At 55.9% G+C, this 227,068-nt stretch carries 237 protein-coding genes, 1 tRNA gene, 1 riboswitch and 1 other annotated feature (1 of these 240 cut by a window edge); of the genes, 215 read left to right on the forward strand and 23 right to left on the reverse strand.

Features of this window, described 5'->3' with window-relative positions:
• Window positions 1-202: 202 nt before the first annotated feature.
• The 11 genes from AC6ROY_RS07590 (at window position 203) to AC6ROY_RS07640 (ending at window position 16,946) form a co-directional block, all read left to right on the forward strand.
• Entirely contained in the window at window positions 203-1,765 is a 1,563-nt protein-coding gene (locus tag AC6ROY_RS07590; RefSeq protein ID WP_500099874.1) for a methyl-accepting chemotaxis protein, read from the forward strand.
• 13 nt (window positions 1,766-1,778) lie between these two features.
• Entirely contained in the window at window positions 1,779-2,210 is a 432-nt protein-coding gene (locus tag AC6ROY_RS07595; RefSeq protein WP_500099601.1) for a chemotaxis protein CheW, read from the forward strand.
• Between the two features lie 76 nt (window positions 2,211-2,286).
• Window positions 2,287-4,056, forward strand: a complete 1,770-nt coding sequence (locus tag AC6ROY_RS07600) for an ABC transporter ATP-binding protein (protein ID WP_500099603.1) — start codon at window positions 2,287-2,289, stop codon at window positions 4,054-4,056.
• Window positions 4,053-5,843, forward strand: a complete 1,791-nt coding sequence (locus tag AC6ROY_RS07605; protein WP_500099604.1) for an ABC transporter ATP-binding protein — start codon at window positions 4,053-4,055, stop codon at window positions 5,841-5,843. The genes AC6ROY_RS07600 and AC6ROY_RS07605 overlap by 4 nt, the downstream gene beginning before the upstream one ends.
• Before the next feature lie 431 nt (window positions 5,844-6,274).
• Window positions 6,275-7,465: a carbohydrate binding domain-containing protein gene (locus AC6ROY_RS07610; RefSeq protein WP_500099605.1), complete on the forward strand. Its 1,191-nt coding sequence runs from the start codon at window positions 6,275-6,277 to the stop codon at window positions 7,463-7,465.
• Between the two features lie 54 nt (window positions 7,466-7,519).
• On the forward strand, window positions 7,520-9,682 hold the full coding sequence (locus tag AC6ROY_RS07615; protein ID WP_500099606.1) for a carbohydrate binding domain-containing protein: 2,163 nt from the start codon (window positions 7,520-7,522) through the stop codon (window positions 9,680-9,682).
• A 42-nt stretch (window positions 9,683-9,724) separates the two neighbouring features.
• Entirely contained in the window at window positions 9,725-14,992 is a 5,268-nt protein-coding gene (locus AC6ROY_RS07620; protein WP_500099607.1) for a glycoside hydrolase family protein, read from the forward strand.
• Window positions 14,993-15,096: 104 nt separating this feature from the next.
• Window positions 15,097-15,249 (forward strand): hypothetical protein, encoded by a 153-nt coding sequence (locus AC6ROY_RS07625; protein WP_500099608.1) that lies wholly within the window; start codon window positions 15,097-15,099, stop codon window positions 15,247-15,249.
• 174 nt (window positions 15,250-15,423) lie between these two features.
• Window positions 15,424-15,756 (forward strand): hypothetical protein, encoded by a 333-nt coding sequence (locus AC6ROY_RS07630; RefSeq protein WP_500099609.1) that lies wholly within the window; start codon window positions 15,424-15,426, stop codon window positions 15,754-15,756.
• Between the two features lie 75 nt (window positions 15,757-15,831).
• Entirely contained in the window at window positions 15,832-16,395 is a 564-nt protein-coding gene (locus AC6ROY_RS07635) for a hypothetical protein (protein WP_500099610.1), read from the forward strand.
• A 146-nt stretch (window positions 16,396-16,541) separates the two neighbouring features.
• Window positions 16,542-16,946: a hypothetical protein gene (locus tag AC6ROY_RS07640; RefSeq protein ID WP_500099611.1), complete on the forward strand. Its 405-nt coding sequence runs from the start codon at window positions 16,542-16,544 to the stop codon at window positions 16,944-16,946.
• Window positions 16,947-17,965: 1,019 nt separating this feature from the next.
• On the opposite strand, the gene AC6ROY_RS07645 is transcribed toward AC6ROY_RS07640, so the two are convergent.
• Window positions 17,966-19,534: an LTA synthase family protein gene (locus tag AC6ROY_RS07645; protein ID WP_500099612.1), complete on the reverse strand. Its 1,569-nt coding sequence runs from the start codon at window positions 19,532-19,534 to the stop codon at window positions 17,966-17,968.
• Between the two features lie 209 nt (window positions 19,535-19,743).
• Between AC6ROY_RS07645 and AC6ROY_RS07650 the strand changes: the two genes are divergently transcribed.
• From AC6ROY_RS07650 to AC6ROY_RS07690, 9 genes are all read left to right on the forward strand, one after another.
• A complete protein-coding gene (locus tag AC6ROY_RS07650) occupies window positions 19,744-20,520 on the forward strand; it encodes an FHA domain-containing protein (protein ID WP_500099613.1) in 777 nt (258 codons plus the stop codon).
• Window positions 20,521-20,602: 82 nt separating this feature from the next.
• The gene (gene murA, locus AC6ROY_RS07655) at window positions 20,603-21,895 is read left to right on the forward strand and encodes a UDP-N-acetylglucosamine 1-carboxyvinyltransferase (protein WP_500099614.1); all 1,293 of its coding nucleotides are present in this window, start codon (window positions 20,603-20,605) and stop codon (window positions 21,893-21,895) included.
• A 58-nt stretch (window positions 21,896-21,953) separates the two neighbouring features.
• Window positions 21,954-22,229, forward strand: coding sequence for a DUF1294 domain-containing protein (locus AC6ROY_RS07660; RefSeq protein ID WP_500099615.1), 276 nt, complete (start codon window positions 21,954-21,956; stop codon window positions 22,227-22,229).
• A 138-nt stretch (window positions 22,230-22,367) separates the two neighbouring features.
• Window positions 22,368-22,706, forward strand: coding sequence for a L,D-transpeptidase (locus AC6ROY_RS07665; protein WP_500099616.1), 339 nt, complete (start codon window positions 22,368-22,370; stop codon window positions 22,704-22,706).
• Between the two features lie 284 nt (window positions 22,707-22,990).
• A complete protein-coding gene (gene ndk / locus AC6ROY_RS07670) occupies window positions 22,991-23,422 on the forward strand; it encodes a nucleoside-diphosphate kinase (protein WP_500099617.1) in 432 nt (143 codons plus the stop codon).
• Between the two features lie 182 nt (window positions 23,423-23,604).
• The gene (locus tag AC6ROY_RS07675) at window positions 23,605-25,101 is read left to right on the forward strand and encodes a spore germination protein (RefSeq protein WP_500099618.1); all 1,497 of its coding nucleotides are present in this window, start codon (window positions 23,605-23,607) and stop codon (window positions 25,099-25,101) included.
• A complete protein-coding gene (locus tag AC6ROY_RS07680) occupies window positions 25,098-26,297 on the forward strand; it encodes a Ger(x)C family spore germination protein (protein WP_500099619.1) in 1,200 nt (399 codons plus the stop codon). The genes AC6ROY_RS07675 and AC6ROY_RS07680 overlap by 4 nt, the downstream gene beginning before the upstream one ends.
• Window positions 26,294-26,530 (forward strand): hypothetical protein, encoded by a 237-nt coding sequence (locus AC6ROY_RS07685; RefSeq protein ID WP_500099621.1) that lies wholly within the window; start codon window positions 26,294-26,296, stop codon window positions 26,528-26,530. The genes AC6ROY_RS07680 and AC6ROY_RS07685 overlap by 4 nt, the downstream gene beginning before the upstream one ends.
• A 45-nt stretch (window positions 26,531-26,575) precedes the next feature.
• A complete protein-coding gene (locus AC6ROY_RS07690; protein WP_500099622.1) occupies window positions 26,576-27,694 on the forward strand; it encodes a GerAB/ArcD/ProY family transporter in 1,119 nt (372 codons plus the stop codon).
• 183 nt (window positions 27,695-27,877) lie between these two features.
• Here AC6ROY_RS07690 and AC6ROY_RS07695 read toward each other — a convergent pair whose 3' ends face one another.
• Window positions 27,878-28,912: a phosphotransferase gene (locus tag AC6ROY_RS07695; protein WP_500099623.1), complete on the reverse strand. Its 1,035-nt coding sequence runs from the start codon at window positions 28,910-28,912 to the stop codon at window positions 27,878-27,880.
• Window positions 28,913-29,130: 218 nt separating this feature from the next.
• Between AC6ROY_RS07695 and AC6ROY_RS07700 the strand changes: the two genes are divergently transcribed.
• Both AC6ROY_RS07700 and AC6ROY_RS07705 read left to right on the forward strand, forming a co-directional pair.
• Window positions 29,131-30,249 (forward strand): aminopeptidase, encoded by a 1,119-nt coding sequence (locus AC6ROY_RS07700; protein ID WP_500099624.1) that lies wholly within the window; start codon window positions 29,131-29,133, stop codon window positions 30,247-30,249.
• A 6-nt stretch (window positions 30,250-30,255) separates the two neighbouring features.
• Window positions 30,256-31,389, forward strand: a complete 1,134-nt coding sequence (locus AC6ROY_RS07705) for an AbrB family transcriptional regulator (RefSeq protein ID WP_500099625.1) — start codon at window positions 30,256-30,258, stop codon at window positions 31,387-31,389.
• A 166-nt stretch (window positions 31,390-31,555) separates the two neighbouring features.
• On the opposite strand, the gene AC6ROY_RS07710 is transcribed toward AC6ROY_RS07705, so the two are convergent.
• Both AC6ROY_RS07710 and AC6ROY_RS07715 read right to left on the reverse strand, forming a co-directional pair.
• Window positions 31,556-32,494, reverse strand: coding sequence for an MraY family glycosyltransferase (locus tag AC6ROY_RS07710; protein WP_500099875.1), 939 nt, complete (start codon window positions 32,492-32,494; stop codon window positions 31,556-31,558).
• A 152-nt stretch (window positions 32,495-32,646) separates the two neighbouring features.
• Window positions 32,647-32,829 carry a hypothetical protein gene (locus AC6ROY_RS07715; protein WP_500099626.1) on the reverse strand — a complete coding sequence of 61 codons (183 nt, stop codon included), beginning with the start codon at window positions 32,827-32,829 and terminating at the stop codon, window positions 32,647-32,649.
• Window positions 32,830-33,007: 178 nt separating this feature from the next.
• Here AC6ROY_RS07715 and AC6ROY_RS07720 point away from each other — a divergent pair, with 178 nt between their 5' ends.
• The 3 genes from AC6ROY_RS07720 to AC6ROY_RS07730 all read left to right on the forward strand — a co-directional run bounded on the left by AC6ROY_RS07720 (window position 33,008) and on the right by AC6ROY_RS07730 (window position 35,892).
• Window positions 33,008-34,063, forward strand: coding sequence for an ABC transporter substrate-binding protein (locus AC6ROY_RS07720; RefSeq protein ID WP_500099627.1), 1,056 nt, complete (start codon window positions 33,008-33,010; stop codon window positions 34,061-34,063).
• A gap of 105 nt (window positions 34,064-34,168) precedes the next feature.
• On the forward strand, window positions 34,169-35,098 hold the full coding sequence (locus AC6ROY_RS07725; protein ID WP_500099628.1) for an ABC transporter permease: 930 nt from the start codon (window positions 34,169-34,171) through the stop codon (window positions 35,096-35,098).
• Window positions 35,098-35,892: an ABC transporter ATP-binding protein gene (locus AC6ROY_RS07730; protein ID WP_500099629.1), complete on the forward strand. Its 795-nt coding sequence runs from the start codon at window positions 35,098-35,100 to the stop codon at window positions 35,890-35,892. Before AC6ROY_RS07725 ends, AC6ROY_RS07730 begins: the two co-directional genes overlap by 1 nt.
• 178 nt (window positions 35,893-36,070) lie before the next feature.
• Here the strand turns inward: AC6ROY_RS07730 and AC6ROY_RS07735 are convergent, their stop codons facing one another.
• Both AC6ROY_RS07735 and AC6ROY_RS07740 read right to left on the reverse strand, forming a co-directional pair.
• Complete coding sequence (locus AC6ROY_RS07735) at window positions 36,071-36,538, reverse strand: type II toxin-antitoxin system VapC family toxin (RefSeq protein WP_500099631.1); 468 nt, start codon at window positions 36,536-36,538, stop codon at window positions 36,071-36,073.
• On the reverse strand, window positions 36,525-36,926 hold the full coding sequence (locus AC6ROY_RS07740; RefSeq protein WP_500099632.1) for a hypothetical protein: 402 nt from the start codon (window positions 36,924-36,926) through the stop codon (window positions 36,525-36,527). Before AC6ROY_RS07740 ends, AC6ROY_RS07735 begins: the two co-directional genes overlap by 14 nt.
• A 431-nt stretch (window positions 36,927-37,357) precedes the next feature.
• Here AC6ROY_RS07740 and yidD point away from each other — a divergent pair, with 431 nt between their 5' ends.
• The 6 genes from yidD (at window position 37,358) to AC6ROY_RS07770 (ending at window position 43,557) form a co-directional block, all read left to right on the forward strand.
• The gene (gene yidD, locus AC6ROY_RS07745) at window positions 37,358-37,567 is read left to right on the forward strand and encodes a membrane protein insertion efficiency factor YidD (protein WP_500099633.1); all 210 of its coding nucleotides are present in this window, start codon (window positions 37,358-37,360) and stop codon (window positions 37,565-37,567) included.
• A 390-nt stretch (window positions 37,568-37,957) separates the two neighbouring features.
• Window positions 37,958-39,982 carry a methionine--tRNA ligase gene (gene metG / locus AC6ROY_RS07750; RefSeq protein ID WP_500099634.1) on the forward strand — a complete coding sequence of 675 codons (2,025 nt, stop codon included), beginning with the start codon at window positions 37,958-37,960 and terminating at the stop codon, window positions 39,980-39,982.
• Between the two features lie 180 nt (window positions 39,983-40,162).
• Entirely contained in the window at window positions 40,163-41,134 is a 972-nt protein-coding gene (locus AC6ROY_RS07755; protein WP_500099635.1) for a metal ABC transporter substrate-binding protein, read from the forward strand.
• 33 nt (window positions 41,135-41,167) lie between these two features.
• Complete coding sequence (locus AC6ROY_RS07760; protein ID WP_500099636.1) at window positions 41,168-41,950, forward strand: metal ABC transporter ATP-binding protein; 783 nt, start codon at window positions 41,168-41,170, stop codon at window positions 41,948-41,950.
• Window positions 41,951-41,980: 30 nt separating this feature from the next.
• Window positions 41,981-42,784 carry a metal ABC transporter permease gene (locus AC6ROY_RS07765; RefSeq protein ID WP_500099637.1) on the forward strand — a complete coding sequence of 268 codons (804 nt, stop codon included), beginning with the start codon at window positions 41,981-41,983 and terminating at the stop codon, window positions 42,782-42,784.
• Window positions 42,785-42,849: 65 nt separating this feature from the next.
• Window positions 42,850-43,557, forward strand: coding sequence for a cytochrome c biogenesis CcdA family protein (locus AC6ROY_RS07770; RefSeq protein ID WP_500099639.1), 708 nt, complete (start codon window positions 42,850-42,852; stop codon window positions 43,555-43,557).
• Window positions 43,558-43,562: 5 nt separating this feature from the next.
• Here the strand turns inward: AC6ROY_RS07770 and splB are convergent, their stop codons facing one another.
• Window positions 43,563-44,627, reverse strand: a complete 1,065-nt coding sequence (splB, locus tag AC6ROY_RS07775) for a spore photoproduct lyase (RefSeq protein WP_500099641.1) — start codon at window positions 44,625-44,627, stop codon at window positions 43,563-43,565.
• Window positions 44,628-44,814: 187 nt separating this feature from the next.
• On the opposite strand from splB, the gene mntR reads away from it, so the two are divergent.
• Complete coding sequence (gene mntR, locus AC6ROY_RS07780; RefSeq protein WP_500099642.1) at window positions 44,815-45,240, forward strand: transcriptional regulator MntR; 426 nt, start codon at window positions 44,815-44,817, stop codon at window positions 45,238-45,240.
• A gap of 213 nt (window positions 45,241-45,453) precedes the next feature.
• Entirely contained in the window at window positions 45,454-46,470 is a 1,017-nt protein-coding gene (locus AC6ROY_RS07785) for a patatin-like phospholipase family protein (protein WP_500099644.1), read from the forward strand.
• A 229-nt stretch (window positions 46,471-46,699) separates the two neighbouring features.
• On the opposite strand, the gene AC6ROY_RS07790 is transcribed toward AC6ROY_RS07785, so the two are convergent.
• Window positions 46,700-47,020 (reverse strand): hypothetical protein, encoded by a 321-nt coding sequence (locus AC6ROY_RS07790; protein WP_500099645.1) that lies wholly within the window; start codon window positions 47,018-47,020, stop codon window positions 46,700-46,702.
• A 27-nt stretch (window positions 47,021-47,047) separates the two neighbouring features.
• Window positions 47,048-47,917 (reverse strand): DUF1385 domain-containing protein, encoded by an 870-nt coding sequence (locus AC6ROY_RS07795; RefSeq protein ID WP_500099876.1) that lies wholly within the window; start codon window positions 47,915-47,917, stop codon window positions 47,048-47,050.
• Between the two features lie 216 nt (window positions 47,918-48,133).
• Here AC6ROY_RS07795 and AC6ROY_RS07800 point away from each other — a divergent pair, with 216 nt between their 5' ends.
• The 11 genes from AC6ROY_RS07800 to AC6ROY_RS07850 all read left to right on the forward strand — a co-directional run bounded on the left by AC6ROY_RS07800 (window position 48,134) and on the right by AC6ROY_RS07850 (window position 56,140).
• Window positions 48,134-48,724: a YqhR family membrane protein gene (locus AC6ROY_RS07800; RefSeq protein WP_500099646.1), complete on the forward strand. Its 591-nt coding sequence runs from the start codon at window positions 48,134-48,136 to the stop codon at window positions 48,722-48,724.
• Between the two features lie 91 nt (window positions 48,725-48,815).
• Window positions 48,816-49,262: a type II 3-dehydroquinate dehydratase gene (gene aroQ / locus AC6ROY_RS07805; RefSeq protein ID WP_500099647.1), complete on the forward strand. Its 447-nt coding sequence runs from the start codon at window positions 48,816-48,818 to the stop codon at window positions 49,260-49,262.
• Window positions 49,263-49,264: 2 nt separating this feature from the next.
• A complete protein-coding gene (locus tag AC6ROY_RS07810) occupies window positions 49,265-50,338 on the forward strand; it encodes a M24 family metallopeptidase (RefSeq protein WP_500099648.1) in 1,074 nt (357 codons plus the stop codon).
• Between the two features lie 43 nt (window positions 50,339-50,381).
• Window positions 50,382-50,939, forward strand: a complete 558-nt coding sequence (efp, locus tag AC6ROY_RS07815) for an elongation factor P (protein ID WP_500099649.1) — start codon at window positions 50,382-50,384, stop codon at window positions 50,937-50,939.
• Window positions 50,940-51,106: 167 nt separating this feature from the next.
• Window positions 51,107-51,439, forward strand: coding sequence for a hypothetical protein (locus tag AC6ROY_RS07820; RefSeq protein WP_500099650.1), 333 nt, complete (start codon window positions 51,107-51,109; stop codon window positions 51,437-51,439).
• A 39-nt stretch (window positions 51,440-51,478) separates the two neighbouring features.
• Window positions 51,479-51,985, forward strand: a complete 507-nt coding sequence (locus tag AC6ROY_RS07825; protein ID WP_500099651.1) for a VanZ family protein — start codon at window positions 51,479-51,481, stop codon at window positions 51,983-51,985.
• A 1-nt stretch (window position 51,986) separates the two neighbouring features.
• Window positions 51,987-52,793, forward strand: a complete 807-nt coding sequence (locus AC6ROY_RS07830; RefSeq protein WP_500099652.1) for a GNAT family N-acetyltransferase — start codon at window positions 51,987-51,989, stop codon at window positions 52,791-52,793.
• 45 nt (window positions 52,794-52,838) lie between these two features.
• Window positions 52,839-53,561 carry a DUF1361 domain-containing protein gene (locus tag AC6ROY_RS07835; RefSeq protein ID WP_500099653.1) on the forward strand — a complete coding sequence of 241 codons (723 nt, stop codon included), beginning with the start codon at window positions 52,839-52,841 and terminating at the stop codon, window positions 53,559-53,561.
• Window positions 53,562-53,612: 51 nt separating this feature from the next.
• The gene (locus tag AC6ROY_RS07840) at window positions 53,613-53,954 is read left to right on the forward strand and encodes an antibiotic biosynthesis monooxygenase family protein (RefSeq protein ID WP_500099654.1); all 342 of its coding nucleotides are present in this window, start codon (window positions 53,613-53,615) and stop codon (window positions 53,952-53,954) included.
• Window positions 53,955-54,147: 193 nt separating this feature from the next.
• The gene (locus AC6ROY_RS07845) at window positions 54,148-54,591 is read left to right on the forward strand and encodes a flavodoxin (protein ID WP_500099655.1); all 444 of its coding nucleotides are present in this window, start codon (window positions 54,148-54,150) and stop codon (window positions 54,589-54,591) included.
• Between the two features lie 289 nt (window positions 54,592-54,880).
• A complete protein-coding gene (locus AC6ROY_RS07850) occupies window positions 54,881-56,140 on the forward strand; it encodes an aspartate kinase (RefSeq protein WP_500099656.1) in 1,260 nt (419 codons plus the stop codon).
• A 28-nt stretch (window positions 56,141-56,168) separates the two neighbouring features.
• Here the strand turns inward: AC6ROY_RS07850 and AC6ROY_RS07855 are convergent, their stop codons facing one another.
• From AC6ROY_RS07855 to comA, 3 genes are all read right to left on the reverse strand, one after another.
• The gene (locus AC6ROY_RS07855; RefSeq protein WP_500099657.1) at window positions 56,169-56,633 is read right to left on the reverse strand and encodes a DUF441 domain-containing protein; all 465 of its coding nucleotides are present in this window, start codon (window positions 56,631-56,633) and stop codon (window positions 56,169-56,171) included.
• Window positions 56,634-56,701: 68 nt separating this feature from the next.
• Window positions 56,702-57,463, reverse strand: a complete 762-nt coding sequence (locus AC6ROY_RS07860; protein ID WP_500099658.1) for a 2-phosphosulfolactate phosphatase — start codon at window positions 57,461-57,463, stop codon at window positions 56,702-56,704.
• Between the two features lie 35 nt (window positions 57,464-57,498).
• The gene (gene comA, locus AC6ROY_RS07865) at window positions 57,499-58,383 is read right to left on the reverse strand and encodes a phosphosulfolactate synthase (RefSeq protein WP_500099659.1); all 885 of its coding nucleotides are present in this window, start codon (window positions 58,381-58,383) and stop codon (window positions 57,499-57,501) included.
• A gap of 188 nt (window positions 58,384-58,571) precedes the next feature.
• Between comA and AC6ROY_RS07870 the strand changes: the two genes are divergently transcribed.
• The 31 genes from AC6ROY_RS07870 to AC6ROY_RS08020 all read left to right on the forward strand — a co-directional run bounded on the left by AC6ROY_RS07870 (window position 58,572) and on the right by AC6ROY_RS08020 (window position 85,237).
• Window positions 58,572-58,847 carry a YqhV family protein gene (locus AC6ROY_RS07870; protein ID WP_500099660.1) on the forward strand — a complete coding sequence of 92 codons (276 nt, stop codon included), beginning with the start codon at window positions 58,572-58,574 and terminating at the stop codon, window positions 58,845-58,847.
• 114 nt (window positions 58,848-58,961) lie between these two features.
• The gene (locus AC6ROY_RS07875; RefSeq protein ID WP_500099661.1) at window positions 58,962-60,185 is read left to right on the forward strand and encodes an AAA ATPase domain-containing protein; all 1,224 of its coding nucleotides are present in this window, start codon (window positions 58,962-58,964) and stop codon (window positions 60,183-60,185) included.
• 46 nt (window positions 60,186-60,231) lie between these two features.
• A complete protein-coding gene (spoIIIAB, locus tag AC6ROY_RS07880; protein WP_500099662.1) occupies window positions 60,232-60,750 on the forward strand; it encodes a stage III sporulation protein SpoIIIAB in 519 nt (172 codons plus the stop codon).
• Between the two features lie 44 nt (window positions 60,751-60,794).
• Window positions 60,795-60,998 (forward strand): stage III sporulation protein AC, encoded by a 204-nt coding sequence (gene spoIIIAC, locus AC6ROY_RS07885; RefSeq protein ID WP_500099663.1) that lies wholly within the window; start codon window positions 60,795-60,797, stop codon window positions 60,996-60,998.
• A gap of 75 nt (window positions 60,999-61,073) precedes the next feature.
• Window positions 61,074-61,463, forward strand: a complete 390-nt coding sequence (spoIIIAD, locus tag AC6ROY_RS07890) for a stage III sporulation protein AD (RefSeq protein WP_500099664.1) — start codon at window positions 61,074-61,076, stop codon at window positions 61,461-61,463.
• A 99-nt stretch (window positions 61,464-61,562) separates the two neighbouring features.
• Entirely contained in the window at window positions 61,563-62,987 is a 1,425-nt protein-coding gene (gene spoIIIAE, locus AC6ROY_RS07895) for a stage III sporulation protein AE (RefSeq protein WP_500099665.1), read from the forward strand.
• A gap of 24 nt (window positions 62,988-63,011) precedes the next feature.
• The gene (spoIIIAF, locus tag AC6ROY_RS07900) at window positions 63,012-63,752 is read left to right on the forward strand and encodes a stage III sporulation protein AF (RefSeq protein ID WP_500099666.1); all 741 of its coding nucleotides are present in this window, start codon (window positions 63,012-63,014) and stop codon (window positions 63,750-63,752) included.
• A 4-nt stretch (window positions 63,753-63,756) separates the two neighbouring features.
• Entirely contained in the window at window positions 63,757-64,398 is a 642-nt protein-coding gene (spoIIIAG, locus tag AC6ROY_RS07905; RefSeq protein ID WP_500099667.1) for a stage III sporulation protein AG, read from the forward strand.
• Between the two features lie 56 nt (window positions 64,399-64,454).
• Window positions 64,455-65,276 (forward strand): SpoIIIAH-like family protein, encoded by an 822-nt coding sequence (locus AC6ROY_RS07910; RefSeq protein WP_500099669.1) that lies wholly within the window; start codon window positions 64,455-64,457, stop codon window positions 65,274-65,276.
• Window positions 65,277-65,430: 154 nt separating this feature from the next.
• Window positions 65,431-65,796, forward strand: a complete 366-nt coding sequence (locus AC6ROY_RS07915; RefSeq protein ID WP_500099670.1) for a CAP domain-containing protein — start codon at window positions 65,431-65,433, stop codon at window positions 65,794-65,796.
• 464 nt (window positions 65,797-66,260) lie between these two features.
• Window positions 66,261-66,689 carry a hypothetical protein gene (locus tag AC6ROY_RS07920; protein WP_500099672.1) on the forward strand — a complete coding sequence of 143 codons (429 nt, stop codon included), beginning with the start codon at window positions 66,261-66,263 and terminating at the stop codon, window positions 66,687-66,689.
• Between the two features lie 201 nt (window positions 66,690-66,890).
• A complete protein-coding gene (gene accB, locus AC6ROY_RS07925; RefSeq protein WP_500099673.1) occupies window positions 66,891-67,391 on the forward strand; it encodes an acetyl-CoA carboxylase biotin carboxyl carrier protein in 501 nt (166 codons plus the stop codon).
• A 17-nt stretch (window positions 67,392-67,408) separates the two neighbouring features.
• Window positions 67,409-68,767 carry an acetyl-CoA carboxylase biotin carboxylase subunit gene (gene accC / locus AC6ROY_RS07930; RefSeq protein ID WP_500099674.1) on the forward strand — a complete coding sequence of 453 codons (1,359 nt, stop codon included), beginning with the start codon at window positions 67,409-67,411 and terminating at the stop codon, window positions 68,765-68,767.
• Window positions 68,768-68,882: 115 nt separating this feature from the next.
• Entirely contained in the window at window positions 68,883-69,296 is a 414-nt protein-coding gene (locus AC6ROY_RS07935) for an Asp23/Gls24 family envelope stress response protein (protein WP_500099675.1), read from the forward strand.
• Between the two features lie 75 nt (window positions 69,297-69,371).
• A complete protein-coding gene (gene amaP / locus AC6ROY_RS07940) occupies window positions 69,372-69,932 on the forward strand; it encodes an alkaline shock response membrane anchor protein AmaP (RefSeq protein ID WP_500099676.1) in 561 nt (186 codons plus the stop codon).
• Window positions 69,933-69,950: 18 nt separating this feature from the next.
• Entirely contained in the window at window positions 69,951-70,190 is a 240-nt protein-coding gene (locus tag AC6ROY_RS07945) for a DUF2273 domain-containing protein (RefSeq protein WP_500099677.1), read from the forward strand.
• A gap of 79 nt (window positions 70,191-70,269) precedes the next feature.
• The gene (gene nusB, locus AC6ROY_RS07950; RefSeq protein ID WP_500099678.1) at window positions 70,270-70,728 is read left to right on the forward strand and encodes a transcription antitermination factor NusB; all 459 of its coding nucleotides are present in this window, start codon (window positions 70,270-70,272) and stop codon (window positions 70,726-70,728) included.
• Window positions 70,729-70,779: 51 nt separating this feature from the next.
• A complete protein-coding gene (folD, locus tag AC6ROY_RS07955) occupies window positions 70,780-71,646 on the forward strand; it encodes a bifunctional methylenetetrahydrofolate dehydrogenase/methenyltetrahydrofolate cyclohydrolase FolD (protein WP_500099679.1) in 867 nt (288 codons plus the stop codon).
• Between the two features lie 4 nt (window positions 71,647-71,650).
• Window positions 71,651-73,006: an exodeoxyribonuclease VII large subunit gene (xseA, locus tag AC6ROY_RS07960; RefSeq protein ID WP_500099681.1), complete on the forward strand. Its 1,356-nt coding sequence runs from the start codon at window positions 71,651-71,653 to the stop codon at window positions 73,004-73,006.
• Window positions 73,003-73,263, forward strand: a complete 261-nt coding sequence (xseB, locus tag AC6ROY_RS07965) for an exodeoxyribonuclease VII small subunit (RefSeq protein WP_500099682.1) — start codon at window positions 73,003-73,005, stop codon at window positions 73,261-73,263. Before xseA ends, xseB begins: the two co-directional genes overlap by 4 nt.
• Window positions 73,260-74,165: a polyprenyl synthetase family protein gene (locus AC6ROY_RS07970; RefSeq protein WP_500099683.1), complete on the forward strand. Its 906-nt coding sequence runs from the start codon at window positions 73,260-73,262 to the stop codon at window positions 74,163-74,165. The genes xseB and AC6ROY_RS07970 overlap by 4 nt, the downstream gene beginning before the upstream one ends.
• Window positions 74,166-74,287: 122 nt before the next feature.
• A complete protein-coding gene (gene dxs / locus AC6ROY_RS07975; protein ID WP_500099685.1) occupies window positions 74,288-76,174 on the forward strand; it encodes a 1-deoxy-D-xylulose-5-phosphate synthase in 1,887 nt (628 codons plus the stop codon).
• Between the two features lie 36 nt (window positions 76,175-76,210).
• Window positions 76,211-77,071 (forward strand): TlyA family RNA methyltransferase, encoded by an 861-nt coding sequence (locus AC6ROY_RS07980; protein WP_500099686.1) that lies wholly within the window; start codon window positions 76,211-76,213, stop codon window positions 77,069-77,071.
• Window positions 77,072-77,103: 32 nt separating this feature from the next.
• Window positions 77,104-77,640 carry a hypothetical protein gene (locus AC6ROY_RS07985; RefSeq protein WP_500099687.1) on the forward strand — a complete coding sequence of 179 codons (537 nt, stop codon included), beginning with the start codon at window positions 77,104-77,106 and terminating at the stop codon, window positions 77,638-77,640.
• 12 nt (window positions 77,641-77,652) lie between these two features.
• Window positions 77,653-78,102 (forward strand): transcriptional regulator AhrC/ArgR, encoded by a 450-nt coding sequence (ahrC, locus tag AC6ROY_RS07990; protein WP_500099688.1) that lies wholly within the window; start codon window positions 77,653-77,655, stop codon window positions 78,100-78,102.
• A gap of 19 nt (window positions 78,103-78,121) precedes the next feature.
• The gene (recN, locus tag AC6ROY_RS07995) at window positions 78,122-79,822 is read left to right on the forward strand and encodes a DNA repair protein RecN (protein WP_500099689.1); all 1,701 of its coding nucleotides are present in this window, start codon (window positions 78,122-78,124) and stop codon (window positions 79,820-79,822) included.
• Between the two features lie 221 nt (window positions 79,823-80,043).
• Entirely contained in the window at window positions 80,044-81,402 is a 1,359-nt protein-coding gene (spoIVB, locus tag AC6ROY_RS08000) for a SpoIVB peptidase (RefSeq protein WP_500099690.1), read from the forward strand.
• Entirely contained in the window at window positions 81,383-81,616 is a 234-nt protein-coding gene (locus AC6ROY_RS08005) for a hypothetical protein (protein WP_500099691.1), read from the forward strand. The genes spoIVB and AC6ROY_RS08005 overlap by 20 nt, the downstream gene beginning before the upstream one ends.
• Window positions 81,617-81,759: 143 nt before the next feature.
• Window positions 81,760-82,566, forward strand: coding sequence for a sporulation transcription factor Spo0A (gene spo0A, locus AC6ROY_RS08010; protein WP_500099692.1), 807 nt, complete (start codon window positions 81,760-81,762; stop codon window positions 82,564-82,566).
• 509 nt (window positions 82,567-83,075) lie between these two features.
• Complete coding sequence (locus AC6ROY_RS08015; protein WP_500099693.1) at window positions 83,076-83,795, forward strand: hypothetical protein; 720 nt, start codon at window positions 83,076-83,078, stop codon at window positions 83,793-83,795.
• Between the two features lie 242 nt (window positions 83,796-84,037).
• Window positions 84,038-85,237 (forward strand): MFS transporter, encoded by a 1,200-nt coding sequence (locus AC6ROY_RS08020; RefSeq protein WP_500099878.1) that lies wholly within the window; start codon window positions 84,038-84,040, stop codon window positions 85,235-85,237.
• Between the two features lie 71 nt (window positions 85,238-85,308).
• Here the strand turns inward: AC6ROY_RS08020 and AC6ROY_RS08025 are convergent, their stop codons facing one another.
• Window positions 85,309-85,578, reverse strand: a complete 270-nt coding sequence (locus AC6ROY_RS08025) for a DUF2627 domain-containing protein (protein WP_500099694.1) — start codon at window positions 85,576-85,578, stop codon at window positions 85,309-85,311.
• A gap of 183 nt (window positions 85,579-85,761) precedes the next feature.
• Here AC6ROY_RS08025 and AC6ROY_RS08030 point away from each other — a divergent pair, with 183 nt between their 5' ends.
• The 5 genes from AC6ROY_RS08030 (at window position 85,762) to AC6ROY_RS08050 (ending at window position 93,617) form a co-directional block, all read left to right on the forward strand.
• A complete protein-coding gene (locus AC6ROY_RS08030; protein ID WP_500099695.1) occupies window positions 85,762-88,437 on the forward strand; it encodes a YhgE/Pip domain-containing protein in 2,676 nt (891 codons plus the stop codon).
• Window positions 88,438-88,478: 41 nt separating this feature from the next.
• Window positions 88,479-89,900 (forward strand): dihydrolipoyl dehydrogenase, encoded by a 1,422-nt coding sequence (gene lpdA, locus AC6ROY_RS08035; protein ID WP_500099696.1) that lies wholly within the window; start codon window positions 88,479-88,481, stop codon window positions 89,898-89,900.
• 183 nt (window positions 89,901-90,083) lie between these two features.
• On the forward strand, window positions 90,084-91,097 hold the full coding sequence (locus AC6ROY_RS08040; protein WP_500099697.1) for a thiamine pyrophosphate-dependent dehydrogenase E1 component subunit alpha: 1,014 nt from the start codon (window positions 90,084-90,086) through the stop codon (window positions 91,095-91,097).
• The gene (locus tag AC6ROY_RS08045) at window positions 91,097-92,077 is read left to right on the forward strand and encodes an alpha-ketoacid dehydrogenase subunit beta (RefSeq protein ID WP_500099698.1); all 981 of its coding nucleotides are present in this window, start codon (window positions 91,097-91,099) and stop codon (window positions 92,075-92,077) included. Before AC6ROY_RS08040 ends, AC6ROY_RS08045 begins: the two co-directional genes overlap by 1 nt.
• A gap of 94 nt (window positions 92,078-92,171) precedes the next feature.
• Entirely contained in the window at window positions 92,172-93,617 is a 1,446-nt protein-coding gene (locus AC6ROY_RS08050) for a dihydrolipoamide acetyltransferase family protein (protein WP_500099700.1), read from the forward strand.
• Window positions 93,618-93,691: 74 nt separating this feature from the next.
• Here the strand turns inward: AC6ROY_RS08050 and prli42 are convergent, their stop codons facing one another.
• Window positions 93,692-93,787 carry a stressosome-associated protein Prli42 gene (gene prli42 / locus AC6ROY_RS08055; RefSeq protein WP_500099701.1) on the reverse strand — a complete coding sequence of 32 codons (96 nt, stop codon included), beginning with the start codon at window positions 93,785-93,787 and terminating at the stop codon, window positions 93,692-93,694.
• 73 nt (window positions 93,788-93,860) lie between these two features.
• Here prli42 and AC6ROY_RS08060 point away from each other — a divergent pair, with 73 nt between their 5' ends.
• Window positions 93,861-95,012 carry a M20/M25/M40 family metallo-hydrolase gene (locus tag AC6ROY_RS08060; protein WP_500099702.1) on the forward strand — a complete coding sequence of 384 codons (1,152 nt, stop codon included), beginning with the start codon at window positions 93,861-93,863 and terminating at the stop codon, window positions 95,010-95,012.
• Between the two features lie 138 nt (window positions 95,013-95,150).
• Here AC6ROY_RS08060 and mciZ read toward each other — a convergent pair whose 3' ends face one another.
• Window positions 95,151-95,381 (reverse strand): Z-ring formation inhibitor MciZ, encoded by a 231-nt coding sequence (gene mciZ, locus AC6ROY_RS08065; RefSeq protein WP_500099703.1) that lies wholly within the window; start codon window positions 95,379-95,381, stop codon window positions 95,151-95,153.
• A 154-nt stretch (window positions 95,382-95,535) separates the two neighbouring features.
• Between mciZ and AC6ROY_RS08070 the strand changes: the two genes are divergently transcribed.
• The 29 genes from AC6ROY_RS08070 to sigF all read left to right on the forward strand — a co-directional run bounded on the left by AC6ROY_RS08070 (window position 95,536) and on the right by sigF (window position 126,843).
• Complete coding sequence (locus AC6ROY_RS08070) at window positions 95,536-96,102, forward strand: NUDIX hydrolase (protein WP_500099705.1); 567 nt, start codon at window positions 95,536-95,538, stop codon at window positions 96,100-96,102.
• A gap of 1 nt (window position 96,103) precedes the next feature.
• Entirely contained in the window at window positions 96,104-97,291 is a 1,188-nt protein-coding gene (locus AC6ROY_RS08075) for an endonuclease Q family protein (protein WP_500099706.1), read from the forward strand.
• A gap of 285 nt (window positions 97,292-97,576) precedes the next feature.
• Window positions 97,577-98,224, forward strand: coding sequence for a stage II sporulation protein M (gene spoIIM / locus AC6ROY_RS08080; RefSeq protein ID WP_500099707.1), 648 nt, complete (start codon window positions 97,577-97,579; stop codon window positions 98,222-98,224).
• Window positions 98,225-98,342: 118 nt separating this feature from the next.
• On the forward strand, window positions 98,343-98,792 hold the full coding sequence (fur, locus tag AC6ROY_RS08085; protein ID WP_500099708.1) for a ferric iron uptake transcriptional regulator: 450 nt from the start codon (window positions 98,343-98,345) through the stop codon (window positions 98,790-98,792).
• 124 nt (window positions 98,793-98,916) lie between these two features.
• On the forward strand, window positions 98,917-100,041 hold the full coding sequence (gene ald / locus AC6ROY_RS08090) for an alanine dehydrogenase (protein WP_500099709.1): 1,125 nt from the start codon (window positions 98,917-98,919) through the stop codon (window positions 100,039-100,041).
• A gap of 186 nt (window positions 100,042-100,227) precedes the next feature.
• Entirely contained in the window at window positions 100,228-100,470 is a 243-nt protein-coding gene (locus AC6ROY_RS08095; RefSeq protein WP_500099710.1) for a DUF4227 family protein, read from the forward strand.
• Window positions 100,471-100,594: 124 nt separating this feature from the next.
• Entirely contained in the window at window positions 100,595-101,494 is a 900-nt protein-coding gene (xerD, locus tag AC6ROY_RS08100) for a site-specific tyrosine recombinase XerD (RefSeq protein WP_500099711.1), read from the forward strand.
• A 174-nt stretch (window positions 101,495-101,668) separates the two neighbouring features.
• The gene (deoB, locus tag AC6ROY_RS08105) at window positions 101,669-102,868 is read left to right on the forward strand and encodes a phosphopentomutase (RefSeq protein ID WP_500099712.1); all 1,200 of its coding nucleotides are present in this window, start codon (window positions 101,669-101,671) and stop codon (window positions 102,866-102,868) included.
• 35 nt (window positions 102,869-102,903) lie between these two features.
• On the forward strand, window positions 102,904-103,731 hold the full coding sequence (locus AC6ROY_RS08110; RefSeq protein WP_500099713.1) for a purine-nucleoside phosphorylase: 828 nt from the start codon (window positions 102,904-102,906) through the stop codon (window positions 103,729-103,731).
• 54 nt (window positions 103,732-103,785) lie between these two features.
• Window positions 103,786-104,643: a purine-nucleoside phosphorylase gene (locus AC6ROY_RS08115; protein WP_500099879.1), complete on the forward strand. Its 858-nt coding sequence runs from the start codon at window positions 103,786-103,788 to the stop codon at window positions 104,641-104,643.
• 191 nt (window positions 104,644-104,834) lie between these two features.
• Window positions 104,835-105,233 carry a hypothetical protein gene (locus tag AC6ROY_RS08120; protein ID WP_500099714.1) on the forward strand — a complete coding sequence of 133 codons (399 nt, stop codon included), beginning with the start codon at window positions 104,835-104,837 and terminating at the stop codon, window positions 105,231-105,233.
• Window positions 105,230-106,222, forward strand: a complete 993-nt coding sequence (locus AC6ROY_RS08125; RefSeq protein WP_500099715.1) for an FAD:protein FMN transferase — start codon at window positions 105,230-105,232, stop codon at window positions 106,220-106,222. Before AC6ROY_RS08120 ends, AC6ROY_RS08125 begins: the two co-directional genes overlap by 4 nt.
• Window positions 106,223-106,250: 28 nt before the next feature.
• Window positions 106,251-106,916, forward strand: a complete 666-nt coding sequence (locus AC6ROY_RS08130; RefSeq protein ID WP_500099716.1) for a ferric reductase-like transmembrane domain-containing protein — start codon at window positions 106,251-106,253, stop codon at window positions 106,914-106,916.
• The gene (locus AC6ROY_RS08135) at window positions 106,807-107,484 is read left to right on the forward strand and encodes a response regulator transcription factor (RefSeq protein ID WP_500099717.1); all 678 of its coding nucleotides are present in this window, start codon (window positions 106,807-106,809) and stop codon (window positions 107,482-107,484) included. Before AC6ROY_RS08130 ends, AC6ROY_RS08135 begins: the two co-directional genes overlap by 110 nt.
• A gap of 3 nt (window positions 107,485-107,487) precedes the next feature.
• Window positions 107,488-108,813 carry a sensor histidine kinase gene (locus AC6ROY_RS08140; protein WP_500099718.1) on the forward strand — a complete coding sequence of 442 codons (1,326 nt, stop codon included), beginning with the start codon at window positions 107,488-107,490 and terminating at the stop codon, window positions 108,811-108,813.
• Window positions 108,814-109,161: 348 nt separating this feature from the next.
• Window positions 109,162-110,160 (forward strand): ABC transporter permease, encoded by a 999-nt coding sequence (locus tag AC6ROY_RS08145; protein ID WP_500099719.1) that lies wholly within the window; start codon window positions 109,162-109,164, stop codon window positions 110,158-110,160.
• A gap of 16 nt (window positions 110,161-110,176) precedes the next feature.
• On the forward strand, window positions 110,177-111,061 hold the full coding sequence (locus tag AC6ROY_RS08150) for a carbohydrate ABC transporter permease (protein WP_500099720.1): 885 nt from the start codon (window positions 110,177-110,179) through the stop codon (window positions 111,059-111,061).
• 117 nt (window positions 111,062-111,178) lie between these two features.
• Window positions 111,179-112,822, forward strand: coding sequence for an extracellular solute-binding protein (locus AC6ROY_RS08155; RefSeq protein ID WP_500099721.1), 1,644 nt, complete (start codon window positions 111,179-111,181; stop codon window positions 112,820-112,822).
• Window positions 112,823-112,904: 82 nt separating this feature from the next.
• Window positions 112,905-113,795, forward strand: coding sequence for a nucleoside hydrolase (locus AC6ROY_RS08160; RefSeq protein WP_500099722.1), 891 nt, complete (start codon window positions 112,905-112,907; stop codon window positions 113,793-113,795).
• A 122-nt stretch (window positions 113,796-113,917) separates the two neighbouring features.
• Window positions 113,918-114,937, forward strand: coding sequence for a sialidase family protein (locus tag AC6ROY_RS08165; protein ID WP_500099723.1), 1,020 nt, complete (start codon window positions 113,918-113,920; stop codon window positions 114,935-114,937).
• 75 nt (window positions 114,938-115,012) lie between these two features.
• Window positions 115,013-118,303, forward strand: coding sequence for a glycosyl hydrolase (locus AC6ROY_RS08170; RefSeq protein WP_500099724.1), 3,291 nt, complete (start codon window positions 115,013-115,015; stop codon window positions 118,301-118,303).
• Window positions 118,304-118,331: 28 nt separating this feature from the next.
• Window positions 118,332-120,692, forward strand: a complete 2,361-nt coding sequence (locus AC6ROY_RS08175) for a helix-turn-helix domain-containing protein (protein ID WP_500099725.1) — start codon at window positions 118,332-118,334, stop codon at window positions 120,690-120,692.
• Between the two features lie 406 nt (window positions 120,693-121,098).
• Window positions 121,099-121,494 (forward strand): flagellar protein, encoded by a 396-nt coding sequence (locus tag AC6ROY_RS08180; protein ID WP_500099880.1) that lies wholly within the window; start codon window positions 121,099-121,101, stop codon window positions 121,492-121,494.
• 315 nt (window positions 121,495-121,809) lie between these two features.
• A complete protein-coding gene (locus AC6ROY_RS08185; RefSeq protein WP_500099726.1) occupies window positions 121,810-122,187 on the forward strand; it encodes a cupredoxin domain-containing protein in 378 nt (125 codons plus the stop codon).
• Between the two features lie 130 nt (window positions 122,188-122,317).
• Window positions 122,318-123,649 (forward strand): pyrimidine-nucleoside phosphorylase, encoded by a 1,332-nt coding sequence (locus AC6ROY_RS08190; protein WP_500099727.1) that lies wholly within the window; start codon window positions 122,318-122,320, stop codon window positions 123,647-123,649.
• 250 nt (window positions 123,650-123,899) lie between these two features.
• Entirely contained in the window at window positions 123,900-125,069 is a 1,170-nt protein-coding gene (locus AC6ROY_RS08195; protein ID WP_500099882.1) for a D-alanyl-D-alanine carboxypeptidase family protein, read from the forward strand.
• Window positions 125,070-125,279: 210 nt separating this feature from the next.
• Entirely contained in the window at window positions 125,280-125,633 is a 354-nt protein-coding gene (gene spoIIAA / locus AC6ROY_RS08200; RefSeq protein ID WP_500099728.1) for an anti-sigma F factor antagonist, read from the forward strand.
• Window positions 125,630-126,076, forward strand: coding sequence for an anti-sigma F factor (gene spoIIAB, locus AC6ROY_RS08205; RefSeq protein WP_500099729.1), 447 nt, complete (start codon window positions 125,630-125,632; stop codon window positions 126,074-126,076). The genes spoIIAA and spoIIAB overlap by 4 nt, the downstream gene beginning before the upstream one ends.
• Before the next feature lie 11 nt (window positions 126,077-126,087).
• Window positions 126,088-126,843, forward strand: a complete 756-nt coding sequence (gene sigF / locus AC6ROY_RS08210) for an RNA polymerase sporulation sigma factor SigF (RefSeq protein WP_500099730.1) — start codon at window positions 126,088-126,090, stop codon at window positions 126,841-126,843.
• Window positions 126,844-126,984: 141 nt separating this feature from the next.
• Here the strand turns inward: sigF and AC6ROY_RS08215 are convergent, their stop codons facing one another.
• A complete protein-coding gene (locus AC6ROY_RS08215) occupies window positions 126,985-127,197 on the reverse strand; it encodes a DUF378 domain-containing protein (protein ID WP_500099731.1) in 213 nt (70 codons plus the stop codon).
• A gap of 180 nt (window positions 127,198-127,377) precedes the next feature.
• On the opposite strand from AC6ROY_RS08215, the gene AC6ROY_RS08220 reads away from it, so the two are divergent.
• The 24 genes from AC6ROY_RS08220 to AC6ROY_RS08335 all read left to right on the forward strand — a co-directional run bounded on the left by AC6ROY_RS08220 (window position 127,378) and on the right by AC6ROY_RS08335 (window position 152,081).
• Window positions 127,378-128,100 carry a stage V sporulation protein AA gene (locus AC6ROY_RS08220; protein ID WP_500099732.1) on the forward strand — a complete coding sequence of 241 codons (723 nt, stop codon included), beginning with the start codon at window positions 127,378-127,380 and terminating at the stop codon, window positions 128,098-128,100.
• The gene (locus AC6ROY_RS08225) at window positions 128,097-128,522 is read left to right on the forward strand and encodes a stage V sporulation protein AB (RefSeq protein WP_500099733.1); all 426 of its coding nucleotides are present in this window, start codon (window positions 128,097-128,099) and stop codon (window positions 128,520-128,522) included. The genes AC6ROY_RS08220 and AC6ROY_RS08225 overlap by 4 nt, the downstream gene beginning before the upstream one ends.
• A gap of 25 nt (window positions 128,523-128,547) precedes the next feature.
• Window positions 128,548-131,055: a spore germination protein gene (locus AC6ROY_RS08230; RefSeq protein ID WP_500099734.1), complete on the forward strand. Its 2,508-nt coding sequence runs from the start codon at window positions 128,548-128,550 to the stop codon at window positions 131,053-131,055.
• Between the two features lie 160 nt (window positions 131,056-131,215).
• Window positions 131,216-132,547: a diaminopimelate decarboxylase gene (gene lysA / locus AC6ROY_RS08235; protein ID WP_500099883.1), complete on the forward strand. Its 1,332-nt coding sequence runs from the start codon at window positions 131,216-131,218 to the stop codon at window positions 132,545-132,547.
• 91 nt (window positions 132,548-132,638) lie between these two features.
• The gene (locus AC6ROY_RS08240; protein ID WP_500099735.1) at window positions 132,639-133,076 is read left to right on the forward strand and encodes a peptidylprolyl isomerase; all 438 of its coding nucleotides are present in this window, start codon (window positions 132,639-132,641) and stop codon (window positions 133,074-133,076) included.
• Between the two features lie 171 nt (window positions 133,077-133,247).
• Window positions 133,248-133,416: riboswitch (FMN riboswitch) on the forward strand.
• A 576-nt stretch (window positions 133,417-133,992) separates the two neighbouring features.
• A complete protein-coding gene (ribD, locus tag AC6ROY_RS08245; protein WP_500099736.1) occupies window positions 133,993-135,108 on the forward strand; it encodes a bifunctional diaminohydroxyphosphoribosylaminopyrimidine deaminase/5-amino-6-(5-phosphoribosylamino)uracil reductase RibD in 1,116 nt (371 codons plus the stop codon).
• Window positions 135,109-135,111: 3 nt separating this feature from the next.
• Window positions 135,112-135,792: a riboflavin synthase gene (gene ribE, locus AC6ROY_RS08250; RefSeq protein WP_500099737.1), complete on the forward strand. Its 681-nt coding sequence runs from the start codon at window positions 135,112-135,114 to the stop codon at window positions 135,790-135,792.
• Between the two features lie 34 nt (window positions 135,793-135,826).
• Complete coding sequence (locus tag AC6ROY_RS08255) at window positions 135,827-137,041, forward strand: bifunctional 3,4-dihydroxy-2-butanone-4-phosphate synthase/GTP cyclohydrolase II (protein ID WP_500099738.1); 1,215 nt, start codon at window positions 135,827-135,829, stop codon at window positions 137,039-137,041.
• A gap of 37 nt (window positions 137,042-137,078) precedes the next feature.
• The gene (ribH, locus tag AC6ROY_RS08260) at window positions 137,079-137,555 is read left to right on the forward strand and encodes a 6,7-dimethyl-8-ribityllumazine synthase (protein ID WP_500099739.1); all 477 of its coding nucleotides are present in this window, start codon (window positions 137,079-137,081) and stop codon (window positions 137,553-137,555) included.
• A 76-nt stretch (window positions 137,556-137,631) separates the two neighbouring features.
• A complete protein-coding gene (locus AC6ROY_RS08265; protein WP_500099740.1) occupies window positions 137,632-138,423 on the forward strand; it encodes a segregation and condensation protein A in 792 nt (263 codons plus the stop codon).
• Entirely contained in the window at window positions 138,392-139,018 is a 627-nt protein-coding gene (scpB, locus tag AC6ROY_RS08270; RefSeq protein ID WP_500099884.1) for an SMC-Scp complex subunit ScpB, read from the forward strand. Before AC6ROY_RS08265 ends, scpB begins: the two co-directional genes overlap by 32 nt.
• A gap of 182 nt (window positions 139,019-139,200) precedes the next feature.
• The gene (locus AC6ROY_RS08275; RefSeq protein ID WP_500099741.1) at window positions 139,201-139,905 is read left to right on the forward strand and encodes a DUF2953 domain-containing protein; all 705 of its coding nucleotides are present in this window, start codon (window positions 139,201-139,203) and stop codon (window positions 139,903-139,905) included.
• 190 nt (window positions 139,906-140,095) lie between these two features.
• Window positions 140,096-140,587, forward strand: coding sequence for a GerW family sporulation protein (ytfJ, locus tag AC6ROY_RS08280; RefSeq protein ID WP_500099742.1), 492 nt, complete (start codon window positions 140,096-140,098; stop codon window positions 140,585-140,587).
• A gap of 290 nt (window positions 140,588-140,877) precedes the next feature.
• Window positions 140,878-141,966 (forward strand): HD-GYP domain-containing protein, encoded by a 1,089-nt coding sequence (locus AC6ROY_RS08285; protein ID WP_500099743.1) that lies wholly within the window; start codon window positions 140,878-140,880, stop codon window positions 141,964-141,966.
• A 204-nt stretch (window positions 141,967-142,170) separates the two neighbouring features.
• The gene (locus tag AC6ROY_RS08290; RefSeq protein WP_500099745.1) at window positions 142,171-143,361 is read left to right on the forward strand and encodes a D-alanyl-D-alanine carboxypeptidase family protein; all 1,191 of its coding nucleotides are present in this window, start codon (window positions 142,171-142,173) and stop codon (window positions 143,359-143,361) included.
• An 83-nt stretch (window positions 143,362-143,444) separates the two neighbouring features.
• Complete coding sequence (locus tag AC6ROY_RS08295; protein WP_500099746.1) at window positions 143,445-144,044, forward strand: nucleoside recognition domain-containing protein; 600 nt, start codon at window positions 143,445-143,447, stop codon at window positions 144,042-144,044.
• A gap of 7 nt (window positions 144,045-144,051) precedes the next feature.
• Window positions 144,052-144,588 carry a spore maturation protein gene (locus AC6ROY_RS08300; protein WP_500099748.1) on the forward strand — a complete coding sequence of 179 codons (537 nt, stop codon included), beginning with the start codon at window positions 144,052-144,054 and terminating at the stop codon, window positions 144,586-144,588.
• A 130-nt stretch (window positions 144,589-144,718) separates the two neighbouring features.
• A complete protein-coding gene (locus tag AC6ROY_RS08305; protein ID WP_500099749.1) occupies window positions 144,719-145,060 on the forward strand; it encodes a hypothetical protein in 342 nt (113 codons plus the stop codon).
• 19 nt (window positions 145,061-145,079) lie between these two features.
• The gene (locus AC6ROY_RS08310; protein WP_500099750.1) at window positions 145,080-145,850 is read left to right on the forward strand and encodes a pseudouridine synthase; all 771 of its coding nucleotides are present in this window, start codon (window positions 145,080-145,082) and stop codon (window positions 145,848-145,850) included.
• A 142-nt stretch (window positions 145,851-145,992) separates the two neighbouring features.
• Window positions 145,993-146,517 (forward strand): thiol-disulfide oxidoreductase ResA, encoded by a 525-nt coding sequence (gene resA, locus AC6ROY_RS08315; RefSeq protein WP_500099752.1) that lies wholly within the window; start codon window positions 145,993-145,995, stop codon window positions 146,515-146,517.
• Window positions 146,518-146,528: 11 nt separating this feature from the next.
• Complete coding sequence (gene resB / locus AC6ROY_RS08320; protein ID WP_500099753.1) at window positions 146,529-148,202, forward strand: cytochrome c biogenesis protein ResB; 1,674 nt, start codon at window positions 146,529-146,531, stop codon at window positions 148,200-148,202.
• On the forward strand, window positions 148,199-149,446 hold the full coding sequence (gene ccsA / locus AC6ROY_RS08325; protein WP_500099755.1) for a cytochrome c biogenesis protein CcsA: 1,248 nt from the start codon (window positions 148,199-148,201) through the stop codon (window positions 149,444-149,446). Before resB ends, ccsA begins: the two co-directional genes overlap by 4 nt.
• A gap of 66 nt (window positions 149,447-149,512) precedes the next feature.
• On the forward strand, window positions 149,513-150,229 hold the full coding sequence (locus AC6ROY_RS08330) for a response regulator transcription factor (RefSeq protein WP_500099756.1): 717 nt from the start codon (window positions 149,513-149,515) through the stop codon (window positions 150,227-150,229).
• A 1-nt stretch (window position 150,230) separates the two neighbouring features.
• Window positions 150,231-152,081: a HAMP domain-containing sensor histidine kinase gene (locus AC6ROY_RS08335; RefSeq protein ID WP_500099757.1), complete on the forward strand. Its 1,851-nt coding sequence runs from the start codon at window positions 150,231-150,233 to the stop codon at window positions 152,079-152,081.
• 144 nt (window positions 152,082-152,225) lie between these two features.
• Here the strand turns inward: AC6ROY_RS08335 and serA are convergent, their stop codons facing one another.
• Entirely contained in the window at window positions 152,226-153,809 is a 1,584-nt protein-coding gene (gene serA, locus AC6ROY_RS08340) for a phosphoglycerate dehydrogenase (protein WP_500099758.1), read from the reverse strand.
• Window positions 153,810-153,877: 68 nt separating this feature from the next.
• Window positions 153,878-154,117: a binding site (T-box leader), on the reverse strand.
• 250 nt (window positions 154,118-154,367) lie between these two features.
• Here serA and AC6ROY_RS08345 point away from each other — a divergent pair.
• On the forward strand, window positions 154,368-154,691 hold the full coding sequence (locus tag AC6ROY_RS08345; protein WP_500099759.1) for a rhodanese-like domain-containing protein: 324 nt from the start codon (window positions 154,368-154,370) through the stop codon (window positions 154,689-154,691).
• Window positions 154,692-154,795: 104 nt separating this feature from the next.
• Here the strand turns inward: AC6ROY_RS08345 and AC6ROY_RS08350 are convergent, their stop codons facing one another.
• A complete protein-coding gene (locus AC6ROY_RS08350) occupies window positions 154,796-155,707 on the reverse strand; it encodes a hypothetical protein (protein ID WP_500099760.1) in 912 nt (303 codons plus the stop codon).
• Between the two features lie 69 nt (window positions 155,708-155,776).
• Between AC6ROY_RS08350 and AC6ROY_RS08355 the strand changes: the two genes are divergently transcribed.
• Entirely contained in the window at window positions 155,777-156,370 is a 594-nt protein-coding gene (locus tag AC6ROY_RS08355; protein ID WP_500099762.1) for a CPBP family glutamic-type intramembrane protease, read from the forward strand.
• On the forward strand, window positions 156,371-156,595 hold the full coding sequence (locus AC6ROY_RS08360) for a hypothetical protein (protein ID WP_500099764.1): 225 nt from the start codon (window positions 156,371-156,373) through the stop codon (window positions 156,593-156,595). It abuts the gene before it with no gap.
• Here the strand turns inward: AC6ROY_RS08360 and AC6ROY_RS08365 are convergent.
• Window positions 156,552-157,475 carry a polysaccharide deacetylase family protein gene (locus tag AC6ROY_RS08365; protein ID WP_500099885.1) on the reverse strand — a complete coding sequence of 308 codons (924 nt, stop codon included), beginning with the start codon at window positions 157,473-157,475 and terminating at the stop codon, window positions 156,552-156,554. The two genes, AC6ROY_RS08360 and AC6ROY_RS08365, sit on opposite strands and share 44 nt — an antisense overlap.
• 135 nt (window positions 157,476-157,610) lie before the next feature.
• Here AC6ROY_RS08365 and AC6ROY_RS08370 point away from each other — a divergent pair, with 135 nt between their 5' ends.
• The 28 genes from AC6ROY_RS08370 (at window position 157,611) to AC6ROY_RS08505 (ending at window position 179,584) form a co-directional block, all read left to right on the forward strand.
• Window positions 157,611-157,994 (forward strand): hypothetical protein, encoded by a 384-nt coding sequence (locus AC6ROY_RS08370; protein ID WP_500099765.1) that lies wholly within the window; start codon window positions 157,611-157,613, stop codon window positions 157,992-157,994.
• A 268-nt stretch (window positions 157,995-158,262) separates the two neighbouring features.
• The gene (locus tag AC6ROY_RS08375; protein WP_500099767.1) at window positions 158,263-158,868 is read left to right on the forward strand and encodes a genetic competence negative regulator; all 606 of its coding nucleotides are present in this window, start codon (window positions 158,263-158,265) and stop codon (window positions 158,866-158,868) included.
• A gap of 98 nt (window positions 158,869-158,966) precedes the next feature.
• Window positions 158,967-160,541 carry a DnaB-like helicase C-terminal domain-containing protein gene (locus AC6ROY_RS08380; RefSeq protein WP_500099768.1) on the forward strand — a complete coding sequence of 525 codons (1,575 nt, stop codon included), beginning with the start codon at window positions 158,967-158,969 and terminating at the stop codon, window positions 160,539-160,541.
• A 118-nt stretch (window positions 160,542-160,659) separates the two neighbouring features.
• Window positions 160,660-161,352, forward strand: coding sequence for a glutamic-type intramembrane protease PrsW (gene prsW / locus AC6ROY_RS08385; RefSeq protein WP_500099886.1), 693 nt, complete (start codon window positions 160,660-160,662; stop codon window positions 161,350-161,352).
• A gap of 54 nt (window positions 161,353-161,406) precedes the next feature.
• A complete protein-coding gene (locus AC6ROY_RS08390; RefSeq protein WP_500099770.1) occupies window positions 161,407-161,571 on the forward strand; it encodes a hypothetical protein in 165 nt (54 codons plus the stop codon).
• 158 nt (window positions 161,572-161,729) lie between these two features.
• On the forward strand, window positions 161,730-163,091 hold the full coding sequence (ypeB, locus tag AC6ROY_RS08395; protein ID WP_500099771.1) for a germination protein YpeB: 1,362 nt from the start codon (window positions 161,730-161,732) through the stop codon (window positions 163,089-163,091).
• Window positions 163,092-163,292: 201 nt separating this feature from the next.
• Window positions 163,293-163,946 (forward strand): flagellar brake protein, encoded by a 654-nt coding sequence (locus AC6ROY_RS08400; RefSeq protein WP_500099772.1) that lies wholly within the window; start codon window positions 163,293-163,295, stop codon window positions 163,944-163,946.
• 65 nt (window positions 163,947-164,011) lie between these two features.
• Entirely contained in the window at window positions 164,012-164,296 is a 285-nt protein-coding gene (locus tag AC6ROY_RS08405; RefSeq protein ID WP_500099773.1) for a hypothetical protein, read from the forward strand.
• A 75-nt stretch (window positions 164,297-164,371) separates the two neighbouring features.
• Entirely contained in the window at window positions 164,372-165,052 is a 681-nt protein-coding gene (gene cmk, locus AC6ROY_RS08410; RefSeq protein WP_500099774.1) for a (d)CMP kinase, read from the forward strand.
• A gap of 3 nt (window positions 165,053-165,055) precedes the next feature.
• Complete coding sequence (locus AC6ROY_RS08415; RefSeq protein ID WP_500099775.1) at window positions 165,056-165,640, forward strand: lysophospholipid acyltransferase family protein; 585 nt, start codon at window positions 165,056-165,058, stop codon at window positions 165,638-165,640.
• A 90-nt stretch (window positions 165,641-165,730) separates the two neighbouring features.
• Window positions 165,731-166,966 carry a 30S ribosomal protein S1 gene (gene rpsA, locus AC6ROY_RS08420; protein ID WP_500099776.1) on the forward strand — a complete coding sequence of 412 codons (1,236 nt, stop codon included), beginning with the start codon at window positions 165,731-165,733 and terminating at the stop codon, window positions 166,964-166,966.
• A 46-nt stretch (window positions 166,967-167,012) separates the two neighbouring features.
• Window positions 167,013-168,080, forward strand: a complete 1,068-nt coding sequence (gene fni, locus AC6ROY_RS08425) for a type 2 isopentenyl-diphosphate Delta-isomerase (protein WP_500099888.1) — start codon at window positions 167,013-167,015, stop codon at window positions 168,078-168,080.
• Window positions 168,081-168,248: 168 nt separating this feature from the next.
• Window positions 168,249-168,773: a YphA family membrane protein gene (locus tag AC6ROY_RS08430; protein WP_500099778.1), complete on the forward strand. Its 525-nt coding sequence runs from the start codon at window positions 168,249-168,251 to the stop codon at window positions 168,771-168,773.
• Window positions 168,774-168,833: 60 nt separating this feature from the next.
• Complete coding sequence (locus AC6ROY_RS08435; RefSeq protein ID WP_500099779.1) at window positions 168,834-169,751, forward strand: YIEGIA family protein; 918 nt, start codon at window positions 168,834-168,836, stop codon at window positions 169,749-169,751.
• Window positions 169,752-169,754: 3 nt separating this feature from the next.
• The gene (locus AC6ROY_RS08440) at window positions 169,755-169,949 is read left to right on the forward strand and encodes a capping complex subunit for YIEGIA (protein WP_500099780.1); all 195 of its coding nucleotides are present in this window, start codon (window positions 169,755-169,757) and stop codon (window positions 169,947-169,949) included.
• 179 nt (window positions 169,950-170,128) lie between these two features.
• Window positions 170,129-171,451: a ribosome biogenesis GTPase Der gene (der, locus tag AC6ROY_RS08445; RefSeq protein ID WP_500099781.1), complete on the forward strand. Its 1,323-nt coding sequence runs from the start codon at window positions 170,129-170,131 to the stop codon at window positions 171,449-171,451.
• Between the two features lie 14 nt (window positions 171,452-171,465).
• The gene (gene plsY / locus AC6ROY_RS08450; RefSeq protein ID WP_500099782.1) at window positions 171,466-172,065 is read left to right on the forward strand and encodes a glycerol-3-phosphate 1-O-acyltransferase PlsY; all 600 of its coding nucleotides are present in this window, start codon (window positions 171,466-171,468) and stop codon (window positions 172,063-172,065) included.
• Window positions 172,066-172,118: 53 nt separating this feature from the next.
• Window positions 172,119-173,168 carry an NAD(P)H-dependent glycerol-3-phosphate dehydrogenase gene (locus tag AC6ROY_RS08455; protein WP_500099783.1) on the forward strand — a complete coding sequence of 350 codons (1,050 nt, stop codon included), beginning with the start codon at window positions 172,119-172,121 and terminating at the stop codon, window positions 173,166-173,168.
• 282 nt (window positions 173,169-173,450) lie between these two features.
• Window positions 173,451-173,714 carry a stage VI sporulation protein F gene (locus tag AC6ROY_RS08460; RefSeq protein ID WP_500099890.1) on the forward strand — a complete coding sequence of 88 codons (264 nt, stop codon included), beginning with the start codon at window positions 173,451-173,453 and terminating at the stop codon, window positions 173,712-173,714.
• Window positions 173,715-173,862: 148 nt separating this feature from the next.
• Window positions 173,863-174,042: a DUF2768 family protein gene (locus AC6ROY_RS08465; RefSeq protein WP_500099784.1), complete on the forward strand. Its 180-nt coding sequence runs from the start codon at window positions 173,863-173,865 to the stop codon at window positions 174,040-174,042.
• A gap of 19 nt (window positions 174,043-174,061) precedes the next feature.
• The gene (locus AC6ROY_RS08470) at window positions 174,062-174,355 is read left to right on the forward strand and encodes a 2Fe-2S iron-sulfur cluster-binding protein (protein WP_500099785.1); all 294 of its coding nucleotides are present in this window, start codon (window positions 174,062-174,064) and stop codon (window positions 174,353-174,355) included.
• A 56-nt stretch (window positions 174,356-174,411) separates the two neighbouring features.
• The gene (locus tag AC6ROY_RS08475) at window positions 174,412-175,017 is read left to right on the forward strand and encodes a nucleotidyltransferase family protein (RefSeq protein ID WP_500099786.1); all 606 of its coding nucleotides are present in this window, start codon (window positions 174,412-174,414) and stop codon (window positions 175,015-175,017) included.
• Between the two features lie 14 nt (window positions 175,018-175,031).
• Entirely contained in the window at window positions 175,032-175,391 is a 360-nt protein-coding gene (locus tag AC6ROY_RS08480) for a 2Fe-2S iron-sulfur cluster-binding protein (protein WP_500099787.1), read from the forward strand.
• The gene (locus AC6ROY_RS08485; RefSeq protein ID WP_500099788.1) at window positions 175,388-176,110 is read left to right on the forward strand and encodes a YphF family lipoprotein; all 723 of its coding nucleotides are present in this window, start codon (window positions 175,388-175,390) and stop codon (window positions 176,108-176,110) included. Before AC6ROY_RS08480 ends, AC6ROY_RS08485 begins: the two co-directional genes overlap by 4 nt.
• Window positions 176,111-176,396: 286 nt before the next feature.
• Window positions 176,397-177,875: a stage IV sporulation protein A gene (gene spoIVA, locus AC6ROY_RS08490; RefSeq protein WP_500099789.1), complete on the forward strand. Its 1,479-nt coding sequence runs from the start codon at window positions 176,397-176,399 to the stop codon at window positions 177,873-177,875.
• Window positions 177,876-178,063: 188 nt separating this feature from the next.
• A complete protein-coding gene (hbs, locus tag AC6ROY_RS08495; protein ID WP_072327675.1) occupies window positions 178,064-178,336 on the forward strand; it encodes a non-specific DNA-binding protein Hbs in 273 nt (90 codons plus the stop codon).
• Window positions 178,337-178,633: 297 nt separating this feature from the next.
• Window positions 178,634-178,707: transfer RNA gene (locus AC6ROY_RS08500), tRNA-Pro, on the forward strand.
• Window positions 178,708-178,873: 166 nt separating this feature from the next.
• Entirely contained in the window at window positions 178,874-179,584 is a 711-nt protein-coding gene (locus AC6ROY_RS08505) for a DUF421 domain-containing protein (RefSeq protein ID WP_500099790.1), read from the forward strand.
• Between the two features lie 115 nt (window positions 179,585-179,699).
• On the opposite strand, the gene AC6ROY_RS08510 is transcribed toward AC6ROY_RS08505, so the two are convergent.
• A complete protein-coding gene (locus tag AC6ROY_RS08510) occupies window positions 179,700-180,185 on the reverse strand; it encodes a ferritin-like domain-containing protein (protein ID WP_500099892.1) in 486 nt (161 codons plus the stop codon).
• A 162-nt stretch (window positions 180,186-180,347) separates the two neighbouring features.
• On the opposite strand from AC6ROY_RS08510, the gene mtrB reads away from it, so the two are divergent.
• The 34 genes from mtrB (at window position 180,348) to AC6ROY_RS08680 (ending at window position 208,874) form a co-directional block, all read left to right on the forward strand.
• Window positions 180,348-180,569 (forward strand): trp RNA-binding attenuation protein MtrB, encoded by a 222-nt coding sequence (mtrB, locus tag AC6ROY_RS08515; RefSeq protein WP_500099791.1) that lies wholly within the window; start codon window positions 180,348-180,350, stop codon window positions 180,567-180,569.
• A 165-nt stretch (window positions 180,570-180,734) separates the two neighbouring features.
• On the forward strand, window positions 180,735-181,274 hold the full coding sequence (locus AC6ROY_RS08520; protein WP_500099792.1) for a hypothetical protein: 540 nt from the start codon (window positions 180,735-180,737) through the stop codon (window positions 181,272-181,274).
• A gap of 97 nt (window positions 181,275-181,371) precedes the next feature.
• Entirely contained in the window at window positions 181,372-182,250 is an 879-nt protein-coding gene (locus AC6ROY_RS08525) for a heptaprenyl diphosphate synthase component 1 (protein WP_500099794.1), read from the forward strand.
• 13 nt (window positions 182,251-182,263) lie between these two features.
• Window positions 182,264-182,998, forward strand: a complete 735-nt coding sequence (locus tag AC6ROY_RS08530; protein ID WP_500099795.1) for a demethylmenaquinone methyltransferase — start codon at window positions 182,264-182,266, stop codon at window positions 182,996-182,998.
• 5 nt (window positions 182,999-183,003) lie between these two features.
• Window positions 183,004-183,876, forward strand: coding sequence for a UbiA-like polyprenyltransferase (locus AC6ROY_RS08535; RefSeq protein ID WP_500099797.1), 873 nt, complete (start codon window positions 183,004-183,006; stop codon window positions 183,874-183,876).
• A complete protein-coding gene (locus tag AC6ROY_RS08540) occupies window positions 183,873-184,505 on the forward strand; it encodes a UbiX family flavin prenyltransferase (RefSeq protein ID WP_500099798.1) in 633 nt (210 codons plus the stop codon). The genes AC6ROY_RS08535 and AC6ROY_RS08540 overlap by 4 nt, the downstream gene beginning before the upstream one ends.
• The gene (locus AC6ROY_RS08545) at window positions 184,465-185,328 is read left to right on the forward strand and encodes a menaquinone biosynthetic enzyme MqnA/MqnD family protein (protein WP_500099799.1); all 864 of its coding nucleotides are present in this window, start codon (window positions 184,465-184,467) and stop codon (window positions 185,326-185,328) included. The genes AC6ROY_RS08540 and AC6ROY_RS08545 overlap by 41 nt, the downstream gene beginning before the upstream one ends.
• Entirely contained in the window at window positions 185,325-186,299 is a 975-nt protein-coding gene (locus tag AC6ROY_RS08550) for a polyprenyl synthetase family protein (protein ID WP_500099800.1), read from the forward strand. The genes AC6ROY_RS08545 and AC6ROY_RS08550 overlap by 4 nt, the downstream gene beginning before the upstream one ends.
• A 64-nt stretch (window positions 186,300-186,363) precedes the next feature.
• Entirely contained in the window at window positions 186,364-186,807 is a 444-nt protein-coding gene (gene ndk / locus AC6ROY_RS08555) for a nucleoside-diphosphate kinase (protein ID WP_500099801.1), read from the forward strand.
• Window positions 186,808-186,837: 30 nt separating this feature from the next.
• Window positions 186,838-187,614 (forward strand): CheR family methyltransferase, encoded by a 777-nt coding sequence (locus AC6ROY_RS08560; RefSeq protein ID WP_500099802.1) that lies wholly within the window; start codon window positions 186,838-186,840, stop codon window positions 187,612-187,614.
• Between the two features lie 87 nt (window positions 187,615-187,701).
• Window positions 187,702-187,866 carry a hypothetical protein gene (locus AC6ROY_RS08565; protein ID WP_500099803.1) on the forward strand — a complete coding sequence of 55 codons (165 nt, stop codon included), beginning with the start codon at window positions 187,702-187,704 and terminating at the stop codon, window positions 187,864-187,866.
• Between the two features lie 234 nt (window positions 187,867-188,100).
• Window positions 188,101-189,270, forward strand: a complete 1,170-nt coding sequence (aroC, locus tag AC6ROY_RS08570; RefSeq protein WP_500099893.1) for a chorismate synthase — start codon at window positions 188,101-188,103, stop codon at window positions 189,268-189,270.
• Between the two features lie 22 nt (window positions 189,271-189,292).
• Window positions 189,293-190,402: a 3-dehydroquinate synthase gene (gene aroB, locus AC6ROY_RS08575; RefSeq protein ID WP_500099804.1), complete on the forward strand. Its 1,110-nt coding sequence runs from the start codon at window positions 189,293-189,295 to the stop codon at window positions 190,400-190,402.
• Between the two features lies 1 nt (window position 190,403).
• Window positions 190,404-190,781, forward strand: coding sequence for a chorismate mutase (gene aroH, locus AC6ROY_RS08580; RefSeq protein ID WP_500099805.1), 378 nt, complete (start codon window positions 190,404-190,406; stop codon window positions 190,779-190,781).
• A 340-nt stretch (window positions 190,782-191,121) separates the two neighbouring features.
• Window positions 191,122-192,660, forward strand: a complete 1,539-nt coding sequence (gene trpE, locus AC6ROY_RS08585) for an anthranilate synthase component I (protein WP_500099806.1) — start codon at window positions 191,122-191,124, stop codon at window positions 192,658-192,660.
• A 38-nt stretch (window positions 192,661-192,698) separates the two neighbouring features.
• Window positions 192,699-193,748 carry an anthranilate phosphoribosyltransferase gene (trpD, locus tag AC6ROY_RS08590; protein WP_500099807.1) on the forward strand — a complete coding sequence of 350 codons (1,050 nt, stop codon included), beginning with the start codon at window positions 192,699-192,701 and terminating at the stop codon, window positions 193,746-193,748.
• Entirely contained in the window at window positions 193,738-194,571 is an 834-nt protein-coding gene (gene trpC / locus AC6ROY_RS08595) for an indole-3-glycerol phosphate synthase TrpC (protein WP_500099808.1), read from the forward strand. The genes trpD and trpC overlap by 11 nt, the downstream gene beginning before the upstream one ends.
• Window position 194,572: 1 nt before the next feature.
• Complete coding sequence (locus AC6ROY_RS08600) at window positions 194,573-195,451, forward strand: phosphoribosylanthranilate isomerase (RefSeq protein ID WP_500099809.1); 879 nt, start codon at window positions 194,573-194,575, stop codon at window positions 195,449-195,451.
• On the forward strand, window positions 195,444-196,649 hold the full coding sequence (gene trpB, locus AC6ROY_RS08605) for a tryptophan synthase subunit beta (protein ID WP_500099811.1): 1,206 nt from the start codon (window positions 195,444-195,446) through the stop codon (window positions 196,647-196,649). Before AC6ROY_RS08600 ends, trpB begins: the two co-directional genes overlap by 8 nt.
• Entirely contained in the window at window positions 196,636-197,445 is an 810-nt protein-coding gene (trpA, locus tag AC6ROY_RS08610) for a tryptophan synthase subunit alpha (RefSeq protein ID WP_500099812.1), read from the forward strand. The genes trpB and trpA overlap by 14 nt, the downstream gene beginning before the upstream one ends.
• Before the next feature lie 218 nt (window positions 197,446-197,663).
• The gene (hisC, locus tag AC6ROY_RS08615; protein WP_500099813.1) at window positions 197,664-198,761 is read left to right on the forward strand and encodes a histidinol-phosphate transaminase; all 1,098 of its coding nucleotides are present in this window, start codon (window positions 197,664-197,666) and stop codon (window positions 198,759-198,761) included.
• Window positions 198,758-199,846 carry a prephenate dehydrogenase gene (locus AC6ROY_RS08620; RefSeq protein WP_500099814.1) on the forward strand — a complete coding sequence of 363 codons (1,089 nt, stop codon included), beginning with the start codon at window positions 198,758-198,760 and terminating at the stop codon, window positions 199,844-199,846. The genes hisC and AC6ROY_RS08620 overlap by 4 nt, the downstream gene beginning before the upstream one ends.
• Before the next feature lie 357 nt (window positions 199,847-200,203).
• Window positions 200,204-200,797, forward strand: a complete 594-nt coding sequence (locus AC6ROY_RS08625; protein ID WP_500099816.1) for an RNA polymerase sigma factor — start codon at window positions 200,204-200,206, stop codon at window positions 200,795-200,797.
• Entirely contained in the window at window positions 200,794-201,420 is a 627-nt protein-coding gene (locus AC6ROY_RS08630) for an anti-sigma factor (protein ID WP_500099817.1), read from the forward strand. The genes AC6ROY_RS08625 and AC6ROY_RS08630 overlap by 4 nt, the downstream gene beginning before the upstream one ends.
• Before the next feature lie 12 nt (window positions 201,421-201,432).
• Entirely contained in the window at window positions 201,433-202,038 is a 606-nt protein-coding gene (locus AC6ROY_RS08635; protein WP_500099818.1) for a histidine phosphatase family protein, read from the forward strand.
• Between the two features lie 179 nt (window positions 202,039-202,217).
• Window positions 202,218-203,336, forward strand: coding sequence for a hypothetical protein (locus tag AC6ROY_RS08640; protein ID WP_500099820.1), 1,119 nt, complete (start codon window positions 202,218-202,220; stop codon window positions 203,334-203,336).
• Window positions 203,337-203,395: 59 nt separating this feature from the next.
• The gene (locus AC6ROY_RS08645) at window positions 203,396-203,908 is read left to right on the forward strand and encodes a gamma carbonic anhydrase family protein (RefSeq protein WP_500099822.1); all 513 of its coding nucleotides are present in this window, start codon (window positions 203,396-203,398) and stop codon (window positions 203,906-203,908) included.
• A 56-nt stretch (window positions 203,909-203,964) separates the two neighbouring features.
• Window positions 203,965-204,156, forward strand: coding sequence for an IDEAL domain-containing protein (locus tag AC6ROY_RS08650; RefSeq protein WP_500099823.1), 192 nt, complete (start codon window positions 203,965-203,967; stop codon window positions 204,154-204,156).
• Window positions 204,157-204,293: 137 nt separating this feature from the next.
• Window positions 204,294-204,752, forward strand: a complete 459-nt coding sequence (locus AC6ROY_RS08655) for a DUF2487 family protein (RefSeq protein ID WP_500099824.1) — start codon at window positions 204,294-204,296, stop codon at window positions 204,750-204,752.
• A gap of 239 nt (window positions 204,753-204,991) precedes the next feature.
• Window positions 204,992-205,522, forward strand: coding sequence for a QcrA and Rieske domain-containing protein (locus tag AC6ROY_RS08660; protein WP_500099825.1), 531 nt, complete (start codon window positions 204,992-204,994; stop codon window positions 205,520-205,522).
• A gap of 18 nt (window positions 205,523-205,540) precedes the next feature.
• Entirely contained in the window at window positions 205,541-206,212 is a 672-nt protein-coding gene (gene qcrB / locus AC6ROY_RS08665; RefSeq protein ID WP_072327644.1) for a menaquinol-cytochrome c reductase cytochrome b subunit, read from the forward strand.
• 67 nt (window positions 206,213-206,279) lie between these two features.
• The gene (locus tag AC6ROY_RS08670) at window positions 206,280-207,164 is read left to right on the forward strand and encodes a c-type cytochrome (protein WP_500099826.1); all 885 of its coding nucleotides are present in this window, start codon (window positions 206,280-206,282) and stop codon (window positions 207,162-207,164) included.
• Between the two features lie 73 nt (window positions 207,165-207,237).
• Window positions 207,238-207,906: a DUF1405 domain-containing protein gene (locus AC6ROY_RS08675; RefSeq protein ID WP_500099827.1), complete on the forward strand. Its 669-nt coding sequence runs from the start codon at window positions 207,238-207,240 to the stop codon at window positions 207,904-207,906.
• Between the two features lie 77 nt (window positions 207,907-207,983).
• Complete coding sequence (locus AC6ROY_RS08680) at window positions 207,984-208,874, forward strand: sporulation protein YpjB (protein WP_500099828.1); 891 nt, start codon at window positions 207,984-207,986, stop codon at window positions 208,872-208,874.
• Between the two features lie 121 nt (window positions 208,875-208,995).
• On the opposite strand, the gene AC6ROY_RS08685 is transcribed toward AC6ROY_RS08680, so the two are convergent.
• Entirely contained in the window at window positions 208,996-209,868 is an 873-nt protein-coding gene (locus tag AC6ROY_RS08685; protein WP_500099829.1) for a YitT family protein, read from the reverse strand.
• Between the two features lie 200 nt (window positions 209,869-210,068).
• Between AC6ROY_RS08685 and AC6ROY_RS08690 the strand changes: the two genes are divergently transcribed.
• From AC6ROY_RS08690 to AC6ROY_RS08755, 14 genes are all read left to right on the forward strand, one after another.
• Entirely contained in the window at window positions 210,069-210,413 is a 345-nt protein-coding gene (locus AC6ROY_RS08690; RefSeq protein WP_500099830.1) for a nucleotide pyrophosphohydrolase, read from the forward strand.
• Window positions 210,414-210,505: 92 nt separating this feature from the next.
• Window positions 210,506-211,072 carry a tetratricopeptide repeat protein gene (locus AC6ROY_RS08695; RefSeq protein WP_500099831.1) on the forward strand — a complete coding sequence of 189 codons (567 nt, stop codon included), beginning with the start codon at window positions 210,506-210,508 and terminating at the stop codon, window positions 211,070-211,072.
• Window positions 211,059-211,871, forward strand: a complete 813-nt coding sequence (gene dapB, locus AC6ROY_RS08700) for a 4-hydroxy-tetrahydrodipicolinate reductase (RefSeq protein WP_500099832.1) — start codon at window positions 211,059-211,061, stop codon at window positions 211,869-211,871. The genes AC6ROY_RS08695 and dapB overlap by 14 nt, the downstream gene beginning before the upstream one ends.
• 121 nt (window positions 211,872-211,992) lie before the next feature.
• A complete protein-coding gene (gene mgsA / locus AC6ROY_RS08705; RefSeq protein ID WP_500099894.1) occupies window positions 211,993-212,412 on the forward strand; it encodes a methylglyoxal synthase in 420 nt (139 codons plus the stop codon).
• Window positions 212,409-213,101 (forward strand): bacillithiol biosynthesis deacetylase BshB1, encoded by a 693-nt coding sequence (bshB1, locus tag AC6ROY_RS08710; protein ID WP_500099833.1) that lies wholly within the window; start codon window positions 212,409-212,411, stop codon window positions 213,099-213,101. The genes mgsA and bshB1 overlap by 4 nt, the downstream gene beginning before the upstream one ends.
• Window positions 213,102-213,150: 49 nt before the next feature.
• On the forward strand, window positions 213,151-214,317 hold the full coding sequence (bshA, locus tag AC6ROY_RS08715) for an N-acetyl-alpha-D-glucosaminyl L-malate synthase BshA (RefSeq protein ID WP_500099834.1): 1,167 nt from the start codon (window positions 213,151-213,153) through the stop codon (window positions 214,315-214,317).
• Window positions 214,311-215,720 carry a CCA tRNA nucleotidyltransferase gene (locus tag AC6ROY_RS08720; protein ID WP_500099835.1) on the forward strand — a complete coding sequence of 470 codons (1,410 nt, stop codon included), beginning with the start codon at window positions 214,311-214,313 and terminating at the stop codon, window positions 215,718-215,720. Before bshA ends, AC6ROY_RS08720 begins: the two co-directional genes overlap by 7 nt.
• Window positions 215,717-216,685: a biotin--[acetyl-CoA-carboxylase] ligase gene (locus AC6ROY_RS08725; protein WP_500099836.1), complete on the forward strand. Its 969-nt coding sequence runs from the start codon at window positions 215,717-215,719 to the stop codon at window positions 216,683-216,685. The genes AC6ROY_RS08720 and AC6ROY_RS08725 overlap by 4 nt, the downstream gene beginning before the upstream one ends.
• Window positions 216,686-217,151: 466 nt before the next feature.
• The gene (gene panB / locus AC6ROY_RS08730; protein WP_500099837.1) at window positions 217,152-218,006 is read left to right on the forward strand and encodes a 3-methyl-2-oxobutanoate hydroxymethyltransferase; all 855 of its coding nucleotides are present in this window, start codon (window positions 217,152-217,154) and stop codon (window positions 218,004-218,006) included.
• 2 nt (window positions 218,007-218,008) lie between these two features.
• Window positions 218,009-218,887 carry a pantoate--beta-alanine ligase gene (gene panC / locus AC6ROY_RS08735; RefSeq protein WP_500099838.1) on the forward strand — a complete coding sequence of 293 codons (879 nt, stop codon included), beginning with the start codon at window positions 218,009-218,011 and terminating at the stop codon, window positions 218,885-218,887.
• Window positions 218,888-218,901: 14 nt separating this feature from the next.
• Window positions 218,902-219,285, forward strand: a complete 384-nt coding sequence (gene panD, locus AC6ROY_RS08740; protein WP_500099839.1) for an aspartate 1-decarboxylase — start codon at window positions 218,902-218,904, stop codon at window positions 219,283-219,285.
• Between the two features lie 74 nt (window positions 219,286-219,359).
• Window positions 219,360-220,025 carry a tetratricopeptide repeat protein gene (locus tag AC6ROY_RS08745; RefSeq protein ID WP_500099840.1) on the forward strand — a complete coding sequence of 222 codons (666 nt, stop codon included), beginning with the start codon at window positions 219,360-219,362 and terminating at the stop codon, window positions 220,023-220,025.
• Between the two features lie 102 nt (window positions 220,026-220,127).
• Complete coding sequence (gene dinG, locus AC6ROY_RS08750) at window positions 220,128-222,992, forward strand: ATP-dependent DNA helicase DinG (RefSeq protein WP_500099895.1); 2,865 nt, start codon at window positions 220,128-220,130, stop codon at window positions 222,990-222,992.
• The gene (locus AC6ROY_RS08755) at window positions 222,989-223,609 is read left to right on the forward strand and encodes a redox-sensing transcriptional repressor Rex (RefSeq protein ID WP_500099841.1); all 621 of its coding nucleotides are present in this window, start codon (window positions 222,989-222,991) and stop codon (window positions 223,607-223,609) included. The genes dinG and AC6ROY_RS08755 overlap by 4 nt, the downstream gene beginning before the upstream one ends.
• Window positions 223,610-223,735: 126 nt before the next feature.
• Here AC6ROY_RS08755 and AC6ROY_RS08760 read toward each other — a convergent pair whose 3' ends face one another.
• A complete protein-coding gene (locus tag AC6ROY_RS08760; protein WP_500099842.1) occupies window positions 223,736-224,734 on the reverse strand; it encodes an inorganic phosphate transporter in 999 nt (332 codons plus the stop codon).
• Window positions 224,735-224,791: 57 nt separating this feature from the next.
• Window positions 224,792-225,412 carry a DUF47 domain-containing protein gene (locus AC6ROY_RS08765; RefSeq protein WP_500099843.1) on the reverse strand — a complete coding sequence of 207 codons (621 nt, stop codon included), beginning with the start codon at window positions 225,410-225,412 and terminating at the stop codon, window positions 224,792-224,794.
• A 292-nt stretch (window positions 225,413-225,704) separates the two neighbouring features.
• Between AC6ROY_RS08765 and AC6ROY_RS08770 the strand changes: the two genes are divergently transcribed.
• Together AC6ROY_RS08770 and AC6ROY_RS08775 are read left to right on the forward strand one after the other, a co-directional pair.
• Entirely contained in the window at window positions 225,705-227,003 is a 1,299-nt protein-coding gene (locus tag AC6ROY_RS08770; protein ID WP_500099844.1) for an amidohydrolase, read from the forward strand.
• Between the two features lie 20 nt (window positions 227,004-227,023).
• A protein-coding gene (locus tag AC6ROY_RS08775; protein ID WP_500099845.1) for a cell wall elongation regulator TseB-like domain-containing protein crosses the window boundary here: on the forward strand, window positions 227,024-227,068 show its beginning. Its footprint extends 453 nt past the window's final position; only the first 45 of its 498 coding nucleotides appear in the window; the start codon lies at window positions 227,024-227,026; its stop codon lies beyond the right edge, outside the window.

The following is a 227,068-nucleotide window of genomic DNA, read 5'->3' on the forward strand; positions in this document are numbered from 1 at the left end:
TCGAACAACGTAAATTGTACGAACTCATTGTATCACGTATAGGGAGGAGGAAATCAAGAGAAAGTTAGTAACGTAACTAAATCAATATAGTCACAATTCATAAGTGGACAAATTCATGGCACAGATTTATGACACGGATGGAGCGACAGAGAGATAGAATGACAGCACATACAATCTAAGGGGCGTGTATGGTGTAATGAAAATGACCGTGGCTAAAAAATTGTACAGTGGTTTTTTTGCAGTCTTAGTATTGCTGGTAATTGTGGGCGGAGTTAGCTATTATCAGATGAGCCGGCTTGATGATTCCTATACCTTGCTGATTGATGATCGCGCGGCCAAGGTTACCTTGATCCAGGAGCTGGTGCTGGCCGTGCGTGAAGAACAGATTATGGCACGCAATTTCTTGATGTCGGGCAATGAGAAGTACATAGCGTCTCTGCAAACGGGCCGAAATAGCTATGCTTCGATCAGCGCTCAATTGGGCGGCATGGTGACCTCGGGCGCTAACAAAAATGCGATCGCTGAGTTGAACAGGCTGGAGGCGCTGTACCGGCAGCTTACAGATCAGGCGATTCAAAGCAAACGGCAAAACGATGTGGACGCTGCGGTCGATATTATGGAAAATAAGGCATCAGATACTATTAGTGGCATAAATAAAATCGGAGCGGAAATGATCGAGTACCAAAAAAATGAGCTGAATACTCAAAGCGTCGCGAACACGGCCAAGGTTGAGGCTACTCTGCAAATGCTGCTGCTGGTGAGCTTGTTTGCGGTTGTGGCTGGCGCGGGGATTGCGTTCATCATCAGCAGACAAATTTCCCGGCCGATTATCGAGGTATCCCGTGCAGCCGAGCGTATTGCTCGAGGTGACTTGACATTCGAGCCGCTAGCCGTTCGCAATCGCGACGAGATTGGCGATATGGCGGAGTCCTTCAATAAGATGTCGGATAATCTGGTTCAGATTATTCGTTCGGTTTTGAATTCGGCAGCAAGTCTGTCGGCGGCTGCTCAGGAAATATCGGCTAGCACTGAAGAAATTGCCAGCGGCAGCAACAGTCAGGCCAGCTCGGCGCAAACGATCAACGAGCTGTTCCGCGAGCTGTCTACGGCAATTACATCAGTTGCTCGCGGGGCGGAGCAGGCGTCTGAGCTGACCGGGCATACGATGGGGCTGGCTGAGGACGGAAGCAAGGTGCTGCACTCCTCGATTGAAGGGATGCAGATCATTAGCCGCCAGATGTCCAAGCTGGAGGAGGATTCCAATAAAATCGGCGATATTATTGAAGTGATTGACGATATTGCCGACCAGACGAACCTGCTTGCGTTGAATGCAGCCATTGAGGCCGCCCGAGCGGGCGATCAGGGCCGTGGCTTTGCCGTCGTTGCCGATGAGGTGCGCAAGCTGGCTGAGCGCAGCATCGACGCGACCAAGCAAATTACGCTTATTATTAAGGGGATGCAGCAAAATACGGTACAGAGCATCGCGGCTGTAAATGAAGGCGTTATCTACTCCGAAAAAACAGGCGAAGCGTTTGAGCGTATTTTCTCTCTGGTGAGCGATTCGGCAAACAAGGTGTCGGAAATCGCGGCGGCGAGTCAAGAGCAGGCTGCCCAAACGTCTGAAGTCAGGTATTCTATTGAAAGTATATCCGCTGCTACCGAGCAGGCGGCCGCCGCGAGCCAGGAGACGGCGTCGGCCGCTCAATCGCTTGCGCTCCTCGCCGAGGAGCTGAACACCTCCGTCGAAATTTTCAAACTCAGATAAAGGGGCGGACGCGATGGCTGCGGCTGGACGTGAACAGTATATTGAAATCGGCATCGGGTCGGAGCGCTACGCCTTCAAAATCGAGGATGTCCATGAAATTATAAGCATGCAAGCCGTCACGGAGCTGCCGGGAGCCGTGCATGGTATACGCGGAGTCGTGAACGTCAGAGGACGCTTGATTCATGTCATGAGCCTGCGTGCGCGCTTCGGCTTGCCGGAGCAGGCGTATACGAAAGCGACACGGATTGTCATTGTGATCATGAACGGAGAACTAATCGGTCTGATTGTAGATTGCGTCTATCAGGTCACCTCGTTCAGCCAAATTCAGGCCTCCCCCTTCCAAACCGAGGAGGAGGAAGCTGCGTTGTTTTCCGGCATCGGACAACATGATGGAGGACTTGTTTGTATCCTAAGGCTGTCGGCGCTTCTTTACGGTATATCATGATTAAAATCAATTTTTCTTGGCAGGAGGCGGCGGACTCGTGGTAAACTAGCGGTATGAAATGGAAGAGGGGACAAACATGCGAACCAACAAAGCATGGCCGCATATTCCGGTCGGCGAGTATCTTGCGTTGTTCAGCGGCTACCTGAAGCCGCAGCGCAGCCGGATGCTGCTGCTGTCGGCGCTGCTGTTCGGAGGAATCGGACTTCAGCTGGTCAACCCGCAAATTATCCGCTATTTTATTGACACCGCGCAATCGCTGCAAAGTGGAACGCCGCTCATCTGGGCGGCTGTTCTGTTTATTGGCGTCTCGTTCATTCAGCAGCTCGTTGCTGTAGGCGCTTCCTACATCGGGGCGAATGTCGGGTGGCTGGCTACCAATCAGCTGCGGGGCGATGTGGCCGCCCATTGTCTGAAGCTGGATATGGCGTTTCACAAAACGCAAACATCGGGTTCGATTATCGAACGGGTGGACGGGGACATTAACAATTTATCCAACTTTTTTTCCCAGTTTGCCATTATGCTGGTCAGCAATTTGCTGCTGGTTGTCGGGATGCTGGTGCTGTTGTTTCGAGAGGGATGGATGATCGGCGGCGGGATGCTGATTTTTGTCATCTTTGCGCTGCTGGCGATCCGTTATGTCCGCCGCTTCGCGGTCCCTCATTGGGGCAAGTCAAGAGAGATCAGCGCGAAGTTTTACGGATTTCTGGGCGAGCATCTCGAAGGAACCGAAGATACGCGGGCAAGCGGAGCGACAGGCTTCGTTATGCACCGTTATTTCATGCTGATGCGGGAGTGGCTGCCGGTCAGAATCCGCGCTTTTTACGGCTGGGCATCCATGTGGATTACGACGATTGTCGTCTTTACAATCGGCAATGCCGTTGCCTTCGCTGTCAGTTATTACCTGTGGAAGCAGGGTTCGATTTCACTCGGGACGGTGTACATGATTGTTTACTACACCGAGCTGATGGCCAAGCCAATCGAGCAAATTCGCACGCAGATGGAGGATTTGCAGAAGGCGGATGCAAGTATCGGGCGGGTGCGCGAGCTGCTGCAGACGAAATCGGCGATTCGCGACGGCGAAGGCTCTCCGCTGCCGGCCGGTCCGCTGTCTGTTGCCTTCGAGCATGTTACCTTCGCCTATGAAGAAGGGGAGACGGCAACGCTTGCGGATGTAGATTTTCGGCTGCAGCCGGGTCAGGTGCTTGGGCTGCTGGGACGAACCGGCAGCGGCAAAACGACGCTGGCGCGGCTGCTGCTGCGGTTCTATGATCCGGCCGAAGGCCGGGTGCTGCTTAGCGGCGTGGACGCCCGCCGGCCGCAGCTGCGCGAGCTGCGCAGCCGGGTCGGGATGGTCACCCAGACGGTCGAGCTGTTTCAGGGGACGATTCGCGATAACCTGACCTTTTTCGACGAAACCGTGGCCGATGAGCAAATTATCGGGGTATTGCAGGCGCTTGGCTTGCGAGACTGGCTTGCGTCTTTGCCCGACGGGCTGGATACGAAGCTGGACTCCGGGGGTGGAGGCTTGTCGGCCGGTGAAGCCCAGCTGCTGTCGTTTGCCCGTGTGTTTCTGACGGACCCCGGACTTGTCATCCTGGATGAGGCTTCCTCCCGGCTTGACCCTGTCACCGAGCAGCGGATCGAGCAGGCGATGAACCGGCTGTTGCAGGGACGCACCTGCATCATCATTGCCCATCGTCTGGCGACGATTGAACGGGCGGACCGGATTCTCGTGCTGGAGCAGGGCCGTGTGGTCGAGGACGGGGAACGCGCGAAGCTTGCGGCAGACCCGCATTCACGTTATAGCCAGATGCTGCAGGTCGGGATGGAGGAGATGCTCGCATGACGACTTTCCGCTTTCTATGGGGGCTGGTCAGCTACCGCAAGGTGCTGTATCTGCTGAATGCGCTGGCCTGGTCGCTCGTCTACCTCGCGCCAATTGTGCCGGGGCTGCTGACGAAGCAGTTTTTCGACGAGTTGTCAGGACACGCGGCTTATACGCTGGGACTTGGCTCGATTTTACTGCTGCTGCTGATGGCGGCGCTGGCCCGCGTCTGCTTTATTTTGTTCGGATTTACGACGGACGTGCAGTTCCGTTTCCGGATCAGCGCCTTGTTGCGGCGCAATTTGCTTCGGCATGTGCTGGAGGAGCCAGGCGCGCGAGCCATTCCAGTTTCGCCGGGTGAAGCAATCAGCTCCTTCCGTGATGATGTGGATCAGGTGGAGGAAAGCGTCAGCTGGTCCGTGGATGTGCTGGGATTGCTGGTGTTTGCGGGTGTCTCCTGCTGGCTGCTGATGCAAATTAATGCCCAGATGACGCTGTGGGTGTTTCTGCCGTTAATTCTGGTGGTGTCAGCTGCTCAGCTGTCGACTGCGCTGCTGCAAAAATACCGGGCAGCCAGCCGGGAGGCCACGAGTCAGGTCACCGGGGCGATCAGCGAGATGTTTGGCACGGTGCAGTCGATCCAGGTCGCGGGGGCTGAAGAGCGAATGATTCGCCGCTTCCGGCGGCTGAGCGATCAGCGTCGGCAGGCGATGCTGAAGGATACGCTGCTGACGACGACGCTTGATTCGGTTTTTTCGAACGCTGTCAATTTCGGTACCGGGCTGATCCTGCTGCTGGCGGCGGATGCGATGCGGACGGGAAGCTTCACGGTCGGGGATTTTGCGTTGTTTGTGTATTATCTCAGCTTTGTCACCCAGTTTATTCAAAATTTCGGAAAATTTATCACGTACTACAAAGTGAGCGCTGTGGCGAAAAACCGCCTGTTGTCGCTGCTGCAGGGCGCTGATCCGGAGCTGCTGACCGGGCATCATCCGCTTTATTTGCGTGGTTCGCTGCCCGGACCTGATCGGCTTCGCCCGGCGGCCGACCGTCAAGTGCAGTCTGATGCGCTCGAACGGCTGGAGCTGGACATGCTAACCTACCGTTATCCGGAAACCGGCCGTGGCATTGACGGGGTGAGCCTTCGTCTGGAGCGAGGCTCCTTCACGGTGGTGACGGGACGAATTGGCTCCGGCAAAACGACTCTGCTCCGTACCGTGCTTGGCCTGCTGCCCAAGCAAGCCGGCCAAATTCGCTGGAACGGGGAGGTTGTCGCCGACCCCGGCGCACACTTTATCCCGCCGTATAGCGCCTACACGCCGCAAATTCCCCGGCTGTACAGCGATACGCTGCGCAACAATATTTTGCTGGGGCTGGATGCGGATGAAGCGCAGCTGGCGCGAGCGCTTCGCTCCGCCGTGCTGGAGGACGATGTGAAACGGCTGCCGGACGGACTCGGCACGGTAATCGGCCCGCGCGGCGTCAAGTTATCCGGCGGCCAGGCGCAGCGCTCGGCGGCCGCCCGGATGTTTGTGCGCGAATCCGAGCTGCTTGTGTTCGACGACTTGTCCAGCGCGCTCGATGTCGATACGGAAAGCAAGCTATGGGATCGGCTGGCCGAGCTGCGGCCGGGGACGACCTGTCTGGTCGTGTCCCATCGCAAGGCGGCTTTGGCGCGCGCAGACCGGATTATTGTGCTCGACGAAGGACGAATTGCCGCCGAAGGGACGCTCGATGAGCTGCTGGCAACCAGCGACGAGCTGCGGAGCATCTGGCACGGCTCGGAGGCTGCGGAGACGGAGAAGTGATGGAATACCGGATCATTTCCCGGGAAAAGTTCTCGATTTAGAGGCTGGAAGGTTGCCTGGAGTCGGAGCAACGCGCGAGAATTGAGATTAGATTGTGGCGACCGTGGAACAGTCAGAACCTCCTTCTGATTCGGCACCTGTTTGTAAGAAGCATCGCTTGCTGACTATGAGGAATACAGCTGATAGATGGATGAAGGCCAGCCGATGGGATCGGTTGGCCTGTTTAGGTTAGGCATGCAGGTTTGTATCGCATGGTTGCGTTATGTTGAAACAGCTTACTTCTCACTCAACAAAAAACAGAATTAGTTGCACAATAAACCAAAATCAGACACAAATTAATGAATAATCGACAAATAAAGACAGGATATCTTAAGGAAAATTGTCGTAATTCATGGTATATTTTAGCTGATTAAAGCAAAGAGAGGATTGAAATGATGAAAGAGATTAGCGTTTTTGCTTGCAGGGCCTTCGCGTGCTTCATGGCTATTTTACTGTATGCCTCGCCATTGGCGGCGGCATCCACTGAAGGTCCAACTGGGAGTCAAAGAAATCATGCTTATGAGTATGATGCATCGAACAGACTTGTGCAGCAGCACAGCTATGCTGGAGGCGTACATAACTGGTTGGATTATGTGTATGACAGCAACGGCAACCTGGCAAGAAAAGCTTCCAAATCACGAGCAATCAACGTTCTTGCCAACGGAAGCTTTGAGTCAGGCTTACAGGGCTGGGGAATCAGCAATGCCGTCAATGGAACCGCAGTAGTGGATACAAGTAAAGCTATGAATGGCCGTCAGTCCTTGAAGGTATCCGTATCCAGCGGCGGGGACCAGTACCAGTTCAATGGCTACAATTTCGGTCAATATATTGGCGGACGTCTTTTTACAATTTCCGGTTATGTGAAGACGGAAGGACTTGCAGGCGAAGGCGTCAGACTGATGACTTATTGGAGAACAGCGACGGGCGATTGGATTTGGACAAATAATGAACGTTCAGCTTCGATCTCGGGAACAACAGATTGGACGAAATTGACTGTGACCGGCGTAGCGCCTGCGCAGGCTCAACAGGTCGTGGTCATGGTCATCCCTGAGGATAAAAATGGCTCCGGTACGTATTGGCTGGATGCGTTGTCCATTGAGCAAAACCAGGGACCGGGAAATTTTTTAACTAATCCGGATTTTGAGATCGGACTGGCCGAGTGGTCGGTCAACCATGCCACGGGCGGAACGGCTGGCTTAGACAAGGAAACGGTATTTGAAGGAAAGCATGCATTGAAAATTACTAGAGCTGCGGGAGGGGATCAGTACCAGCATACCGGTTATAACTTTAACGAGCCCATCGGCGGCAAAACATTTGCGATGTCTGCCTACATTAAAACGGCAGCAGTTACGGGCCATGGCGTTTTTCTTAAAACCTATTGGCAAGATGCGGAAGGAAACTGGATTTGGGCCAACCAAGCGTCCTCAGCCGCAGTAACCGGAACCTCCGACTGGACCAAGGTGATCGTGACAAGTACAGCTCCTCCACTCGCTCAACGAGCTATTGTCATTGTGACACCGGACACAGCTTATGGACAAGGTACATATTGGCTCGATGCCGTTTCGATTTACGAAATTGAATAGCTGCAGCGCTTCTCATGAAATTTCAATAATTCCAGCTGAATAGAGAGGGACACGATGCATATTTTGAAATACTGCTCCAGCTTAATTGTATTGCTTTTGAGCGTAGGTTTGCTTTTTCCATTTTCAGCTGCGGCAAGCACTGATTATTTCTATGATCCCTCCAGCAAGCTGCGGTTTGTGAGAGGAGCAACCGATGTCACAGAATACCGGTATGATGCGAACGGGAACCTGGTCGAGAAAACGTCAGGAAATTTAATTGTCAATGGAGATTTCGAGCTTTATTCCGGACGAAACGGCCTCGCCGATGCTTGGGTCAACTGGGAATCCGAAAACGCGTCGGCCAAGTATGAGATTGAATCACTAAGTGTAATGTCAGGCAAGCGCTCCCAGAAAATGTCCAGCAGCAGCTTGAACGGAGGAACGATTGCATTATTCCATGATCTGGATGTGCAGCCCAACAAGCGCTATCAATTGTCAGGAAAAATTTACGTGCCTTACTTGAATCAGGCAAGGACTATTTTTGCCATTGCCTTTTATAATGCGTCAGGAAATGTAGTCAAGTGGGATGCGGGAGGGCATCAAGAACAACCTTCGCTATCTTATTTATCCAAATCTGTAGAAGGTATTGTTCCTGCTGACGCTGCCCGGGCCAGGGTTCATATTTATTTACAAAGCACAGGGAGCGGCGGCAGCGGTACGCTTTACGCGGACAACATGCAGTTTGTCTATACAACCGAGCCGAATCTGATTACAAATGGGGATTTCGAGCGCAGTACCCGTGGCACAGGGCTTGCGGACGGCTGGGCGAGTTGGGAAACCTCCGGCGTTGTTGCCAGCTACGACACGGATAGCCCAGACGCCGCTTCCGGCAAACATGTCCAGCGAATGAGCAGCACGCAGCTGGGTCAGGGCACAGCAGCTTTGCTGCACGATCTATTCGTGGAGCCGGGCAGGCCGTATCGGCTTACCGGACAAGTTTACGCTCCGATCTTGGTTCAGGCGAAAACGATGTTTAGTATCGGCTTCTACGACTCATCCGGCCAGGTGGTAGGCTGGGATTCAGGCGGTTTGCAGGAACAGCCATCGCCAACCTTTTTATCCAGAGAGCTTCGAGGCACCGTTCCGGCAGGAGCGAGCTGGGCGAGAGTCCATATTTATTTGCAAGGCAAAGCGCCTGGAAGCTCGGGAACTCTTTATGTGGATCAGATGCGGTTTGCTTACGAAACGGAATCCAACCTGCTTTCCAACAGCAGCTTCGAGCAAAATAAACGGCGAGGCGGCGTAGCGGATGGCTGGAAGACGTGGGAGTCGGATGGAGTTGCAGCTGACTATAAAGCCGAATCTCTGATGGCTGCTTCCGGAAATTACGCTCAGCATCTATCAAGTCAGCAGCTGCTTAACGGAAGCGCAGCGGTTATGCAGGATATTTTGGTCGAGGCCAACAAGCCTTATCGGTTAAGTGGTCAAGTGTATGCTGCCGAGCTGCAGCAAGCAAAAACTTGGTTAGTCGCGGCGTTTTACAATTCGGCGGGACAAGTTGTTGCCTGGCATTCGGGCGCCGTGCAGGATAAAGCCTCGTCATGGTTTCTATCCAAGGAGCTTCGGGGTACGGTACCTGCCGATGCAACGTGGGCCAGAATTCATATTTTTCTGGTAGGCGATGCAGCCAACAGTTCAGGAAAAATTTACATGGATGAAATGCGGTTTGCCTATACAGCGGAATCGAATCTGTTGACGAACGAAGGGTTTGAGCGCGATACAGGCAGCAATGGCGTAGCGGATGGCTGGAGAAATTGGGAAAGCGAAGGCTCGGCAGCAAGCTATGCCATTGAAAAAAATGCGGTGAAGGCAGGCAAGCAGGCCCAGAAAACTGTAAGCCAGCAGCTTGCTGCAACGAAATCCGTAGCTTTGCTGCATGATGTTGTCATCGAACCGGGACGGGCGTATCGGTTAACGGGGCAAATTTACGCCGCACAATTAGTTGGCGCCAAAACAGCATTTTCCATCGGATTTTACGATGCGGCAGGCAATCTGACAGGCTGGCATACCGGTGCGGAGCAAGCCTCAAGCTCGACAGGATATATAGCGAAGGAGCTAACCGGTACAGTTCCGGCGAATTCCGCCTGGGCCAGAGTCCATGTATTTTTGATTGGAACTGGTAGTACGGGTTCGGGAGTTGTGTACGCAGATGAGATGAAATTTGTGTATACGCCGTAGTAGAGCATTAACGACTAAATCTAATGAAATGCGGGAGGTCTCATGAAGAAGAGTGTCTTACTTGTTTTTCTTTCTTGCTTGCTTATGATGTCTAGCGTTACCCCGGCACTTGGTTACGACAAGGGCGTGGCTGAGGTTGTTGAAGCTGTAGACAAAATGGATATACAAACGACGATAAAAACTGCGGAACCGGTTCTGACATTAAGCTTGTTAAGCCACGAATTTGGCATTGAAGAGACAGAGCTTGCTGAGGCTTTGAACGAAGGCTACTCGATCTTTCAATTGCAGCAGGCACTTGAAAAGCAAGCAAGTGACGGCACATCGTATAAAGAACATTTATTGCAAATGGACCCCGCCGTTCAGGAGCAGCAGGATGAGCTTAGTGATAGTATTCGGCTTACCGAAAAGTATCAATATGACCCTCAAAAAAAGCTGGATGTACCGACAATTGAAGAGTTACTGGGTGCTACAGTGACGGATAGTGTCTACAGTCCTGCGGTTACCGATTCTATTTACACCTCTACAGTAGTAGGAAGTACGTATTCACGGCCAATGAGCGCAAGGGCCAGTCTGGCGTCGACTCGTCCAACTACGTATGATGAAACAGTGATTAAACGGTTGTCGGTGAAAACGGATCAAGCTCCGTTTTCGATTGCGAATGGCGGAGAGTCGATTTCGACCATGACGGGTGATTTAAGCATTCAGGCAACGGATATGACTTTGCCGGGAAGAAATGGTCTTTCATTTGGTCTAACCCGGAGATACGATAGCTCAAATTCTTATTATTATGACAAGGATGTAGATGTTGTTCCAGTCTATACCATGCAGTTCGGCGCTAAGTATTATGTAGATGTCCAACATCATTATTCAAGTTCAAGCGCTGGTTCTGTCGATAACATGGTGGATAAGTTTGAGTACAAGTACCACTACTCCGTAAGTCCCTTTATTCGAACCATCGGGGTTCCTGCTACAGATAAATACTGGCATAACCCGTGGCATAGAATCCTTTATTATGAAACCGTTCAAGGCGTGTTAGAAGAGCAACAAAAAAAACTGGAAACCGGCAACTTTAGAAAAAGAACACCGGGAGTTGACCAACCGTTTACGACATACTTCTTTGATATTCCGAAGGAAGGACAGCTGCATACGGGACTTGAACTGAAGGCGTTATTTTATCCTAAAGGAGAGGTTGTTTTACGAGGAGCTACATTAAACGGCCAAACGGTCCGAAATGCAGCCAGAAATACGTTAACATCACCTCTAGGCAAAGGCTGGTCATGGGATATTCCTTCGATTGAGAGCAAACGAGGCGTAAACTACTTGCGTATGCAAGGAGGGGCTTCCTATGAGGTCAGCTCTGACAATAAATTAATCGGATACCCGTGGAAAGATGTCACGCTTTCCTCGGATACAAGTAAAACCGTAGAAGGTCGGGCATCGTACAGAGTATTGACTTATCTCGACGGTACAAAGCAATACTTTACGAGTGACGGCAAGCTGATCCTGATCACGGATGCGTTTGGCAATCAAATTACGTTCCAATATACGTATCAAGATGGCTACGGGGATGTACTCACCAAAGTCACGGATGCATTGGGAAATCAGATAGCGATTACGTATTCGAGCACCGAGGTTGTCATAACAAAGGGCGAGCAGATTGTCCGTCTGGCCAAGCAGGCCGCTTCCGGTTCGAATAAGGAGCTGCTCATTTCCGCAACCGATCCATTAGATCGCAAGACTACGTATACGTATGAGACCAAGGGCGCTGCGTTTAATTTACTTCCGAACTACGATGAGCCGGAAAATAATTATTATGTGCTGTTGAAAAATGTGGAACATCCGACTAAAGCTAATACAGCGTACACATATGCTCAAAAATGGCGAACTATTGGTAAACAGGGGGAGTATGAAAGCTTCTATAGCGTCGAATCCAGAGCTGATGTAATTAACTATGCGAACGGAACGAGCGAAACAAAAAATTATGTGGCTTATAGCGGCGGGGATTCTAGTTATGGCGTAAGCACGACTTTTAATACAACTATGAATACGGATCTAACGCACACTACGTTTACGTATGAAAAACAATTTGTCGATGATAAGACACCATCCATGTATTATCAAACGAAAATAGTCCAATCAGCGGTTGGCACTACAGAGAGCAAGACGATTCAAAAGGTATATGACACCAAACGAAAGCTGCCTGTGCCGGATGAGACAACGGTGACTCATAGCAAGGGCTCCGTGAACTCAACTGCAGCTACCGCTAAGCAGAAGTACGATGACTACGGCAATATGATATCTGAAACGACGCCAGACGAGGTGACGACAACCTACACCTACGATGAACAGACCCATTTGTTGAAATCGGCATCAACACCTGTGGCTGAGGGTTTAACAGCTTATACAGAAATTGAACGATACCCGGGTAACAACAGCATCAAAAGTACAAAAGTAAGAGAAAATAGCGTCAGCGGAACCGTGATGGCAGAATCGGAATACGTGTATGATGCTCAGGGCAATCCAACTAAAGTAACGCTTAAAAATGATAACCGCAACACAGAAGTCAATTTTGAATACAGCTTGACCTACGGAGGAGGCTTTCCGACCAAACAGTCTGTTGTTGCAACTAATGCAGACGGCCAGCCGACAACAGTTACGCAGAAATATGAGTACAACAAGCTGACCGGTCAAATGACCAAGCTGATTGACGGCAATGATCACACAACCGAATATACTTACGATAAGTTAGGCAGGTTACTGACGGTCAAGCATCCGGATCAAAGCACTCATACGCTTCAATACAATGATACGGATAACACGATTACGGAGATTGACCCGACCGAGGTTAAGACGATAACAAAGTGGAATCCTCTTGGCATGAAGGTCCAAACGGGAATCGTTGGCAAGAGTGCGGTCAGCTACGATTATGATGCATACGGTCGGCTGAAGTGGATGAAAGATGGAGCAGAACATCAAACGACCTACCAATATGACAATTGGAGCCGCTTGATCCTAACCTCGCTGCCCGGAGGAGGGGACGCTTCAGTGAGCTACGATGACGTAACTCGAACCGTAGAGGAGACGGACCCTGAGAAGAATTCAAGCAAGCAATGGATGGATGTTATGGGAAGAGTGTTCAAAAAAGAAACATATTCCAACACAGATGTGCTAACGAGCTCGAGCCAAATGACTTACACGCTTGCAGGACAAGTCAAATCGGTAGATGAAAAAGCGAATCAGTCTGCGGATGGTGTCACAAAAACCCAGTATGCTTATGATGTCATGGGACGCGTAAAATCAGTAACGAACGGCATAGACGAAACAACATCGTACACCTACAATAAGGCTGGTCAGTTAACCGAAGTTGTTTATCCGGATGGGAATAAACTAGTCAAGCATTTTGATGAAATGGGCAGACTGCTTCGCCGAGTGGATCCAGCGGGACAGGTAGAACGATACGATTACGACAATAACAGCAATATGACAAAGAAGATAGATCGTAATGGACGTGCTACTAGTTATGTATACGACAACCGCAACTTTTTGGATACCGTGACCACGGGCGATGAAGTGATCTCCTATACGCAGGATGCAGCAGGGCGAAGACTGTCCATGGAGGATCAGACGGGATTGACTAGTTATGGCTACGACTCCGCAACAGGTTGGCTGGCTCAGGTAACTTTCCCGGATGAGAAAGAGCTGAAGTATGAATACAATGATCAAGGTAACCGGACAAAGATGACCGATCCGTTTGGAAAAGTAACGGAGTATCGCTACGATGATCGGAATCGTCTACAGCATGTGGGGACGAATTCGGCCCAATGGGATGCAACCTACGCTTACAAAAAAAATGGTCAGCTAGGCTCCCTTAGTCTGATTCAGGGACTGACAAGCAGCTGGAATTATGAGACACTAAAAACGACGCTTACCTATGTACAAACGGGAAAAGGGACCCTTCATCACTATCAATATTCGTATGATTTGCAGGGGAATCAAGAGGAACGGGTTGAGGACGGACTGACGAACAGCTTTGCTTATGACAAGCTGAGCCGAATTCAGACCTCCAGTGAGTATCAGGAAACTTATACGTATGACAATCGCGGCAATCGGCAAACGATCCAATCTTCAAAGCCATTCATGATGACGGACCAGAGCTACACGTACGACCAGAAGAATCGGTTAACTGCAGCAACTGCGAAATCGGGGAGCGAGGTATCCTATACGTATAATGGAGACGGTCTTCTGACCGAGCGAACGGAGCAGGGCGTGACCACGAGATATTACTATGATGGCGCGAATATCATAGCGGAAGGCCGTGTTAGCGCAGGCGTGGTTTCGCACAAGGCCAGCTACATTCGCGGTACCCAGCTCGTTGCACGGGTGGACAGCTCAGGCGCTAAATCCTACTATATGCATAATGGACACGGCGATGTGGTAGGTCTTGTGAGCGCAAGCGGCCAGGTCTTGAATACGTACACGTACGATATCTGGGGAAAACCGCAAACGGAGCAGGAGACAGTGGTGCAACCTTTCCGATACAGCGGCGAGTTCTGGGATAGCAGCACGGAACTGCAGTATTTGCGGGCGCGGTGGTATGATCCGGGCATGGGGCGGTTTATTAATGAGGATACGTATGAAGGGGATATTAAGAATCCGTTGAGTTTGAATCTTTATACGTATGTGAGTAATAATCCTTTGATATATACAGATCGTACTGGAAACTACCCAGTTTGCGATGGATGTAACGAGGACGAACAGGAGAAATTGAAACAAGACTACTTTGAAAGACGAAATAATCCAACGAATGTTAGTGAAAGTTTAATTAAATTTGTTGCTGACTATGAACAGTTTTATGCCAAGCCGTATGCTGGACAAGACAATAAAAATCTAACAATTGGATATGGTCACGTCATAAAAAAGGGAGAAAAATTTACCGAACTTACCGAAGCAGAAGCTCTTAAGCTGCTTCATAAAGATTTGCAATCACGTATAGATTCAGTAAGTAAATGGGCAAACAATCATAGTGTTCAACTAAATCAACAACAATTCGATGCACTGGTTAGTTTTGTTTTCAACGCTGGTGAAAAAGTTCTGCAACTGAATTACTCTGAAGTTGCAAAATTAATAGTGTCTGGAAAATATAGCAATGAGCAGTTAAAAGATGAGTTTATAGATTGGGCACATGTCACTACAAAGGAAGGAAGAATATATTCAGAAGGACTTTATAGGAGAAGATTGGATGAATGGGAAATTTTTGTTAATGGCGATTATTCAAGGGATTATCCGATTGTTCCCAAAAAATCTAAATAACTATAAATGAGCAAGGCAAGTGAGAAGAAGGGGTCCTGCAAAACAAAGTGAAGACGGAATCTCTTCGTCGGTGGTACAAGCCTCCGAACAGGAATACGGAGCCTTTGTTCGTCATCCATGATGATACGATTGCGCTGAAAACCAAGCCTTCGTCACAGGCTGAGGCTCTGATGGAGTTCACCGGTTTTCATCATTCGCATCTGCTGGGCAAGATGGTTTGGGGCCCCAGCTTCAAGCTACTGTCGTGGGATGCGTAGACTTGTCTCGCATCATTCGATTGATCTTTAAGACAAAACCAAAGCTCTTCAGATGGTACGGTCTACACAAAATCGACCGCATCTGCGATATGACGGCGACTTTGCCGCTCCACCTCATAGCGGGTACGTGCTGGTCGATTCCTGTTTACTTGTGCACGTGTCATTGACAGCTATATGGCCGCAGGTACCCATCTGATCGGGGCGCTTAAGAGCAATCGGATACTCTACCCGCAGGGCATTCGCATTTCGGTTAAGGAATTCGCTACTTACGTCCATAAGGGAGACGTTTGCCTCGTGACCGTAAACGGTTCTTCCTACTGGACGTATCGGTACGAAGGTGCGTTGAACGACATCGACAACGCCGTTATTCTGCTGTGCTGGCCGGAGCATGCTTTCGGAGAACCTAAGGGCTTGCGTGCGTTCCTGTGCCGGGATCGTTCCTTGGAGACGGAGACCATTTCAACTAGCGGCGTCCTTTTCATATCGTTTGTGAGCGGTTCAAACTAGCCTAAAGTATCGCTGTAATTTTTTGTATCCGATTTTGCTCATTTATAGTAAATAATTTTGAAAGGGTTGGCACTTGTGAGATTTTTTTTATACTTGGTTATTGTACTTGTTGTTTCTTTCACAACTGCATGTAATGATCTAGAAAAACGTAGTGTAACCACTCCAGAACAGACGTCACAAAACTCGTTAAATGAATTTAATCAAGTATCTTCCGTATTAGAAAAAAAAGATACTCTATTTTATGGAGATTGGATCATAAAAAAATTATTGGCCAGCGGTACAATTACTACGCATAGCGATGAGGATATACAATTCATTCTCGGCAAAAAAATAACTTATGGTACTGAAGCAGTAACTATTTTTAACGAAACAATTCTAAAGAATCCAATTTATAAAATTAGCTCTCTTACTAGGGAGGAGTTTGCAAAAGAAAATGATAGTGAGGTTACTTTTTCTAGCTTGGGAATTGAAGTGAATTCAATTAGTGTTGTTAGCGTTTTTGAAGACAACACGTCTAAGGTGCCTTGGATTATACCTGGCAAGAACAAAATAGGCTCTAGTTTTATGATCAAGGATAAAGATACATTAATTGTTGGAAATGGCGGGGATTATTTCGAGTTAGTTAGAGAAAGCCCGTAAATTACGGGTACTCCTTATGGTATAAACAATGGTGACTCCGAAAATTGGCATAAAACATTAGGGCACATCATACTTGTAATTGGTAATAATTGTAAGTCCCGCCTCAACTAGTACAAATCCATATAAACCTAACAGGTGAATGATAAATGACTAGGAAGAAAAAGTTATGGTTATATCTTGCCGGGCTTGTGGTTATTGTCATTTTGAGCTTGCTAGCAATGGATAATACTGCGGAGATTGAAGAAAACAACATTGGCATCATACGTACTGACACCCAGCCTCTCAGTGAGAGGTTCCCTAATTTGGGGGATTTCAAGGAGTGTTATTGGATCGCCGATGTTCCTAATTCAAGCAGGCTATCTCCCCTTGGACCTTCTACGTATTCCTTGAGAGGATTCATAAAGCTTAATGATGAGAAATTCCTAGAGTTTAAAGACTCATACCCATGGGAAGAAGTCGCCCCCAGTTGGCGGCCTGAAATGGACATAAGTATAGTGAAAGCATCAAATTCAAAGTGGGTTTATAGTAATGATTTTAATGAATATATTTAAGAAGAATAGTCTAAGAGGTAAGGTTTACTTGGACATTACTAATGGCATTATTTACTTCAAAGTTAGTAAATAAAAACTATCAATCCACGCGCGATTAATCCTCGCGTTGATCACGTACAATTAAGTTCGCAAAAATGAAAAGGAAAAGTCATCGGTTCCTCCGAAATGGTAAGTGTCGCGCAAACCAAGAAGGGGAGAACCGATGGCCTACCCTCATTCTAAAACAAGCTTAGTACAAATGTTATTGAAATTCATGTCTGAATAAGATCCGATGCAAGCCATACTGTAGTGGCTCTGAGAACAGCTTATGGAGGCTGAAGTCTCCGCAAGTACTGGCTCATGTTCTTGGCAAAGAAAAGGAGCGTTTCGCTGTCTAGCTCAAACAAGTTTGGCTGCAACTAGAGTATATGTCTCCACTCGCCCAGGCCGAACGCTTTAGGGGTGTTTCCCCAGTCACGATGCCTACATTCGTTTGGTCATCAGTTATCTTATTGAATACAGTGACTGGTCCACTGGCAGTTTCTTTATCTGCCCTAAAATGATTCAACAAATGTGGTATCCGACTCGGGGTTTATTCAGGTAAGTCCACACACCACATATTCTTTAAGCGGTTGGATTTTGGATAGAGACTGGTCAGATGATTGTAGATGGTCATGGTGTCCATCCCGGCATTAAATATGATTGGACTCATGTTTTCACAACAAGTTCGACTACGGTGAAGTTAATGGTTCGTGTAGTGGCAGGTGACCATGTGGGTAATGCGTTTATTGATGGAATTATTTTAAAAAGACATTAATTGATAGGGAGTTCAGAGATCAAAAACGGGTGTAATTTGCGTCTGCTGTTCGACATACAACTAGGAAACTCCTTTTTGCTGTCTATTTTCTATGCAGCTTTATAATTGAAAATGGACTAAACAAACAGCACAGCACCCGGAGCCCGACGGCTCCACGGTTCTGTGCTGTTTCGATATGCCGACGATGCTTGCTGCCCGCCGAGCATCAAGGATTAACCCCGACTCACGGCTTGCCGTGCGGAGCAACTGGCAGCTCGGCCTGCTCCGAGCTGGCGAGCACGTGCTCCTTGGAGTCCAGCACCTTCACCTCGACGGTCAAGGTGCCGGACTTGCTGTAAGCGCTGCGGGGCAGGCTGACACTCAGCTCGGACTCGCTCAGCCATTCGGTTTTGAGCGGCTTGCCGTTCATATAGACGACTGCTCCGAGGCCGAAGCGGCCGCCTGTTACCTTTAGCGTGACGGCCCCTTTGCCCTCGCCTCCTTCATGGAGCAGCGCCGGGGTCAGGCTGCGAATTTCCGGCTTGCCGTAGCCCAGCGTAAACGGACGGTCCTCCTCCAGGATCAGGGGCGCATTCTCCTGCTCCTGCTGGAACCGCTGCTGCTGGCGTGCTTGCCAGTCATCCGCCAAGGTCCGGTTAATGTCGAAGCGGTCGTAGTCCTCCACCGGCGGCAGGATCGGCATCTGCTTGTACAGCCCGCTCAAATAGTCGGAGTAAGCGCTGCCTTGCAACCCGGCCAGCTTGAGCACGTACGGCCCGAGAAAGGCCGGGCTGAGATCGAGCGAGTCCTGAGGGAGATCGGGCAAATAGTTGTTCCAGACAAGCACGGGAACGTCATGCATTTTGCGCAGGAAATCCGGGTCCTGCTCGCCGGTGATGTAGCCGGTTTCGGTGTAGACTTTATTTTTCTCCAGCGACGGAAGATGATCGCCGAAAAAGACGAGGATCGTCGGCTCCTTCACGCGGCTGAAATGAATGACCAGCTCCTGCAGCATCTGGTCCGCGCCCTGGGCGCCCTGGGCGTACGTTTCCGCGATGCCGACAGCTTCCGCCGAGGCGGAGCCGTGGTTTTTAACGTCGATGGTATTGCGGTTAAATTTGCCTGGCCAATAATGATAATGATTTTCCATCGTATTGGCGAAGATCAGGTCGGAGCCTGGGCTGCGCTCGCTTTCTTCAATAATACGCCGGGCCACCGCGTGGTCGCCGATGTATGGCCCGACATACTCATCGGGATTGAAATATTCCAGACTGATATATTTGGAGAAGCCCATATGCCGGTACACCTCGGCGCTGTTAAAAAACCATTGATGAAACGGGGTAATGGCGGTTGTCGTATACCCTTGTCCATTCAACTGGCTGGCGAGGGAGGCCGTCGGCTGCTTGAGAAACTGCTCGTAGACGATCGACTCCGGAGGGAAAAACCGGTAGGAATACCCCGTCAGCACCTCCAGCTCTACATTGGCCGTGCCGCCGCCGAACATCGGAGACAGCATCGTCCCGGACGTGTAACGTTTGGCCAGCGCATGGTACATCGGGATCGGATCGCGGCTGAATTCGAGTGAGGTCAGCTTCGTTACGTCCCAGAACGATTCGCTGAGCACGATGATAATGTTGGGCTTTCGGGCAAGCTGCTCCGGCGTCCAGTCGGTTGCATATTCGATGACCGGAAGCGGAGCAGGGGGCGGCAATTCCGGCGCAACAGGCAGTTCATACAAGTGTTCGGATGTAGGCACCAGGATGAGCGCAAGCAAGATCAGAATCGTGTAACTCAGGCGGATGGAAGGGCGCATAGTCGTGCTCCTAGCTTTGGCTGTAATCGGTTTCGGTTTCAGACAGACGGGTAGCCCTGATCTTATTCGGGCGTGGCCCCGCTGTTTCGCAACCTTATTATAGCATGCTCTGTCAAGATATGGCGGAAGCGGCGTCGCATGACTGAGCAGTCACCGTGCCGTCAGCATACTGGCATTTCCCTTCCAACATAAAATGCGCTATGATGAAAATGAGTCAAACTGTATATGCCGTCGGCAGGAGCTTCTGGCATGGCGGCTTGTTGGTGGAGGGGAATGTTCTGGAACCTTACGCTTGTTTGTATGTGATCCGCGGGGAGCCGTTTCGTTCAGGAACATGTCTCGATCTGGCTTCAGATGAAACGGTCATCGGGCGGGCGACGAACAATGACGCTCCTGATTACGCATTTTCCAATGCCTTTATTTCCCGAAAGCATGCTGTGATCCGGCGGGAAGGGGAGCGGGCCGTGCTGTACGACCTCGGTTCCCGTCACGGTACGGAGTTAAACGGAGCGATGGTGGAGCCGCATGTCGGATATCCGCTGCAATCCTTTGACATCGTGCGGCTGGCGAAGGGAATGACGGTGCTGCATTTTTCTTATTTATTTGCGGATCAGACGCTGGAGTTCGAACCGCTCAGTCTGACACAGCAGCTGCAAGTGCCGGATCTGTCCGGCGGGGCGGCAGCGGCCGTGATCGTCTGGGAGAAGCGGGAATGTGTGGTGGACGGGAAACGGATCGCGATGTCCGAGAAGGAATATTTGCTGCTGCAGCTGCTGCATGAGCAGGCGGATCGCCTCGTGGCGATCGAAGAGATCAAGCGCGCGGTCTGGCCGGAGCGTACTGCGGGAAGCGAAGGCGTGCCGGATGTGACGATGGACGAGCTGAACGCGCTGGTTTACCGGATTCGAAAAAAATACGGCAAGCATACCTTTGCGATCAGCGTCGTCAGAGGCAGCGGTTACATGCTGGAGCTGGACCCCGGCTGACCGTACCCATAGAAGACGAACAACCTGAGATGAACATACAGCAGCCTGCATGGACTGCAGCAGATGGAAGGGAAGAAGGCTTGTGCGATACATTGAAATTGAACCGGCCGGACGGCTGCTGGGAACGGTAAGCGTGCCGGGCTCCAAAAACAGCTCGCTTGCTCTGCTGGCCGCTGCTTGCCTGGCTGACGACAAGGTAAGGCTGGAAGGCATTCCGCTAATCGACGACGTGAAGGTGATCGCCCGGATCGGCCAGGAGATCGGTCTGAGTCTGGAGCGACAGCCTTCCGGCGAGCTGTGGCTGGACCCGCGCTACATACACAGCGCTACGATTGATCCCGGCAAAGCCGGGTCATACCGCGCTTCCTATTATTTCGTCGGCGCGCTGCTGGCCAAGTTCGGCCGGGTGACGCTTGGTTTCCCGGGTGGAGACGATTTCTCGCAGCGGCCGATTGACCAGCATATTAAAGCATTTCAGGCGCTGGGCGCGCAGGTAACCTTTGCTGAGGACCACTACATCGTAGAGGCGAAGGCGCTGAGCGGCGCAGACATTTATTTCGATACGATTACGTCCGGGGCCACGATCAATGCGATGCTGGCCGCTGTCCGGGCGAAGGGACGGACGAATCTGTATCATGCGGCGGTTGATCCGGAGGTGGTGGATACAGCGGCTTTCCTGAACGCGCTGGGCGCGCGCATCTATGGAGCGGGGACCGATCGTATCCGCATCGAAGGCGTGCCGTATCTGAACGGCGGCTTGCACACGGTTATTCCGGACCGGCTGATCGCAGGAGCGTTCCTGATGGCCGCAGGGATGACCGGCGGAACGGTCACGGTACGGGATGTGATCCCGGAGCATATGGGCTCGTGCCTCGCCAAGCTGGAGGAATGCGGTCTGGAGCTGGATATTCGTGAGAACAGCGTGACCGCGCACAGCGACTCGCTGATCCGGGCGTCGCGAATCCGCACCTCGATGTATCCGGGCTTCGCCACGGACCTGCAGCAGCCGATGACGGCATTGCTGACTCGCGCATCGGGCAAAAGCATTATTACGGAGCGCGTATACCCGAACCGGTTCAACCATGTGCCGCAGCTGCGCAGGATGGGAGCGGATATCGAGGTGCGCCAGGAAAGCGCGTTTATTCGCGGCGGCCGTCCGCTGAAGGGCGGCTGGGTGCATGCGACGGATGTGAGGGCCGGCACTTGTCTCGTCCTGGCCGGACTGGCAGCCGAGGGTTCTACGTTTGTGACCGGAGTCGAGCATCTGGAACGGGGGTATGATGATGTGACGGGCAGCTTCGGCATGTTGGGAGCGAAGCTGAAGTTTGTCGAGGCGGAGCATGAAGACGTGCAGGCGGCGCAGGCAGCAACTTAAAGCTCCAAAGCTGGCTTTTGCGAAGCGGACGGCTGCTGCTGGCAGAAAGGGGCGAAACGTGGGTTTTCTGTTGATTTATGCGGTGCTGATCAATCTGACCGGGCTTATTCTGATGGCCATGGACAAACGCAAGGCCAGAAGGAAGTCGTGGCGTATTCCCGAAAAACGGCTGTTTCTGATCGCAGCTGTCGGCGGAGCAGCCGGGATGTGGATCGCTATGCGGCTGTGGCGGCATAAAACGAAGCATCGCTCGTTTGCGCTGGGCATCCCCGCGATTTGTCTCGTGCAAGTGCTTGCGCTGCTTGCGGTATGGGGAAACCAGCTTCCTAAATAGCCACGAATCAGGGAAAGCCGGCGAAGGCAGGCCGTTTCCGTATCCGGTGGTCCACACCGGCGGAGCGCGGCGGGCATTTGCCGGTTCTTCTGCATATCCTGAAGCAAAGAGGATCAAGCAGAAGGAGGGCGTGTGATCATGCCTGTATTTCGGATTATTGTGGACTTGTCAGACCGGATGCTGCATCTGCTGGACGGAAACCAGGTTGTGCATTCATACCCGATCGGCATCGGGACGATGCTGACCCAGACGCCGCTTGGCGAATATACGATAATAAATAAGCAGCCGAATCCGGGCGGGCCGTTTGGTGTGTTCTGGATGGGACTGTCCCGGCCTCATTACGGCATTCATGGGACCAACAATCCGGCTTCCATCGGCACGTTGGCCTCCCATGGCTGCATCCGGATGTACAATGCGGATGTGCTGGCGTTGTCCCGGCTTGTGCCGATCGGCACTCGGGTTACGATCCGGCCATAAGGCTGGAGTTTCCAGCGCAGCTGAAGGATTCCGTAATCGCAAGAAGATCTACCGCAAAAAACACGGATGCAGTTCATTGAAAGTGCTTTGATCCGGAGCTTTGCTGACTTCATTCGGCAGGTTGTGAGTTTACTCACATAGTTTGGTTAACTTTACCTTTACAATAAGGGTATGGTATGGTGAAGCCAGACTCCGTCATTCGGTATAGCGGTGTCGGAGGATGGGTATACTGGTGGACACGCAACCGAGCTTGGAAATATTTGCCGAATGGAGTGGGTGCGAAGATGCAACATACATTTTTGATGGTAAAACCGGACGGCGTCAGACGTCAATTGATCGGTGATATCGTACGGCGCTTTGAAAATCGGGGCTTTGTACTGGTTGGCGCCAAGATGATGACCATTTCGACCGAACAGGCTGAGCGTCACTATGGACAGCATAAGGAAAAGCCATTTTTCCGGGAACTCGTTGACTTTATTACGTCTGGTCCGGTATTCGCCATGATCTGGCAAGGCAACAACCTGATTGAGGTATCCCGCATCATGATGGGCAAAACGAACCCGCTGGAAGCGTCGCCCGGCACCATTCGCGGCGATTTCGCAACGTATGTCGGCGAAAATGTGATCCACGGCTCCGACTCGCCGGAGAGCGCTGAGCGCGAGCTACATAATTTTTTCAGCAAGGAAGAGCTGGCTGCTGCAGGCGTGCTTAATTAAAGCGCAGTGCTGTCAGACGAGCGGCATCATGAGTGCGAAAGCGGCGCTCTACCCGAAGTACCAGGCTGGCGCCAGAAGCGCCGGCTTTTTTCTCGTTTTCTGGCTGCGGCGAACATAATCTTCTCACGAATGGTAAATCATACAACGTATGTCCCCTCATCTTCGGGAAAGGAGCAAACGCGATGATTTCACCCAAGCTGTCCGATAACCGGGATCGGCTGCAGTCTCTGTTCGTCGACTGCGACGACTTGATCCTGCAGCCGTGGAGCTACGGCGAAGCATTGACAGAGAAAGCTCTCGCCGTTTATTTCTCCTCGATGGTGAAGGATACGGATTTCAGCTACATGCATGAAGTGATCCAAGGCATCGTTGCCCAACAGCCGCAGGACAAGCCGTCGCTGCAGGCGAGCGAGGTGATCCGTTTCTTTGAAGGCCAGGGAACGGCGGATCAAAAGGCGATCGTGCTGCATCAGATGGACGCCGCCGTAGAGCAAGTGACGGCTGGGCATGTTGTGCTTTTCTTCGATACATGGGCCGGAGCGATTGCTTACAAGACATATAGTCTGCAAACAAGGCAAATCACTGAGCCGATTAATGAGCCGTCTGTGATCGGTCCGCGCGAGGGCGCGATCGAGCATATGGAAACGAATATGGGTCTGCTGCGCAGCCGACTGCGCAACCCGCTGTTTAAAATGAGGCTGGTGCGGACGGGGAAAAATTGCGGCAATATGCTGGTCTACGGCTACCTGGACGGGGCCGTCAACCCGGAGACACTGACGGAATTCCGGCAGCGGCTGGAGCGGAGCATGGATTGCGATATTTTGGAGACCTCCTATCTGGAGGAGCTGATCGAGGATTCGACGTTTACGCCGTTTCCGCAATACCGGTTTACCGAGCGGCCTGATGTGGCTGTGTCGGCGCTGCTGGACGGTAAAATTATCGTTATGGCCCAGGGCTCGCCTTCGATCATGATTGGCCCAGCTTTGTTTGTCGAATTTTTCAGCACGTCAGAGGATTATTACCAGCGGACGCTGCACGGCTCCCTGATCCGGCTGCTGCGGATTGGGGCGTTTACTTTGGCGCTGACGCTGCCCAGCATCTATATCGCCTTCTCCACCTTTCACCCGGAGCTGCTGCCTACGGTACTGCTGCTCGCGATTCTGGATACGCGGGAAGGTATACCGTTTCCAGCATTTATTGAAGCGTTTGTGATGGAGTTTTTTTTCGAGCTGCTGCGGGAGGCGGGGGTGCGGCTGCCCAAGCCGGTTGGCTCGGCGGTCAGCATCGTTGGGGCGCTGGTCATCGGCCAGGCGGCCATTCAAGCGAGAATTGCATCGCCGATCATGGTTATTGTGGTGGCCGCAACCGGTATCGCGTCTTTTGCCATTCCGCAGTACAATCTCGCCGTTACGCTGCGGATTCTTCGGTTCCCGCTGATGATCGGCGCGGCGACGCTGGGCGGCTTTGGCCTGATGATCGGCTTTTTGCTGACCTTGCTGCATCTGACCAGCTTGAGATCGCTTGGACAGCCGTATTTAAGCGGGCTGGCTCCGCTGGAGGTGCGGCAGCTGCGCGATGTGTTTATCCGTTATCCGCTCAAGCTGCTGTTTCGGTCGCCGCGCAATAAGCATCTGCATCGGCGGGTTTCCGGGCCGCAGCGAGGGGGGAACTCCCCATGAGCCTGCGGCGTTGCGTCAGTCTGCTCAGCTTGCTTGCCTTGCTGCCGCTCTCCGGCTGCTGGAGCAAGCTGGAGCTGCCGGAGCGGGGGTTCGTGCAGGCTGTGGCCATAGATTTGACGGAGGGCGGGCGCATTGACCTGGTGACTCATTTATACAAGCCCGCCGGAGCAGCAACGATGGACCAGTCATCGTCCAGGTCATCCTCCTTCAATATCCGAACGCAGGGCGTATCCGTGTTTGACGCGGTTCGCGATATTACGCTGCATCTTGGCCGGAAGGCCCAGTGGAGCCATATGCGGGCGATTTTGATCAGCGAAGACGCCGCTCAGGCCAACAGTATGCAGGGGCTGCTTGATTATTTCTCCCGCGACCATGAACCGCGCGGCACGATTTCGGTGCTCATCGCCAAGGGGGCGGCCCGCGACCTGCTGGAGCTGAAGCCGTTGATCGAAAATACGATGGGCCAGCAGCTGCGGGAGATGGAGCGGACCTCATTTGCCTATACCGGGAAGGCAATCTCCACTACCTTGCTTGAACTGAATATGCAGCAGAAAAGCGAAACCCGGACGGCGCTGCTGCCCGTCGTCGTAATCGGCGAAAGATCAAAGCTGCCTATTGTCGCCGGACTCGCCGTCATCAAAAACGACAGGCTGCAAAAGCCGACGCTGCCGCCGGCTGATACGGAAAATGTCATTTTGCTCAATCATATGTACCGCAACGGCATACTTGACGCGCCGTGTCCGTCAACTCCAGGCTCCGCAGGAGGCATGCCGCTGAAGGAAGCTTTTGAAGCCCGCCAGATGAATTCCAGCATGAAGGTGGATGTGAATGGGGAGGACATCCGCGTGCGTTATGAGCTGGTGCTGCGTGGCTCGGTCGGGGAGCTGCACTGCAGCAAATTAAAGGATGTCGCGGATGAGCGGGCCTTTGAGGCGCGGATGAGCGAGTATGTGGAGCAAGGCTTGCGGGCTACGGTAGCGATGCTGCAGAAGCGCAAGCTGGACGTGCTGGATATCGGCAATACGATCTCCCGTCAGCATCCTGCGTTGTGGAAGCAAATCAAGCCGAACTGGGACAACCGGTTTGCTGCGCTGCCCGTGGAGGTTGCAGTGCAGGTTCACGTGACGTCTACAGGGATGAATGCATCAGGGATGCTCCCGGCAGCCTCCAAGGAAGCGGGAGGCGTGCTGAAATGATGGAGCGAGCGCTGGTGATGATGTGTAGTCTGGCGGTGCTTGCTTTCTGCGATAGCCGTCAGCTGAAACGGAGCAGTCTCGTTGAACGATGGCTGTATGCGGCTTGCTTCCTCGTCTATTGCTATTTTAGCGCGATTTTTGTGCTGGATGCAGACTGGCCGAATGTAAGCGCACTGCTGGATATGCTGCTGCAGCAGCCGACCCGGCGGATCGTCAACTGGTTTGAGTCTTGAGCGAGGCACGGCATGGAAGGACATTGTCTGAAGGGAGGCGAGCCCGTGTCGAGGAAGGAAATAGTCAGCTCCAAGCAAATGACGGCGCTGTTCCTCGCGTTTCTGACGGGGTCGTCCATTATTAACGTGCCGAGCACCTCTCTGGGGTTCGCCAAGCAGGGAGCCTGGATTTCGCTGCTGATGTCCGGTTTGTGCGGCATGCTGCTGCTGCTGTTAATGCTCGCTATACACAGCCGTACTCCGGACCGGACATGGATTGAACAAGGAAGGCAGTCATTCGGCACAATTGTCGCGACCGTGCTTGCGCTGCCTTTTCTGGTGTACTTATTTGTGATGATCACATTGATTACCATTGATATTGGCGGATTTTTCACCCTAACCATGATGCCGGAAACGCCTAATTATGTGTTTAACCTGCTGACCCTGATTACAAGCGCGTTGACGGTGAGGGCCGGCATTGAAGTGATGTGCCGAATGTTCACCCTGCTGCTGATCGTTCTCATTGTTTTCGCGGTCTCGGTGCTTTTGCTGTCCGTTCCGCATTATCATCCGAGCAGCCTGCTGCCCTTGCTGCCAGGCGGCTGGAAGCCAGTCCTGCAGGGGGCGTATTTCACATTTGGCTTTCCGTATGCGGAGGTTGTTGTCTTTGCGATGCTGCTGACGTATACCCGGCGGCAGGAGGTCATCCAGCTGCGCAGGCAGATGCTGGGTGCGTACGGATTTAATTTACTGCTGCTGACGATGTCTACCGTTTGTACGCTGATGGCGTTCGGGCCGCTGGCCGCTGAGCTGAAATATTCGTTGTTTCAAATCGCCCGACTTATCAACATCGCCGATTTTGTAGAGCGCGTCGAGTCGGTCATCGGCATCTCGCTGATAATCGGCTCCTACATGAAGGTGACAATTGCGTTGTTTGTACTTAATCAGGGTATCAGCCAACTGACCAGGCTTCGCAACAATCGGCTGCTAGTGCTGGTGATTGCGATGTCCATTTTTGTGCTAAGCCTGATTATGTTCGACAATGAAGCTGAATTTACGCACATGGTAACGGGGATGTGGCCGCTGATGAATGTGTTCGGCGGCATCTTGCCGATGCTGCTGATCGTGGGCGCCGCTTCGATCAGGCGTCGGTTGCGCCGCAAACAGCCGCCCGGCGGCTCCTGAAGCGGAGGGGCGGCTGTTGGTTTGTTTTGGAACGCTGTGTAAAAGCGGACGCATCGTTTTCCAGCTTCCCTGTCCTCTCCGCTGTCTGTAGCTTGCGGCGATTGCTCTGCTGTGCAGGGTATCGCGCAGGGGCAGGCGCTTGCGGCTGGACCATGTACCCGGCTGCTGGGAGCCAGCCGTTGCTCAGCCCTTGGGCGGCGCAGCGGCATAACGGGCGCATAGCTCGCCCAGCCGCTCGCCATGCTGACGGAACCAGGCCAAGCTGTCGCTGGCGGCCTGAATTTGCCGGCTGACGATATCGGCCGGATCGACGCCGTCCCAATAACGGTACAGAAAATGCAGAAACACATCAACACGGCGCAGCTGGATCAGCAAGGGGAGCGCGGCCGCCTCCGGGCCGGTCAACAGGGCTACTTCGGCGTAGCCGTGCAGGAATGCTTCGACCGCCGCCCACAGCTCGTCCTCCTCGCAGCCGCCGAAGATCAGGTCAGACAACGCAACCGCGGGCTCCATCACGCGCAGGTCGAGGGTAACGAATTCAAAATCAAGGACGGCGGTAATCGCCCCGTCCGCATCGCCAAGCAGGTTCGTGCGGTTCAGGTCGCCGTGAATGAGCTGATGCGGCAGCGATTTCAGCAGCGGAAGGCGGCCGCGGTAAGCGGCCAGCCAAGGTCCGATCAGCCTCAGCGCCTCAGCCTGCTCGTCGAATGGAGCGGGCGGTTCTGCGCAAAAGCGCAGCGCATCATCAAGTGAGTAAACATCCGACGCCAGCTCCAGCTCGTAGTAGGGCGGATAGGCAGGGCTGGGATCGGCATCCAGCTGCTGCAGGGCCGTGACGAGCAGCGCGGTTGTACGTCCCAGACTAAGCGAGCCTTGCGGAACAGGCAGGGCGGGACGGTCGCCGTCCAGATAACGGAAGAGGACAGCCAGCTTGCCGTCCTCCGTGCGGGCAAACGGCTCGCCGCTGCGGACGTAAACCGGCTGCGGCGTATGGAACGGCAGCTTAAGCTGCTGCAGCCGTTCAAGCACATGTAGCTCGAAGGTTACCTTGGAGACATCCTGATGCGTTTCATAGATGCGCAGCACATACCGGTGTCCATCCGCCTCGACGAGCTGGGTCGTATTATTCATGCCGCTTGGTCCGGAGCGGAATGTATACGTTTGTTCAGGGAGCAGCGCGGCCAGCAGCCGTGCAAGCTGTTCTTCGTTTGTTTTCATAGGTATCTCCTGTTTGATCGGCTTATCGTGAGCATTCAGTTTTCGTGTAGCGGTAAGCAGGCAAAGCACGCTGGTTCCTATCCTATCATAAAGTAGCCGGGGCACGCAGGGCAATCGCAGCAGACGCAGCGCCTGCCTCCGGTTTGAACTTTCCGTGCAAAAGCGCTACAGTATAAGGATAGACTTTCCATAAACCGTCGCTAAAAGGAGCGAATCTCATGCGTGATCCAAGACTCAAGCAATTTGCCCAAAACCTGGTGAAATACTCAATTAACTTGCAGCCGGGAGAAAATGTATTAATCGAAATGATCGGCTTGTCGGACCAGGAATTGACCAAGTGTCTAATTGAAGAGGTGTATGCGGCCGGAGGACATCCGTTTGTCGAATTCCGTCATCCCGAAGTGACGCGGAGCTTGATGCTGGGCGGCACGGAGGACATGTACATCCAGCTGGCCGAGCTGGAGCTGAACCGGATGAAAAAGATGCACGCTTACTTGGCGGTGCGCAGCGGGGATAACATTACCGAAACGTCGGACGTGCCTGCGGACAAAATGAGCTTGTACACGAAGCTGTACCAGCGCCCGGTGATGCAATGGCGGGTAGATCATACGAAGTGGTGCATCATGCGTTATCCAAACGCCTCGATGGCGCAGCTGGCGAACACGAGCACCGAAGCGTTTGAGGACTTTTACTTCGAGGTATGCAATTTGGACTACAGCAAAATGTCAGCCGCGATGGATGCACTGGTGGCGCGGATGCAGCGGACGAAGGAGGTGCGGCTGCTTGGTCCGGGAGAGACGGATTTGACCTTTTCGATCGAGGGCATTCCGGCGATCAAATGCGCAGGCCAGCTCAACATTCCGGACGGCGAGGTGTTTACCGCCCCGGTGAAGGACTCCGTTAACGGCGTGATTGCTTACAATGCCCCGACGATTTACCAGGGCATTTCCTTCGAAAACATCAAGCTTCGTTTTGAAAACGGCAAAATTGTCGAAGCGACCAGCAACGATACGAAGAAGCTGAATGACATTCTCGATACGGATGAAGGCGCGCGTTTTATCGGAGAATTTGCGATCGGCGTTAATCCCTATATTCAAAAGCCGATGAAAGATATTTTGTTCGACGAGAAAATTGACGGCAGCATCCACTTTACGCCGGGCAATGCCTATGAGGAAGCGGACAACACAAACCGCTCTGCGGTGCATTGGGATATGGTGATGATTCAGCGGCCGGAATACGGAGGCGGGGCGATTTACTTCGACGGAGAACTGGTGCGCAAGGACGGTCGGTTTGTAGTCGCTGACCTGGAACCGCTGAATCCGGAAAACTTGAAGTAACGAGCGATGGACGCCGAACGTAACGGATGGCGGAGCTTTCTGGAAACGGCTGCGGTTACCTGGGCCGGCGGCGTTTTGTTTGCGCTGCTGCAGGTGCCGCTGGCCTGGACGCTTGGACCGCTGACGGCGACGCTGCTGTGGCAGGTGCTGCTTAAACGGCGGGTTGTCTGGCCGATGCCGCTGCGGGACAGCGGCTTGCTGGTTCTCGGCTACGGACTGGGACTGGCAGTGACGGCGGAAAGCTTGCGGCAGATCGCCAGTCAGCTTCCCCTGATGCTGGGCGCAACGGTGCTGACGATCGGGTTCAGCCTTCTGATGGCGGTCATCATTGCCAAAGCAACCGGCATTACGCTGGCGAGCAGCATTGTCGGCAATATCCCAGGCGGGCTGTCGCAGATGGTGGTGCTGGGGGAAGAAATCCCCGGTTCAAATCAGTCGGTCGTCATTTTCATGCAGACGGTTCGGCTGTTGTCGGTCGTATTTATTGTCCCGTTTCTGGCCGTACATGGCCTGGCTGGCTCGGTGGGGGGCGATTCGGCTCCCATGGCAGCTGCGGTTGCGCCGCTCGCAAGCGGGGCCGCTGAGGCGGGCCATGCTCCCTTCTGGGCTGCAGCCGGGTGGCTGAAAGGGCTGCTGGCGCTTGGCGGCGCGGCCGTCGCCGGATGGGCAGCCAGCAGGCTGCGGATGCCGACGGCGTGGTTCATGGGGCCGCTGCTACTGCTTGCGGCTTTGACGGTCGGCGGCTGGGAGCCGCCGCATTTGCCGCATTTGGCCGGTCTGGCCGCGCAATGGAGTCTCGGCGTCTACCTGGGGGCGGGAGTTCGCCCGCAGTCGCTTGGCTCCTGGCGGCGCTTGCTGCCGCTTTCGCTTGTTAGCAGCGCAGCGGTAGTTGGCTTTTGCTTCCTGCTGGCCTACAGCTTCAGTTTCGTGCAGCCGATCGGGCTGGCGACAGCGTTCCTGAGCACTGCGCCCGGCGGGATGACCGAAATGGGCATAACGGCGACGCTGATCCATGCCGACGTGTCGATGGTCGTCGCCTATCAGATGTTTCGCATTTTATTTGTTTTATTCCTCGTACCTTATCTGATTCGCTGGATGTTCCGCAAGCGGAGGCAGCCTCCGCAGGCAGGCGGGGGCTGACGCCCAAAAAGCCTTGGTGCAATCGCACCAAGGCTTTTAACGCTGTGTGAGTACGAGAAGGCGCGCACAGCTGCAACACCCCGCGAATGTGTCACTCCGCATGATGAGGGATGAGGAGCGCACAGTCGATTTGTCCGGGCTATCTGGCACCCGATCCCATGGTCAACTACACATTTAACAACAGCAAAATGATCGAAGCCATGCTGAAGCACGCATTGACCAGACATAAAAACATGACGACCTGCTTCGGGTTCAAGCCGCTGCGCAGCAGCCGGTAATGCGCCTGGGTCGCATCCGCCTGATAAATCGGCTTGCCCGCGCGCAGCCGCTTGAACACGACAAACAGGTTGTCGAAGATCGGCACGCCAAGCGCGAGAATCGGGATGCTCAGCGACAGCACGGTTGCGCCCTTGAAGGCGCCGTCCAGTGCGACGACCGCCAGCAGGAAGCCGAACAGCGTGGCGCCCGCATCGCCCATGAACACATTGGCAGGCGGCTTGTTATAACGCAGGTAAGCGACAGCGGCGCCGACCAAAATGATCGCCATCATTGCCGAATCGGACTGGCCCTTGGCCAGCGCGACGATAAACAGCGTAACCGCAGAAATGGCCGACAAGCCGCCGGCGAGTCCATCCATGCCGTCCGTGAAGTTAATGACCGTCGTCACGCCGAAAATCCATGTGACCGTAAGCGCAAATTGCAGCCATACCGGCAGCAGCACATCCTGCCCGGTGAACGGGTTGTTGAACCCGTAGAAGACGACGCCCGATTGATAGACGATCACCGCAGCCGACAGCTGGATGATCAGCTTGGGCCAGGCGGCCAGCTCCTTGCCGCGCGTTTTGTACCAGTCATCGACCAGACCGACGCCGAGAATGAGCAGCGAAGCCAGCAGCAGGGCGAGCGAGCCGTTGCCTTGCAGCGGAATAAATATCGCATACGCAATGGCGATGCCTGCAAAAATCGCAAGCCCGGCCGTCAGCGGAATCGGGTCGCGGTGAATTTTACGCTCAATGTCCGGCTTCGGCTTGTCCACAAAATCAATGCGGAACGCCAGCTTGCGCAGCGGAGGGATCAGCAGCAGGACGATAACAAATGAGACCATAAAGGCAGCCACATACAAAATGGGGATCTCCTCCAGCCTATCGAAACTAGATTTACAATCTTTAACAAGTATAGCATGATTGCGCGTCGCGTCGCCATGACGTGACGGCATTATCAGGTTTGCGTCAGAATTCGTCAGCCACATCCAAGCCGTTAAGATTGCCCCTTCCATTTACGGACGAAAAACGAGCCGATTTCCGCCCCCAGCACGATAATCGACAAGGAAGCAAGCGCATACGGCAAAATAATCGGGATCGCCCGGATGTCCCAGATATGGATCAAGCGGAGAAACAACGGGTAAAGCAGCAGCAGCACGATGAAAACGGCGAGCTTCATGGCAGGGCCTCCTGTAGTGTGATCCGCGGAGTCAACGGGAGCAGGACGGATCTGAGTGCCCGTATTATACCACGTTCTCAATAACCCATGTTCTTTATTGACGGATAGGAATGTGCATACTATGATTACTATATTGTGTCAACGCCGCTGTTGTTATGAAAAATAGGGGGACTGTACATTGAAAAAATCATTTAAGCTTTTATCCTTGCTCGTAGCGGTGCCGCTCGTATTATCGGCCTGTGGAGCGAAAGCGCCCGAGTCCGGCAGCGCGGCTGGCGGAACGTCCGGGGGAGCGACTCCGGCTCCGGCGACCAAAAAAGTCGTCAAAATCGGCATTTCCCAAATCGTGGAGCATCCGTCGCTGAATGCGACTCGCGAAGGCTTTCTCGCAGCGCTGAAGGACGGCGGCTACATCGACAAAGACACGATGCAGGTCGATTACCAGAATGCGCAGGGCGATTCGACGACGAACCTGACGATCGGCCAGAAGTTCGCCGCTGACAAGAAGGATCTCGTCTTTGCAATCGCGACGCCTTCGGCCCAGGCTGTGGTGCAAAATGTGAAGGATGCGCCGGTGCTGTTCGGAGCGGTGACCGATCCGGTCAGCGCGAAGCTGGTTCCGCAGCTGGACAAGCCGGGCGGCAATGTAACGGGAGCGGCCGATACGCACCCTGATGCGACGCCAAAGCTGATGGACTTTATTGCCAGCGAGTTTCCCAAGGTGAAGACGGTCGGCGTAGTCGTCAACGAAGGCGAGCCGAATGCGGCCTTTATGGTGAAAAATGCCGAAACGGCGCTGGCGAAGCATAACATCAAGCTCGTCAAGGCATCCGTCACCAACGCTTCCGAGGTGAAGCAGGCGGCGGAATCACTGGTCGGACGCGCTGATGCGCTGTTTATTACGCTGGACAACACGGTTGTCAGCGGGGTGGAGTCCATTATCAAGGTAGCCAATGACAAGAAGCTGCCGTTTTTCTCCAGCGATCGCGATACCGTAGAGAAGGGCGCGCTGGCGACGTACGGCTTCAAGTATTATGATCACGGCTACCAGGCTGGAAAAATGGCTGTCGAGATTTTGAAAGGCGCCAAGCCGGGCGATCTGAAGGTCAGCTACCCGGACAAGCTTGATCTGATTATGAACGCCAGCGCAGCGAAAGCCCAGGGCGTTGAAATTACGGACGGGATGAAGGCTAAAATGCAAGATAAAGCGAACCTGCTGAACGCTGCCAAGTAACTGCCGCAGCTGCAGAGCATACATTTGGATCGGAGCGGGGGCGGCTTCTCTTGCAAGCGGAGAGAGGCTGCTCCCGCTTCTTTCACGATAAGGGGACGAGGCTTGATGTCGGCATTCGCTGCAATAGGAACGGCGCTGGCAGGCTCCTGGGAGCTGGGCACGCTGTACGCCATTATGGCGCTTGGGGTTTACTTAACGTTCCGGATTTTGGACTTTCCGGACTTGACCGTCGACGGCAGCTTCACGACTGGCGCGGCGATTGCCGCCGTGATGATTACAGCCGGGCAATCGCCGCTGCTGGCGAGCATTGCAGCCTTTGGCGGCGGACTGGTCGCCGGAGCGTGCACGGGACTGCTGCATACGAAGGGCAAAATCAACGCGCTGCTGTCCGGTATTTTAATGATGATCGCGTTGTATTCGATTAATTTGCGTATTATGGGAAAATCCAACATTCCGCTGCTCGGCATGGATACGGTGCTGACGGACGTGAAGGTGTGGCTTGTCATGCCGATTCTGATCGTGCTGGTCAAGCTGGGACTGGACTGGTTTCTGCATACGGATATCGGCCTGGCGCTGCGTGCGACCGGCGACAATCCGCGGATGATCCGCAGCTTTGGAGTGAATACGGACAACACGATTATCGTCGGCGTCAGCTTGTCCAACGGATTGGTGGCGTTGTCGGGCGCACTGATCGCGCAATATTCCGCATTTACGGAAATTACGATGGGTGTCGGGATGATCGTGATCGGTCTGGCGTCCGTCATTATCGGCGAAGCGCTGTTCGGCGCGCGCACGGTCATCCGGGCGACGCTTGCAGTCGTGCTCGGGGCTATCGTGTACCGGGTTATCGTTGCGCTGGCGCTGCGTGTCGGTCTGGAGCCGACCGATATGAAGCTGATGACCGCGCTGATCGTCATCATCGCACTGACGCTGCCGATGGTGCGCAAGACGCTGCGGCAGAAGGCCGTTATCCGGCGCAGAGCGGAGGAGCTGCAGGCGCGCGGCTCGAACCCGGCCCAGGAGGTGAAGCGCTGATGCTTCGTATTGAGCATGTATCCAAGCTGTTTAATCCCGGAACGCCGGATGAAAAGGTGGCGCTGTCAGGCATCAGCCTGCATCTGAAGGAAGCGGATTTCATTACGGTAATCGGCAGCAACGGCGCGGGAAAATCGACGCTGATGAACCTGATCTCCGGGGTGATGACGCCGGACCTCGGCCGGGTATGGATCGACGGCAAGCAGGTGGACAGCCTTCCGGAATACCGCCGCAGCGCCTGGATTGGGCGTGTTTTCCAGGACCCGATGGCAGGTACCGCGCCGACGATGACGATTCAGGAAAATCTGGCGATGGCGTACAAGCGCGGTCGGACCCGAGGACTGTCGATCGGCGTAACCTCCGCCAAGCGGAAATGGTTTCGCGAGCAGCTCAGCCGGCTCGGCATCGGACTGGAGGACCGGCTGAACGCCAAGGTCGGCCTGCTGTCCGGCGGCGAGCGCCAGGCGCTCAGCCTGCTGATGGCGACGTTTACGGAGCCGCGTATTTTGCTGCTGGACGAGCACACAGCTGCGCTTGACCCGGCGCGGGCGGAGCTGATTACGACGCTGACCGAGCAAATTGTCGCCGAGCTGAAGCTGACGACGCTGATGGTGACGCACAACATGGAGCAGGCGATCCGGCTCGGCAATCGTCTGATCATGATGGATAAGGGCGGCATCATTCTGGATGTGCCGGAGCAGGACAAGCAGGGCTTGACCGTAGAAGGTCTGCTGCAGCAGTTTGAAAATATCCGCGGGGCGAAGTTTGCCGATGACCGCGTTGTGTTAGGATAAGCAAAGACCTGCCCGGATGTGTCCGGGCAGGTCTTTGGCTTGAGGCGAGCGCGGCAATCGCGCGCGAGCCGCGGCAGCAGCCGAGGAAAGCGGAGGCTGGGAGAGCGAGGCGTTGCCTTGAGGGGGAGGCCTCCAAGGAGCAGCGCTCTCGCCAGGCTGACCGATCCGCCTGAATCGGCTACACGACGCTCGGAATAACTTTGATTTCACGGTCAAGCCGCGATAGAAATGCATAATTCGGATTAAACGTGAAAATGCGTTTCATCCGGTAGTGGAGCAGAACGACGGCGGTCAGCGCTTCATTCAGCGAAAACCGGTAGTCCGGGTAGTCCAGCAGCAGCCGCTTCGATTCATGCTCCAGCTCGGAGCCGCCGGGGATGATCGTCAAGTTGCCCTGCTGCATCGCCTTGTCAATCGTATTGAGGAAAATTTGGGCATCCGTATAATCAAAATGATTGCGCAGCCATTGATGCGTTTCGAAAATCACGTAGTTTGTTGTTGCAAGCGGACGGTCAAGGTCATTCAAGTCAAAAAACAGCGACCGGGCCTTCAAATAATAAGGGTCCTCGGGATTCATGAACGCCATCCAGGCGGATTGCTCCAGAAAGACAGCTTGGCCCAGATAAGCTTGATCATGAGCGTTCATCATCATAGTCCTCCGTTCTGCGTTCCTCGCGAGGCTCTCGCGTCGTTCGGCTGTCGGCACGCTCACGGCTTTCCCGGGCCCCTTGTTTATGGCGGCGTCCGGTCAGTCCGTCCAGCGCGAGCAGCGGGTTTTTCTCAATTTGCTCAACGCTGGCCTGGTAAATGCGCTCGCTTGTCCGCACGGCAAATTGCTGCTCCAGAATGTAATGGACGACGGCAGAGACGGTCGTATTTTGCGCTTCGGCCAGCTGAAGGCATTTTTGGTAATATTCCGGCTCCAGCTCAATTTGGGCGGCTTCGTTGCCTTCGTCTTCGTTGGCAATCAATGAGGTAGCCGCGCTTTTCCATTTTTTAAATTGGTTTTGGACGAAGTCCCTGGATTGATTCATGAGGCTCGTTTCACCCTCCATAACCTGGATTTGAGACAGTCTTGCGTGTTTGGACACTCTCCCACAGCATTCGGAAGAGACGGCCGGTTTCAGTCGGAATGCATCGGATGGCGGCTGTCGCGCCGCAGCATGCACGGTCGAGACGGATCGCGGACCCGGGCATGCATTTCCTTTTACCTTTCTCATTAAACAACGAAACATGCCGATATACAAGATATCCTCGACGAGTGTCGACGATTTGTGCTGACCGGGCGCTGCCAGGCGGCTTGGAAGCCTGCTCAGGACGATGGCCCGGAGCCTGGCGAGCGGTTTGACAGCGGGGGCCGGATCGGGCATGATGGAAGGAAGCGGTGCGGGTGTTTAGCTAGGAGCAGGTACTGCGGGGAGAGTCGAAAGGATGTATGCTGAAGGATGAGGGAGCCTGGAGGAATATGAAGCAAGTGCTGCGGGGCGGAGTTGTGTTTTACCGCAAATTTGTGTCGCCGCTGAAGCCGCCTACCTGCCGGTTTTATCCGACCTGCTCGGATTATGCGCTGCAGGCGCTCGACAAATACGGTGCGGCCAAAGGCTCCTGGCTTGCTGTGAAGCGGATTTGTAAATGCCATCCGTTTCACCCCGGCGGAATTGATCACGTGCCTTGACAGCACGAGCCGTTTTCGCTATATTTGGCTTATTATCCCATGAACGGATGAGTACTTCGCAAGATGTCGCACAGAGAGCCGGGGTAGCTGCGAACCGGCAGGCGGAAGGCGGACGAAGATGGTCCCGGAGGATATGGAGGCAAGCTGCGCACCGGTTAGACGTGCGGGTAAGCCTTCATCGCGATTCCAGCGTTATTGGAAGGTCGTTAAGACCGCTGAGCCTTGCAGGCTTGGGCTTGTGGATGCCTTTCGCCGGCAGCGCAAAGCCGGATGCAGGGGAAGTTGGGTGGTACCACGTGAGCGATGCTCCCGTCCCAAGAGGACGGGGGCTTTTTTGTGCTTTTTGCTGTGTTGTTTCGCCGATGGCCAATTTCAAAGGGAGGTTTTAACATGTCCAACAGCAATACGAAGCCAAGCTTTTACATTACGACGCCGATTTATTATCCGAGCGACAAGCTGCATATCGGGCATGCGTATTCGACGGTGGCCGGGGATGTGCTCGCCCGCTACAAGCGGCTGCGCGGCTATGATGTCCGGTATTTGACCGGAACGGATGAGCACGGACAGAAGATCGAACGCAAAGCGCAGGAGACAGGCAAGACGCCGCAGCAGTTCGTTGACGAGATCGTCGCAGGCATCAAGGAGCTGTGGGGCAAGCTGGAGATTTCATATGACGATTTCATCCGTACGACCGAGCCGCGCCATAAGCAGGCCGTCGAGAAAATTTTTACGCAGCTGCTGGAGCAGGACGACATTTATTTGGGCCATTACGAAGGCTGGTATTGTACGCCGTGTGAGTCGTTTTTCCTCGAAAACAAGCTGGTTGACGGAAAATGCCCCGATTGCGGCCGTCCGGTCGAATGGGTGAAGGAGGAAAGCTATTTCTTCCGGCTAAGCAAATACGCGGACAGGCTGGTTGAGTTTTACGAGGCGCAGCCTGATTTTATTCAGCCGGAGTCGCGCCGCAACGAGATGATCAACAATTTCATCAAGCCGGGGCTGGAGGATCTGGCCGTTTCGCGTACGACCTTTGATTGGGGCATCCGGGTGCCGGGCAATGCGAAGCATGTCATCTATGTCTGGATTGACGCATTGTCCAACTATATTACAGCGCTTGGCTACGGCAGTCAGGATGATGCCAGCTACCGGAAGTATTGGCCCGCGGATGTTCATCTGATGAGCAAGGAAATCGTCCGCTTCCATACGATTATATGGCCGTGTATGCTGATGGCGCTCGGCTTGCCGCTGCCGAAGAAGGTGTTCAGCCATGGCTGGCTGCTGATGAAGGACGGCAAAATGTCGAAGTCCAAAGGCAACGTCGTGGACCCGGTTACGCTGATCGACCGTTACGGCCTGGACGCGCTCCGCTATTACCTGATGCGCGAGGTGCCGTTTGGCTCCGATGGCACGTTTACGCCGGAAAGCTTCGTCGAGCGGGTTAACTTCGACCTGGCGAATGATTTGGGCAACCTGCTGAGCCGGACGGTTGTGATGATTGACAAATATTTTGGCGGCGTTGTTCAGCCGTATGTGCAGGATGCGACTGAATTTGACGCAGCGCTGCTGGACACGCTGGAGAATTCGGTCGCCAAGGTTGAGGATGCGATGGAGAAGCTGGAGTTTTCCGTCGCGCTGTCGGCGATCTGGCAATTGGTCAGCCGGACGAATAAATATATTGACGAAACGCAGCCATGGGCGCTGGCCAAGGATGAAACGAAGCGTCCGGTGCTGGGCTCCGTGCTGTATGTGCTGGCGGAGTCGCTGCGGATCGCGTCGGTGCTGCTGCAGCCGTTTATGGTCCGCACGCCAGGCGCGATGTGGGCGCAGCTCGGCTTGACGCCGGGCGAGCTGACCGCGTGGGATACGGTGCATGCGTTTGGCACGCTGCCTGCGGGCACGCAGGTCGTCAAGGGCGAGGTCATGTTCCCGCGTCTGGACGCGGAGAAGGAGATCGCCTTTATCGCCAGTTCGATGGGCGGCGGCAGTGCGGCTGAAGCGCAGCCGGAAGGGCCTGCTTCAACCGCCTCGGCAGCGGCCGCGCCGAACGCGCAAACGACGGCTCCGGCCGACGCGCAGGAGGAAGAGCATGCGCCGGAAATTTCGATCGACGATTTCTTCAAGGTCGAGCTGCGCGTAGCGCAAGTGCTTGCCGCCGAGCCGGTCAAGAAGGCCGACAAGCTGCTGAAGCTGCAGCTGGACCTTGGCTTTGAGCAGCGGCAGGTGGTGTCCGGGATTGCGAAGTTTTATACGCCGGAGCAAATGGTCGGCCGCAAGGTCATCTGCGTAACCAACCTCAAGCCGGTCAAGCTGCGAGGAGAGCTGTCGCAGGGGATGATTTTGGCGGCGTCCCACGGCGATCAGCTGACGCTGGCGACGGTGGCCGAAGATTTGCCGAACGGCTCGATTGTCAAGTAACGCTCAGATCATACGAAGACGTTGTGCGCTTTGGCGGGTGAAAACCTGCTGGAGCAGCAGAATGTCTTTTTTTTTTCGTAAAATCTACTTTTAACATTGACAAAAGCGCCGTGACGGATTTATAATCAGCCTGACTAAATGAAAATTATTACGATTTACTTCGATGGAGGGACTTTTCAGATGTTACGTTTTTTTCATAAGAGCAGATTCACAGCCGTCCTGCTGACGGCTTTAGCGGCGGCCCTGCTGCTGAGCGCTTGCGGCTCGTCCAAGGCGGCGCTTGTGCCGGGCAAAGTAAATGTTGTCACCAGCTTTTATCCGCTGTACGACTTGACCTCGAAAATCGGCGGGGAGCATGTGAACGTCATGAATCTGGTGCCTGCAGGCGTTGAGCCGCATGACTGGTCGCCCAAAAGCCGCGACATTCAGAATTTGACGAATGCCGAGCTGTTCGTTTATCTTGGCGCAGGCTTTGAAGGCTGGGTTCAGGATACGCTCGACAGTATGAAGAAGGACGCGAAGGTGCAGGTTGTGGAAGCAAGCCACGGCATTGCGCTGATCGAAGCAGGCGAGGATGAGCATGACCACGGCAAGGAAGAGAAGAAGGATGATCACGGCCATGAGCATGGCTCAAACGATCCGCATGTGTGGCTGTCGCCCGCCAATGCGAAGCAGATGGCTTTGACGATCAAGGATGCGCTTGTGCAGCAGGACGCCGCGCATAAGGCTGACTACGAAGCAAACTACAAGCAGCTCGCCGACAAGCTTGACGCGCTGCATAACCAATACAAGACGCAGCTTGCCGGGACAGCGAAGAACGAAATTGTGGTCACGCACCAGTCGTTTGGCTACCTGGCGAAGGAATACGGTCTGACGCAAAAGGCGATTATGGGCATGTCGCCGGATGCCGAGCCGACCTCCAAAGATATGAAGTCGATTTTGCAGTTTGTCAAAGACAACAATGTGCGCTATATTTTCTTTGAGGAGCTGGTATCGGATAAGCTGGCGAAAACGCTGGCGAAGGATGCAGGTGTGGAAACGCTGGTGCTCAGCCCGATTGAAGGCTTGACCGAGGAGCAGATGGCCCAGGGCGAGGATTATATATCGCTGATGGAGAAAAATTTGAATAATTTATTAAAAGCGTTAAAATAGAAAGGACACCTTGTTCAGTAAGGAGCCTTGCTTATGGAATTGAACGCTCATTCCGGATGTCATCAGCCGATCGTAACGATTGATGACATCTTTTTTTCTTATGAGAATAAAACAGTTATTAACGGACTCAGCTTCTCGGTGCTGGAGCGGGACTTTGTCGGCGTCGTCGGCTCCAACGGGGCGGGCAAAACGACGCTGCTCAAAATGATCGTAGGCTTGCTCAAGCCGACTCGCGGCGAAATCCGCCTGTTCGGCCAGCCGTTATCCGCGTTCCGCGATTGGGAGCGAATCGGGTATGTACCGCAGAAAAACGCCCTGAACCCGCTGTTTCCGGCTACGGTGCGGGAGGTGGTCACATCCGGCCTGTACAACAAAAAGACGCTGCTTCGCCGATTAACGGCCGCCCAGCGAACGAAAGTCGATGATGCGCTGTATGCGATGCGGATCGAGGATTTGGCCGACCGGCGGATCGGTCAGCTGTCCGGCGGCCAGCAGCAGCGTGTATTCCTCGCGCGGGCGCTCGTCAACAATCCGGAGCTGCTCATTTTGGACGAGCCGACCGTTGGGATTGACGCCGAGACGCAGGCGGGTTTTTTTCGCATGATCCGGCATATGCATGAGCATCATCATATTGCGTTTATGATGGTGTCGCATGATCTGGATATGGTGCAATCGTACCTTGGCTCGGAGCCGGAGCAGCGCAGCGGAGGGCTGGGCTTCTACGTGAAGCATACGCATGCGCCGGAAAATTGCCGGGAAACGGATTTATCCCATTCCAGGCAGCAGCTGCGAGAAACGGCGGAAGCCTGGACGTAGGAACAGTTTTTAGGTGGGAGCGAATTGGACTTGGATATCGTAACAGAGTATTTTTTTCAACGGGCATTGATCGGAGGTATTTTGATCGGGCTTACCGCGCCGCTGATGGGCGTATTTCTTGTGCTGCGCCGGCTGTCGATGATCGGAGATACGCTCGCCCATGTGTCGATTGCCGGTGTCGCACTGGGCTTTCTGATCAACGTCTACCCGATTGGCGTCGGCCTGCTGTTTGCCCTTGTCGCATCCTTTGCCATCGAACGGCTGCGCAAGGCGTATAAAACGTACGCAGAGCTGTCGATTGCGATCATTATGTCGGGCGGCGTTGCGCTGGCTACGCTGCTGTTTACGCTGGGCCGCGGCTTTAATATGAACGTGATGAGTTATTTTTTCGGCAGCATCTATACGCTGGACAATACCGACCTGTGGGTTGTCGGCGGGGTGGCTGCTCTGGTGATCGCATTTGTGGCCATCAATTACAAGGAAATGTTTCTGTTGTTTTTCGATGAGGATGCAGCGGGCGTCAGCGGGCTGCCGCTGCGTTTCTACAACATTATGATTACGATGCTGACGGCGCTTGTGATCAGTGTGTCGATCAAAATTGTCGGTGCGCTGCTTGTTTCCTCGCTGCTGACGATTCCGGTCGCGTGCAGCCTGCTGGTCGCCCGCAGCTTCAAGCGGTCGATCTTCTGGTCGATTTTATTTTCGGAGCTGGCCGTTGTGCTGGGGCTGCTTTCGGCGGGCATCTGGGACCTCGCGCCGGGGGCGACGGTTGTGCTGATGCTCATCGCGATGCTCGTCACAATTTTGTTCATCAAGCGAGGGCTGCGCGCTTAGCTGCTGCAAGCAACAGGGACTTAGCCTTGAAAGCTGTGAAGGCTGTTAAGCCGTGAAAGGGGATCATGATGGAGCTAAATATTTGGATCGCGCTGTGGGCCGGGCTGATCTCGTTTATTTCGCCCTGTGTGCTGCCGCTGTATCCTTCCTTTTTGTCGTACATAACCGGCGTTTCGGTCGGACAGCTCAAGGACGGACGGGCAGAAGGCGTGCGCTTTAAGCTGGTCACGCACACCTTATGCTTTATTTTGGGCTTCAGTATTATTTTCTACAGCCTGGGGCTGGGGGCGAGCACGCTTGCCACCTTGTTTTTTGACAATCGTGAGCTGCTGCGCCAGCTGTCGGCGATTTTCATTTTTGTGATGGGCTTATTTCTGCTTGGCGTGTTCAGGCCGCAATGGCTGATGCGCGAGCATAAGCTGCAGCTGCGGAGCAAGCCGGCCGGTTATCTCGGCTCGCTGCTGATCGGCATCGGGTTTGCCGCAGGCTGGTCGCCGTGTATCGGCCCGATTTTGTCGGCGATGCTTGTGCTGGCGGCCAGTGAGCCGAATTCGTGGCTGCCGCTCGTAACCGCCTATTCGCTCGGCTTCGCGATTCCGTTTTTCGTTCTGGCGTTTTTCATCGGTTCGACAAAATGGATTCTGAACTATTCGTCGGCTATGATGAAGGTCGGGGGAAGCGTCATGCTGCTGATCGCCGTGCTGCTGTACACGGATCAGATGACCCGTATTACGATCTGGCTGCAAAGCATTACCCCCGCCTGGATCGGTTAAACGCCTTACGTAAAGTAGTCGATGCTGGCTTGCGGAAAGCTTTCAAAGATTCGTTCGGTAATAAATTCCCGCAGCGCCTGGGCCTGCTCATCGGGGTACACGTATTTGCCCTGGCCCCAGCGGCCCCACTTGTATTTCCGCTTCGCTTCATCCATTTCCAGCTTCGACTTCGGGTAACGCTGCTGGATCACATTTTTCGCCGTTTTCGTGAACCGGTGCTGAATCAGCTCAAAGGTCAGATCAGAGGTCGCTTCCGCAGGGAGCGCCTCTTTTAATTTCCCGAGCAGTGCCGCGTAGCCGTCCTCCCAGCCGTCATGCCATATAATTGGCGCGATAATAAAGCCTAGCGGATAACCGGCCTTGGCGACCTTGCCCGCAGCGGCAATGCGCTCCTGGAAGCTGGAGGTGGCCGGCTCGAAATGCTTGATCACATAATCCGCGTTGATGCTGAACCGGAATCGGGTATGTCCGTTATGTCGCGCGTCCAGCAGCGGCTCCACATGATGAAACTTCGTGACGAAGCGCAGCCGTCCGAGCGGCTGCTTGCCCATAAATTCGATGCATTCCTTCAGCGAGCCTGAAATATGCTCCAGACCGACCGGATCGGACGTACAGGCGGCCTCGAACCGGGTAATCTCCGGAGCGCGCTCGTCAATGTACGTCTGCGCCTGGGCCAAAATATCATCCGTATTGACATACACCCGAATATAGGGCTTCGCGCCCAGCGTGGTTTGCAAATAGCAGTAGTGGCAGTGCGCCATGCAGCCGGTCGCAATCGGAATCGCATATTCCGCCGACGGCTTGGAGGTGTCGAATTTAAGCGTTTTGCGGATGCCGACGACTAGCGTTCGTTTTGCAATCCGGTATTTTTCCAGCTCGCTGTCGCCTGGCAAGTTCGTAATCCGGTTATGGGACGGTGTTATGCGGATCGGCAGCCCTTCGCGGAGCGCCCATTCATGAATTCGTTGTCCTTTCGGGTATTCCAGAGCGTCGGGCTCGAAATAAACAAGCTCTGGCACAAATACCTGCGTCTGCCGGGCAGCCGGCGGCGCCAGCAATTCGGTCGTCATGTCATCCCTCCTAGAGTAGAGCTTGCTTTACGCTTGAAGGCTGTGATATAGTTAGTAGCGCTTATTCCGACCTGATTAGCTTGCTTCGGCTGGCGGTATTCCACACATGGGAATTAGGACGGGGCGGGGATGTACCCGATAAGCGACGTCCCAAGCTACCTTTGTTTGGAATCCAGGAGGAACCGAGATGGCTGCTACGCCGAGTATGGAAGATTATTTGGAGAAAATTTACAAATTGATCGACGAGAAAGGCTATGCGCGCGTTTCCGACATTGCCGAAGGATTGGAAGTTCATCCGTCCTCGGTGACCAAGATGATTCAGAAGCTGGACAAGGATAACTACTTGATCTATGAGAAGTATCGCGGGCTTGTTCTGACCACCAAAGGACAGAAGGTCGGCAAGCGGCTTGTGGATCGCCATCATCTGCTGGAACAGTTTCTGACAACGATTGGGGTGTCGGAAGAAAATATTTACAAGGATGTTGAAGGCATCGAGCATCACCTGAGCTGGGACTCGATTACTTGCATCGAAACGCTCGTTGAATATTTCCGGCGCGACGCTTCCCGCAGCGAGGAGCTGCTGAAGCTCAAGGCTGAGCTGGAAAGCGATTGAATGTGCGAAGCCGTTTTTGTCAGGCCTACATACGACGTTTTAAGCATTGCGCGGCATAGCAGTTCGTCGGCATCGTTCGGATGGAAAGCTCGGACCTCTGGTCCGGGCTTTTTTGCATGGGGTCGTACGTCTTTGACATAAGGACATCCCGTCCGCTCATACATTTACATCACGGTAAGGCATCGCTCGGTTAACGGGAAGAGGGGATGCGGGATGAACATCAATGCGGTGTTTCAAGGCGGCGGAGTGAAGGGGATTGCGCTCGCCGGAGCCGTCTCGGCGGTCGAGAAGCTGGGTTATGGCTTCCACCAGGTGGCCGGAACGTCGTCGGGGGCGATCGTCGCTTCGTTGGTCGCTGCAGGGTACAAAGCGGACGAATTGCGCGCGATTATCGAAGGCACGCCATTTCATTCATTTTTGCAGCGTGCGCCGATCTTTAATGCCAAGCTGGTCGGCCCGCTTGCCCGGCTGTTTATCAAGAAGGGGCTGTATTCGGGGGAAGCGCTGGAGCATTGGGTATACCAGCTGCTGCTTGCCAAGGGGATTCGCACGTTCGGCGATCTGAGGCCGGAGCAGCTGCGGATCATTGCGTCAGATATTTCCGGACGGAAGCTGCTGGTGCTGCCTGACGATATTGCCCAATACGGCGTTGATCCCAAGCGGCTGCTGGTCGCCAAGGCGGTGCGGATGAGCACGAGCATCCCGTATTTCTTCGACCCTGTCATTATCCGCAGGCGAAGGGCGGTCCGGTCGCGCGGCGCAACCTTCGCCGATCAGTTCGTTTATATTGTCGACGGCGGCTTGCTGAGCAATTTTCCGCTCTGGCTGTTCGACAACGTCGATCCGGACAGTGTCGAGTCGCTCATTCCGACAATCGGCTTTCAGCTCGTCGGTCGAGGCTCGGCCAAGCCGAACCCGGTATATGGCCCGCTGTCGATGCTGAAGGCTTTATTTTCGACGATGCTTGATGCGCATGACGATTATTATATCCAGGAAAACAACCGGTTCCGTACCGTCAAAATTCCTACACACGGCGTTGGAATTACCGATTTTGACTTGACGTCCGCCCAGAGCGTAGAGCTTTACAATGCAGGCATGCAAGCGACGAATAAATTTTTCTGCAACTGGAAGGTGAACGACTACAAGGATAAATACTACACGCAAATTTGCCGAATGCCGCTGCCGCGCAAAACCAAGCATCCGCTGCTGCCGCAGCCGCCCAAAGCATAAGCGGGCAAGTCCTTGCAGACCAAACCCATGCCAAACCAAGCCGTACGTGTCAAAGCAAGACCAAGCAAATCAGCCGCCATAACTGTCCTCGCGCCTTCGTTTCGCATCTTGCGCTCTGCGTTTCGCTAAACCTCGCTTACCCGCCAAACGAACAAAACGGGCATTCTCCGCAGCGCGGGAGAAGCCCGTTTTTTGTCGCTCAAGCCTGCTTGAGCCGTCTGTTTCGGAACTAGTGATATTTCGGCGGCTCGTCGTCATTCTGCTTGTCCTTATTGCCAGAAATGACACGGAACGTAGCATTTTTCCGCTTGCCCTTGGTTGCAAACCGGCTGCTGCCGGATGGCTTGCCGGGGGAACGGAACGTGCCGCCGCCCCGACCTGCGCCGTTCGCCCGCTTCCAGGTGCTCGGAGGGAATTTGTACAGCAGGAAAATGACGCCGAACACCAGCACCGGTAAAATAAATCCGGTTGGATTCATGAGCAGGGTGGCGAGCACGCCGACCGCAAACAAGCCAAACACGACATACGCAAGCGTGTTGTTTCTTCTCATCGTCGGAACCTCCTTGACTACATCAATTTAGCTCATCTGGCGGTCAAGCTCACGCATCCGGTTAAATGAAGCAATCGAAACCTCCACCTGCGAATCATCCGGTTCCTTCGTCGTAAGCAGCTGGAGCCACAGCCCCGGGTAGCCGAGATAACGCAGCACCGGCACATCCCGCAGCGAGTTGGTAAAACGCAGCGCCTCATAAGATACTCCGATCACCAGCGGCAGCAAAATGATCCGCTGCACGATCCGCTCAACGAAGGAATCGTATTGGAACAAGGAGTAAATGACGACGCCGATCAGCACGGTAAAGACGATAAAGCTGCTGCCGCAGCGGTAATGCAGCGTATTAAATTTCTGCACGTTTTCGACGGTCAGCTCAAGCCCCGCTTCATGGGCGCTGATGACCTTGTGCTCTGCTCCGTGGTACTGGAACAGCCGCTTGATCATCGGGGTGAGAGAAATAAAATAAATATAGCCGACAAGCAAAATAATTTTAATTAAGCCTTCGATCAGGTTATGCCCGATCTGATTTTCAAACATGGAAGCAAACAAAAACTGCTCAATCGCCGTTGGCACCAGCGTAAATACAAATTTCCCGAACAGAAATGACAAGATGCCGATAACCGCCACGCCTAAAATCATGGAAATCCGGCTGCCGACGGTTTCCTTCTGCTCTTCCTTGGTCTCGCCTTCCTCCTCGGCATAAACCTCGGCTGCGAAATTCAGATGCTGCGCACCCTTGGCGCTCGCCTCCACAATACCGACAATTCCGCGGATAAACGGAATTTTTTTCAGTGCCTGCACCCACGGAATTTCTTTCTTGGGCACTTCCAGGAATTGAATGGTTTGGTCCTTGCGGCGGACGGCTGTAACATGAACCTTCTGCCCGGCGAACATGACGCCTTCTATAACGGCTTGACCGCCGTACACCGCTTGCTGCTTATTGTCCGACAACCGATACACCTTCTTTGATTTCAGTCTGAATCTTGCTTCGATAGAGCTTTTCTTATTGTAACGAATCGGAGCATAGAATGCTACTTGTTTATCGGACGAAGTTTTGCGCATACTAGGCGGAGAACCCAGATTCCATCTTTCAAGGAGGATGCATCCGCTATGCAGCGTCAGCAACAGGGACAGGAGCAGTCAGAGCCGCAGGCCGCGCGCAATCAGACGTCCAAGCCCATACACGCGAAGCGTCAGGAGACCCGTCGTACAGGAAAATGGTCCTTTGCCTGTTACATCGGCTTGTTTGCCGGATTGATTTGGGGCGGGCTAAACATCGTAGAAAGCTATTTTCACTTCACGTCGCTTGCTCCGGGCTTTATGCTGGAGCCTTATTTTCTGCATACCTTTCTGCAATCGGCTGCGGGCGTGTGGCTGGGCTGGGGCGCGTTTATCGTGTTTTCGATGATCGCGGCCCTGATTTATGCGCTGCTGATGGCCAAAACAAAAGGGCCCTGGTTTGGCATCAGCTACGGAATCGGCTGGTGGTCCTTTATTTTTTTGCTGATCGGACCGCTTACCGGGATGACGCCGTGGATTGCGTACCTTGATCTGAACACGATTCTGACCGAGCTGTGCATGTTTGTGCTGTGGGGCACCTTTATCGGCTATTCGATCAGCTTCGAGTTTACCGACGAGCGCAGCCGGGAACCGGGAGAGCCCGAGCAACGGAAGCAAGGCCGCTCGCCGGAGTCTGTATAGAGGCAGCCAAAAAAAGGTTCTCAAACCGGGGAAACCTATGGTAAAATGGCTAGGCGTATGCGTGCTTGGCCTACGGTTGGGAGGACTTCGGATGAAACAAATATTGCTGCTGAACGGACCGAATCTGAATATGCTAGGCATTCGCGAGCCCGGTGTTTACGGCGCGCTGACGCTGCAAGCGATTGTGGATCAGCTTGGCGTGCTGGCTGAACGTCTGGGGGTCGGCCTGGAAAGCTTTCAGTCCAACCACGAGGGAGAGCTTATTGATAAAATTCATAGCGCTTACGGGGTAAAGGACGGCATTCTGATCAATCCAGGCGCGTTCACTCATTACAGCTATGCGCTGCGTGATGCCATCAGCGCGGTGTCCCTGCCTACCGTCGAGGTTCACATCTCGAATATTCATCAGCGGGAGGCTTTTCGTCATGTGTCCGTTATTGCACCTGTAGCGATCGGGCAAATTGCCGGATTCGGCGTACATAGCTATGAATTAGGGCTTCAGGCGCTAGTGAACCATGTCAATCGTTCGGAGGGATGAGGATGCAACAGAAGCGAATCAGCCGGTTGCGGGCGCTGATGGAGCAGCAGGGACTGGACGCTTTGCTGATTACCAATGCGACCAACAGGCTTTATATGACCGGGTTTACCGGATCAGCGGGTTATGTACTGCTCACCTTGGAGCGCGCTGTGCTGCTGACAGACTTCCGCTACATGACCCAGGCTCCGCAGCAGGCGGTTGGCTATGAGGTTATCGAGCACGCGCCGAGTCCGATGGAGACGGTGCGCAGCCTGCTTTCCGCCGCCGGGCTGACCAGGCTTGGGTTCGAGCAGCAGGACGTATCCTACGGCTCTTACGCGGCGTATAGCCAGGCGCTGTCAGGCATCGAACTGACAGCGACGGACAAGCTTGTCGAGACGCTGCGGATGGTGAAGGACGAAGCGGAGCTGGCCGTGCTGCAGGAAGCGGCCGATCTGGCCGACAGCACGTTCCGCCATATCGTCGATTTCATCAAGCCGGGTGTCGCCGAGCATGAGGTGGCGCTGGAAATCGAGCTGTACGTACGCCGCCACGGCGCGGCCTCCACCTCCTTCGAGACGATCGTGGCGTCCGGCGAACGGTCTGCGCTGCCGCACGGCAAAGCCAGCGACCGGATCATCGGCGCTGACGAATTTGTCAAACTCGACTTTGGCGCGTATTATAAAGGTTATTGTTCGGATATTACGCGTACGGTTGTCGTTGGCAAGCCTTCGGACAAGCATCGCGAGATTTACGCGATCGTGCTGGAGGCGCAGCTTGAAGCGCTCGCCCGCATCCGGCCCGGCATGACCGGCCGGGAAGCGGACGCCGTCGCTCGCGACGTCATCAAACGTTACGGCTACGGAGACCATTTCGGCCACGGACTCGGTCACGGGTTGGGGATGGAGGTTCATGAAGCGCCCCGCCTGTCCCTGCATGGGGACATCGTGCTGGAGCCGGGCATGGTCGTTACCGTCGAGCCTGGTATTTATGTGCCTGGCTTTGGCGGAGTCCGGATTGAGGATGACATCGTCATCACCGATTCCGGCAATCGCAGGTTGACGCAGTCCAGCAAGGACTTGGTTGTCATTTCCTAAGGGAATTCATACAAGGGAACTATTTCAGGGAGGTTTTTTGACAGTGATTTCAGTTAACGATTTCAAGACAGGCTTGACCATCGAAGTAGAGCATGATTTGTTTACAGTTATTGATTTCCAGCACGTGAAGCCGGGTAAAGGCGCAGCCTTTGTTCGTTCCAAGCTGAAAAACCTGCGCAACGGCAACACCGTTGAGCGTACATTCCGTGCCGGTGAAAACGTCAGCCGCGCGCATATCGAAAACCGCCAAATGCAATATTTGTATGCCAGCGGTAAAGAGCATACATTTATGGATACCGAAACCTTCGACCAAATCACGCTTGACGAGAAGCAAGTCGAGTGGGAGCTGAACTTCCTGAGGGAAAACATGAACATCAACATCATGAGCTATCAGGGCGAAATTCTCGGCATTAACCTGCCGAACAGCGTTGAGCTGAAGGTCGTCGAAACCGAGCCGGGCATCAAAGGCAATACGGCGCAAGGCGCGACGAAAAACGCCAAGGTTGAAACAGGCCTGACTGTACAGGTGCCTCTGTTTATCAATGAAGGCGATGTTCTGTTGATTGACACCCGCGAAGGCGACTACATCTCCCGCGCATAATGACCTAACCTTACAACGATTTGGAGAGAACAGGCCGCGCCCGATCCGGGGTGCGGTTTGTTTGTTTAGGGTCGAATTTTGTCAGGATCGAATGTACAGTGCAGCATCATCGAAAGTGCTTCGATCCGAGACTTTAATCAGGTTAGGGACGGTCGGGAGGTTTGCAAATGGACAACCGCTTCGTAAAAAAGGGCATCTACGGCTTCCTATTGGGCGTGCTTGTGGCGCTGCTTATTTTTCCGCACTGGGAAAGCTCGGGCGGCATCAAAGGGCCGGAAGCGCTGCAGGCCTATAGTGCAAGCGGCTATATCGTGCGGCTGCTGCGGTTTGCGGCGTTTGTTACCCTTGCCGCACTGCTCACGGAATGGTTGAAGCAGCGGTTTGTACTGACGAATAAGAAAACAGGCTTCGGTCAATTTGTACTTGGTCTTGTGTCATCCTTTGTTATTGTGTTTATAACTCTCATCGTTGTCGCCGCGATATCGTTTCGATGGACCTAGCATCGGCAACGCCGGTGAAGCTGTAAGGAGTGGCGCCAGATGGGGAAAAACCGCACCGTTGTCGGCAAGCTGCTGTGGGTGATTGGAATCGGATACACATTTTGTTTGCTATACTGGATGTTTCGCGGCTTCGGCCGCGCCGGGCTGAACCTGCAGCAGATCCAGTTGAATGTCATCCCGTTTCATACGATCGGGCATTATGTGACAACCGCCAGCCGGAGCAATTGGCTGAATCCGTTAATTAATCTGGCCGGCAACATCGGCGTGTTCGTCCCGTTTGGCGTGCTGATGCCGCTGCTGCTGCGGAGCTGTCGCCGATACTTCCGTTTTCTGCTGATCTTTTCACTCGGTATTATTGGGCTGGAGCTGCTGCAGGCGGTGCTCCGGGTCGGATCGGGCGATATCGACGATTGGCTGCTGAACGCGGTCGGCGGATCAATCGGATTTGGGCTGAGCCGGCTGCTGTCGGTGGACCGGACCCGGTCCGGGGCGGAACGGAGTTCGGGACAGGATAATAGGAATCAAACGGGGCAAAGGAGCGGATAACATGATCCAGCTGACGCAGGCGCTCGTTGATCGCATCGAACGGTCAGAAATCGACTTCATGACTGATCGGATGCATGCTATGCAGGAACGGGAGGGCAATCCCGAAGGCGTTGAGCTTGTCAGCTTTGGGGAGGCTGTGTTGTTTTACAGCCGCACGATGGGCTGGCCGGCGTTTAATACCGTGAAAGGCATCCGTGATGCAGACCTGCCGCTGCTGCGACCGATCCTTGAGTTTTTCCGGGAGAGAGGCCGCAAGCCGCAGGTAGAAATCGTTCCTTCCCTGTGCGGGGAGCCGGTGTTGGCGAAGCTTCACGAGCTGGGGCTGCGGCAAACAGGGTTTCATGCATCCATGTATGCCGATCCTGCTTCGTTGCTTCGCCCGGAGCGGCAGCAGTCCGATATCGAGATTGAGCCGCTTGACGTGCAAGATGCGGAGCTGTACGCCACGATTCATTGCCGCGGTACAGGGTTGCCGGACCAAGGCATTGCTGCTGTGGCTGCCAATAACCGGGTGCTGATGACCCGGCCGGGCTGGCAGTTTTTTCTGGCCAGGCGTGTCGGGGCGCCAGCGGGGGTTGGGGTGATGTATGCCGGGGCAGACACCGCTTCCTTGACGTTTGCGGCCACCTTGCCGGAGCATCGCGGCCATGGTGTCCAGCAGGCGCTGCTGCTGCACCGGCTGCAGGCAGCGGCCATGCGCGGCTGCTCGCTGGCTGTCGCCCAGGCTGCCTTCTTGTCGGTCAGCCACCGTAATATGGAGCGCAGCGCGATGTCGCTTGCCTATACGCGGGCGACGTGGACGGGATAGGCGGTGCAGCCGGTCCGGCTGATGACTGACGAGGAGGGTGACAACATGAAAAACGGTGCGCTGAAGCCTTATCCGGTTATTGCGATCCTGCTTGTGCTGACGGTATTTTGCATCGGGACGAGCAAATATTTGCGGGCGCGAACAGGGACTCTGATGTTTGAGTCGTGGATATGGGACATTTTTCTCGGCTGGGTGCCGGTGACCTTGTCGCTGGTGCTGCTGGAATGCGCGGTACGGAAGCGAACGCTGCTCAATCGGCTGCTGCTGGCGGGAACTGCGATCGTCTGGTTTTTTTTCCTGCCGAATGCTTCATATCTTGTCACCGAACTGATTCACGCATTCAGGGACTTCAAGCTCAAGCCGTACGTGACGTTTTGGCTGCATACCGATTTTTGGCTGAGCGCCATCGCCGCGTTTTCCACCGCTCTCCTGGGGCTGATGCTGTTTTCGGTTTCGCTCTACATGGTGCATCGGCTGATCGGCGAGGCGTTGGGCGAATGGGTTGGCTGGCTTGGCGCGGCTGCCGTGATCGCGATCAGCAGCATCGGTATTTATATCGGCCGGTTTATACGCTGGAACAGCTGGGATATATTGTCCGATCCGCGTGCGATTGCGGGCGATCTGTTGCAGATTGTATACGACGAACGGTCGGGCAAGTTCATGCTAATCTTTACGCTGCTGATGCTGGTCGTGCAGACGATCATGTACGTTTTTTTCTATACGGTGGCGGCGATCGGGGCGCGCTCGGGCTCCAGAGCGTCGTCGTAAACGACGGCGGTCACGATTACTTGGGACAATAGGGAAGGAAGGGTGAGCACGATGATTCTGGAAGTAGCCATTTTGCACGTGAAGCCAGGAATGATTCATGAATTCGAGTCCAGCTTTCGCAAAGCGTCGGCCCTTATTTCATCCATGCGCGGGTACATTCATCATGAGCTTCAGAAATGTGTGGAAACGGAAAACAAATACGTGCTGCTCGTCCGTTGGGCGACGCTGAAGGATCATACGGTTGGCTTCCGCGGCTCCGCTGAATACCAGGAGTGGAAGGCGCTGCTGCATCATTTCTATGATCCGTTCCCGACGGTTGAGCATTACGTGCAAATTAATTTGGGCGAGGAGCCGTTGTCATCCCGTCCGTTCGGGAAGGAACAGGAAGGCTGAGAGACGGCCTGCGATACCCTGATCATGGACGGCCCGAAACGAACCAAGTCTGGCGGAAAAGCTCCGTCAGGCTTATTTGTTGCTTCCTGATTTGCGCAAAATGGAGGTGCTAAAAAAATAATTTGACAATGATAATCATTATCACATATTATCTTAGATAGCGTTAAGACTTTTCTCACATATGGAGGGTATCATGAGTTCTGTAATCATTGTTTATGCCAGCATGACTGGCAATACGGAGGAAATGGCCGAGCTGATCGCGGATGGCGTGCGCGAGGCCGGTGTTGAGCCTGTCGTCAAATCGGTAATGGATGCCAGTGCATCCGAGCTGGAGAAATACGATGGCGTCATTCTCGGAGCTTACACGTGGGGAGACGGCGATCTGCCTGACGAAATGCTCGATTTCTACGAGGAAATGGACGATATTCAGTTGGAAGGCCGTAAAGCCGCGGTATTTGGCTCCGCGGACTCTTCGTACCGCGTATTTGGCGGAGCGGTGGATACGCTCGTTGAGAAGCTCAAGGAGAAAGGCGCGGACGTTGTGCTTGACGGCTTCAAGGTTGAGCTGAATCCTTCGAACGATGAGAAAGAGAAATGCAAGGAGTTCGGCAGCAAGCTGGTCGCGTCGCTGGGCTAAGGTACAGCCGCAGCAGCCGTCCGGCATAAGCCAGGACGGCAGCGCAACCGAATACATATCGGCTGGTCGGCGGCAGGCTGCGGAAGCGCAGCAGCTTGATCCTACACGATGCAGCAGCGCACGGCTCCGGCTGCCGATGCCAGCAGAACGATAACCCTGACCTTGTCAGGGTTATTTGCATGTCTGACGAGTGCTCCGGCAACGGCGTAATTATTTATTTCTATGCATGCTGCGGTTATGGTATAATACATAGTTAGTTGTGCAAAAGTTTGGGTAGGGAGTGAGCAGCTTGGCTCTGATAGTAATGAAATTCGGCGGAAGCTCGGTTGGAGACGCCGAGCGGATGAAGCGGGTGGCCGGACGGGTCATCGAACGCCATCGCGAAGGACATCAGTGTGTCGTCGTTGTTTCGGCAATGGGCGATACGACGGATGAGTTGATTGATCTGACGAAGCAGATCGGCGCCGAGACGCCTCCGGCGCGGGAAATGGATATGCTGCTGTCCACAGGGGAGCAAGTATCCGTGGCGCTGCTGGCCATGACCATACATACGCTCGGCGAAACAGCCGTCTCGTTTACTGGCTGGCAGGCGGGCATTTACACCGAAGAGGTTCACGGCAAGGCGAGAATATCCGATATCCAGCCGGCGCGTGTGCGTCAGGCGCTGGATGAGCGCAAAATCGTCATCGTTGCCGGCTTCCAGGGGATGACGGAGGCAGGCGAGATTACGACGCTGGGCCGGGGCGGCTCCGATACGACTGCCGTCGCGCTGGCGGGTGCGATTCAGGCTGATGTATGCGAAATTTTTACGGACGTGGACGGCGTGTATTCGACAGACCCGCGGATCGTCAAATGCGCGCGCAAGCTGAACGAAATCACATATGACGAGATGCTTGAGCTTGCGAACCTCGGCGCTGCGGTGCTTCATCCGCGTGCGGTTGAGTATGCGAAAAACTACAAGGTGCAGCTGGTCGTCAGATCCAGCTTCAATCATAATGAAGGCACGAACGTGAAGGAGGAAGCAGCGATGGAGCAAGGAATCGTAGTTCGCGGGATCGCCTACGACAAAAACGTAGCGCGCATCAGTATTTTGGGTGTGGAGGAGAAGCCTGGCCAACTGGCGAAGGTGTTTACCGCGCTGGCCAAGGAGCAAATCGACGTCGATATCATCGTGCAAAGCGGTGTGACGCATGTATCTGCGGACTTTTCGTTTACGGTCTCGCTGGATGATCTGGACAAAGCGCTGCAAACGCTCGAAGCGATCCGCGCAACGGTCGGTTATCGTGAAATTACGTCGGAGAACAACCTGGTCAAAGTGTCCATCGTCGGCGCAGGCATGGTCAGCACGCCGGGAGTTGCGGCTAAAATGTTCGAAACGATTTCCGATCTCGGCATCAGCATCCTGATGGTTAGCACATCTGAAATCAAAACCTCCTGCGTTATCGAAAACGAAGGACGCCTGAACGAGGTTGTCCAGGCGCTGCATACGGCTTATGGCTTGGATACGGATTCGACCGTGTTCGTCGGCGGCCCCGCAGACCGTCGCTAGACGGCGGCCGGGCGCAGGCGGCCTGTCGTTATGGCAGCCGGTCCGACCAGAACGTAAACAATTTCAACAGAAATGCGGTAATCCCGGCGGCCATCAACGGTCCGACCGGGATTCCTTTTAGGAAAATAATACCGAAAATCGAGCCGATCACCAGACCCACAACCATTTGCGGGTCTATTTTTAATAGTTCCAGCCCTTTGCCGTTCATATACGTGGCAAGCGCTCCGCCGAGCAGCGCGAGAATACCCGGCCAGGACGTAAAAATCGTCGTCACATCCTTGAACGTTATTTTTTCACTGGCAAACGGGACAAGCACGCCCATCGTCAAAAACAGCAGCCCCAGCTCCAGTCCTCTCCGTTCAATCATCGGCAAAAAACGTTCCAGATTGATCAGCTTCACAATGAGCAGCACGCAGGCCGCCGTCGTAATAATCGGTGAACGTCCGATCAGACCGATTACGATCAGCGCAACCAGCAATAATTCTCCGTTCATATGCCACGCCCCTTGTCCCGGTTCGTTTTCTTCTCCAGTGTATGAGAACCGAGGGGAAATAGAACAAGCTAGAGGGGGAGCGGCGCCGTGGGCTCCAGCCGCCCGTTGCGGACTATGGGCGTCAGCTCCAGTACGTTGACCTGCGCGCAATAGACGACATCCTCGTGAAATCCGATCCGGCTGAGACGTTTGCCTCCGACGCAGGACAGCAGCGTGTTCTCCAGCTTGCCCTGGGTATGACGATAAGCGTGCAGCATAGCCAGCCCGAAATCATCGACGGTCAGCGGGGTGCTTTCTCCGGCGGAGCCGCCTCGAGGCAGTCCGTCCGCATGCAGCTTCAGCAGCTCTTCGACCAGCAGCCCCGCGCATAACCCGTCCTCCAGGCAAAAGACGTCCTGCGTACCCGCGCACAGCAGCACGACATCGTCGGCCAGCTCGGCCGCCGTCCGGGCACAGGCCTGCGCATTCAGCAGGCTGCCGATGATAATGTGCCGGGCTTTGGCCGATTTTTGAATCGCCCGTGTGCCGTTGGTGGTCGTGAGCAGCAATGTTTTGCCTTCGACCCGTTCGCGTGTGTATTCAAGCGGCGAATTGCCGAGGTCAAAGCCGGGAATTTTTTTGCAAAACCGCTCGCCGCCCAGCAGCTCGCCCGACTGGTGCAGGTTTTTCGCCTGATTGACCGTTTCTATCGGAATAATGTGCAGGCAGCCGGCGTCAAACGCCTTCAAAATTGTGGAGGTCGCGCGAAGGACATCAATGACGATAACGGTTTTATGCTGCAAGTCCTCGGATCGCGCTTCATTCACACTGGAAATCACCTGGATGTTCATGCCGGGCTTTGCCTCCCTTCGCCGCGTTAGGTGCTCTAGATTTGATAAAACCATACGGGGCCTGCAGCTGCGGCCTCCCGGATGTTAACCGGTACGTGATACGTGTCGGCCGCCGTTTGCTCCTGCCGCTCCATGGTCAGCGTATCGGAGCGAAGTCCGCGCCGCAGCGCTTCCAGACTGATCACGTCCACCGGCGAAACGTTGCCCAGGTGGATGCCGCTCCCCAACCGCTTGAGCAGATGCACCTGCTGCTCCTTGTGCGGAGCCTCCCACAGCAGAACGTCCGGGCGGGAAACTTGCACCAGCACCAGCTCCAGCTCGTCGTCCTTGCAGCCTCCATGCTCGTCGTAGATGCCGACGCCTTTGCCGGATTCCCGGCCCTCGATCGTCACCAGCTTGGCGCCAAGCTCCACGTCGCGCGCGACCGTCTCGATCAGCTCCTCCAGCTCGATGCTGGAGCCCCAGCCCTTCTTGCCGTACTCCGTAATGACCGTCAGCCCGGAGTCCACTCCCCTGCGGATCAGCTCGCTGCGCAGCTGGCGCGGCAGCTCAATCGTACCGTCCGAAATTTCGATGCCGTCGAAGCCCAGATAAGCAAGCATATCCATATAGTGATCGACGCTGTCCTGCACGATGGCTACCTCCAGAAACGTCCCCCCCGGATAGACGAGCACGTCATGCGACTTTGCCAGCTCGATTTTGTGACGAAGCAGCGTTGTGTCGTACAGGGGAGAGGTGCCGAAGCCGATCTTCAGCATATCCATATGGCGGCCTGCGGTTTGCAGCAGGTCCTGCAGGGCGTGAAGTCCAAGCCCTTTGTCGATGACCATCGTTTTGCCGGTCGTGCGCGGTTTTCCGCTTCGCTGCCCCGTCGGGTCGTCCAGCCGTGGATGCCATTGCAGCGGTGTTGAAACCTCCATTACGTATCGCCTCGCTGTATACAGATTGGTTGCCTGGAATTCTGAGTCATCATATGCAAGCGCGGATGGGGATGTGCCCGGATCGCTGAATTGCCCGGAGTTGTCCAGCGGGCGCTTGCCTTCATGCCTAAATACAGACGAGCCCGCATAACGTGATAAGGAGAATGGGAAACGAGAGGAGATATGACATGCTGTCGCTGATTCATAAGGTGGTGCTCGGCATGGCGGCGCTTCGCCTGCTGTCCGGCTGCATTGAAATTTTGGCCGCGCTGCTGATGCTTCGCTTCAATCAGATTGAGAAGGCGCTGCTCGTCAACACCGGGCTGGCGCTGGTCGGACCGCTCATTTTACTCGCGACAACGACGCTGGGGCTCGTCGGCATGGCCGATAAGCTGTCCTGGGGAAAGCTCGTCTGGGTGCTGGCCGGTGTCAGCTGTCTGTTTATCGGAATCTTGAAAAAGTAGAGGACCAATTCCTTGTCATAGTTTCGGATAAGCGGGCATACACATGATTGTACAAGATGGACAGCTTGCCCGCAGGCTGCCGCTGAATTCGTCCAGGCGTGGGGAGGATGACAGGTGATGCAGTCGCTCTTCGATTATTTCACGGCTCCGTTGAAGCCGATACTAGCAGCTCTAGCAGCCGGGCTCAGCCAGCCGCTGCAAGAAATTCGCATCCGGGAGGGACGCCCGCTGGAGGCGTCCTGGGGAAGCGGCTACGGCTTTATTTCCCCGCAGGGCGCGTGGTGTCTGACTCCGGAGCAGGCTTACCGGCCGACAAGGCAAGATTGCGCCGCACTGCTGGAGCTGCTTACCCAGCATTCGATGTATACGTTCGAGGAGGAGTTGAGGCGCGGCTTTTTGACGGTACAGGGCGGGCATCGGGTCGGCCTCGCCGGGCGGACGGTTGTCGAGCAGGGCAAGGTGAAGCAGATCAAGGAAGTGAGCGGCTTTAATATCCGGATCGCGAGGGAATGGAAGCAGGCAGGTGAGGCTGTCATCCCTTACCTGATTGATCCGCAGCAGGGGCATGTGTACCGGACGCTGATCATCTCGCCGCCGCAGCTCGGCAAGACGACGCTGATTCGCGATCTGGCCCGCCTGCTGAGCGGGGGAGAGACCGGCGAAGCTGTGGCGGTAGCCGCGTTGTCCGAGCAGGCCGATGCCTCCGGTTTCGTTCATAAAGGTGGAGCCGGCAGCAGCGCGGGCAACGGCAATGGCCGTCATTTGGCCGTCAATCGTCGTCTGGACAGCGGCGCCGCCCATGAACTTGGAGCCGGCTACCGTGTTGGCGTCGGCATCCGGCGTCCGCTTCGCCGGGCGTACAAGGTCGGCATTGTGGACGAGCGCTCGGAAATTGCCGCTTCCGTCCGCGGCGTGCCCGGCTTCGACGTTGGACCGCGCACCGATGTGCTGGACGGCTGTCCGAAGGCGGAGGGGATGATGATGCTGATTCGCTCGATGTCTCCGGAGGTGCTGATCGCCGATGAGATCGGACGGGCCGAGGATGCGGCCGCGCTGCATGAGGCGCTGCATGCGGGTATCAGCGTCATTGTCACCGCCCACGGCCGGGATGTGGACGATGTCAGACGCCGCCCGATTTTGCGGGAGCTGCTGCAGGAGCAGGTGTTCGAGCGGTTCGTGGTGCTGTCGCCGCAGCGGCCGGCCGCTGGAGCTGAAGCAGGAGGAGAACGGGGCGCTGGACCCGCGACCTCCACGGGCGGTCCCGCGATCGCTGTCTATGATGCAGTCGGCCGCAGGCTGGACGGGCGGCTCGCGATGCAGGGAGGGGAGCGGCGATGAGCAGCCTGCTTGAACGGCGCTTTGGCAGCCGACGAGGGACGCCGCCATGATCAAGCTGCTGGGGGCGGGTATGATTTTGCTGGCGGGTACGCTGCTGGGGTTTTATCAGGCGGCGCAGCTTGCGAAGCGGCCCCGGCAGATCGGCGATGCCGTCCGGCTGCTGCAGCGGTTGGAGACGGAAATCGTCTACGGCTTGACGCCGCTTCCGGCGGCGCTGCGGTCCACAGGCCAAGCGTGCGCAACCGAGGTCGGAAGCTTGTTTCTGCGCACGGCCGACGAGCTGCAGCGCTCGGAGGGCAGGCCGGTGCATCTGGTCTGGCAGGAGACGGCGGCTTCGCTCTGGCGCGACTTGTCGCTCAAGCAGGGCGAGAAGGAGGTGCTGCTGCAATTCGGAGCCACGCTTGGACTGACGGACCGGGAGGATCAGGTCAAGCATGTGCGGCTGGCGATCAGCCAGCTCCAGGGGGAGGAAGCAGAGGCGAAGGTCGAGCAGCAGCGGTATGAACGCATGTGGAAAAGTCTCGGCCTGCTGCTGGGAGCACTGGTCGTAGTGCTGCTGTACTAGCCGGTCTGTCCGGCTCACAGGGTTCTAAGGATGGGGTGCCTTGCATGAATGTGGATGTGAATACGATCTTTCAGATCGCCGGAATCGGAATAATTATCGCCATGATGCATACGGTGCTGAAGCAGATGGGCAAGGAGGACATGGCTCACTGGGTAACGCTGATCGGCTTTGTCGTGGTGCTGTTTATGGTGGTGCGGCTGCTGGACGGATTGTTCCAGGAAATCAAAACGATCTTTCTTTTTCAATAGATGATGCAAGGTGAAGCGGCATCTGTAAAAGCTCCGTGAAGGAGCGCTAGTTCAGGCGTCAGGGCGGTGCGGCCGATGGAAATCATTCAGGTAGTCGGGCTGGGGCTGATTACGACGGTGCTGGTTTTGATAATCAAGGAGCAGAAGCCGATGTTTGCTTTTCTGCTGACAACCTTTACCGGCATTGTCATCTTCCTGTTTCTGATCGGTAAAATTTCAGCCGTCATCCAGGTGCTGGAGGATTTGGCCGCCAAGGCTGACATTAATCTCATTTTTCTCAAGACGATTTTGAAAATTATCGGGATCGCCTATATTGCTGAATTCGGCGCCCAGATCGTACGGGACGCGGGGCAGGAGTCGGTGGCCTCCAAAATTGAGCTGGCAGGCAAGGTGCTCATTATGGTCATGGCTATTCCGATCGTGTCCGTCATTATCGAGACGGTGATCAAGCTGCTGCCTGCGTAAAGCGCGCCAAGGCAGCGCCTCAGCCACCGACCGCCAACCGCCAACCGGCGATCGTCCGATCGCGATAACAGCCGTAAGCTGAACCAGGAGATGAAGTCGATGTTCCGCCTCAAATTCAGCAACCTAAGCAAGGGCAAGCCGGGCGCTCGTCACGGGCTAAGTACCAACTGCAAACGGCGAGCTGATCACGAGCCAGGCCCCAGCTGTAAACGGCGAGCTCGTCGCGAGCCGAACAGGCTGCGCGCCGCATGTCCGTCGGCATACGGGAACGGATTGCCGCTGCTGCCCCGGCATACCGGTTTTGCCTATTGGCCGGGGCAGCAGCGCTGGCTGATCGCGGCTCTGCTGCTGGCGGTGCTGGCGTTTGGCGGCGATGCCGCGCTGCTCTGCACCGGCGGGTCCGGCTGCGGCGCGGCGGTACAGGCTGCCGTCCCGGCGGAGGAGCTGGTGCGCCAGCAGGCCCAGCAGCTTCCGCTTGATCAGGTGGAGCAGTTCTGGAGCGGCCTGATGAAGCAGTACGGCGGCTATTTTCCGGACAGCAAAGCGCCGACCTTCATGGATTTGCTGCTGGGGGCGAAGGATTTCAGCATCGGCAGCTTGTTCAGCGGGCTGTTCAAATATTTTTTCCACGAGCTGCTGTATAACGGCAAGCTGCTGGTGTCGATTGTGGTGCTGACGATTTTCAGCATGCTTCTGGAGACGCTGCAAAGCTCCTTCGAGAAAGCGGCTGTCAGTAAGATCGCGTATGCGATTTCGTTTCTGGTGCTGATGATTATTGCGGTCAACAGCTTCAATGTCGCCATCACCTATGCGAAAGCGGCGATTACGGACATGATTCATTTTATGATCGCCGTTGTGCCGCTGCTGCTGACGCTGCTTGCTTCGATGGGCAATGCGGTGTCCGTAACGGTGCTGCACCCGCTGATCGTATTTATGGTGCATGCGGTCGGAACCGCGATCCATCTCGTCATTTTCCCGCTGCTGTTTTTCTCGGCGATCCTGCATATCGTGAGCGGCTTGTCGGGCACCTACAAGGTGACGCAGCTCGCCAATCTGCTCCGCAAAATAAGTCTGGCGTGTCTCGGCGTTTTTATTACGGTGTTTCTCGGCGTCATTTCGGTCCAGGGGGCAACCGGCGCGGTTGCGGACGGCGTGACGATCCGCACGGCCAAATATATCGCAGGCAACTTCGTTCCGGTTGTCGGGAGATTGTTCTCGGACGCCTCGGAAACGGTCATCGGCGCCTCCCTGCTGGTGAAAAATGCGGTCGGATTGGCCGGTGTTGTCGTTATTTTGCTGCTGTGCGCGTTTCCGGCGCTGAAAATTATGGCGTTAGCCTTCATATATAATCTTTCGGCGGCCGTCATGCAGCCGCTCGGCGACAATCCGATGATTGCTTGCCTGGAGACGATCGGCAAAAGCCTGATCTACGTATTTGCCGCGCTGGCGGTCGTCGGTCTGATGTTTTTCCTGGCGATCACGATTCTGATTGCGGCGGGCAACGTCTCGGTGATGATGCGGTAGCGGCTGGGCCAGGAGGGATGCGCTGTGGAGTTTTTGAGCCAATGGCTAAAATCAATCGTGCTCGTCATTCTGCTCGCGACCTTCGTCGACCTGCTGCTGCCGAACCGGTCGATGCAGCGCTACGTCAAGACGGTGGTCAGCCTGTTCCTGCTGCTGACGCTGCTGCAGCCGCTGTTGACGCTGCTCCGCTCAGGCTCCGCTATCGAGGACCGGCTGACGGCCGCGCTGCTGCAGCCTGCTGCAGTGAAGGCTGGCGGCGGCATGGAATCGCTGGAGGTTATTCGCCAGCGCGGCCAGACGCTGCAGGCAAGGCAGCAGGAGGCCGCTCGCCGGCTTGTGGAGCAGCGGGCCGCTGAGCTGATGAAGCTTCGGATTGAGCAGGAGGCTCTGGTCAGCGTGCGCAGCATCCGCGTGGAGACAGAGTCGGATCCACAGGGTCAGGCTGTTATCCGTAAAGTTTCGCTGCTGATCGAGCCTGCCCCTGTGGCGCCAGCGACGCCGCATGCTTTGCCCGAAGCGAGACCGCCTACAGCGATGGAAGCGATGAAGCCCATTGAGCCAATTCGGGCGGTCGACCCGCCTATCGAGATCCGGATCGGGGGCACGGCGCGGGAGAATAATCGACGCGCGGCTGCGGACACAGCGGAAAAGCCTGATCCTGCCATGCTGCAAAGGAAGACGCAAATTATCCGCTTGCTGGAGCAGCGCTGGGAGCTGCGCGGAGAGCAAATTGAAGTCACGCTTGAATCTGCTGCGGGGAGGTGAGGAGATGGAGGACTCTACGAAAAAAAAAGGCTGGCTCGCATGGCTGGGCGGCGGTCCGGGAGGGCCCAAGCGGATTCAGACGGTGCGCTGGCTGCTGCTGCTCGGCTTGGCTGGAGCCGCCTGCATGATCCTAAATTCCTTCCTCACGGTGAAAGATATTGATCCGGCCGGCTCGGGCCGCGCCTCCCCGGAGGAAACAAGCAAAGCCGTGTTCGGCAGCGCGAGCAAGGAGCAGACGAGCTTTCGTGAATACGAGGAGGCTTACCAGACAAAGCTGCGCGAGATGCTGACCCAGATTGTCGGCGTCGGCGAGGTGGAGGTGCTGGTGACGATCGAATCAACGGAGGAAATACAAGCTGAACGGAATACGAAGGAAACCCAGCAGGTGACCAATGAGAAGGATCAGCAGGGAGCTACCCGGCATATGACCGATGTGAGCCGCAGCGGCGAGGTTGTCGTGTATGAGGCCGGGGGGAGCGGCAAGCAGCCGCTGATCGTCAAGACGATAAAGCCGAAAATCCGGGGGGTACTTGTCGTCGCCAAAGGCGCGGATAACCTGACCGTCAAAAAGATGATGATTGAAGCGGTGGAGCGGGGGCTGGATGTGCCGGCTCACCGGATTTCCGTCCTGCCCCGCAAGCAATAGCCCGAAGCATGAGCTGATCCTAAGAAGCATGAATTGATCCTAAGGAGGAATATGTGATGAATTCCAAAAAACAAACGATTTGGCTGGTGTCGATGCTGAGCCTGATGGTTGTGCTGTCCGCTTACTATTTGTTTACAGAAGACGTGAAGGAGCTGGATGTTGCGACCTCCGCCAGCGGTGTTCAGACCCAGCAGATTGTGGTCAACGGCGGTCAGCTGGATGCAGGCAGCCCGTCCGGCGCCGACGCCAAAGCCGTATCCGGCAAGGTGACTGAAGCGAAACCTAGCGTCCAAACTGCCGATCCAAAGGCCGCTGACCCGAAGGCCGCCGATCCGAAAACAGCTGAGCCGAAGGCGAGCAGCATCCAAAGCGGCGCGACTTCTTCCGGAGCAGCTAAATCGGATGCGCCTGCTCAGGCCGGGAAAAACGACGGGCTGGCAGCTCAGCCGGTGTCCAAGACGGAAAAAACCGACTCGGCTGAAAACGCCAAGGTGCTGCAAAATATCCAGACGTCAGCTAAAGCGACATCCGGAGCGGATTTCTTCATTAACTTGCAGCTGAAGCGCAATGAGGAGCTGGCGAAGCAGGTGGAAGGACTGATGGCGATTGCCACCGATCCCAAGAAAACGAAAGAAGAAGCAGCTAAAGCCCAGGAGGAGATTGGCAAGCTGCAGGATACGCAGGATAAAGTAGCCAGTCTGGAGGAAAGCCTGGTCAAGGACTTCCCGCAAGCCGTGGTGACCCAGGATGCGTCCAAATGGAAGGTCACGGTGCAGGCGACGAAGCTGGAGCGCAGCCAGGCTGTGACGATTGTCGATAAAGCGATCCAGGAGCTGGGCATTAATCCCGATCAGATCAAGGTTGAAATGAAGCCATAATGGCGCCGCCGAGGCCGGTCCGGTCGACAGCTTACTGCCAGAGCGCAGCGAGCAAGAGATCGTACAGCAATGGAATCTGTGGATGGAAGCGCCGGGGGTTGAGCCTGTATACATGCAAAACCCATCTACCGGCACTCCACATGTTGCTGGGATTGTGAATGATGCATATCTGAACCGAGCGTTGAATGCAGCTAATTTCTATCGCTTCCTGACTGGCTTGCCAAGCGACTTGGTGCTTGATCCCGCGCTGAACCGCCAAGCGCAGCATGGCGCCGTGCTGGTGTCGACGGCCGATTACCTGACACATTTTCCTCCGCAGCCTGTGGGCATGACGAAAGAGTTCTTCGATCTGGGCGCCAAGTCGCCCTCCAGCTCCAACCTGTTTGCCGCCTACGGCTTCAAAGGAAGCCTGGTCCGTGCAATTGAATCCGGACGTGTTCGCGCAACCGTCGAATGCTGCAGTACAGGTTCGCGTCACTCGCGCATCGGACGGCAAGTCGTGGACATTGAGATCGCGTAATCAGCTTACTTATTTACTTGAAGTTGGGGGCAATTCAGACGTAACGTACTATATCGAATAGATCCGGACGGCGCAGCGGGCTTTCCACTGCCGACGGATCAACGGTTCCGCCAAGCGGACAAACTAAAAAACAAGGGGCTGTCCAGAAAGTCAGTATAGACTACTGGACCCCCGTTTTTCATTGAATGTTAAAGCTACTCGATTCCGTTCGTGATGACGTGTCGGCATTTTTTTTCAATAAACAACAAAATTCGTCGTAAATCCAAGGGGCTATTTGGGATAATTGTACGATTTTTCAATTTCCTTGTATGTACTACAATGTAGGAGGAACAGTCAGTTCAATGCCTGGCTCATCATTTTTTGAAAGCGGTTTCTAGGGGAGCGGGGCGTGCTGACATGCAGCTTGGTTCCGGCATAAGCTTTACAGCTCAACTACTTAACTATATGTGACGAGGTGATCGGTGATGAAAATGATGAACAGAAAGCTATCCTCCTTGTTGCTGGCTGCGGTGGTCGCACTAACAGCGGCGTTACCCGCTTCGGCTTCTGTAGAGACGCTCACAGTCAATGGCATCCATCCTGGCTACGATCAAATTTATGTAGAAGGCACCGTCGCCAAAATTAAGGTGATCAACGACGCGGAATCGTTTCCGCCGTGGAGCATTCCGGCTCCGCTTGGGTACGGGCTTTGGGACTATTCAGGCAATCTGATTGTGGAAGGTGTAGTCTATCCTCAGCAGCTGCTGTATGTCAATCCGCAATGGCAGTCCGAGTTCAGCGGAGAGTTTGCAATTACCGATCCGATTTCAGAGGGCAAGTTTGATTTCAGAATTTGGTGCGAAGGCGCTTCAGCCGTTTGCCAAGGCAGCGCTACGATTGAAATCGTACAATAAATCTTGAGCGGATAACCAAAGCTGCTCCTAGCAAGGATTCTCTCCCGCCCAGGCAGAGAATCCTTTTTTAGATTAGCAGGCGCGAGCCGCTGCTCTTGTCGCCGGCATGCCCCGCTGCACAGCGTTTGCAAGAAACTCTTCCCTTCAAACTGGATTATGATATAATAACAACGTCAGAAAGCCCAAAGGAGTGTGTTTCCTGTGTTTAAGCTGAGTGAAATCAAAGAATTGGTCAAGCTGGTGGACCAAAGCTCTTTGCAAGAACTGGAGATTGAAAGCGAAGGCACGCGCCTATTGATCCGTAAACCGACTAAAACCGAGCAGGTCATTGTCGCCGCCGCTCCGGCAGCGCCTCAATATGCGCCTGTCCACACATCCAGTCTGGCCCCAGCGGCCGCCGTACAGGCTCCGCCGGTCCAAGCGCCTTCTGCTGCTGCCGCCGAGGCAGCGCCTGATGCAGGTCTACATACAATTGTTTCGCCGATGGTCGGCACCTTCTACGCTGCTCCGTCGCCGGGCGCAGCCGCGTTTGTTTCGAAGGGCAGCAGCGTCAAGGAAAAAACGGTCGTCTGCATCATCGAAGCGATGAAGCTGATGAATGAAATTGAAGCCGAAGTCAAGGGCGAGATCGTCCAGGTGCTGGCGGAGAACGGACAACTCATCGAATACGGGCAGCCGTTGTTCCTGGTGAAGCCGGAGTAAGTGGGAGGAGAAGCCTGTTGAAGTTTCAGAAAATATTAATCGCCAACCGCGGTGAAATTGCGGTTCGGATCATTCGCGCCTGCCGGGAGATGGGCATCGCTTCGGTTGCCGTTTATTCCGAGGCGGACCGCGACTCGCTGCATGTTCGTCTGGCGGATGAGGCCTATTGCATCGGTCCGACGCTGTCCAAGGACAGCTACCTGAATTACACGAATCTGATGAGTGTCGCCACCTTGACCGAGACGGATGCGATTCATCCGGGCTACGGGTTTTTGGCGGAAAATGCCGACTTCGCGGAAATTTGCGAAAGCTGCAATGTAACCTTCATCGGCCCTTCGCCGGAAGCGATCAGCAAGATGGGCGATAAAGCGGTCGCCAAGCAAACGATGAAGGAAGCCGGCGTGCCGGTTATTCCCGGCTCCGAGGGTCTGGTTGAAGATATGGAAGAAGCGATCCGTCTCGGACGCGAGATCGGTTATCCGCTTATTATCAAGGCGACGGCCGGCGGCGGCGGCAAGGGCATCCGGATTGCCGAGGACGAGGAAATGCTTGTTCAGCAAATTACGACCGCCCAGCAGGAGGCGCAGAAGGCGTTCGGCAATGCGGGCGTGTACCTGGAGAAATATTTGACAGGGATGAAGCATGTGGAAATTCAGGTGCTGGCGGACAAGCATGGCAATGCCGTGCATCTGGGCGAGCGTGATTGCTCGGTGCAGCGCCGCAGACAGAAGCTGGTCGAGGAAGCGCCGTGTCCGGTGCTGACGCCGGACATCCGTGAGCAGATGGGGGCGGCGGCGGTGCGCGCGGCGAAAGCCGTTAACTATTCGGGAGCGGGTACGCTGGAGTTTTTGCTCGGCCAGGACGGCCATTTTTATTTCATGGAGATGAATACAAGGATTCAGGTGGAGCATCCCGTTACCGAGATGATTACCGGAGTCGATCTTATACAGGAAATGATCCGCGTGGCCGAAGGCGAGCCGCTTTCGTTTGCCCAGGAGGACGTCGTCATCAACGGCTGGGCGATCGAGTGCCGCATTAACGCCGAGGACCCGGACCGCAACTTTATGCCGTCGGCCGGACAGATCAAGTTTTATTTGCCGCCGGGCGGCTTCGGAGTGCGGGTGGATAGCGCCGCTTATCCCGGCTACACCATCTCGCCGCATTACGACTCGATGATCGCCAAGCTGATCGTCTGGGGGCATGACCGCGAGGATGCGGTGCAGCGGATGAAGCGGGCCTTGGCCGAATTTGCGGTCGAAGGCATTCATACGACGATTCCGTTCCACCTCAAGCTGCTGGAGCACAAGCGGTTTTTATCCGGTGACTTTGACATCAAGTTTCTGGAGGAGCATGACGTCAACGATCCGAATTCGTAGGTGCTTGAGTGAGTGGGCAGTTCGTTGTCATATTTTTGTGCAAATGGTATAGTATACAATAAAGACAAGGTATGAACACGGTTTTGCTCCGTAAAAATTTCAAGGAGGACCTAGCATGAGCTTACTTGCTACCGATTATGAGAAGACGGATATGGGTACGATCCAAATCGCACCGGAGGTCATCGAAATCATCGCCGGAATGGCGACTGTTGAAGTGCCCGGCGTAGCCGGGATGAGCGGCGGATTTGCCGGCGGAATCGCCGAGCTGCTGGGCCGTAAAAATTTATCCAAAGGCGTCAAGGTTGAGGTAGGCCAGCGTGAAGCGGCGATTGACGTTTCCGTGGTGATCGAGTTCGGCACCCGCATTCCTGAGGTCGCGAGCAACGTTCAACAAAACGTCAAGCATGCGATCGAATCCATGACCGGATTAAGCGTCATCCAGGTGAACGTGCATGTTCACGATGTTATTTTCAAGGGTGCGGAGAAGCCGCCGGAGGAGCCGGAAGTCAGCTCCCAGCGCGTGAAGTAAACCGAACATAGTCAGGTTGAACCCCCTTACGTTCACGTCTGGGGGTTCCTCCATATTGCGGAAGGAGTCAAGCCCGTGGCCAAAATAATCGACAGATTTCTGCTGTTTCTGCTCAGTATTGTTGTGATTGCTGCAGCGTTTATTGCCTTGTTCGCGGCGTTTGGCATCATTTCATTGGACCTCACCCAGCAATTTGTACGTGATGTGTACCGGGATTTCAATACAGCGATTCCGTTTATTGTCGCTACAGCGGTCATCGCGCTGTTGGCGCTGCGGCTGCTGGTTGTATCCGTGCGTCCGAATAAAGCTTCCGTCCCGTCGATCGACCAGCGCACCGAATTCGGCGAAATCCGCATCTCGATTGACACGGTTGAAAATTTGTCGCTGAAGGCGGCATCCCGTTCACGCGGCGTGCGCGATTTGCGGGCGCGCGTGAAGGTGAGCCAGGCCGGTCTTGACATTGTCATCCGGGCGATTGTGGACGGCGACACGCCGATTCCTGCGTTGACGGAAGAGATGCAGGCGAATGTCAAAGGGCATGTTGAGGAAATAACCGGCATTCCAGTGGCGCTCGTGACCGTCTTTATTGCCAACATTCAACAATCAACCCCGACGTTCAAAAGCCGTGTCGAGTAGGAAGGGGTGGCTTCAGGCATGTGGAGGCAAATGTGGGACCGACTGCTGGAGCAGCACCGGGGCGCGACGCTGTGCACGCTCGCTGCCGGCTTGCTGGGCATCATTTATTTGTTCTTTGGCTTCTTTCATATGTTAATCTTTGGCTTGATCGTATATACTGGTTATTATATAGGGAACAGGATCGACCGGAACGAGCCGGTATTTCCCGCAGAAGACGTTTGGCGTCGGCTAATGGACAAATGGAGAATGTTCCGCTAAAATCCTTGGGAGACGCCCAAGGATTTTTTGTCGGGTCAGCGTGAGGCCGGATTTGAACCAACAGGAGGATTTGCAATCAATGAGACGAAGACTGGCAAGGGAGCTTGCCCTGCAGAGCTTGTACCAAATGGCTATGAATGAAGTGACCACGATGGATGCGGTTGATCACGTGGTAGGAGAAGCGCGCGGCGAAGATGAAGCCCAGCTGCGCCGGGAGAAGGACCAGATTTCCGAGCTGGACGTCAAGGAGCTGGTCGAAGGCACGCTGCGCCACAAATCGCAGATTGACCATCTGCTTGTTGACTATTTAAAAGGCTGGCAGATGGACCGGCTCTCGCGGGTTGACCGTGAAATTTTGCGGCTTGCGACGTATGAGATGATCTACTGCGAGGATGTGCCGCCCAAGGTGGTTGTCAATGAAGCGATCGAGATGTCGAAAAATTTCGGCACGGATGAATCCGGCAAGTTCGTCAACGGCGTGCTTGGCAAAATGATCAAGGATCTGGAAACGCTGCGCGGACAAGCTCCGCAGCAATAACGAATAGCCAGCAACGCCTGCATGCCTAAAACGAGAGGGGAACGTGAACATATGTCAGCACACGTCATCAATGGGAAGGAACTAGTCGGCGCTTACCGGGCCGATATCAAACAGCAGGTCGAGCGTCTGACCGCCCAAGGCGTTAAACCGGGGCTGGCCGTTGTCATCGTGGGGGATGACCCGGCTTCGCATGTATACGTGCGCAACAAAAACCGCGCCTGCGAGGAAGCGGGCATTTATTCCGAGGTGCACAAGCTGGCGGAGGACACGACGGAAAGCGAGCTGCTGGCGCTGATCGCCAAGCTGAACGCCGATCCGGCGATTCACGGGATACTGGTCCAGTCGCCGTTGCCGGGTCATCTGAGCGAGGAGCGGATCGTTGAGGAGATTGCGGTTGAGAAGGATGTGGACTGCTTCCATCCGGAAAATGTCGGCAACCTGATGATCGGCAAGCCGGGTCCGGCTCCGTGCACGCCTGCAGGGGTCGTCGAAATTTTGAAGCAGGTCGGCGTGGACATCGCGGGCAAGCATGCCGTCGTGATCGGACGCAGCAACATCGTCGGCAAGCCGATGGGCATTTTGCTGCTTAGAGAGCATGCGACCGTGACGTTTTGCCATTCGCGGACGAAGGATCTGGCGGCGATTACGAGACAGGCCGACATTCTCGTGGCGGCAATCGGCAAGCCGAAGGTGATCAAGCGCGAGCATGTAAAGCCAGGCGCGGTCGTGATCGACGTCGGGATCAACCGGCTCGATACAGGCAAGCTGGCCGGCGATGTGGACTTCGACGATGTGGTGGAGACGGCTGGCGTCATTACGCCGGTGCCGGGTGTCGTCGGACCGATGACGATTACGATTTTGCTGCGCAATACGCTGGAAGCGGCAGAACGCGCCGCAGGCGTCAGCGTTTCGTCGTAAGCGGATGAGCGGGAAGCAGATTCTCTCGATCAAGGAGCTGAACCGCTTCATCAAGCTGAAGCTGGAGAGCGAGGATGCGCTGCAAAACGTCTGGGTGCGCGGTGAAATTTCGAATTTTACGCATCATTCGAGCGGGCATATGTATTTTACGTTAAAGGATGCGGACAGCCGGTTAAAAAGTATTATGTTCGCGTCCTACAACCAACGGCTGGCCTTTATCCCCCGCGAGGGGACGAAGGTGCTGGCCTGCGGCAATATTTCCGTTTATGAGCGGGACGGCCAGTATCAGTTTTACGCGACGCAGATGCAGCCGGACGGCATCGGCAGCCTGTATCTGGCGTTTGAGCAGCTCAAGCGGAAGCTGGAGGGCGAGGGCTTGTTTGCGCCTGAGCGCAAACGGCCGATTCCGGCGTTTCCGCGCGGCATCGGCATCATCACATCGCCGACCGGGGCGGCGGTTCGGGACATTATCATTACGCTGCAGCGGCGGTATCCGTCGGTGCCGGTGCTGCTGTACCCGGTGCTTGTCCAGGGCAAGCAGGCGGCGCCGTCGATTGTGAAAGCGATTGACGAGATGAACCGGTTGAACGAAGTGGACGTATTGATTGTTGGACGGGGCGGCGGCTCGTTGGAGGAGCTGTGGGCGTTTAACGAAGAAGCGGTTGCGCGGGCGATTCACCGCTCCGCACTGCCTGTCATTTCCGCTGTCGGACATGAAACGGATTACACGATTGCCGACTTTGTGGCTGATTTGCGTGCGGCGACTCCAACGGCGGCGGCGGAGCTGGCGGTGCCGCATCATCTGGAGCTGGCGCAGCGGCTCGCCCATCTCAAGCAGCGGCTGTACGGCGGGCTGACCTCGCGGCTGGAGCAAAGCAGGGAGCGGCTCAGACGGTCGCAGCGCTCGCCGTATTTGACAAATCCGCGCCGCCAGCTGGCGCTGCAGCCGACGGAACGGCTGGACCGCGTGCGCGAGCAGCTTATGTACAAAATGCGGCAGCGCCTGAGCCGGTCGCAGGAGAAGCTGATGCGGACGGAGCGCCAGCTGGCAGCCTTTAATCCGAAGGAGCAGATCGTTTACTCGCGCAAGCGGCTGGAAGGAGCGAACCGGCTGCTGCGTCATTCGATGCAAGCGGCGCTCAAGGGAAAGCAGCGCGACTATTTGTCGGCCGTGCGGCAGCTTGATGCGCTCAGTCCGCTGAAGGTGATGCAGCGCGGGTATAGTCTGGTGTACGACGAGCAGGAAAAGCAATTGATCAAGTCCGTGCAGCAGGTGCAGCTTGGCGATGTGCTGAAGCTGCGGCTGGCGGACGGCCGGATTGATTGTCATGTCTGGTCTATGGAGGAGAAACCAAGATGACGAGTCAGGAGCAAGCAACGCCGAGCTTCGAACAGGCGATCGAACAGTTGGAGCGCATCGTCGCCAGGCTGGAAAGCGGCGATGTGCCGCTGGAGCAGGCTATTGAGCTGTTTCAGGACGGGATGAAGCTGTCGCAGCTGTGCGGACAGAAGCTGGAGCAGGTGGAGCGCAAGATCGAGGTGCTGCTGGAGCAGGAGGGCGATCTGGTGAAGAAGCCGTTCCAGCCGGGCGAGACGGATAAAGGAGAATTGAAATGAGTGCAAGCGCAGACATCCTGGATTACATCAAGGACCGGGCGGCGCTGATCGAGCGTGAGCTGGAGCGGTCCATTCCGGCGGAATGGAGCATGCCGTCCGCCCTGCGCGAGGCGATGCTGTATTCGCTGATGGCCGGCGGCAAGCGGCTGCGGCCGATTTTGGTGCTCGCAGCTGCCGAGGCGCTGGGCGGTCAGAGCGAGGACGCGCTGCCGGTGGCGTTGGCTGTGGAGATGATCCATACGTACTCGCTGATTCATGATGATTTGCCGGCGATGGACAATGACGATTTCCGCCGCGGCAAGCCAACGAACCACAAAGTATTCGGCGAAGCGATGGCGATTTTGGCTGGAGACGCGCTGCTGACCCATGCATTTTACTCGGTCGTGCAGGCCGCGCGCAAGCGCGATGTGCCGGGCGATGTGATCGCAGACATCGTCGAGGAGCTGGCGCGCCTGTCCGGTGCGCCGGGGATGGTCGGCGGGCAAGCTGCCGATATGCAGGGCGAGCAGGGGCTGACGAAGCTGGAGGAGCTGGAATACATCCATCTGCGCAAAACAAGCGATCTAATCGTCTTCTCGCTCAAGGCGGGCGGGCGGATTGCAGGAGCCAGCCGGGAGCAGCTCGCCGCGCTGGAACGGTTCGGCGTTTGTCTCGGTCTCGCCTTCCAGGTGCAGGATGATATTTTGGACCTGATCGGCGATGAAAGCAAGCTCGGCAAGCCCGTACAGAGCGATGTGAAGCAGCAGAAGGTGACCTACCCGTATTTTATCGGCATCGAGGCGTCCAAGGCCAAGGTGGAGGAGCTGACCCGCGAGGCGCGGGAGGCGGTCGTCACGGGCGGTTTCCCGGCGCCGGAGCGGCTGCTGCAGCTTGCCGATTATTTGATGAAGCGCGATCATTAAGGAACAGCAGACGGACGACCTGCCCGAGTTTCGTTTGAGCGGGCCGTACTGCCATGCTATAATGACCTATGACCTTACAGCTCGACACAACCATCTTATTACGGAAAGCGAGGGGAACAAGCATGCTGCTCGAACACATTCAACAGCCCGAAGATTTGAAGCGTCTGACGCTCGAACAGCTCGAACCGCTGGCTGACGAAATCCGCCAGTTTCTGGTCGAGAACTTATCGGTGACTGGCGGCCACCTCGCGCCGAACCTTGGTGTTGTCGAACTCACACTTGCTCTGCATTACTTGTTTGATAGTCCCCAGGATAAATTCATTTTTGATGTCGGACATCAATCGTATGTGCATAAAATGCTGACAGGGCGTATGGAGAAATTCCATACGCTGCGCAAATATAAAGGGCTGTGCGGCTTCGTCAAGCGCTCGGAGAGCGAGCATGATGTCTGGGAAGCCGGGCATAGCAGCACGTCGTTGTCCGCCGCTACAGGCATGGCCGTCGCGCGCGACCTGAACGGCGGCACAAACCGCGTCATCGCGCTGATCGGCGATGGGGCGTTGACCGGAGGGATGGCGCTGGAGGCGCTTAACCATATCGGTCATGAGCAGCGCAAGCTGATGGTCGTGCTGAACGACAATGAGATGTCGATCGCGCCGAACGTCGGAGCGCTGAGCAACTACTTGGCCCGCATTCGTTCCGACCGCCATTACGTGAAGGCGAAGGAAGAAGTCGAGCATCTGATTAAAAAAATTCCGGCGATCGGCGGAACACTGGCCAAGACGGCGGAGAAGCTGAAGGATTCCTTCAAATATCTCGTCGTTCCCGGCATCTGGTTCGAGGAGCTGGGCTTTACGTATTTCGGACCGATTGACGGACATAACCTGCCGCTGTTGATGGAAACGCTCCGGCAAGCGGATAAGGTGAACGGACCGGTCGTTGTCCATGTCATTACCCGGAAAGGGAAAGGCTACTCTCCGGCCGAAGCGGATTCGCACAAGTGGCATGGCATCAGCCCGTACAAAATCGAATCCGGCCAGGTGCTCAAATCGGTCGGACCTCCGATGTATACCGAGGTGTTCGGCAGCACGCTGATCGAGCTGGCCAAGCAGGATGAGCGGATCGTAGCGGTAACGCCTGCGATGCCGGGCGGTTCCGGTTTGACCGGCTTCGCCAAAGCTTTTCCGGGCCGGATGTTTGATGTCGGCATCGCCGAGCAGCATGCGGCGACATTCTGTGCGGGGCTCGCGGCAGAAGGGCTCAAGCCGGTCTACGCCGTCTACTCGACCTTTATGCAGCGGGCATACGATCAGATCGTCCATGATATTTGCCGCGCGAATTTAAATGTAGCGTTTGCGATTGACCGGGCCGGCTTCGTCGGACCGGACGGCGAAACGCATCATGGCGTGTTCGATATCGCTTACTTGCGCAGCATCCCGAATATCGTTGTGATGATGCCCAAGGATGAAAATGAACTTCGCCATATGATGAAAACGGCGCTGCTTTATGAAGACGGTCCGATCGCTTACCGGTATCCGCGCATCAACGGACTTGGCGTCTCGCTTGACGAGGAGCTGCAGCCGATTCCAATCGGCGCCTGGGAGGTCGTCCGGCAGGGAGCTGACGCCGCCGTGCTGGCGGTTGGCCCGATGATCCCGATTGCGCTGGAGGCGGCGGAGGCGCTGGCCAAGGAAGGCGTGCAGGTGCGGGTTATCAACGCGCGGTTTATCAAGCCGCTGGATGAAGCGATGCTGCTGCAGCTGGCCAAGGAGGATATGCCGATTGTGACGCTTGAAGAAGGAGCCGCGCTTGGCGGCTTCGGCAGCGGCGTACTGGAGTTTTATTCGTTCCAGAGCATTTACGGCATGCGGATCAAAGTGATCGGAGTACCGGATTATTTCGTCGAGCACGGGTCGGTGAAGGAGCAATACCAGGAAGTGGGTCTGACCGCCGAACGGCTCGTTGCCGATATTCAGGCGCTTGTTCCCCGCCGCAGACAACGGGCTTGACGGCAAGCGGCGGATGAAGGGGAGCAGGAGCCAGACATGAATTCTGAGAAAACAGCAAAAGAGCGGCTGGATGTGCTGCTGGTGGAGCAAGGATTTTTTGCCACGCGGGAGAAAGCCAAAGCGGCGATTATGGCAAATCTCGTGTCGGTCGGAGGGGAGCCTGTCGATAAGGCAGGCACCAAAATTCCGACGACGGCGGCTATTACAGTCAAGGGCGCTACGCATCCGTACGTCAGCCGCGGCGGACTGAAGCTGGAGAAGGCGCTTAAGACGTTTGCGCTCGACTTGAACGGCGTTATTATGATCGACATCGGCGCTTCAACCGGAGGCTTCACGGATTGTGCGCTGCAGAACGGCGCGGCCGAAGTGTACGCTGTCGATGTCGGCTACAACCAGCTCGACTGGTCGCTGCGCAAGGACCCGCGTGTTCATGTGATGGAGCGGACCAATTTCCGCTTCATGCAGCCCGGCGATCTCAAGGGACCGGCGCCGTCCTTCGCGTCGATCGACGTTTCCTTTATTTCACTCAAGCTGATTTTGCCGCCCTTGTTCAAGCTGCTGACCGCCGGAGGCTCGGTCGCAGCGCTGATCAAGCCGCAGTTTGAAGCCGGCCGCGAGAAGGTGCCGAAGACAGGCGTCGTCAAGGAGCCGGCCGTTCATCGCGAGGTGCTGGAGACGGTGCTGCAGTTTGCGCAGGAGACGGGCTTTATCGTGCAAGGGTTGACCTTTTCGCCGATCAAGGGCGGGGAGGGCAACATCGAGTTTCTGACGCATCTCGTCAAGCCGGAGGCTGACTCCGGGGCGAATGAACCACATAGCGAACGAGCAAGTCTGGATTTGCTGATCCGTGAGGTCGTTCAAGAGTCGCAAAGCATGCAGAACTCATCCGCGGGCTAGTTTCGTCCGCAGCGGTGAGTTTTTTGCTGCAGATGGAGGAGTTGGCAGCGGCGTCCCCGAATACTACTGGCGAGGTGATGCGCGTGCAAAGCGGAGACGGATGGGTCGTAGCGCTGCTTGTCGTTGTATTCGGAGCCTGGATATATTCGGCGATACGCCGCAGCTTGCGCAATCAGATCGAGCAAGCGCCGCCGGCAGATTGGCTGAATCCGGACGAGCCGCCTGCCGAGGATGAGGCCACACGCTTGCTTGCCGAGCATGGCTATCAGGTGATCGCAGGCAAGCGTCGTATCCCGGTAACAATTGATGCTGGTCCCGGCGCGGAACGGCTGCACAGCCGGCTATTTATTGACTATATGGCTGAGCAAGAAGGCCAGTATTACGCCGTGAAGCTGGCCAAGGAACGCAAGCCGCTGGAGCCTACAGGCAGCGCGTTGCGCGACCGGCTGCTCATTTACCAGCTCCTGGATCAGCGGACGGAGGGCGTGCTGTATGTGAAGCTGGCCGAGCGGCAGGTTGTCCGCTACCGGTTCAGCCTGCAGGAGCCTGATCATGATCAAGGAGGATGAAGGAGGAGCTTTATGAAAGGCCAACGCCATGTGAAAATACGTGAAATTATAACAAATAATGAAATTGAGACGCAGGATGAGCTGGTTGAGAAGCTTGGTTTGGCAGGATTTCATGTGACCCAGGCGACGATCTCGCGGGATATCAAGGAGCTGCATCTGATCAAGGTACCGCTGGATGACGGCCGCTACAAATATTCGATGCCGGCGGATCAGCGGTATAATCCGCTGCAGCGGCTGCGCCGCGCGCTGAACGATCATTTCGTTCATATTGATTATTCCGAAAATCTGGTCGTGCTCAAAAGCTTGCCAGGGACGGCCAACGCGATCGGGGCGCTGATCGACAGTCTGGAATGGAACGAAATTATGGGTACCATTTGCGGAGACGATACGATACTGATTATTTGCCGGACGAAGGAACATAGCGTCCATGTCGTGAACCAAGTGATGGGCATGTTAAGCTAACATTTAATGAGGTGCGCTTATGCTACTGGAATTGTCAATTCGTCATTTAGCAGTCATCGAGCATGTCGAGCTTCATTGCAAGTCCGGATTTCATGTGCTGACGGGGGAAACGGGGGCCGGCAAGTCGATCATTATCGACGCGCTTGGCCTGATTGCCGGGGGACGCAGCTCCTCGGAGCTTGTCCGTTATGGCAGTGATAAAGCGTCGCTGGAGGCATCGTTTCTGGTTGCGGCGGATCATCCTGTCTGGGCGGTGCTGTCGCGGCTTGGCATTGAAGGAGCGCCGGATGAGCTGCTGATTGTCCGCAGGGAAATTTCGGCGCAAGGCAAAAGTACAAGCCGGGTGAACGGCCAACTCGTTAATCTCGCCATGCTGAAGGAAATCGGCGAATGCCTTGTAAATATTCACGGTCAGCATGAGCACCAGTCGCTGTTTCACCCGGAAGGCCATATCCGCTTTCTGGACGCGTTCGGGGAGCCGAGCATCGGTCCGGTCAAACGGGAATACCAGAGCGCCTTTGCCGATTACCAGGCCGTTCGCAAGCAAGTGCGCGAGCTGCAGGAGGCGAGTCAGCAGGCGCTGCAAATGGCCGATTTGTACAAATTTCAAGTGGAAGAAATTCGTTCGGTGAAGCTGAAGGCCGGCGAAGACGAGGCGTTGCAGGAGGAGCGGCGCAAGCTGTCCAACGCGGAGAAGCTGTACCAGAGCGCGGCCGATGCGTACGAGCTGATTTATGGCAATGGCAAAGGGCTGGATGTCGTCCGGCGGGCGATGCAAAAGCTGCAGGATATTGCCTCCTACGATACGTCCCGGCTGCAGCCGCTCGCCGAGCAGGTGCAGTCCGCCTTCTATCAGCTGGAGGATGCGGCTTACCAGGTGCGCGATTATCGGGATGAAATTGAATTTAATCCGTCCCGGTTAGATTTTATTGAGCAGCGGCTGGATACAATCTCCTCACTTCGGAGAAAATACGGAGACAACGTACAGGAGATTATCGTGTATGCCGATAAAATCGAAGCCGAGCTGAGCCTGATCGAAAACAAGGATGAACGGCTGCAGAAGCTGCAGCGGGAGGAGCAGGCAGCGATGGAGCGGATGTCGCGGCTCGCTTCCGATCTGACCTTGAAGCGGCTGGCTGTTGCGGAACGGCTGGCAGCCGAAATCGTGGCCGAGCTACGCGAGCTGCATATGGAGCGAACGCAATTTAAGGTGCAGGTCGAAGCTGGACGCGAGCCGAGGTTTACGCAGGACGGGGCGGATCAGGTGGAATTTATGATCTCTGCCAACCCCGGCGAACCGCTGCGTTCGCTCAGCAAAATCGCTTCGGGCGGCGAAATCTCACGGATTATGCTGGCGATGAAATCCATTTTCGCCCGGGTAGACCGCATTCCCGTGCTTGTATTTGACGAAGTGGATACCGGGGTGAGCGGACGCGCCGCCCAGGCGATTGCTGAACGGATGTCGCGGCTGTCGCGAGACTGCCAGGTGTTTTCCATCACTCATTTGCCGCAGGTGGCCTGTATGGCTGATGTGCATTATTTGATTCGCAAGACAACGGACAGCAAACGGACCTTCACCAATATTGTGGATCTGCCTGACGGCGAAAGGGTGCATGAGCTGGCCCGGATGCTCGGCGGCGTCGAGGTGACGGATAAAACGCTGGAGCATGCGCAAGAGATGATCAAGCTGGCGCAGGGGCAAAAAATAAAGCTGGCTTAACAGGAAAAGGGGGCTTGAGCTGTACGGTTTTTAACGGTTGTGGGAGCATTTTGGAGTTATAAAAGCGATGGCGGGGGGTTACCTTAAAGGTACACAAACGGCGGTGCTGCGCGGCAGGTTGACGAATCGTTTGACGAAACGGAACGTTTGCCTCGCAGGTGTGACGCTGATTTCCGAGCAAGCAGGAAGTCGGCGCCGCTAAGCAAAGGAAGCAAGGGAGCGTGAGCGAATTGAGTTCCAACCAGGGAAAAAGATTGATTGGATTAGTGCTCGTCCTCTTCGTTTGTTTGGGTAGCTTGACCACCCCTTTCCGCAGCTTTGCCTCATTCCCCGAGGAGCTCCGATTGTTCACCGGACAGCAAGCCCATCTGAAGCTGGCTGTACCCGTCAGCGCTCAGATTACCGTGAACCATCCGGAAATTGTGAAAGTGAACGGTTCGACGGAGCATTCCTTCCGCGTCGATCTTCATCATCCGATCTCATTGGAATCTTATCAGGCAGGTAAAGCGGAAATGAAGCTGAAGCTGTTTGGCGCGATCCCGTTCAAGACGGTTAAGGTCAACGTCGTGCCTGATCTCAAGGTCGTGCCGGGGGGACAAACCATCGGCGTAAAGCTCAAGTCAGCCGGTATTATGGTGGTCGGTCACCATCTGGTTGCGATCGCAGACGACAAGAAGACATCCCCCGGCGAGGAAGCGAAGGTGCTGCTTGGCGATCTGATTGTCAAAATGAACGGGCAGCCGATTCAGGACGTCAGCAAAGTCGCCGAGCTGGTAAAGGAAGCGGGAGAAAGCAGGCGGCCGATCAAGCTGACGATTGTCCGCAATCAGGACACGCTTGATATTCCGATTAATCCGGCCTACGATATTGTAGATAAAGCTTACCGGCTTGGTCTATATATCCGCGATTCGGCGGCAGGTGTCGGAACGCTGACCTTTTACGCGCCTGATCAAGGCGTCTACGGAGCGCTTGGCCATGTCATTACCGACATGGACACGCAGTCGCCGATTGTGGTCGGCGGCGGCGATATCGTTCATTCAAACGTCACGTCGATTTCCAAAAGCCAAAACGGCGAGCCGGGCGAGAAACGGGCGCAATTTTCCAGAGAAAGCAAGTCGATCGGCAACATCGAGAAAAATACGCAGTTTGGCATCTTCGGCAAAATGAATGACTCGCCTGATCACGGCTTCAGCGACAAGGCGCTGCCCGTTGCTTTCGCCGAGGAGGTGCGGGAAGGGCCGGCGCAAATTTACACAGTCGTAAACGGGCAAAAGGTGGAGAAGTTTGCGATTGAAATTGTGCATGTCGCCAAGCAGGAAATGCCGCAAACCAAAGGAATGGTCATTAAAATTACCGATCCGAAGCTGATTGATAAAACAGGCGGCATCGTACAGGGGATGAGCGGCAGTCCGATCATCCAAAACGGCAAAGTCGTCGGAGCTGTGACGCATGTATTTGTTAATGACCCGACTAGCGGGTATGGCTGTTTTATCGAATGGATGCTGCAGGATGCAGGGATCATGCTTAGACCAAGCAGCCTGGAGCAGGGCGTAGAGGATAATGAACGAAAGGCCAGCTGAGCTGGCCTTGCTTTTTTCTCAGGCGGAAATTCAAACAACGAATGGCGAAAATCTGCTGGCCGACCGGGGGTCAGATCCCATTGATGCAAGTTGTTTTGCCGCTGAAATTAACTTTACCCGACGTGCAACAAAAAGCGCGCAGCCCTCGTCTTATAGAAGCATCGTCTGCCTGAACGCCACGCCATTTGTCGAGAATTGTGCTTTCATGAATTAAATTTTCCATTATAATAGAAAACAGAAAAAAAATCCAGAAAAATAATATTCGACAGAAGGAATTTGAAAGCCGATGTCGAAATCATTACATAAGGAAAATTTAAGCAAATTGTTTAGCTTCACATATGAAGGGAGAGCTTGCCGTTGCCAACCATTGAAGTTCTTTTAGCCGATGATAATCGGGAATTTACGAACCTGTTGTCCGAATTCATTGATGAGCAAGACGATATGCGGGTTACCGGAGTGGCTTACAACGGGAATGACGTGCTTCGTCTGATCGAGCAAAGCGGCCGGGTGCCTGACGTACTGATTCTCGATATCATCATGCCGCATCTGGACGGACTCGGTGTGCTCGAAAAGCTGCGTGAACTGGATTTGAGCCCACAGCCCAAAATTATTATGCTTACGGCATTCGGACAAGAAAATATTACCCAAAAAGCGGTTCAGCTCGGCGCCTCCTACTACATCCTCAAGCCGTTTGATATGGAAATTCTAACAAATCGTATCCGGCAGCTGGTCCACACCTCGCAGCCTCCGATGCCGATGCTTAGCTCGCAAAGCTCGTTGAAGGCGAATGTCGTGCAGCTTCCGAAAGGTAAGAACCTGGATGCAAACATCACGTCGATCATCCACGAAATCGGAGTGCCTGCGCATATTAAGGGCTACCAGTATTTGCGCGAAGTGATCACGATGGTGTACAACAATATTGAAATTCTGGGAGCGATCACGAAAACGCTTTATCCGGCGATCGCCGAAAAATACAAAACGACGCCAAGCCGCGTCGAGCGCGCGATTCGCCATGCGATCGAAGTCGCCTGGACGCGCGGGAATATTGACAGCATCTCGCATCTGTTCGGGTATACGATTAATATCAGCAAGTCGAAGCCGACGAATAGCGAGTTTATTGCGATGGTGGCGGATAAGCTGCGGATTGAGCATAAGGTTTCGTGAAGGCAAGAGCCGTAAGGCTTTGAGCGTGTCAAGGGCTATTGCAGTTTTGGCTATAAATATCCGAAAGCGGACATTTTGAGTCAATAAATATCGAATGAGTAAGCCAACAAATACCACTTGTTTATTGGGTTCCCAACAACCCTATAAAGGAGTGGTATTTCTTATGACAGACATGGAATTTCACATCCTAAACAAACCTTTAAGTTGTTACATTGTATTTGAAGATGGAGCAGCTTGGAATAAGCAAGTATTCCAACGGCTCGGACGTTCATCTCGACCCATATATCAATGTTTCAGGCATACCGAGGAAGCATTTTGAATGAAAAGGGATGCTTGGTCAATTCAGCGCGGCTCAGGCACATTTATTCGGAAAAGAAAACTCACAAAGGCGATTTGTTCTTATTTTCCGGATAGTTCAAGGATGTTGTCAGAACGCCAATTGAGTATATATGTGAAACTCAGACGGTACTATGTGCTGAAATCACTTTCACAGAAAAGCGAGGAATAACATGAAAAGCACATTGAACTCCCAACTTGAACTAATAAATAAGTTTTATGGTAAAAATGAAGGAACAATTGTGGCTCTGTGTAGACAAATACCACTAATAAAGAAATTTTTCAAAAACGATTGTTCAATTCATGATTCCATTAGTCTTAATATGCAGTTTAAAAGTTACCTAAAAAGAGAGTATTCTGTAAACGAAGCTCAAGCTTTATTAAATAATGTTGAAAATAATATAGCAGACTTGAGTAGATTTTCCATTCTAGGGATCGTAATTTCCTTTTTTAGCGTGTTGTTTATTTTAGTAATTAATACTTTGAAAGAAGTTCTCATTAGATTAATGAATAAGTTAAGTATAGAAAGTATTCACACAACTAAGACAATGATAACCGACACAGATGAAGTTGTAAAAGTTATGAAAGTGCAAGAGGAACCCTTCACTTTATTTCTGGGAGTCGGAGTGGAAGAAGCAGTTTTTTTGGTGATCCTTGCTCTAAGTCTATGGATTGGTTTTAAAATAATTACAAGGGTCTATTCTTTACTGGATAAATTACAAAAATTAGATTTATTCAAAGGTGTCTTAAAAGAGAGTATTAAGGAAAGAGAATATATTGATTTGTTACATGCCGAAGCACTAGGAGAATATAAAAAATATCAAGCTATTAAATTTGAAACAAAACTGATAGGAAACGACAATCAAAGAAGAAAATTCCGTCGTTACATATAATACCGCTTCCACGCAGCAAACATACGCCTTCGGTTCCGAAGGGGGAGATTTGGCAAGCGACACCGGGTATTGGCTATGCTGGCAAATATATGAACTGCTCTAAACATCGCAGAAATAGAGAGGTGTTTTCATGACAAGCAACGAATTTTAGAATGAAGATGATGCGGGCTCTATAGGTGCATGTATTCGGGAGGTAGTCACGATTGGAACAACGAGCAAGCAAGTTTAACAAAGTTTATGCGATGCAGCTTGTCACGATCTTTTTGGGCTTTATCATTTTCGGCATCTCGGAGAATATCAAAGGCCCGGCGATTCCAAGGATTCAGTTTGATTTCCAGTTAAATGAAGAGCAACTAGGCAGTTTGTTGTCCTTGAACGCATTAGGGTACTTGATTGCCTGCTCGTTTACCGCTATTGTCGTGCGCAAATGGGGGATTAAGGCTGCGAGCATTCTCTCGTTCGCCTCCATGCTGATTTCAGGTATTTTTATTTTTATTTCCCACACGTATCCGGTATTTGCTGCCTCTTATTTTCTGATGTATATCGGAAACGGGATGCTGGAGATTGCACTGGCTATTCTTGGCGCGCGCATTTTTGTCAAAAATGTAGGGACGATGATGAATCTGTCCCATTTCTTTTATGGCATAAGCTCAACGGTCGCGCCGCTGGCTGCAACAGGCGTGATGTCGATTCAGGTGCTTGGTCATACGCTGGACTGGCGAGGGATGTATCTGGCCATGCTTTCTTTATCCTTGCTTCCGATCCTGACGGCTTTGCGCAGCTCGTTTCCGGGTGATGATCTTCCGAGTGAAAGCCGCACTCCCTTTAAGGAATTGATGAAGGACCCGGCCTTGTGGTGGATGGTGCTGATTCTTTCGTTTGGTGTCGTATCCGAGCTTGCGGTTGGCGGATGGCTGGTGAATTTTCTGGAAAAAGCCTACCATTGGGACACCGTTCAGGCATCCGGGCTGCTAGCTGTCTTTTTTCTCTTGTTTTCACTTGCCAGACTACTGCTGGGACCGGTGACGGATAAAATTGGCTTCACGTTTTCCCTCATTATATTTTCGGGTATTTCCGCCCTTTGTACGTTTGCTGCGCTTGTTGGCGGGGAGCCGTGGTCGTTTTTGTTTGCGGCAGCAGGGATCGGAATCGCGATGATTTATCCAACGGTGATGGCTTTTATTGCCAAGCGGTACCCGAAAGGCAGCGATACGGCTATCACATTCACGGTCACCTTGATGGGACTCGGCAGCGTCATCGGCAATTATGTGATCGGGTTCATCATCGAAACCGTCAAAACGATGTATGGCCAGGGTGACGTGATCAGCCTGCTGCGCGGGCTGCAAGCGGGCTACGGCTTTATTGGCTTGTGTGCGCTTTTAAGCTCGCTCTGTGGCTGTATGCTGTATCGTTATTTGAAAAAGCGCGGGGAATTAGTGTAATCGGCCGCAACGGGCCAAGGGCTTTCCCGCTAATGGGAAAGCCCTTGGCCCGTTGAGCCGGATGGGTGAAGCTATCGCTTGTTCCGTTTCTGACGAAACCGGGGGGCGACATAATTGCGCTTGCGGTCGCGGAAAAAGGTCCAGCCGCCGATAAAAGCGACGCCGATGCCGAATAAGATGAAGCCGATCATCAGCTTCCACCACAGAATGCCGCCGGACCCGCCAGCGGTTTCGAATTGGGCAAACCAAGCGTCCTTCATAGCCAAAAAACCGTAGGTGGCCATCAGGCCGGGAATCACGAGCAGCAGCATCGCGATGAATCGTTGTACAACCGCTTTCATAAGATAGCTCCTTCAGAACGGAGAATGCATGATCCTCTTAACGTTATCATATTCTGCGGCGAAATTCATGCCATTTCACAAAATGGACTATATTTCCGTGGTGAATTAAGGTTACAATAAGGAGTGTTACTCTAAAATAAGAACTGTTCAAGAACATAAACATCCTAGACAAGGCGGTATGTGATGCGCAACATCTGGAGCATTTACAAAACGGATTGGAACCATATTTTTCGGGTGCCTACGGGCATTCTTCTGATTTGCTCCATTATTTTGCTGCCCGGTCTGTACGATTGGGTGAATGTGATGTCGGTATGGGACCCTTACAGCAATACAAGCGGGATTAAGATTGCCGTCACAAGCCTGGACAGCGGGGCGCAGGTTGAAGGCAAGCCGGTCAACATCGGCGAGGAGCTGGTCCATAATCTGCGGCAGAACGAAAAGCTGGGCTGGAGCTTTGTCAGCGAGGAGGAGGCGCAGCGCGGCGTCGAGAAAGGAACCTACTACGCCAGCTTGCTCATTCCCGCTGACTTTTCTTCGCGCATTACCGGCATCATCCGGGGCGATGTGACGCGGCCGGAGGTCGTGTATACGGTTAATGAAAAGGTCAATGCGATTGCGCCGAAAATAACCGGCTCCGGCATTTCGGCCATTACGAAGCAAATTAACGAAGGCTTCACGGAGGCTGTCAGCGAAGCTGTGCTGACGAAGCTGAAGGAGCTTGGCATCCAGCTAAATGACGAGCTGCCAACGATTCGCAAGGTCGAGAGCGGCATCTTCGAGCTGGAAAGCAAGCTGCCGGAAATTGAAGCGGCCGGGCAAAAGGTGCTGGAGCTGGAGAGCAAGCTGCCGGAGATTACGGAGAAGGCGCAGCACATTGTGCGGCTGCAGCAAAGCTTCCCGCAGGTGCAGGAGGCGGCGCAAACGGTACTCAAGCTGCAGCAAAGCTGGCCGGCGATCAACAGCGCCGCTTCCGAGGTGCTTGTCCTGGAGGACAAGCTGCCGCAGATCGAGCAGGCGGTGCAGCGCGTACAGGAGATCGACCAGCACGTTGACCGTCTGGGCGGAGTCTTGGATACGGCGTTGGACAAAACAAATACGGCGCTTCAAATTGTCACTGCGGCCGAACAGCAGCTGCCCAAGCTTGAGACGTTCAGCGGAGACGCCCTGGCATTTACGAACCGTCTGAATCAGTTTCTGGCAGCAAGCCAGGCGGCGATTCAGGAATTCAGCCCGACGGTGAAGCAGAACCTGCTGCTCATCTGGCAAATGACAAGCGCCGCCGAGCAGCTGCTCGGCAAGCTGCAGTCGGTGGACGCGGACAAGCTGCCGACGTCTGCGGACATCCAGTCGCTGCTGGAGCGGCTGGGCAAGGCGTCCGAGGTGCTGGCGCGCATCACGCAGGCGCTGAAGGTTGTGGACAGCCATGTGCCGGGCGAGCGGCTGAAAGCGCCGATCGAGCGGCTGGAGGATCTGGCCGAGAAGCTGGCTGTGCAAATCAAGCTGCTGGGCGTCGTCAAGTCGGCGCTGGACAGCCGGACGACCCCGCCTGCCGAGACGCTTCAGCGGCTGATGGTGCTGAACAGGCAATTGAAATTCGGCTTAAACGAGCTGCTTGAGCACTATGATCAGGATATCGTCCCGACGCTCAAGGAGGGACTGGGCAAGCTGCAGCAGGCTGGCGCGATTTCTGCGGAGGGTCTGCAGGAGGCGAGGGATCGGCTGCCCGACGTTGCCGAGCTGCTGAAGACAGCCCGTGAAGGGCTGACTTTCGCGCAGCAGGAGCTGCTTCGCCTGCAAGCCGCGCTGCCGGACACCCGCGCCAAGGTGCATGCCATCGCTTCGGCGCTGCAGAGCAAGGGCGGCGAGCTTGCCGATGCTATTCGGCTTGCAGCGCCGTTTATCCGCGATGAGCTGCCGTTGATCGGCGCCAAAATTGATAAAGCGGCTGCCTTTGTGCAACAAGATTTGCCCCAGGTGGAGCAGGAGCTGAATAAGCTGGCTGACTTCGTCAACAACCGGCTGCCGGAGCTGGAAAACAGCGTGCATCGCGTGGCTGGACTGGTGAACCATGAGCTGCCGCAGCTGGAAGTTGCGGTGCGCCAGGCGGCCGACAAGCTGCGCGAGGTCAAGTCCGATGACAGCTTCGCCCAGCTGGCCCAGCTGCTGCGCGGCGATATTCAGAAGGAAAGCGAATTTCTTGCCAGTCCGGTGCAAATCAAGGAGCACAAGCTGTATGCGATCCCGAATTACGGCTCAGCGATGTCGCCGTTTTACGGGGTGCTGTCGCTTTGGGTCGGCGCTACACTGCTGATCTCGATGCTGCGGCCGGACCCTGAAAATCCGGCTGGCCGGTACAAGGACTACCAGCTGTATATCGGCAGGCTGGGGACGTTTCTGACCATCGGACTGCTGCAGGCGGTATGCGTGACGCTGGGAGATGTAGTTATTCTCGGCACCTATGTAGTTGATAAGCTGTGGTTTATCGTGTTTGCCATGCTCGTTAGCGCTGCGTTTGTGACGATTACGTATACGCTGTTGTCGGTGTTCGGCAGTATGGGCAAGGGGCTGGCGATTATTTTGATGATCTTTCAATTTTCCAGCTCCGGCGGTACGTTTCCGATCAGCATGACGTCGCCTTTTTTCCAGATGCTCAATCCGTTTATGCCGTTTACGTATGCGATCAGCTTGCTGCGGGAGCCGGTGGGCGGCCTGCTATGGGAAACGGTCGCGCGCGATGTGCTGGCATTGCTTGGCTTTATGGCCTTGGCGCTGATCGTGGCTTTGTTCCTCAAGCGCCCGCTGAGCGGGATGATTCGGCGTTCGTCCGAAAACGCGAAGAAAACTAAAATTATCGCCTAGACAGGCGCAGCTCGTGATGAGCGAAAGGGGGAGGGTTCGTGATGTCGCAAACATTTGATATCGTCGTGCTTGGCGGTGGAATCGGGGGATATACGGCTGCCATCCGGGCGTCCCAGCTCGGCAAGACGGTCGCAATCGTCGAGCAGGACAAGCTGGGGGGGACGTGCCTGCACAGGGGATGTATCCCGAGCAAGGCGCTGCTGCGCAGCGCGGAGCTGTTCGCTCTGATGAAGGAAAGCGAGCGCTTCGGCATCGAGGCGGATACCGTCCGCGTCGATTACCGCAAAGTATCGGCCCGCAAGGAATCCGTTGTCGAGCAGTTGTACCAGGGCGTGCAATATTTGATGAAGAAAAATAAAATTACCGTGTTTCAGGGGAAGGGGCGCATCATCGGTCCCACGATTTTCTCGCCGCGCAGCGGGGCTGTTTCGATCGAGCAGGCGGATGGAGACATTGTGACGCTAGTGCCGGACAAGCTGATTATTGCGACTGGGTCCCGGCCGCGCGCGCTGCCTGGACTGGAGACGGACGGCGTCTCCATTCTCAACAGCGACGAAGCGCTGCGCATGGAGCGGCTGCCGGAGTCTGCGATCATTATCGGCGGCGGGGTAATCGGCATCGAATGGGCGTCCATGCTCAGCGACTTCGGCGTGAAGGTGACGGTCGTCGAATTTGCGAAGCGTCTGCTGCCTGCCGAGGACGAGGAGGTTTCGCGCGAGCTGGAGCGTCTGCTGAAAAAACGCGGCGTGACGATTCTGACAGGCGCTGCGGTGCAGACCGATACGGTGGAGCGCGGGCCGCAGGGCGTCCGGTTGTCCGTGAAGCGCCGCGAGGAGCTGGAGGAGCTGCAGGCCGAAATCGCGCTTGTCTGTGTCGGCCGCCAGGCCAATGTCGAGGATATCGGACTGCATGCGACCGACGTGAAGGTGGAGCAGGGCTTTATTAAGGTCAATGCGAATATGCAAACCGCAGAGTCTCATATTTATGCGGTCGGCGATTGCATCGGCGGGCTGCAGCTTGCGCACGCGGCTGCCCATGAGGGCGTGGCGGCGGCGGAGCACGGCAGCGGACTGACGCCGCATCGGACGGCGGCTCATCAGGTGCCGCGCTGCGTCTATTCGCGGCCGGAAATTGCCAGCATCGGCTTCACGGAAGGCCAGGCGTTGGATCAGGGCCGCAAGGTGAAAACGGCCAAGCTGCCGTTTCAGGGGTTAGGCAAGGCAAGGGTGCTCGGCGAAACGGACGGGTTTGTCAAGGTGGTGGCGGACGAGGAGAGCGGCGACATTTTGGGCGTCCATATGATCGGCCCGCATGTAACCGACTCTATTTCGGAAGCGGCGCTGGCCCAATTGCTGCAGGCGACGCCGTGGGAGGTCGGGCAGACGATCCATCCGCATCCGACGTTATCCGAAATTGTCGGCGAAGCGATGCTGGCCGTGGACGGCAAATCCATCAGCTTCTAAACGATACATAGTCGTGCAGCGCTGCAAGTAAAAATTGTGTTCATAAACGAATCCGATTATAATATAAATATAGCGTCAAGTATTAGCACCAGGTAATAAGAATAGCTGCTAGGTTTGGCGCTGATTATGAAAGGCTCTGTGCAATTGGCGGAGCCGCGATCTACTCAAGGAGGCGATTGCCCCATGACTATCGGACAAACATCCAGGCATCAACAGCTCGGACTGACGGATCATCAAGTCATCGAGATGTACACATACATGCTGCAGGCGCGCATGTTCGACGAGCGCTGCTTTTTGCTCCAGCGGTCCGGTAAAATTGCGTTTCACGTGTCGGGCATCGGACAGGAAACAGCTCAGGTCGCAGCGGCTTACGCGTTGGAGAAGGGAACGGATTACTTTCTACCGTATTACCGCGACTACGGCTTCGTGCTGACGGTCGGCATGACGCTGCGCGAGCTGCTGTTGTCCGTTTTTCTCAAGGCGGAGGACCCGAACAGCGGCGGACGCCAGCTTCCGGGGCATTTCGGCTCCAAGCGGCTGAACATTGTGACCGGCTCCAGCCCGGTGACGACGCAGGTGCCGCATGCGGTCGGCTTTGCGCTCGGCGCCAAGCTGCAGCGCAAGCCGTTTGTATCGTTTGTCACGTTTGGCGACGGCTCCAGCAACCAGGGCGATTTCCACGAGGGCTGCAACTTTGCGGGCGTACACAAGCTGCCGGTGATTTTCATGTGCGAAAATAACCAGTATGCGATCTCGGTGCCGCTCCACAAGCAGACGGCGGGCAGCATCGCAGAGCGCGCAGTCGGCTACGGCTTTCCCGGCATCAAGGTGGACGGGCGCGATGCGCTGGAGGTGTACCGCGTCGTGAAGGAAGCGCGGGAGCGCGCGCTGCGCGGCGAAGGGCCGACGCTCATTGAAGCGGATATGTACCGGATTCCTCCGCACTCCACCTCGGACAACGATCTGCTGTACCGGACGAAGGAGGAGGTCGAGGCGAACCGCGCGATCGACGGCATCCCGCGCCTGCGCAGCTATTTGATCGACTGCGGCATCTGGTCGGAGGAGCAGGATGCCGAGCTGGCCGCGCGGATCAAGCAGGAGCTGTCGGAAGCGACCGCTTATGCGGAGCAGGCGCCGCATCCGGTGCCGGAGGATACGCTGCTGCATGTATACGGGAATCAGGGAGGGCTGGCGTAATGGCGGTTATCACGTATCTGGAGGCGATCCGCACCGCGATGCGGGACGAGATGGAGCGCGACGAGCGGGTATTCGTGCTGGGCGAGGATGTCGGCAAGGGCGGCGTGCTGAACGCCACCAAGGGGCTGCGCGACCAGTTCGGCGAGGAGCGGGTCATGGATACGCCGCTCGCTGAGTCGGCGATTGCCGGCGTGGCGATCGGCGCGGCGATGTACGGCTTGCGGCCTGTAGCGGAAATGCAATACGCCGATTTCATGCTGCCTGCGACAAATCAGATCATTAGCGAGGCGTCGCTCATCCGCTACCGCTCCAACAACGATTGGAACTGCCCCGTCGTTATCCGCGCGCCTTACGGGGCGACCGGGGGCGGAGCACTGTACCATTCCCAATGTCCGGAAGGCATTTTTTTCGGCATTCCGGGGCTGAAAATTGTAGCGCCCTCCAATCCGTACGATGCGAAGGGGCTGCTCCGGGCAGCGATCCGCGATGAAGATCCGGTCTTATACTTTGAACATAAAAAATGTTATCTTGGCGTAACCGGCGAAGTTCCGGACGAAGATTATATCGTGCCGATCGGCAAAGCGGCGCTGAGGCGCGAGGGCACGGATATTACCGTCATCTCCTACGGCATTACGGTGCAATATGCGCTGCAGGCTGCCGAGGAGCTGGCGGCGGAGGGCATCAGCGCGCATGTGCTGGACCTGCGTACGCTGCAGCCGCTGGACAAGGAAGCTGTGCTGGCCGCCGCCGCCAAAACGGGCAAGGTGCTGATCGTCCATGAGGCGAACAAAACCGGCGGCGTCGGCGGAGAAATTTCCGCACTGATCGCGGAGGAAATGCTGTTTGAGCTGGACGCGCCGATTATGCGTCTGTGCGGGCCGGATACGCCGGCGGTCGGCATGAACCCGGTGATGGAGAAGTTTTTCCTGTTGAACACGGATAAAATCAAGGAAGCGATGCGCAAGCTCGCTTTATTTTAGAACAATCGCATCGCAGCCTGACGCGGCTACATAAGGCGGCCCGGCTTGTGCAGGACAAGAAGCAGCCGCCGATGCTTTGGGGAGGAATCGTCCGATGAGCGACAGCATACAAGGAACTGAGGTCAAGGTTCCGCATTTGGCTGAAAGTCTGGTTTCGGCCACAATCGGCAAGTGGCTCAAGAAGCCGGGAGACTATATTGAGCAATATGATGTATTATGTGAGCTGATTACGGAAAAAATTACCGTGGAAATGCCGTCTCCGATTGAGGGCACGCTCGTTGCGCTGCTTGCGGCAGACGGCGAGACGGCGGCGGTCGGCCAGGCGATTTGTCTGATCGCCGAGCCGGGCGCGGCGCAGCAAGCATCAGGCGGCAGCGCGGCGGCAAGCGGCGTGCTTGGCGGCGGCGCGAGCCCGGCGACAGGCGCAGCCGTCGCCGGGCAGTCGCTGGCGGGGGCTGGCGGCTCGCCAGTCGCAGCCAGCCGGCCTGCCGTCCAACCGGCAGGCAGCGCCGGGACGTCCGGCCAGCCGATGGGCGGACGGTATTCGCCTGCGGTGCTCAAGCTTGCGGCGGAGCACCGGATTGATCTCGCCCAGGTGCCGGGCACCGGACTGGGCGGACGTATTACCCGCAAAGACGTCGAAGCCTTTGCGGCGGGCGGCGGCGCGCAGCGGGCGGCTATGGCTGCGGCGGACGCCAATCGGACAGCCTCGCAGGCGGCGGCTGACGCAGGGGTATTTATGACGAACCCGCCGAAAATGCCGGTTCGCTCCAGCGGCCTGCATTTGTCGGAAAGCCCGGCCTTGCCGAATATTGAGGTCGAAGGGCAGCAGCTCGCCGGACGCGGGGAATACCTCGTCGATGTGACGCCGATCCGCAATGCGATTGCAAGCAAGATGAAGCAGAGCAAATCGGAAATTCCGCATGCGTGGACGATGATCGAGGTGGATGTGACCAATCTCGTGATGCTGCGCAACAAGCTCAAGGGCGAATTTATGCGCGAGGAAGGCATCAACCTGACGTATTTGGCGTTTCTGCTCAAGGCGGTCGTCAATGCGATCAAGGATTACCCGATTATGAATTCCGTCTGGGCGACTGACAAAATTATCGTGAAGCGCGATATCAACATTTCGCTGGCGGTCGGCACGGAGGATTTCCTCGTTACGCCGGTCATCAAGAAGGCGGACCAGCTGAACATCGCCGGACTGGCGCGGGAGATCGACGGCTTGACCCGCCGGGCGCGGACAGGCAAGCTGACGCTCGACGAAATGCAGGGCGGTACGTTTACGGTCAACAATACCGGCTCGTTCGGGTCGATTTTGTCGTATCCGGTCATCAACTACCCGCAAGCGGCGATTTTGTCGTTTGAGTCGATCGTCAAGCGCCCGGTCGTCATTCAGGATATGATCGCGGTCCGTTCGATGGTTAACTTGTGTCTGTCGCTGGATCACCGCATTCTCGACGGCATTGTATGCGGCCGCTTTCTGCAGCGGGTCAAGGAAAACCTGGAAGGCTACAACCAGGAAACGAAGCTTTATTAAGAGCATGACAAATAACCCCACCAGGCGGTGGGGCTTTTGTATCGAAGCCGTCGGCGCTGCTTGGCGCAGGCGGCTTACATAAAGCTGCTGACCGTCAGGAGCACGGTGGACAACACCATGGTGACGAGTGTAACGTAAACGATGATTTTAAACAAAAGCTTGTTTTGCACAAGTAGTCAGCTCCTTATATGGCACATCCGTATAGGTCTATATTAACTCAATTCAGGTCTGGGAGGAAAGTCCATGATCCAGGAAAAGCGTTTGGTTGACGAATTTTTGGAGCTTGTCCAAATTGATAGCGAGACGAAATATGAGCAGGAAATCAGCGCCGTGCTGAAGCAGAAGTTTACGTCCTACGGGCTGACGGTGACGGAGGATGATTCCGCAGCCAAGACGGGACACGGCTCGAACAATTTGTTTTTTACGCTGCCAGCGACGATCAAGTCGGGCAAGCCGGCGCCCAAGCTGTTTTTTACGTCCCATATGGATACGGTCACGCCGGGCAAAGGCATCAAGCCGCAAATCGGCGAGGACGGCTACATCCGCAGCGACGGCACGACGATTCTCGGCAGCGATGACAAGGCCGGACTAGCCGCCATGCTGGAGACGATCCGTGTGCTGAAGGAGACCGGCGTCGAGCACGGGCAAATTCAATTTGCGATCACGGCTGGCGAGGAGTCCGGTCTGAAAGGGTCGCGGGCGATGGATGCGTCTCATATGGATGCGGACTTCGGCTATGCGCTTGATTCCAACGGCGCCATCGGCGATATCGCGGTCGCTGCGCCGACCCAGGCGAAGCTGCAGATTACGTTCTGGGGTCGTTCCGCCCATGCAGGCGTGAATCCGGAGGATGGCATCAGCGCCATTACAGTAGCCAGCAAGGCGATTGCGCGGATGCCGCTCGGCCGGGTCGATAAAGAGACGACGGCCAACATCGGCCGGTTCGAAGGCGGCGTGGACGGCGCAACGAACATCGTGGTCGAGCGGGTCAGACTTGAAGGCGAAGCCCGCAGCTTGACGCAAGAGCGGATGGATCAGCAGGTGGAAAGCATGCGTCAGGCTTGCCAAAGCGTCGCGGATGAGATGGGGGCCAGGCTGGAGTTTATCAGCGAGACAATTTACCCGGCCTATATGTACGACGAGACGGCGCCGGTCGTCAAGCTGGCGATGAAAGCCTTGTCGAGCGTCGGCTGCACGCCGCGTACGTTCCATTCCGGCGGCGGCAGCGACGCCAATATGTTTAACGGCTTCGGTATTCCGACGGTTAACCTGGCGGTCGGCTATCTGGACATTCATACGACGAAGGAACGGATTGCGATTGCGGACCTCGTAAAAACGACGGAAGCGGTCGTGGCGATTGTGAAACAGGTAGCCCAGGACGCGCAGGACGCTTAATCGGTCGAGCCGCATGAAAAAAGACGATTGTTCAGCTCCTGAACAGTCGTCTTTTTTCGCAGCCTGCTGGCTAGCGCGGAAGGCGTCAAACGCGCCAAGCCAAGTGCTTGCGCTTATATCTCTCGGTCTAGGCGGCTATCAGCTTTGCCGGACGCTGCTGCGCGCCAGACCAAGCGAGATGTACAGCTTCGCCCAACGCTTTACCGACTTTTGCCGGCGAATGTGCTGCGGCTTCACCAACTGCTCGTTCAAATAATCATGGAGCTTCATCTGTGGATCGGTTTGACCGGCAGCTTTCTGCAAGTAACGACGAATTTCCCACCCTTTTCCAACTAAGCGCATTTGACGATCGGCAGCATAAACTTTCATCAACCATTCACCCGGCTTTCATAGATTTATAATCCAAGCTATGCGAGGGTTCCGGCGATTATGTCTGGATGCTTTGACCCGAAGGTCATCTTTGGAGTACAGTGGAGCTAAGCTATGCTGTTCATTACCCTTCACCGAAAGAGAGGAATCCACCTTGTCATCACAGCCGCAAAAAAAGTTTGAAGAAGTGACGTTGTCGACGAAGCCGATTTTTACAGGCAAAATCATTACGCTGCAGGTCGATACGGTGCAGCTGCCGAACGGGGCGGAGGCGACCCGTGAAATTGTCAAGCATCCCGGAGCCGTAGCGGTGCTTGCGTTGACCCCTGACAACCGGATGATCGTCGTTGAGCAGTACCGCAAGCCGCTGGAGAAAAGCCAGATTGAAATTCCCGCAGGCAAGCTGGATGCCGGGGAGGACCCGCTGGAAGCGGCCCGGCGCGAGCTGGTGGAGGAAACCGGCTACACGGCAGGCTCGATCCGTCATGTCGCTTCCTTCTATACGTCGCCGGGCTTTGCCGACGAACTGCTTCATCTGTATGTGGCCGAGGACCTGGCAGCCGGGGATGCGAAGCCGGACGAGGATGAGTTTCTGGAGGCGTGGGGCATTACGCTGGATGAAGCGAAAGCGTTGATCCGCGAGCAGCGGATCAGCGATGCGAAGACGATACTGGCGGTCTACGCCTGGAGCTTGTACCAGTTGACCGGCTCGTTCGACTAACATGAGCCTGCACGCTTATTACGCCGACCTGCATATTCATATCGGGCGCACCGAGGCGGGAGAATCGGTCAAAATCAGCGCGGCCAATAATTTGACCTTTTATCAAATCGCCAGGGAAGCCTCCGAGCGCAAGGGCATGGATATGGTCGGCATTATTGACTGCCATTCGCCGGGCGTGCAGCGCGACATGCTGCATTTTCTCGACACGGGCGAGATGGAGGAGCTGGCGGGCGGCGGCATCCGCTACGGCCAGACGACGGTGCTGCTCGGATGCGAGCTGGAGGTGCGTGATCCGGGGCTGCGCCCTGCGCACCTGCTGGCGTATTTTCCCGCGCTCAGCGATATGCTGGCGTTCACGGATTGGCTGCGGCTGCATATGAAAAACGTGCAACTCAGCTCGCAGCGGCTGTACGTGCCCGCCCGGGAGCTGCAGCAGGAGGTCATCGGACGGGGAGGTCTGCTCATTCCTGCGCATATTTTCACCCCGCATAAAAGCGTCTACGGCAGCTGCTGCGACCGGATGTCCGAGCTGCTTGATCCTGCCGGAATTGCTGCTGTGGAGCTTGGCCTAAGCGCCGACTCGGAGATGGCGGGGCTGATTCCGGAGCTTGACAGCTACACGTTTCTGACGAACTCGGACGCTCATTCGCTGCCCAAGATCGGCCGTGAATACAACAAGCTGCAGCTGGCGGAGCCGAACTTCGCCGAGTTCCGCCGGGCGCTGGCCGGGGAAGAGGGCCGGCAGGTGCTGGCCAATTACGGGCTGAATCCCCGATTGGGCAAATACCATCGCACGTATTGCGCGACCTGCGAGTCCATCGCCAGCGAGCAGGACGCTTCCGTTGTCGAGCGCTGTCTGTATTGCGGCGGCAGTAAGCTTGTGCGCGGCGTGATGGATCGAATCCGGTCGATTGCAGGCCGCGAGCATCCGGTCGTGCCGGCGAGCCGGCCGCCGTATGTGTACCAGGTGCCGCTTGAGTTTATCCCCGGACTCGGGCCCAAGCTGCTGGACAAGCTGCTGCAGCGCTTCGGCACCGAGATGAATTTGCTGCATCGCGCCAGCTTTGCCGAGCTGGCTGAGGCGGCGGGCGAGCCGATTGCCCGCTATGTGCTGGAAGCCCGCCAAGGCACGCTGGAGCTGCAAACTGGCGGCGGGGGGAAGTACGGCAAGGTCGGCCGCCGCGGCTGACGGACGGGACGCGCATAGGCCAGGCAGCTTGCTTGCCTGGAGGCTTGGCATCCGGCTGCGCGCCAATCTGTCGCTTGGATGAGTGCGCAGCCGGATGCCAAGCAGCACGGGCTAAGCAGCAGCAAACAGCACGGGCTAAGCAGGAAAGGTCAAGTTGCAAACAGCAAGCCATACAGCAAGCAGAACTTCCGCTCCTCGTTTCCCATGCACGCCAATTTACCTCCCGGTCTAAATGCTTGCTTGTCCGCATAGGTTGTACTAACCGGACAAGGGAGGCTTGACCGCATGGGGCATAACCGATCGCTGGAGCAGTACTGGAAGGAGCATGTGTCGCTGTATATTTTTATCGGCGTGATCTTTGTGACGGGCGTGGTGTTCGGGGCTGTGATGGTCGGCGCGTTGTCGCTGGAGCAGAAGCAGGAGCTTACCCGGTACTTGAGCAACTTTTTCTCCATCGTGGATCAGGGGCAGCTGAGCGGCGATACGTCGGCTTCCTTTCGCGAGACGCTGGCTCTTCATATGAAATGGGTGCTGCTGATTTGGCTGCTGGGCATGTCGGTGATCGGCCTGCCGCTCATTCTGATTCTCGATTTTCTCAAGGGCGTGCTGATCGGATTTTCGGTGGGCTATATGGCCGGGACGTTGTCCTGGAAAGGGTTACTGTTTGCGCTTGTGTCCATCGTGCCGCAAAATTTGGTCGTAATTCCCGTCGTGATCGTCTGTAGTGTAACGGCGGTGGCGTTTACGCTGCATCTGGTGAAAAACCGGCTGTTCAGTAAAAAAGGCGAGCTGTTCGAGCCGCTGATGCGTTTCTCCGGGGTGACGCTTGCTTCCGGCGTATTGCTTGTCGGCGTATCGCTGTTTGAGGCGCATATCTCCCCGGCGATGATGAAGTGGGTAACGCCGATGCTGGTCGCGCTGGGGGCCGCGTAAAAGGTTTGACTTTCTTCCATTTTCTCTCCTATAATGGTAGCATGACGTTACTTTCGCGAATCCGCGCCGTAAAGAGGCAGCCTAAGCGGATTGATGGCAGCCGTATAGGGGGAGGAGCATGGAATCTCGCATTGAGAAAATCAAACAACAACTGCAATCGCAGGGCTATAAGCTTACACCCCAACGTGAAGCAACCGTTCGGGTGTTGTTGGAGAATGAAGAAGACCATCTGAGTGCCGAGGATGTCTTCATGCTGGTGAAGGACAAAGCGCCTGAGATCGGTCTGGCTACGGTGTACCGAACGCTGGAGCTGCTCAGTGAGCTGCATGTTGTAGAGAAAATGAATTTCGGAGACGGCGTTGCCCGTTACGATCTTCGCAATGACAACAGCCATCATCACCATCATCATCTGATCTGCGTTCAGTGCGGCGCTGTGGATGAGATTATGGATGACTGGCTTGGCGAGCTGGAGGAACGGCTGGAACGGGAATACGGCTTCCATGTGCTCGATCACCGTCTCGACTTCCAGGGCATCTGCCACCGCTGCCGCGAGAAAAACAAAACGTAAATGAGGAAACCTTCGGCTTTGCCCAGCGGCGAGTAGGAGGTTTTTTGCATTGCCTTTCATGAATTCGGGCGATTCGGCAAAACCTAAATGCAAGCATAGGATGTAAGCGGGAGGCGAATGACAGATGATCATCGGAATTCCGAAGGAAATTAAAAATAACGAAAACCGGATTGCCTTGACCCCGGGCGGCACAGCGATGCTCACCGCAGCCGGTCACGAGGTGCTGGTCGAAGCCGGGGCCGGAGCAGGCAGCGGCTTTCTCGATGAAGACTACGCCAAGGAAGGCGCGCAGCTGGCAGCGGATGCAGCGGACGTATGGGCCAGGGCGGAGCTGATTATGAAGGTGAAGGAGCCGCTCGCCGCCGAATACGGGTATTTTCGCGAAGGGCTGACGTTATTCACCTATCTGCATCTCGCCGCCGAGCCGCTGCTGGCCGAGGCGCTCGTCCGCAGCCGCATGACCTCGATTGCTTACGAGACGATTCAGCTTCCCGGCGGCGGACTGCCGCTGCTCACGCCGATGAGCGAGGTAGCCGGACGAATGTCCGTACAGGTCGGGGCCCAGTTTCTGGAGCAGTTTTATGGGGGGCGCGGTATTTTGCTCGGCGGTGTGCCGGGGGTTCCCCCCGCGGACGTCATTATTCTCGGCGGCGGCATTGTCGGCACGAACGCGGCCAAAATCGCGCTGGGTATGGGCGCCAATGTTGTCGTCATCGAGCGGAACGCCGAGCGGCTTCGTTACCTTGACGATGTATTCCACGGACGGCTGCGCACGCTGATGTCGAATCCGTATAATATTGCCAATGCGGTGCAGAAGGCCGATCTGCTGATCGGCGCTGTGCTGATCCCCGGCGCGAAGGCGCCCAAGCTGGTGACGGAGGAAATGGTCAAGTCGATGAAGCCTGGCGCGGTCATTGTCGATGTGGCGGTTGATCAGGGCGGCTCGATTGAAACGGTCGACCGGGTCACGACGCATAGCGAGCCGACCTATGAGAAGCATGGCGTCATCCATTATGCGGTCGCCAACATGCCGGGGGCCGTGCCGCGCACCTCGACGCTGGCGCTGACCAACGTGACGATCTCGTATGCGCTGGAGCTGGCGGGCAAGGGCGTGACGCGGGCGCTGTATGGCAATGGGCCGCTCAAGCTGGGCGTCAATACGTACCAGGGACAGGTGACCCATGCCGCTGTAGCCGAGGCGCTGGGTCTGCCTTATATGGGACTCGACTCGCTGCTGCCGATCAGCTGATCAACCGGACAGACAACCTGCCGTCATAGTTGGCCGGGACAGGTCATAAGCTACTTAATAGAAGCGGAGTGGCGGCGAAGTCACGGGCTGCCGCTTCGCTGTTCAGGGATGGATGGCTGCAAGGGGCTGCCGCAAAACGGATTGCCCGCCGCACTGCAGGTCCGTACCGGAAGGAGCTGGCTTGTGATGATTATTCATATCCGTACCGGAAGATGGCTGGCGCGTCTCCGGTTTGCCCTGCTGTTTATGGTGTGTACATTTGCCTTGTACCATCTGCTGATCGTACTGGCTTCGCTGGTGGAGCCGGTCGAGCGGTACAAGGAGCCGAATGGCCGGGCCGTGAAAGTATTTCAGCATGAATCGGCCGTCGTAGCCAATCCGCATGGAATGGGGGACCGGCTGCGGCTATTTTACTGGATCGGCGAGTGAGGCTGGCAAGCCCGATTTTTTGAGATTATTCCCGAATTTCAGTGTTCGCTGGCAGGAATCGCCGGTTGCGTGTGGAATTAAGACAAGGACCGCTTTTGTCAGCACACAAAGGGGATTCCGTTCAATGAGAGAGGACTTGCAAGCTTTTGTTACATTTTTGTCGGAGGAGCGCGGGCTGGCGGCCAACACGCTTGATTCGTACGAGCGCGACCTGCTGCAGTATCTGGACTATCTGGAGAGGTCAGGCATCGGGTCCTGGGGCGAAACAGGCAAAACAAGCATTGCCGGTTACTTGCTGATCCTCAAGCAGAAGGGCCGGGCCACGGCGACCTTGACTCGCACCGTTATTTCGATTCGCGGCTTCTACCAATTTATGGTTCGCATGCGGCGGATCGAGCAAGATCCGTCGATACATATGGAGATTCCCAAGCTGGAGAAACGGGTGCCGCAGGTGCTGACCGTACAGGAGGTCGGCAGGCTGCTGGAAGCGCCGGAGATCGCGTCCCCTCACGGGTTTCGCGACAAGGTTATGCTGGAGCTGCTGTACGCCACAGGTATTCGCGTATCGGAGCTGATCTCGCTGGATGCGGACAGCGTAAATCCCGAGATGGGCTTTATACGCTGCTCCAGCAAAGGCAAGGAGCGAATTGTGCCGCTCGGTCAGATCGCATCCGGCTTCGTCCAGACGTATCTGGAGTCGGTCCGGCCGCGCCTGTTGAAGCAGGACAAGGAGGAGTCCGCGTTGTTCGTCAGCCATATCGGCAGCCGAATGACGCGTCAGGGCTTCTGGAAAATTATGAAGCGCTACGCCCGCGAGTCGGGCATTGAGCAGGAAATTACGCCGCATACGATGCGGCATTCGTTCGCCGCGCATCTGATCGAGAACGGCGCTGATTTGCGCTCGGTGCAGGAAATGCTCGGCCATGCGGACATTTCGTCCACTCAGATTTATATGCAGCTGAACCGCAGCAAGATGAAAGACGTGTATGACCAGGCGCACCCGCGCGCCCGGATGAAATCTTGATCCGTCAATGCCCGTTCCCGGTGTCCGAGGAACGGGTTTCTTGTCGGTTAGGGCGGAGCCAGGTTTTCATTTTTGTTAGCGATTTCCTGAATTTGTCTGTTGCGCGCTTTGCAAAAGCGCGGTGGTTTTGCGATAATAGCCGTAGGCTTGACAAGAAGCTAGGAGGTTCTGCTTGTGACATTCCAACGAATTTGTGTAATCGTGCTGGATAGCGTCGGCATCGGCGAGCTTCCGGACGCGCCGCGCTTCGGCGATACGGGCGCTCACACGCTGGGCCATATTGCCGAGCGGGTTCCCGCGCTCAAGCTGCCCCATCTGCAGCAGCTTGGACTTGGCAATATTGCGCCGCTGCAAGGCATCGGGCCTGCGGGCAAGCCGCAGGGCAGCTTCGGGAAAATGGCCGAAGTCTCGGTAGGCAAAGATACGATGACAGGTCATTGGGAAATTATGGGTCTTAAAGTCGAAATTCCATTTAACGTCTTTCCGGACGGGTTTCCCCCGGAGCTGATCGAGCGCTTCGAGCAGGAGACGGGCCGCAAGGTGATCGGCAACAAGCCGGCCTCCGGCACCGAGATTTTGGATGAGCTGGGCGAGGAACAGATGCGCACCGGAGCCTGGATTGTATATACGTCGGCGGACAGCGTGTTTCAGCTTGCCGCGCACGAGGAAATCATCCCGCTGGACGAGCTGTACCGGGCCTGCGAGATTGCCCGGCGGCTGACGCTGGAGGACCCGTATGCGGTAGGGCGGGTTATCGCCCGTCCGTACATAGGACAACCGGGAGCGTTCAAGCGGACGCCGAACCGGCATGATTATGCGGTGAAGCCGCCGGAGGCTACGGTCATGAACCGGCTCAAGGAGGCGGGGCTGGATTGTATCGCTATCGGTAAAATCGGCGATATTTATTCCGGCGAAGGCGTAACCGTCAGCACGCCGACAAAAAGCAACCTGGACGGGATCGAGCGGACCGTGGCGGCGTTGAAGCAGCCGTTTCACGGACTGCTGTTTACCAACCTCGTCGATTTCGACTCCTTGTACGGCCATCGCCGCGATCCGGAGGGCTACGCAGGGGCGCTGAATGAATTTGACGCGTGGCTGCCCCGGCTGATGGAGCAGATCGGCGAAGATGATCTGCTTATTTTGACCGCGGATCACGGCAATGATCCGATTCATGCGGGCACTGACCATACGCGGGAATATGTGCCGCTGCTGGCTTACAGTCCGTCGCTGCGCGAGCCGGGCGCGCTCGGCATCCGCAATACGTTCGCCGATATTGGCGCGACGATTGCGGACAATTTTGGCGTGCCGTCCACGGGGAATGGAACAAGCTTCCTGGCCGAGCTGCATGCGGACACAGACAAAATACAAGCCTAACGTAGGCGTTAAAGTTGGAAGGGAGACGAGACAAAATGGAGCAAGGTACATTATTGCAGGACATTAAGCAGGCAGCGGAATTTATCCGCGGAAAATACCCGGTGAAGCCGGAAATTGCACTTATACTTGGCTCAGGGCTCGGCATTTTGGCTGAGCTGGTCGAAAATGCGGTTACAATTCCTTATGAAGAGATTCCGAACTTCCCGGTGTCCACGGTGGAAGGACATGCCGGCGAATTGCTGCTTGGCACCGTCGGCGGCCGCCACGTGCTGTTGATGAAGGGCCGTTTTCATATGTATGAAGGCTATGGGGTCGACGTTGTTTCGTTCCCGGTTCGGGTGATGAAGGAGTTGGGCGTCGAGAAGCTGCTTGTCACCAATGCAGCAGGCGGCGTTAACACCGGCTATGAGCCGGGCGATCTGATGGTGATCCGCGATCATATCAACTTCACCTTCCGCAACCCGTTGATCGGACCGAACTTTGGCGAGCTGGGCGTCCGCTTCCCGGATATGTCGGAGGCGTACAGCCGCCGCCTTCGTGAAGTCGCGCACCGTGTTGCGGCGGAGCAGGGCTTGAAGCTGCAAGAGGGCGTTTATCTGGGGCTGCTCGGACCTTCCTACGAAACACCGGCGGAAATTCGGATGATTCGTGCGCTTGGCGGTGATGCAGTCGGCATGTCCACCGTTTCCGAGGTGCTGGTGGCGCGTCACGCAGGCATCGAAGTGCTGGGCTTCTCCTGCATCAGCAATATGGCGGCAGGGATTCTCGATCAGCCGTTGTCGCACGAAGAAGTCATTGAAACAACGGATCGCGTGAAGCAAACCTTCTTGAAGCTGATTGTAGGCATTATTCCGGCTATGTGATTTCCGCTCGGCGATATCGACAATTCGACTACGAAGGGAACGATAAACATGAGCATGGAGCATAATTACGTTCAGCATATCCAGGAGGCGGCGCAGTGGATCAGCGACCAGATCGGTCGGCGTCCGCTGCAGCTCGGTCTCGTATTGGGTTCGGGACTCGGCGATCTGGCGTACCAGGTAGAGCATCCGGTGACGATCCCCTACGACCGGGTGCCGCATTTTCCGGTGTCCACCGTGGAGGGACATGCCGGGCAATTTGTCATCGGCGAGCTGGAAGGCAAGTCGGTCATTGTGATGCAGGGCCGGTTTCATTATTATGAAGGCTATTCGATGAAAAAAGTCGTGTTCCCGATCTATGTCATGAAGCAGCTCGGCGTGCAGTCGCTGATCATTACCAACGCCGCCGGCGGTATGAATCCGGACTTTGCGGCCGGCGACCTGATGCTGATCGAGGATCATCTCAATATGACCGGCGACAACCCGCTGATCGGTCTGCACCATCCGGAGCTGGGCGTCCGTTTCCCGGATATGTCGCAGGCGTACACACGCAGCTACCGCGAGCTGGCGAAGTCGATTGCGCTGCAAATGGGCGAGGAGCGCGGCGAGCCGGTGCGCGTGCAGGCGGGCGTCTATGCGGGCATTACAGGCCCGAACTACTTGCCTCCGGCCGAGCTGACCATGCTCGCCAAGCTGGGCGGCGACGCGATCGGCATGTCTACCGTCGGGGAAGTCATTGCCGCAAGCCATGCCGGGCTGAAGGTGCTTGGCATGTCCTGCATCACCGATATGGCGATTGGCGAGGAGCTGGAGCCGTTGACGCATGAGCAGGTGGTAGCGGTGGCGAACCGCACGAAGCCTGTGTTTATCGAGCTGGTTAAGCGATTTGTGGCGCAGGTTGAGGTACAGGGATAAAGCAGCGGCAGCATAAATTGGATATAGACACGACGACTACTTTCGTTCGATTGAAAAATCGGGAGGAAGTAGTCTTTTTTTGTTGAAATTTCCGGTCTGAGAGCCATGTGAGTTTCATGCTGATTTCATAGTTGAACGCTATAATGAGCTCATCTCATCAACAAGTACGCTTGTGAGAAAGGAAAATAGGTATGAAACCACTTATGAAATCCAAGCTTATGAAATGGGGGCTCGGCGCAGGCTGCACCTTAACCGTCGGACTGGCTTTGAATAACCTACAGTCGAATGATGTCTTTGCCCTTGCACATAGCAAAGCGCTGGCCAAGGATGCCGGACAAAGCCAAGCGGCAGCTACACCGACACAGGACCCGGTACAGCAGGAATACCAGCAGTTCCGCCAAAGAACGTCAGAGACTCGCGGGGAGCAGCGAAGCCGGGCGGGAGGGCGCGGACAAGGCCGGATCAGCGGCGGACAAGAGGGAGGCGCCGGCACCCGAAATGAGGGCAGCCTGGCTCCGTCGGCGCCACAAGCGACCGCGCCGCAGGCAAGCTCGCCGTCCAAGCCAAGCACGCGGACCAGACAGTCATGATGAGCATGGCGCGCGAATCCTATCTCATCGAACGCTTCCAGGCGATGAATACCGAGGTCGAAGCGATTCTGGAGGCAGCGGACGGCGGCGCAGCGGAGGCGGCAGACTGGTTTTCCTTCGCGGAGCAGACCTTCAGCCGATTCCGCGAGGACAGCGAGCTTTCCCGGCTTAACGGGTCCGCCGGCCAACCCTTCTTTGTTTCCAGGACGATGCTGGAGGTACTGCTGCTGGTTGACCACTATCGTACCGAGACAGAAGGCGTGTTTGAGCCCTTCATCCTGCCTGCGCTGGAGCGGGCAGGATACAACGTCAGCTTTGAACGGCTGAACACGGCGCAGACTGCGAATGAAGTTCGGATGAAGCAACCGGCGCAGGCGCAGGTACAGGTACAGGCGTTTTCACGCTGGACGCTCGATCCCTCTATGGGCGTCGTGCGCCTTCCGGCAGAAGCGCGTCTGGATCTTGGCGGCATCGTCAAAGGCTGGGCGGTAGATCGGCTGGCCGGTTGGTTGAAGGGCAGCGGCATATCCGCTGGCTTGATCAATGCCGGGGGCGATCTGTCGTGCTGGGGCGGCACGCCGGACAGCCCATGGACCGTGGAGGTGGATGATCCGCGCCAGGCCGGGGGCTTGCTGGCAGAGCTCCGGCTATCGTCGGGTGCCGCGGCTACTTCAAGCGTGCTGGGTCGCCGGTGGCGCACAGCCGCCGGGGCAGGTCACCATCTCATTGACCCTCGTACCCGACAGCCAGCCGAGAGTGATACGCTGCAATGTACGGTCGCCGGTCCTTCGGCGGTCGCCAGCGAAATTTATGCCAAGACGCTCTGCATTCTGGGAACGAAGCAAGGGCTTGACTGGTGGAGACGACGAGCTTCCGATGCCTATCAGGCGCTGCTCGTCACACATGACGGACAGACGCATTTCTTCGGCTCGGATCAGCCGCAGATCAGGCAATGGGCCGGTCTCCGTCCGGATCGGATCGTACAATAATGGATGGCGACAAGAGGAGGCTTTATAAATGACGACATTACTGTTAAACCTGCCGACGTGGTGGATGATCCGGATCGGCGGCTTTGTTTCCTACACCTGCTTATTCGTTGGCGTAGCTCTCGGTTTACTTTACAGTATGCCTTTGTTCAAAGGGGCCCAGAAGGCGCGTATATACCGCTGGCATGCATGGATGACAAACGGAGGGCTTCTGGTCGGACTTCTGCACGGCCTTTTACTGATGATCGACACCTACATGCCGTTCGACTGGAAGCAGCTGCTGGTGCCGTTTGCCGCGCAGAAGGAGCCGTTCTGGACCGGCCTCGGAACGCTGGCTCTCTACGGATTGGCGCTCATTCTTATTACGACTGATTTCAAGCCGTATATGCCGGCGCGTTTATGGCGTTATATCCATCTGCTGGCTTATCCGGTGTTTGTGGCGGCAATGCTTCATGGTATAGGATCAGGCTCGGACAGCCATTATTCAGGGATTCAAGCCTTTTATGCGATTAGTTGTGCTATTATAGTGGTATTGACTGTAATTCGGATTTATATGGCGGTGAGGCAGACGGGAGGACAAGCAAGGCATGCACATTCTGCTGGTCGAGGACGACGAAAAACTGGGGATGCTGGTGCATTACAAGCTGGATCGGCTGTTCCACAGCGTGGACTGGGTACAGGACGGGGAAACGGCTGAGGCCTACATGCGCCGCGGCGGTTACGACTTATATATTCTGGACTGGATGGTTCCCGGCAAAAGCGGCCTCGATCTGTGCCTGGAGCTGCGGGAGCGCGGAGACCTGACACCGGTGCTCATGCTGACGGCCAGGGATGCGGTGCCCGACCGGGTGGCGGGCTTGCGGGCAGGGGCTGACGATTACTTGATCAAGCCCTTCGCCTTTGAAGAGCTGGATGCGCGCATTCATGCGCTCAGCAGACGCCCGCCGGAATGGACCGGCGATGAATTAAGGCTAAGCGATACGCTGCTGCTGAACCGTACCACGCATGAAGTGGCGCGCAGCGGAGGACCGGTCACGCTGACGCGACGCGAGTTTCAGCTGCTGGCGTTTCTGCTGCAGCACAGCGGTCAGGTCATCTCCCGTGAGCAGCTGATGGACAAGGTATGGGGGCTTGATGCAGAAGTCACCCCCAATGCCGTGGACGCCACCGTCAGGCTGCTGCGAAAAAAAATCGACGATCCTTACCCGAACAAAATTATTCACAGTGTACGCGGACTCGGATACCGGCTTTCGTTGGAGGAATAAGCGATGTTTGAAAAAACGCGGCGCAGCTTGACGGTGTTTTTCAGCCTGATGCTTGCGCTCATTTTGCTGCTGCTGACCGGGCTGTTCTATATTGTGCTGTCCCAGACGCTGCAGCGCAATGAGAACGTCGTGCTCGACGGATTATATATGAAGTCGCTGGATGCGGCCCAGCGCCGCAAGAAGGATGCGTTCGAACACAGGCCCGGCTTTGAATCGTCACTGGACTCGGATGGAGCCAGGCGAGGCGCAGAGATGCGCTTCGACCTGGACTTCGTGCAGCCGAATCAGCTGCTGTTTCTGGTCCGTAAAAATGGGGAGCCGGTTTTCGGGTCCACGTCTGACGAGCAGACGAGGTCGTTCTGGAACGATTGGCTGAAGCGTACGACGAGTCAGGTGACGGATGCGGGGTCCAAGCGCTTCGTCGTAACCAAGGACGAAAAGTCGTACGCACTGAAAACTTTTCCGTGGGCCGACAATGGGGATACGCTGCTGGCTATCGTGGATATTACATCCGATGAGAAGCTAATCAGCCAGATGAGGCTGACGCTGCTGCTGCTGTCGGTTGGCTTGCTGCTGGTTGCCAGCGGTATCGGGTATTTTTTGGCGGGTCGGGCCATGATTCCGATTGCGCGGGCATTTCAGCGGCAGCAGGACTTTACGGCGGATGCCTCGCATGAGCTGCGCACCCCGTTAAGCGTGCTGCAGTCGTCGATGGAGATTATTTCCGAGGAGCGGGAGGCGCTGCCGCCCTTTCATCAGAAGGTGCTGAGCAACATGGGCGAGGAGGTGCACCGCATGATCCGGCTGACCGAATCGCTCCTTACGCTGGCCCGAAGCGATTCGAATGCGGCGGAGCTCGACCGCGAGCCGGCCGATGTGGTGGCGCTGGCCTCCAAAGCGCTGGAGAACATGCGTCCTTTAGCCGAGCGGATGCAGATAGAGCTGCAATTTCAGGCCGCCGAGCATTCGGTAAGCAACGATATTTCGCTGGATCGCGATCGCATGCGGCAGCTGCTGGTGATTTTACTGGACAATGCCATCAAGTACACGCCGGAGGGCGGACGCATAAGGCTTGAAGTCGCCGTAACGGAGAAGGGCGCGGAGCTTGCGGTGGACGATAGCGGAATAGGGATTGCCGCAGACCAGCTGCCGCATATTTTCGAGCGCTTCTATCGAAGCGATAAGGCGCGTTCCCGTCAAGAGGGAGGGAACGGATTGGGACTGTCCATTGCCATGTGGATCGCCCAGGCGCACAAGGGCTCTCTCAGGGCTGAAAGCGAGCTGGGCCGAGGGAGCCGGTTTATCGTGTTTATTCCCCGACATTTCTAAGTACAGTGAAAGAACAGCCATTCCGCAGACCGTGTTCCCACAGCAGCATGCCGGGGCGCGGTCTGTTTGCTATGCCCTCCGCGCTCATTCCGCACTCAAGCCTCGCTCGCTGCGCCTTCGTTGCGCTCGCTTTCCCTTCAGCCCTGGTCCCGGCGCACCAGTCGCGCCATCGTCGGCTTAGCGCCGAAAAACCGCGCCAGATCAACGTTTTCCCCGTATTGTGCGATAAATGAATCGGCTGCGAAATTTGAATCATCGCGCTTGAGGTGCGAAATTTGAATCACAATGGCCGGGATCGGGGCTTTTCAAGCGGGAAAAGACATCCCTATAATAAGGGCATGAAAGCGGTTGCGAATCACTGACGAATCGCATGACTACATCCGGGGGGGGATTATTATTCAAACAACCAATGCGCAGCAGGCGGTTCGGCTGTCTGGAACCAAAAGCCATTCATTCCTGCGAAAAGTGAAAAAAAGCCGGTATCTGTACTTCATTTTTTTCCTGCCGTTTTGCTACTATCTTTTGTTTCATTACTGGCCGATGTACGGAATCATCATTGCGTTCAAGGATTACAACATCGTCAAAGGGGTGACAGGCAGTCCCTGGACGGGCTTGACGCATTTCAACAAATTTATTGTCGATCCGTATTTCTGGAAGCTTGTCCGCAATACGCTGCTTATTAATGGGTACGAACTTTTGTTTGCATTTCCGGCGCCGATTATTTTGGCCCTGCTGCTTAATGAATTAAGAAGCCCGCGGCTGAAAAAAATTACGCAAAGCGTCAGCTACTTGCCGCATTTTATTTCGACCGTCGTCGTCTGCGGGATGCTTGTCAACTTCCTGACTACTGACGGACTCGTGAATCAGATTGTGGTCTGGTTCGGAGGCGAACCGGTTCAATTTCTGATGCAGCCGGAATGGTTCCGGACGATTTTTATCTCCTCCGGCATCTGGCAAAGCATCGGCTGGGGCTCGATCATTTATTTGGCGGCGCTGACCTCGGTTGATGAGGAGCAATACGATGCGGCGAAAATTGACGGCGCCAACCGCTGGAAGCAGCTGCTGCACGTCACGCTGCCGGGCATTGCCCCGACGATTTCGATCATGCTGATCCTGAATATCGGGCGGCTGATGAACATCGGCTATGAAAAGGTTATTTTGCTGTACAACGGTTCAACCTATGAAACAGCAGACGTAATCTCCACTTACGTATACCGGAGGGGGCTGCTCGGTAGTGACTTCAGCTATGCGACAGCCGTCGAGCTGTTTCAAGCGGTCGTCGGTCTGATCCTGCTCGTATCGGCCAACCGTCTTTCTAAAAAAATCAGTCAAACCGGACTATGGTGACGAACAGGAGGCTGCGATGAGGAAGCATACTTCACTTGGCTCAAGGATTTTTGACAATTTCAACATGATCCTGCTGCTGCTGCTCATTTTCGCGACGGTGTATCCGATCTATTATATTTTCATTGTGTCGATCAGCGACGGCAGTCTGGTGACCCGCGGGCTGATCAGCTGGATTCCGCGAGAGATGACGTTTGAGGCGTACAAGATCGTGCTGGGCAACCCGGATATTTGGCAGGCTTATGGCAACACGCTGCTGTATACGGCAGTCGGCACGACGATTAACGTCGTCATGACGGCGTTATGCGCGTTTCCGCTGTCACGCAAGGACTTTTATGGACGGGGCGTTTTCATCTTCATGGTAGCGCTTACGATGTTTATCAGCGGCGGGTTGATTCCGCTTTACCTGGTTGTGCAAAATCTCGGCCTCATCGACACGATGTGGGCGCTGCTGCTGCCGACGGCGATCAGCACGTTTAACATGATTATTATGAAGACGTATTTCGAGGGCATCCCGATTGCGCTGCAGGAGTCGGCGTATTTGGACGGGGCGAATGAGCTGCAGGTGCTGTTTAAAATCATTTTGCCGCTGTCGCTGCCGGTCATGGCGACGATGGTGCTGTTTTACGCGGTGCATCACTGGAACAGCTTCTTCCCGGCCTTGATTTATTTGAATGACAGCGATAAATATCCGGTGCAGGTGCTGCTGCGCAACATCGTGATCGCCGGGGAGTTCGCGGACCAGACCGCCGATATCGGCAGTGCGGCTTCGAACTTCAAGGTGGTCGCGACCAATTATAAATTTGCGGTCATTATTATTACGGTGCTGCCGATTCTGATCGTGTACCCGTTCCTGCAAAAGTATTTCGTCAAAGGCGCCATGATCGGTGCGCTGAAGGGGTAACGGCAAACGGACGATTCAGCGCGCCGAACAGGCCGCAGCGTTGACGCCATGAAAGGGGGGATGCCTTCCCCGCAAGACGGCAAGATTGGATCGTATACGATAAAAGGGAGGATCTACATGAACAAAACGTGGGTAAAAGGGATGTCGTTATCGTTGTGCACGGTGATGGTTGCATCAGGCTTGGCGGCTTGCTCCGGCGGCGCGCCGGAGCCGGCTCCGTCCGGCGCTGCCGGAGAAAAGTCGGCCGAAGCGGGCTCCAAGCTCTCCGCGAAGGAGCGCGAGGTGAAGGTGATGTTCCCCGAGCATCCGAACCAGCCGGTCAAAAATATGGCGCCGGTGCAGCAGGAAATATTCAACCAGACGAACATTAAGCTGAAGTTTGAAAATGTGCCGAACTCCAACTATGCCGATAAGAAAAAAACATTGCTCGCGACCAATAATTTACCGGATATTATTCAAATTGATATGTCGGATGTGAACAACTTCGGCTCGACCGGCGTCTTCCTGTCGCTGCTTCCTTATATGGAGAAGGGGCTGATGCCCAACTTCAAAAAATTCTGGGAGCAATACCCGGACCTCGCCAAGCTGACGGCGGACGGCCAGCTGTACGGCTTCCCGGCGATCGGGCGCAACGAGCTGAAAAACGGCTTTGGCCCGATTATGCGGACCGACCTGCTGCAAAAGCATAACTTGCCGACGCCAAAAACGTTTGACGAGCTGCTGGCGGTGCTGACGGAGCTGAAAAAGCTGTACCCGGATTCGATTCCGTTTTCCGTACGCAAGGGCAGCGGCCCGATCCACCAGCTGTTTAAAACGTTGGCGTATCCGCTCGGCTCAGGTGTCGGCGCCGGTAACGGCATTTATTACGATAAGGATGTAAACGGCGGCCAATATGTCTTCGGACCGGCTTCGCCGCAGTTTAAGGAAGTGCTGACCTTCCTGAACAAAGCGTTCGCCAGCGGCGTGCTGGACAAAGATTACGCGGTGGCCACCCAGCAGCAATGGACTGAGAAGCTGACGAGCGGCAAATCATTGTTCTTCTATGACAATAGCGGCTTTGCCCTTGACTACACGAAGCTGCTGCAGAAGGCGGTACCGGAAGGCAAGTTCGAGCTGCTGCCGATTCCGGCCAACAAATCCGGCAAGGCGCGGGCGGAATTTTATGCGACGACGATCACATCGGACCGTATCTTCGCGATCAGCTCCAAGGCGAAGGACCCGGAAACGCTGGTCAAGCTGATTGACTGGATGTACACGGAAAAGGCGTCCAACCTGATGAATTACGGGGTTGAAGGCGTCAACCATACGTTGGATGAGAAGGGCCAGCCGAAGCTGAAGCCGGATTATGTGGCGCAATTTAAGGAAGGCAAGCCGACGCCGTTTTATGCGATGTATTCCGATCTGGGCTCCGGCAAGCTCAGCTTCACCCCTTGGTTCGCCAACATGGACCCGCAGGTGCAGGTGGAGAAGCTGACGAACAACTGGACGCCGCTGCATGACGCTTTCTGGAAGACGATTGCCGATGACAAAGCGTACCACGATCCTTATCTCGATCCGCCGCTGACGAAAGAGGAAGCTGTGCGCGTGAAGGAAATTTTGGCGCCGCTGACGACGATGCTGGAGCAGGAGTACGATAAATTTATTATGGGCGTGAAAAAGATTGACGAATACGACGCCGTGATGCAAAAAGCGCGTGACAACGGCGGCGCCGAGCTGGAAAAAATTTATAACGGCGCGATGGCGCGGATCGCTAAAAAATAAGCGATGCAAAAACGCCTGCAGTTGCCGATACGCAAGGGGATGTCCTTTGTAGCGAACATTCACGAAACGGGGGAACGAGCCGATGCAGCTTCCGGTTCCAGCTGAGAAACAGACGCGCGTCATCCTCAGTACGGATGCGAAGGCGGAGGCTGATGATCAGTATGCGATTGTTCATGCGCTGCTGACGCCGACCTTCGATGTGCGCGGCCTTATAGCGGCCCACTTCGGCGACCGGAAGTCTTCGCGCAGTATGGAGGAAAGCCGGGAGGAAATTGAGCTGCTGCTGCAGCTGACAGACTTGCAGGGCGCGATTCGCGCGGAAAACGGGGCGGCCCACGCGCTGCCCGACGAAGCGACGCCTGTTGACTCGCCTGGCGCGCGGCTGCTGATTGAGGAAGCGCTGAGGCATGATCCGCGTCCGTTATTTGCAGCCTTCTGCGGCCCGCTGACCGATCTGGCGTCGGCGCTGCTGCTGGAGCCGTCCATCGCGGACAGTCCGCTGCGTGCGATCTGGATCGGCGGTTATACGTGGCCGTCAGGCGGCCCGGAGTATAACCTCGCGAATGACATTCATGCGGCAAACGTCGTCCTGCGATCCGGCATCGAGCTGTGGCAGGTGCCTTACAACACGTACCGGCAAATGCCGGTCAGCCACGCGGAGCTGCTGGAGAAGGTGGCTCCGCATGGCGAGCTGGGGCGGTATTTGGCCCAGCAGCTGTTCGATTACAATGCAGCGAAGCATCCGGCGATTGAATACCGCTCGCTTGGCGACTCTCCGGCCATTGGGCTGATGATGTACCCGGAATGCGGCCGGTATGAGTGGCGGGCCGCGCCTGTGATCGGCCCCGGCATGCACTACACGCACACCGGCAGCCGCCGGACCGTGAAGGTCTACGAGACGATTGACGCGCGGTTTATATTGGAGGATTTGTTTGCAAAGCTGGCGCGGTTTGCGCGTCGTCAGAAGCACTGATTTTAGTTTTAAGTCCCTTTTTTCAAATCAAATCTAACTACAGAGCCGGTCCGGCCGCAGGCAGGCGCGCAATTCGGGCGTGTTGGCCCGCCGGATCGGCTTTGACCGGGAGAGCGAGCACATTGAAGCTAACGGAAAAGTCGAGACAATTTTTATTTGAGGACGAACGTCCTTTTCACAACTGTCATGCATCCACCGTGATCGCGCTGCCGGGCGGCGACTTGCTGGTTGCCTACTTCGCTGGCTCCAAGGAAGGCAACCCGGACGTCGGTATCTGGTGCTCGAAGCGAACAAACGGCGTGTGGTCCGCGCCGTATTGCGTCGCTGACGAGGAAGGACTCGTCCACTGGAATCCGGTGCTGTTCCGCAAGCCTAATGGACAAATCGTGCTGCATTATAAGGTCGGCACGCCGATCCCCGTCTGGTATACGCGTGTGACGGTATCGAACGATGACGGGGCGACGTGGAGCGAGCCTGAGGAGCTGGTGCCGGGCGACCGCGGGGGACGCGGACCGGTCAAAAACAAGCTGATCGAGCTGCAGGACGGCACGTGGCTTGCGCCCGCCTCGATTGAAGGGGACGTGTGGGACTGCTTCGTCGATATTTCCGAGGATCAGGGGGCAACCTGGACCCCGAGCGCGCTGGTGCCGGTCAATCACGGACAGTCCGATGCGGATCAAGCGATGCAGCTGGTGCGCGGCAAAGGGCTGATCCAGCCGACGGTCTGGGAGTCGGAGCCTGGGAACGTGCATATGCTGATGCGCAGCACAGGCGGCTTTATTTACCGCAGCGATTCGACGGATTCGGGCCGGACATGGTCGCCGGCGTACCGGACGTATTTGCCGAATAATAACAGCGGCATTGATTTGGCGCGAATGGATGACGGCACGCTGGTGCTGGCTTACAACCCGGTTGGCATGTACCGGGGACCGCGCATGCCGCTGCTGCTCAGCATTTCGCGGGACAACGGCGATTTCTGGGAGGAACTCGTGGTGCTGGAGGCGGAATACCGCTCGTATACGATTCCGATTGAGCCGGGCGAATATTCGTATCCGGCGGTAATCGCCGACGGGAAGCGGATTTACGTGACCTATACGTGGAAGCGGGAGCGCATCGTGTGCTGGAGTCTGGAAGTGGAATGAACCGTGACGCGCCCTGCAAGCAGGAGGTGAAGGGGCAGACGATCGGCTCGGCATCAGAAAGAAGGAGGTTGTCCGGTGAGCGGATTATCCCGGTTGAGAAAGCAGTTTGAGCAGCCGCCGACAGCTTTCCGGTCCGTGCCCTTCTGGGCATGGAACGACGAGCTGCACGCGGAGGAATTGGTCCGCCAGATCGAGGAAATGCAGGAGCAAGGCATGGGCGGTTTTTTCATGCATTCGCGCGACGGTCTGGAAACGCCTTATTTGGGCAAAGACTGGATGGAGGCGGTGAAAACGTCGGTCGCGAAGGCGGAGGAGCTTGGTCTGCACGCCTGGCTGTACGATGAGGACCGCTGGCCCTCCGGCTCGGCCGGAGGAACCGTGCCTGCACAGGGCGATGAGTTTCGCTCCAAGGGGCTGACCATTGAGGTCGTGCCTGGCGGGAATGCGGCTGAGCTGGATGATCCGCGAATCGTGGCGGTGTTTCGGGCGGCGATTCACGGGATGGAGCTGCTGCGCTGCGAGCGGCTGTCAGGCGGGGAACAGGCAGCAGACGCAGCCTGGGACGCGGACGGCGAAGAGGTGCTGCTGCTGTTCCGCGTCGAGGTGTCTGCGCCGAGCGAATGGTTTAACGGCGAGGCGCCGCCGGACAGCATGAACCCGGCGACGGTGCGCGCCTTTATCGACGCGACCTATGAGGTGTACAAGGCGGAGGTCGGCAACCAGTTCGGGCGTACGATCAAAGGCGTGTTTACCGATGAGCCGGGCGTGCATGACCGCAACAGCCAATATACGGCAGGACGCGGCTGGGTGCCGTGGACGTACGCGTTTCCGGCCTACTTCGCGGGCGCGCGCGGATATGATATTCTGGATATGCTGCCTTACTTGTACTTTAACGGGGAAAAGTCGCCGATGGCGCGTCATGATTATTGGCGGACGGTCGCCGAAAAGTTTTGCGAGGCGTTTACCAAGCAGCTCTCCGACTGGTGCGAGGACAACAAGCTGGCGTTCACCGGCCACTACCTGTGGGAAAGCGCGCTTGGCGTCGCGACGCGGGTGGGCGGAGCGGTGATGCCGCATTATCGGTACCAGCATGTGCCGGGCATAGATATGCTTTGCGAGCAGACGGACGAGCATATGACGGTGAAGCAATGTACCAGCGTCGCCCGCCAATACGGCCGCAAGTTTGTTCTGACCGAGACGTACGGCTGCACAGGGTGGGAGTTTACGTTTGAGGGACAGAAGTGGATCGGCGACTGGCAATATGTGCTGGGCGTCAATCTCAGGTCGCAGCATCTGGCCTTGTATTCCTTGAAAGGCTGCCGCAAGCGGGACTATCCGCCTGTGTTTCATTACCAGACACCGTGGTGGAAATATAACCGGGTCGTGGAGGATTACTATGCCCGGCTTGGGGCCGTGCTGGCGGAAGGCGACGTCATCCGTGACATCCTGGTGCTGCACCCGGCGTCCACCGCCTGGTCGATGCTCGGAACGAATCCGTACGGCAGCGTGCGGCGCGGGTTGGACCGCGACATACCGGGCATTGACCGGTACGGCGATGAGTTTAACGGGCTGCTGCGCGTGTTGCTCGGCGCGCATTATGATTTCGACCTCGGCGATGAGACGATTATGGCCGAGGCGGGACGTGTAGACGAACAGACAGGCAAGCTGTTCGTGCAGCTCGCGGGCTACCGGACGGTGATCATTCCGCCGATCCGCACGATGCTGCGCAGCACGCTGGAGCTGCTGCTGGCCTTTCTGGACAAGGGCGGAACGGCGGTGGCGATGACGCCCGGCGCGTCGATGCTTGAAGGCCGTCCCGATGCAGCGGAAACGGCCCGGCTGTATGAGCATCCCGGCGTCACGCTCGTGGACGGGGCAGGCGAGCTGGTCGCTGCGCTGGAGCTGCTGCAGCCGCGTGCGGTGAGCCTGCGCAGCCGCTATGCGGCGGAGGCTCCGGAGCTGCTGTACATGCTGCGGCGCACGGACGCCGGGCATGTGCTGTTTGTCGTCAACAACGACCGACAGCAGACGGTTGAAGCCTGGATCGACACGCTGGCGACAGGCCGGGTCGAGGAATGGGATGCGCTGACCGGCGGCGTCCGGGCTGTGCCGTCCGTCACGGAGGGCGGGCGAACCCGCTTCTGCGAGCGGTTCGGACCGACGGATTCTAAGCTGTACGTGATCATCGAGGAGCACGAGCAGGCGAGCGAGGGGACGGTTTCCGCTGCTCCGGCAGCAGGCGGTGCAGCGGCTGAGCAGCAGGAGGCGGCTTCTGCCGCGGCGACTGGAGCCGTCAAGCCCAGTGGAGCCATCGAGGCCGCTGGCGCTGCGAAAGTCGCCAGTTCGTTGGCCGGCCAGCCATGGCCGCCTTCATTGCTGCTGTCGCCGCCGTCGGCGTTAGCTGCTGACAGGCTGTATGCCGCATTCGGGCCGGAGTTTCGTTTTACCCGGACGATGCCGAATGTGCTGACGCTGGATACAGTCCGCTACCGGATGGCTGAGGAGCTGTGGTCAGAGCCGCAGCAAATGTGGGTAGCCCAGCGCCAGATCCGGGATCGGCTTGGCATGCGGCAAGTATTTTATAACGGGCTGGAGCAGCGCTACAAATGGACCGGCGAAGCGCATCCGAACGACGGAACGCCTGTTGCGCTCCGGCTTGGCTTCCATGTGACCGATATTCCGCAAGGCGTCGTACGGCTAGTCATTGAAGGGGCGCGGCAATTTCAGCTCCGCCTGAACGGCGAGCCGGCGGACAGCAGCCCGGACGGCTGGTTTATGGATCGCTCCTTTGACTGCGTGCCGTTGCCCGGCTTGCGGCAGGGCGACAATGAGCTGGAGCTGAGCTGCTCCTACCGGCAGGCAATGGAGCTGGAGGACTGCTACCTGATCGGTGAATTCGGCGTCAGCGCGCAGCGAAGCATCGTCACCGAGCCGCAGACGCTGCGGGTTGGCGATTGGACGCTGCAGGGCTATTTTCACTATAGCGGCAGCATCGTGTACCACGCCGATTACCACCACTCGCCGGAGGAGGGGGAGCGCGCGCTGCTGCTGCTCGGCGACTATAAGGCGGTGACGGTGGAGGTACGCGTAAATGGCCGGACAGCCGGACATGTGCCGTGGAAGTCGGCGGACGGCATCGACCTGACTTCGTATTTGCAAGCAGGTGTCAACAAGCTTGACGTCGAAGTGATGGGCAGTCCGCGCAATATGTTTGGTCCGTTTCATGAGGCGTGCGGCTGGACGGAGACGACGGATTGGAGCTCCTTCCGCACGGAGGGCGCTGCTTTTACGCCGGGCTACACGGTTCAGCCATATGGGCTGATGGGCCAGCTGAAGGTGATCCGATCGAAGCATCAAGAAACCTAACATCACAGATAAAGGGGCGGGGAGAGGAATGAAGCTTTCAGGGAAAATGTGGCTTGGCCAGCTCAGAGGCAAACAAAATCGACTGTTCCTGACGATTTGCGGCTATTTCCTCTCCTTGCTAATTCCGATCGTTATTATCGGCGTCTCCCAATACTTGTATTCCGTCAAGCTGATGAAGCATGAATTTAACCAGCGCATCTCGACCAATCTGAATTCGTCGGTGCAAACGGTCGATTCGTACATCAAGACGGCCCAGGAGACGGGCGTGAATGTGCTGTACGATGAAACCGTGCAGCGGCTGCTGATGCCCAAGGAGCTGCAAAGTCTGGAGGTCCGGGCCGAACTGTGGCGGCTGCCGCGCATCGTGCAGCGCAACGAAAATATTATCAGCAAATTTGCGGACGCTACCTTTCTGTACATCGACAACCAGGATGTGTATGTCGGCGGAGGCGTCAATTATTTTGATTCATTTTTTAACCACTTGTACAAGTATGAGAAGTATGATGCGTCGTATTGGAAGCGCAAGCAAAGCTCGGATCAAAGCCTGGAGCTGCTGCCCGCCACGCAGGTGACGCAGGAAAAGGGCGAAGTGAAGCGAGTTGTGCCGATCGTCATCGTGAACCGGATCAATAACTACAACGCGGTCATGGTCGTCAACATCGCCACGCAGACGATTGAGCGGACGCTGCAGGGCGGCGCGGTGTTTGGCTCGACCGGATTTCTCGTGATGGACGCGAACCGCGAGGTGCTGTACGACGGAGGCGGCTTTCTGCAAACGGCGGATGTGACTGCCGGTCTGGAGACGGCGTTTGCGGACGGGGACGGCTTCCGGGAGCTCAAGCTGGACGGCAAGCGGTATACGGTCGCACATGTCAAGTCGGAGCTGTACGGCTGGGACTATTACTCCTTCACTCCGCTGGCCGAGTTTAATCATTACACGGGCGGCATTTTGCAAATGACGCTGCTGCTCTGTATCGTGCTGCTGGTGATGGGCGTTCTGTTTTCCTTTGTGTTCAGCCTCCGCATTTATAATCCGATTCGCAATATTCGGGATATCGTCGCCCAGCGAACGGTGTCGGCCATCGGAGAGCCGGGGAGCGGACGCGCGGCCAATGAATTTGAGCTGATTCAGCAGGGCATTCGCCGCATCGCCGAAAGCGAGCAGCAATATAAGGTGAAGTATGACAAGCAGACAAGTGAATATGTCGAATATTCGCTGCTGTTTTTGCTCAAGGGCCATACGATCAACCAAGAGGAAATTTTGCGCGAAACGCTGCATACGGACTTTGGTTTTACGCGGAGCGGTTTTATTTGCTGTACGGTGCTGTTTGACTTCAAGGAAGCCTTCTATCAGGATATTCAGGATACCGAACGTATTCTTATTAAAAATGGCATCAAAAAAATCGTCTGGAATGCCCTCGGCAGCCAAGCGCCCAGCTATGTGCTGGAGCATAGGCAGCATCTGTTTGTATGCCTCATTGACGCGGACGGCCCGCAGGATACGGAGCGGCTGCACCCGGCCTTTCAGCGGATGTTAAACGTGTTCGAATACGATATTCGCTTGTATTACGATATAACCATCGGAATCGGCGCGTATTACCGGAGCGTCAATGAAATCGGCGCTTCCTATAATGAAGCGATGACAGCCGTCAGCAAGCGCAACAAGGATCAGCGATTCCAGATCGTGGATTCCCGCCAGCTGGCGATTGAAAACAGCTACCGGTATTCGCTCCATGACGAGCAGCGGCTGCTGAACGCGCTGAAGCTGGGCGATGTGCAGTCTGCCAGTGAAGCGGTTCACAGTATTGTGGCGGCCAATGTGCAGCATGGCGTCGCTTATGAGCCGATGCGGCAGCTGTTTAAGGATATGCATTTGGCGGGGATGCGATTTCTGGCCGAAAAGGGGCAAAGCGCCGCGCAGCTGCAGCCGGGGCATGAGCTGCCTTTTCATGACAAGTCGTCCGGCGGAGGCGCGTTTCTGGGCGTCAAGGAGCTGGAGGAAGCGCTGCTCCGGTTTTTCGCCGATATTATTGACACGACGCGGTCGCTGCGGGAGCAAAAGTCGGGCAGTCTCGTTTCCTTGATCGAGAAATACATCCAGGAGCATTATAAAGAGGATCTCGGTCTGGAGCAAATTGCGGACGGCATCGGCGTGTCGGTGAAATACGTATCCCGGGTATTTAAGGAAAAAACCGGTGAATATTTAACCGATTATATCAACGAGGTGCGGATCAGCAAGGCGAAGGAGCTGCTGGTGCAGACCGATTGGAAGGTGAATGAGATCGCGGTGCAAATCGGCATTCCGAGCCGGACGACCTTCCTGCGCGTATTCAAGAAGGTCGAGGGCATAGCTCCGAATGAATACCGGACGTTGCACAGGCAGGAGTGAGCGGTACCACAGCAGAACGAACCGTTCGGACGGCAAGCCCCTTGCCGCGCCAAACGGTTCGTTCTGCTGCTTCGCATTCGAGACGGCTTGTCTCGTTTGCTTACTTGCCGGACTTGTTTTTGTTCGCGCCTTTATCCGTAGTACGGGTTGTCGTATTTTGTTGACCGTGGCCTTGCTGCTTGTCAGCCATGAAGGACACCTCCTCGGCAGTTTGATGTCGCGCCCGGTGGGCAGCCAGTCCTAGTATGCGTTGCCCGGGCAAGATTATTCCTGCGGCCTGTTGTGAAAAATAACCGTATCGGCGGCGATCCAGTCATGCTATACTTTAGGTATATCGAACTATTCCGAGTATAGACATAGGCCGGAGGAATGGGTCCTCCCGGGAAAGGTGTGGTCAGCCGTGACGATGCTTCGAGTTGCCAATTGCCCTTCGTGCGGTAAAGTATTTCAGAAAAATTTGCGAAATTTATGTCAGGATTGCCAGCAATTACGGGACGGCGGCTACGACAGGTGTGCCAGCTATTTGAAGAAGGCGCCGAAGGCAACGACGGCCGAGCTGAGCGAGGCGACCGGTGTTGCGCTCCGTGACATTTACACGTTTATCAAGGAAAATAAATTACCTGTAACGTTTTATACCGGATTGACTTACCCGTGCAACAGCTGCGGCGGTCCGATTCGCCGGCATCAGCTTTGCGTCAGCTGCAGCACCCGAATTTCAGCCGATATTCGCGACCTGCGGGACAAGGAGGAGAAGGCGCAGGCGAATCGCGGCATAGGCTTTCTCCATACGCGCAAGTCATGATCGGCCGGCATAGGCATGAAGGCGTAGAGCATGAAGGCATAGAGCATGAAGGCATAGAGCATGAAGGCATAGAGCATGAGCCTGCTTCGCAAAGCCGCTTTCGGACGCGCTTGTTCAGGCGTGATTGTCGCGAACAGGCTTTGTTTTGTCGTGAAGCGGAAATTATGCTACACTGGTTGAGGTTGTGACAGGTTAATTTACGATTTTGTCACAAATCTTTCACCAAAATGCCTTGAATAGGCATGGGTAAATGGGATGGTTTTATGTACAATAAATCTATGTGTCTAACGGTAATCAGGTAAGGGGGGAATATGTATGCAAAAGTGGATTATGTTTTCATTGTTCATCGTCGCCTGTCTCCTCGGTACGGGAGTGTTGTTCCAGAACATTTCGGCCCGCCAGGCGGAGATGGCGAAGGAAGCAACGGCTGGTCCTACGTTGAAGTTCGTCGCGTCGAACTACAAGTTTGATCAAGCGGAGTATAAAGTAAAAGCCGGCGAGAAAATGACGGTTTCCTTGCAAAACAAGGAAGGTTTGCACGCGATGGAAATCGCAGGCACGTCTGTGAAGCTGGACAACAACACGAAATCCGTCGAGTTCACGTTTGACAAGCCGGGCGTGTACGAAGTACACTGCACGCTGCCTTGCGGCCCTGGACATGCCGAGATGAAAACAAAGCTTATCGTCGAATAATCGACACCTGCCTTACCAACAGATCGGGAAGGGGGCCTGCGCCTAGCGCCGGGCTTCCTTTTCTTTTTGTCCGGGCAAGCCGTATAATGTAGAGGTAGCGGACATTTGAACGATAGAGAGGTTGATTCCCATGCGGACAGTTGATCTTATACATAAGAAAAGAAATGGCGGCGAGTTGACGGGTGAAGAAATTCGTTGGCTCATCGACGGATACGTGCAGGGCTCCATCCCCGATTACCAGATTTCGGCGTGGGCGATGGCCGTTTACTTTCAGGGCATGACCCCGCGTGAAACGGCGGATTTGACGCTCGCGATGGCGGATTCCGGCGATCAGGTCGATCTGAGCGGCATTCCCGGCGTGAAGGTGGACAAGCACAGCACGGGCGGCGTCGGCGACACAACGACGTTGATCGTAGCGCCATTGGTCGCAGCGGCCGGGGTGCCGGTGGCCAAGATGTCCGGACGCGGACTGGGGCATACGGGCGGCACGGTGGACAAGCTGGAAGCGATTCCGGGTTTTCAGGTCGAGCGCTCCTCGGAGCAGTTTTTGCAGCAGGTGCGGGATATCGGGATCGCGGTTGTCGGCCAGTCCGGCAATTTGACGCCCGCCGACAAGAAGCTGTACGGGCTGCGCGACGTGACAGCGACGGTTGATTCGATACCGCTGATCGCCAGCTCCATCATGAGCAAGAAAATCGCCTCCGGCGCGGACCGGATTGTGCTTGACGTGAAAACCGGAAAGGGCGCGTTCATGAAAACGTTGGAGGCATCAGTGGCGCTGGCCGAGGCGATGGTCGCGATTGGTACGGAGGTAGGACGCGAGACGGTTGCAGTCATCACGAACATGGACGAGCCGCTGGGGCCGTCGATCGGCAACGCGCTGGAGGTCAAGGAAGCGATTGATACCTTGCGCGGCGAAGGTCCGGCGGAGCTGACCGAGCTTTGTCTGGAGCTGGCCGCGCATATGGTTGCGCTCGGCGGAGCAGCCGCCTCGTATGAGCAGGCGCTGGAGCTGGTCACGGAGCTGCTGCGCAATGGCGCGGCGCTGGCGAAGTTCAAGCAGTTTGCAGCCGCCCAGGAGGGCGACGGGCTGGTGGCGGATGAGCCGGAGCGGATGCCCCAGGCCGCTTACCGGGTCGCGGTGCCAGCGCCGCAGGACGGCTACGTGGCGGCGATTGATGCCGAATCGCTCGGGGTCACCGCGATGCTGCTGGGTGCGGGCCGGGCGACCAAGGAGGACCGGATTGACCTGGCCGTCGGGCTGAAGCTGGCGAAGCGCGTCGGTGATTCGGTTCAAGTCGGCGAGCCGCTCGCCGAGCTGTATTTGAACCGGAACGAGGCCGAAGAAGTCAGCCGGATGACGGAACGGGCAATTGCCGCCTTTACGTTTTCCGCGACGCCAGTGGAGCCGCTCAAGCTGATGTACGCGGTCGTCACGAAGGATGGCGTACGTTATACGTAAGCTGATCACCGATCGCCCGCGACAGAGCGCGTCTCTGTCCGGGCGATTTTTTGCGTTTCAATTGAACTAGGTCGTTGCGAGAGTAGAAGTCCCGGTTTTTTACCTCCAAACCGCATATTTCCTGTAAAAAACGTCAACAATGATTACCAGCACACTTAATCAGGTTGATCGTTCAGGAGGGGTCGAACAGGTGAAGACCAGAGCAGGGTTTAAATTAGGGGTCAGCGCACTGCTGCTGCTGACGCTGGCGATGCCGACGGCATGGGCCGAGGAAAAGCCGCCTGCGGACAAACCGGCCGCAGAGAAGCCGGCCGCAGAGAAGCCGGCCGCCGACCAGCCGCCGGATTTGGCGCCGGGCGCTGTATCCGCCGTTGTGATGGATGCCGATACCGGGACGCTGATCGTTGACAAAAACAAGGATGCCAAGCTGCCGCCGGCCAGCATTACGAAGGTTATGACGATGCTGCTGATCGTCGAAGCGATCGACCAGGGCAAGCTCAAGATGGATGAAAAGGTGCGAACGAGCGAATACGCGGCTTCGATGGGCGGCTCGCAAATTTTTCTGGAGCCTGGCGAGGAGATGACGGTGCAGGATATGCTCAAGGGCATCGCGATGGCCTCAGGTAATGACGCTTCCGTGGCCATGGCCGAGAAAATCGGCGGCTCTGAGCAAGCCTTCGTAGCCATGATGAACGAACGGGCCGGGCAGCTCGGCATGACCAATACGCATTTCGTCAACCCGAACGGGCTGCCTGCAGACAATCATTATTCCTCGGCGTACGATATCGCCCTGATGAGCCGGGAGCTGCTCAAGCATGAAGAAATTACCCAGTTCACCGGGCAATACCAGGATTATTTGCGCAAGGATACGCCTAAGCCGTTTTGGCTTGTCAATACGAACAAGCTGGTTCGTTTTTACGCCGGAGCGGACGGGCTGAAAACCGGCTACACGAGCGAGGCGAAGTTTTGCCTGACAGCGACGGCCAAGCGGGATAACCTGCGTGTAATCTCCGTCGTTATGGGCGAGCCGGATACGAAAACGCGGAATGCCGAAGTAACGAAGCTGTTCGATTATGCATTCTCGCAATATACAAACCTGCCGATCTACAAGTCGGGCGACGCGATTGGCGAAATGAAGGTCGGCAAAGGCGAGACGCCTGTTGTCCCGCTGACGGCCACGCATTCGTATTCGCTGCTGCTGAAGAAGGGCGACGCTGCCGAGGGCATCCGTCATGAGGTACAGCTTGATTCGAACCTGAAGGCGCCGATTGCCGCCGGGCAGCCCATCGGTAAAATTATCGTCTACCGGGGCGACCAGGTGATGAAGGAATTTACGCTGGAATCGCCGGTGGACGTGGCGAAGGCCGGCTGGTGGACGCTGACCAAGCGAACGGCGAAACGTTTGTTTTTCTTCAACTGACCGGACCGGCACACATCCAGAAATCCCCGCAGCAGGAAGGCTCCAGTCGGCTGCGGGGATTTTTGGCTTTTACGCCTGCGGCTGTGCGCAGCTGCAGTTCATGTCGCTTTCCACCGTCTTCTGGCGCATTTCTTCTAGTTTTGTCGGGGGGCAGGAAAAGCTTTCCTGCTTGTAGAAACAGTGATGCATGAACGGGAGGGAGTGAACCGCGTGAGCTTACAAATCGAGTTGGAGCATTACCGCAATGCGCTGATCGTCAGGCTTCAGGGAGAACTGGACCACCATACGGCGGACGCCGTAAAAGCCCGTATGGAGGAAGCAATTCTGCGAGGGCATAGCACCCATATTATTTTAAGCTTGAAGCAGCTCAGCTTCATGGACAGTTCCGGGCTCGGCGTGATTCTCGGCAGATACAAGCAGATTACGAGCCGCGGCGGCAAAATGGTCGTCTGTGACGTCAATCCTTCCGTGTACCGGCTGTTCGAAATGTCGGGCCTGTTCAAGATTTTATCTATTCAGGACAATGAAACCGAAGCGATTCAAAGTCTGGAGGTCGTATCATGAGTGAACGCAACCGAATGAAGCTGCAATTCGCCAGCCGCTCCGAGAACGAATCGTTTGCGCGTGTGACGGTGGCCGCCTTCGTCGCCCAGCTGGACCCGACGCTTGATGAGCTGACGGATATCAAGACGGTCGTGTCCGAAGCTGTAACCAATTCCATCATTCACGGCTATGACAATAACCCGGACGGAACGGTGACGATCTCCGCGTCGATTGAAGGGGATACCGTCTTTATTTCCGTAGAGGATCAGGGCGGCGGCATCGAGGATCTGGAGCTGGCCAAGCAGCCGCTGTATACGTCCAAGCCGGAGCTGGAGCGCTCGGGGATGGGCTTCACGATTATGGAAAATTTCATGGATGAGGTTGATGTTCACAGTGAGCCGGGGGCGGGCACGACGATCCGGATGAAGAAGCGAATTGAGTCCAAAAAAGCGTTATTTAATTAGGGGTTGAACCTATGGATGCGGACTTGAAGCAAACCTCGCACACCTATCTGGATGACACCGAAGTCAAGCGGCTGATTGCGCTGAGCCATTCCGGCGATGCGCTTGCCCGCGAGACGCTGGTCAATTGCAATATCCGGCTCGTATGGTCCGTGGTGCAGCGCTTCCTGAACCGCGGCTATGAAGCTGAGGATTTATTCCAGATCGGCTGCATCGGGCTGTTGAAATCGGTTGACAAATTCGATCTGTCCTACGATGTGAAGTTTTCGACGTACGCCGTGCCGATGATTATCGGGGAAATCCAGCGGTTTCTGCGCGACGACGGCACGCTGAAGGTAAGCCGCTCGCTCAAGGAGCTGGCGAACAAAATCCGTAAGACGAAGGATGAGCTGTCCAAGCGCAACGGGCGGCTGCCGACGATCAAGGAGGTAGCCGAGGAGCTGGGCATTACGCCGGAGGATGTCGTATTTGCCCAGGAAGCGAACAAGCCGTTGTCCTCCATTCACGAGACCGTCTTCGAAAATGACGGAGACCCGATTACGCTGATGGATCAAATTGCGGACGACGGGCAAGATAAATGGTTTGACAAGCTGGCGCTAAACGAAGCGATCGGATCGCTGAGCGAGCGCGAGCGGCTGATCGTCTACTTGCGTTATTTCCGCGACCAGACGCAATCGGAGGTAGCGAGCCGCCTGGGCATTTCCCAGGTTCAGGTGTCACGGCTGGAAAAGAAAATTTTGCAGTCCATTAAAAATCAAATCGCCCAGTAGCTGTCTTCAAGCGACATAGCGGGCATAAGCAGGGGCTGTCTTCACCGATCGTAGGATCGAAGAGGACAGCCCCTGCTTGCTATGAACCGGGCCGGGCCCGGGCCAACCTTTGCCGCCAGGGCGCGGGGTGATTTCGTCAGGTTACTTCGCCCGCGACTCATTATCCCGGAACAGCAGGCCGATGCAGTACAACCCCGCCAAGCCGACCAGCGTGTAGATGATCCGGCTAAGCCCGGAGGAGTACCGGTATACATCTCCCCCTAACAACGCTGTTACCAGATCCCACTGGAACAACCCGACGAGCAGCCAGTTAAGCGCCCCGATAATGACAAGGGTCAATGCGAATTTGGTCATATGTCGACACCTTCCTGTTGAAAAGTAGTTTGTTGCTGATCGCTGACGTCCTTATCGTGCCATCCGCGCACGTTCCCTATACATTGGAGGCGCGTCAAGTTTTTCCAACCGCGCCTGCGCATCCTAGAACGTATTTCCATTCATACTACCCTTATCTGGCAGAAGGGAGGCCGCATGATCATGGAGCCGCGATTTTCCTCACAACGTATTTATATCCGGCTGCGCCGTACGCTGAGCATCCATCCGCAGGAACCGGTGAGGCTGGGCAAGGTTGCTCAGCTGCTGTCCCCGCCGGACGTGGAGCAGGAGCTTGAGCGACTGGAGCTGTATCGGCCGAGCGAATACGACGGCAATCTGGTGCTGGTCGATATGATGCTGATTGTCCGCAAAGTGCAGGAAAGGTTTCCAGGCATGCAAATCGAGCTGTTCGGTGAGCCGCATACGCTGGTGGAGGTGCAGGGCAAGGCAAGACAGGCGAATCCGGTGCTGCTTGTGCTTGTGTGGCTCCTTCTGTTCATCGGCTCCGGGCTGGCCATTATGAATTTTCATGCCGATGTCAGCATGGCCGAAGTACACCGTCATCTGTACACGATGCTGACCGGCCGCGAGCTGGAACGACCGCTGCTGCTGCAAATTCCTTATTCACTCGGCATTGGCGCAGGGATGATAGTGTTTTTCAATCATTTGTTCCAGAAAAAATTCAATGAGGAGCCAAGCCCGCTTGAGGTCGAAATGTATATGTACCAGCAAAATGTCAATCAGTTCGTCATTACGGATGAGTATGCCAAGCTGTACCAGAAGTCAGAGTCCGGTCCGAAGCCGGAATCGGCGCCCGGCCCGGAGTCGAGGGAGAAATCAGAGTCTGGCCCGGAGTCGGCTGAGCCAACGGGGAGAGCCCCGTGAGCGAATGGATCTGGAGCATCGGCGTTGTGTTTATCGGCTTGGCCGGAGGGCTGGCTGTAGGCAGCGGGATGGTCGCTTTCCTGATCGTTCTGGACATCATCCCTCGTCTGGCGCAGCTTACTCGCTCCTATCGCTATATTCGGTTTTATGAGGGCGCGTTAGTGAGCGGAGCGCTGTTTTTCACGTTTGCCGACTTTCTGGCGTGGAGCTTCCGGTTCATGCCGATGTCGGCGGTCGTGTATGGACTGCTGGCAGGCTGCTTTGTCGGCATGCTGGCGGCCGCCTTGACGGAAGTGGTGAATGTGCTGCCGATTATTGCCAAACGGATCGGGATGGAAGCTTATATGATCTGGCTGCTGATGGCGATGATATTCGGCAAGGTTTTCGGCTCAATCGTCGATTGGCTTGGTTGGCTGAGCTAACTTTTTAGACAGGAGGGCATTGGGTATGCAAAAGGAATTTAAACGTGCGAAGCTGGTCAACGGCCGTGCGCACCGCAAGCTTGATTCGGGCCGTTCAAACGGGCAGACTGACGTCGGCGGCGAACCGGACGCGGATGGAACCCGTTCCGGCTCAGGGATGGAGGATCAGGGTCAGGCCGGGCGACTTGAGGCCAAGCTTGAGATTGACGCGCAGGGCAATATTATCGGCGAGGCGGATTGGCAGGATCGCGATAGCGGAATCAACGGGGACAGTCGGGACGATCTGTCTGAAGAGCATCAGCTCCGACAAGCCGGGAGGAAGCATGCCGGTCAAGCCCGGGCTTCCGACGCGCATGCTGCAAGCAGCCGGTCAGCGCCATCCGGTGAGCGGCTGGAGCCGCAGACAGGCCGGTCGGCAGCTTACCAGTCCGGAAGCGGCAATCAAGGAAAGCAGGCCTCTGAGGAAGACAAAAGGCGCAAAATGGAGCAGGAAACGAACCTGACGGAGGAAGAGCAGGAGCTGAAGCAGGACCCGTATATTTCCGCTTCCTTCGACCGGCTGAAGCGTCAGCTGGAGGAGCGTGTCGGGTTAAATAAAAGCTTCGACGTCGTGTTTCGCGAGATGGTATTCGGAGGTCAGCGGACCGGCATCTTTTATTACAACGGCTTTGCCAAGGATACGGTGTTAAATGATATTTTGGCGCGGCTGTCCTACGCCGATGAAGCGCATCGTGCGGCGTCCTATTCGACAGGAGCTTCCGCTTCCGGGTCCGTGCCGGGGCATCAGGAGGGCCGGGAGCGTGCGTCAGGCTTGAACGGCGCCCGCAGCAACCAGCGGGGAGCGTCAACATCCTTGACGTCTACTCCGGACGCCGCCGGGCATTACGACCCATCGGCGCCCATGGGCCAGCCACATCACCGACGAGCTGAAGCGGCGCATGGACAGCAGGACGGAGCGCTGCTTGAGCGCGGACAGCCTTCTGCACGGGCAACCGAGGGGCCGATTGTCGCCAGGCGCGCGCAGCCTGTGCAGGGGAGGCAGGGCTTCCGCGACAGCGAAGCGGGTGTGGGCGATAGCGTCGATCGTGCAGCGGCACGTTCTGCCGATTCCGCTGCCGCCGCCGGATATCGGGCAGGAGGCCGCACGAGCGGCGGCCAGACGGGCCGTCACCGGCCAACAGGGGCTGCATCCCATGCATCCCGTGCATCTCTTGACCGAGGGAGCGCCGCAAGCGGACAGTCGCATGTCGGCGTGGACCAGCGTTCCGGCAAGCTGCATGTCATTGAGCTGTTTGACCAGGCGCTGATTCCGCATATCCAGGTGAAAAGGACTGACCAGCTAAAGGAAGCGATTGATCAGGTCGCGATGGGCGGAACCGCCTTCTTTTTCGAAGGGGAAACCGAGGCTGTTCTCGTTGACGCCAAAAATTTCCCGGCGCGTACTACGGAGGAGCCGGATCTGGAGCGGGTCGTGCGCGGCTCGCGCGACGGGTTCGTGGAAACGCTGCTGACCAACGTTACGCTGGTCCGCCGGCGGCTGCGCGATCCAAGCCTGAAGCTGGAAATTACTCAGATCGGCAAGCGGACGCAGACCGATATTTGCATCGGCTACCTGCAGGATATTTGTGATATGGAGCTGGTCGAGTCCATTCGCGACAAAATCAAGCAGGTCGAAGTAGACGGCCTGCCGCTTGCGGAAAAGCAGCTCGAGGAGGCGATTGTCGGCAAAGGCTGGAATCCGTATCCGTCCGTCCGTTATTCGGAGCGACCGGATGTGGTGGCGGCGCATATGCTGGAAGGGCATGTCGCTGTTTTTGTAGATACATCGCCTTCGGTGATGATTTTGCCGACGACGTTTTTCCACCATGTGCAGCATGCCGAGGAATACCGTCAAACTCCGCTGATCGGCTCCTACCTGCGCTGGGTGCGGTTTCTGGGCATTGCTGCGTCGCTGTTTTTGCTGCCGCTCTGGTTTCTTATCGTCACCTCGCCGGAGCTGAAGCCGGCCGGGCTTGAATTTATCGGACCGGAGAAGGCGGGCAAAATTCCAATTATTCTGCAGTTTCTGACGGCCGAGCTGGGGATCGACCTGATGCGGATGGCCGCGATCCATACGCCGACGCCGCTCGCCACTGCGATGGGCTTGATTGCCGCGATTTTGATCGGCGACGTTGCGGTCAAAACAGGGCTGTTTGTGAACGAGGTCATCTTGTACCTGGCGCTGGCGTCCATCGGCACCTTTGCCACCCCGAGCTATGAGCTGAGTTTGGCCAATCGGCTGGCCCGGCTGGTGCTGCTGCTGGCCGCGGCCGTGTTCAAGGTGCCGGGGCTGGTCATTGCTTCGACGGCGCTAGTGATGATGCTGGCGCTGAAGCGCTCCTACAATACGCCCTATTTGTGGCCGTTTATTCCGTTTAACGCGAAGGCGATGCTTGAAATTGTCATTCGGCGGCCGTTCCTGACGATGAAAACAAGAATGAGCCTGACCAAAACGATCGACTCGTCCAGGCAGCCGTCAGAGCCTGCCTCTTGAGGGAGCGCTGGCCGCCAGCGCCGTTTTCCACAGCCTGACCCGCCGTTTCCGGCGGGCAGGCTTGTTTTGCTTGTTGTCTTGGGGCCGCCGATTATGATACTTTGGATAAAGGAACATGCAGGATGATTCAAGCCTTACAGGAGAAGAGGAGCTATACGCGATGTATTTACACGGCACCAGTACGATTAACAGCCAAGGGCATCTTGAAATCGGAGGATGCGACGCCGTCGAGCTGACGAAGCAGCACGGCACACCGCTTTATGTGATGGATGAAGCGTTGATCCGGCAGCGCTGCCGGGAATTTGTGGAAGCCTTCCGTCAATCCGGCCTGCCTTTTCAGGTCGCTTATGCGAGCAAGGCATTTTGCGTGATGGCGATGTGCCGCATCGTCGAGGAAGAAGGCATGTCGCTGGACGTTGTCTCGGACGGCGAATTATATACAGCGCTGCAGGCCGGCTTCCCGGCGGAGCGCATTCATTTTCACGGCAACAACAAGACGCCGCAGGAGCTGGACATGGCGCTGGACGCCAACATCGGCTGCTTCGTCGTCGATAACTTCGTCGAGCTGCATATGCTGAACGCAATTGCAGGCGAGAAGCGCAAAAAGGCAAAGGTGCTGCTGCGCATTACGCCGGGCGTTGACGCGCACACCCATGAGTATATTTCTACCGGTCAGACCGATTCCAAATTCGGCTTCGATCTGGAAAACGGCGCGGCCCGTCAGGCCGTGTCCGAATCGTCCGCGCTGCCGCATATCGAGCTGCTCGGCACGCATTCGCATATCGGCTCGCAAATTTTTGAGGTCGGCGGCTTCCAGCTTGCTGTCGAGAAGGTGATCCGCTTTGCCGTCGCGGTGCGCGATGAGCTGGGCGTGACCTTTACGGTGCTGAATCTCGGCGGCGGCTTCGGCATCCGGTATATGGACGGCGATACGCCGCTGCCGGTGGCCGAATACGTGCAGGCGATTACATCGACGGTGCGCGAGCAGTTCGGCGAGCACGGCTACCCGCTGCCGGAAATCTGGACGGAGCCGGGACGCAGCATCGTCGGCGATGCCGGTACGACCTTGTATACCGTCGGTACGTACAAGGATATCCCTGGCGTCCGCAAATACGTCGCGGTTGACGGCGGAATGACCGACAACCCGCGTCCGGCGCTGTACCAGGCGCAATACGAAGCAATGCTGGCGAACCGCGCGGCGTCGCCGAACGAGGAGCTTGTTTCCATTGCGGGCAAATGCTGCGAAAGCGGCGACATGCTGATTTGGGACGTCGAGCTGCCGCAGGTGCAAAGCGGCGACGTGCTGGCGGTATCCTGCACAGGCGCATACAACTACTCGATGGCCAGCAACTATAACCGGCTCCGCCGGCCGGCGGTTGTCTTTGTCAAGGACGGCGTTTCGGATGTTGTGGTGGAGCGGGAAACGTATGGCGATCTCGTGCAGAAGGATGTTGTGCCTGCGCGGATGAAGCCGGTGACGGAGGCGAGATAAGGTGGGCAGGCTGCCGCTGGCAGCATTTGCTTGTTACAGCCTGTTATGCTAAACTCCCTTTAGAAATCATATACAAAGGAGATTTGTTCCCATGGCAAAAAAAGGGTCTATTGAACTTGAAAAAGGCGGCGTTATCCAGCTTGATTTCTTCCCGGAGGAAGCGCCGAACACGGTAGCAAACTTCGAAAAGCTGACCAACGAAGGCTTCTATAACGGATTGACGTTCCACCGTGTCATCCCGGGTTTTGTCGCGCAAGGCGGCTGCCCGAACGGCACAGGCACTGGCGGCCCAGGCTACCAAATTGACTGTGAAACAAGCACGAACACAAGCAAGCATGAGCGCGGTACGCTGGCCATGGCGCATGCAGGCCGAAACACAGGCGGCAGCCAGTTTTACATTTGCTACGAGCCGCAGCCGCATTTGGATAAAAAACATACCGTGTTTGGCAAAGTGACCAGCGGCATGGAGCTGCTGGACAGCGTGAAGCAAGGGGACAAAATGAAAGAAGTTAAGGTTTGGGAAGAATAGTCCAAGCCTGACCGAACAGGAGAGGGCGCATAGCCCTCTTTTTGCTGCACGCAGCTGCGCCCTTTTTTCTAATTTTATTTTCGTACAGGCAGCGCGACAATTTTGAAGATTTACATGTTCAGGTAGACAAAAGCTTCAACTAGATGTATACTGACTTCTAAATTGCATAGCTTAACCTTTCGGGGCAGGGTGAAATTCCCTACCGGCGGTGTTGTGCGGCGGCTTCGGCTGCCGGCTCAGTCCGTGACCCGTGCGATCACTTGCTTTCAGCAAGCGATGGCCCGGTTGACTCGGTGCAAGTCCGAGACCGACAGTATAGTCTGGATGGGAGAAGGGGAGAGCGGGATCGGTTCACAGGACCGTCGCAAGGGGATCGCCGGGTAGGTCCGGCGGCAGCCTTGGCGCGGCTGTGCAAGCGTGAGGTACACAAACAAACGACCGCGTCACAGGAAAGCCCGGTTTATTCCAGAGCAGGCCTAATCGTCTGTTTTCGGCAGTTTGAAGCTTGACAAGGCAGGCTGCTGTTTATGAAGCGGGAGAGTTCCATGTGCAGCGTCGTGTTTCCCGATAACGGGCCGCGGCGTGGAAAGGGCAATTTGTTGTTCCAAGCGGTTTGCCGCCTGTAGAGTTCGATTTCGGAAGTCCGACTAAATGTACCTGTGTACACGGATTTATCTTCTCAAGCCCTTTTTGCTCCGGCGAAAAGCGGCTTTTTCGCGTTTGCTCGCGGTGCGATGCGAACACCAGGACTGCAGCAGCAGCTTGTATGCTGGTTATAGGATTAAACAGCATGGACTGCCGCAGTGTTACCGTACGAAGCGGTACAATTTTGCTCAAGCAGGCGAGTGGCATGCAATTGGCTATTGCTTTAGACCGCGTAATACGATCGGGAAAGGGTGGTTTCAAACTGGCTTCCATGATGCTGAACGATGAGTATTATATGCGCCTGGCCCTCCAGCTGGCTTCGGCTGCCGCCGGGCAAACCGGCATCAACCCGGTTGTCGGCTGCGTGCTGGTCAAGGACGGCCGGATCGTCGGGATGGGGGCGCATCTCAAGCGGGGCGAAGCACACGCTGAAATTCATGCGCTGAATATGGCCGGTACGGAAGCGGAAGGCGCGACCGCTTATGTGACGCTGGAGCCGTGCAGTCATCACGGCCGGACGCCGCCTTGCAGCGACAGGCTGATCCGCGACAAAGTCAAGCGGGTTGTTGTCGCTGCGACCGACCCGAACCCGGTTGTGGCTGGCCGCGGCCTGGCGCGGCTGGCTGCGCACGGCGTGGAGGTGCAGTCGGGCGTGCTGGCCGATGAAGCCGCCGCGCTGAATGAAGCGTTCAACAAGTACATTGTAACGCGGCTGCCGTTTGTGACCGTCAAAAGCGCCAGCACGCTGGACGGCAAAATCGCCGCCCGCGGCGGTGACAGCAAGTGGATCACGGGCGACGCGTCGCGCGCCCATGTCCACCTGCTGCGTCACCGTCACCAGGCGATTATGGTAGGCATCGGCACCGTGCTGGCCGATGACCCCGCCCTGACGACCCGGCTCCCGGCGCCGGGTCTGAACCCGCTGCGCGTCGTCGTCGACTCGACGCTGCGGTTGCCGCACGATGCGCAGCTCGTGCGGGACGGGGCGGCGCCCACGGTCGTATTGACGACCGAGGCTGCGCCGCCTGAACGACGCCGCGCGCTGGAGGCGCTGGGCGTCGAAGTGATCGACTGCGGCCGCGGGCCCGCAGTGGACCTCCGCGCCGCCATGGCGCGGCTTGGCGAGCGCGAGATCGGCTCGCTGCTCGTCGAAGGCGGCGGCAAGCTGAGCGGGGCGCTGCTGGCGGCCGGGCTTGTGGACAAGCTGACGCTGTTTCTTGCGCCCAAAATTATTGGCGGCGGCGCGCTTGCGCCGGGCAACTTCGATTTTCCCGGCAGCGAAGCGATGAGCCGGGCGATCCGGATCGAACGTATGACGGTGGAGCGGTTTGGAGACGATGTAGCGTTGACGGGCTATCCGCGGTATGTAAGCGAAAGCGAGGAATAAAGCATGTTTACGGGAATTATAGAAGAAATGGGGACGCTGCGGCGCATCGAGCGGCGAGGGCAGGCAATGGTGCTGACGATTGGCGCAAAGCGGGTGCTGGAGGATGTAAAGCTTGGCGACAGCATCGCGGTAAATGGCGTATGCTTGACGGTCGTGTCCTTTACCGAGTCGGCGTTTACGGTTGATGTGATGCCGGAGACGTTCCGCCGTTCGACGCTGGAGCGGCTGTCGGCTGGCTCGCCGGTTAATCTGGAGCGGGCAATGGCGGCGAACGGGCGGTTCGGCGGTCATATCGTGCAAGGCCATGTCGATTCCACCGGCCGGATTATCAGCCGCACGCCGGAAGAAAATGCCGTTGTATTCCGCATCCAGCCGACCGATCCCGGCTTGCTCAAGTACATTCTTCCGCACGGCTCGGTGACGATCGACGGCATCAGCTTGACCGTAGTTGAGGCGGGCGAAGCGCAATTTACCGTTTCGATCATTCCGCACACGCTTGCCGAGACGGTGCTGCAGCACAAGAAGGCTGGAGATGAAGTCAATCTGGAGGCCGATGTGCTGGGCAAATACATCGAACGGCTGCTGGGCTTCGGCGGCGGACCGGGCTATGGCGCAGGCGGCGGACGTCCGGGCGCAACGGGCAGACTGACGGCCGAGCTGCTGGCCGAGCACGGATTTCTCTGAGTTTTCCAACTAGAGCGAAGGAGGCGTGGAGCCTATGGCGGCACCTGTTCATTTTCATACCATTGAAGAAGCGATTCACGATCTGATGCTCGGCAAGGCGATTATCGCGGTTGATGATGAAGATCGGGAAAATGAAGGAGATTTCATCGCGCTGGCCGAGAAAACGACGCCCGATGTGATCAACTTCATGATCAAGGAGGGCCGGGGACTCGTCTGCGCCCCGATTACCGAGGAGCGGGCGCGGGAGCTGGAGCTGCCGCCGATGGTCGTGCGCAACACCGATTACCACGGCACGGCCTTCACGGTGTCGATCGACCATGTGGACACGACGACCGGCATTTCCGCTTCCGAGCGGTCGATGACGATCAAGTCGCTGATGGACCCGGAGACGAAGCCGCAGCATTTTCGCCGGCCGGGACATATTTTCCCGCTGATTGCGAAGGATGGCGGCGTGCTGCGGCGCAGCGGCCACACCGAAGCGGCGGTTGATCTCGCCAGACTGTGCGGGTCGTATCCGGCGGCCGTGATCTGCGAGGTTATTAAGGAAGACGGCGAGATGGCCCGCGTGCCTGACCTGATGGAAATCGCAGCCAGGTTTGATCTGAAAATCATTACGATTCAAGCGCTGATCAAGTATCGCAATGTCAAGGACAAGCTCGTCCGCCGGGAAGTGGAGGTACGGATGCCGACCGATTTCGGGGTGTTCAACGCCATTGCCTACACAAACGACGTGGACAACAAGGAGCATGTCGCGCTGGTCAAAGGCGAGCTTGATCCGTCCAAGCCGGTGCTGGTCCGGGTTCACTCGGAATGCTTGACCGGCGATGTGTTTCATTCGCACCGCTGCGATTGCGGCCCGCAGCTTGCTGCGGCGCTCAAGCAAATTGACGAAGCGGGCTCCGGCGTTCTGCTGTATATGCGGCAGGAGGGGCGCGGCATCGGGCTGATCAACAAGCTGAAGGCGTACAAGCTGCAGGAGCAGGGCCTGGACACGGTGGATGCGAACCTCAAGCTGGGCTTCGGCGCCGATTTGCGCGACTATGGGATCGGGGCGCAAATTTTGAAGGACCTCGGCATCAGCCAAATTCGGCTGCTGACCAACAATCCGCGCAAAATTCGCGGGCTGGAAGGCTACGGTCTGGAAATCGTCGAGCGGATTCCGATTCAAATGGAAGAGAACGAAGACAACACGCATTATTTGCACACGAAGCAGCAGAAGCTGGGCCATTTGCTCGACTTTACAATTTGACAAAAAAATATTGAATTCGGAAGGAAGTTATGAGATCATGGCAAAAGTATACGAAGGTCATTTAGTTTCGAAAGGCTTAACTTACGGGATTGTAGCGGGACGCTTCAATGAATTTATTACAGGCAAGCTGGTTAGCGGCGCCTTGGACGCGCTCAAGCGTCATGGCGTAGAGGAAAATGAAATCGAGCTGGCCTGGGTGCCGGGAGCGTTTGAAATTCCGTTGATTGCCCAGAAAATGGCGGAAAGTGGCCGGTATGATGCGGTCATTACGCTTGGCGCGGTCATTCGTGGATCAACGCCGCATTTTGACTATGTGTGCAATGAGGCGGCCAAGGGCGTTTCTTCCATTGCACTCAAGACGGGCGTTCCGACGATTTTCGGGGTGCTGACGACGGATTCGATTGAGCAGGCGGTGGAGCGCGCTGGCACGAAAGCCGGCAACAAAGGCTGGGAGGCTGCGGTTACCGCAATCGAAATGGCGAATCTGACCCGTCAGTTCGAGCAAGAAGGCTAACGATCAGACGATCGACGAACGAAGGATTCACTTTCCGGTCATCTGATCGGGCCGTGCACAGGGGGGACAGACACAGATGAAGGTTACGGTTAAGCTTGAAACGTTTGAAGGCCCCCTTGATTTGCTGCTTCATCTGATCGACCGTGCGGAAGTGGATATTTATGATATTCCGATCAAGGAAATCACAGATCAGTACTTGGAGTACCTGGACGCGATGCAGGAGCTGGAGCTTGAGGTCACAAGCGAGTTCATCGTCATGGCCGCCACACTGCTGTCGATTAAAAGCAAGATGCTGCTGCCCAAGCCGCCGCCGCCGGAGCTGGACTACGACGACTATATGGATGGCGAGGACTACGATCCGCGTGCGGAGCTGGTTGCGAAGCTTGTGGAATACCGCAAGTACAAGGCGATTGCCGATCATCTGCGCGACAAGGAAGTGGAGCGGGGGCTTATTTTTACCCGCGAGCCGGAGGATTTGACGCCCTACGTGCCGGTCGTGCAGGAAAATCCGGTCAAGGGTCTCAGCGTCGCCGACCTCGTTCAAGCATTCCGCAAAGCGATGCGGCGGCTGGAAAGCCGACGGGCGGTCGCCAGCATCCGCAAGGATGAGATCAGCGTCCGCGACCGGATGCTGCAGGTGGTGGATACGCTGACGCGCAGCGGCGGCAAGCTGCTGTTCTCCAGGCTGATCGATCAGGACCGCAGCCGCGATGCGATTGTCGTGACGTTTCTGGCGATGCTGGAGCTGATGAAGGTGAAGCGGATTGTGTGCATGCAGCATCATTTGTTCGACGAAATTGTGATTCAGGCGCGGGAGGATGGACAGGCAGATGAAGATCGAGCTTGGGCAGATGAAATCGGTTATTGAGGGGCTGCTGTTTGTGGCCGGAGATGAAGGGCTGGATGCCCGGCAGCTCGCCGAGGTGCTGGAGCAGGAGCCTGCGTTCATCAGCGGCCTTGTGGTAGAGCTGCAGGGCGAGATGAAGCGGGCGGGCCGCGGGCTGCAAATTGTGGAGCTCGCCGGTACGTTTCAGTTGACTACGGTTCCCGAGCATGCCCCTTATTTTGAACGGCTTGCCCATGCGCCCTCCCGTTCGTCGCTGTCGCAGGCGGCGCTGGAGACACTCGCCATCGTTGCTTACCGCCAGCCGATCACACGTGTCGATATCGAGGAAATTCGCGGGGTGAAGGCCGACCGGGCGCTGCAAACGCTGGTAGCCAAAGACCTGATCCAGGAGGTGGACCGTGCCGACGCGCCGGGACGCCCGATTTTATACGGCACCACCAAGCCGTTTCTGGACTATTTCGGCTTGGCCAGCCTGACGGATCTGCCGGAGACGGCGCTGTTTGAAAATGACGATAATCTGGAAGAAGAAGCGCGGCTGCTGTTCGAGAAGCTGGATGCGAAGCAGCTGACCTTTGACGAAGTCGAGGTTGAGGTTACGCCTGACGGGGACTATTGAGCTGCCGGGCCGGCCTTCCGCCGACGGACAGGCCAGAACTTGCAATGAGCGCCACAAGCTCAAGTGCATGATTTGACAAAGCAGGGCCATACTAACTCCTGAGGAAACGAAGCGGCAAGCTTCCGGTCATCGGGAGTTTTTTTGGTTGTCCGGGGAAGCTGCCGAACGGGGGGAGATCAAGCATGATCTGGATGTGGCTGGCTGCTGCATTTATCTTCGCGGCGGTTCTCCTGTTATCGCGCCCCGTCAGGCTGCGGCTGGCGTTTACGCATCAGGAGAGCAATGATGAAATTACGGTTGAGGTGAAGGCACTGCTGGGCTTGCTTCATTTGCGCTACGAAGTGCCGGTTGTTCGCTACAAGGATTTGGAGACAGGGGTAGAGGTGCATACGGAGCAGGTCAACGCCTATCAAGGGAAGCTGCTGGAGGACCACGGGGAGGATATCAACGCGGACAAGATCAAGGATATCCTTGACGACTATCGGCAGCTGCTGCAGCATTGCTTCAAATTTCATGAATGGATGCGCCGCATGCTGCGCAGCGTCCACTGCACCGAGCTGAACTGGAAAACGTCAGTCGGGATCGGCGACGCGCCCGGTACGGCGATGCTGGTCGGCTCGCTGTGGGCCGTCAAATCGGCGCTGCTCGGATACGTGTGCCGACTGATTCGTCTGGATGCGCAGCCGCAGCTGATGGTGATGCCGGCCTTCAACCGGATGACCTTTTTGACGGAGGGAACCGCGTTATTTTATATCCGGATCGGCCCGCTGCTCAGCGGAGGGATTCGGCTGCTGCTGCGAATTCGCAAGTCTGAGGGAGGGCTGGAGGCTTGGCACCGGATTTTGACGCGCCGGATGCCTCAGCCGGTGCATGGCGGCAGGTCATGACGCGCTTCGCCGTTCTATCCGTCGGTCCCCGCTTGAACGGCGTCGGAATAGGCCTCATCCGGCGGCGGGGAAGAAACGTTGAGTTTAACCAAGCGAAGCGGTCCGCCGCATACATACTCCAACTGCACAGTGCGCACACTACAAACGCGTGGGCAAGTCCTTATCTATAGCGCACAGAGGAGGAAATGGTGTGACAGAACATCCGATTCAAGGTTTAATGAAAACCGCGATGGAAAATATCAAGCAGATGGCCGATGTCAACACGATCGTCGGCGATCCGGTGGAAACGCCGGACGGCAGCGTGATCATGCCGATCAGCAAAGTGGGGTTTGGCTTCGCGGCGGGGGGCAGCGAGTTTGTTGCCGATGATCCGCAGGGCGGGCAAGCCAGTCAAGCGGGCAACGACGCCCAAAACGCGTCTGTCGCCTTGCCCTTCGGGGGCGGTAGCGGCGGCGGGGTGTCCATTACGCCGATTGCTTTTCTGGTCGTCGGCAAACACGGCGTCAAAATCGTGCCCCTGGATAACCAGACGCATCTTCTGGAGCGGCTGATTGATTCCGCGCCACAGGTCGTGGACCGGATTCAGTCGATGCTCAAAAGCAACAGCAAAGCAGGCACAGGCAATGAGATGACCGGCGCAACCCAGGTTACCAACATTGAAAATCAAAACTTTATCGTCTAAGCGATTGCCGCCGCCAAGAGCCGCCTGAACAGGCGGCTTTTTATGTTGGCGAAAAGCCTGCTTTGTCATGGCTCCCCCCTTTTTTGTCATAGCTGATCTGCTATTTTGTCATGTTAAATCGTATTTTGTCAGGTTACATTTTCCGACAATTATACCTATATGCCTATTGTGATGTTATCTTTCGCACAGAATGGAAAGGTCTTCTTGCTCTTTGAATAACGTTGGACTATAGTGTTTGTAGAGCTTTTCAACTAGGGGTATAGGTATAAGGACATAGGGAGAGGATTGTTGTGCGGTTGCTTCCAACAAGCAATTGCCAGGCGGGCATGCGCCTCGGCAAATGTATCTTTAGTGAAGAAGGACTCGTGCTGCTGAATGCCGGTGCGGAGCTGAATGAGCCGCTGCTGCGCAGGCTGCAGCAATTTGGTGTCGATTACTTGTATATCGCCGATCCGGCAACCGATGATGTGCAAGTAAGCGATGTTATTTCCGACGAGACGAGAACGAGGGCGATTCAGGAGGTTCGAACCCAGTTTCGTTCCTTTATGGAGAAAAACAGCACGTCCAAGGTGTCCAAGGGACCTGTGCTGGGGCGTGCCTTCGGTAATGTGATGAAGATGATCATTGATGACCTGAGCGACAACAAGCCGGGTACGCTTATTATGCTTATGAACATGAACGTGATGAACAATTACTTGTATCAGCATTCACTGAACGTTTGTATTTATGTGACGATGCTCGGGATGTTAAACGGCTACAGCCGCGACGAGCTGACAACGATCGGCATGGGCGCGCTGCTGCATGACATCGGCTTGACGAAGGTGCCGGTCTCCCTGCTGAACAAGACGGGACAGCTGACGCCTCAGGAATATGAAGAGATCAAGAAGCATCCGGAGCTTGGCTTTCGCATCCTGAAGGACGAACCGAACATGCCGTTGCTGTCCGCGCACTGTGCGTTCCAGCATCACGAACGGGAGGATGGAAGCGGATACCCGCGCGGGATCGGCAGCAAGGATATGCATGATTATGCGAAATGGATCGCGGTTGCCGACAGCTACGATGCGATGACGACCCATCGGGCGCACCGGCATGCGATGCTGCCGCATCAGGCGATGGAGGTGCTGTTCGCCGGGGTTGGAACGTTGTACGAGCAGAAGAAGGTTGCGTTGTTTCGCGATAATGTCGCCATTTACCCGATCGGCGTGACCGTCCTGCTGAGCAGCGGCGAGCAGGGAGTCGTCGTGGCGATCAATCCGGCCGTGCCGCAGCGCCCGACTGTCCGCATATTGGAGGACGCCTACGGTCAGCGGCTGACGCAGCCTTACGAGATTGATCTGGCTGTGAAGCTCACGCTGTTTATTGATAAGGTGCAAATTTAAGTCAAACGTTGAAACAAGCGTTCAAGATGATTGGCTCGGGAAACCTGTTTGGAGCGGCGCCTGGCGGCATGCTGCATCTGAGCGGGCTTTTTCGCTGTGCGCGTATTCGTTCATAACCGTTGTCCTTCCGGCATATAGTAAAACCATGAATCTGAACTTGTCCGCTCGGTCAAGTTGTCAGTCTTAGCCCGTAGGAGGAACGTAATGAGAAAACGAATAGGGTTGCTGCTGGCCGTTACACTGGCTGCTGCCTCGTCAGGCATTGCGCCGTCCGTGCCGTCTGCACTGGCCGCGCCGCCTGCGATCAGCACAAGCGCCGAGGGGGCGGCGCTGATTGATGTCGCCTCAGGCCGGCTGCTGGTTAGTGTCAAGGGAGACAAGCCGATGCGGATCGCCAGCTTGACCAAAATTATGACCGCCATCGTCGCGATTGAACACGGCAAGCTGTCGGACTTGGCCAAGGTGGGCAAAAACGCTTTCGGCAAGGAGGGCTCCTCCATTTATTTGAAGCTGAATGAGGAAATGAACCTCAAGGACTTGTTGTACGGGATGATGCTGCGCTCCGGCAATGACGCCGCCACGACGATTGCCGAGCATGTCGGCGGCAGCGTGGACGGCTTCGCGTATTTAATGAATGAGAAGGCGCGGATGATCGGCATGACAAATTCGAGCTTCAAAAACCCGTCCGGACTGGACGAGGAAGGGCATTATTCGACAGCCAACGATATGGCCAAGCTGACGGCGTACGCGCTGCGTAATCCCGTGTTTCAGGAAATTGTCAAGACGAAGGTCAAGAAGGTGCCGAACCCGCATGAATCCTGGGACTATACGTGGCTGAACAAAAACAAGATGCTGTCCTTCTATGAGGGAGCGGACGGCGTGAAAACCGGCTATACGAAGCTGGCCAAGCGCTGCCTCGTCTCTTCCGCGACACGGGGCGGACAGCAGGTTGCGGTTGTGACGCTTAACGATCCGAACGATTGGGTCGATCATACCCGGCTGCTCGATTACGGCTTCCAGCATTACCCGCTGCAGACGTTGATTCAGCCAGGGGAGGCCGTGGCGGACACCGGCTTCGTCGCCGGAGCGGGGCTTCGTTACCCGGCAACGAAGGAGGAGGCAGGGCGGTTCACGCGCGAAACGTCGCTGAAGGATCAAGCCTCGACCGACTTCCGACTCGGGCTTGCAGGGCAAGTAGACTTCAAGCTGAACGGCAAGCTGATCGGCTCGGTGCCGCTTGTGCCGGCGGATAGCCCGCGGCTGTCCGCGACCCAAGGCAAATCGTACGCTTACGCTGCCGGCCGCGCAGGCTGGACCGAGTGGACGCTGTCCGACAAGTGGCTGTATGTGCTGCGGGCATTGACCCGGGTGATGCTGACGGGACAGTCGGGCTGACCGGGCTGCCGTACAAAGAGGTTAACGCATCGAACAAACCTAACGAAGCAAACCGAGGCTAACCGAGAGAAGGGAGAACCCGCATGGTGAACTGGATCTGGTTGTTTTTCATCGTGGCTGGCTTCATCGTAGCCGCTTTCCAGGGCAGAATCGACCTTGTAACCGAGGCTGTATTCGATGGGGCGAAAAGCGGCGTCACCGTCTGCTTCGGCCTGATCAGCATTATGGTGTTTTGGCTCGGCATGATGCGGATCGCCGAAGATGCGGGCCTGCTGAACAAGCTGGCCCGGCTGCTGAGCCCGCTAGTGCGGTTTTTGTTTCCGGGTGTGCCGAAAAATCACCCGGCGCTTGGCTACATCATGTCCAACATGAGCGCCAACATTTTCGGCCTCGGCAATGCGGCTACTCCGATGGGCATTAAGGCGATGCAGGAGCTGCAGAAGCTGAATCCGCAGAAGGATGCCGCAAGTCCGGCCATGGCGACGCTGCTTGCGTTAAATACAGCGAGCATTACGCTCATCCCGACGACGCTGATCGCGATCCGGATGAGCTATAACTCGGCCAATCCGGCCGAAATTGTCGGCACGACGCTGATCGCTACGTTTATTTCCACGCTGGCGGCGATACTGGTGGACCGCTGGTACCGCAAGCGATATACGCTGATCGGTTCCGGGAAGGGGTGAACGGCCGATGTTTGACTTTATTAATCTGATCTCCGCCTGGGCGATTCCGGTTATTATCGTATTTATTCCGTTATATGCCGCCTATCGGAAAGTTCCCGTCTACGAATCATTCGTGGACGGGGCCAAGGACGGCTTCGATACCGCGATCCGCATTATCCCGCATCTGGTCGGGATGATGGTGGCGATCAGCGTGTTCCGGGCGTCCGGCGCGATGGATGTATTCATCGGCTGGATGAAGCCGATCTGCGAGCAGCTCGGCGTGCCGAGCGAAATTATTCCGCTGGCCTTCCTGCGCCCCATTACGGGAGCAGGCTCGCTGGCCTTTACCACCGATCTGATCTCGCAGTTCGGGCCGGATTCGATGGTCGGGCGGATTGCTTCGACGATTCAGGGCAGCACCGATACGACATTATATGTCGTGACTGTTTATTTCGGAGCGATCGGCATTCGCAAGGCCGGTTACGCGCTGAAGGTCGGTCTCATTTCCGATGCGGTCGGCTTTATCGCTTCGATTGTCATCTGTTATTTGGCCTTTGCCGGCTAGGATCATTGCGCAAGCGACCGGACCGCACAACAGCCGGACAAGCCGCCGTCCCTCCTGCGCCTCCTGCAAGCACCCCGCTCCGCGGCCATACATAAACTGAGGCAACGAACCTGTGAAGAGGTGAGCGGCCTTGGGCTACAACGGCATATGTTTGCATCATTCGGTCTGCCCGTCCATTAATGGAAAAGGGTATGATCTGTTTATTACGTCTGGAGGCCTCATTATTCCATCCTCCGCGCCTACCGACCCGTTTTATGTGCATATTTGTCTTGAGGGCGACTACGCTCATCCCCGCGCCGCATTCACTGCACAGGAGGAGGAGCAGTGGTTTGTGCTGCGCAAATTGATCCTGCGGCTGGCTCAGGCGTACGGATTTTCGCCCGATGCGGTTCATGCGCACTCCGATTCATGCCCGGGCGCGGGTTTTCCTTGGTCTTCGCTTGTGATTTCGCCCAAGGATAGGTATCATTAGCATGAGGTGAAGAGAGAAGATGGAACGTTTACAAAAAGTGCTGGCCGAGGCCGGCATTGCATCACGAAGAAAATGCGAGGAATTGATCACCGCGGGCCGCGTACAGGTTAACGATGAGGTCGTCACTACCTTGGGGGTCAAGGTTGATGCGAGCACGGATGCGATCCGCGTGGACGGCAAGCCGATCCGCAAGCAAGCCAAGGTGTACGTCATGTTTCATAAACCGAAGGGTGTCATTACAAGCGCGGAGGACCCGGAGGGAAGAAAAACGGTCACTGATTTTTTCCGCCATATGAAGGAACGCATTTATCCGATCGGTCGGCTTGATTACGATACGGAGGGCTTGCTGCTGATGACCAACGACGGCGAGTTTGCCCACCTGCTGACTCACCCCAAGCATCACGTGCCGCGTACGTATCTGGCGACCGTGAAGGGGGTGCCGCACGGCGATTTGCTGGACAAGCTCAGAGCGGGCATTCAGCTCGAAGACGGCATGACGTCCCCGGCTGAGGTGGAGTACCAAAACGTATTTCCGGAAAAAAATGAAGCCGTGATCAAAATTACGATCTACGAGGGCCGCAACCGCCAGGTGCGCCGGATGTTCGAGGCGATCCAGCATCCCGTTGCCAAGCTCAAGCGGGTGCAATTCGGGCCGCTGCTGCTGTCCGGGCTGCCGCGCGGCAAGTTCCGCCTGATGTCTGCGCAGGAAGTTAAAGAGCTGCGCGATGCAGCGCTTAGCCTTAGCGTCAGCCAGTCACATAATATTCAAAAAGCTGAATCCGACTTGTGACATTTTTCGCTATAATAAAGTGAGCAACCACGATGATGAGGAATCGCGCCGACTCGCAGCGTTCGTCGGTCCAGGCCGAAGACGTTTTGCGGTCGGCTTTTCTTGCAGCGTGGACTAACTTTGGGTTTGAGGGTGTGAGATGATGGGAAAACATAGAAAATGGGTGCAAATTGTCATTTTTACGGTCGTGCTTCTGATGGGCGGCTGGACCTTAATGAACAACTTGTTTTTTACGGACAAGAAGCCGACGACAGGCGGTTCCGCCCCTGATTTCAAGCTGGCGAGCCTCGACGGGCAAACCCGGCAGCTGTCCGACATGAAGGGCAAGGTCGTCGTCGTCAATTTCTGGGGAACGTTTTGCGAGCCCTGTCGCAACGAGATGCCTGCGCTGGAGCGTCAAAAGGCGAAATGGGCCGGTAAAAACGTTGAAATTCTCGGCCTGAACCTTGATGAGCCGCGGGTGTCGGTTGACAATTTTATCCGGCAGTACAATGTAACCTTCCCGATTTTATTTGACAAAAATGAAGAAACCCGCAAACGGTACGGTGTCTCGCAATATCCGACGACGTTTTTCGTCAAGCCTGACGGCAAAATCGGTGAAATCCGCATTGGGGAAATGGATGAGGCTTACATCGAGAGAACGATCACGGCATTATTGCCACAATAACGGAGGGCCCCATGATTCACAATACGAAATGCGAATGCGGGCATCAAAATCCTGTCGGAACGCTGCTGTGCGAAGCCTGCGGCAAGCCGCTGGAGGATGACGGGGGAGCCGAGCCGCTTGAGATGCGCTACGACGGAATGGCCCGCCGCTCTCAGAAGACGAACCCGCGGCTGATCGACCGTGTCTGGAATTTCTTCTCCTCGGTCAAGGTGGCTATTTATCTGATCATCATTACGCTGATCGGCTCGGCGCTCGGAACGATTTATCCGCAGGAGAACACCTTCCTCAACTTCGATCCGTCCGTGTACTATGAGGAAACGTACGGCTTCAGCGGCTACATTTATTATATGCTTGGCTTGTCCCATACATTCGAGTCCTGGTGGTTTATTACGCTGCTGTTTATGATCGGCACGTCGCTGGTCGTCTGCAGCCTGGACCGGGTGCTGCCGCTGTACAAGGCGCTCAGCAAGCAGCAGATTCGCAAGCATCTGCGCTTTATTACCCGCCAGAAGGTTGCTTATATCGGTCCGGTGCCGGGCGGCTCAGGCGAAGCTGTCGCTCACGACTGGACCGGGCAGGCGGCAAAAGCGCTGTCGAAGTCCGGCTACCGCGTAAATATGGACGGAGGAGCGCTGCTGGCGGAGAAATACCGGTTCAGCCGCTGGGGCCCGTATATTAATCATATCGGTCTCATTATTTTCCTCGGCGCGGTATTGATGCGGAGCATTCCCGGCTGGCATATGGATCAGCATCTCGCATTTCCGGAGGGCAAGCTGGTCAAAATTCCTGAAACCTCTTACTATTTGAAAAATGAGAAGTTTACGCTGGAGTTTTACACGCCGGAGGAAATGACCGAGGACTTCCGCTCCAAGGGCATTGATGTGCCCAAGGTGTTCGAAACCCAGGCGGCGCTGTACATGTGCAAGGCGGATTGCGACGATCCCGCGAAGGAGCCGGTGCTGGAGGAGGTTCACAAGCAAAACATCATCGTCAACAAGCCCTTGTCCTATAACGGGCTGCTCGCGTATCAGTTCGACTTCAAGCCGCAGCCGACCTTGATTGCGGTCAAGCCGACGCTGCGCAACAAGCAGACGGGCGAAACGTACGGCCAGTTCGACCTGTCGATGGACAACCCGAAGGAGCTGTATATCTTAGGTCCGTACCAGCTCAAGCTGAACGCGTATTTCCCGGACTTTGCCGTAGACTCGAACGGGTTGCCGATGACGAAGACGAAGGAACCGCTGATGCCGGCCTTTGTGTTCACGATTACGGGACCGGACCTTGCGCCGCAGGGCGAGCCTTATATGTACTTCCCCCGGCAGGTGGACAAGGTGAATTTCCGTCAGGATGAAGTGAACGGCGCGCTTGGACAGAAGCTGGAAATTTCGGTCGGCTCGATGGAAAATGTCCAGTTCTCCGAATATATCAGCTACCTGAACATTCGGGTGGATCGGGCGATGCCGTTTATTTGGATCGGAGCGGCTATCTCCATGATCGGCCTTATTATGGGCTTCTACTGGCATCACCGCCGCATCTGGCTGCGGATCGACGACGGCGAGCTGGCACTTGGCGCGCACACGAATAAAAATTGGTACGGGCTTCGCAAGGAAATTGCCCAGATTCTCGGCAAAACAGGAATCGAGGTTGACCCGAAAACGCTTGAAAGAAGGGTGGAAGAGACGTGAGCAGCACGTTACTGCTGGTTGCATTTATTATTTACGCACTGGCCCTGATGGGCTTTGTGATCGGCATTACAGGCAAGAAGTCTGTGCAGGTGACCGATCCCGAGAGCTACGGCCGCAAGTGGGGCCGGATCGGCATCGGGCTGACGATTGCGGGCTTTTTGTCCCATGCGGGCTTCTTCTTCACACGCTGGGCGGAGGCCGGCCATATTCCGACCAGTAATATGTACGAGTTTATGACGATGCTTGGCATGATGATTGTACTGGCGTTTATCATCGTTTACTTCCTGTACAAAACCTCGGTGCTTGGCGTGTTTTCCTTGCCGGTGGCGATCATAATGATTGCTTATGCCTCCGTGTTTCCGCGCGAGGTGCAGCCGCTGATCCCGGCGCTGCAAAGCTACTGGCTGAAAATTCACGTGACAACGGCCGCGCTAGGCGAAGCGTTTTTCGCTGTCGGCTTTGCCGCGGGGCTGATGTACCTGGTGCAAAACGTGAACTTCGAGGAGCGCAGCAAGGCTGCGCGGCGCGAGCAGCGCGGGGTAGAGTTTACGCTGTTTACGCTGGCGGTCGTTGTTGCGTTTGTTGCCTCGATTTTTACGTTCAACGGCATGGGCTACAAAGCTGTGTTTACGAGCAACGCGGTCATCAAGGACTTGAACAATGTGGAGCAGCTGGTGCCGCAGGAGACGACCTATGTGCTGCCTCCGATTTTCGGGCCGCATGAGGGGCAGACGATGCAGATGACGCCGTTTTTCGGCATGACCGAGCCGCTGATGGAAGCTCCGTCCTGGATGAAGGGCGCCAACGCCGGGCGCAAGCTGAATACGGTCGTCTGGTCGGTGCTCGGCGGGATTGTGCTGTACGCGCTGCTGCGGCTGGCCGCACGCAAGCCGCTGGGCGCAGCGCTGCACCCGCTGCTGAAGGGGGTTGATCGGGACGATATCGACGAAATCGGCTACCGGTCGGTTGCGATCGGGTATCCGATCTTCACCCTGGGCGCGCTTATCTTTGCGATGATCTGGGCGCATGAGGCGTGGGGCCGCTTCTGGGGCTGGGACCCGAAGGAAGTATGGGCGCTGATCGTCTGGCTGTTTTATGCGGCCTACCTGCATCTGCGGTTGTCCCGCGGCTGGCAGGGCAAGCGTTCGGCCTGGCTGTCTGTCATCGGGTTCCTGGTCGTCATGTTTACCTTAATCGGAGTTAACCTCGTCATCGCGGGCTTGCATTCGTACTCCGGTACATAAGCTGTGCGCAGTGCGCAGGGCAGGGAAGAGACCGTCATTCTGAGTGTGAAAGAGGGTTTATGGCCAATGACAGATGTGAAAATGAACATATTGGTTGTTGATGATGAGGAACGGATTCGCCGCTTGCTGCGGATGTACCTGGAGAAGGAAAATTACCGCATCGACGAGGCGGAGGACGGGGAATCGGCGCTGCGCAAGGCGCTGGACATCGACTACGATCTGATTTTGCTTGATGTGATGCTGCCGGGCATTGACGGCAATGAAGTATGCGCCAGGCTGCGCCAGGTCAAGTCGACGCCGGTTATTATGCTGACCGCCAAAGGCGAGGAAACGAACCGTGTGCAGGGCTTCGAATCAGGCGCGGACGACTACGTTGTGAAACCGTTCAGCCCGCGTGAAGTGATTTACCGGGTCAAAGCGATTTTGCGCCGTTCGTCGGTTACTGCGTATTTGTCCAAGGAAGTGAATTCGAGCAACAATATTGTGTTCCCGAATCTGGTTATTGAGCATGACGCCCACCGTGTAAGCGCAGGCGGTCAGGAGGTCGCGCTGACGCCGAAGGAATACGAGCTGCTGCATTATTTGGCCGTTTCGCCGGACAAGGTGTTTTCGCGTGAGGAGCTGCTGAAGGACGTCTGGAACTATGAATTTTTCGGCGACCTGCGAACGGTCGATACGCACGTCAAGCGGCTGCGTGAGAAGCTGAACAAAGTATCGCCGGATGCGGCGGCCATGATTACAACGGTTTGGGGCGTCGGCTACAAGCTTGAGGTGCCCAAGTAACGTGTTTATTTTCAAAAGCATTGTCGGCAAGCTGTGGATCACCATCATCGGCCTGGTGGTGGTCGTGCTGCTGACTGTCGGCGCCTTTTTGTTCAAATATATCGAAACGTCCTTCCCCAAATCGAAGGATCAGGTTGAGACGCTCAACCGGCTTGCCGTGAAGGTCGCCAGCGAGCTTTCTCTGCATAAGGAAGAGCGCCGCTATTTGCAGGTCGTCAATGAGCTGCTGAACGCTCAGGGCGCCAGCGTGCTGGTCGTCACCCGGACGTACGAGCAGGAAAGCACGCCGATCAGCGAATCGGATGACCGCCGGATTCAGTTCGACGACTTCTTTACGAAAAATGAGCTGGCCAAAGTGTTCGCGGGCGAGGCGGTCGACAACCGCAACCTGGCGATTGCCGTGCGCTCGCCGCTCGGCCGCACCTATACGGCGGTAGCTGTTCCATACATGGAGCAGGATCAGGCGACCGTCGCCGGAGCGCTCATCATGTACCAGCTGACCCAGTCGTCCGAGGTGACGCAGGATTATGTGAAGACGTTGTTTGTCGTCGTTGGCGTAGCGGGCTTTCTGATGACGACATTTTTCGCTTTCTTCCTGCTGACGCGGATCACGCAGCCGCTGCTTAATCTCAAGAAGGCCGCCGATTTGATCTCGGAGGGGGAATACGGCAGTCGCGTGCCGATCCAATCATCCGATGAGATCGGCGAGCTGGGCAAGACGTTTAACCGAATGGGCGTCCAGCTGCAGGATACGATTCAGGCGCTCAGTCATGAGAAGGAGCATCTGGCCAGCGTGCTGCGCAGTATGGCCGACGCTGTCGTGACGTTTGACACGGAAGGCCGGGTCATTTTGGACAACCCCGAAGGGGAACGCATTATCCGCGAATGGAACGAGCTGGAGTGGCCGGGCGAAGATCAGGAGCCTGCAGCATCCGGCGCGGCCCGCTGGGACTGGCGACGGATTCCGGAGCCGCTGCGGCCGTTGTTCGACGAGGTGATCGCCCACCCGCAGGAGATGACGACGAAGCTGCATGTCAAAAGCGAGGTTTGGTCGGTCGTCATGGCTCCGTTGTACGTGCAGGAGTCCGTTCGCGGGGTCGTTGCGGTGCTGCGCAATGTGACGGAGGAGTTCCGGCTGGAAAAGCTGCGCAAAGACTTCGTCGCCAACGTCTCGCATGAGCTGCGCACGCCGCTGTCCATGCTGCAGGGCTACAGCGAGGCGCTGCTCGACGATATCGCCGCAACGCCGGAAGCGCGCAAGGAGCTCGCGCAGGTCATCTATGACGAGTCGCTGCGCATGGGCCGACTTGTGCGTGACCTGCTTGATCTGGCGCGGATGGAAAACGGCCATATGCAGCTCAACCTGCGGGAGCTGGACGCGCATACGTTTATCCGGCGCATGCATCGCAAATTTGCCGCGCTGTCCAAGGAGAAGGGCATCGAGCTGACCTATGCCTTGCCGGATGAGCCGCTGCTGCTGGAGCAGGCCGATGAGGACCGGCTTGAGCAGGTGCTGACGAACTTGCTGGACAATGCGCTCCGGCATACGCCTGCCGAAGCGCGCATCCGGGTCAGCGCCGAGGCGACGCGCTTGCGCGGAGAGGCCGCTGTACTCATCGAGGTGTCGGACGAGGGATACGGGATCGGGTCCGAGGATTTGCCTTATGTGTTCGAACGGTTTTACAAGGCCGACAAGGCCCGTACGCGAGGCGTATCCGGCGGTACAGGTCTTGGACTGTCCATCGTGAAAAACATCGTAGAAGCCCACCAGGGCATCGTACAGGCGAAAAGCCAGCCAGGTCAAGGAACGACATTTTCCATCGTTTTACCGTGTCAACCTGCGAAATCCTAACAAAAACCCCCTTCGGCCCTAGGCCGGAGGGGGTTTGCTGCTGTTAACAGGTGTAGAAAAAAGGTTGCAAATGTTGTTGTCCGTGGAACAAGTACGCAGCCTGGCACGATGATGCTCCGGGCTGCAGTTCCGGGGTGTCAGCTCTTACAGCGTCAGCTCGCGCACATGGGTCAGCTCCGGCAGGGCGGAAAGCTGCTCCAGCACCGATTGCGGCGCGTGTTTATCAATTGTCAGCACCATGATGGCGTTGCCGCCGATGACCTTGCGGCCTACTTGCATGGTGGCGATGTTGACGTCATTGTTGCCCAGCAGCGTACCGACTTTACCGATGATGCCCGGCTTGTCGTTGTGCGAGATCAGCAGCAGCGTGCCGGCAGGAGCGAAGTCAACCGGATACTGGTCGATTTGCACGATCCGTTCGCCGTAGCCGGACAGCAGAGTGCCTGCCAGCGTGCGCTGTTCGTTTTTCGTCTTCAGCGTAACCGACACGAGGTTGGTGAACGTTTTCGACGCCGACGATTTTTGCACGACAATGTTCAGGTCGCGGGATTTCGCCAGGTGCATCGCGTTCACGACGTTGACGCCCTCCAGCTGATGCTGCAGCACGCCCTTCACGATGTAACGTGTCAGCGGCGATGTATCGACATCGGTCAAATCGCCGGAGTAGCTGACGACAATTTCGCTGACGGCGCTGTCGATCGTTTGGCCGAGGAAGTTGCCGAGCGTTTCGCCGAGATTGAAGTATGGCTGCAGCGCGTTTAACACGTTGGCAGGCACCGGCGGCATGTTGACCGCGTTTTTGAACGGCTCGTCGCGGAGAATATGCAGCACTTCTTCCGAAACGTCAATCGCTACATTTTCCTGAGCTTCAATCGTCGATGCGCCCAGATGCGGGGTTACGATAATTTTCGGATTGTTCAGGAACGGATGATCAGCTGCCGGCGGCTCGGCTTCAAATACGTCAAAGGCTGCTCCGGCAACGATGCCGGACTCAATCGCTTCGACAAGCGCCAGCTCGTCGATAATGCCGCCGCGGGCACAGTTTACGATCCGTGCGCCTTTTTTCATCAGCTCAAATTGCGGACGGCTGATCATATGGCGCGTTTCGTTCGTCAGCGGCGTATGCACCGTAATAAAATCGGCCTTGCTGCAAATTTCGTTGACCGTGCCAAGCTTGACGCCCATTTGATCGGCTCTTTCTTCGGTCAGGAACGGGTCGTAGCCGAGCACCTCCATGCCAAATACTTTTGCGCGCTTGGCGACTTCGCTGCCGATCCGGCCCATGCCGAGAATACCGAGCACTTTATTGCGGAGCTCGACGCCAACAAACGTTTTGCGGTCCCATTCGCCGCCAACCGTTTTCTTGTACGCTTGCGGAATCATCCGGGCAGTTGACATCATCATGGCAAACGTAAGCTCGCAGGTAGCGATGGTGTTGCCGTCCGGAGCGTTAATGACGACAATACCGCGTTTGGTGGCAGCTTCCAGGTTGATGTTGTCAACGCCGACGCCCGCGCGGCCTACCACTTTCAGGCGGCTGCTTGCGTTCATGATGCGCTCGGTAACTTTTGTCGCGCTGCGCACGAGAATTGCGTCGTAGTCAGGGATGATTGCAACCAGCTCGTCTTCGGACAGGCCGTTTTTCTTGTCCACCTCGACATCAGCGGCATCATACAACAACTGAATCCCCATATCGCTGATTCCATCCATAACCAACACTCTAAACATTGCCAATTCCCTCCGTTGTGCATGTAGTAAAAAGCAAAAAACTCCTCATCCCGATACGTCTAGCGTATACAAGGGACGAGGAGCTGATTCTCGTGGTACCACCCTAATTCGCTGCATGCTCGCGCACACGGCCTTAGCGGGTCTGTTCAACACAGACCGAGAAAGGTAACGGCTTCTAGCCGGCTGCAACTACTGAAAGTTCGATGCAGCAACTCGGGAGTGCTCCGCATGGCGTTTACGTCCGGTTTGCACCATCCACCGGCTCTCTGTACGTTCCGCAGCATACTTGGTTCCGTCATCGTTTGTCATCATATATCGCTAAATTTTTCACTAGCTTATCACGTAAATTTTGGGCTTGTCAAGGAAAAATCGAAAGTCAGGCAAATAGATGGGAGCAGTGGGCTATTCTCGTCTGCTTCAACCGTCGACCGGGCGGAAATGGGAGACGCAACGGCCAGTATTCACAGAACGCTCTGTACGGTTTGCCAAGCCGGGGATGAGGCGGGTACAATAAACGTAAGCAGGCAGAAGCATGCAGCAGGATGAGGAGGAAGCCACATGTCATATGACCGGATCGGACCGGATGCGTATGCCAGAATGCGGGAGCGGGGCGAGCTGGAAGGCACGCTGACGATCGACGTTCGGCAGCAGGAGGAATGGGATTATTACCATTGGGACGGCATGGAGCTGATGCCGATGATGACGATTCCGGAGAAGCTGGCCGAGCTGCCTAAGGATCAGCCGATTTATGTGGTGTGCGCGCATGGCGTGCGCAGCGAGAACGTATGCCGTTATTTAAGCGAGCACGGCTTCGACAATACGGTGAATGTCGAGGGCGGCATGGCTGCGCTTGCTGCAGTTCAGGGCGTCCGTTACGACTGATTTGGAGCTAGCGAGGCATTGCCTGAAGCGACAAAAGCCGCCATTCCCCGGAGGGAACGGCGGCTTTTCCTTCCTGCTTGGCAGGCCGGCGCTTGCTGCGCATGTCAGTTGGTGAAGAAAGGCAGCTGCGGCAGCGTTTCGTTCGCATACAGCTTGCTGCGAGTACGCAGGAAGTCGCCTGCGCGCACAGCGTCGGTGGCGATCAGCATGTCGGCGATGGCGTTGATGTCGTTCAGGTTCATTTTTTTAATCTGGCCGTTCGCAATCATATCGTCGATCCGGCTGCTCAGATCCTGCGGCGTGAACGCTTCGTATTTTTTGCTGGTCATCAGCCAGTTGGCTATATAAGCGTTTTTCATGTTCAGCGAAAGCGCGCTCCAATCCTTCACGGCGAGCGGCGCGGCAGGATCAATCGGCTTGAAGCCGGCAATCGACGTTTCGGCCCATTTGATAATGGCGTCATAGTATTCGTCCTCCGCTTTCAGCGCAAAGTTGCGGGCTTCCGACAAATAAGGATCGGCCTGCAGCTGATTGATCAGCTCGGTGACCGGCATCGCGTTGGCCTTGGACGCAAATCCCGGCAGCGCATCGCTGAACAGCTTCAGACTTTTCATATAGTCCTGCTGCGCCGCCTGAAGCAGCGGGGAAGAAGCGGGCGCTGACTTCTGGCTCAGCTCGTCATAACTGGCCTGGGCTTGCTTGGCCAGCTCCTTGAGCATAAGCGAGGCGTCGGTCGTATGATTGGCCTGCAGCCGATCCAGCTTGTCGAACCAGGCCTGATGAAATTCCCTGTAAGGCTGATAAATGGTATGATAGAACGAAACCAGATATTGCTGATGGTACGCTGTAAAGCCGTCCTGCTCTTCCTTTTGCTTGACAAGCTGGGTTTCATAGAAGGCGGAAGCGTTTTTCTTGCCCAGCTGCATGCCGTAGAAAAAAGCACCCACGGCTACAACAAGCATAAAGATGAATGTCATGGCAAACAAATAGTCTGTCCGGTTTAAACGTTTCTCCATAGGCCCAAGCACCTCAACTCTATTTCTATGCAGCTAGTATAGGCGAATTTGTCGAAAAAGGGAATCTTCATGAAAAAAATTAACTTTAAATCGGTAAAGCTCCGCCCGGTCAGTGCGGATGAATTGACGGATCGGTTGCTGATCATCAATTTGTACGTCACGCAAGCGGTTATTTTAGTGATTGCCGCCATTATTTTATGGTTTCAAAAGCCGGACCTCCTGTCTATATTCGCGATCTCGCCGGGCTGGCGCATCGTAGGCTGGGGAGGCGTGTATGCGGCTGTCGTGCTTGCCGTCGATCTGCTCGTATCCCGGTGGGTGCCGCCTGAAGTGACCGATGACGGCGGCATTAACGAGAAGCTGTTCGGCAACCGTCCGCTCTGGCATATTGCCGTGATGTCGTTTGCCGTAGCCGTCTGCGAAGAGCTGCTGTTCCGCGGCGCGATCCAGGCGTCATGGGGGCCGTATTGGACAAGCATCCTATTTGCGGCCATCCATTTCCGCTATTTGCAGCATTGGCTGATGACCGGGCTTGTGTTCAGCATCAGCTATGGCCTCGGCTGGATTTATATCCAGACCGGCTCACTCTGGACGCCCATCCTCGCTCATTTTCTCATCGACTTTGTGATGGGGTGCATCTTACGATACAGGAGAGAGACCTAGATGAAAGCCAAACGCACGCGTTCTGAGCCGATAGCGCCGCCGACGCCGGACCCGGCCGAGGCGGACTCTTCCGAGCAATCCGAGCACTACCTGCCTCCGCGCGGCTCCGTCCATCCGCCCGAAAAGGAGAAGTGGCTACGTATCTTTTATCGGTCGCTGCTCTGGATTTTTATACTGCTTGTTATCGGGTCGCTTTTGTGGGGGTGGAGACGGCTGTCTCAGTAACCTCGATCGTCTCGGGGTCAACGAAGCCGTAGCCCTTCTCCTCCAGTCGGGTCAGCAGCTGGTCGAGCGCTTCAACGGTCCAAGGCAGCTCATGCATTAAAATGTTGCTGCCCGGATGCAGCTGCTCCAGCACATTGGAGACGACCTGGTCCGCGCTGTGGTTTTTGACCGACATCTCCCAGTCCTTGGAGCCGTTGGACCAGGTCATATACAGCAGTTGCTCCTCCTTCGCCTTGGCTCGCACGAGGTCGCTGCCGGAGCCGTGGGGCGGCCGGAAAAACGATGGCGCTTTGCCGATGATATCTTTGACCGCCTTCTGAACGTCGGCGAGCTGCTGGTCGACCTTTTCCTTGCTTTCTTTTTTGAGATCAATATGATCCCATGAGTGGTTGCCGATGGTTTGACCGCGCTCGTCAAGCAGCTTGACAATGTCGGGCTTCTGCTTGATCCGGTAGCCGTTCAGGAAAAAGATCGCCTTCGCCTTGTGCTTGTCCAGCGTATCCAGCAGCGCCTTGTTCATGTCGAGCTCCTTAGGGCCGTCATCGAACGTAAGCAGGACGACCTTCCTGGAATGCTTTTCCGGGTCAATCGGTACGATATCATACGTTTTCGGATTCATGCGGTACGTTTTGGCTGCAGCGGCCGGCTCCGCGGGACCGGGTTCAGCCGTTGCGGACACAGGAGGCGTCGCAGACGGCGCTGCTGGCGTACCGGGTGCCGGATCGCCGCTCGGCCTGGGAACGCTCTCTGGAGCGGCCGGCGCCTGTACTTCCGCTTGCGGCATCTGCCCGGTAGCGTCAGGGGTGGAGGGAACGGCCTGACAGGCTGTTACGGCCGCAGTCATCAGCAGCGCGGCCGGTATGATCATCCATCGTTTCATGTACATGGCGGTTGTAGGCTCCTTGTAAGCAATGTTAGTGCAGGGACAAGCCGTCCCTTCCTGATTTTATCATGTATGATGGCCGGGCACCTAACGGAAAATAGGTACGTACACCAGCATGATGGAGGGATAGCCATGAAAGTGAGTACGTTTCTGTTAGGCGGTATTGTCGGGGCGGCCGCGGCGGTCTATGTGACGAAGCGGGTCAAGCCGCTGCTGTTTTCGGCGATGACCAGCAGCGATTCGGCCGCCGACTTGCTGAAGAAGCGCGACAACTGGGCCAAGCCGGGTAAGGACACGGACAGCCGCTCCTTTTCAGCAGGCGTCTGGGACGGCCAGAGCGCATCGGCATCGAAGAAGCAGTCCGCAGCGAGCGCCAAAAGCGATTCCGGCAGCGGCGAGCCTAACGGGCTTGGCAAGGTCGAGGAAATCGTTCGTCAGGACCCCAAGCTCAAGGAAGCGGTCGACGAGATTATGGCCGGAGCTTCGCTCAAAGAGCAGGACGTCCAGACACATTAAGCGGAGAGCGGATGGCAGAAGGCGCAGGGCGCTTCCTTGAGAAGCGGCCCGGCGTCTTTTTGCTGCGTGTGTGGAACAGAGAGGATTTTTTGGTTATAAGCCTTTTTTCGGCCAGAAAATGTTCTTTTCCGGCCGGAATGTGATATAATAGTCGTAACCTGGCATACAAGCTGTGGAAGAGCCCTGTTCAGGGCAAGTTTTGATGGAGCACACCATTATAACCCCAACTTCATAAGCTGTTATTCAGTCGGCAAGGGAGGAATCCAGTATGAAAATGGAGCGTTTAAGTCAGGACAAGATACGGATATTCCTCACATTCGATGACTTAACAGAGCGCGGTATTCAGAAGGATGACATGTGGAGAGAAATCCCCAAGGTTCATGAGCTGTTCAGCGAAATGATGGATCAAGCTTACATGGAGCTTGGATTTGATGCCAGCGGTCCGCTAGCAGTCGAGGTTCTTGCCATGCCGGCCCAAGGAATGATGGTCATTGTGACACGCGGCAAGATGAACTTCAATTCCGGCGACGATACGATGGAAGACGAACTTGAGGAAGAAGTGTACGAGCTGGAGCTGACCTTGGAGGAGACCGATCAGGTCACCTATGCGTTCAACGACTTCGAGGATTTGCTTCGTCTGGCGAAGGTGATGGCCCCGGCGCTGACCGACGGAGGCACGTTGTACGCTTACAAAAACAAGTGGATTTTGCTGCTTGACGCCGAGTCCATGGACGAGAAAAAATTGCAGGCCGTCGTAGCTGTGTTATCCGAATACGGGGAGTCCGCCTCGGTTACGCCTGCGGTGCTTGACGAATACGGCAAAACTGTCATTGCCGAGAACGCACTCGGAACGCTTTGCGCCAAATTTCAGTAAGCTTAGCGGGTAAAGCCGTTTCCATGCATACGAATATAGGGTAAAGCATTCACAAAAACGAACCGTTTTTGAGGAATGCTTTTTTTGCGGGGAGGAGCATGAAGGTGACGGGCATAAATAAAAGCGCGGCTAAACCGTCGTTTGACCTGGAAGAGCTGGTCGCGCATTACCAGAAGCAGCTGAGCGGTGAAGCGTTGTATTATTTGCAGCGCCGGGGCATCGAGCCGGAGACGGCTGAGCAGTACCGGATCGGCTATGAGCCTGGCAAGATCGGATTTTACGTGCAGTCGGGCAAGCTCGGCGGCTACTTTCAAAACCGAGTCATTATTCCGCTGACGGACAAGGAAGGCAGGCCGGCCGATCTGATCGGCCGTGCCGTCGACAATCGTGATCCCAAGTACAAGACCCTTGTTGGCGTCGAGGACTTTATGTTCAACGAGTCGGTGCTGGAGCAAACGGAGGACGTGGTGCTGTGCAGCGGCGTGTTTGACGTGCTGAGCTTGGCCCAATCCCGCCTGCCGGCTGTTTGTCCGCCCGTCTGGATGACGTTTAAGGAATCGTATGCGGTGAAGCTGAAGGACAAGCGGGTGTTTGTTTGCCTCGGGAATGATGAGTTGGGCCGCCGTGAAAGCTCGCGAGTCCAGGCGATGCTCCAGGAGATCGCCAAGGCTGTTTTTATCGTCAATCTCCCGGAGTCAATCAAGGACGTGAACGATTTTTTTGTGCGGGTGCAGAACCCGCTGGATACGTTTATTCAGCTCCTTAATGAAACAATGGAGGAGTCGCTGCTGCTCCCGATTTCTCCGGATGTCAAGCACATCACCGCTTATACGGAAGAATATATGAAGCGTTACCGCGGCCAGATTACCGGACTGCCGACCGGTCTCGCTCCGCTCGATGACGCGTTGTTCGGCGGCTTGCGGACCGGGCTGTATTTTCTGACCGGCAGCGCTTCCTCCGGCAAAACGATGCTGATGAAGCAAATGGCCGACGAGCTTGCCGCGGGGCAGGTTCCGGTCGTGTACGTTTCCTGGGATATGACGGCGTTTGAGCTGTGGGCGCGCAGCATCGCCCGGCTGATCGGCACAGAGCCGCAGCTTGTGCTTAGCGGCAAGGCGTCGCCGGATGAGGTCAGCCGCGCCAACAAGCAATATGCACACATCAGCAAATGGCTGTGGACAATCGAATGCTCGCTGGCGATGACGATGGACCGTGTCTTTGCGACGATCGAGCGAATTGCTGGCATCGCGGGCCGGGCGCCTGTCGTTTTCATCGACCATCTCAACCGCATCCCGACCGCCGGCATGCAGCGCCAGCCTCAGTCGGTCGCTGAGCACCAGACGATGCTGGCTTACGTGCTGAAGCAGTGGTCGCAGGAAAATGACGCTGCAGTCGTCACCGCGATTCCGATTGATTTGGCGGCAGAGCGGCTGCCCGAGGGAGCGGAAGCGGCTGCCGATGTGGTGCTGTCGCTGGCACAGCTCGAAGAAGCGGGCAAGGACGCCGCCGACCTGACGCCATGCCTGCTGCAGCTGACGAAGCACCGCAACGGGTCGCTGGCGCAGGTGCCGCTCCGTTTTTTGCAGCGGCTTGCCCGTTTTGAGGCTGAAGCGGAGGCCGAGCCGGCCCGTGAAGCCGCAGCTGCGGAGGAGCCGGCGTCCGAAGGAGCTTAGGCGGAGCGCCTTCTTCGGAGCGCGGCTTCCCTAGCCAGCGCCAAGAAAAACATGCTGTGGCTCGGCTGAGCTGTTATAATTGAGTTTATTTACTACGTCTGGATCGGAGGGGGAGCACCTGAGCCTACTTTCGCTGTTAATTGCTGCTGTTGCGCCGGGTGTCGCCCTGTTGTCCTATTTTTATTTAAAGGACCGGTATGCCCCCGAACCGATTTCACTTGTGCTGCGCCTGTTTTTTTTCGGCGTGCTCATTGTGTTTCCCGTGATGGTGCTGCAGCGTGCGTTTGTGCAAGCATTTGGCGATCATCCGCTGGTGTTTTCGTTTATTTCTTCTTCGTTCCCCGAAGAATTCATGAAATGGTTTATCGTGCTGTTCATCATCTACAAGCATACGAATTTTGATGAGCCCTACGACGGCATCGTGTATTCGGTTGCGGTATCGCTCGGCTTTGCCACGCTGGAAAATGTACTGTATGCGCTGCTGAATTCGATGGACTTTTCGACGCTGCTGTTTCGGGCATTTTTGCCCGTATCGGGCCATGCGATGTTTGGCGTGATGATGGGCTACCATTTCGGCCGGGCCAAGTTTGATCCGGAGCATGCGCGCAGACATCTGACGATGGCATTTGTATTGCCGTTTTTCTGGCACGGCGTGTTCGATTATACGCTTTTTGCGACCAAAGGGTACTGGGCCTGGTTTATGGTCCCGCTGATGGTCTTTCTGTGGACGCGCAGCCTGTGGAAGGTGAAGCGGGCGAATGCGAAATCGCCGCTGCGGATGGTTACGCGCGAGGAACGGGTTAAAATTTAGCAGGCTTGTCCATACTGGAGCTAACTGAAACTGTTAGAAACCGGGGGATTTTTTATGGACGCTGTACAAGTGCGGGTCAAGGTGAGAATCCGCTGCAACTGCTGCGGAGAAAAGTTTATTTTGAAAGGACGCATGGACAAGGGGCGTATTGATACAGGCTTCAAGCAATGCGTGTGCGACAACGACCACGACTTTGAGATCGAAACCAACCATGCATGATCCAGCGGCAGCAGCCGGCCTTCGGGCCGGTTTTTTTGTGAAACAGAAAAAAGCAGAACGCCTGTTGTTGCGGCGCTGCGCGGCGGCAGGTGCATAAAGCGGATGTCTTCCTGAGCAAACTAACTCCAATCATGGCTGAAGAAGGGAGTTAGCTAGTTATGTACAAACGGCTGAGCATCGTTATGTTTCCGATTTTGCTGATCGCGCTGATCGGAACGGGATTTTGGGGGTACATGGAGCATCAGGAGAAAAACTCGGTGCTGATCAAGGCGGAAAACCAGTACCAGCGGGCGTTTCATGATTTGTCCTTCCATGTGGATAAGCTGCATACGGAGCTAGGCAATACGCTGGCGGTAAATACGACCTCCCAGGATGCGTACAAAAAAGGGCTCATTAACGTGTGGCGGATTACAAGCCAGGCGCAAAATGAAATTAGCCAGCTGCCCTTGACGCTGCTGCCCTTTAACAAAACCGAGGAGTTTCTTGCAAACATTTCGAATTTCGCTTACCGGGCGGCTGTCCGCGATTTGAGCAAGCAGCCGCTGTCTGATGGAGAGATGAAGACGCTGACGGCGCTGTATGATCATTCGACGCAAATTACGAAGGATCTTCGCGAGGTGCAATCGACGGTCATCCAGCAAAATTTGCGGTGGATGGACGTTGAGCTGGCGCTGGCGACGGAAAAGCAGCCGCAGGACAATGCGATTATCGACGGGTTTACGACGGTGGACAAGAAGGTCGGAGAGTACCCGGAAATCAACTGGAGCCCGACGGTCGTCAGCATGTATCAGACACGGGATCTGAGCATGCTGACGGGGGCGGAGGTGACGGCCGACGACATCAAAGCGAAGGCGGCGAAATTTCTCGGCTTGGCCGATCCGAATGCGGTGCAGGTCGTCGAAAACGGCGCCGGAACGGAGCAGCAGTCTTTCAGCGCGTACGTAGCCAAAGAAGGCTCACAAGACGGCGCGCATCTCGATTATTCGAAAAAAGGCGGTCAGCTGCTATGGTTTACAGCGGTCCGGGACGTTCCGTCCAAGCAGCTGGACCTGCGCCAGGCGAGGGATGCGGCAGCCCAGTTTCTGGATGAGCGCGGTTATCCGAACATGACGGCGGTCAGCTATGACGAATACGGCAATGCGGCCAATATAACGTTTGCTGCGCGCACGAGCAACGATGTTATTAATTATTTGGAAAAAGTGGCGGTTAAGATAGCGTTGGATAATGGCGAGGTGATCGGTCTGGAAGCCGCCGATTATGTACACGACAAGAAGGAGCGTCAGCTTGCCGCCCCCAAGCTTACCTTGGAGGAAGCCCGCAAGACGCTCAGCGACAGCTTTCAGGTGGACAGCGTTCATCAGGCATTGATCCGCAACGACGTCAAGCAGGAAGTGCTGTGCTACCAGTTCATCGGCCGCGTCAACGGCGGGTTGTATCGGATCTATGTAAATGCTGAAAACGGAGTGGAGGAAAAAATTGATCAGATCGGAACGGAAGAGGCGCAGGTGACGCAAACCTGACTTGCTCCGCACCGTCCGGTTCACAATAGCAGCAGAAAACCCGGAGCCGGGCGGCTTCGGGTTTTTCGTCCCTTCTACTCCTGCACGATGCCCCGCAGCCGCTGTAAATTAAGCTTTCCATATGGCAGGGGCGTGATATAATAGGAAGGCGCATGTCCCTTGCGATGTGTCGCTAACGATGTAGTCAGGGGGTCGCACAGCTTGCTTCCGAAGGTCAATTCTATCTTGCATATTCAGGTGAACTCCATTGACGAGGAGGAAGCCAGGCAGGAATACAAATCGCGCATTGCTGATATCAACGACAGATGCATCAGCATGGAAGTGCCGCTTCACGAGACGTCCGGACGCCTCAAGCGGCTGTATCCTGGCGATGAGCTGTCGATTTATTTTATAACGGACGGCGGCGTCAAAAATTATTTCAGCTCCTCCGTGCTCGGCTTTAATGACGATGTGATTCGTCTGGTCGAGATCAGGACGCCTGAGCTTGCGTCGATTACGAAGGTGCAGCGCCGCAATTTTTTGCGCGTGCCGGCGGAGCTGGATATTGCCGTAAGGTTAGGCGACAACTACCAGTTCGTGGCGATGACCGACGACGTGGGCGGCGGCGGCATTTCTTTAGTTTGCGAAGGGCATGTCCCGGTCCGCAGCGGACTGCAGGTCGGCTGCTGGCTGCTGGTACCGTTCAAAAGCGGCATGATTGAGCATGTGCCGTTTAAAAGCGAAATTGTACGCGTCAAGCCGCTGGAAACGGGGCGTCAGCAGGTGATGCTGCGGTTTCTTGAGATTTCCGAAAGCGATCGGCAGAAGGTGATCCGCTACTGCTTCGAGCGGCAGTTTGACTTCCGGAAAAAATAATCCGGGAATTGTTTCCTGATCAGGCGGGTATACTACGCACAACCTTGATGGCTGGAGACGATCGTATGGGTCCAAAGAACCAATCGGCAGCAGAGCAGCGGTACGAGGAGCTGTTTCTCAGCTTCTCGAAGCGCGTGGAGAAGACGCTGCTGGCGCTGCTTGCCTTATTTCTGTGCGCGCTGCTTGTCTCGCAGGCGCTGCTGCTTGTTCCGGGGCTTCGCCGGCAGCTAGTGAAGGTGGAAAGGCTGGAGGGCGACCCCTACAAAGGCGGCTCGGCCTGGCGGCAGACGGCGAAAGATCATGATTTAGGCACACAGCCTTTTGCATTTTTCGAGAAACCTATGGTATAATTTTCTTCGTTCAAGGCCTAGGCCTGTTTTTTGGAGATTGCTTGTCTTTTTTAATGGGGTAAGGAGGCCGCAGCTTTGGAGAGGTTTAACATCGCAATCGACGGTCCGGCTGGCGCTGGCAAAAGTACAATCGCCCGTTTGGTGGCGGGGGAGCTCGGTTTCGTGTATGTCGATACCGGGGCCATGTACCGGGCAGTGACCTGGCGGATTTTAGAGGAAGGCCTTCGACCGGATCAGATGGAGAAGATGATCTCTCTAACCCAGCAGACGGACATCCGTCTGGCGCCGGGTGAACATGGACAAGCCGTGTACGTGGATGGCCGTGATGTAACAGGCGTGATTCGGTCGGCGGAGGTTACGGGTAATGTATCTCGCGTGTCCGCGATTGCGGGAATTCGCAGCGTACTGACCCGCAAGCAGAAGGAGATGGCCGTAAGCAAAGGGATAGTGATGGATGGCCGGGATATCGGCAGCCATGTGTTGCCCGATGCGGAGGTCAAGGTATTTCTCACCGCCAGCGTCCAGATTCGGGCGCAACGCCGCCTGAAGGAAATTCGCGATTCCCAGCCGTCCGTTACGCTTGAGCAGCTGATGGCGGAGATCGCCGAGCGCGACCGGATGGATGAGCAGCGGGAAACATCGCCGCTGGTCAAAGCGCCGGACGCTGTGTTGCTGGATACGAGCGAGCTGACGATTGAAGATGTCGTCGGGCGTATTTTGGAGCTTGCCGGCAGTCGCGTCGGTGGAGGGAAATAACGTATGATGTATCGCTTTTTCCGTGGTTTGTTCCGGCTGATGCTTGCCGTTTTCTTCCGGGCGCGTTCCGAAGGACTGGAGCATGTTCCCCAGGAGGGAGGCGTCGTGCTTTGCTCCAATCATACGAGCAATTGGGACCCTTTGATGCTGGGTTGCCCGCTTGAGCGCAAGGTGCACTACATGGCGAAAGCCGAGCTGTTCGAGCTGCCTCTGCTGAAGCAGGTGCTCCCGCGGATCGGTGCGTTTCCTGTCAAGCGCGGCGGGGTGAGCAAGGAGTCGATCCGACTCTCCCAGCAGCTGCTGAAAGGCGGGGGCATCATCGGTGTTTTTCCGGAGGGCACGCGCAGCAATGCAGGCGGCATGGGCAAGAAAGGCGCGGCCAGTCTCGCCATCAAATCGGGGGCTGCTGTGATTCCGGCGGCGATTATCGGCAATTATTCGTTATTCCGTCCCATGCGAATCGTCTATGGCCCGGCCGTCGATCTGAGCGAGTTCGCGGACGCAGGCTCCGAAGGGCTGGAGCAGGCGACCGATAAGATTATGAGCACCATCCGGCAGATGCACCAGCTGCACGCATCGAAGCGTTAACTTGGTGGCATACTGTAGCAAAAGAGGAAACAAGTTTTTTATAAAATAAACCATTACCTGTCGTTTAGGTCGTTAAGGAGGAAATTAATCATGTCTGATGAAATCAAAGTAGACCAAGAGCTTCAAGAGGAACAAACTGCCGAGGTATCCCAAGAGGAGTCCATGGCCAATGTCAACATCCTGAAAAAGGGTGATATCGTAACCGGCAAAGTCATCAAAATCGAAGCAGACCAAGCGGTCGTCGATGTTGGCTACAAATATGACGGCGTGGTGCCTTTGCGTGAGCTGTCTTCCGTTTCGCTGGACAATGCGGGCGAAGGCGTTGAAATCGGCCAGGACATCGAATTGAAAGTTCTGACGATCAATGACCACAAAGAAACGCTTGTCTTGTCCAAACGCGCAATCCAAGGCGAAAAGGCATGGGAAAAGCTGGCTGCTGACCTGGAAAACAAAACGATCCTGGAAGCGAAAGTTGCTGAAGTGGTCAAAGGCGGACTGGTTGTAGACGTGGGCCTTCGCGGCTTCGTGCCGGCGTCGATGGTTGAGCGCAACTTCGTTGAAGATTTCAGCGATTACAAAGGCCGCACGCTTCGTCTGCGCGTGAAAGAAATGGATAAAGAGAAAAACAAAGTCATCCTGTCCCAGAAGGATGTTCTGGACGAGGAGTTCGAAGCGAAGAAGGTTGAAGTTCTGGGCCAATTGTCCGTAGGCCAGGAGCTGACGGGTACGGTTCAACGTCTGACCCAATTCGGCGCATTCGTCGATATCGGTGGCGTAGACGGCCTTGTTCATATTTCCGAGATGGCTTGGCATCATGTTGAAACACCTTCCGAGGTTGTTAAGGAAGGCGATCAAGTGAAGGTGCAGGTATTGAAGGTTGATCCGGCTAACGAGCGGATTTCGCTCAGCATCAAGGCTACGCAGCCAGGACCTTGGCAGCAAGTGGCTAACAGCATCAACATTGGCGATATCGTAACGGGTACCGTAAAACGCCTCGTTCAATTCGGCGCCTTCATCGAAGTCGCTCCTGGCGTTGAAGGTCTCGTACACATCTCCCAAATCTCCCACCGTCATATCGGCACGCCGCATGAAGTGCTGAAGGAAGGTCAAGAGGTTCAAGTGAAGGTGCTGGATGTGAATCCTGGCGAAAAACGCGTTTCCTTGAGCATCAAGGAAACGGAAGAAGCTCCTGCCCGCGAGCCTAAGCCAGAGCGTGGCGAGCGCGCGCCTAGACGTGAAAGAGAATCCGTATCGCATGAAGAAATGCAAGGCCTGAACTTGACGCTCGGCGAGCGTTTCGGTGACAAGCTGAGCAAATTTAAATAAGCTTTCGTCGCGAAGAGAGGGAACCAGGGTGCGTATTCCACGGAAAATGGAGCATGTGCATCATGCTCTCCAGCTTGGTCAAAGCGGCCTTCACGGCTTCTCGGACATTAAGCTGATTCCAAACTGCTTGCCCGGAACCTCGACGGAGCACATCGTATGGCATACCCAGATCGGCGAACTCTCCTTGAGTTCGCCGATTGTTATTAATGCGATGACCGGCGGGGCGACGGAAACAGAGGAAATTAACCGCGAGCTGGCGATTGCCGCGCGGGAAACGGGACTTGCGATGGCCGTAGGCTCGCAAATGTCGGCTATTAAAAATCCGGAGGTGGCGGCGAGCTACCGGGTTGTTCGCGATGTGAACCCGCGAGGCGTCGTCTTCGGAAATCTGGGCAGCGAAGCGACGCTCGATCAGGCGGAACGTGCTGTTGAAATGATCAGGGCGGATGCGCTGCAGATTCATTTAAATGTGATGCAGGAGCTGATCATGCCTGAGGGAGATCGCGACTTCACGGGGATGCTGGAGCGGATCATTCGCATTGTGGAAGCGGTCGGCGTGCCGGTAATCGTCAAGGAGGTCGGCTTCGGCATGGCCCGCGAAAGCGCGGAGGCGCTGCTGAAGGCAGGCGTGCGTATCGTCGATGTCGGCGGCTCAGGCGGCACGAACTTTGCGGCCATTGAAAATGCCCGCAGAGCGGAGCCGCTCGGCTGGCTCAACGACTGGGGCGCCAATACATGCATTTCGCTGCTGGAAGGGCTGGAAGCCGTGCGCCGCTTTGACGCAGCGGATGGCAGTAAGCCGGCCGTCATCGCAACCGGCGGCATCGGCAGCGCGCTGGAGGCCGTCAAGTCGCTGGTGCTCGGCGCATCGGCTGTCGGGATGGCAGGCGCGATGCTGCGTGTGCAGCGTACGGCTGGCACGGAGGCGCTGATTGCATTTATTGGCTCGCTGCATCACGATTTGCGGCTGCTGATGACAGCGCTTGGCGCGCCGGATCTGGACACGCTGCGGCAGGTGCCGGTAGTCGTCAGCGGCGAAACCGCGCATTGGTGCGCGGCGCGCGGCATAAATACAAAGCTGCTGGCTCAGCGAGATGGATACGCCTACACGTAAATAAAACTTGATACAGACAGCCATACTAAGGAAAAAGAGAGGAATGCGCTTTTTCTAAGGTGAACGCACATGATGAATGCAGGTTACGTATCGCTGGTGCTTGGAACCAGCGCTCTGATTCTAGGCGTGAGCGGCTGGAACGATGTTTTGATAAGAGGTATTACTCGGATGAGTTTACTTCTTTTTTTTATGCTCTGGCTGGCGCTGCTGCCGCTTAATTTGCGTTGGCACGGCATTCAGCTGCACGGGACAGCTGTTGTGCTGGCTGCGGTTGCGGCTTACGCGCTGGTGCGTGCGTCAGGCGGCTGGCTCCGGTTTCATCTGTTATCCGTCACGCTGCTGCTGGGAGCGCTGCACATGCTGATGAATGAAATGCTGCATCTGCTGCCCCGGCTGATCGTCGGCAATGTCGGGTTGACGCAAGCGCTGCTGCTCGGTTTGCTTGCTTCTGTGCTGCTGCGTACTCCCGTGCTGCAGCTCGGGGCGCTCGCCGGCGGTTTGCTGCTGGGCGACGGGCTGCTGCTCTATGCGCATGGCGGCATCGGAGAAGCGGTGCTCGGCAACGCCGCGCTCGGCGACCTGTGGTGGCTGAGCGTGTTTATCGCACGCGGCGGCTCGCTGACGCTGGAGCTGCTGCTTGGAGCGACGCGCAGGGTGCTGCGCGCGCTCGGGGATACTTTGCGGATGCGGTAGTCCGGTCACACCGGAGGCCCCGTCCAGAACCAGAACTTGGCGACGAACGGAGGAATGCAGATGTGGGGATGGATGATCGAGCAGCGATTCACCGTCGGCATCGGGCTGGGCGTGCTGTTTGGCATGGCGGCCCGCGTGCTGATGCTGCGGACCGACTATCGGCAATACCCGACTTACCCGCATGGTAAAATTATTCATTTGTCGCTTGGCGTCATTGCAGCCGGACTTGGCGCAGTAGCGGTTCCGTCGCTGCTGGAGAAAAATTATACAGCGATCACATTTCTGGCGATGGCGGCCCAGCAGTTCCGCGACGTGCGCAACATGGAACGGAATACGCTGAGCAAAATTGACAGTCTGGAGCTTGTGCCGCGCGGGGCGACTTATATTGAAGGCATTGCGATGGTGTTTGAAGGACGCAACTATCTTGTTATTTTTACCGCATTTACGACCGCTTTTTTCGGTACGGTGTTTGCCTGGTACTGGGGGGTGGCGGCTGGGGTGGCAGCGATGGCTGTAACCAACTATTTTAAGACGGGAAAAAGCTTGGCGCATATTGCCGAGGTAACGGTCGGCGAGGTTCGGCTGGACGGGCCGGATTTATTCGTGGATACGATCTATATTATGAACGTCGGATTGGAAGATACGCAGCAGGCGATCCGAGAGCATGCGATTGGGCTTGTATTTACGCCAAACAATAAAAATGCGCGGGTAACCTTAGCCAATCCGGGTCAGCGTCAGGCGATTTTGCACGACCTGTCCACGATCATGGGGGTGTACCGCGACGAGGGGGAGCCTTCGCTGCTGCCGCTTGCCAAGCTGGATATGAAAAACGGCCGGCTGGCCGTGCTGCTGCTGCCGCAGGAGCATAACCCCGAGAAGGCACGCCGGGTCGGGCTGGCGTCGCCGATTCTCGAAAGCGCGGTCCGCATGCCGTCGGAAGCGGACGATCAGCAACTGAGCGGAAAGGCAGGGGGATAGTCGATGGCGGTCATTCGCGCGATTGTTACGATCCATAGGGAGCAGGTAGCGGGGGGAGCGCCGATTTTTATCGTCGCGAGTGAACAGGAAAGACAGCAAACGGCATTCCGGCTGGAGAAAATTTTGGATGCGGCTGCCCATGACCTGCAAAACGGGACGATGATTCTGGTGCAGCATGGCGGCCAGACGGAGAGCTGAGCGGAAGATTGAACAGAGGATTGAATGGAGAATTGAACAGAGGGTTGGATATACGATGCGAATGTTCGGCGCAAGCGAACCAGCCGGTTTACTTGCGCTGTTTCGTTTGCTATAATATATTGTTGATATTTAACTTAAAATGGTTGGATTTATGCGTTTTTGCGAAGGGAATGAAGTTCATGGCAAGGCCAACTGTGGCAATCGTCGGCCGACCGAACGTAGGGAAATCGACGATCTTTAATCGGATTATCGGCGATAAGCTGGCAATCGTAGAGGATAAACCGGGCGTAACCCGGGACCGTTTGTACGGACGTGGAGAATGGCTGGACCGCGAATTCAGCATCATTGATACCGGAGGCATCGAGATCGAAGGCGAAGACCAGATCATGCGCTCTGTACGCATGCAGGCTGAGCTGGCGATCGAGGAAGCCGACGTGATCATTTTTATGGTGGATGCGAAGTCAGGCATTACGCCTGCGGACAGCGAGGTGGCAGAGATGCTGTTCCGCGCGCAGAAGCCGGTTATTATCGCGGCCAACAAGGTCGATAATTTGGGGCGGATGGACGATATTTACGAGTTCTACAGCCTCGGCTTCGGCGAGGTTGTCGGGATCTCAGGCTCGCATGGCACCGGAATTGGCGATCTGCTGGAAGCCGTGACGAATCACTTCCCGGATACGGTCGAGGAGGAGTACGGCGAGGATGTCATCAAAGTCGCGCTGATCGGCCGCCCGAATGTCGGCAAATCGTCGCTTGTGAATGCGCTGCTTGGGGAAGAGCGCGTTATCGTCAGCGATGTGGCCGGTACGACCCGCGACGCGATCGACACCCCGTTTGAGAAGGACGGCCAGAAATACGTCATTATTGACACCGCAGGTATGCGCAAGCGGGGGAAAGTGTACGAAAATACGGAGAAGTACAGTGTGATGCGGGCGATGAAGGCGATTGAGCGGGCGGATGTCGTGCTTGTCGTATTCAACGGGGAAGAAGGCATCATCGAGCAGGATAAGCACATTGCCGGATACGCGCATGACGCCGGCAAAGCGTCGATTTTCGTCGTGAACAAATGGGATGTTGTCGAGAAGGATGACAAGACGATGCACCAGTTCACACAGAAAATCCGCGACCACTTCCTGTTTATGACGTATGCGCCGGTTACTTATTTGTCTGCGAAGACGAAGGTCAAGCTGCATAAGCTGCTGCCGATGGTCAACCATGTGGCCGAGCAGCATGCGCTTCGCGTGCCGACGCATGTGCTGAATGAAATCGTATCGGATGCGGTAGCGCTTAATCCGCCGCCGACCGATAAGGGCAGACGGATGCGGATTAATTATGTTACCCAGGTGGCGGTCAAGCCTCCGACGATGGTTTTGTTCGTCAACGATCCGGAGCTGATGCACTTTTCTTACGAACGGTATCTGGACAATAAAATCCGGGCGGCTTTCGCTTTCGAAGGCACGCCGTTGCGTATATTCACCCGACGTAAGTCTGAAGACGATTGACAGGAGTGGCGCTTGTGTGGGCTTGGAGTTCACTGCTTATTGGATATTTACTCGGCTCGATCAGCTTCAGCTTTCTTGCGGGAAAGCTGCTGAAGGGGATCGACATCCGCCAGCACGGGAGCGGCAATGCCGGAGCTACGAATACGCTGCGCGTGCTGGGCAAGGGGCCGGGCATTACGGTGCTGCTGCTGGATATGCTCAAGGGTGTGGCCGCCGTTTGGCTCGGTCATCTGCTTAGCGGAGGCCAGCCGCTGTTTCTTGTGCTTGCGGGCATTTGCGTCATTGTCGGCCATAACTGGCCGGTATTTTTCGGCTTCCGCGGAGGCAAAGGGATTGCTACGACGATCGGCGTGATGGTGTCGCTGGCGTTTTTGCCTGCGCTGCTGGCTGGTGTTGTCGCCATTCTCTCGATTGTGTGGACACGCTACGTCTCGCTTGGCTCCTTGCTGTTTACGGCGCTGCTGCCGCTGCTGATCTGGCTGATGGGCCGTCCGATGGAAATTTTCTGGCTGAGCGTGCTGTTGTTTGTGTTCGCCTGGTTCCGTCACCGCAGCAATATCGTCAAGCTGATCAAGGGTCAGGAAAACAAGCTCGGCGCCAAACGTCAGGCTTAGGCCTGCATGGTGTACGAATGTAAACCCGAATGACTGAAAAGGGGATGCCGCCAATGACACATGCTTCGAAAACAGCCGTGCTTGTTGCCGGAAGCTGGGGAACGGCCATCGCCTCCGTCTTGGCTGAGAACGGCCATGAGGTTGCGCTCTGGTCACGCAATGCCGAGCAAGTGCGGGAAATAAATGAACAGCATCGCAATTCGCGGTTTTTGAGCGATGCGGTGTTGTCCGAGTCGATTCGCGCCACGACCGATATGGAAGCGGCGGTCGCAGGCGCGGATGCGGTCTTCGTTGTTGCTCCGTCCTCCGCGATGCGGATGATTGCCGCCCAGCTTCGTCCATATTTGCAGGAGCACACGCTGCTTGTCCATGCGACCAAAGGCTTCGAGGCCGGGACGCTGAAGCGGATGAGCGAGGTGCTCGCGGACGAGCTGCCGCAGGTTGATCCGAACCGGATCGTCGTGCTGTCCGGCCCAAGTCACGCCGAGGAAGTGATCCGTCAATGTCCGACGACGGTTGTGGTTGCCTCCCTGGATAAGGAAGCCGCTGAGAAGGCGCAGGACCTGCTGATTAATAACAGCTTCCGCGTGTATACCAATCCCGATGTCATCGGGGTGGAGGTCAGCGGCGCGCTGAAAAACATTATTGCGCTCGGCGCCGGTTTGACGGACGGACTTGGCTTCGGCGATAATGCCAAGGCCGCGCTGCTGACGCGCGGGCTGGCCGAAATCGCCCGTCTCGGCACGGCGATGGGCGCCAAGCCGCTTACATTTGCCGGACTGGCGGGCGTTGGCGATCTCGTCGTTACGTGCACGAGCCAACATAGCCGCAACTGGCGCGCCGGCTCGATGCTGGCCCAAGGCTTCAAGCTCGAAGAGGTGCTGGAGCGAATGGGGATGGTTGTGGAAGGCGTGAAGACGACGCAGGCCGCGTATAAGCTTGCGGAGCAGTACGGGATCGCTATGCCGATTACCGCCGAGCTGCACCATGTATTGTTCGACGGCAAGACGCCGCGTGAGGCGGTTGAGGATCTGATGGGCCGCGGACGGACCCACGAGATTGAGGAAATCGCAGATTCGTCGCAATCCGGCTGGTTCCGCTAGGGCGTGTCTGAAAACGCTGAAGCCAGCAGATTTTGCCGAATTTTCGTTCCAAGCGAGGAAGTTTTTCGCAGGCGTGCGGGGGCACGTCAAGGGAAAGTGACGCGGCAGGGGGCGAAAAGGCGGTAAAAGATGCACTTCAGCGATTTTTGAGACACGCCCTAGGGCAAGCGCCTATACGGCTGGACGACATCGTACATATACTACCTCAGACATTCGCTTAGCGGGGCAGTTGGCTAAGTCGCATATCGAGTCTGAGGAGGTACTGCTGTGTCCAACAAAAATATGTCAAAAGACGTGCTAAACGTCGTTAAAAAGAAGACCGGAAAAAACGTGTCCGAGAAGGACATCTATAAGCTGGCCAGCGGCGTGAAGCCTGCAACGATGCAAAGTGACGCCCAGCTCAGGCAATTAATCAAGCAAGTGTCGAATCTCGTTAGTGTTCCGGTGTCCGAACAGACGATGAACGAGCTGATCGCCGCGATTAAGGGCAGCAAGATGAGCACGACGAATATGGAGCAATTGATGAAGATGATTATGAAAAAGTAACCGTGTGGTGGCACGAGCGTCCGGATACGGCGCTGGTGCCTTTTTTCTTGTGAGGTTCTTTTCGAAAAGATTTCGATTCGGAACATGCCCTATGTTATGATAAGCAGAAGAGCTGCCGGGCGCAGGTAAAGTGGAGGTTAGACGAAACATGACACCATTGGACAAGATGTGGGCATCATTTGTGGCGATTGGCTTGATGATTGTGGCGTCACTGCTGATTACGTACGCGAGGACGCGGACAAAGGGCGTTACCCGGGTGCTGCTGTCGCTGCTGGCTTTTATTTTATTTATTCCGATTTTAATCTATATGATGGCTTCGATGTTATAGGGAAGGGAGGCCGCGATTCATGATTACGTTAAAAGGGCGCAGCGTCCGCAAAACGGTAGAGCCTGAGCTGGGCTTGACCCTGCTGGACCTCGCGATGAAGCATAAGATTGACTGGAGCTTTTCATGTACGCGGGGGACATGCTCCCGCTGCCGATGTATCGTGACGGAGGGAGCTGAACATTTAAGCGCCCCGACGGATGCGGAGCTGGACAACCTGGAGCCGGAGGAGCTTGAGCAGGGCATGCGGCTTGGCTGCCAGGCGGAGCTTCGGGCTGCGGGACCGGTTACGGCCTCACTCAAGCCGTTTTTTTAGTAAACGCTAGGCCGGATGCGGGACGCTGGCTGCGATCGGAACAGGATGAGGATGAGATGGCGAGTACAAATAAAAAAATCAGGATGCCGGAGCAGACCGAAGCCGCGTTAGCTGTGCTTGAGCAAACGCTTCGGCCGCTCGGGGCTGTTTGGGCTGTTGGCGGAAGCACCGGCTTGCTGCTGCAGGGGGGACTGCTCGCTGCCGAGCCGCGCGATTTGGATGTGTATGCGGACAAGGAGGACGCCCGGCGTTTGCATGGCGCGTTGTCCGCTTATTCCGTAGATGAACAGGAGCTGAATGAGACGCCCCCGTATCGATCGCTGCTCAGTCATTATCAGATTGGCGGCTGTTCGGTTGAGCTGGTCGGAGCGTTTGAGGTTCGGGCCCGGGACAGTGCGTACGAGGTGGATGTCGGCAGCCTGCTGAGCGCTGCTCCGGTCAGCTTCATGCTGGGCAATGGCCGCCAGACGCGGCTGATGCCGCTTGTCCATGAGCTGATCTTTAACGTGCTGCGCGATCGTGCGGACCGTTACGAAGCGATTGCGGCTGTGTGCCGCCAGACAGACCGGCAAGCTCATGTGCTGCTGCTGGAGCAGCTGACCGAACGCAACCGGCTGGCGCCGCCTGTACGGGCGCTGCTGGCTGAGCTGCTGGCGCTGTAGAGAGGAGGCGAACGATGGCAGCTGACATTACATTTTGGCCTGACCGCAAATCGGTGCAGGCCAGACCGGGCGGGACGCTGCTGGAGGCGGCCCGACGGGCGAAGGTGCCGATCCGTACCCGCTGCGACGGCAAAGCGGCCTGTCTGATGTGCAAGGTGCAGGTTGCGCCCGAGGCGCAAGCAGGGCTGTACCCGATGAATACGAATGAACGGCTCAAGCTGGGCACACTGGCCGACGAGGGCTTTCGTCTGGCTTGTCAGGCTAAAACAAACGGCAAGGCGGCTGTTGACGCTACCGTACCGGAGGACCCGCTTAAAAGCGCCATCCGCCGGCAGCTTGAACGTCAGCAGCAGGAGAGGGAGGAGTGGCCATGACGCGTTGGAGCGGGCTCGGTGTATTGCTGATCCTGATGGCTCTACTGGGCGGCTGTATGTACCCGGACGAGCTGCGCAAGGAAAATCAGCTGGCCAGCGGAGAATATGTGATGGTGGTCCAGCATGCGGTCGATCAATTCAAGGAAAAAACGGGCGTGCTGCCGATCAAAAACAGTGAAGAGGCGACCCCGTTATACGAGAAATATCCAATAGATTTCAAAAAGCTGAAAGGGCTCTACCTCAGCTCCGTGCCCGGCAATGCATTTGAAAGCGGCGGGACGGCAATTTATGTGCTGGTAGATGTCGAGACGAAGCCGACGGTCAAAATGCTTGATCTGACTTCATTCCAGCAAGCGATGGATTTGCAGCAGGCGGTGCGGGAGTATCAAACCAAGCAAGGCGCTCTGCCGTTCGGCGAGCCTGTCGTTCAAGGCTTCCATACGATCGACTTCGCCAAGCTGAACCGCAAGCCGGCCGAGGCGCGCAGCGTCTATACGCCGCAGGTGAGGCTGCCGTTTTTGCTGCATGATTCCGGCATGGTTGCGATTGACTACGCACCCGAGCTGATGCGGCTGATTGACAAGAAGAAGCTGCAAGCCGAGCTGACGCCGGATCAGGACTTGCGGGCGCTGCTTGTCGAAGCGTCTTATTTTGTCCCTGCGCGTTCGTTTGGCTACCGGTGGCGCAATGGTCAGCCGGAGACGATTACCGAGCCGTAAAGCAAGCTGAACAGCCCCGATTCGCCTTATGCACAAGGCGCGGATCGGGGCTGTTTGTTTTGCCATTATCCGAATATGGGGCGCTCAGCGTGCATATAGTTGCCTGAGGATGAACATTTGCCCGGTGGTCCGGGCGTGCAGAAGGATTTGAGTCAGAGCGGATTCGGCAGGGGGGGACGAATAAAATTGCGAGTCTGTCATCATATTTTTGTCTGCTGTACATATATTTGTACTAGTCCTAAGCATGTACGCGTTTCGTTTTAACAACCTGTAGGAGGGATTCTCATTGGAAAAAGTAGATATCTTTAAGGACATTGCAGAGCGTACTGGCGGGGATATTTACCTGGGGGTCGTTGGAGCGGTCCGTACGGGGAAATCCACGTTTATCAAACGCTTTATGGAGTCCATTGTACTGCCGAATATTCAGAATGAAGCGGACCGCATCCGGGCGACCGATGAGCTGCCGCAAAGTGCGGCTGGACGTACTATTATGACGACCGAGCCGAAATTTGTGCCGAATAACGCGGTTCAGCTGCACGTCGCCGAAGGGCTGAATGTCAATGTGCGGCTGGTTGATTGCGTCGGGTATGTGGTGGAAGGCGCCAAAGGGTACGAGGATGAAAGCGGTCCACGGATGATTAATACGCCGTGGTTTGACGAGGCGATTCCGTTTCAGGAAGCTGCTGAAATCGGCACGCGCAAAGTCATTCAGGAGCATGCGACACTGGGCGTCGTCATTACGACGGACGGCTCGATTGCCGAAATTCCACGTGTCTCGTATGTGGACGCCGAGGATCGGATCATTCAGGAGCTGAAGGAAGTCGGCAAGCCGTTTATTGTCATTGTCAACTCGACAAAGCCGAACAGTGACGCCGCACAGGAGCTGCGCAGCGAGCTGCAGGCGAGGCACGATGTACCGGTTGTGACGGTTAGTGTCGCCAATATGGGCGAGGACGACTTTACGTCCGTGCTCCGTGAGGTACTTTACGAATTCCCTGTTCACGAAGTTAATGTGAATCTGCCAAGCTGGGTTATGGTGCTGCAGGAAAATCATTGGCTGCGCTCCAATTTTGAAAACTCCGTACGGGATACGGTTCAGGATATTCGCCGGCTGCGGGATGTGGACCGCGTCGTCAGCAGCTTCGAGGAGTACGAATTTATCGACCGCGCGGCGCTGGCAGGCATGAATATGGGCCAGGGCGTGGCCGAGATCGACCTGTACGCGCCGGATGAGCTGTACGATGGCATTTTGCAGGAAGTGGTCGGCGTAGAAATTCGCGGCAAAGACCATTTGCTGCAGCTGATGCAGGAATTCACGCATGCGAAGCGGGAATACGATCATTTTGCCGAGGCGCTGGAAATGGTCAAAACGACCGGCTACGGCATCGCTCCGCCAACGCTGGCCGAGATGGCGCTTGACGAGCCGGAGCTGATCCGGCAGGGCTCCCGCTTTGGCGTGCGGCTGAAGGCTACGGCTCCGTCCATTCATATGATCCGCGTCGATGTGGAGTCGGAGTTTTCCCCGATTATCGGGACCGAGAAGCAAAGCGAGGAGCTTGTCCGGTACCTGATGCAGGATTTCGAAGACAACCCGTTGAAAATCTGGGATTCAGACATTTTCGGCCGCTCCCTGCATTCGATTGTTCGCGAGGGCATTCAAGGCAAGCTGGCGATGATGCCGGACAATGCCCGCTACAAGCTGCAGGAGACGCTGGGCCGGATCATCAACGAAGGCTCGGGCGGTTTGATTGCCATTATCTTGTAGGACGTACCGGAAACCGTCAAAAAATGTACCCCTGCGGGTGCATTTTTTCATTTTTACTTGAAAAGTGCGAAGTCCTGTATTACTATAAGGTTGATTTGCTGGAGAAACTCACATGGGATGTATATTTTGCCTGTAAACCGTGAACAAATGAAATAAAGGCATCTATGTTGTGGGGGGAGGTGAATGGCATGAACAAATCCGATCTGATCAATAAAGTCGCTGAAACAAGCGAGCTGTCCAAAAAAGACGCAACCAAAGCCGTTGAGGCGGTATTCGAGGCGATCTCCGAGGCGCTGCAAGGCGGCGATAAGGTACAGCTCGTCGGCTTCGGAAACTTCGAGGTTCGCGAACGCTCTGCCCGCAAAGGCCGTAACCCGCAAACCGGTGAAGAAATCGAAATCCCATCTAGTAAAATCCCTGCTTTCAAGCCAGGCAAAGCACTTCGTGACGGGATTCAATAGGACTGATCGGCAATCGTGTCTTCTACATAGACGACCCGTGCTCGAATAGCAAGTACCCGTTTCACCGGCGTCTGAGTCGTGCACTCAGGCGCTTTTTTTATGATTATAGAATCTATTAGTTTTCAACGAAGCTGAACAATTTCTATCCTCGCAAGAACAACTTGTCGGCTGCGGCAAATCGCCGGGCAAATGGTATTGCGGCTGCTGAAAGCACATGCTATAATAGCGAAACGGAATGGATGGTTTTGGTTATCGGGGTATGGCGCAAGCCGGCACGATGTACCAAAACATGGACAACGGGTTGTGGCGCAGTCTGGTAGCGCGCGCCCTTGGGGTGGGCGAGGTCGCAGGTTCAAATCCTGTCAATCCGATTTGCTTTTTTCACATAGAGGTGACCCTTGTCAGACGGGGGTCGCCTTTATGCTTTTATACGCAGTTCAGTAGGTATGTATTTCTTATAAATGTTTCATACTAAAACAACGATCTACCAGCTCAGAGGAAGTAAAAGCAAGCTAAACGAATGGAGGCTTGGTGCAGATGGGTGAACATGTTATCATCATGCTTCGAAGCATCGCGGCCTTTCTCGTTCTCTTGAGCATCACCAGAATTTTAGGAAAACAAACGCTGTCAAACATGAATTTCCACGAGTTTATTACGGCTGTCATCCTTGGGGCCACTGGTGCGAATTTTGCTTTCAACGATAAAATACAGGTCAGTCATCTGATGATTTCCTTGTTCGTATTTACTTTTACGTCATTCTTTTTGTCCAAGCTGCTTGTGCGTTTTCGCAAGATGCGCATGTGGACCGAAGGCACGCCGTCCGTCTTGATGGAAGGTGGAAAAATTTTAGAGGGCAACCTGAAGAAAAATAATTTGACACTGGATACGCTGAACCAGCTGCTTCGCCAGAAGGATATTTTTAATATTGACGAAGTGGAGTATGCTATTTTAGAGATTAATGGCAAGTTGTCCACCCAAAAGAAGGAACCGTATCGAAACGCAACCTTGCAGGATTTACATCTACCGGGACGCGGCGATCATCAATTCCCGATTGAGCTTATTATGGACGGACGTGTTTTGTACGGAAACCTGAATGCCAATCAAATCTCCCTCAATTGGCTGCAAAAGGAACTGAAATCGCGCAATAAGAAAACGGAAGATGTATTTTACGCCGTGCGAGGAAGTAACGGGCAGTTGTATTTCGATTATCGTGAAGATGGTATACAGCATCCGGTCGATGTCGAGTAAACCCGCATGACCTGCGAGCTTGCGGCATAATGACCGGCAATTTTGTGAAAAAGAGGACGTTCCCTCCGCAGCGGAAACGTCCTCCTTCATTCCGTATCCAATGCCGATGACCTGCTCAACGACTCACGTTCGTTTGTCCAATCAGGTAATTGTACTTGTCTGCATGCTTCAGCTCGTCGAGCATGACGCCGAACACGGTATCTTTGTAGACGCCTGCCGGTAATCCGAACCACAGCTTGCGATAGCGTTCTACGGCGGATAGTTCGCCGAACAAGGCCGTTTTCAGCCCCTGGGCGTAAGTAGCCGGCGCTGGCTCCGCCTCTTCCGCATTTCCCGGCCCGGGCTGCTGTCCCGTAAGCTCAAACAGCATCTCGCGAAACATCTTATTGTGGCTTCTCTCATCATTCCGGATCGAGGAGATGATGTCAGCCTGCTCCTTGCCCGGAGCCAGCTGGATGAGCTGATTGTAGAACAACTCGTCAGCTCTCTCTCCTTGAATGGACTGCTTCATCAGGTTCAGCGCTTCAACGTAACTTGTGGCCCAGACGGGTTGAAAGGCCTTGCGGTACCATCCATACCCCTGATTGTAGTTCCAAACCATCAATTTCGTTCGCCTCCTTCACGGATCGTTACTTGGCATTTTATGTGGGATCGTTAGCAAACTTTCCAAGTATCTAATCTTAATGTGTGCGTGCGGGTGTTGACATCCCGTTCATTTTTCGTCATCATTAGGACTATCTTGCAGGCTGGGGGGTCGTAAGGCATGGAATCAAGCCAAAGTGAATATTTCATTATCAAGGCTAAGGAAAACGGCGTGCAGGTGATCGGATTGACACGCGGGCAGGATACGCGGTTTCATCATACGGAGAAGCTGGACAAAGGCGAGGTCATGATCGCCCAGTTTACAGAGCATACCTCGGCGGTGAAAATACGCGGCAAGGCTGTCGTCGTGACGAAGTTCGGCACGGTAGAGACGCAGGAATAATTTTCTTTCGCGGAGGCAGGCATAGCCTGCTTTTTTTCGTTGTACAATGATAACAGACAGGCCATGGGCAGCATCAGGCCCGGCCGCGGACGGTCCATTCGGCTCGCGGCTTCAGCCGGTCGTACCTTTCCTTCGAAACGATAAGGAGCAAGGAGGACGTCCGCGGTGAGATGGATTTCCCGTTTGTTAGTGATGACGCTGCTGTCAACCGGGGTGGCAGTCGGCTGCTTGTTGATGCTGCGACTGGATGAAACGGCGACCGTATTTCGAATGAACGAACCGGTCGCCGTGACGGAAGCGAATATTGTGGATGTCGTCTCCCGCATGCCGCTGCATCTGCGCATTCGCCGCGTTGAGGTCAGCCGGACGTATGCGTCGATTGATCTGGTCGCTGTGACGACGACCGATTCTGCAGCTACGCTGCAGGATGTGTATGAGATTCCAAGATCGCTGTTTGCTGCGTCCACGAACCTGAATCAGGTGTTTGTCCGGGTGCTGGACGCTTCACGGGGACAGGAGCAGAGCGCCCAGCTGCTTGTGGCTGCCGACGCGAGGAGAGAGCAGGCGACGCAAGGCGAGGCCAGGCATACGCCTGCCGGCGAGGCTGAGCTTCGCTCGTATCTGAACACCTATTACCGGATGACCTATACGCCCGTCTGGCAGGAGCGTCATGGAACGGAGCGCGACAAGCCGCAACCGCTTTGAAATGGCTTTGAAAGCCAGCATGCGTTACGGTACGGTTTATGCTATAATGATTTGGATTGAATTGCAGCATTTTGTGCAAGGTTCGGAGGCTTACATAATGGATACTTACCGGATTCCCGAAATAGCCAGACCCTATACGGAATATGAGATGATTCGCAGGCACACGGATTTGCCGGGACTCGCCGAGCTGCGCGCCCGGCTGTTGTACGCCTTCCTGGCCAGACATAGCACGCTGGCCGACCATCGCGAGCTTTATACCTTGGTAACGAGTCTCGTACAGCTCGGACTGGATACGCATGATACGGTCAGCTTGACCAATGACGACAAGGATATGCGGGCTTCCCGGGCGCGGCAGCTGCAGGTGCTGGCGGGCGACTACTTCAGCAGTCGGTTTTATTACCTGTTGGCCCAGGCGGGCCACATCGAGCTGATCCGGATGATCTCGGCCGCCATCTGTGAAGCCAATCGGCTGAAGATGAACCTTTACCTGCTGATGAAGCAGTTCAAGCTGTCCGCAGACGAATACATCCGGCAGTCCGTTGAGATCAGGGCCCGGCTGTTTTTGTCCTTCAAGGAGATTTTGGAGGCCGACGTTTATCCGCTATGGTCGGAGCTGCTTGAATTGTTTACGCGTTGCGAGGTGCTGACCGATGAGCTGGTGCGCTCCGAATCATCCCGGCAGTACCGCGATAGCTGGGGTTTTTGGCATGTGCTCCAACAGGGGACCAAGGAAGAAAAGAAGCTGCTCCAGCAACCGGAGCCTGACCAAGCCAAGCTGAGATCGCTGTGGCTGGCCTATCAGGTAACTCCACAGCTGCGGCACATGCTGGAGCTTGGTCTCAATGAGCTGCAGGACAAGCTCCGGATGCTTGAGCCGGAGCGGCTGGCCCGGGAGCTGCAGCAGCTTGCGGAGCCTTACCGCAATCAGTTGTCTTCCCGGCATGGCACGGACAGCCGGGTTATTCAGGAAATATGAGGTGACGACCGTGATGGACAGCAAGACCAAGGAACAATTCGTTCACTCCGTCTTCGAGAGCATTGCTCCGAAGTATGACCTGATGAACGACATACTCAGCTTTCGCCGCCATAAGGCATGGCGCGAATTTACGATGCGCAAGATGAACGTCCAGCCTGGCGATACGGCGATTGATTTATGCTGCGGCACCTGCGACTGGACGATCAGCCTTGCCGAGGCCAGCCGTTCCGGCAAGATGATCGGTCTGGACTTCAGCCAAAATATGCTGGACGTAGGCGCTCAGAAAATTGACAGGCTTGGCTTGGACAAGCAAATTGAGCTGGTGCGCGGCAACGCGATGGAGCTGCCGTTTGCGGACCATTCATTTGATTATGCAACGATCGGGTTTGCGCTGCGCAATGTGCCTGATCTGGTGAAGGTGATCGAGGAGATGCAGCGGGTGGTTAAGCCGGGCGGCATGGTCGTGTCGCTGGAGCTGTCCAAGCCGACGTGGCAGCCGTTTAAAGCGATTTATTATTTTTATTTTCAAAGGGTTCTCCCGTTGCTCGGGAAGCTGATCGCCAAAAAGTACGATCAGTACAAATGGCTGCCGGAGTCGCTGGTCCACTTTCCGGATCATAAGCAGCTTGCGGAAATTTTCCGGTCTACAGGCTTGACGGATGTCCGCGTGTATCCGCTGTTTAGCGGCATTGCGGCGCTGCACATCGGGATTAAGCCTGCGGCCGTAACTACGTCCAAGGGAGACTGAGCATCATGTGGAGAAAGACCCGCATTTTTATGGAAATGATCAAAATCGAGCATACGTTGTTTGCGCTGCCGTTTGCGTTTATGGGGGCGCTGCTTGGCTCGGTTGTGACCTTTCATCAGCTGCCCTCCTGGGGGCAAATCGGCTGGATTTTGCTGGCGATGATCGGCGCCCGCAGCGCCGCAATGGGCATCAATCGGGTCGTGGACAAGGTGTTTGACGCCAAAAATCCGCGCACCGCGATGCGTGCGATTCCGGCCGGACTCATTTCCTCGAAGGAAGCTATTATATTTATTATTCTTTCCTTTGCGCTGCTGTTTGTGGCTGCCGCGAATTTGAATCCGCTGTGCATGAAGCTGTTGCCGATTGCCGTATTTTTCCTGGTGTTTTATTCGTACACGAAGCGGTTCACATGGGCCTGCCATATTTTCCTTGGCGTTGCGATTGCGCTGGCGCCGCTTGGCGGCTGGGTGGCCGTAACCGGCGAAATCACGCTGACGGCTATGGTGTTTTATGTCGGCATCGTGTTTTGGCTGGCTGGCTTTGATGTCATTTACGCTTGCCAGGATACGGAATTTGACCGCAAGGAAGGGCTGCATTCGATTCCTGCGCGGTTCGGGATTGCGAGGTCGCTGGTGCTGGCGCGTTTGTTCCATGTCATCACAGCCGCTTCGCTGCTCGGGTTGTATTTCCTGACGGAGCTGGCATGGGTTTATCTGGTTGGGGTGCTGCTGTCGTTTGGACTGCTGTTTTATGAGCATTTTATTGTCAAGCCCAACGATCTTAGCCGCGTCAACACAGCCTTCTTTACGATGAACAGCATGCTTAGCGTTGCCATGTTTGTTTTCACATTCATTGATTTGGTGGTGTTTGCCGCATGAACAAGCCTTGGGTAATCGGTATAACGGGAGCGAGCGGAGCCGCCTACGGCGTCCGCTTGTGCCGTTTTTTATTATCCCGGCAGGAGCATATCCATCTGGTCATTACCGATGCAGGCTGGCGTGTGCTGAAGGAGGAGCTGGGCTGGGAAACGTCGCGGCGTCAGGAGACGATCGCGAGGCAGTTCGGGGACTTGCCTGGAACGGTGGAATACGTGCCCGTGCAGGATATCGGTGCAAAGACGGCCAGCGGTTCATTCCTCACGAAGGGCATGGTTATTTTGCCGTGCTCGATGGGAACGCTGGCGAGTCTGGCGAACGGCGCGTCGGACAATTTGCTGGAGCGGACGGCCGATGTGATGCTGAAGGAAGGGCGAAAGCTGATTCTGGTGCCGCGCGAGACGCCGCTTCATGCGATTCACCTCGAAAACATGCTCAAGCTCGCCCGTCTGGGCGTGCGGATGATCCCGGCGATGCCAGCCTTCTACCAGGGACCGCAGACCGTCGACGATATGGTCGACTTTATCGTAGGAAAAGTGCTGGACGCTATGGAAATCGAACATCACTTGTACAAAAGATGGGGTATGCCACATGAGATCGAACAATCAGCCCATACGGATGGGACGCATTGATTTTGCGAATGTATGGCCGCTGTTTTATTATTTTCCGTTTGCCTCGTTCGGCGAGCGGCTCGAAGTATTCCAGCAGGTGCCGACGCAGCTAAACAAAGCGATGGCCGAAGGGAGGATCGACATCGGTCCGATTTCTTCCTTTGCGTACGCCGAGCATGCCGATGATTACTTGCTGTTCCCGCATATGTCGGTCAGCGCCTTCGGCAAAGTGCATTCCCTGCTGCTGTTTCATCGCAAGCCGCTGGCTGAGCTGGACGGAGCGACCATTGCGCTGCCGACGACGTCGGCGACGACCGTAAATTTGCTCAAAATCATCTTGGCCAAGTTTTACCGGGTCGAGGTGCAGTATCAGACGGAGGAGCCGGAGCTGGATACGATGATGCGCAAGGCGGATGCCGCGCTGATCATCGGCGATCATGCGATTAAAGCCAGCTGGGAGAACAACGGTTACATCGTGACCGATCTGGCTGAGGAATGGACGCGGCTGACGGGCCACTGGATGTCCTTTGCCGTTTGTACGATTCGCAAGCAGGTGGTGAGGGAGCAGCCGGAGCTGGTCAGCGACATTTATAACGCCTTCCTCGAAAGCAAGCGCAAGTCGCTCGCTGATCTTACGTCGCTGGTCGATGAGGCGCAGCGGCTGATCGGCGGCACGAAGGAGTATTGGCATCATTACTTCTCGAATTTGTGCTACGAGTTCGGCCCCAAGCAATGGGAAGGCTTGCAGCTTTATTATCAATATGCGGTGGAGCTTGGGTTTCTGCAGCATAAGGTTCAATTGGAAATCTGGCAAGATAATTCGGTAGCCCGGGTGACAGAATGAAATTATTGGATGTGTACGCCAAGCTGAAGAAAGATATCCACAGCATCGAAAAAGAATTGGAGCGCAGCATTGATGTCGATCATCCGCTGCTGCGCGACGCTTCGCTCCATCTGCTGAAGGCCGGGGGCAAGCGGATTCGCCCTGTATTTGTGCTGCTCGGAGGCAAGTTCGGACAATACAATCTGGAGCGGATCAAGCTGGTCGCCGTGCCGCTGGAGCTGATTCATATGGCTTCCCTCGTTCATGACGATGTGATTGACGATGCGAACACGCGCCGCGGACAGCTGACGGTGCGTTCCAAGTGGGACAACCGGATTGCGATGTATACGGGCGACTATATTTTCGCGAAGGCGCTCAGTATTGTCACGCAGCTCGACCAGCCTGCGATCCATCAAATTATGTCCAAGGCGCTGGTTGAGATGAGCATCGGCGAAATGGAGCAAATTAGGTTCTTCTACCATACGGAGCAGACCGTTCGCGATTATTTGCTGCGGATCAAGCGCAAAACTGCGCTGCTGCTGGCGATCAGCTGTCAGCTGGGAGCGATGGCGGCTGGCGCTCCGGAGCGGACCGCGAAGCTGCTTCGCAAGTTCGGCTACTTCGTCGGCATGGCGTTCCAGGTGCGCGACGACCTGCTTGATTTGTGCGGGACGGAGAAAGAAATCGGCAAGCCGCCCGGCAGCGACCTGCGGCAGGGCAATATTACGATTCCGGTCATTTTTGCTTTGCGGAATCCGCGTCTGCGGCCTGCGTTGCTGGAAGAGCTGGCTCGGATCAAAGCCTGTGACGGGCAGACTGACCTGCGGTACGCACTCGATATGATCCGCGGCAGCGAAGGGATTGCTCAGGCGGAAGCGCTTGCCTCCCGTTATATTGACAAAGCGATTGCGGTCTTGCAGGAATTACCGGACATTCAGGCGAAGAAAGATTTAACTGGCATTGCGCACTTCATCGGCAATCGGTCTTACTAGCAATCATGACCCGTTGCAGGGCGGCAGCAGTTGTCAGGCAGAGAAAGGAGAGGAGAGGTGTACAATGGAGAGAACGTTTTTGATGATCAAGCCGGACGGCATTGAGCGGGGACTGATTGGGGACATCGTCGCCCGCTTTGAGCGCAAGGGGCTGGTGCTGCGCGCTGCGAAGCTGCTGCAAATGAGCCGGGAGCAGGCCGAACGCCATTACGCCGAGCATGCGGGCAAAGACTTTTTTGAGCCACTCGTTGCGTTCATCACCTCCGGGCCGGTATTTGCCATGGTATGGGAGGGGGACCGGGCGATCGGTCTGTCACGCAGCCTGATCGGCAAAACCGATGCGCTGGAGGCAGCGCCTGGCACGATTCGCGCTGATTTTGCCATACATACGAGATTGAATCTGATCCACGGCTCCGATTCGCCGGAAAGCGCAGAGCGCGAGCTCGCCAATTTTTTCGCGCCTGAGGAACTGATCAGTTATACGAAAGCCGTACAAAAGTGGATTTAATGCGCAGCTGACAAGGGTGGGGATGACAGCATGGAGGACCAGGATTTTCTAGGGTTCATTAAAAAGGTAAAGGATCACACATCCATCGACCTGGCGCAATACAAGGAAGCGCAGATGAAGCGCCGCCTGACGACGCTGCGGATGAAAAAGGGCTATAATACCTTTGCCGCATTTTTCGATGCGATGACGAAAGACAAGGCCTTATTTTATGAATTTCTCGACCGGATGACGATTAACGTCTCGGAGTTTTGGCGCAATCCGAACCGCTGGGAGGTGCTGGAGCAGCGGTTTCTGCCGGAGATGATCCGCAGATCGCGGCGGCTCAAGTGCTGGAGCGCAGCCTGCTCCACGGGGGAGGAACCGTATACGCTGGCGATGATTATGGCCGAGCTTGGCGTGTTGGGCGACAGCTCGGTGACCGCGACGGATATTGACGACGGCGCACTGGAGAAAGCGAAGCATGCCGTGTATTCCGACCGCTCGATCCGCGATGTTCCGTCCAAATATTTACAAAAATATTATGTGCAGGAAAAGATGACGTTCAAAATCGCCGATTCCTTGAAGCGCTCGATCAAGTTCCAGAAGGGAAATCTGCTGACGGACAGGTTTGATACCGGCTATGACTTGATCATCTGCCGCAACGTGATGATTTATTTCACCGAGGAGGCGAAGCATCTGCTGTACCAGAAATTTGCGGATGCGCTCCGGCCGGGCGGCATTTTGTTTGTCGGCAGCACTGAGCAAATTTTCAACCCCGGCCAATACGGGATGGAATCGGCAGAAACGTTTTTCTATCGGAAAATGTAAGCGGGCGCTGAATAATCGCTGCCAAACAATCCCATACTGTTCCTAAACGGGTGTAAGGCCCGGGTCAGCTACGGCAGGAGGATTTGCATGGACAAGCGTAAAGTCATTACGGCCTATCGCCGCGGATTTATTACGATGCAGGAATGCGCCCAGATTTTGGGCGTCGATTCGTTGCAAATTATGGGGCTGGTCGATGATCCGCACGGCAAGCCCGCTGCGGGCAAGCTGCGCAAGCAGTCGGTTAATGGGTAGCGCGCGATGCTGCGCGTCCCGCTCAACATACGCCGCACGAGGCTGCGATGCCCCGTTGCCGGCGTATTTTTTTTCGCGAGGGGCGGGAGCGGTCGTCCGGTTTTCTGCCTGCAATTCCTTGTCAAAGCAGCAAGCCTATACTATAATGAGTCAAAGGAATCAGTACATAAAAGCGCTAAAGCGTTTTTGGAAATGGCCGGTTTCCGGCTCAGGGGTTTCGGATGAAAGGGGATAATTTGGGTGAGATATTTAACAGCAGGAGAAACGCACGGGCCGCAGCTGACGGCGATTATTGAAGGGTTTCCCAGCAATGTGAACGTGGATTTTGAAGCGGTGAACGAGCAGCTGGCCCGTCGGCAAAAAGGATACGGCCGCGGTCGTCGCATGCAGATTGAGAAGGATACGGCGCAAATCGTAGGCGGCGTGCGCCACGGCAAAACAACCGGCGCCCCAATCGCCCTGGTGGTAGAGAACAACGACTGGAAGCACTGGACTTCCGTCATGAACATAGAGCCGATCGAGGGCAGCGACGAGACGAAACGTCGGGTTAACCGTCCGCGTCCGGGACACGCCGACCTGAATGGCGGCTTGAAGTATAACCAGCGTGATCTGCGTAATATTTTGGAGCGCTCCAGCGCGCGTGAAACGACGATGCGCGTAGCGGTCGGCGGTATGGCGCGCGAGCTGCTGAAGGAATTCGGCATCAAGGTGGCCGGACAAGTTGTTCGGATCGGCGAGGTAGAAGCGCAGCGGCAGGAGCTGCCGATTGACGAGTTGATCCGCATCACCGAGGAGTCGCCTGTACGCGTGACGGACAAGGAAGCGGAAGCGCGGATGATCGCCGCGATTGATGCAGCGAAGCTGGACGGCGACACGCTTGGCGGAGTGATCGAATGTATCATCGAAGGCGTGCCTTCGGGTCTTGGCAGCCATGTGCAGTGGGATCGCAAGCTTGACGGACGGATTGCGCAGGCGGTGCTTTCGATCCAGGCGTTCAAGGGCGTGGAATTCGGCATCGGCTTCGAGGCGGCCGAACGCCGCGGCTCGGCGGTGCATGATGAAATTTTGCATGAGGAAGGACGCGGGTTTTACCGGGCGACAAATCGCGCAGGCGGCTTTGAGGGCGGCATGACGACGGGCGAGCCGATCGTTGTGCGCGCGGTGATGAAGCCGATTTCGACACTTTACAAGGCGCTGCAAAGCGTGGATATCGACACGAAGGAAGCGTTCACGGCACAGGTCGAGCGTTCCGATACGTGCGCGGTTCCGGCGGCAGGCGTTATTCTGGAAAATGTCGTAGCCTGGGAAGTAGCCAGTGCATTCATGGAGAAATTCGGCGGCGACTCGATTGAGGAAATCCGCAACAACTACAACAGCTACTTGGAGCAAATCAAGAGCTACTAGAAAGCGCGGGTGAGAGAAGCTGATGAACAAGCCGGTGGTCAAAGAGCTGGAAGTGAAGCTGGACGAGCGCTCCTACCCGATTTATATCGGGGAGGGACTGCTTGACGGAATAGCCGGTTATTTCGACAAGCATGGCATCTCGAAGGTATCGCCGCTGCTGATCGTGACCGATTCGCATGTGGCGGGCCGTTATTTGCAGCCGGTCATGGATCGTTTGCAGGAGGCCGGCTTCAAGCCGGTTTCCCACACGGTTGAGGCCGGTGAGAAATCGAAGTCGCTGCGCGTGCTGGAGGACGTGATCACGACCTGTCTGGAGGCGGGGCTGGACCGGAAATCGGCGGTCGTAGCGCTTGGTGGCGGCGTAGTCGGCGATCTGGCGGGTTTTGTTGCGGCCAGCTATATGCGCGGCGTCCGGTTCGTGCAAATGCCGACGACGATTTTGGCGCATGACAGCAGCGTTGGCGGCAAGGTAGCCGTGAACCATCCGCTCGCTAAAAACATTATTGGCGCGTTCCACCAGCCTGAATTCGTGCTGTACGATACGTCGACGCTCCTCTCGCTGCCGGACCGCGACGTCCGGGCCGGGTTGTCGGAGATGATCAAGCACGGGCTGATCTGGGATGCGGAATTTACTGCGTGGTGCGAGGACAACGCGGAGCGGCTGACCGGACTTGATCCGGAGGCGCTGCAGTACGGGCTTTACAAGGGCTGCGGCGTCAAGGCTGCGGTGGTATCACAGGATGAGCGGGAAAACGACCTGCGGGCGATTTTGAATTTGGGTCATACGATCGGACACGCGCTGGAAGCGGTCGCAGGCTACGGCGAGCTGCTGCACGGCGAAGCGATTGCGATCGGCATGGTTGGCGCTGCGATGCTGTCGGTGGAGCTCGGCAACCCGCCGCACGTGCTTGAGGTTACGGAGCGGATCTTCCGCAAGTTCGGGCTGCCTGTGCGTATCCCGTCGCATGTTGACACGGATGCAATCATGTCGGCTATGATGCATGACAAGAAATTTAAGGAAGGCCGGATGGTCTACATCGTGCCGACGGAAATCGGTCAGGTCGAGATCAACAAAACGGTGTCCGCAGCGCTCGTCAGAGACATTGTGGAGCGGTTAAAACAGGAGGATTGACATGTTCGTACGGGGAATTCGCGGTGCGATTACGGTAGAGCATAACGAAGAAAAGGAAATTTTGGACGCAACGCTGGAGCTGCTGTCCCAGCTGGTGCATGAGAACGGCATTATGCCGGAGGACATCGCAAATGTGTTCATTACGGTGACGCAGGACTTGACGGCAACCTTCCCTGCCAGTGTGATTCGCCGGCTGGACGGTTGGGAGTTCGTCCCGCTGATGTGTTCGGTCGAAATTCCGGTGGAGGGCGGCTTGCCGCGCTGCATCCGTCTGATGGTAACGGTGAATACGGACAAGAAGCAAGCCGACATTCACCACGTGTATTTGCGTGATGCGATGCGTTTGCGTCCGGATTTATCGAATTTGACAAATGCATAGCGAAGGTAGTATAGTGAACCGTAACGAGCCTGTGAGAGTCACGGGCTGTTAGCAGAGTAGAGCGAGAGCAGAGCACAGATCAGACGAGTTGAGTTGAGTCAGGCAAGATCCAGGTTAGCCCATTTGCAGGTGGAGTTTGTGCGAAGCGTACAGGTCTTATTTTTTTCATGCGCGCTGCTTCTTTTCTGTTAAATAGCTGATTATGGAATCGTTGCCGGAACTATTCGTTCTCTGCTGGAATCACGCCTCTACCTTGCGTAGAGGCTTTTTTTAATGGTACGGAATGTTTAACGAGCCTTGAGTATCCGGTCCGCTGTGGACGAGTAGAGGAGAGATGAAGATGTACACACCCGAAGCCCAGGAAGTGATCCGGCTGGCGCAATCGTACAACCTGATTCCCGTTGTGCGTACGTTGATGGCCGATACAGAAACCCCGATCCGCGTCTTCCAGCATTTTTATGAGGAGAAACGCTCCTTCCTGCTGGAAAGCGTGGAGGGCGGCGTCAAATGGGCGCGCTACTCGTTTATCGGCACGGACCCGTTCATGATGTTTCGGTCCAAGCAGGGAGAAACCGTCGTCGAAGGCCCGGAAGGAACGAAAACGGTGCAAGACAAGCCGCTGGAGGTGCTGAAGGCGTATCTCCGCGCTTACCGCAGTCCGTCGCTGCCCGATCTTCCCCGGTTTACAGGCGGCGCCGTCGGTTTTTTTGGCTACGACCTGCTGCAATATTACGAGAAGCTGCCTGCGCACCGGCACGATGACTTGCAGATGAACGATGTGGAATTTATGTTCTGCGATCAGGTGATCGTGTTCGACCACTTCAAGCAGCAGCTCAAGGTCATCGCCAATGTGCATGTGCCCAAGCACGGCACGGACGCTGATATTGTGGCCGCTTATGAAGCGACCTGCCTGAAAATCGAAGCTACGATCGAACGGCTGCGCCGTCCGCTGCCGTCGTTGTCGCTGGCAAACCGGCCGATTCCGGACGATGTGCCGCTGGGTGAGGTCAAGTCGAATTTGACCAAGGAGCAGTTCATCGGGAATGTCGAGAAGGCGAAGGCGTATATTCGCGCCGGCGATATTTTCCAGGTCGTGCTGTCGCAGCGCTTCGAGATCGAAACGGCGGTGACGCCTCTGCAGGTTTACCGGATTTTGCGCACGATGAACCCGTCCCCGTACATGTATGTGCTCAAGATGGACGATGAGGTCATCGTCGGCACGTCGCCGGAGCTGCTCGTACGGGTCGAGGACGAGAAGGTGGAAACCCGCCCGATTGCCGGTACGCGGCCGCGCGGCAAGACGCCGGAGCGCGATGCCGAGCTGGAGCTGGAGCTGCTGGCTGACGAGAAGGAACGCGCCGAGCATCTGATGCTGGTTGATCTGGGCCGCAATGATATCGGACGCGTGTCGGAGTTTGGCTCCGTGAAATGCGACACCTTTATGGAAATTGAGCGTTACTCGCATGTGATGCATATCGTCTCGAACGTGTCCGGCAAGCTGGCCAAGGACAAGGACTTCTACGATGCATTTATTTCCTGCATGCCGGCGGGTACGGTGTCCGGCGCGCCGAAGCTGCGGGCGATGGAAATTATTGCAGAGCTGGAAAACGAGGCGCGCGGCGCGTATGCAGGCGCAATCGGCTATCTTGGCTTTTCGGGCAATCTGGATACGTGTATCACGATTCGCACGATCATTTTCAAGAACGGCAAGGCGTATGTGCAGGCCGGGGCCGGCATTGTGTGGGATTCGGTGCCGGAGAGCGAATACCAGGAGACGGTGAACAAGTCGATGGGCATGCTGAAGGCGATTCGGATCGCCGAGGCGGTATTTGCGCCGAAGCCGCGTGAAATGACGCTAACGAACCACGATTATATGTAGACGGGTGTAAAGCATACGGGAGAGGGGCGAACAGAGTCATGACGACGGAAGCCGTGAAAATGACGGTCCAGCAAGCGGTGCAGCAATTTATCGGCCTGCAGCATCTGACCAGAGCGGAAGCGCGCGATGTGATGGATGTCATCATGGAGGGCGGAGCAACGCCGACGCAAATTGGCGCCTTGCTGACGGCTCTGCGGATGAAGGGCGAGACGATCGAGGAAATCGCCGGCTTTGCCGAGACGATGCGCGCCAAGTCAAGCCATGTGCTCACGGAGCAGTCCAACCTGCTGGATACATGCGGCACAGGCGGCGACGGCGCAGACACGTTTAACATTTCGACAACGGCCGCGATCGTCGCGGCGGCAGGAGGCATCCGCGTCGCCAAGCACGGCAACCGGGCGATGTCCAGCAAAAGCGGCAGCGCGGACGTGCTGGAGGCGCTGGGCGTCAATATCCAGCTTAATCACGAGCAGGCGGCGGTTTGCCTGGAGCGGGCGGGTATTTGCTTTATGTTTGCCCAGCTTTATCACCAGTCGATGAAGCATGTGGCGGTTTCGCGGCGGGAGCTTGGCTTCCGCACCGTTTTCAATCTGCTTGGTCCGCTGACGAATCCGGCGGGAGCTGACCGTCAGGTGCTGGGCATTTTCGACCGCAGCAAAACGGAGACGATCGCTCATGTGATGCAGGCGTTAGGCGTCAAACGCGCGCTGGTGGTCGCCAGTCATGACGGACTGGACGAAATCAGCATCTCGGATGCGACGCAGGTCACCGAGCTGCGGGACGGCGATATCCGGACAACGGAAATTTCGCCGGAAGAGCTTGGGTTGCAGCCGTATGCGATGAAAGAGGTTGTCGGCGGGGACGCAACGGTGAACGCGGCAATTATCCGCGATATTTTCGGCGGGGCGCGCGGCGCTTGCCGGGATATTGTGCTGGCGAACGCGGGCGCCTGCTTTTATGTGACAGGCAAGGCGGAGACGCTGCGTGCCGGTGTGGAGCTGGCGGCGGAGACGATTGATAGCGGCCGGGCGGCGGCGAAGCTGGAGCAGTTAGTTCAATGTACGGGAGAGTTGAGCCATGTTTCTTGATCGAATTGTAGCAACGAAGCGGCAGGAGGTTGCCTTGCTGCAGGAAGCCGTGACCCTTGCGGAGCTGGAGAAGCAAATTGCAAGCATGCCGGCATGCTTGGGCTTTGAACGTGCGGTAAGCGCAGGTCGGAAGCGTCCGATGGGGCTGATCGCCGAAGTAAAGAAGGCATCCCCGTCCAAAGGGCTGATCCGTGATGACTTCGAGCCGGTTGCGCTGGCTCGGCACTATGAGCAGGCCGGGGCGGATTGCATATCCGTGCTGACCGATGTGCAGTATTTTCAAGGGGCCAACGAGTATTTGACCCGAGTAAGAGAAGCCGTGAATGTGCCGCTGCTGCGCAAGGACTTCACGATTGACCCGCATCAAATTTATGAGGCACGCGCGATCGGCGCGGATGCGATTTTACTGATTGCGGCGATTTTGACAACCGGGCAGATGAAGGAGTTTCAGACAATCGCCCGCTCCATCGGGCTGGATGTGCTGATCGAGGTGCATGACCGTCCTGAGCTGGAGCGTGTGCTGGAGCTGGGGCCGTCGATGGTTGGCATCAACAACCGCAACCTCAAGACGTTTGTGACGGATCTCAAAACGACGGAGGAGCTGACGGCCTTTATTCCGTCCGGTATCACCGTAGTCAGCGAAAGCGGCATCTCGAATGCGGCGGAAATCAACTGGCTGCGCTCGGTCGGCTCGCATGCGGTGCTGGTCGGCGAGCATTTCATGCGCCAGCCGGACGTGGCGGAGGCGGTTCACGGGCTGATGGGACCGCTCGGCGCAGCCGATGGGTTACCGACCGCCGCAGCACCGGGGCAGGGCGACTAGGATGGCGCTGGTCAAAATCTGCGGACTGCGGACGACGGAGCAGGCGGAGCAGGTGGCGCGGCTGCCGGTTGATTATATCGGTCTGGTGTTTGCACGCAGCAAACGCCAGGTCGGCGCTGAGCAAGCGGCCGCCATGATCGCAGCGATCCGTGCAGCTAGCCCCTGCCGGCTGATCAAGGTGACGGGCGTGTTCGTCAACCCTTCGCTGGAGCAGCTCGGCGAAGTGATGGCTGAGGCTGCGCTGGACGTGATTCAGCTGCATGGGCAGGAGGCGCCGGGCTTTTGCCGCGAGGTGAAGGCGCGGTTTCCCGGCGCTGAGGTGCTCAAGGCGTTTTCGCTGCAAGCGCGCGATACAGAGGAAGCTGCAGCAGCAGTCCGTGGGCATGCTGGCGCAGCCTTGCCGGTGCAGGAGCCGCAGCCGGATCACGCGGAAGCGGCAGACAGCAAGCCGCGGCCGCCGGCGGCAGGAGCCGCCGAGTCTAACTCTGACGCGACGGGAATCACAGCAGCGGGGGAAGAGCTGGGGGCAATCGCGTCCGCCGAGCTTGATGCCGCGCGCCTCGCAGCGGCGGTCGAAGCTCAGCTCGGTCCGTACCGGGATGCGGTAGACGGCGTGCTGCTTGATACGCTGGACCCGATTTATGGCGGCGGCTCCGGCCATGCTTTCGATTGGAGCGCGATCCCGCCGTATGCGGCATGGTGCCGGGCGGCCGGTTTGCCGCTGCTCGTGGCGGGCGGCTTGCAGCCGGATAACGTAGGTGAGCTGCTGACGGCGTACAAACCCGTCGGCGTCGATGTGTCGAGCGGCGTGGAGACGGATGGCGTGAAAGATATCGGAAAAATTACAACGTTTGTCGAAAGGGTGAAAGCAAGTGTTTAACGGACCGGACGAGCATGGACGCTTCGGCAAATTCGGCGGGCGCTACGTGCCCGAGACGCTGATGAACGCATTGATCGAGCTGGAGCAGGCGTTCCAGACGCATTCAAAGGAAGCCTCCTTTCAGGAGGAGCTGCATTACTGGCTGCACCGGTACTCGGGGCGTCCTACGTCGCTGTATTATGCAGGCCGGCTGACCGAGCATTTGGGCGGGGCGAAAATTTATTTGAAGCGCGAGGACCTGAACCATACGGGCGCGCATAAAATCAACAACGCGCTGGCGCAAGGCTTGCTGGCCAAGCGGATGGGCAAGAAAAAAATTATCGCCGAGACGGGCGCAGGCCAGCACGGCGTTGCAACCGCAACCGTCGCCGCCTTGTTTGGCTTCGAATGCAAGGTGTTTATGGGCGAGGAGGATATCAAGCGCCAGCAGCTCAACGTATTCCGGATGAACCTGCTCGGCACCGAGGTCGTTCCGGTCACTTCCGGGACGCGCACGCTCAAGGATGCCTGCAATGAAACGCTGCGCTATTGGGTCAGCCATGTTGAGGACACGTATTACATTCTTGGCTCGGCGACCGGCCCGCACCCGTACCCGGTCATGGTGCGCGACTTCCAGCGTATTATCGGCGACGAGGCACGCAAGCAGATTTTGGAGCTGGAGGGACGGCTGCCGGATACGGTCATTGCGGCAGTCGGCGGCGGCAGCAATGCGATCGGGATGTTTTATCCGTTTCTGCAGGATGACGGCGTTAAGCTGGTTGGCGTGGAGGCGGCCGGTCACGGCATCGACACGGACAAGCATGCGGCGACGATGACACGCGGGACGACGGGCGTCTTCCAGGGCTCGTTCAGCTATTTGCTGCAGGATAAGCATGGTCAGGTTCAAGAGGCGCATTCCATCTCGGCCGGGCTGGATTACCCGGGGATTGGCCCTGAGCATTCTCACTTGAAGGACACGAAGCGTGCGGAATACGTGCCGATCTCCGACAAGGAGGCGTTGGACGCGCTGCAGCTGCTCAGCCGTCAGGAAGGCATTATTCCTGCGCTGGAAAGCGCGCATGCGATTGCCGAGACGATCAAGCGCGCGCCGCAAATGAGCAAGGACGAGATTATCGTGGTCAGCTTGTCCGGACGGGGCGACAAGGACGTGGAAGCGATCATGCAAGTGTTGGGAGGACCGGCTGATGAATCGCATTGATCAAAAATTTGCCGCGTTGAAGGAACAACAGCAGACGGCGTTTATACCGTTTATTACAATCGGAGATCCGGATGTGCGGACGTCGATTGAACTTATTCACACCTTGGAAAAAGCGGGCGCTGCGATGGTCGAGCTGGGCGTGCCGTATTCGGACCCGCTGGCTGACGGCCCGGTTATTCAAGCTTCGTCGATGCGTGCGCTCAGCCGCAACCGGATTACCATTCTCGATTGCATCGAGGTGGCTCGGCAGGCGCGTGCGGAAGGCAGCGAGCTTCCATTTATTTTGTTCACTTACTATAATCCGGTGCTGCAAACCGGGCTGGAGCGGCTGTTCCCTCTGCTGCAGCAAAGCGATATCAGCGGCTTGATTATTCCTGATCTGCCGATGGAGGAGGATGCGGAGCTGCGGGCCATTGCCGCAGCGTATAACATCCATCTGATTCCGCTGGTTGCTCCGACGTCCAAGGAGCGCGTAGAGCGGATCGCTTCGCGCGCCAGCGGCTTCGTCTATTGTGTTTCCTCGCTTGGCGTCACGGGGACGCGGACCGAGTTCCATACCGGCATCGACGATTTTTTGGCGACAGTCAAAGCGTCCACCAGTCTGCCGATTGCGATCGGCTTCGGCATCTCCAGCCGTGAGCAATTCGCACGGTTTTCCGGCGTCTGCGACGGCATTGTCGTCGGCAGCGCGCTTGTACGCCAAGTTGCTGAGGCGCTGCCGCAGCTGGATGATCCGGCGACCCGCGAAGCCGGTCTGGCACGTATTCACCAATTTGTCCGTGAGCTGATTTCCTGACATTTTTTGCTGGCTGATCCCTCTGAAACCGACGGTTTTGGAGGGATTTTGCTGTATAGCCGATTGACCCTTGTCGTCCTTTACCGCTTTACAGAAAAAAATGGCTGGAACGGCACTGGCAAATGAGGTAAAATGAAATCCGACTGTCTGCATATAGTTGTCAAATGAACCATTGAATCCTTTCCGCAAGGAACCATTTCCAATGAGGTGAAGTTACGATGCAACCCAAAAAAAATATTGTACATTTGCCGGTCTATCAGCCGGGCAAACCGATTGAAGAAGTGAAACGCGAGCTTGGCTTGACCGAAGTCATCAAGCTGGCTTCGAATGAAAATCCGTTCGGCTGCTCGCCAAAGGCGAAGGAAGCGATTATCGCGGCCGTTGAGCAGACGAGCATTTATCCGGACGGCGGCGCTGTCGAGCTGACCCAGGCTGTAGCGGAAGCGCTGGGTGTGCAGTCGAACCAGCTCATTTTCGGCGCCGGCTCTGATGAAGTCATCCTGATGATCGCGCGCGCATTCTTGACGTCAGAGGACGAAACGATCACCGCGTTCCCGACCTTCCCGCAGTACAAGCACAATGCGGAGGTTGAAGGAGCGAAGGTAATTGAAGTGCCTGTCGATGCCGACGGCAAGCATGATCTCGCGGCCATGCTGTCCAAGGTAACGGACAAGACGAAAATTATTTGGGTGTGCAACCCGAACAATCCGACGGGTACGATGCTGGATGAAGCCGAGCTGACCGCTTTCCTGGACGCGGTGCCGGATAGAGTGATGGTCGTGCTTGACGAAGCGTATGTTGAATACAATGTAACCGGGCAATTCCCGGACAGCATCAAGCTGTTGGATACGTACAAAAACATTGTCGTGCTGCGCACCTTCTCCAAAATTTTTGGTCTCGCTTCCTTGCGGATCGGGTATGGCGTCGGACATGCCGAGCTGATCCGTTCCGTCAATCAGGTGAGAGAGCCGTTTAATACGACCAGCTATGCGCAGAAGGCAGCGCTTGCGTCGGTTCGCGACACCGGCTTTATCGAATTTTGTCGCGATGCCAACGCGAAAGGCATTCGTCAGCTGCAAGCTGCGTTTGCCGAGCTCAAGCTGTCCTGCTTCGAGGCGCACGGCAACTTTATCATGGTTGATGTGGAGCGTCCGGGCGGAGCGGTGTTCCAAAGCCTGCTGCGTCAAGGAATCATTGTCCGGCATGATCCGAGCTGGGGCTACCCGACCAAAATCCGCGTAACCGTAGGCAGCGAAGAACAAAACAGCAAGTTTCTGGACGCATTGCGCCATACGCTGGGCGAAGTAACGGCATGACGAAAATCGCGATTTTCGGAGTTGGGCTGATCGGCGGCTCGCTGGCGTTGTCCTTCAAGGGCAAGCCCGGTCTGCAGGTGGTCGGTCATTCGAACAATCCCGCTTCCGTAGAAAAATATATGAAGCGCGAGGTGGTCGATTACGCGACGACCTCGCTTGCGGAAGCGGCCGCGGACGCCGATTTTATTTTTCTGTGCGTGCCTGTAGGCATGCTGGGAGATTATTTGCGCGAGCTGGCAGCGCTGAAGCTGAAGCCGGGCTGCATCATTACAGATGTGGGCAGCACGAAGGCTTCGGTGGCTGCAGCTGCAGCCGGGCTGGATTTCGGCGACGCGGTGTTTATCGGCGGACATCCGATGGCGGGCAAGGAAAAGTCGGGCGTGGAGGCGGCCAGCTCGCGTTTGTATGAAAATGCTTTCTATGTGCTGTCGCCGGGGCCGGATGTGCCGGACGAAGCCTATGGCAGGCTGGCCGAGCTGCTGCAGCATACGCGCGCGCATCTGGTGAAGGTCGAGCCGGTGCTGCATGATGAAATTGTCGGCGCGATCAGCCATCTGCCGCATATTATCGCGGTGGCGCTAGTGAATCAAATTGCGCGTTACAATGAGACCAACGAGCTGTATCAAATTCTTGCGGCCGGCGGCTTCCGTGATATTACGCGAATCGCGTCGAGCGATCCGATTATTTGGCGTGATATTTTGCTGACGAATCAGGGGGCGGTGCTGCGCCTGCTCAAGGATTGGAACGAGGAGATCGCAGGCTTCATTCAGCTGATTGAGCAAGGGGACGGCGATGGCATCGAACGGGAGTTCCAGCGGGCGGGAGAGTTCCGCGGCGGCTTGCCGGAGCGCCGGAAGGGCGTGATTCATGCCTTTTACGATGTGTACGTCGATGTGCCGGATCATCCGGGCGTCATCGGGCAGATTACGATGCTGCTTGGCAGCTACCGGGTGAATCTGAGCAACATTCAGGTCATCGAAAGCCGGGAAAACTTGCCGGGCGTCCTGCGGCTGTCGTTCCGCGAGGAAGGCGACATGGACAAGGCGCTGGAGCTGCTCAAGAAAGACTACGCGGTTTACGTGTAGTCTTTTCTTTCGCGCTAGTGGACCGGCATTTACGAGGAAACGTTTTCAAAAAAAGTGTTGACAGATTGAAAACGGATACATATAATAAAAGTACAGTATGGTTTCTCTCCACTCCTATCCGAAACTTGCACCATGTGCGCCCGCCTGATTTTCAGGCGGTTCTTTTTTTTGCAGGAAATGGATAAACAGGATTCGACAAAGCAGGAATTTTGACAGATCATCGCGAATAGGTACATATTGGCTTCAAATAAATCTAAAATTTTGTTTAGAAATTGCGCAACTTTTCGCTCCGAATCCGGTATAACTTGTTACTCCTACCGGACGCAAGCGGGAATCACAAGGAGGGTCGCCTACGGCATGACCGATTCCCAGTTGATCCGTGAAATCAAAGACGGCAATGTTCAGATGTACAATGAACTGATGCGCCGATACGAACGGAAAATTTTAGCTTTCATCTATCATATGTTAAAAAGCTCGCAGATGGAGTCGTTGGCCGAGGACCTTTGCAACGAAACGTTTTACAAGGCTTACCGCAGCTTGCATTCGTTCCGGGAGGTCGAGGCGACCTTTTCAACGTGGCTGTATACGATTGCGCGCAATACGGTGTTAAGCGAGCTGCGCAAGCACAAAAATGTGAAGGTTTCGCTGGAGCAAAGCGGCTATACGCCGCAAACCGCCCTGGAGACGCAGCCGGAGCAAACCGCCCTGCGCAATGAAAAGGTAATGATGGTTCGCGAAGCGATTAATAACTTGCCGGAGAAGCAGCGCAGCGCGCTGATTTTGCGCGAGTACGACCAACTGGATTATCAGGAGATCGCCAATATACTGGGGCAGACGGTCAGCTCCGTCAAGTCTCTGCTGTTCAGGGCAAGAGCAAGTGTGAAGCTTCAGCTTGAACCCTACTTACTTGAACCGATCTTTGAGGAGTATGAAGGGATGAATCAACGATGAAATGCGAAGACATTCAAGAATGGTTCGGCGTGTATTGGGACCTTGCGGAGGAGGACCCGAAGCGGCGGCAGGTCGATAAGCATTTGGCCGAGTGTCCGGCTTGCGCAGAGGAGTTTGAGATGTGGGAGGAAAGCCATGCGTTGATCCGTACGATGGCGGACGATGCTGGCCCGGTGATGCCGGACAGGGGAATTTCCTCTTCCGTCATGAGCCGCATTTACAAGGATGAGGCGTGGCGGCTCCCGGTTACCGACAGGCTGTATCAATTTTCCGGCAGCCTGCGGCGCAATATGACCGCAGCTATTGCCGTTTGTATGCTCGCCTTTTTATTTACCTTCTGGCTTTCGGTGAGCAATCATCAGCCTTACGATTCTGTACTGCCGGAGTCCCCGGTGTTCGGACGGATGAGTGACCCGGTCGTGGCGGTTTCCGCCAACCAGAGCGAATCGTTGAATGTCCATACGATGCCGACGGCGGTTGCGAGTCTCAAAGGGTTCAACAGGCCGTTTACGTACCAGGTTGGCCCGATTCGCACGTTTAGCGATTATCTGGTGTTTGTATCCCTGCTCGGGTTGACCTGCACCTTGCTTATTATGAACTGGTTTTCAAGGACCAGGCATTAGGGAGGCAGTTTGATGACGACAATCGGATTTATCCGGCATGGCACGACGGAATGGAATCTCGCCGGACGGATGCAGGGACAGATGGATACGCCGCTCGCCGAGGTTGGCCGGATGCAGGCGGACCGTTTGGCTGAACGGCTGAAGGAGCAGCGCTGGGACGGCTTGATTGCCAGTGACCTGCAACGGGCCAGCGAGACGGCCGAGCGGATCTCCGCAATTACGGGCATCCCTGTGCTGCGGCTCGATTCCCGGCTGCGGGAGCGCTCCTTCGGTTTAATTGAAGGAACAACGCTGGAGGAGCGGGTAACCCGTTGGGGAGAAAACTGGCGGCAAGCGGATGTCGGCATGGAGCCGGATGAACTGCTGCTCCAGCGCTGGCAGTCGTTTCTTGACGATACCGAGCGGGAATACGCCGGTCGCAAGCTGCTGCTGATCAGCCATGGCGGTTATATCGCTCCCGTCATTGAAGCGATCCGTGAGCAGGCGTTGGACGAGCATCTGACAAACACTTCATTCTCTGTGATGCAGCGGACAGGGACGGCATGGGAGTTTCAGCTGTTGAATTGCACCGCTCACCTGCAGTCCGTTGAATCGTTGCCATCACAGGATGGCTCTTAAGGTTCGACCGGATCGTCGACCTGGTCGACAATTGAAGCTTTCGTTTCCCTCGAAGTGGAGGGGCAACGGAGGCTTTTTTGCGCTATGCACGTTTGAAACGCCGCTCTCCATCCCATAATGCATAGTAAGATTGCAATGTCTCCCTGCCTGGCGAGGGAGCGGGAAGGGAAGCGTCAACCATGAATTTGGCCGATATGTTAAGTTATGCGGACATTCATGATCTGGGGCGGATCGCGGATACGTATGCGTGCGAATGCAACGGTCATTCCAAGCATGAGCTGATCCAGTCCATCCTGGCCCATGTGGGACGCCGTGATGTGCTGGAGCAAGTTGTCCGCGAGCTGTCGATCGAGGATATCCGGTTTCTTAATTCGCTGTTATTTGACCAGCGCGGCTCCTTCAGTCTTGAGGAGCTGGTCGCCCGCGTGCAGCAAAGCCGGCTGGCGCCACAGGATGACCAGAATGGCTGGAATCCGCGCGATATGATTACGAGATTCAAGCGGCGCGGCTGGCTGTTCAACGGATATTCCCAACAGACGAGGTATTTGTTCGAGATGCCTGCCGATCTCAAGCGCAGATTCAAGGCGGCGCTGTGCAAGCGCTTCGAGCAAACCCTTGTGCGCACCGGGGAGCCGTCGGCTTACCGGGATGAGCAGCAGCTGCTGGCTGATGATCTGTGGAGCTTCCTCCGCCTGCTGCATGGACAGGAGCTTATGCTGACTCATGAGCTGGCGATGTACAAACGAAACCTGCAGCACATTCTTGACAGCCTGGCCGTCAGGGAGGAGCCGGTTGGCAAAACGGCCTGGCGCTTCGGTTATGGGCGGATGTTCCGCGATTACCCGAACCGATTTTCCTTCATTTATGACTATTGCTACTTCCACGATCTGATTACCGAGCATCATCAGGTACTCGCGCTGACTGACCGAGGGAGAGAAGCGGTCGAGACAGGACGGCGGGAGGCGCCCGCCGAGCTTTACCGGTTTTGGCTGCGGCTGTACAAGGGGCCGGTGCCGGGCCTTGTCTCGATCGTACACTGGCTGCAGGCGATGTCCTCGACCTGGCTGACCTTGGCTTCGGTCAAGGAGACGCTCAGTCCGCTCATTCGTCCATTTTATTATGATACGCCGGACGCCATTTTGGAGCAGCGCATTATTCAGATGATGATGCATCTGGGGCTGCTCCGCATCGGGGAGGATGAGCAGGCCGGGCGGGTGCTGCAGGTAACCCGGCTGGGCGCAAGCTTGATCGAAGGCGTTCGGCTGGACGAGCATGACCGGATCAGGCTTGCGGATTGACACCCGGGCCGGCAGCTTGCTACAATCTCTCCCATATTGAAACTGAAGGAGCGATTAGCATGCTGCACAGCTATAACGGCATCCAGCCGCAGATTCATCCGACTGTATTTCTGGCGTCTGGCGTACAACTCATTGGCGATGTTGTGATCGAGGAAGGGGCGAGCATCTGGTACAATACGGTGCTGCGCGGTGATCTGGCTCCGATTCGGATCGGAAAGCGAAGTAATATCCAGGACGGCTGCATCGGCCATGTGAATACGGATCAGCCGCTTGTGGTGGAGGACGAGGTATCGGTCGGACACGGCGCGATCATTCACGGCTGCCGCATAGGCAAGGGTACATTAATCGGCATGGGGGCTATTGTACTTAACGGCGCCGACATTGCTGAATATGCTTTAATAGGAGCGGGTTCATTAATCACCGAGAATCGGTCGGTTCCTTCATATAGTCTGTGGCTCGGTTCCCCGGCCAAGCAGGTTCGTTCGCTCGCAGAAGCGGATCTGGCCAGAATGAAAAGGACGATGGAAAGCTATTGCCGCAAGGCGGAGGAATACCGCGCCGAGCTTGCCTAATACCCGCCCGCCTGAGGAGAACAATTTCTAATGACCCGGTTTGGAGGTAGGTACTCATGGGCAAAATGAATGTGACGAATGACATGATGCTGAGCTTGTTTGCTGAAATGGTGCTGGATAAGGCTGTACGCAACTTCAACGAGAAGCGGCTTATTCGGGAAATTGATCTGGCCCTGGCAACGGGAGACGAACCCGCCTTTCTTGCCCTCACGTCCGAGCTCAACTTGCTGCGCTCCCAGGTCAACTGATTGCTTCAACCATAAGGCAGGGAATGATAGGAAACACATAGACACTGTATTTCGTTGAAAGACATGTGAGAACTTCTCAGATGTCTTTTTTTTGCGCAAAATTGTGTTAAAGTAAGAAGCGGAGAGAAGGTGAAACGATGAAGTTCAGTGAAATTGATGCGGCTGCCTGGCCGGAGCTGCAGCCTTATCTGGATACCGCGCTGCTGCCGGTGACCGGATTGGACGGCTCCGAGGCTCCGGCAGAGGCGGCGGCGGCGCTGGAGGACTTGCGGGATGTGCTTGACCTGATCGAGGTGCCGTTCAAGGGGAGAACGGTGACTTATCCGGCCTTGCATTACGTCGGGGGCGGTCATGCGGCGGCAGCCTTCCATACGCTTCTGGCGGATGCAAGCGCGCGGCTGAAGCTGGCCGGCTTCCGTTATGTCGTGCTTGTCAGCGCGGCGCCGAAGGAGGAGCTGGACCTGGCACAGCTTGTGACCGAGGCGAATCTGGTCGTCCATCTGACGGGCGCGGAGCTGCGCGCAAGCGGAGCGGCGGCGAAGCGGGACGTTGCGGACAAGCTGTCTAAGCTTTGGTTTGGCAGGGAATCCGTGTGAGTCATGTATGATCTGTGCCAAGGGTGTCAATTCTATGTAGGAGCGAGGCTTCGGACGGCCGAGGACAGTTGTGACAATTGTGTTAACACTGCTTTGGAGCGCCAGTTTTCGCGGGTGCGAAGTCTTGTCTCCATTCTTGACGCACCCAGAGACGTAAGCTATTATTAGTTATGTCCTAGTATCTGGTGTAAAGTTATGTCGAACGACTGATATATGTTGCAAAAGGGGGTAGAACGAGAATGAACGATCATACGAATCATGGCGAGAAGCCGGTAAAACGTCGGGAGATGTCCAGACGCCAGTTTCTTTCCTACACCCTTGGCGGAGCGGGAGCTTTTATGGGTGCCGGGATGATTGTGCCGATGGTTCGGTTTGCAGTCGATCCGGTCCTTCAGCCCAAGAAGGAAGCTGATTGGGTCAAGGTTGTGGAAGAAGCCAAGGTTACCAATGAACCGAAAGTATTTAAATTCAAGGTTCAGCAAGTAGACGGCTGGTATGCGAGCGAGCCGGAGCTTGAAGCCTGGATTTCCAAGGGGCAGGACGGACAAGTATTTGCATTGAATCCGACCTGTAAGCACTTGGGTTGTACGGTAAACTGGAATTCGAATCCGGAGTTCAAGGATCAATATTATTGTCCTTGTCACGGAGCGCATTACACGATCGACGGCAAGCATCTGGCCGTTGCGAATGCGCCGCTTGACCAGTATGCAGTGAAAGTGGAGCAAGGTTTCGTGTATGTCGGTCAGCTTGGTCCGAACAAACGGGTGTAGAAGGAGGCGTAGCATCAGATGATTAAAAGTATTTATAACTGGATTGATGAGCGCCTGGATATCACGCCGCTTTGGAGAGATGTCGCGGATCATGAGGTGCCTGAGCACGTCAACCCTGCGCATCATTTTTCCGCGTTCGTGTATTGCTTTGGCGGCTTGACGTTTTTCATCACAGTTATACAAATTTTGTCCGGTATGTTTTTGACGATGTATTATGTGCCGGATATTATCAATGCTTATGCAAGCGTTGACTATTTGCAGCATAAGGTCGCATTTGGCGTAATCGTACGCGGGATGCATCACTGGGGCGCCAGTCTTGTTATCGTAATGATGTTTTTACATACGCTCCGTGTTTTCTTTACCGGCTCTTACAAAGCGCCGCGCGAGATGAACTGGGTCGTGGGCATGCTTATTTTCTTCGTCATGCTCGGTCTTGGTCTGACAGGCTATTTGCTGCCTTGGGACAACAAGGCTTACTTTGCAACGAGCGTAACGCTGAAAATTGTTGAATCCGCGCCATACATCGGGCCGTATGCCAAGACGCTGCTGCAGGGCGGCGAGATCGTCGGGGCACAGACGTTGACGAGATTCTTTGCCTTGCACGTATTCTTCCTGCCGGGTGCGCTGCTTGCGCTGCTCGCCGGTCACTTTATCATGATCCGTAAGCAAGGTATTTCCGGACCGCTCTAAGATCGAAACGGACAGACCCCTGCTTGACAGACGAGGCTCATGAGAACAAAAGAAGGAGGAGCGATACGTGGCTCACGGTCATAAATCTGACGAAAAAATCGTCTATGTAGGCGATTCCCGCGTCCAAGCAAAAACGACGAGAATGATCCCGCAGGATTTCTCGGCTTATCCGGGTAAATCCGAAGTATTTATCCCGAACTTCCTGCTGAAGGAATGGATGGTAGGCGTCGTCGTTCTGATGGGTATTCTGGTGCTGGTTATGTCTGAAGCGGCGCCGCTTGGTTACCCGGCTGATCCGACGAACACCGAGATCATTCCGATGCCGGACTGGTACTTCCTGTTTATGTATCAATTGCTCAAATATCCCTACACGTCCGGCAGCTGGGTTGTACTCGGTACGGTAGGCGTGCCGGGCATTTTGTTCGGCGCGCTGCTGCTGGCTCCGTTTTTGGACACAGGCAAGGAAAGACGCTTCTACAAGCGCCCGATTGCCAGCGCATTGATGTTTCTGAGCCTGATTGCCGTTTCCTACTTGACGGTGTTTTCGTGGCAGCATTACCAGCATGAGCTGAAAGCCAAAAACGTGATTCCTGAGCATATCAAGCGTGAGCAAGAAATGCACGCAGGCGGCGGGGAAAGCGGCGGCGGCGCGAAAAAGCCTGCGGCGGCGCAAGCGGCTGCGATTGTGGCGCCGGATGATCCGGCTGCATCCATTTATCAGAAGTCGACATGCTTGCAATGTCATGGCGGCGACCTGAAAGGGATGCCGGCGGCTAAAATTCCAGCACTGCGCGGCGTTGGCGATTCGCATGACAAGGCCGCAATTCTCGGTATTATCAAAAACGGCCAGGGCAACATGGGCGCGCAATATGACGCCAATATCGCCAAAGGCTTGACGGCTGACGATATCGACAAGCTGGCTGACTGGTTGAGCAAGCAGAAGAAACAATAACGGTTACAACGAAGCCTGGCCGCCTGCAAGCGGTCAGGCTTTTCATTAGCTGTACTTGAGGGGAGTGCTTCGGTTGAGCGAGTTTCGCTTGTCGTTTTTTTTCAGCAATGCCTTTCTCGGCGGACGGTTTATGCTCATATGCCTGCTGCTGGTGAATATACCCGGCACCATCTACGGCTACGTCTGGTACGGCAAACAGCTGGCCTTCACGTTGGCTGAGTATGGCCCGGCTTTTTTGCCGTTTGTCCCCGATAGCCCGACAGCCAGTTTGTTTTTCTCCCTGTTTCTGCTGCTGCTGCTCAAGGATGTGAACCGCCGTGAGCGCATCGCCTGGCCCAACGAACGTGTGAGCTTCATCCGGGGTTTTGTTGAGGCGTTTGCGTTGATCACTTCGTTTAAATACGGCATCTGGGCTGTCGCCATGATTTGGGCCGGCGCTTGGCAAGGCGATCAGATCGGCTGGCAGGACTGGATGCTGACACTCTCCCATTTGGGCATGGCGGCCGAGGCGCTGCTGTATGCACGGTTTTACCGGTTTTCATTGGCAGCGGTGCTGGCCGTCGGCGGCTGGACGTTATGGAATGATCTGATGGATTATGGCGCCGGTATTTTTCCGTGGCTTCCGGACATGCTGCTGGACGATCTCCAGGCCATACAGTGGTTCACGGTTGGTCTGAGCATGCTGGGGATCGCAATCGCGCTGCTGCTGTGGAGGGGCCGCGCTCGCGGGCAGCAAAGGTAAAGCTGGCGCAATCGGTCTAAAGCAGACAACCTTCCCATAGGATAACGGTAGGAACATGTCCATAGGAGGGATGTCAGGTGACAGGAGCATCTAGCTGGAAGTGGCTGCGGGTAAGCTTGGTGGCGTTGCTGCTGCCGCTGCTCGGCGGCTGCGGATGGCTTGGCTCACAGCCTGAGCAGGCGGTGAGCCCGGCGAATCGGCCAAACGAACAGCAGAAGCAGCAGGTGAAGCTGTTGAATACAACAGCTGAGGATTTATATCAGCGGATGCAAAAGGGCGATGTCGCCGGGGGGCGCGTTGTCCTGCAGCAGCTCAGCGACCAGGCGACCCAGATTCCATTTGAAGGAATCACCTCGCTGGAGGGGGTTCAAGCGTTTACGGAGACGATCACGCAGGCGAAACGTGTATTTGCAGCTGTCAGCTTCGATACGGATGCCGGACAGGTGGCCGCAGCGAAAATCCGGCTGGCTGCGGATGCGCTCGCTCACTCTAGCCAGCCGATGTGGCTGCAGCTCTACCGGCCGCTGCAGGATGATCTGAACCGTATAGAGCAGGCGGCTCAGGGGAGCAATAAAGCGGCGCTGCAGGATGCGCTGCAGCATCTGGAGCAGCATTATGCAACCGTGCATCCGAGTCTGATCATTAGCAGGCCGATTGAGGATGTCGAAAAGATGGATTCGCTGCTTGGCTTTGTGAAGTCGCAGACGCTAAGTCAGCCAGCGCCGTTCCGCAACGTGTTGAATGCGATGCCGCCGATGCGCCAGACGTTGGATAAGCTGTTTATGAAGCGGGAAACGACCGCCTATTTGCCTTATCCGGAGCCGCAAAATCCGCTGCTGTGGACGATTGGCCTCGGTTCGTTTATTGTGGCAGCGCTCGGATTTGCCGGCTGGCGGCTGTGGCAGAAGCATGACGGACTCGTTCCGCTGCGCCGCAAGGAGGAAACGGAATCCAGGCTGCGTTCCTGATCTGCAAGCCGGAAGCGTACTTGTTGTCAGCCACGGACAGCCGGTGAGCTGAGGGATGCCAGCGGTCGGGAGCCAATAGACGGACAGCCGAGCGGCTTGTTCTATAGGCTGCTATCCGGTTTCAAGACAAAGGCTTGAAGCCTTCGCCCACCACATCGTGAACCTCTGTGATAATGACAAACGCACGAGGGTCGATGCTGTGAACGAGGTCTTTAAGCCTTTTCATTTCGCTGCGCGCAACGACGCAATACACAACAGGCTTAGGCTGGCCCGAAAACGCGCCCTTAGCAGGAAATAACGTCACGCCTCGCTCCAGTTGGCGGGTGATCGCTGCGGCGAGCGGCTCGGCGTAGTCCGTCATAATGGTGAACGCTTTGGCCGCATACGCGCCTTCGATCATAATATCAATGACTTTGGATGTAATAAATACGACAACTAAGGTATACATCAATTTTTCCTTGGGCAGAAAAAGCAGGGAGGCCCCCAGTACGACCGCATCGGTCACGAGAATGAGCCGGCCGATGCTCCAGCCCTTCCTTTTATGCACAATCCGCGCAATAATATCAGAGCCTCCGGTTGTCCCCCCGTATCGAAACACAAGCCCAAGCCCTGTGCCCAGCGTCACGCCGGCATACGCGGAAACGAGGAAGTAGTCGCTCTCCGTATGAAAAGGAACCAGCCTGCCTGCGCGAATCAACGTCTCCATCATCCAGAGGAAAACGGACAGCAGCAGCGTGCCGCTGACCGTGTAAAACATCGCTCCCTTGTCCAGCATACGCCAGCCAAGCAGAAAAATCGGAATGTTGATTACCAGCGTCGTCAGGGACGGAGGCAGCCCCGTCAAGTAATTGACAAGCAGCGCTACGCCGGTAATGCCGCCCTCCATCAGCCCGTTTGCGATGACGAAATAATGGAGTCCGAATGCGTAGATGGCTGTGCCGACGGCAATCGGCAGCAGATTGCCGGTCAAGCTCCTCCAGCTCCGTTGTACCACGATTGCCCCAGCTCCCCTCGTTTTCCCGTGCATACAGCGTGTGCTGCAACGGTCCGTACTTGGCCGACTGTGTTTAGCATCTCCTTCTCCGACAAAAAAAATTTGTCATAATGCCCTAGTTTGCGTTAACATGGAGTTGACGTTTGACAGAACATATCGGACAATGTCAGAACTCAAGCTCAAGGCTGGTGAATCGTCAGATGGCAGATCAGGAACGCTCGTTAAAGGACTTGCAGGAAGAGGTCCATGCTTACATATCGCAGTTTAAAGAGGGATATTTCAGCCCGTTGTCCATGCTGGCCCGCATGTCCGAGGAGGTCGGCGAGCTTGCCCGTGAGGTGAACCACCAATTCGGCGAAAAACCGAAGAAGGCGTCGGAGGAAGACAATTCCATTGAGCTGGAGCTTGGCGATATTTTGTTTATTACGATTTGCTTCGCCAACTCGCTGAACATTGACCTCACCGAGGCGCATCAGAAAGTGATGCATAAGTTTCAAACGCGCGACGCCAAACGCTGGACGCCGGTGTCTAACACCGATTCCTAGCTCGCAGCATATGCTGTACCAGCACCCTGATTTCGTACGGCCGCTTCGGATGCCGGCATTCTCTCCGCAAGCAGAGGGAAGGGGATAGGGACATGGACAGCGAGCTTGCGATCAAGAAAGCGTATGAAGCCATTCTCGCTCATGATTTCGAACAGGCGATCCGCTGGTTCGAGCTGGCGATTGCAATGAAGCCGGATTGCGCAACGTATCATTATAAGTTATCCATCACATATGCCCGCAGCAATAAGCTGGATAAAGCGATTGATCATGCCGGGCAGGCGGCGGCGCTTGAGCCGCAGGATGAGCATTACGCCTTCCATCTGCAGCATCTGCGGGCCAAGGCGCTGCTGGTGCAGGCCGAGAAGCTGTTCGAGGAGGCGGATGAACGGCTTTGGCTGGCGGTTTCGCTCATTCAGCAGTCGATAGAGCTGGACCCTCTGTCGCTCGAAGCGTTCTTGCTGCTGACGCTTGCTTATGCCCGGCTGGATGAAATGCATCTGGCGATCCGCGCAGTGCGCGAGCTGCTGAAGCTGGACCCTGAGCATTCGACGGGCCGACGGCTGCTGCCGGTGTATGAATGGAAGTGGAAGCAACATATGCAGCGTATGTCATCATCGGGCATGCCGAAAGAGAGGAAGCAGGATTATGACTCACAATGAAGCGAAAATAAAAGTAGCGGTAGCCGGTGCAAGCGGCCGTATGGGGCGTGAAGTAATCAAAATGGTGCTGGCGGACGCCGAGCTGGAGCTGGTGGCAGCTGTAAGCCGCTCCGCCTTGCAGATTGATGTCGGACGATTGGTAGGCGCAGAGGCTTGCGGCGTTGAGCTGACGAATGATTTGGAGCTGGCGCTTGTGGAAACAAAGCCGGATGTGCTGGTTGACTTTACCACACCGCATTCTGCGGTCAGCCATACGAGCCTGGCCATCAAGCATAACGTACGCCCGGTTATCGGAACGACCGGCTTCACGCCGCAAGAAATTGAAGAGCTGGACAAGCGTTGCAAGGAACAAGGCATCGGCGGACTGATCGCGCCTAACTTTTCGATCGGCGCCATTTTGATGATGAAATTTGCAGCGCAGGCTTCCAAATATATGCCGCATGTGGAAATTATCGAATACCACGGAGACCAGAAGCTTGATGCGCCGTCCGGTACAGCGGTCAAAACCGCTGAGCTGATTTCCCAGGTGCGCGGCGAGCTGCGCCAGGGCCATCCGAATGAAAAGGAACTGATCGAAGGAGCGCGCGGCGCTTACTACGACGGATACCGGATACATAGTGTCAGATTGCCGGGAATTTTTGCTTTGCAGGAAGTGATTTTCGGCGAGTTTGGCCAGACGCTGACGATCCGCCACGATTCCTATGATCGGGCCGGATACATGCCGGGCGTCAACGTCGCTGTCAAAAAAGTGATGACGTATGAAGGGCTTGTGTACGGCTTTGAGCATTTTATCGACTAACACGGAACCAAGCGGAGAAAAAGGGGACAGTCGGATAGCGGTCTTAACGGGGCCGCTGACCGCGTCCTCGTTTTTCCATACGGAAAGCAGGACATCCTAAGGGGGAGCATCTTCCATGACCATGCATATCGCGCTGATTGCGCACGACCGTAAAAAAGACGAGATGGTCAATTTCGTTACTGCCTATGAGCATGTTTTCAAGGATCACAAGCTGTATGCGACCGGGACAACCGGTACCCGCATTATGGAGCAAACCGCGCTGCAGGTGCATCGGTTTATGTCAGGGCCGCTGGGAGGAGACCAGCAGATTGGCGCGCTTGTGGCGACCAATGAGATGGATCTGATCATTTTTCTGCGCGACCCGCTGATGGCACAGCCGCATGAGCCGGATATTATCGCGCTGCTTCGGCTGTGCGACGTGCAGGGCATTCCTTGCGCCACCAACATCGCAACGGCGGAAATTCTCGTTAAGGCGCTGGACCGCGGCGATTTCGCCTGGCGCGAGCTTGTTCACAAGTACAAGCCAGGGATCGAAGAATGACGCCGCAGCTGGATATATTGGTCTTTGGCGCTCATGCGGACGACGCAGAGATCGGAATGGGCGGCACCATAGCGAAGCATGCCGCGGCCGGGCTGCGGATCGGCGTCTGCGATCTGACGCTGGCCGAGATGTCCTCGAACGGGACGGTGGAAGGACGCCGGGCGGAAGCGGACCAAGCTGCGCAGGAGCTGGGGCTTGTTTCACGTCGCAACCTGGAGCTGCCTGACCGCGGACTTGCGCTGGATGCCGGCTACATCGAGCGGATTGTCGCGGAAATCCGGCTGCATCGGCCGCGTATCGTGTTTGCACCTTACTGGGAGGATCGTCATCCCGATCATATTGCATGCAGTCGGCTCGTGCAGGAGGCGGTATTTAATGCCAAGCTGCGCAAGTATATGCCGCATATCGCCGCGCATACGGTAGAAGAGACGTATTTTTACTTCATCAATGATACGGTAGAGCCTGATGTGATGGTTGATGTGACGGCCGTCTACGACCGCAAGCAAGCATCGCTGCGCGCCTACCGCTCGCAGTTTGAAGCCACAGGCGCTGATGTTGTGCGGACGCCGTTGAATCAAGGCTATCTGGAGCGGGTGGAAGCACGCGATTCGCTCCTGGGACAGCGGCGGGCGATTAGTTATGCCGAGGGCTTCAAGACAAGGTTGCCGTATATGCCTGCATTATTTTAAGTTACTTTTACATTACTACCGGCAAGTTCCGAAAGAGGGGGCAGCATCCATGGATCGGTTGAAAATCGGCATTACCTGTTATCCGACTCTCGGTGGCTCCGGCGTCGTGGCGACCGAGCTTGGGAAGCTGCTGGCGGAGAAGGGGCATCAAGTACATTTTATTACACACAGCATGCCGTTCCGTTTAGGAAAGTTCGATAAAAACATCTTTTACCACGAGGTCGAAGTTAACGACTATTACGTGTTCAAATATCCGCCGTATGATCTGTCGCTGGCGAGCAAGCTGGCCCAGGTCGTCAAGCAGGAAAAGCTTGACCTGCTCCATGTCCATTATGCGATTCCACATGCAGTGTGCGCGCTGCTGGCCAAACAAATGGTCGGTCCGGAGCTCAAAGTCGTGACGACGCTGCACGGGACCGATATTACGGTACTCGCCCAGGATGAATCGCTCAGCGATCTGATCCGGTATGCGATCAATGGCAGCGATGCCGTCACGGCCGTGTCCGAAGACTTGATTCACGAGACGAGACAGCTGCTTGGCATTGAGAAGCCGATCGAGCTGGCCTATAACTTTGTCGATAAACGGGTGTATTACCCGCGTGACGTCGGCAGCCTGCGCAAGGAATTTGCGCATCCGGACGAAAAGATTTTGATTCACATTTCCAACTTCCGGCCTGTGAAGCGGGTGACGGATGTGGTTGAAATTTTTGATCAGGTGCGCAAGGAGGTGCCGTCGCGGCTGCTGTTTGTCGGCGAAGGACCGGAGCTGTCCAAGGTGCTTTGTCAGGTCAAGGAGCGCGGGCTGCTTGACAAGGTAACGTTCTGCGGCAAGCAGGATGATGTAGCGCAGCTGCTGTCTCTGGCCGATCTGATGCTGCTGCCGTCGGAGAAGGAAAGCTTCGGTCTGGTTGCGCTGGAAGCGATGGCTTGCGGCGTGCCGACGATTGCCTCGAACGCAGGGGGCATTCCGGAGCTGATTACGCATGGCGAAACCGGCTATTTGGCCGAAATCGGCGATGTGGATCTGATGTCGCAGTTTGCGATCGCCTTGCTCAAAAATGAGTCGGCCTACAAGCAGATGCGGGAAGCCGGCTTGCATCGGGCCCGGTTTACGTTTTGTAATGAAGTGATCACCAGGCAGTATGAGTCGCTGTATTATCAGGTGCTAGGTCGGCCGCTTCCTCAGTGGCTGCATGCCGAGCAGCCGCAATGCTGAGTGCCGGCGGCGGTGCGCTGACTGGGCCGGGAGACGGGGAGCGGCAGCAGCGCAGCCAGGCGCTTGCGATTGTCGCGCAGCTGAACGCGGCCGGCTATGAAGCTTACCTGGTCGGCGGCTGTGTTCGCGACGCATGGCTGTCGAGACCTGTAAAGGATTTTGATATTGCAACGTCTGCGCTGCCGGAGCAGGTCGAGGCGCTGTTTGAGCGGACGATCCCGACCGGCTTGCAGCATGGCACGGTGACGGTTGTGATGGGTCGTAGCCCGTATGAGGTGACTACCTTTCGCCAGGAGTCGGGTTATGCCGACTTTCGCCGTCCGCAATCGGTTGCTTACATCCAGAAGCTGGAGGAGGATTTGCGCCGCCGCGACTTCACGATGAATGCGATGGCAATGAACCGCGAGGGTCATATCGTGGACCCGTTCGGCGGGCGGGCTGATTTGGAGCGCGGCGTGCTGCGTTGTGTCGGCTCTGCCGCCGAGCGGTTCTCCGAGGATGCGCTGCGTATGCTGCGTTGCGTCCGTTTTGCGGCGGAGTACGATCTGGAGGTGGAGCCGGCCTCCTGGTCGTCTTTGCAGGAGCTGGCGCCGCTGCTCAAGCATATCGCGCTGGAGCGCGTCAGGGCGGAGCTGGAGCGGATGATGGCGGGCAGCGACCCGAATCGGGCGCTTGCGCTGCTTGTGCGCAGCGGCCTGCTTCGGCATACGCGCAGCCCGCTGTTATGGGCCGCGCTGCCTGCGAGCGTGGACGCGTGGCCGGATTTGCGCAGCCTGCCGGATACGGGGCTGCGCTTGGCGTATGTATACGGGCGCCTGGAGGCGGCGCCGTCCGAATGCGCCGCCGATCTGCGGCGGCTGACATGCTCGGTCAAGCAAATCGAAGCGTTGACAGCGCTGTTGTCCGCCCGGACACAGCTGGCGGGCACGTGGCTGGGCGATGCCGAGGAGCAGAGCGCGGCGTCCGAGCTGCAGGCGGCCCGCTCCGCGCTGGTGCTCGCGGCCGTGCGGTACGGCCAAGCGACGCTGACAGCGCTGCTGGAGCTGTACAAGCTGGACCCGGCATGGGCCGCCAGCGGGACGGGCAACGTGGATAGCAGGGACAACGCGGACAAGGGCGGGTTCTGCGCCAAGGAGCCGCGGGCGGCTTTATTGATCCAGGCATGGCTTGATCATGGACCAGCCTGGATTGAGCAAATGCCGGCAGCGGAGCTTCGCGAGCTGGCTGTGTCCGGTCAGGTTCTGCTGCAGCGGCTGCAGCTTCGCGGCGGACCTTGGACCGGCAAGCTGCTGCAGCGGCTGCTGGAGCTGGTGGCGCTTGGAAAGCTGCCGAATGAAACCGAAGCGCTGCTGCTGGCAGCCGAGTCCTATCATCATGAATACCGGGAGACGGGTGAGCCATGAGTCAACGTCTGATCGAGCTGTTCGAGCAAGCGGACGGCGCTTTTTTATCAGGAGAGCAGTTGAGCGGCGTGCTGGGCATTAGCCGCACCGCCATCTGGAAACAAATCGAGCGGCTCAAGCAGGACGGATATGTATTCGAAGCCGTGCCGCGTAAAGGCTACCGCTTACGATCCGCGCCGGAGAAGTTCCCGTTGGCCGCCTTTCTTGCGATGCTGCAAACGGAACGATTCGGCCGTCACGTCAACTACATAGAGGAAGTGGATTCGACGCAGTCGGCCGTTCAGCAGCTCGTCTTGGCTGGCGCAGAGGAAGGGGCGCTTGCGCTGGCCGAGCGGCAGACTGCCGGCCGGGGACGTCTCGGGCGCGTTTGGCATTCCCCGAAAGGCAAAGGACTTTGGTTCAGCCTCCTATTGCGGCCGGAATGGCTAAAGCTAGCTGACACCCCGCAGCTTACCCTGCTGACGGCGGTCGCCGTCTGCCGCGCTGTCCGGTCAGTCACGGCGCTGGACGTCGGAATCAAATGGCCGAACGATCTGCTGCTCGAGGGCAAGAAGGTCGGGGGCATTTTGCTCGAAGCGAATGTGGAAAATGGCAGCCTGCGGCACGTGATCGCCGGAATCGGACTGAGCGTCAATCTGGCGTCCGAGGATTACCCGGACGAGCTGCTGGAAAAGGCAACCTCCCTGGCGATCGTCGCCGGTCGGAAGCTGGATCGCGCCGCGCTGCTCGCCCGAATTTTGCTGGAGTGGGAGCAGCTCTATGCATTGTATCAAGCGGAAGGCTTCGCGCCGGTCAAGCTGCTGTGGGAAGCGCTGAGCGTATCGCTCGGCCGTTCAATCGTCTGCACGACGCCGCAAGGCTCACTGACCGGATTTGCGGAGCGGATCGACGATCAGGGAGCGTTAATGATACGGCTGGAGGACGGCACGATCAAAGCGCTGTATTCAGGCGACATTGAGTTGTAGGCCAATAGGCTATCCTCAGGCGACATCAAGCAGTAGGCCAGCAGTCTGTCGATTAGTGGTGACAACTGTTGTCGAATTTGTTACAATAGCTCATACGATCTTCCAGTATGCGAACGTCAGTCAGGGCGGCATCCTGTTAAGGAGCTGCACCTTCAGACACAGGCATGGAGGAACGGTCGCGAGACCGGCAACATCAATCATTGAAGTAGAAAGTTTTGATCGAACCGTACCAACTGAAACGAAGCAATATCAGTATGATACCGGATTCTGCTCTGAGCCTGCACGGGACCGAGACAGAAGGATCATAGGTTTATTTAGCCATGTGAACCTTGCAGCTCTCGCCCGCCCCCTGGACGGGACATGGAGGAGCTGCAAGGTTTTTTTGCGTAGATGCCCGCGTCCCGGAGCTCAGCGGCCATCTACAAACCGATACATCGACCAACAACGGAAAGCAGGTGCTTGCTACATGGAAACGCGCAAACCCGTCACGACGATCGGACTGCGGAGAATGAAGGAACATGGACAGCCGATCAGCGTTGTGACCGCTTATGATTACCCGTCGGCGCTGCTGGCCGAGCAGGCTGGCGTCGATGTGCTGCTGGTAGGCGACTCGCTTGGCAATGTCGTGCTCGGCTATGAAACGACGGTTCCGGTGACGCTAAGCGATATGCTGCATCATACGAAGGCTGTTACCCGTGCGGCGCGCGCCAGCTTTGTCGTAGCGGACCTCCCGTTTGCAACTTACCACGGCAGCCTGGATCAGACGCTGCGCAATGCCGCCTGTTTGATGCAGGAAGGACTTGCCAAGGCAGTCAAGCTGGAAGGGGGAGCTGAGATCGCTCCGGCGGTGCAGGCGCTGACTCGGGCCGGTATCCCGGTTATGGCGCACCTCGGCCTTACCCCGCAATCCATTCATCAGCTTGGCGGCTTCAAAGTGCAGGGTAAAACGGCGGCCCAAGCGAAGCGACTGCTTGACGATGCCCGGCTGCTGGAGGAGGCAGGAGCTTTTTCGATTGTGCTGGAGCTTGTTACCGATGAGCTGGCCCGTGAGGTGACGGAAGCGCTGACCATTCCGACCATCGGAATCGGAGCGGGCCCGTCCTGTGACGGCCAGGTGCTGGTGTTCCACGACCTGCTCGGGTATGCCGCCGAATCCCATCCGAAGCGGATGGTCAAGGAATACGCGGCGGTTGGCGGCATGATCCGCAGTGCGCTGCAGCAGTATGTGCAGGATGTCAAAACGCGGCAATTTCCGGCCGAAGAGCATACCTTTCATAAGCCGGAGGAAGTGGCTAGCCATCTGTATGGGGGAGGACGTTAAGCATGCAGGTCATTACTACCATTTCCGGACTCCGTGAAGCGGTCCGGGCGGCCCGCGCCGAGCGGCCCGATGCACAGGTTGGCTTTGTGCCGACGATGGGCTTTTTGCATGAAGGTCATGCGTCCTTGCTGCACGCGGCGCGTCAGGAAAATACACTCGTTGTGCTTAGTATTTTCGTAAACCCGCTGCAATTCGGCCCAAATGAAGATTTTGAGCGATACCCGCGCGATGAGCAGCGTGATTTGGCACTGGCGGCTGAGGCAGGCACGGACATTGTGTTTTTGCCAAAGGTCGAGGACATGTACCCGGCCCCGACGCGTACGACGGTATCGGTGCAGGACGTCACCTCGCGGTTATGCGGCGCCTCACGGCCCGGGCATTTTGACGGGGTGGCGACGGTGGTGACCAAGCTGTTTCATATCGTGCAGCCGGATAACGCCTACTTCGGGATGAAGGATGCGCAGCAGGTGGCGGTCATCGAGCAGATGGTGCTGGATCTGAACTTGCCTGTACGCATTGTGTCTTGTCCGATTGTCCGCGAACCGGACGGCTTGGCGAAAAGCTCGCGCAACGTTTATTTAAGCCCGGAGGAACGCAATCAAGCTGCCGTACTGAGCCGCGCGCTGCGCGAGGCCGCTCAGCAGATCGAAGCGGGCACTGCGCCGCTGGCTGCAGCGAAAGTGGAGGCACAGGTCGCCGCGCGAATCAGGCAGGAACCGCTGGCTGTCATTGATTATGTTGAATTGCTGCATTTTCCATCGCTGCAGCCCGTCGCCGATTTGGCGGCGTTGTCTGCGGGGCAGCGTATGATTATCGCCGTCGCGGTCAAATTTGGCCAAACCCGTTTAATTGATAATTGTGTCATCACACGCTCATCCTGAGGAGGAAACCGACTATGTTCCGTACGATGCTGAAAGCTAAAATCCACCGCGCCACCGTAACCGAGGCGAACTTGAACTACGTCGGCAGTATTACCATTGACCAGAATTTGCTCGATGCGGTCGATATGCTGCCTAATGAAAAGGTGCAAATTGTCAACAACAATAACGGAGCCCGGTTCGAAACGTACATCATCCCCGGTCCGCGCGGCTCCGGCGTCATCTGCTTGAACGGAGCGGCAGCGCGCATGGTGCAGCCCGGCGACAAGGTTATCATTCTTTCTTATGCGATGATGAGCGATGAGGCGGCCAGGCAGCATGTGCCAAGCATTGCGATCATGGGCGACGATAATGTGATTGCTCATGTTCTGAAGGAAGAAATTCATTCCACCGTGCTGTAACGCCGCATGAAACGGTACGGGGCGACGCACAATGAAGATACCTCATACCAAGCGAGCAAAGGTGGGATGTGCGTATGTTCAAGCATCTGTTTGCCTCGATGAATGATATGCTTGATGAAGTGCTGGCAGCTTATCCGTCCTCGTCCGGCGTACAGCGCAAGCTGCTGGCAGACAAGCTCCATTCGCTGAAAGCGATGAGCGACGCCTGCATCGAGGATTGGCTGCTGTTTGAAGAGAAGCTCGGCCAGACGCTGCGTGCGACGGGCATCATGACCTTGCCGGAGGCTGGAGCGCCGCCGCAGGCGGAGCTGACCGAGCTGGCGGAGAAGCGATCCGATCAATTTGTCAAAGCGCAGGGCTATTATAAGCTGCATATGTATGAGGAGGCGGCGGCTCAGTTCGCCGAGCTGCTGCATCGGCAGCCGGAATTTACGCTGGCCCGCATTTATTTGGCGATGTCCTGCCTGCACCGTGGACAGCAGGAGGACAGCTACGCCCACTTTCATTTTTTGTCGCAGCTGACGGACAACAAACAGCTCAAGGCCATTGCATTGAACGCGATGGGCTGCATTCAGGCGCAGCGCAATAATTTGGATAAGGCTTGCGAGCTGTTCACGCTTGCTTACGGAACCGATCCGGCCAGCGTCGAGCCGCTGCTGGAGCTTGGCTTTTGCCAGGTGGACAAGGGCGGATTAAACTTTACATTCATTCCTGCAAGAGCTGTTGAAGCGCCGCTGTAGAGTTTCTCTGCAGCGGCTTGTCTGGCTTGGCGGCTATTCCTTTCCGGCGCAATATGGTATGCTAGGGAGAAGAGGGTCAGGAAGGGATTGAACGCGGCACCAATGAAATTTGCGGTTTTGGACTTTGAGACAACCGGAAGTTCGACGACAGACCGAATTATTCAGGTCGGACTTTTCATTATAGACGATATGCAGATCACCGACAGGTACACGTCGCTCGTCAATCCGGGAATGGCTATACCTGCTGCGATTACCTCGCTTACCGGCATTGATGACGCGATGGTTCAAGCTGCTCCAAGTATTGACATAATAATGGGAGAAATGATGCCATTGCTGCAGGACGCGGCGCTGGTCGGTCATAATGTCGGCTTTGATCTGGCGTTTCTGCAGCGGGCGCTGGATGAAAATGGCTACTATCCGTTTGACGGACGGATGCTGGATACGATGGACCTGCTCCGGATTTTGTATCCGGGCTTGTCGAGCTTGCAGCTTACCATGGTGTGCCAGTCGTTCGGCATCGAACATGAGCGCCCCCATCAGGCTGACAGCGATGCCGAGGTGACGGCGCTGATCTGGCTTGCCTGCCTGGAGCGGCTGCAGTCGCTGCCGCTGCTGACGCTGCAGCGACTGGATCTGATATTTGCCGATTCGCCCCATGATTTGGGCTGGCTTCTTCACGAAGCGCTTGTGTACCGCGAGCTGCATCAGCCGATGGACCCTGAGGCTGACCGTTATTTCCGCCAATTCGCCTTAAATGTGCGGGATTGGGGAGACGAGGAGGACACACGTGATGCGCAGGAGCTGCTTGCGATGGAGCCTACCTTCGACCGGTTTTACGATGCGCTGCGGGAAACATTGAAAACGCGGTTTGAGACGTACGAGGAGCGGGAAGCGCAGGTTACGATGCTGAGCGAGGTGGAAAGCGCCTTTGAAGCCGGCAAGCATCTGATGGTGGAAGCGGGTACAGGAACGGGGAAATCGCTTGCTTACCTGATTCCGTCTCTGTATTACGGACTGAAGCATGATAAGAAAATGGTCGTCAGCACCCATACGATCAATTTGCAGGAGCAGCTGCGCGAGCGCGACATTCCGCTGCTGCATGATTTGTTCCCGGTTTCATTTCGCGCAGCGGTGTTGAAGGGGCGGCGTCATTACCTGTGCCTGAGAAAGTTCGAGCACAAGCTGAATACGCTTGATTTTGAACCGGGCAAGGATGATCGGGTCACAGCCGGGCAAATGCTTGTATGGCTTGGCGAGACGAAGCATGGCGATCAGGAAGAGCTGATGTTTACGAATAAAGGCAAGCTGTTCTGGCATACGGTGGAAAGCGATACCGATTCGTGTCTGAACAGAGCTTGTCCGTGGTTTAAAAAGTGCTTTTATCACCGCGCCCGGCATCAGGCGAATACGGCGGATGTGATCATTACGAATCATTCGCTGCTGTTTACCGATATGAAAGCCGACAACCGGCTGCTGCCTGCCTACAAGCATCTGGTGATTGATGAAGCGCATCATTTTGAGGAAGTGGCGAGCAAGCATCTCGGGATTGAGCTGCACTATCATACTTTGCTGAATACGCTGCAGCGGCTGTATAAGGACAGCAGGTCCGGGCAGCTGTCCGGACTGCGCTTCAAGCTGCAGAAAGCGGCCGAGGACCCCCGTGTGGCCAATTGGAGCGCAGAGATCGACCGTGCTGTGGAGCATCTGGTCCATCTGAAGGAGGACTGGGACCAGCTGAACGAGCTGCTGTTCCAGCTGCTGTTGTCGGCGCGCGGCGGGGAATCCACCCAGGCAGACGGCAATTCATCCGTGCTCCGCTTGAAAAAAGCAACATTACCCGGCGGTTGGGATAAGCTGGAGCTGTTGGAGGAAAATTTGCAGCTGCATGCGGCAGAAGCGCTCAAGCGGCTGGAGAAGCTGCTGGGCGATCTAAAGGAAGCCCAGGATGAATTTGAGGTGCAGAGTCAGGTTACTGATCTCGCAGGTACTGTGAAGGAGCTGCAACGGCATAAGGAAGATTTGCATATCTTTATGACGATGCCTGACGATAATTATGTGTATTGGCTGGAGGGCGGTCAATTTGGTAAAAGCCGTTCCCTGCAGCTTAACGCGGTGCCGATTGATGTCAGCGCGATGCTGCGCCAGCAGTTTTTCGAGCCGAAGGACAGCGTGATTTTGACCTCGGCTACGCTGTCGGTCGGGAAGTCGTTTGATTACACCTGCGAACAGCTGGGGCTGCGTGCTTCGGAGTCGGACAGCTCGTTGAAAACGATCCAGCTGCCTTCGCCGTTTAATTACCGGGAGCAGGCGCTTGTTGCCATACCGCGTGATTTTCCGACACTGCGCAGCGGACTTGGCGGTGAGAAGGAGTACGTGGAAGCATTGATTCCTTCGCTTGCCGAGGTCGCCCTGGAAACGAAGGGACGTATGCTCGTGCTGTTTACGTCGAATCGGATGCTTCGGGCGGTGCATGCCGGATTGAAGGACATGCTCGCTTCCTTTGGCGTCGAGGTGCTTGGTCAAGGCGTTGACAGCAGCAACCGCAGCAAGCTGACCCGGATGTTTCAGAGCAGTCCGGCCTGCGTATTGCTTGGCACAAGCAGCTTCTGGGAAGGGGTTGATATCCCGGGGGACGCCTTAACGGCGTTGGCGATTGTGAGGCTGCCCTTCCAGCCGCCGACGCACCCGGTTGTGGAAGCGAAAACCGAGAAGCTCAAGCAGAAAAATTTGAACTCGTTTATGAAGCTGTCCGTTCCGCAGGCGGTGATCCGGTTTAAGCAGGGGTTCGGCCGGCTTGTGCGTACGGCATCGGATAAAGGTATCGTCATTATTTACGATACCCGCGTCATCGACACGAACTATGGCAAGTACTTCCTGTATTCGCTGCCGGGTCCGAAGATCGAGCATATGAATGCGAGTCAATTGGTTCCGCGTATCAAGCAGTGGATGGAGGAGAAGCAAGCATGAAAACGATAAAAATTTCCGAGGCAGTTGTGCGGCGGCTGCCCATTTACTTACGTTTCCTGACGGAGCTGAGCAAAAAAAATATATCAACGGTATCCTCGCAGGATCTTGGTCAAAAGCTGGACCTGAATCCGGCGCAAATTCGCAAGGATCTTGCTTATTTCGGCGAATTCGGCAAGAAGGGCATCGGGTATGATGTTGATTATTTGATCGAGAAAATTCGCCAAATTCTCAAGCTCGATAAATTGATCCCTGTCGCCTTGGTTGGAGCTGGTAATCTTGGCCGCGCTTTGTGCAATTATAACGCTTATTTGAAAGATAATATGAAGATTGTTGCGGTATTTGACCTGCATGCCGGCAAAGTGGGCGAATCCATCAATCAGCTGAAGGTGAAGCCGATGGAGGAGCTCGTTTCCACTATTCGTGCGCTTAGCGTCAGAATCGGCATTATTACCGTACCGGCTGTCGAGGCGCAGCAGGTCGCCAATCAATTTGTGGAAGCCGGGGTTGAGGCGATCTTGAATTTCGCCCCGGTGATCATCAAGGTTCCAGCTGAAATTCGCGTTCACCATGCGGACTTCACGACTGAGCTGCAAAGCCTCGCTTATTATTTGGAATAATTGAAAAGGAGCCTTCATTCCACGTTTATAGTGGCTTGAAGGCTCCTTGCATAATGTGCGATTCATTGATTCATTCCCCCAGGCTTACTCGTTTGAGACAGTCCCAGACAAGGAGTATGAAGCGGCTTAGATAAACGCGAGCAGGATTTTGAACGTAATAAACGCCAGCACCATGCTGATCGGCACCGTAATAAACCAGGTCAGCACCATCTTCGTTACGGTGGCCCACTTGACATCGTGGAAGCGAAGCACCGAACCCGTACCGATAATCGACGATGAAATGACTTGCGTGGTCGACAGCGGCATCCCCATATGCGTGGACGTCTGAATGATGATCGACGAGTTCAAGTCGGAAGCGAAGCCGTTGATCGGTTCGATTTTGAGCAGCTTGCGGCTCATCGTCTTGATAATTTTCCAGCCGCCGATCGAAGTGCCAAGTCCCATCGCAGTCGCGGCCGACAGCTTGACCCACAGCGGTACATCCAGCGTCTGCTGAATGTCCAGGGTTACGAGTGCGAAGACGATAATGCCCATTGCCTTCTGAGCGTCATTGCCCCCGTGGGAAAATGAAAGCAAGCCGGCGGACACAATTTGAAACAGACGGAAGGTCCGGTTTAGCTTGGAACGTGATTGATTGCCGCTGGCAATGATCACCCGTTTGATGATCCACATGATCAAAAAGCCGGAAGCAAACGCAATGATCGGCGACAGGATCAGGATGAGAATAATATTCCAGAAGCCGGACCAGTTCAACGCGTCAACGCCTGCGCCCGCGATGACGGCGCCTGCGAGCGAGCCGATCAGCGTATGGGAGGAGGAAGAAGGAATGCCGTAATACCAGGTGAGCAGGTTCCAGAATATGGCTGATATAAGCGCTGCAATAACAATGTAAATGCCGTTTTCGATTTTGGCCGGATCTGCCACGCTGCCGCCGACGGTTTTGGCTACCTCGGAGGAGTAAATTGCGCCGACAAAGTTCAGGACGGCCGCATACAAAATGGCGAAGCGCGGAGACAGTGCTTTGGTCGAAATGGACGTGGCGATTGCATTCGCCGTATCGTGAAACCCGTTTATGAAGTCAAATATAAGCGCTAGAGCAACGACGATTATCAAGGTGGTTAACATGTTTTCCTCCTAAGTCATACCATGCGAATTCCGCAAGCTGATCGAACGGACAGCGGCTTACGAATATCGCAGCACAACGCTTTCCAGAATATTGGCTACGTCTTCACAGGCATCGGTCGTTTGCTCCAGACGCTCGTACAGCTCCTTCAGCTTGAAATCGTGATAAGGCTCCTTCGGATTTGTGAAAATTTCGCGAATGCCTTCCCGCATCAGCCGGTCTGCTTCGTTTTCCAGGCTGTTGATTTGCACGGTATGCTCAGTCAATTGCATATATTTTTTCTTGGACAGCAAAATCATCGCATCAAGAATATGCTGACAGCTCGCTACGAGCACAGCAGAAAATTCCTTCATATAACGATCCGTGAAGGTAATGTTTAAGTAATCAAATCTTGCAATGGAAGCTTCGATGCCGTCCAGCACGTCGTCTACTTTGGAGGCCAGCTCCATAATATCCTCGCGCTCGATCGGAGTAATAAACACTTTGTTCAAGCCCTTGAAGATCTGGTGTGTGAGTTGATCTCCGTTATGCTCCAGGTCGCGAAGCTGCGGATAAAAGGTCGCGGGCGGCTCGGAGCCCATCATCGCTGAACGGAAGGTTTGCGCCGCCAGAAGCATGTTTTCTGAAGCCTTAATGAGCAGCAGCAAAAAGTCAGTATCATTTTTTTTGGTAAAAAGCATGGCTTTCGCCTCCTATTGTTATCTTTAATTTACAAAATCTTAATAATACGAGTAGAATTATGTAGAAAAAAGGAGTAAATTCACACAAAATTAAAAATAACACACTCGAATGCCGGAATGCAATGATAGTTTCGGCAAACTTAGTTTATGTCATCCGGGCGCGTATTATGTAGCCTCCAGGTCCGGTCCGGACGGGAAGCTTGATTTCTAGACGGTGAAATTGTACATTGGAAACGGGACTTGTAGCATGGCTTCCGCGGACGTCTATATATAATGGAGAGGAATAGATAACGTGAAAAAAACGCTGATTGTAAACGGCACATTTATTACGCTGGACGAAGCTCGTCCATGCTTCCAGGGACATATGGTCATTGAGGGCGACCGCATTCTTCGCATTACAGAGGGCGCTCCACCCGAGGATGAGCAATTTGATGAAGTTGTAGAAGGAAGAGGCAAGCTGTTTTTGCCAGGCTTCGTTAATACACATGGCCATACGGCGATGTCGCTGCTGCGGGGTTACGGCGACGATATGGCGCTGCAGCTGTGGCTGCAGGAAAAAATGTGGCCGATGGAAGCAAAATTTACAGCTGCTGATGTAGCTGCAGGAACACGCTTGTCGATTCTGGAGATGGTGAAGGGCGGCACAACGACGTTTGTTGATATGTATGATCATATGAACGAGGTTGCGAAGGCGGTTGAGGAAAGCGGAATCCGGGCTGTTCTGACGCGCGGCGTCATCGGCTTGTGCTCGCGCGAGGAGCAGGATGCGAAGCTGGCGGAGGCTGTCCGGTTTGCCCGTGAGTGGAACGGACAAGCGGACGGACGGATTACGACGATGCTTTCGCCGCATGCCCCTTACACATGCCCGCCTGACTACATAGAGCGGATTGTGCAGGCGTCTGAGGAGCTTCAGCTGCCGATTCACATTCATATGTCGGAAACGGCTCGCGAGGTACAGGACAATGTCGATCAATACGGCCTGCGGCCTGTCGAGCATCTGGAGAAGCTGGGCGTCTTCGCCAGACCGACGCTGGTGGCGCATGGCGTTCATTTGACCGATGACGAGATTGCTCTTCTGAAAAAATACGATGTGCGGGTTTCCCATAACCCTGGCAGCAACCTGAAGCTGGCCAGCGGCGTTGCCCGGGTTCCTGAGCTGCTGAAGGCAGGCGTGCTTGTTTCGTTGGGTACGGACGGTCCGGCCAGCAACAACAATCTCGATATGCTGGAGGAAATCCGGCTGGCGGCGATGCTTCACAAGGGAGTCAGCGGCGATCCGGTTGCTGTCGCGGCCGCAGACGCGTTGCGTTTGGGCACGCTTGATGGCGCGCGTTCCATCTGGCTTGACGATGTCGGGGCGCTGCAGGCAGGCATGAAGGCCGATTTTATTGCGCTTGATATGGATCAGCCGCATTATTTCCCGCGCACGAACCTGATTTCGCATGTGGTTTACGCAGCTAACACCCGTGATGTTACCGACGTTTGCGTGAACGGCCAGTGGCTTGTCCGGTCTAACGTCTGCCTGACGCTCGATGAGGAGCGGATCAAGTTTGAGGCACAGCGTGCCTTCGAGCGGTTGACAGGCGTTTAAGACAGAGGAGGCGGTCTGCCGTGCGCAAAAGATGGAAATGGAGCCTGGCCGCCGCGGCAGCGCTG

This window comes from Paenibacillus sp. sg306046 (assembly GCF_059821225.1).

Excerpts from the sequence above, each read along its gene's own strand:
- AC6ROY_RS07590 (WP_500099874.1), top strand. The coding sequence starts at position 203 with ATGACCGTGGCTAAAAAATTGTACAGTGGTTTTTTTGCAGTCTTAGTA.
- AC6ROY_RS07595 (WP_500099601.1), top strand. The coding sequence starts at position 1,779 with ATGGCTGCGGCTGGACGTGAACAGTATATTGAAATCGGCATCGGGTCG.
- AC6ROY_RS07600 (WP_500099603.1), top strand. The coding sequence starts at position 2,287 with ATGCGAACCAACAAAGCATGGCCGCATATTCCGGTCGGCGAGTATCTT.
- AC6ROY_RS07605 (WP_500099604.1), top strand. The coding sequence starts at position 4,053 with ATGACGACTTTCCGCTTTCTATGGGGGCTGGTCAGCTACCGCAAGGTG.
- AC6ROY_RS07610 (WP_500099605.1), top strand. The coding sequence starts at position 6,275 with ATGATGAAAGAGATTAGCGTTTTTGCTTGCAGGGCCTTCGCGTGCTTC.
- AC6ROY_RS07615 (WP_500099606.1), top strand. The coding sequence starts at position 7,520 with ATGCATATTTTGAAATACTGCTCCAGCTTAATTGTATTGCTTTTGAGC.
- AC6ROY_RS07620 (WP_500099607.1), top strand. The coding sequence starts at position 9,725 with ATGAAGAAGAGTGTCTTACTTGTTTTTCTTTCTTGCTTGCTTATGATG.
- AC6ROY_RS07630 (WP_500099609.1), top strand. The coding sequence starts at position 15,424 with ATGGCCGCAGGTACCCATCTGATCGGGGCGCTTAAGAGCAATCGGATA.
- AC6ROY_RS07640 (WP_500099611.1), top strand. The coding sequence starts at position 16,542 with ATGACTAGGAAGAAAAAGTTATGGTTATATCTTGCCGGGCTTGTGGTT.
- AC6ROY_RS07645 (WP_500099612.1), bottom strand. The coding sequence starts at position 19,534 with ATGCGCCCTTCCATCCGCCTGAGTTACACGATTCTGATCTTGCTTGCG.
- AC6ROY_RS07650 (WP_500099613.1), top strand. The coding sequence starts at position 19,744 with ATGAGTCAAACTGTATATGCCGTCGGCAGGAGCTTCTGGCATGGCGGC.
- AC6ROY_RS07665 (WP_500099616.1), top strand. The coding sequence starts at position 22,368 with ATGCCTGTATTTCGGATTATTGTGGACTTGTCAGACCGGATGCTGCAT.
- ndk (WP_500099617.1), top strand. The coding sequence starts at position 22,991 with ATGCAACATACATTTTTGATGGTAAAACCGGACGGCGTCAGACGTCAA.
- AC6ROY_RS07675 (WP_500099618.1), top strand. The coding sequence starts at position 23,605 with ATGATTTCACCCAAGCTGTCCGATAACCGGGATCGGCTGCAGTCTCTG.
- AC6ROY_RS07680 (WP_500099619.1), top strand. The coding sequence starts at position 25,098 with ATGAGCCTGCGGCGTTGCGTCAGTCTGCTCAGCTTGCTTGCCTTGCTG.
- AC6ROY_RS07685 (WP_500099621.1), top strand. The coding sequence starts at position 26,294 with ATGATGGAGCGAGCGCTGGTGATGATGTGTAGTCTGGCGGTGCTTGCT.
- AC6ROY_RS07695 (WP_500099623.1), bottom strand. The coding sequence starts at position 28,912 with ATGAAAACAAACGAAGAACAGCTTGCACGGCTGCTGGCCGCGCTGCTC.
- AC6ROY_RS07700 (WP_500099624.1), top strand. The coding sequence starts at position 29,131 with ATGCGTGATCCAAGACTCAAGCAATTTGCCCAAAACCTGGTGAAATAC.
- AC6ROY_RS07705 (WP_500099625.1), top strand. The coding sequence starts at position 30,256 with ATGGACGCCGAACGTAACGGATGGCGGAGCTTTCTGGAAACGGCTGCG.
- AC6ROY_RS07710 (WP_500099875.1), bottom strand. The coding sequence starts at position 32,494 with ATGGTCTCATTTGTTATCGTCCTGCTGCTGATCCCTCCGCTGCGCAAG.
- AC6ROY_RS07715 (WP_500099626.1), bottom strand. The coding sequence starts at position 32,829 with ATGAAGCTCGCCGTTTTCATCGTGCTGCTGCTGCTTTACCCGTTGTTT.
- AC6ROY_RS07725 (WP_500099628.1), top strand. The coding sequence starts at position 34,169 with ATGTCGGCATTCGCTGCAATAGGAACGGCGCTGGCAGGCTCCTGGGAG.
- AC6ROY_RS07730 (WP_500099629.1), top strand. The coding sequence starts at position 35,098 with ATGCTTCGTATTGAGCATGTATCCAAGCTGTTTAATCCCGGAACGCCG.
- AC6ROY_RS07735 (WP_500099631.1), bottom strand. The coding sequence starts at position 36,538 with ATGAACGCTCATGATCAAGCTTATCTGGGCCAAGCTGTCTTTCTGGAG.
- AC6ROY_RS07740 (WP_500099632.1), bottom strand. The coding sequence starts at position 36,926 with ATGAATCAATCCAGGGACTTCGTCCAAAACCAATTTAAAAAATGGAAA.
- yidD (WP_500099633.1), top strand. The coding sequence starts at position 37,358 with ATGAAGCAAGTGCTGCGGGGCGGAGTTGTGTTTTACCGCAAATTTGTG.
- metG (WP_500099634.1), top strand. The coding sequence starts at position 37,958 with ATGTCCAACAGCAATACGAAGCCAAGCTTTTACATTACGACGCCGATT.
- AC6ROY_RS07755 (WP_500099635.1), top strand. The coding sequence starts at position 40,163 with ATGTTACGTTTTTTTCATAAGAGCAGATTCACAGCCGTCCTGCTGACG.
- AC6ROY_RS07760 (WP_500099636.1), top strand. The coding sequence starts at position 41,168 with ATGGAATTGAACGCTCATTCCGGATGTCATCAGCCGATCGTAACGATT.
- AC6ROY_RS07770 (WP_500099639.1), top strand. The coding sequence starts at position 42,850 with ATGATGGAGCTAAATATTTGGATCGCGCTGTGGGCCGGGCTGATCTCG.
- splB (WP_500099641.1), bottom strand. The coding sequence starts at position 44,627 with ATGACGACCGAATTGCTGGCGCCGCCGGCTGCCCGGCAGACGCAGGTA.
- mntR (WP_500099642.1), top strand. The coding sequence starts at position 44,815 with ATGGCTGCTACGCCGAGTATGGAAGATTATTTGGAGAAAATTTACAAA.
- AC6ROY_RS07785 (WP_500099644.1), top strand. The coding sequence starts at position 45,454 with ATGAACATCAATGCGGTGTTTCAAGGCGGCGGAGTGAAGGGGATTGCG.
- AC6ROY_RS07790 (WP_500099645.1), bottom strand. The coding sequence starts at position 47,020 with ATGAGAAGAAACAACACGCTTGCGTATGTCGTGTTTGGCTTGTTTGCG.
- AC6ROY_RS07795 (WP_500099876.1), bottom strand. The coding sequence starts at position 47,917 with ATGTTCGCCGGGCAGAAGGTTCATGTTACAGCCGTCCGCCGCAAGGAC.
- AC6ROY_RS07800 (WP_500099646.1), top strand. The coding sequence starts at position 48,134 with ATGCAGCGTCAGCAACAGGGACAGGAGCAGTCAGAGCCGCAGGCCGCG.
- aroQ (WP_500099647.1), top strand. The coding sequence starts at position 48,816 with ATGAAACAAATATTGCTGCTGAACGGACCGAATCTGAATATGCTAGGC.
- AC6ROY_RS07810 (WP_500099648.1), top strand. The coding sequence starts at position 49,265 with ATGCAACAGAAGCGAATCAGCCGGTTGCGGGCGCTGATGGAGCAGCAG.
- AC6ROY_RS07820 (WP_500099650.1), top strand. The coding sequence starts at position 51,107 with ATGGACAACCGCTTCGTAAAAAAGGGCATCTACGGCTTCCTATTGGGC.
- AC6ROY_RS07825 (WP_500099651.1), top strand. The coding sequence starts at position 51,479 with ATGGGGAAAAACCGCACCGTTGTCGGCAAGCTGCTGTGGGTGATTGGA.
- AC6ROY_RS07830 (WP_500099652.1), top strand. The coding sequence starts at position 51,987 with ATGATCCAGCTGACGCAGGCGCTCGTTGATCGCATCGAACGGTCAGAA.
- AC6ROY_RS07835 (WP_500099653.1), top strand. The coding sequence starts at position 52,839 with ATGAAAAACGGTGCGCTGAAGCCTTATCCGGTTATTGCGATCCTGCTT.
- AC6ROY_RS07840 (WP_500099654.1), top strand. The coding sequence starts at position 53,613 with ATGATTCTGGAAGTAGCCATTTTGCACGTGAAGCCAGGAATGATTCAT.
- AC6ROY_RS07845 (WP_500099655.1), top strand. The coding sequence starts at position 54,148 with ATGAGTTCTGTAATCATTGTTTATGCCAGCATGACTGGCAATACGGAG.
- AC6ROY_RS07855 (WP_500099657.1), bottom strand. The coding sequence starts at position 56,633 with ATGAACGGAGAATTATTGCTGGTTGCGCTGATCGTAATCGGTCTGATC.
- AC6ROY_RS07860 (WP_500099658.1), bottom strand. The coding sequence starts at position 57,463 with ATGAACATCCAGGTGATTTCCAGTGTGAATGAAGCGCGATCCGAGGAC.
- comA (WP_500099659.1), bottom strand. The coding sequence starts at position 58,383 with ATGGAGGTTTCAACACCGCTGCAATGGCATCCACGGCTGGACGACCCG.
- AC6ROY_RS07870 (WP_500099660.1), top strand. The coding sequence starts at position 58,572 with ATGCTGTCGCTGATTCATAAGGTGGTGCTCGGCATGGCGGCGCTTCGC.
- spoIIIAB (WP_500099662.1), top strand. The coding sequence starts at position 60,232 with ATGATCAAGCTGCTGGGGGCGGGTATGATTTTGCTGGCGGGTACGCTG.
- spoIIIAC (WP_500099663.1), top strand. The coding sequence starts at position 60,795 with ATGAATGTGGATGTGAATACGATCTTTCAGATCGCCGGAATCGGAATA.
- spoIIIAD (WP_500099664.1), top strand. The coding sequence starts at position 61,074 with ATGGAAATCATTCAGGTAGTCGGGCTGGGGCTGATTACGACGGTGCTG.
- spoIIIAE (WP_500099665.1), top strand. The coding sequence starts at position 61,563 with ATGTTCCGCCTCAAATTCAGCAACCTAAGCAAGGGCAAGCCGGGCGCT.
- spoIIIAG (WP_500099667.1), top strand. The coding sequence starts at position 63,757 with ATGGAGGACTCTACGAAAAAAAAAGGCTGGCTCGCATGGCTGGGCGGC.
- AC6ROY_RS07910 (WP_500099669.1), top strand. The coding sequence starts at position 64,455 with ATGAATTCCAAAAAACAAACGATTTGGCTGGTGTCGATGCTGAGCCTG.
- AC6ROY_RS07920 (WP_500099672.1), top strand. The coding sequence starts at position 66,261 with ATGAAAATGATGAACAGAAAGCTATCCTCCTTGTTGCTGGCTGCGGTG.
- AC6ROY_RS07935 (WP_500099675.1), top strand. The coding sequence starts at position 68,883 with ATGAGCTTACTTGCTACCGATTATGAGAAGACGGATATGGGTACGATC.
- AC6ROY_RS07945 (WP_500099677.1), top strand. The coding sequence starts at position 69,951 with ATGTGGAGGCAAATGTGGGACCGACTGCTGGAGCAGCACCGGGGCGCG.
- nusB (WP_500099678.1), top strand. The coding sequence starts at position 70,270 with ATGAGACGAAGACTGGCAAGGGAGCTTGCCCTGCAGAGCTTGTACCAA.
- folD (WP_500099679.1), top strand. The coding sequence starts at position 70,780 with ATGTCAGCACACGTCATCAATGGGAAGGAACTAGTCGGCGCTTACCGG.
- xseA (WP_500099681.1), top strand. The coding sequence starts at position 71,651 with ATGAGCGGGAAGCAGATTCTCTCGATCAAGGAGCTGAACCGCTTCATC.
- xseB (WP_500099682.1), top strand. The coding sequence starts at position 73,003 with ATGACGAGTCAGGAGCAAGCAACGCCGAGCTTCGAACAGGCGATCGAA.
- AC6ROY_RS07970 (WP_500099683.1), top strand. The coding sequence starts at position 73,260 with ATGAGTGCAAGCGCAGACATCCTGGATTACATCAAGGACCGGGCGGCG.
- dxs (WP_500099685.1), top strand. The coding sequence starts at position 74,288 with ATGCTGCTCGAACACATTCAACAGCCCGAAGATTTGAAGCGTCTGACG.
- AC6ROY_RS07980 (WP_500099686.1), top strand. The coding sequence starts at position 76,211 with ATGAATTCTGAGAAAACAGCAAAAGAGCGGCTGGATGTGCTGCTGGTG.
- AC6ROY_RS07985 (WP_500099687.1), top strand. The coding sequence starts at position 77,104 with ATGGAGGAGTTGGCAGCGGCGTCCCCGAATACTACTGGCGAGGTGATG.
- ahrC (WP_500099688.1), top strand. The coding sequence starts at position 77,653 with ATGAAAGGCCAACGCCATGTGAAAATACGTGAAATTATAACAAATAAT.
- recN (WP_500099689.1), top strand. The coding sequence starts at position 78,122 with ATGCTACTGGAATTGTCAATTCGTCATTTAGCAGTCATCGAGCATGTC.
- AC6ROY_RS08005 (WP_500099691.1), top strand. The coding sequence starts at position 81,383 with ATGAACGAAAGGCCAGCTGAGCTGGCCTTGCTTTTTTCTCAGGCGGAA.
- AC6ROY_RS08015 (WP_500099693.1), top strand. The coding sequence starts at position 83,076 with ATGAAAAGCACATTGAACTCCCAACTTGAACTAATAAATAAGTTTTAT.
- AC6ROY_RS08020 (WP_500099878.1), top strand. The coding sequence starts at position 84,038 with ATGCAGCTTGTCACGATCTTTTTGGGCTTTATCATTTTCGGCATCTCG.
- AC6ROY_RS08025 (WP_500099694.1), bottom strand. The coding sequence starts at position 85,578 with ATGAAAGCGGTTGTACAACGATTCATCGCGATGCTGCTGCTCGTGATT.
- AC6ROY_RS08030 (WP_500099695.1), top strand. The coding sequence starts at position 85,762 with ATGCGCAACATCTGGAGCATTTACAAAACGGATTGGAACCATATTTTT.
- lpdA (WP_500099696.1), top strand. The coding sequence starts at position 88,479 with ATGTCGCAAACATTTGATATCGTCGTGCTTGGCGGTGGAATCGGGGGA.
- AC6ROY_RS08040 (WP_500099697.1), top strand. The coding sequence starts at position 90,084 with ATGACTATCGGACAAACATCCAGGCATCAACAGCTCGGACTGACGGAT.
- AC6ROY_RS08045 (WP_500099698.1), top strand. The coding sequence starts at position 91,097 with ATGGCGGTTATCACGTATCTGGAGGCGATCCGCACCGCGATGCGGGAC.
- AC6ROY_RS08050 (WP_500099700.1), top strand. The coding sequence starts at position 92,172 with ATGAGCGACAGCATACAAGGAACTGAGGTCAAGGTTCCGCATTTGGCT.
- AC6ROY_RS08060 (WP_500099702.1), top strand. The coding sequence starts at position 93,861 with ATGATCCAGGAAAAGCGTTTGGTTGACGAATTTTTGGAGCTTGTCCAA.
- mciZ (WP_500099703.1), bottom strand. The coding sequence starts at position 95,381 with ATGAAAGTTTATGCTGCCGATCGTCAAATGCGCTTAGTTGGAAAAGGG.
- AC6ROY_RS08075 (WP_500099706.1), top strand. The coding sequence starts at position 96,104 with ATGAGCCTGCACGCTTATTACGCCGACCTGCATATTCATATCGGGCGC.
- spoIIM (WP_500099707.1), top strand. The coding sequence starts at position 97,577 with ATGGGGCATAACCGATCGCTGGAGCAGTACTGGAAGGAGCATGTGTCG.
- fur (WP_500099708.1), top strand. The coding sequence starts at position 98,343 with ATGGAATCTCGCATTGAGAAAATCAAACAACAACTGCAATCGCAGGGC.
- ald (WP_500099709.1), top strand. The coding sequence starts at position 98,917 with ATGATCATCGGAATTCCGAAGGAAATTAAAAATAACGAAAACCGGATT.
- AC6ROY_RS08095 (WP_500099710.1), top strand. The coding sequence starts at position 100,228 with ATGATTATTCATATCCGTACCGGAAGATGGCTGGCGCGTCTCCGGTTT.
- xerD (WP_500099711.1), top strand. The coding sequence starts at position 100,595 with ATGAGAGAGGACTTGCAAGCTTTTGTTACATTTTTGTCGGAGGAGCGC.
- AC6ROY_RS08110 (WP_500099713.1), top strand. The coding sequence starts at position 102,904 with ATGGAGCAAGGTACATTATTGCAGGACATTAAGCAGGCAGCGGAATTT.
- AC6ROY_RS08115 (WP_500099879.1), top strand. The coding sequence starts at position 103,786 with ATGGAGCATAATTACGTTCAGCATATCCAGGAGGCGGCGCAGTGGATC.
- AC6ROY_RS08120 (WP_500099714.1), top strand. The coding sequence starts at position 104,835 with ATGAAACCACTTATGAAATCCAAGCTTATGAAATGGGGGCTCGGCGCA.
- AC6ROY_RS08125 (WP_500099715.1), top strand. The coding sequence starts at position 105,230 with ATGATGAGCATGGCGCGCGAATCCTATCTCATCGAACGCTTCCAGGCG.
- AC6ROY_RS08130 (WP_500099716.1), top strand. The coding sequence starts at position 106,251 with ATGACGACATTACTGTTAAACCTGCCGACGTGGTGGATGATCCGGATC.
- AC6ROY_RS08135 (WP_500099717.1), top strand. The coding sequence starts at position 106,807 with ATGCACATTCTGCTGGTCGAGGACGACGAAAAACTGGGGATGCTGGTG.
- AC6ROY_RS08140 (WP_500099718.1), top strand. The coding sequence starts at position 107,488 with ATGTTTGAAAAAACGCGGCGCAGCTTGACGGTGTTTTTCAGCCTGATG.
- AC6ROY_RS08150 (WP_500099720.1), top strand. The coding sequence starts at position 110,177 with ATGAGGAAGCATACTTCACTTGGCTCAAGGATTTTTGACAATTTCAAC.
- AC6ROY_RS08155 (WP_500099721.1), top strand. The coding sequence starts at position 111,179 with ATGAACAAAACGTGGGTAAAAGGGATGTCGTTATCGTTGTGCACGGTG.
- AC6ROY_RS08160 (WP_500099722.1), top strand. The coding sequence starts at position 112,905 with ATGCAGCTTCCGGTTCCAGCTGAGAAACAGACGCGCGTCATCCTCAGT.
- AC6ROY_RS08175 (WP_500099725.1), top strand. The coding sequence starts at position 118,332 with ATGAAGCTTTCAGGGAAAATGTGGCTTGGCCAGCTCAGAGGCAAACAA.
- AC6ROY_RS08180 (WP_500099880.1), top strand. The coding sequence starts at position 121,099 with ATGCTTCGAGTTGCCAATTGCCCTTCGTGCGGTAAAGTATTTCAGAAA.
- AC6ROY_RS08185 (WP_500099726.1), top strand. The coding sequence starts at position 121,810 with ATGCAAAAGTGGATTATGTTTTCATTGTTCATCGTCGCCTGTCTCCTC.
- AC6ROY_RS08190 (WP_500099727.1), top strand. The coding sequence starts at position 122,318 with ATGCGGACAGTTGATCTTATACATAAGAAAAGAAATGGCGGCGAGTTG.
- AC6ROY_RS08195 (WP_500099882.1), top strand. The coding sequence starts at position 123,900 with ATGCCGACGGCATGGGCCGAGGAAAAGCCGCCTGCGGACAAACCGGCC.
- spoIIAB (WP_500099729.1), top strand. The coding sequence starts at position 125,630 with ATGAGTGAACGCAACCGAATGAAGCTGCAATTCGCCAGCCGCTCCGAG.
- sigF (WP_500099730.1), top strand. The coding sequence starts at position 126,088 with ATGGATGCGGACTTGAAGCAAACCTCGCACACCTATCTGGATGACACC.
- AC6ROY_RS08215 (WP_500099731.1), bottom strand. The coding sequence starts at position 127,197 with ATGACCAAATTCGCATTGACCCTTGTCATTATCGGGGCGCTTAACTGG.
- AC6ROY_RS08220 (WP_500099732.1), top strand. The coding sequence starts at position 127,378 with ATGGAGCCGCGATTTTCCTCACAACGTATTTATATCCGGCTGCGCCGT.
- AC6ROY_RS08230 (WP_500099734.1), top strand. The coding sequence starts at position 128,548 with ATGCAAAAGGAATTTAAACGTGCGAAGCTGGTCAACGGCCGTGCGCAC.
- lysA (WP_500099883.1), top strand. The coding sequence starts at position 131,216 with ATGTATTTACACGGCACCAGTACGATTAACAGCCAAGGGCATCTTGAA.
- AC6ROY_RS08240 (WP_500099735.1), top strand. The coding sequence starts at position 132,639 with ATGGCAAAAAAAGGGTCTATTGAACTTGAAAAAGGCGGCGTTATCCAG.
- ribD (WP_500099736.1), top strand. The coding sequence starts at position 133,993 with ATGATGCTGAACGATGAGTATTATATGCGCCTGGCCCTCCAGCTGGCT.
- ribE (WP_500099737.1), top strand. The coding sequence starts at position 135,112 with ATGTTTACGGGAATTATAGAAGAAATGGGGACGCTGCGGCGCATCGAG.
- AC6ROY_RS08255 (WP_500099738.1), top strand. The coding sequence starts at position 135,827 with ATGGCGGCACCTGTTCATTTTCATACCATTGAAGAAGCGATTCACGAT.
- ribH (WP_500099739.1), top strand. The coding sequence starts at position 137,079 with ATGGCAAAAGTATACGAAGGTCATTTAGTTTCGAAAGGCTTAACTTAC.
- AC6ROY_RS08265 (WP_500099740.1), top strand. The coding sequence starts at position 137,632 with ATGAAGGTTACGGTTAAGCTTGAAACGTTTGAAGGCCCCCTTGATTTG.
- AC6ROY_RS08275 (WP_500099741.1), top strand. The coding sequence starts at position 139,201 with ATGATCTGGATGTGGCTGGCTGCTGCATTTATCTTCGCGGCGGTTCTC.
- AC6ROY_RS08290 (WP_500099745.1), top strand. The coding sequence starts at position 142,171 with ATGAGAAAACGAATAGGGTTGCTGCTGGCCGTTACACTGGCTGCTGCC.
- AC6ROY_RS08295 (WP_500099746.1), top strand. The coding sequence starts at position 143,445 with ATGGTGAACTGGATCTGGTTGTTTTTCATCGTGGCTGGCTTCATCGTA.
- AC6ROY_RS08300 (WP_500099748.1), top strand. The coding sequence starts at position 144,052 with ATGTTTGACTTTATTAATCTGATCTCCGCCTGGGCGATTCCGGTTATT.
- AC6ROY_RS08310 (WP_500099750.1), top strand. The coding sequence starts at position 145,080 with ATGGAACGTTTACAAAAAGTGCTGGCCGAGGCCGGCATTGCATCACGA.
- resA (WP_500099752.1), top strand. The coding sequence starts at position 145,993 with ATGGGAAAACATAGAAAATGGGTGCAAATTGTCATTTTTACGGTCGTG.
- resB (WP_500099753.1), top strand. The coding sequence starts at position 146,529 with ATGATTCACAATACGAAATGCGAATGCGGGCATCAAAATCCTGTCGGA.
- AC6ROY_RS08330 (WP_500099756.1), top strand. The coding sequence starts at position 149,513 with ATGACAGATGTGAAAATGAACATATTGGTTGTTGATGATGAGGAACGG.
- serA (WP_500099758.1), bottom strand. The coding sequence starts at position 153,809 with ATGTTTAGAGTGTTGGTTATGGATGGAATCAGCGATATGGGGATTCAG.
- AC6ROY_RS08345 (WP_500099759.1), top strand. The coding sequence starts at position 154,368 with ATGTCATATGACCGGATCGGACCGGATGCGTATGCCAGAATGCGGGAG.
- AC6ROY_RS08350 (WP_500099760.1), bottom strand. The coding sequence starts at position 155,707 with ATGGAGAAACGTTTAAACCGGACAGACTATTTGTTTGCCATGACATTC.
- AC6ROY_RS08355 (WP_500099762.1), top strand. The coding sequence starts at position 155,777 with ATGAAAAAAATTAACTTTAAATCGGTAAAGCTCCGCCCGGTCAGTGCG.
- AC6ROY_RS08360 (WP_500099764.1), top strand. The coding sequence starts at position 156,371 with ATGAAAGCCAAACGCACGCGTTCTGAGCCGATAGCGCCGCCGACGCCG.
- AC6ROY_RS08365 (WP_500099885.1), bottom strand. The coding sequence starts at position 157,475 with ATGAAACGATGGATGATCATACCGGCCGCGCTGCTGATGACTGCGGCC.
- AC6ROY_RS08370 (WP_500099765.1), top strand. The coding sequence starts at position 157,611 with ATGAAAGTGAGTACGTTTCTGTTAGGCGGTATTGTCGGGGCGGCCGCG.
- AC6ROY_RS08375 (WP_500099767.1), top strand. The coding sequence starts at position 158,263 with ATGAAAATGGAGCGTTTAAGTCAGGACAAGATACGGATATTCCTCACA.
- AC6ROY_RS08380 (WP_500099768.1), top strand. The coding sequence starts at position 158,967 with ATGAAGGTGACGGGCATAAATAAAAGCGCGGCTAAACCGTCGTTTGAC.
- AC6ROY_RS08390 (WP_500099770.1), top strand. The coding sequence starts at position 161,407 with ATGGACGCTGTACAAGTGCGGGTCAAGGTGAGAATCCGCTGCAACTGC.
- ypeB (WP_500099771.1), top strand. The coding sequence starts at position 161,730 with ATGTACAAACGGCTGAGCATCGTTATGTTTCCGATTTTGCTGATCGCG.
- AC6ROY_RS08405 (WP_500099773.1), top strand. The coding sequence starts at position 164,012 with ATGGGTCCAAAGAACCAATCGGCAGCAGAGCAGCGGTACGAGGAGCTG.
- AC6ROY_RS08415 (WP_500099775.1), top strand. The coding sequence starts at position 165,056 with ATGATGTATCGCTTTTTCCGTGGTTTGTTCCGGCTGATGCTTGCCGTT.
- rpsA (WP_500099776.1), top strand. The coding sequence starts at position 165,731 with ATGTCTGATGAAATCAAAGTAGACCAAGAGCTTCAAGAGGAACAAACT.
- fni (WP_500099888.1), top strand. The coding sequence starts at position 167,013 with ATGGAGCATGTGCATCATGCTCTCCAGCTTGGTCAAAGCGGCCTTCAC.
- AC6ROY_RS08430 (WP_500099778.1), top strand. The coding sequence starts at position 168,249 with ATGAGTTTACTTCTTTTTTTTATGCTCTGGCTGGCGCTGCTGCCGCTT.
- AC6ROY_RS08435 (WP_500099779.1), top strand. The coding sequence starts at position 168,834 with ATGTGGGGATGGATGATCGAGCAGCGATTCACCGTCGGCATCGGGCTG.
- AC6ROY_RS08440 (WP_500099780.1), top strand. The coding sequence starts at position 169,755 with ATGGCGGTCATTCGCGCGATTGTTACGATCCATAGGGAGCAGGTAGCG.
- der (WP_500099781.1), top strand. The coding sequence starts at position 170,129 with ATGGCAAGGCCAACTGTGGCAATCGTCGGCCGACCGAACGTAGGGAAA.
- AC6ROY_RS08455 (WP_500099783.1), top strand. The coding sequence starts at position 172,119 with ATGACACATGCTTCGAAAACAGCCGTGCTTGTTGCCGGAAGCTGGGGA.
- AC6ROY_RS08460 (WP_500099890.1), top strand. The coding sequence starts at position 173,451 with ATGTCAAAAGACGTGCTAAACGTCGTTAAAAAGAAGACCGGAAAAAAC.
- AC6ROY_RS08465 (WP_500099784.1), top strand. The coding sequence starts at position 173,863 with ATGACACCATTGGACAAGATGTGGGCATCATTTGTGGCGATTGGCTTG.
- AC6ROY_RS08470 (WP_500099785.1), top strand. The coding sequence starts at position 174,062 with ATGATTACGTTAAAAGGGCGCAGCGTCCGCAAAACGGTAGAGCCTGAG.
- AC6ROY_RS08475 (WP_500099786.1), top strand. The coding sequence starts at position 174,412 with ATGGCGAGTACAAATAAAAAAATCAGGATGCCGGAGCAGACCGAAGCC.
- AC6ROY_RS08480 (WP_500099787.1), top strand. The coding sequence starts at position 175,032 with ATGGCAGCTGACATTACATTTTGGCCTGACCGCAAATCGGTGCAGGCC.
- AC6ROY_RS08485 (WP_500099788.1), top strand. The coding sequence starts at position 175,388 with ATGACGCGTTGGAGCGGGCTCGGTGTATTGCTGATCCTGATGGCTCTA.
- hbs (WP_072327675.1), top strand. The coding sequence starts at position 178,064 with ATGAACAAATCCGATCTGATCAATAAAGTCGCTGAAACAAGCGAGCTG.
- AC6ROY_RS08505 (WP_500099790.1), top strand. The coding sequence starts at position 178,874 with ATGGGTGAACATGTTATCATCATGCTTCGAAGCATCGCGGCCTTTCTC.
- AC6ROY_RS08510 (WP_500099892.1), bottom strand. The coding sequence starts at position 180,185 with ATGGTTTGGAACTACAATCAGGGGTATGGATGGTACCGCAAGGCCTTT.
- mtrB (WP_500099791.1), top strand. The coding sequence starts at position 180,348 with ATGGAATCAAGCCAAAGTGAATATTTCATTATCAAGGCTAAGGAAAAC.
- AC6ROY_RS08525 (WP_500099794.1), top strand. The coding sequence starts at position 181,372 with ATGGATACTTACCGGATTCCCGAAATAGCCAGACCCTATACGGAATAT.
- AC6ROY_RS08530 (WP_500099795.1), top strand. The coding sequence starts at position 182,264 with ATGGACAGCAAGACCAAGGAACAATTCGTTCACTCCGTCTTCGAGAGC.
- AC6ROY_RS08535 (WP_500099797.1), top strand. The coding sequence starts at position 183,004 with ATGTGGAGAAAGACCCGCATTTTTATGGAAATGATCAAAATCGAGCAT.
- AC6ROY_RS08540 (WP_500099798.1), top strand. The coding sequence starts at position 183,873 with ATGAACAAGCCTTGGGTAATCGGTATAACGGGAGCGAGCGGAGCCGCC.
- AC6ROY_RS08545 (WP_500099799.1), top strand. The coding sequence starts at position 184,465 with ATGAGATCGAACAATCAGCCCATACGGATGGGACGCATTGATTTTGCG.
- AC6ROY_RS08550 (WP_500099800.1), top strand. The coding sequence starts at position 185,325 with ATGAAATTATTGGATGTGTACGCCAAGCTGAAGAAAGATATCCACAGC.
- ndk (WP_500099801.1), top strand. The coding sequence starts at position 186,364 with ATGGAGAGAACGTTTTTGATGATCAAGCCGGACGGCATTGAGCGGGGA.
- AC6ROY_RS08560 (WP_500099802.1), top strand. The coding sequence starts at position 186,838 with ATGGAGGACCAGGATTTTCTAGGGTTCATTAAAAAGGTAAAGGATCAC.
- AC6ROY_RS08565 (WP_500099803.1), top strand. The coding sequence starts at position 187,702 with ATGGACAAGCGTAAAGTCATTACGGCCTATCGCCGCGGATTTATTACG.
- aroB (WP_500099804.1), top strand. The coding sequence starts at position 189,293 with ATGAACAAGCCGGTGGTCAAAGAGCTGGAAGTGAAGCTGGACGAGCGC.
- aroH (WP_500099805.1), top strand. The coding sequence starts at position 190,404 with ATGTTCGTACGGGGAATTCGCGGTGCGATTACGGTAGAGCATAACGAA.
- trpE (WP_500099806.1), top strand. The coding sequence starts at position 191,122 with ATGTACACACCCGAAGCCCAGGAAGTGATCCGGCTGGCGCAATCGTAC.
- trpD (WP_500099807.1), top strand. The coding sequence starts at position 192,699 with ATGACGACGGAAGCCGTGAAAATGACGGTCCAGCAAGCGGTGCAGCAA.
- trpC (WP_500099808.1), top strand. The coding sequence starts at position 193,738 with ATGTTTCTTGATCGAATTGTAGCAACGAAGCGGCAGGAGGTTGCCTTG.
- AC6ROY_RS08600 (WP_500099809.1), top strand. The coding sequence starts at position 194,573 with ATGGCGCTGGTCAAAATCTGCGGACTGCGGACGACGGAGCAGGCGGAG.
- trpA (WP_500099812.1), top strand. The coding sequence starts at position 196,636 with ATGAATCGCATTGATCAAAAATTTGCCGCGTTGAAGGAACAACAGCAG.
- hisC (WP_500099813.1), top strand. The coding sequence starts at position 197,664 with ATGCAACCCAAAAAAAATATTGTACATTTGCCGGTCTATCAGCCGGGC.
- AC6ROY_RS08620 (WP_500099814.1), top strand. The coding sequence starts at position 198,758 with ATGACGAAAATCGCGATTTTCGGAGTTGGGCTGATCGGCGGCTCGCTG.
- AC6ROY_RS08625 (WP_500099816.1), top strand. The coding sequence starts at position 200,204 with ATGACCGATTCCCAGTTGATCCGTGAAATCAAAGACGGCAATGTTCAG.
- AC6ROY_RS08630 (WP_500099817.1), top strand. The coding sequence starts at position 200,794 with ATGAAATGCGAAGACATTCAAGAATGGTTCGGCGTGTATTGGGACCTT.
- AC6ROY_RS08635 (WP_500099818.1), top strand. The coding sequence starts at position 201,433 with ATGACGACAATCGGATTTATCCGGCATGGCACGACGGAATGGAATCTC.
- AC6ROY_RS08640 (WP_500099820.1), top strand. The coding sequence starts at position 202,218 with ATGAATTTGGCCGATATGTTAAGTTATGCGGACATTCATGATCTGGGG.
- AC6ROY_RS08645 (WP_500099822.1), top strand. The coding sequence starts at position 203,396 with ATGCTGCACAGCTATAACGGCATCCAGCCGCAGATTCATCCGACTGTA.
- AC6ROY_RS08650 (WP_500099823.1), top strand. The coding sequence starts at position 203,965 with ATGGGCAAAATGAATGTGACGAATGACATGATGCTGAGCTTGTTTGCT.
- AC6ROY_RS08655 (WP_500099824.1), top strand. The coding sequence starts at position 204,294 with ATGAAGTTCAGTGAAATTGATGCGGCTGCCTGGCCGGAGCTGCAGCCT.
- AC6ROY_RS08660 (WP_500099825.1), top strand. The coding sequence starts at position 204,992 with ATGAACGATCATACGAATCATGGCGAGAAGCCGGTAAAACGTCGGGAG.
- qcrB (WP_072327644.1), top strand. The coding sequence starts at position 205,541 with ATGATTAAAAGTATTTATAACTGGATTGATGAGCGCCTGGATATCACG.
- AC6ROY_RS08690 (WP_500099830.1), top strand. The coding sequence starts at position 210,069 with ATGGCAGATCAGGAACGCTCGTTAAAGGACTTGCAGGAAGAGGTCCAT.
- AC6ROY_RS08695 (WP_500099831.1), top strand. The coding sequence starts at position 210,506 with ATGGACAGCGAGCTTGCGATCAAGAAAGCGTATGAAGCCATTCTCGCT.
- dapB (WP_500099832.1), top strand. The coding sequence starts at position 211,059 with ATGACTCACAATGAAGCGAAAATAAAAGTAGCGGTAGCCGGTGCAAGC.
- mgsA (WP_500099894.1), top strand. The coding sequence starts at position 211,993 with ATGCATATCGCGCTGATTGCGCACGACCGTAAAAAAGACGAGATGGTC.
- bshB1 (WP_500099833.1), top strand. The coding sequence starts at position 212,409 with ATGACGCCGCAGCTGGATATATTGGTCTTTGGCGCTCATGCGGACGAC.
- bshA (WP_500099834.1), top strand. The coding sequence starts at position 213,151 with ATGGATCGGTTGAAAATCGGCATTACCTGTTATCCGACTCTCGGTGGC.
- AC6ROY_RS08720 (WP_500099835.1), top strand. The coding sequence starts at position 214,311 with ATGCTGAGTGCCGGCGGCGGTGCGCTGACTGGGCCGGGAGACGGGGAG.
- AC6ROY_RS08725 (WP_500099836.1), top strand. The coding sequence starts at position 215,717 with ATGAGTCAACGTCTGATCGAGCTGTTCGAGCAAGCGGACGGCGCTTTT.
- panB (WP_500099837.1), top strand. The coding sequence starts at position 217,152 with ATGGAAACGCGCAAACCCGTCACGACGATCGGACTGCGGAGAATGAAG.
- panC (WP_500099838.1), top strand. The coding sequence starts at position 218,009 with ATGCAGGTCATTACTACCATTTCCGGACTCCGTGAAGCGGTCCGGGCG.
- panD (WP_500099839.1), top strand. The coding sequence starts at position 218,902 with ATGTTCCGTACGATGCTGAAAGCTAAAATCCACCGCGCCACCGTAACC.
- AC6ROY_RS08745 (WP_500099840.1), top strand. The coding sequence starts at position 219,360 with ATGTTCAAGCATCTGTTTGCCTCGATGAATGATATGCTTGATGAAGTG.
- dinG (WP_500099895.1), top strand. The coding sequence starts at position 220,128 with ATGAAATTTGCGGTTTTGGACTTTGAGACAACCGGAAGTTCGACGACA.
- AC6ROY_RS08755 (WP_500099841.1), top strand. The coding sequence starts at position 222,989 with ATGAAAACGATAAAAATTTCCGAGGCAGTTGTGCGGCGGCTGCCCATT.
- AC6ROY_RS08760 (WP_500099842.1), bottom strand. The coding sequence starts at position 224,734 with ATGTTAACCACCTTGATAATCGTCGTTGCTCTAGCGCTTATATTTGAC.
- AC6ROY_RS08765 (WP_500099843.1), bottom strand. The coding sequence starts at position 225,412 with ATGCTTTTTACCAAAAAAAATGATACTGACTTTTTGCTGCTGCTCATT.